Annotated in this window: 209 protein-coding genes and 1 tRNA gene (1 of these 210 cut by a window edge); 103 read left to right on the top strand and 107 right to left on the bottom strand. The window is 66.5% G+C overall.

Annotated features, from left to right (window positions below; translation table 11 throughout):
* On the top strand, nt 1-26 hold the end of the coding sequence (locus VOI27_RS03715) for a DMT family transporter (protein WP_323763941.1). Its footprint begins 892 nt before the window's first position; 26 of the gene's 918 nt are visible here — the last part of the coding sequence; its start codon lies off the left edge, out of view; the stop codon is at nt 24-26.
* A 318-nt stretch (nt 27-344) separates the two neighbouring features.
* Here the strand turns inward: VOI27_RS03715 and VOI27_RS03710 are convergent, their stop codons facing one another.
* From VOI27_RS03710 to VOI27_RS03695, 4 genes are all read right to left on the bottom strand, one after another.
* Nucleotides 345-1,997 (bottom strand): ABC transporter ATP-binding protein, encoded by a 1,653-nt coding sequence (locus VOI27_RS03710; protein WP_323763940.1) that lies wholly within the window; start codon nt 1,995-1,997, stop codon nt 345-347.
* 2 nt (nt 1,998-1,999) lie between these two features.
* A complete protein-coding gene (locus tag VOI27_RS03705) occupies nt 2,000-3,064 on the bottom strand; it encodes an ABC transporter permease (RefSeq protein WP_323763939.1) in 1,065 nt (354 codons plus the stop codon).
* A 12-nt stretch (nt 3,065-3,076) separates the two neighbouring features.
* Nucleotides 3,077-4,033, bottom strand: a complete 957-nt coding sequence (locus VOI27_RS03700) for an ABC transporter permease (protein WP_323763938.1) — start codon at nt 4,031-4,033, stop codon at nt 3,077-3,079.
* A 109-nt stretch (nt 4,034-4,142) separates the two neighbouring features.
* Nucleotides 4,143-5,750, bottom strand: coding sequence for an ABC transporter substrate-binding protein (locus VOI27_RS03695; RefSeq protein ID WP_323763937.1), 1,608 nt, complete (start codon nt 5,748-5,750; stop codon nt 4,143-4,145).
* Nucleotides 5,751-5,905: 155 nt separating this feature from the next.
* Here VOI27_RS03695 and VOI27_RS03690 point away from each other — a divergent pair, with 155 nt between their 5' ends.
* The 4 genes from VOI27_RS03690 to VOI27_RS03675 all read left to right on the top strand — a co-directional run bounded on the left by VOI27_RS03690 (nt 5,906) and on the right by VOI27_RS03675 (nt 9,522).
* The gene (locus tag VOI27_RS03690; protein WP_323763936.1) at nt 5,906-6,286 is read left to right on the top strand and encodes a hypothetical protein; all 381 of its coding nucleotides are present in this window, start codon (nt 5,906-5,908) and stop codon (nt 6,284-6,286) included.
* Nucleotides 6,287-6,381: 95 nt separating this feature from the next.
* Nucleotides 6,382-7,014: a response regulator transcription factor gene (locus tag VOI27_RS03685; RefSeq protein WP_323763935.1), complete on the top strand. Its 633-nt coding sequence runs from the start codon at nt 6,382-6,384 to the stop codon at nt 7,012-7,014.
* A gap of 79 nt (nt 7,015-7,093) precedes the next feature.
* On the top strand, nt 7,094-7,642 hold the full coding sequence (locus VOI27_RS03680; RefSeq protein WP_323763934.1) for a methanogen output domain 1-containing protein: 549 nt from the start codon (nt 7,094-7,096) through the stop codon (nt 7,640-7,642).
* Entirely contained in the window at nt 7,639-9,522 is a 1,884-nt protein-coding gene (locus VOI27_RS03675; protein ID WP_323763933.1) for a hybrid sensor histidine kinase/response regulator, read from the top strand. The genes VOI27_RS03680 and VOI27_RS03675 overlap by 4 nt, the downstream gene beginning before the upstream one ends.
* 5 nt (nt 9,523-9,527) lie before the next feature.
* Here the strand turns inward: VOI27_RS03675 and VOI27_RS03670 are convergent, their stop codons facing one another.
* A complete protein-coding gene (locus tag VOI27_RS03670; RefSeq protein WP_323763932.1) occupies nt 9,528-9,905 on the bottom strand; it encodes a response regulator in 378 nt (125 codons plus the stop codon).
* 86 nt (nt 9,906-9,991) lie between these two features.
* Between VOI27_RS03670 and VOI27_RS03665 the strand changes: the two genes are divergently transcribed.
* Genes VOI27_RS03665 through VOI27_RS03655 form a run of 3 tightly spaced genes read left to right on the top strand, consistent with a single transcriptional unit; the run spans nt 9,992 to nt 16,868 of the window.
* Nucleotides 9,992-12,574, top strand: coding sequence for a CheR family methyltransferase (locus VOI27_RS03665; protein ID WP_323763931.1), 2,583 nt, complete (start codon nt 9,992-9,994; stop codon nt 12,572-12,574).
* Complete coding sequence (locus tag VOI27_RS03660; RefSeq protein WP_323763930.1) at nt 12,571-16,521, top strand: chemotaxis protein CheB; 3,951 nt, start codon at nt 12,571-12,573, stop codon at nt 16,519-16,521. Before VOI27_RS03665 ends, VOI27_RS03660 begins: the two co-directional genes overlap by 4 nt.
* Nucleotides 16,518-16,868: a response regulator gene (locus VOI27_RS03655; RefSeq protein WP_323763929.1), complete on the top strand. Its 351-nt coding sequence runs from the start codon at nt 16,518-16,520 to the stop codon at nt 16,866-16,868. Before VOI27_RS03660 ends, VOI27_RS03655 begins: the two co-directional genes overlap by 4 nt.
* 129 nt (nt 16,869-16,997) lie before the next feature.
* Here the strand turns inward: VOI27_RS03655 and VOI27_RS03650 are convergent.
* Nucleotides 16,998-17,083, bottom strand: a tRNA-Leu gene (locus tag VOI27_RS03650).
* 148 nt (nt 17,084-17,231) lie between these two features.
* On the opposite strand from VOI27_RS03650, the gene VOI27_RS03645 reads away from it, so the two are divergent.
* The 5 genes from VOI27_RS03645 (at nt 17,232) to infB (ending at nt 23,831) form a co-directional block, all read left to right on the top strand.
* Nucleotides 17,232-18,218, top strand: coding sequence for a complex I NDUFA9 subunit family protein (locus VOI27_RS03645; RefSeq protein WP_323763928.1), 987 nt, complete (start codon nt 17,232-17,234; stop codon nt 18,216-18,218).
* Between the two features lie 220 nt (nt 18,219-18,438).
* The gene (gene rimP, locus VOI27_RS03640) at nt 18,439-19,041 is read left to right on the top strand and encodes a ribosome maturation factor RimP (RefSeq protein WP_323763960.1); all 603 of its coding nucleotides are present in this window, start codon (nt 18,439-18,441) and stop codon (nt 19,039-19,041) included.
* Complete coding sequence (nusA, locus tag VOI27_RS03635) at nt 19,041-20,693, top strand: transcription termination factor NusA (protein WP_323763927.1); 1,653 nt, start codon at nt 19,041-19,043, stop codon at nt 20,691-20,693. Before rimP ends, nusA begins: the two co-directional genes overlap by 1 nt.
* Before the next feature lie 20 nt (nt 20,694-20,713).
* Entirely contained in the window at nt 20,714-21,343 is a 630-nt protein-coding gene (locus VOI27_RS03630) for an RNA-binding protein (RefSeq protein ID WP_323763926.1), read from the top strand.
* A gap of 4 nt (nt 21,344-21,347) precedes the next feature.
* Nucleotides 21,348-23,831, top strand: coding sequence for a translation initiation factor IF-2 (gene infB, locus VOI27_RS03625; protein WP_323763925.1), 2,484 nt, complete (start codon nt 21,348-21,350; stop codon nt 23,829-23,831).
* A gap of 385 nt (nt 23,832-24,216) precedes the next feature.
* Here the strand turns inward: infB and mutT are convergent, their stop codons facing one another.
* The 3 genes from mutT to VOI27_RS03610 form a co-directional block, all read right to left on the bottom strand.
* Nucleotides 24,217-24,618: an 8-oxo-dGTP diphosphatase MutT gene (gene mutT, locus VOI27_RS03620; protein WP_323763924.1), complete on the bottom strand. Its 402-nt coding sequence runs from the start codon at nt 24,616-24,618 to the stop codon at nt 24,217-24,219.
* 102 nt (nt 24,619-24,720) lie between these two features.
* Nucleotides 24,721-25,947: a bifunctional glutamate N-acetyltransferase/amino-acid acetyltransferase ArgJ gene (gene argJ / locus VOI27_RS03615; RefSeq protein WP_323763923.1), complete on the bottom strand. Its 1,227-nt coding sequence runs from the start codon at nt 25,945-25,947 to the stop codon at nt 24,721-24,723.
* 1 nt (nt 25,948) lies between these two features.
* A complete protein-coding gene (locus VOI27_RS03610) occupies nt 25,949-26,797 on the bottom strand; it encodes a peptidylprolyl isomerase (protein ID WP_323763922.1) in 849 nt (282 codons plus the stop codon).
* Nucleotides 26,798-26,970: 173 nt separating this feature from the next.
* Here VOI27_RS03610 and secA point away from each other — a divergent pair, with 173 nt between their 5' ends.
* From secA to VOI27_RS03580, 6 genes are all read left to right on the top strand, one after another.
* On the top strand, nt 26,971-29,685 hold the full coding sequence (gene secA, locus VOI27_RS03605; RefSeq protein WP_323763959.1) for a preprotein translocase subunit SecA: 2,715 nt from the start codon (nt 26,971-26,973) through the stop codon (nt 29,683-29,685).
* A gap of 258 nt (nt 29,686-29,943) precedes the next feature.
* A complete protein-coding gene (locus VOI27_RS03600; protein ID WP_323763921.1) occupies nt 29,944-31,221 on the top strand; it encodes a hypothetical protein in 1,278 nt (425 codons plus the stop codon).
* A gap of 24 nt (nt 31,222-31,245) precedes the next feature.
* Nucleotides 31,246-32,811 (top strand): substrate-binding domain-containing protein, encoded by a 1,566-nt coding sequence (locus VOI27_RS03595; RefSeq protein WP_323763920.1) that lies wholly within the window; start codon nt 31,246-31,248, stop codon nt 32,809-32,811.
* Between the two features lie 443 nt (nt 32,812-33,254).
* The gene (gene deoC / locus VOI27_RS03590) at nt 33,255-34,250 is read left to right on the top strand and encodes a deoxyribose-phosphate aldolase (protein WP_323763919.1); all 996 of its coding nucleotides are present in this window, start codon (nt 33,255-33,257) and stop codon (nt 34,248-34,250) included.
* Between the two features lie 4 nt (nt 34,251-34,254).
* On the top strand, nt 34,255-34,554 hold the full coding sequence (locus VOI27_RS03585) for a hypothetical protein (protein WP_323763918.1): 300 nt from the start codon (nt 34,255-34,257) through the stop codon (nt 34,552-34,554).
* Entirely contained in the window at nt 34,551-36,896 is a 2,346-nt protein-coding gene (locus VOI27_RS03580) for an aldehyde dehydrogenase family protein (RefSeq protein ID WP_323763917.1), read from the top strand. Before VOI27_RS03585 ends, VOI27_RS03580 begins: the two co-directional genes overlap by 4 nt.
* 203 nt (nt 36,897-37,099) lie before the next feature.
* Here VOI27_RS03580 and tdh read toward each other — a convergent pair whose 3' ends face one another.
* The 3 genes from tdh to VOI27_RS03565 all read right to left on the bottom strand — a co-directional run bounded on the left by tdh (nt 37,100) and on the right by VOI27_RS03565 (nt 40,054).
* A complete protein-coding gene (gene tdh / locus VOI27_RS03575; protein WP_323763916.1) occupies nt 37,100-38,134 on the bottom strand; it encodes an L-threonine 3-dehydrogenase in 1,035 nt (344 codons plus the stop codon).
* Nucleotides 38,131-39,318, bottom strand: coding sequence for a glycine C-acetyltransferase (locus VOI27_RS03570; protein WP_323763915.1), 1,188 nt, complete (start codon nt 39,316-39,318; stop codon nt 38,131-38,133). Before VOI27_RS03570 ends, tdh begins: the two co-directional genes overlap by 4 nt.
* 166 nt (nt 39,319-39,484) lie before the next feature.
* Entirely contained in the window at nt 39,485-40,054 is a 570-nt protein-coding gene (locus tag VOI27_RS03565; RefSeq protein WP_323763914.1) for an XRE family transcriptional regulator, read from the bottom strand.
* 117 nt (nt 40,055-40,171) lie between these two features.
* On the opposite strand from VOI27_RS03565, the gene VOI27_RS03560 reads away from it, so the two are divergent.
* A complete protein-coding gene (locus VOI27_RS03560) occupies nt 40,172-41,350 on the top strand; it encodes an acetyl-CoA C-acyltransferase family protein (RefSeq protein ID WP_323763913.1) in 1,179 nt (392 codons plus the stop codon).
* Nucleotides 41,351-41,735: 385 nt separating this feature from the next.
* Here the strand turns inward: VOI27_RS03560 and pbpC are convergent, their stop codons facing one another.
* Both pbpC and VOI27_RS03550 read right to left on the bottom strand, forming a co-directional pair.
* Nucleotides 41,736-43,772: a penicillin-binding protein 1C gene (pbpC, locus tag VOI27_RS03555; RefSeq protein WP_323763912.1), complete on the bottom strand. Its 2,037-nt coding sequence runs from the start codon at nt 43,770-43,772 to the stop codon at nt 41,736-41,738.
* The gene (locus tag VOI27_RS03550) at nt 43,769-49,192 is read right to left on the bottom strand and encodes an alpha-2-macroglobulin family protein (protein WP_323763911.1); all 5,424 of its coding nucleotides are present in this window, start codon (nt 49,190-49,192) and stop codon (nt 43,769-43,771) included. The genes pbpC and VOI27_RS03550 overlap by 4 nt, the downstream gene beginning before the upstream one ends.
* Before the next feature lie 163 nt (nt 49,193-49,355).
* Between VOI27_RS03550 and VOI27_RS03545 the strand changes: the two genes are divergently transcribed.
* A complete protein-coding gene (locus VOI27_RS03545; protein ID WP_323763910.1) occupies nt 49,356-51,542 on the top strand; it encodes a response regulator in 2,187 nt (728 codons plus the stop codon).
* Between the two features lie 152 nt (nt 51,543-51,694).
* On the opposite strand, the gene yaaA is transcribed toward VOI27_RS03545, so the two are convergent.
* The 3 genes from yaaA to VOI27_RS03530 form a co-directional block, all read right to left on the bottom strand.
* A complete protein-coding gene (yaaA, locus tag VOI27_RS03540; RefSeq protein ID WP_323763909.1) occupies nt 51,695-52,465 on the bottom strand; it encodes a peroxide stress protein YaaA in 771 nt (256 codons plus the stop codon).
* A gap of 24 nt (nt 52,466-52,489) precedes the next feature.
* Nucleotides 52,490-54,535 carry a DNA helicase RecQ gene (gene recQ / locus VOI27_RS03535; protein WP_323763908.1) on the bottom strand — a complete coding sequence of 682 codons (2,046 nt, stop codon included), beginning with the start codon at nt 54,533-54,535 and terminating at the stop codon, nt 52,490-52,492.
* Between the two features lie 255 nt (nt 54,536-54,790).
* Nucleotides 54,791-55,078 (bottom strand): YggT family protein, encoded by a 288-nt coding sequence (locus VOI27_RS03530; protein ID WP_323763907.1) that lies wholly within the window; start codon nt 55,076-55,078, stop codon nt 54,791-54,793.
* Nucleotides 55,079-55,202: 124 nt separating this feature from the next.
* Between VOI27_RS03530 and VOI27_RS03525 the strand changes: the two genes are divergently transcribed.
* From VOI27_RS03525 to arfB, 6 genes are all read left to right on the top strand, one after another.
* Nucleotides 55,203-55,739 (top strand): acyl-CoA thioesterase, encoded by a 537-nt coding sequence (locus tag VOI27_RS03525; protein ID WP_323763906.1) that lies wholly within the window; start codon nt 55,203-55,205, stop codon nt 55,737-55,739.
* Nucleotides 55,740-56,497: 758 nt separating this feature from the next.
* Entirely contained in the window at nt 56,498-57,853 is a 1,356-nt protein-coding gene (locus VOI27_RS03520; RefSeq protein WP_323763905.1) for an MFS transporter, read from the top strand.
* Nucleotides 57,829-58,776, top strand: coding sequence for a penicillin-insensitive murein endopeptidase (gene mepA, locus VOI27_RS03515; RefSeq protein WP_416374639.1), 948 nt, complete (start codon nt 57,829-57,831; stop codon nt 58,774-58,776). Before VOI27_RS03520 ends, mepA begins: the two co-directional genes overlap by 25 nt.
* 6 nt (nt 58,777-58,782) lie before the next feature.
* Nucleotides 58,783-59,667 carry an esterase-like activity of phytase family protein gene (locus VOI27_RS03510; protein ID WP_323763904.1) on the top strand — a complete coding sequence of 295 codons (885 nt, stop codon included), beginning with the start codon at nt 58,783-58,785 and terminating at the stop codon, nt 59,665-59,667.
* Between the two features lie 188 nt (nt 59,668-59,855).
* On the top strand, nt 59,856-60,506 hold the full coding sequence (locus tag VOI27_RS03505; RefSeq protein WP_323763903.1) for a queuosine precursor transporter: 651 nt from the start codon (nt 59,856-59,858) through the stop codon (nt 60,504-60,506).
* A gap of 607 nt (nt 60,507-61,113) precedes the next feature.
* Nucleotides 61,114-61,533 carry an alternative ribosome rescue aminoacyl-tRNA hydrolase ArfB gene (arfB, locus tag VOI27_RS03500; protein WP_323763902.1) on the top strand — a complete coding sequence of 140 codons (420 nt, stop codon included), beginning with the start codon at nt 61,114-61,116 and terminating at the stop codon, nt 61,531-61,533.
* Nucleotides 61,534-61,539: 6 nt separating this feature from the next.
* On the opposite strand, the gene VOI27_RS03495 is transcribed toward arfB, so the two are convergent.
* From VOI27_RS03495 to pncA, 3 genes are all read right to left on the bottom strand, one after another.
* Nucleotides 61,540-63,801: a hypothetical protein gene (locus VOI27_RS03495; RefSeq protein ID WP_323763901.1), complete on the bottom strand. Its 2,262-nt coding sequence runs from the start codon at nt 63,799-63,801 to the stop codon at nt 61,540-61,542.
* Between the two features lie 104 nt (nt 63,802-63,905).
* Nucleotides 63,906-65,198 carry a nicotinate phosphoribosyltransferase gene (gene pncB, locus VOI27_RS03490; RefSeq protein ID WP_323763900.1) on the bottom strand — a complete coding sequence of 431 codons (1,293 nt, stop codon included), beginning with the start codon at nt 65,196-65,198 and terminating at the stop codon, nt 63,906-63,908.
* Between the two features lie 16 nt (nt 65,199-65,214).
* Complete coding sequence (gene pncA, locus VOI27_RS03485; RefSeq protein ID WP_323763899.1) at nt 65,215-65,808, bottom strand: bifunctional nicotinamidase/pyrazinamidase; 594 nt, start codon at nt 65,806-65,808, stop codon at nt 65,215-65,217.
* A gap of 112 nt (nt 65,809-65,920) precedes the next feature.
* On the opposite strand from pncA, the gene VOI27_RS03480 reads away from it, so the two are divergent.
* From VOI27_RS03480 to VOI27_RS03470, 3 genes are all read left to right on the top strand, one after another.
* The gene (locus VOI27_RS03480) at nt 65,921-67,138 is read left to right on the top strand and encodes an Hsp70 family protein (protein WP_323763898.1); all 1,218 of its coding nucleotides are present in this window, start codon (nt 65,921-65,923) and stop codon (nt 67,136-67,138) included.
* 38 nt (nt 67,139-67,176) lie between these two features.
* Nucleotides 67,177-68,091 (top strand): rhodanese-related sulfurtransferase, encoded by a 915-nt coding sequence (locus VOI27_RS03475; RefSeq protein WP_323763897.1) that lies wholly within the window; start codon nt 67,177-67,179, stop codon nt 68,089-68,091.
* A gap of 117 nt (nt 68,092-68,208) precedes the next feature.
* Nucleotides 68,209-69,117, top strand: coding sequence for an MBL fold metallo-hydrolase (locus tag VOI27_RS03470; RefSeq protein ID WP_323763896.1), 909 nt, complete (start codon nt 68,209-68,211; stop codon nt 69,115-69,117).
* Nucleotides 69,118-69,163: 46 nt separating this feature from the next.
* Here the strand turns inward: VOI27_RS03470 and VOI27_RS03465 are convergent, their stop codons facing one another.
* The 10 genes from VOI27_RS03465 to VOI27_RS03420 form a co-directional block, all read right to left on the bottom strand.
* Nucleotides 69,164-69,586: a DUF302 domain-containing protein gene (locus VOI27_RS03465; protein ID WP_323763895.1), complete on the bottom strand. Its 423-nt coding sequence runs from the start codon at nt 69,584-69,586 to the stop codon at nt 69,164-69,166.
* Between the two features lie 95 nt (nt 69,587-69,681).
* Nucleotides 69,682-71,049, bottom strand: a complete 1,368-nt coding sequence (locus VOI27_RS03460) for a c-type cytochrome (RefSeq protein WP_416374638.1) — start codon at nt 71,047-71,049, stop codon at nt 69,682-69,684.
* Nucleotides 71,033-72,301, bottom strand: a complete 1,269-nt coding sequence (gene soxC, locus VOI27_RS03455; RefSeq protein WP_323763894.1) for a sulfite dehydrogenase — start codon at nt 72,299-72,301, stop codon at nt 71,033-71,035. The genes VOI27_RS03460 and soxC overlap by 17 nt, the downstream gene beginning before the upstream one ends.
* Nucleotides 72,302-72,428: 127 nt before the next feature.
* The gene (soxB, locus tag VOI27_RS03450; RefSeq protein WP_323763893.1) at nt 72,429-74,126 is read right to left on the bottom strand and encodes a thiosulfohydrolase SoxB; all 1,698 of its coding nucleotides are present in this window, start codon (nt 74,124-74,126) and stop codon (nt 72,429-72,431) included.
* Nucleotides 74,127-74,210: 84 nt separating this feature from the next.
* The gene (soxA, locus tag VOI27_RS03445; RefSeq protein WP_323763892.1) at nt 74,211-75,059 is read right to left on the bottom strand and encodes a sulfur oxidation c-type cytochrome SoxA; all 849 of its coding nucleotides are present in this window, start codon (nt 75,057-75,059) and stop codon (nt 74,211-74,213) included.
* An 84-nt stretch (nt 75,060-75,143) separates the two neighbouring features.
* Complete coding sequence (gene soxZ, locus VOI27_RS03440) at nt 75,144-75,473, bottom strand: thiosulfate oxidation carrier complex protein SoxZ (protein WP_323763891.1); 330 nt, start codon at nt 75,471-75,473, stop codon at nt 75,144-75,146.
* Between the two features lie 74 nt (nt 75,474-75,547).
* Complete coding sequence (gene soxY, locus VOI27_RS03435; RefSeq protein WP_323763890.1) at nt 75,548-75,964, bottom strand: thiosulfate oxidation carrier protein SoxY; 417 nt, start codon at nt 75,962-75,964, stop codon at nt 75,548-75,550.
* A 46-nt stretch (nt 75,965-76,010) separates the two neighbouring features.
* Nucleotides 76,011-76,490 carry a sulfur oxidation c-type cytochrome SoxX gene (soxX, locus tag VOI27_RS03430; RefSeq protein ID WP_323763889.1) on the bottom strand — a complete coding sequence of 160 codons (480 nt, stop codon included), beginning with the start codon at nt 76,488-76,490 and terminating at the stop codon, nt 76,011-76,013.
* Between the two features lie 117 nt (nt 76,491-76,607).
* Nucleotides 76,608-77,192 carry a thioredoxin family protein gene (locus tag VOI27_RS03425; RefSeq protein ID WP_323763888.1) on the bottom strand — a complete coding sequence of 195 codons (585 nt, stop codon included), beginning with the start codon at nt 77,190-77,192 and terminating at the stop codon, nt 76,608-76,610.
* A 20-nt stretch (nt 77,193-77,212) separates the two neighbouring features.
* Nucleotides 77,213-77,953 carry a cytochrome c biogenesis protein CcdA gene (locus VOI27_RS03420; RefSeq protein ID WP_323763887.1) on the bottom strand — a complete coding sequence of 247 codons (741 nt, stop codon included), beginning with the start codon at nt 77,951-77,953 and terminating at the stop codon, nt 77,213-77,215.
* A gap of 79 nt (nt 77,954-78,032) precedes the next feature.
* Between VOI27_RS03420 and VOI27_RS03415 the strand changes: the two genes are divergently transcribed.
* From VOI27_RS03415 to VOI27_RS03405, 3 genes are read left to right on the top strand one after another with little or no spacing between them, the layout of a single operon-like run.
* Entirely contained in the window at nt 78,033-78,413 is a 381-nt protein-coding gene (locus VOI27_RS03415) for a hypothetical protein (protein ID WP_323763886.1), read from the top strand.
* On the top strand, nt 78,410-78,793 hold the full coding sequence (locus VOI27_RS03410; RefSeq protein WP_416374637.1) for an ArsR/SmtB family transcription factor: 384 nt from the start codon (nt 78,410-78,412) through the stop codon (nt 78,791-78,793). Before VOI27_RS03415 ends, VOI27_RS03410 begins: the two co-directional genes overlap by 4 nt.
* 33 nt (nt 78,794-78,826) lie before the next feature.
* Nucleotides 78,827-79,885 carry a YeeE/YedE family protein gene (locus tag VOI27_RS03405; RefSeq protein ID WP_323763885.1) on the top strand — a complete coding sequence of 353 codons (1,059 nt, stop codon included), beginning with the start codon at nt 78,827-78,829 and terminating at the stop codon, nt 79,883-79,885.
* A gap of 35 nt (nt 79,886-79,920) precedes the next feature.
* Here VOI27_RS03405 and VOI27_RS03400 read toward each other — a convergent pair whose 3' ends face one another.
* The 3 genes from VOI27_RS03400 to VOI27_RS03390 are packed head-to-tail and all read right to left on the bottom strand — an operon-like array spanning nt 79,921 to nt 83,846.
* Nucleotides 79,921-81,525 (bottom strand): heme biosynthesis protein HemY, encoded by a 1,605-nt coding sequence (locus VOI27_RS03400; RefSeq protein ID WP_323763884.1) that lies wholly within the window; start codon nt 81,523-81,525, stop codon nt 79,921-79,923.
* 10 nt (nt 81,526-81,535) lie between these two features.
* Entirely contained in the window at nt 81,536-83,053 is a 1,518-nt protein-coding gene (locus VOI27_RS03395; protein WP_323763883.1) for a hypothetical protein, read from the bottom strand.
* 49 nt (nt 83,054-83,102) lie between these two features.
* Entirely contained in the window at nt 83,103-83,846 is a 744-nt protein-coding gene (locus tag VOI27_RS03390) for a uroporphyrinogen-III synthase (protein ID WP_323763882.1), read from the bottom strand.
* 51 nt (nt 83,847-83,897) lie between these two features.
* Here VOI27_RS03390 and tsaD point away from each other — a divergent pair, with 51 nt between their 5' ends.
* From tsaD to VOI27_RS03365, 5 genes are all read left to right on the top strand, one after another.
* Nucleotides 83,898-84,992 (top strand): tRNA (adenosine(37)-N6)-threonylcarbamoyltransferase complex transferase subunit TsaD, encoded by a 1,095-nt coding sequence (gene tsaD, locus VOI27_RS03385; RefSeq protein WP_323763881.1) that lies wholly within the window; start codon nt 83,898-83,900, stop codon nt 84,990-84,992.
* Nucleotides 84,989-85,954: an NAD(P)H-dependent glycerol-3-phosphate dehydrogenase gene (locus VOI27_RS03380; RefSeq protein ID WP_323763880.1), complete on the top strand. Its 966-nt coding sequence runs from the start codon at nt 84,989-84,991 to the stop codon at nt 85,952-85,954. Before tsaD ends, VOI27_RS03380 begins: the two co-directional genes overlap by 4 nt.
* A gap of 2 nt (nt 85,955-85,956) precedes the next feature.
* Nucleotides 85,957-86,226, top strand: a complete 270-nt coding sequence (locus VOI27_RS03375) for a YciI family protein (RefSeq protein WP_323763879.1) — start codon at nt 85,957-85,959, stop codon at nt 86,224-86,226.
* Nucleotides 86,226-86,639, top strand: a complete 414-nt coding sequence (locus VOI27_RS03370) for an EVE domain-containing protein (protein ID WP_323763878.1) — start codon at nt 86,226-86,228, stop codon at nt 86,637-86,639. The genes VOI27_RS03375 and VOI27_RS03370 overlap by 1 nt, the downstream gene beginning before the upstream one ends.
* A 107-nt stretch (nt 86,640-86,746) precedes the next feature.
* Nucleotides 86,747-87,142 carry a DUF1761 domain-containing protein gene (locus VOI27_RS03365; protein WP_323763877.1) on the top strand — a complete coding sequence of 132 codons (396 nt, stop codon included), beginning with the start codon at nt 86,747-86,749 and terminating at the stop codon, nt 87,140-87,142.
* Between the two features lie 397 nt (nt 87,143-87,539).
* Here the strand turns inward: VOI27_RS03365 and VOI27_RS03360 are convergent, their stop codons facing one another.
* Complete coding sequence (locus VOI27_RS03360) at nt 87,540-87,881, bottom strand: DUF2853 family protein (protein ID WP_323763876.1); 342 nt, start codon at nt 87,879-87,881, stop codon at nt 87,540-87,542.
* 295 nt (nt 87,882-88,176) lie between these two features.
* Between VOI27_RS03360 and VOI27_RS03355 the strand changes: the two genes are divergently transcribed.
* Nucleotides 88,177-88,503 (top strand): hypothetical protein, encoded by a 327-nt coding sequence (locus VOI27_RS03355; RefSeq protein ID WP_323763875.1) that lies wholly within the window; start codon nt 88,177-88,179, stop codon nt 88,501-88,503.
* Nucleotides 88,504-88,621: 118 nt separating this feature from the next.
* On the opposite strand, the gene ahcY is transcribed toward VOI27_RS03355, so the two are convergent.
* Nucleotides 88,622-90,010 carry an adenosylhomocysteinase gene (gene ahcY / locus VOI27_RS03350; RefSeq protein WP_323763874.1) on the bottom strand — a complete coding sequence of 463 codons (1,389 nt, stop codon included), beginning with the start codon at nt 90,008-90,010 and terminating at the stop codon, nt 88,622-88,624.
* Between the two features lie 77 nt (nt 90,011-90,087).
* Nucleotides 90,088-90,390, bottom strand: a complete 303-nt coding sequence (locus tag VOI27_RS03345) for a hypothetical protein (RefSeq protein ID WP_323763873.1) — start codon at nt 90,388-90,390, stop codon at nt 90,088-90,090.
* A 221-nt stretch (nt 90,391-90,611) separates the two neighbouring features.
* On the opposite strand from VOI27_RS03345, the gene VOI27_RS03340 reads away from it, so the two are divergent.
* A complete protein-coding gene (locus VOI27_RS03340; RefSeq protein WP_323763872.1) occupies nt 90,612-91,208 on the top strand; it encodes an HD family hydrolase in 597 nt (198 codons plus the stop codon).
* Nucleotides 91,209-91,295: 87 nt separating this feature from the next.
* On the opposite strand, the gene VOI27_RS03335 is transcribed toward VOI27_RS03340, so the two are convergent.
* Both VOI27_RS03335 and VOI27_RS03330 read right to left on the bottom strand, forming a co-directional pair.
* Complete coding sequence (locus VOI27_RS03335) at nt 91,296-91,844, bottom strand: ActR/PrrA/RegA family redox response regulator transcription factor (protein ID WP_323763871.1); 549 nt, start codon at nt 91,842-91,844, stop codon at nt 91,296-91,298.
* A 118-nt stretch (nt 91,845-91,962) separates the two neighbouring features.
* Nucleotides 91,963-92,583 carry an SCO family protein gene (locus VOI27_RS03330; RefSeq protein WP_323763870.1) on the bottom strand — a complete coding sequence of 207 codons (621 nt, stop codon included), beginning with the start codon at nt 92,581-92,583 and terminating at the stop codon, nt 91,963-91,965.
* Nucleotides 92,584-92,676: 93 nt separating this feature from the next.
* Between VOI27_RS03330 and regB the strand changes: the two genes are divergently transcribed.
* The 10 genes from regB to hslV all read left to right on the top strand — a co-directional run bounded on the left by regB (nt 92,677) and on the right by hslV (nt 106,640).
* A complete protein-coding gene (regB, locus tag VOI27_RS03325; RefSeq protein ID WP_323763869.1) occupies nt 92,677-94,074 on the top strand; it encodes a sensor histidine kinase RegB in 1,398 nt (465 codons plus the stop codon).
* A 74-nt stretch (nt 94,075-94,148) separates the two neighbouring features.
* Entirely contained in the window at nt 94,149-95,693 is a 1,545-nt protein-coding gene (locus tag VOI27_RS03320) for a PAS-domain containing protein (protein WP_323763868.1), read from the top strand.
* Nucleotides 95,694-95,753: 60 nt separating this feature from the next.
* Nucleotides 95,754-96,230, top strand: a complete 477-nt coding sequence (gene tsaE, locus VOI27_RS03315; RefSeq protein ID WP_323763867.1) for a tRNA (adenosine(37)-N6)-threonylcarbamoyltransferase complex ATPase subunit type 1 TsaE — start codon at nt 95,754-95,756, stop codon at nt 96,228-96,230.
* Entirely contained in the window at nt 96,227-97,186 is a 960-nt protein-coding gene (locus VOI27_RS03310; protein WP_323763866.1) for an aminoglycoside phosphotransferase family protein, read from the top strand. The genes tsaE and VOI27_RS03310 overlap by 4 nt, the downstream gene beginning before the upstream one ends.
* Entirely contained in the window at nt 97,183-97,866 is a 684-nt protein-coding gene (locus VOI27_RS03305) for a nucleotidyltransferase family protein (RefSeq protein WP_323763865.1), read from the top strand. The genes VOI27_RS03310 and VOI27_RS03305 overlap by 4 nt, the downstream gene beginning before the upstream one ends.
* Complete coding sequence (gene addB / locus VOI27_RS03300) at nt 97,859-100,780, top strand: double-strand break repair protein AddB (RefSeq protein WP_323763864.1); 2,922 nt, start codon at nt 97,859-97,861, stop codon at nt 100,778-100,780. The genes VOI27_RS03305 and addB overlap by 8 nt, the downstream gene beginning before the upstream one ends.
* A complete protein-coding gene (gene addA / locus VOI27_RS03295; RefSeq protein ID WP_323763863.1) occupies nt 100,777-104,124 on the top strand; it encodes a double-strand break repair helicase AddA in 3,348 nt (1,115 codons plus the stop codon). The genes addB and addA overlap by 4 nt, the downstream gene beginning before the upstream one ends.
* Before the next feature lie 66 nt (nt 104,125-104,190).
* A complete protein-coding gene (trxA, locus tag VOI27_RS03290; RefSeq protein ID WP_323763862.1) occupies nt 104,191-104,514 on the top strand; it encodes a thioredoxin in 324 nt (107 codons plus the stop codon).
* Nucleotides 104,515-104,881: 367 nt separating this feature from the next.
* Nucleotides 104,882-106,063, top strand: a complete 1,182-nt coding sequence (locus tag VOI27_RS03285; RefSeq protein WP_323763861.1) for an amidohydrolase — start codon at nt 104,882-104,884, stop codon at nt 106,061-106,063.
* A 22-nt stretch (nt 106,064-106,085) separates the two neighbouring features.
* Entirely contained in the window at nt 106,086-106,640 is a 555-nt protein-coding gene (gene hslV / locus VOI27_RS03280) for an ATP-dependent protease subunit HslV (RefSeq protein ID WP_323763860.1), read from the top strand.
* Here hslV and VOI27_RS03275 read toward each other — a convergent pair.
* On the bottom strand, nt 106,637-106,870 hold the full coding sequence (locus tag VOI27_RS03275; RefSeq protein ID WP_323763859.1) for a BrnA antitoxin family protein: 234 nt from the start codon (nt 106,868-106,870) through the stop codon (nt 106,637-106,639). The two genes, hslV and VOI27_RS03275, sit on opposite strands and share 4 nt — an antisense overlap.
* Complete coding sequence (locus VOI27_RS03270) at nt 106,854-107,147, bottom strand: BrnT family toxin (RefSeq protein WP_323763858.1); 294 nt, start codon at nt 107,145-107,147, stop codon at nt 106,854-106,856. Before VOI27_RS03270 ends, VOI27_RS03275 begins: the two co-directional genes overlap by 17 nt.
* A 164-nt stretch (nt 107,148-107,311) precedes the next feature.
* Here VOI27_RS03270 and hslU point away from each other — a divergent pair, with 164 nt between their 5' ends.
* Nucleotides 107,312-108,619, top strand: coding sequence for an ATP-dependent protease ATPase subunit HslU (gene hslU / locus VOI27_RS03265; RefSeq protein WP_323763857.1), 1,308 nt, complete (start codon nt 107,312-107,314; stop codon nt 108,617-108,619).
* A gap of 532 nt (nt 108,620-109,151) precedes the next feature.
* On the opposite strand, the gene VOI27_RS03260 is transcribed toward hslU, so the two are convergent.
* From VOI27_RS03260 to pip, 6 genes are all read right to left on the bottom strand, one after another.
* Nucleotides 109,152-110,705 carry an ABC transporter substrate-binding protein gene (locus VOI27_RS03260; RefSeq protein WP_323763856.1) on the bottom strand — a complete coding sequence of 518 codons (1,554 nt, stop codon included), beginning with the start codon at nt 110,703-110,705 and terminating at the stop codon, nt 109,152-109,154.
* 54 nt (nt 110,706-110,759) lie between these two features.
* Nucleotides 110,760-112,403, bottom strand: a complete 1,644-nt coding sequence (locus tag VOI27_RS03255; RefSeq protein WP_323763855.1) for an ABC transporter ATP-binding protein — start codon at nt 112,401-112,403, stop codon at nt 110,760-110,762.
* Nucleotides 112,400-112,690 (bottom strand): helix-turn-helix transcriptional regulator, encoded by a 291-nt coding sequence (locus VOI27_RS23135; RefSeq protein ID WP_416374636.1) that lies wholly within the window; start codon nt 112,688-112,690, stop codon nt 112,400-112,402. The genes VOI27_RS03255 and VOI27_RS23135 overlap by 4 nt, the downstream gene beginning before the upstream one ends.
* Nucleotides 112,687-113,889 carry an ABC transporter permease gene (locus VOI27_RS03250; protein WP_323763854.1) on the bottom strand — a complete coding sequence of 401 codons (1,203 nt, stop codon included), beginning with the start codon at nt 113,887-113,889 and terminating at the stop codon, nt 112,687-112,689. The genes VOI27_RS23135 and VOI27_RS03250 overlap by 4 nt, the downstream gene beginning before the upstream one ends.
* Nucleotides 113,886-114,875: an ABC transporter permease gene (locus VOI27_RS03245; RefSeq protein WP_323763853.1), complete on the bottom strand. Its 990-nt coding sequence runs from the start codon at nt 114,873-114,875 to the stop codon at nt 113,886-113,888. Before VOI27_RS03245 ends, VOI27_RS03250 begins: the two co-directional genes overlap by 4 nt.
* A gap of 77 nt (nt 114,876-114,952) precedes the next feature.
* Entirely contained in the window at nt 114,953-115,924 is a 972-nt protein-coding gene (gene pip, locus VOI27_RS03240; protein ID WP_323763852.1) for a prolyl aminopeptidase, read from the bottom strand.
* 49 nt (nt 115,925-115,973) lie between these two features.
* Between pip and ubiG the strand changes: the two genes are divergently transcribed.
* A complete protein-coding gene (gene ubiG, locus VOI27_RS03235) occupies nt 115,974-116,720 on the top strand; it encodes a bifunctional 2-polyprenyl-6-hydroxyphenol methylase/3-demethylubiquinol 3-O-methyltransferase UbiG (RefSeq protein ID WP_323763851.1) in 747 nt (248 codons plus the stop codon).
* A gap of 89 nt (nt 116,721-116,809) precedes the next feature.
* Here the strand turns inward: ubiG and VOI27_RS03230 are convergent, their stop codons facing one another.
* The 4 genes from VOI27_RS03230 to VOI27_RS03215 are packed head-to-tail and all read right to left on the bottom strand — an operon-like array spanning nt 116,810 to nt 119,108.
* Nucleotides 116,810-117,256 carry a MarR family winged helix-turn-helix transcriptional regulator gene (locus tag VOI27_RS03230; protein WP_323763850.1) on the bottom strand — a complete coding sequence of 149 codons (447 nt, stop codon included), beginning with the start codon at nt 117,254-117,256 and terminating at the stop codon, nt 116,810-116,812.
* Entirely contained in the window at nt 117,256-118,086 is an 831-nt protein-coding gene (locus VOI27_RS03225) for a carbon-nitrogen hydrolase family protein (RefSeq protein ID WP_323763849.1), read from the bottom strand. The genes VOI27_RS03230 and VOI27_RS03225 overlap by 1 nt, the downstream gene beginning before the upstream one ends.
* A complete protein-coding gene (gene grxC, locus VOI27_RS03220; RefSeq protein ID WP_323763848.1) occupies nt 118,086-118,346 on the bottom strand; it encodes a glutaredoxin 3 in 261 nt (86 codons plus the stop codon). Before grxC ends, VOI27_RS03225 begins: the two co-directional genes overlap by 1 nt.
* Nucleotides 118,347-118,376: 30 nt before the next feature.
* On the bottom strand, nt 118,377-119,108 hold the full coding sequence (locus tag VOI27_RS03215) for a ComF family protein (protein ID WP_323763847.1): 732 nt from the start codon (nt 119,106-119,108) through the stop codon (nt 118,377-118,379).
* A 17-nt stretch (nt 119,109-119,125) separates the two neighbouring features.
* Between VOI27_RS03215 and VOI27_RS03210 the strand changes: the two genes are divergently transcribed.
* Entirely contained in the window at nt 119,126-119,938 is an 813-nt protein-coding gene (locus VOI27_RS03210; protein ID WP_323763846.1) for a methyltransferase domain-containing protein, read from the top strand.
* Nucleotides 119,939-119,994: 56 nt separating this feature from the next.
* Complete coding sequence (hemH, locus tag VOI27_RS03205; protein WP_323763845.1) at nt 119,995-121,062, top strand: ferrochelatase; 1,068 nt, start codon at nt 119,995-119,997, stop codon at nt 121,060-121,062.
* Between the two features lie 88 nt (nt 121,063-121,150).
* On the opposite strand, the gene VOI27_RS03200 is transcribed toward hemH, so the two are convergent.
* Together VOI27_RS03200 and VOI27_RS03195 are read right to left on the bottom strand one after the other, a co-directional pair.
* The gene (locus VOI27_RS03200) at nt 121,151-121,345 is read right to left on the bottom strand and encodes a ferrochelatase (protein WP_323763844.1); all 195 of its coding nucleotides are present in this window, start codon (nt 121,343-121,345) and stop codon (nt 121,151-121,153) included.
* A gap of 152 nt (nt 121,346-121,497) precedes the next feature.
* Nucleotides 121,498-122,091, bottom strand: coding sequence for a L,D-transpeptidase (locus VOI27_RS03195; RefSeq protein WP_323763843.1), 594 nt, complete (start codon nt 122,089-122,091; stop codon nt 121,498-121,500).
* A gap of 165 nt (nt 122,092-122,256) precedes the next feature.
* Between VOI27_RS03195 and VOI27_RS03190 the strand changes: the two genes are divergently transcribed.
* Complete coding sequence (locus VOI27_RS03190) at nt 122,257-122,886, top strand: CAP domain-containing protein (protein WP_323763842.1); 630 nt, start codon at nt 122,257-122,259, stop codon at nt 122,884-122,886.
* Between the two features lie 21 nt (nt 122,887-122,907).
* Here VOI27_RS03190 and VOI27_RS03185 read toward each other — a convergent pair whose 3' ends face one another.
* Both VOI27_RS03185 and VOI27_RS03180 read right to left on the bottom strand, forming a co-directional pair.
* Nucleotides 122,908-123,846: an ABC transporter ATP-binding protein gene (locus VOI27_RS03185; protein WP_323763841.1), complete on the bottom strand. Its 939-nt coding sequence runs from the start codon at nt 123,844-123,846 to the stop codon at nt 122,908-122,910.
* 65 nt (nt 123,847-123,911) lie between these two features.
* Nucleotides 123,912-124,943, bottom strand: a complete 1,032-nt coding sequence (locus VOI27_RS03180; RefSeq protein WP_323763840.1) for a mechanosensitive ion channel family protein — start codon at nt 124,941-124,943, stop codon at nt 123,912-123,914.
* A 156-nt stretch (nt 124,944-125,099) separates the two neighbouring features.
* Between VOI27_RS03180 and VOI27_RS03175 the strand changes: the two genes are divergently transcribed.
* The 3 genes from VOI27_RS03175 to polA all read left to right on the top strand — a co-directional run bounded on the left by VOI27_RS03175 (nt 125,100) and on the right by polA (nt 128,801).
* Nucleotides 125,100-125,285, top strand: coding sequence for a zinc-finger domain-containing protein (locus VOI27_RS03175; protein ID WP_323763839.1), 186 nt, complete (start codon nt 125,100-125,102; stop codon nt 125,283-125,285).
* The gene (locus tag VOI27_RS03170) at nt 125,282-125,899 is read left to right on the top strand and encodes a Pr6Pr family membrane protein (protein WP_323763838.1); all 618 of its coding nucleotides are present in this window, start codon (nt 125,282-125,284) and stop codon (nt 125,897-125,899) included. The genes VOI27_RS03175 and VOI27_RS03170 overlap by 4 nt, the downstream gene beginning before the upstream one ends.
* Before the next feature lie 100 nt (nt 125,900-125,999).
* The gene (gene polA, locus VOI27_RS03165; RefSeq protein WP_323763837.1) at nt 126,000-128,801 is read left to right on the top strand and encodes a DNA polymerase I; all 2,802 of its coding nucleotides are present in this window, start codon (nt 126,000-126,002) and stop codon (nt 128,799-128,801) included.
* A 325-nt stretch (nt 128,802-129,126) separates the two neighbouring features.
* On the opposite strand, the gene VOI27_RS03160 is transcribed toward polA, so the two are convergent.
* On the bottom strand, nt 129,127-129,726 hold the full coding sequence (locus tag VOI27_RS03160) for a DUF1285 domain-containing protein (RefSeq protein ID WP_323763836.1): 600 nt from the start codon (nt 129,724-129,726) through the stop codon (nt 129,127-129,129).
* A 69-nt stretch (nt 129,727-129,795) separates the two neighbouring features.
* On the opposite strand from VOI27_RS03160, the gene VOI27_RS03155 reads away from it, so the two are divergent.
* Genes VOI27_RS03155 through VOI27_RS03140 form a run of 4 tightly spaced genes read left to right on the top strand, consistent with a single transcriptional unit; the run spans nt 129,796 to nt 136,464 of the window.
* Nucleotides 129,796-130,803, top strand: a complete 1,008-nt coding sequence (locus tag VOI27_RS03155) for a MoxR family ATPase (protein WP_323763835.1) — start codon at nt 129,796-129,798, stop codon at nt 130,801-130,803.
* Nucleotides 130,800-131,675, top strand: a complete 876-nt coding sequence (locus VOI27_RS03150; RefSeq protein WP_323763834.1) for a DUF58 domain-containing protein — start codon at nt 130,800-130,802, stop codon at nt 131,673-131,675. Before VOI27_RS03155 ends, VOI27_RS03150 begins: the two co-directional genes overlap by 4 nt.
* On the top strand, nt 131,672-134,428 hold the full coding sequence (locus VOI27_RS03145) for a DUF4159 domain-containing protein (RefSeq protein ID WP_323763833.1): 2,757 nt from the start codon (nt 131,672-131,674) through the stop codon (nt 134,426-134,428). The genes VOI27_RS03150 and VOI27_RS03145 overlap by 4 nt, the downstream gene beginning before the upstream one ends.
* A complete protein-coding gene (locus VOI27_RS03140) occupies nt 134,425-136,464 on the top strand; it encodes a hypothetical protein (protein ID WP_323763832.1) in 2,040 nt (679 codons plus the stop codon). The genes VOI27_RS03145 and VOI27_RS03140 overlap by 4 nt, the downstream gene beginning before the upstream one ends.
* Nucleotides 136,465-136,540: 76 nt before the next feature.
* On the opposite strand, the gene VOI27_RS03135 is transcribed toward VOI27_RS03140, so the two are convergent.
* Nucleotides 136,541-136,918, bottom strand: a complete 378-nt coding sequence (locus VOI27_RS03135) for a hypothetical protein (RefSeq protein ID WP_323763831.1) — start codon at nt 136,916-136,918, stop codon at nt 136,541-136,543.
* Nucleotides 136,915-137,637 carry a DUF599 domain-containing protein gene (locus VOI27_RS03130; RefSeq protein WP_323763955.1) on the bottom strand — a complete coding sequence of 241 codons (723 nt, stop codon included), beginning with the start codon at nt 137,635-137,637 and terminating at the stop codon, nt 136,915-136,917. Before VOI27_RS03130 ends, VOI27_RS03135 begins: the two co-directional genes overlap by 4 nt.
* Before the next feature lie 114 nt (nt 137,638-137,751).
* Between VOI27_RS03130 and VOI27_RS03125 the strand changes: the two genes are divergently transcribed.
* The 8 genes from VOI27_RS03125 to VOI27_RS03090 all read left to right on the top strand — a co-directional run bounded on the left by VOI27_RS03125 (nt 137,752) and on the right by VOI27_RS03090 (nt 145,113).
* The gene (locus VOI27_RS03125; protein WP_323763830.1) at nt 137,752-139,197 is read left to right on the top strand and encodes an FAD-linked oxidase C-terminal domain-containing protein; all 1,446 of its coding nucleotides are present in this window, start codon (nt 137,752-137,754) and stop codon (nt 139,195-139,197) included.
* Between the two features lie 72 nt (nt 139,198-139,269).
* On the top strand, nt 139,270-140,391 hold the full coding sequence (locus VOI27_RS03120) for an FAD-binding protein (protein WP_323763954.1): 1,122 nt from the start codon (nt 139,270-139,272) through the stop codon (nt 140,389-140,391).
* Between the two features lie 3 nt (nt 140,392-140,394).
* The gene (gene glcF / locus VOI27_RS03115) at nt 140,395-141,684 is read left to right on the top strand and encodes a glycolate oxidase subunit GlcF (protein ID WP_323763829.1); all 1,290 of its coding nucleotides are present in this window, start codon (nt 140,395-140,397) and stop codon (nt 141,682-141,684) included.
* 71 nt (nt 141,685-141,755) lie between these two features.
* On the top strand, nt 141,756-142,538 hold the full coding sequence (locus VOI27_RS03110; protein ID WP_323763828.1) for a trypsin-like serine peptidase: 783 nt from the start codon (nt 141,756-141,758) through the stop codon (nt 142,536-142,538).
* A 163-nt stretch (nt 142,539-142,701) separates the two neighbouring features.
* The gene (locus VOI27_RS03105; protein ID WP_323763827.1) at nt 142,702-143,175 is read left to right on the top strand and encodes an Hsp20 family protein; all 474 of its coding nucleotides are present in this window, start codon (nt 142,702-142,704) and stop codon (nt 143,173-143,175) included.
* Between the two features lie 123 nt (nt 143,176-143,298).
* Nucleotides 143,299-143,907 (top strand): VOC family protein, encoded by a 609-nt coding sequence (locus VOI27_RS03100; protein ID WP_323763826.1) that lies wholly within the window; start codon nt 143,299-143,301, stop codon nt 143,905-143,907.
* The gene (locus tag VOI27_RS03095) at nt 143,904-144,392 is read left to right on the top strand and encodes a GNAT family N-acetyltransferase (protein WP_323763825.1); all 489 of its coding nucleotides are present in this window, start codon (nt 143,904-143,906) and stop codon (nt 144,390-144,392) included. Before VOI27_RS03100 ends, VOI27_RS03095 begins: the two co-directional genes overlap by 4 nt.
* Before the next feature lie 31 nt (nt 144,393-144,423).
* Complete coding sequence (locus VOI27_RS03090; RefSeq protein ID WP_323763824.1) at nt 144,424-145,113, top strand: molecular chaperone DjiA; 690 nt, start codon at nt 144,424-144,426, stop codon at nt 145,111-145,113.
* 130 nt (nt 145,114-145,243) lie between these two features.
* Here the strand turns inward: VOI27_RS03090 and VOI27_RS03085 are convergent, their stop codons facing one another.
* The 9 genes from VOI27_RS03085 to VOI27_RS03045 all read right to left on the bottom strand — a co-directional run bounded on the left by VOI27_RS03085 (nt 145,244) and on the right by VOI27_RS03045 (nt 154,960).
* Nucleotides 145,244-145,735: a L,D-transpeptidase family protein gene (locus VOI27_RS03085; RefSeq protein ID WP_323763823.1), complete on the bottom strand. Its 492-nt coding sequence runs from the start codon at nt 145,733-145,735 to the stop codon at nt 145,244-145,246.
* 64 nt (nt 145,736-145,799) lie between these two features.
* A complete protein-coding gene (locus VOI27_RS03080) occupies nt 145,800-146,573 on the bottom strand; it encodes an ion transporter (protein WP_323763822.1) in 774 nt (257 codons plus the stop codon).
* A 24-nt stretch (nt 146,574-146,597) separates the two neighbouring features.
* Nucleotides 146,598-147,821, bottom strand: a complete 1,224-nt coding sequence (locus VOI27_RS03075; RefSeq protein ID WP_323763821.1) for a class I SAM-dependent RNA methyltransferase — start codon at nt 147,819-147,821, stop codon at nt 146,598-146,600.
* The gene (locus VOI27_RS03070; protein WP_323763820.1) at nt 147,808-148,356 is read right to left on the bottom strand and encodes an AAA family ATPase; all 549 of its coding nucleotides are present in this window, start codon (nt 148,354-148,356) and stop codon (nt 147,808-147,810) included. The genes VOI27_RS03075 and VOI27_RS03070 overlap by 14 nt, the downstream gene beginning before the upstream one ends.
* Nucleotides 148,353-150,185 carry an ABC transporter ATP-binding protein gene (locus tag VOI27_RS03065; RefSeq protein ID WP_323763819.1) on the bottom strand — a complete coding sequence of 611 codons (1,833 nt, stop codon included), beginning with the start codon at nt 150,183-150,185 and terminating at the stop codon, nt 148,353-148,355. Before VOI27_RS03065 ends, VOI27_RS03070 begins: the two co-directional genes overlap by 4 nt.
* Nucleotides 150,182-152,047 (bottom strand): ABC transporter ATP-binding protein, encoded by a 1,866-nt coding sequence (locus VOI27_RS03060; protein WP_323763818.1) that lies wholly within the window; start codon nt 152,045-152,047, stop codon nt 150,182-150,184. Before VOI27_RS03060 ends, VOI27_RS03065 begins: the two co-directional genes overlap by 4 nt.
* Nucleotides 152,048-152,207: 160 nt before the next feature.
* Nucleotides 152,208-153,377, bottom strand: a complete 1,170-nt coding sequence (locus tag VOI27_RS03055) for a CCA tRNA nucleotidyltransferase (protein ID WP_323763817.1) — start codon at nt 153,375-153,377, stop codon at nt 152,208-152,210.
* 7 nt (nt 153,378-153,384) lie between these two features.
* Complete coding sequence (locus tag VOI27_RS03050) at nt 153,385-153,984, bottom strand: CoA pyrophosphatase (RefSeq protein WP_323763816.1); 600 nt, start codon at nt 153,982-153,984, stop codon at nt 153,385-153,387.
* Nucleotides 153,974-154,960 (bottom strand): Hsp33 family molecular chaperone HslO, encoded by a 987-nt coding sequence (locus tag VOI27_RS03045; protein WP_323763815.1) that lies wholly within the window; start codon nt 154,958-154,960, stop codon nt 153,974-153,976. The genes VOI27_RS03050 and VOI27_RS03045 overlap by 11 nt, the downstream gene beginning before the upstream one ends.
* Before the next feature lie 76 nt (nt 154,961-155,036).
* Here VOI27_RS03045 and VOI27_RS03040 point away from each other — a divergent pair, with 76 nt between their 5' ends.
* Nucleotides 155,037-155,489: an NUDIX domain-containing protein gene (locus tag VOI27_RS03040; RefSeq protein WP_323763814.1), complete on the top strand. Its 453-nt coding sequence runs from the start codon at nt 155,037-155,039 to the stop codon at nt 155,487-155,489.
* On the opposite strand, the gene VOI27_RS03035 is transcribed toward VOI27_RS03040, so the two are convergent.
* The gene (locus VOI27_RS03035; protein ID WP_323763813.1) at nt 155,486-156,715 is read right to left on the bottom strand and encodes a PP2C family protein-serine/threonine phosphatase; all 1,230 of its coding nucleotides are present in this window, start codon (nt 156,713-156,715) and stop codon (nt 155,486-155,488) included. The two genes, VOI27_RS03040 and VOI27_RS03035, sit on opposite strands and share 4 nt — an antisense overlap.
* A gap of 186 nt (nt 156,716-156,901) precedes the next feature.
* Between VOI27_RS03035 and VOI27_RS03030 the strand changes: the two genes are divergently transcribed.
* A complete protein-coding gene (locus tag VOI27_RS03030) occupies nt 156,902-157,228 on the top strand; it encodes an Hpt domain-containing protein (protein ID WP_323763812.1) in 327 nt (108 codons plus the stop codon).
* Here the strand turns inward: VOI27_RS03030 and VOI27_RS03025 are convergent.
* From VOI27_RS03025 to VOI27_RS03010, 4 genes are all read right to left on the bottom strand, one after another.
* The gene (locus VOI27_RS03025; protein ID WP_323763811.1) at nt 157,225-158,472 is read right to left on the bottom strand and encodes a glycerate kinase type-2 family protein; all 1,248 of its coding nucleotides are present in this window, start codon (nt 158,470-158,472) and stop codon (nt 157,225-157,227) included. The genes VOI27_RS03030 and VOI27_RS03025 overlap by 4 nt on opposite strands.
* A complete protein-coding gene (locus VOI27_RS03020; RefSeq protein ID WP_323763810.1) occupies nt 158,469-159,173 on the bottom strand; it encodes a 4'-phosphopantetheinyl transferase family protein in 705 nt (234 codons plus the stop codon). Before VOI27_RS03020 ends, VOI27_RS03025 begins: the two co-directional genes overlap by 4 nt.
* Nucleotides 159,142-159,639, bottom strand: coding sequence for a flavin reductase family protein (locus VOI27_RS03015; protein WP_323763809.1), 498 nt, complete (start codon nt 159,637-159,639; stop codon nt 159,142-159,144). The genes VOI27_RS03020 and VOI27_RS03015 overlap by 32 nt, the downstream gene beginning before the upstream one ends.
* Before the next feature lie 123 nt (nt 159,640-159,762).
* A complete protein-coding gene (locus VOI27_RS03010; RefSeq protein ID WP_323763808.1) occupies nt 159,763-160,506 on the bottom strand; it encodes a hypothetical protein in 744 nt (247 codons plus the stop codon).
* 129 nt (nt 160,507-160,635) lie between these two features.
* On the opposite strand from VOI27_RS03010, the gene VOI27_RS03005 reads away from it, so the two are divergent.
* Nucleotides 160,636-161,856 carry an argininosuccinate synthase gene (locus tag VOI27_RS03005; protein WP_323763807.1) on the top strand — a complete coding sequence of 407 codons (1,221 nt, stop codon included), beginning with the start codon at nt 160,636-160,638 and terminating at the stop codon, nt 161,854-161,856.
* A 74-nt stretch (nt 161,857-161,930) separates the two neighbouring features.
* On the opposite strand, the gene VOI27_RS03000 is transcribed toward VOI27_RS03005, so the two are convergent.
* The gene (locus tag VOI27_RS03000) at nt 161,931-162,347 is read right to left on the bottom strand and encodes a hypothetical protein (RefSeq protein WP_416374635.1); all 417 of its coding nucleotides are present in this window, start codon (nt 162,345-162,347) and stop codon (nt 161,931-161,933) included.
* Nucleotides 162,348-162,548: 201 nt separating this feature from the next.
* Between VOI27_RS03000 and msrA the strand changes: the two genes are divergently transcribed.
* Nucleotides 162,549-163,211, top strand: a complete 663-nt coding sequence (gene msrA, locus VOI27_RS02995; protein ID WP_323763806.1) for a peptide-methionine (S)-S-oxide reductase MsrA — start codon at nt 162,549-162,551, stop codon at nt 163,209-163,211.
* On the opposite strand, the gene VOI27_RS02990 is transcribed toward msrA, so the two are convergent.
* Both VOI27_RS02990 and VOI27_RS02985 read right to left on the bottom strand, forming a co-directional pair.
* Nucleotides 163,212-164,084: a ribokinase gene (locus VOI27_RS02990; RefSeq protein ID WP_323763805.1), complete on the bottom strand. Its 873-nt coding sequence runs from the start codon at nt 164,082-164,084 to the stop codon at nt 163,212-163,214.
* Between the two features lie 205 nt (nt 164,085-164,289).
* Nucleotides 164,290-166,545, bottom strand: a complete 2,256-nt coding sequence (locus VOI27_RS02985) for an NADP-dependent malic enzyme (protein ID WP_323763804.1) — start codon at nt 166,543-166,545, stop codon at nt 164,290-164,292.
* Nucleotides 166,546-166,700: 155 nt separating this feature from the next.
* Between VOI27_RS02985 and mutS the strand changes: the two genes are divergently transcribed.
* Nucleotides 166,701-169,340: a DNA mismatch repair protein MutS gene (gene mutS / locus VOI27_RS02980; RefSeq protein WP_416374634.1), complete on the top strand. Its 2,640-nt coding sequence runs from the start codon at nt 166,701-166,703 to the stop codon at nt 169,338-169,340.
* A gap of 88 nt (nt 169,341-169,428) precedes the next feature.
* Here mutS and VOI27_RS02975 read toward each other — a convergent pair whose 3' ends face one another.
* A complete protein-coding gene (locus VOI27_RS02975) occupies nt 169,429-169,989 on the bottom strand; it encodes a nucleotide exchange factor GrpE (RefSeq protein ID WP_323763803.1) in 561 nt (186 codons plus the stop codon).
* Nucleotides 169,990-169,998: 9 nt separating this feature from the next.
* A complete protein-coding gene (gene hrcA, locus VOI27_RS02970; protein WP_323763802.1) occupies nt 169,999-171,063 on the bottom strand; it encodes a heat-inducible transcriptional repressor HrcA in 1,065 nt (354 codons plus the stop codon).
* Nucleotides 171,064-171,168: 105 nt separating this feature from the next.
* On the opposite strand from hrcA, the gene rph reads away from it, so the two are divergent.
* The 3 genes from rph to hemW are packed head-to-tail and all read left to right on the top strand — an operon-like array spanning nt 171,169 to nt 173,643.
* Nucleotides 171,169-171,882, top strand: coding sequence for a ribonuclease PH (rph, locus tag VOI27_RS02965; protein ID WP_323763801.1), 714 nt, complete (start codon nt 171,169-171,171; stop codon nt 171,880-171,882).
* On the top strand, nt 171,879-172,490 hold the full coding sequence (gene rdgB / locus VOI27_RS02960) for an RdgB/HAM1 family non-canonical purine NTP pyrophosphatase (RefSeq protein WP_323763800.1): 612 nt from the start codon (nt 171,879-171,881) through the stop codon (nt 172,488-172,490). Before rph ends, rdgB begins: the two co-directional genes overlap by 4 nt.
* On the top strand, nt 172,483-173,643 hold the full coding sequence (gene hemW, locus VOI27_RS02955; RefSeq protein ID WP_323763799.1) for a radical SAM family heme chaperone HemW: 1,161 nt from the start codon (nt 172,483-172,485) through the stop codon (nt 173,641-173,643). The genes rdgB and hemW overlap by 8 nt, the downstream gene beginning before the upstream one ends.
* A gap of 1 nt (nt 173,644) precedes the next feature.
* Here the strand turns inward: hemW and VOI27_RS02950 are convergent, their stop codons facing one another.
* From VOI27_RS02950 to rho, 6 genes are read right to left on the bottom strand one after another with little or no spacing between them, the layout of a single operon-like run.
* On the bottom strand, nt 173,645-174,535 hold the full coding sequence (locus VOI27_RS02950; RefSeq protein WP_323763798.1) for a ParB/RepB/Spo0J family partition protein: 891 nt from the start codon (nt 174,533-174,535) through the stop codon (nt 173,645-173,647).
* Between the two features lie 10 nt (nt 174,536-174,545).
* Nucleotides 174,546-175,355, bottom strand: a complete 810-nt coding sequence (locus VOI27_RS02945; RefSeq protein ID WP_323763797.1) for an AAA family ATPase — start codon at nt 175,353-175,355, stop codon at nt 174,546-174,548.
* Nucleotides 175,348-175,956 carry a 16S rRNA (guanine(527)-N(7))-methyltransferase RsmG gene (gene rsmG / locus VOI27_RS02940; protein WP_323763796.1) on the bottom strand — a complete coding sequence of 203 codons (609 nt, stop codon included), beginning with the start codon at nt 175,954-175,956 and terminating at the stop codon, nt 175,348-175,350. Before rsmG ends, VOI27_RS02945 begins: the two co-directional genes overlap by 8 nt.
* Nucleotides 175,953-177,815, bottom strand: coding sequence for a tRNA uridine-5-carboxymethylaminomethyl(34) synthesis enzyme MnmG (gene mnmG, locus VOI27_RS02935; RefSeq protein WP_323763795.1), 1,863 nt, complete (start codon nt 177,813-177,815; stop codon nt 175,953-175,955). Before mnmG ends, rsmG begins: the two co-directional genes overlap by 4 nt.
* 11 nt (nt 177,816-177,826) lie before the next feature.
* Complete coding sequence (mnmE, locus tag VOI27_RS02930) at nt 177,827-179,113, bottom strand: tRNA uridine-5-carboxymethylaminomethyl(34) synthesis GTPase MnmE (RefSeq protein ID WP_323763794.1); 1,287 nt, start codon at nt 179,111-179,113, stop codon at nt 177,827-177,829.
* 13 nt (nt 179,114-179,126) lie between these two features.
* The gene (rho, locus tag VOI27_RS02925; protein WP_323763793.1) at nt 179,127-180,407 is read right to left on the bottom strand and encodes a transcription termination factor Rho; all 1,281 of its coding nucleotides are present in this window, start codon (nt 180,405-180,407) and stop codon (nt 179,127-179,129) included.
* Between the two features lie 547 nt (nt 180,408-180,954).
* Here rho and VOI27_RS02920 point away from each other — a divergent pair.
* Genes VOI27_RS02920 through dnaQ form a run of 4 tightly spaced genes read left to right on the top strand, consistent with a single transcriptional unit; the run spans nt 180,955 to nt 183,653 of the window.
* Nucleotides 180,955-181,554, top strand: a complete 600-nt coding sequence (locus tag VOI27_RS02920) for a Maf family protein (RefSeq protein ID WP_323763792.1) — start codon at nt 180,955-180,957, stop codon at nt 181,552-181,554.
* Nucleotides 181,551-182,381 (top strand): shikimate dehydrogenase, encoded by an 831-nt coding sequence (locus VOI27_RS02915; RefSeq protein WP_323763791.1) that lies wholly within the window; start codon nt 181,551-181,553, stop codon nt 182,379-182,381. The genes VOI27_RS02920 and VOI27_RS02915 overlap by 4 nt, the downstream gene beginning before the upstream one ends.
* A complete protein-coding gene (gene coaE / locus VOI27_RS02910; protein WP_323763790.1) occupies nt 182,378-182,971 on the top strand; it encodes a dephospho-CoA kinase in 594 nt (197 codons plus the stop codon). Before VOI27_RS02915 ends, coaE begins: the two co-directional genes overlap by 4 nt.
* Entirely contained in the window at nt 182,964-183,653 is a 690-nt protein-coding gene (dnaQ, locus tag VOI27_RS02905; RefSeq protein ID WP_323763789.1) for a DNA polymerase III subunit epsilon, read from the top strand. Before coaE ends, dnaQ begins: the two co-directional genes overlap by 8 nt.
* A 29-nt stretch (nt 183,654-183,682) precedes the next feature.
* Here dnaQ and secB read toward each other — a convergent pair whose 3' ends face one another.
* Together secB and VOI27_RS02895 are read right to left on the bottom strand one after the other, a co-directional pair.
* Nucleotides 183,683-184,207 carry a protein-export chaperone SecB gene (secB, locus tag VOI27_RS02900; protein WP_323763788.1) on the bottom strand — a complete coding sequence of 175 codons (525 nt, stop codon included), beginning with the start codon at nt 184,205-184,207 and terminating at the stop codon, nt 183,683-183,685.
* A gap of 52 nt (nt 184,208-184,259) precedes the next feature.
* Nucleotides 184,260-184,742 (bottom strand): FxsA family protein, encoded by a 483-nt coding sequence (locus VOI27_RS02895; protein WP_323763787.1) that lies wholly within the window; start codon nt 184,740-184,742, stop codon nt 184,260-184,262.
* A 107-nt stretch (nt 184,743-184,849) separates the two neighbouring features.
* On the opposite strand from VOI27_RS02895, the gene VOI27_RS02890 reads away from it, so the two are divergent.
* Genes VOI27_RS02890 through VOI27_RS02880 form a run of 3 tightly spaced genes read left to right on the top strand, consistent with a single transcriptional unit; the run spans nt 184,850 to nt 187,155 of the window.
* Nucleotides 184,850-185,509 (top strand): Tim44/TimA family putative adaptor protein, encoded by a 660-nt coding sequence (locus VOI27_RS02890; RefSeq protein WP_323763786.1) that lies wholly within the window; start codon nt 184,850-184,852, stop codon nt 185,507-185,509.
* A 9-nt stretch (nt 185,510-185,518) separates the two neighbouring features.
* The gene (locus VOI27_RS02885) at nt 185,519-186,553 is read left to right on the top strand and encodes a murein transglycosylase A (protein WP_416374633.1); all 1,035 of its coding nucleotides are present in this window, start codon (nt 185,519-185,521) and stop codon (nt 186,551-186,553) included.
* Nucleotides 186,550-187,155, top strand: a complete 606-nt coding sequence (locus VOI27_RS02880; RefSeq protein WP_323763785.1) for a Smr/MutS family protein — start codon at nt 186,550-186,552, stop codon at nt 187,153-187,155. Before VOI27_RS02885 ends, VOI27_RS02880 begins: the two co-directional genes overlap by 4 nt.
* Here the strand turns inward: VOI27_RS02880 and VOI27_RS02875 are convergent.
* Nucleotides 187,139-188,359: an MFS transporter gene (locus VOI27_RS02875; RefSeq protein ID WP_323763784.1), complete on the bottom strand. Its 1,221-nt coding sequence runs from the start codon at nt 188,357-188,359 to the stop codon at nt 187,139-187,141. The genes VOI27_RS02880 and VOI27_RS02875 overlap by 17 nt on opposite strands.
* Nucleotides 188,360-188,411: 52 nt before the next feature.
* Nucleotides 188,412-189,545, bottom strand: coding sequence for a polysaccharide biosynthesis/export family protein (locus tag VOI27_RS02870; protein WP_323763783.1), 1,134 nt, complete (start codon nt 189,543-189,545; stop codon nt 188,412-188,414).
* Between the two features lie 102 nt (nt 189,546-189,647).
* On the opposite strand from VOI27_RS02870, the gene VOI27_RS02865 reads away from it, so the two are divergent.
* The 3 genes from VOI27_RS02865 to VOI27_RS02855 all read left to right on the top strand — a co-directional run bounded on the left by VOI27_RS02865 (nt 189,648) and on the right by VOI27_RS02855 (nt 193,180).
* Nucleotides 189,648-190,493 (top strand): NAD(P)-dependent oxidoreductase, encoded by an 846-nt coding sequence (locus VOI27_RS02865; RefSeq protein ID WP_323763782.1) that lies wholly within the window; start codon nt 189,648-189,650, stop codon nt 190,491-190,493.
* Nucleotides 190,490-191,122 (top strand): sugar transferase, encoded by a 633-nt coding sequence (locus VOI27_RS02860; RefSeq protein ID WP_323763781.1) that lies wholly within the window; start codon nt 190,490-190,492, stop codon nt 191,120-191,122. The genes VOI27_RS02865 and VOI27_RS02860 overlap by 4 nt, the downstream gene beginning before the upstream one ends.
* A 171-nt stretch (nt 191,123-191,293) precedes the next feature.
* Nucleotides 191,294-193,180, top strand: coding sequence for a nucleoside-diphosphate sugar epimerase/dehydratase (locus VOI27_RS02855; protein ID WP_323763780.1), 1,887 nt, complete (start codon nt 191,294-191,296; stop codon nt 193,178-193,180).
* Between the two features lie 5 nt (nt 193,181-193,185).
* On the opposite strand, the gene VOI27_RS02850 is transcribed toward VOI27_RS02855, so the two are convergent.
* Both VOI27_RS02850 and VOI27_RS02845 read right to left on the bottom strand, forming a co-directional pair.
* Nucleotides 193,186-193,881: a YjbF family lipoprotein gene (locus VOI27_RS02850; RefSeq protein ID WP_323763779.1), complete on the bottom strand. Its 696-nt coding sequence runs from the start codon at nt 193,879-193,881 to the stop codon at nt 193,186-193,188.
* Between the two features lie 2 nt (nt 193,882-193,883).
* Nucleotides 193,884-196,004 carry a YjbH domain-containing protein gene (locus VOI27_RS02845; protein ID WP_323763778.1) on the bottom strand — a complete coding sequence of 707 codons (2,121 nt, stop codon included), beginning with the start codon at nt 196,002-196,004 and terminating at the stop codon, nt 193,884-193,886.
* Nucleotides 196,005-196,213: 209 nt separating this feature from the next.
* Here VOI27_RS02845 and VOI27_RS02840 point away from each other — a divergent pair, with 209 nt between their 5' ends.
* The 5 genes from VOI27_RS02840 (at nt 196,214) to VOI27_RS02820 (ending at nt 202,044) form a co-directional block, all read left to right on the top strand.
* Nucleotides 196,214-197,065 (top strand): flagellar motor protein MotB, encoded by an 852-nt coding sequence (locus VOI27_RS02840; RefSeq protein WP_323763777.1) that lies wholly within the window; start codon nt 196,214-196,216, stop codon nt 197,063-197,065.
* Between the two features lie 78 nt (nt 197,066-197,143).
* The gene (locus VOI27_RS02835; protein WP_323763776.1) at nt 197,144-198,442 is read left to right on the top strand and encodes a flagellar hook-basal body complex protein; all 1,299 of its coding nucleotides are present in this window, start codon (nt 197,144-197,146) and stop codon (nt 198,440-198,442) included.
* A 28-nt stretch (nt 198,443-198,470) separates the two neighbouring features.
* Entirely contained in the window at nt 198,471-199,931 is a 1,461-nt protein-coding gene (gene flgK, locus VOI27_RS02830) for a flagellar hook-associated protein FlgK (RefSeq protein ID WP_323763775.1), read from the top strand.
* Entirely contained in the window at nt 199,928-200,935 is a 1,008-nt protein-coding gene (locus VOI27_RS02825; RefSeq protein WP_323763774.1) for a flagellin, read from the top strand. Before flgK ends, VOI27_RS02825 begins: the two co-directional genes overlap by 4 nt.
* Nucleotides 200,936-200,940: 5 nt before the next feature.
* Nucleotides 200,941-202,044, top strand: a complete 1,104-nt coding sequence (locus VOI27_RS02820; RefSeq protein WP_416374632.1) for a flagellar basal body P-ring protein FlgI — start codon at nt 200,941-200,943, stop codon at nt 202,042-202,044.
* A gap of 171 nt (nt 202,045-202,215) precedes the next feature.
* On the opposite strand, the gene fliP is transcribed toward VOI27_RS02820, so the two are convergent.
* From fliP to fliF, 4 genes are read right to left on the bottom strand one after another with little or no spacing between them, the layout of a single operon-like run.
* On the bottom strand, nt 202,216-202,962 hold the full coding sequence (fliP, locus tag VOI27_RS02815) for a flagellar type III secretion system pore protein FliP (protein WP_323763773.1): 747 nt from the start codon (nt 202,960-202,962) through the stop codon (nt 202,216-202,218).
* Entirely contained in the window at nt 202,962-203,252 is a 291-nt protein-coding gene (locus VOI27_RS02810) for a FliM/FliN family flagellar motor C-terminal domain-containing protein (RefSeq protein ID WP_323763772.1), read from the bottom strand. Before VOI27_RS02810 ends, fliP begins: the two co-directional genes overlap by 1 nt.
* Complete coding sequence (locus tag VOI27_RS02805) at nt 203,230-203,844, bottom strand: ABC transporter ATP-binding protein (RefSeq protein WP_323763771.1); 615 nt, start codon at nt 203,842-203,844, stop codon at nt 203,230-203,232. The genes VOI27_RS02810 and VOI27_RS02805 overlap by 23 nt, the downstream gene beginning before the upstream one ends.
* Nucleotides 203,844-205,481 (bottom strand): flagellar basal-body MS-ring/collar protein FliF, encoded by a 1,638-nt coding sequence (gene fliF, locus VOI27_RS02800; protein WP_323763770.1) that lies wholly within the window; start codon nt 205,479-205,481, stop codon nt 203,844-203,846. Before fliF ends, VOI27_RS02805 begins: the two co-directional genes overlap by 1 nt.
* Before the next feature lie 121 nt (nt 205,482-205,602).
* Between fliF and VOI27_RS02795 the strand changes: the two genes are divergently transcribed.
* The 9 genes from VOI27_RS02795 to VOI27_RS02755 all read left to right on the top strand — a co-directional run bounded on the left by VOI27_RS02795 (nt 205,603) and on the right by VOI27_RS02755 (nt 214,533).
* Nucleotides 205,603-206,103, top strand: coding sequence for a flagellar basal body-associated FliL family protein (locus VOI27_RS02795; protein ID WP_323763769.1), 501 nt, complete (start codon nt 205,603-205,605; stop codon nt 206,101-206,103).
* Between the two features lie 9 nt (nt 206,104-206,112).
* On the top strand, nt 206,113-206,487 hold the full coding sequence (locus VOI27_RS02790; protein ID WP_323763768.1) for a hypothetical protein: 375 nt from the start codon (nt 206,113-206,115) through the stop codon (nt 206,485-206,487).
* On the top strand, nt 206,488-207,096 hold the full coding sequence (locus tag VOI27_RS02785) for a hypothetical protein (protein ID WP_323763767.1): 609 nt from the start codon (nt 206,488-206,490) through the stop codon (nt 207,094-207,096). It begins immediately after the preceding gene.
* Between the two features lie 60 nt (nt 207,097-207,156).
* A complete protein-coding gene (gene motA, locus VOI27_RS02780) occupies nt 207,157-208,026 on the top strand; it encodes a flagellar motor stator protein MotA (protein ID WP_323763766.1) in 870 nt (289 codons plus the stop codon).
* 194 nt (nt 208,027-208,220) lie between these two features.
* Entirely contained in the window at nt 208,221-210,110 is a 1,890-nt protein-coding gene (locus tag VOI27_RS02775) for a hypothetical protein (protein ID WP_323763765.1), read from the top strand.
* A 43-nt stretch (nt 210,111-210,153) separates the two neighbouring features.
* A complete protein-coding gene (flhA, locus tag VOI27_RS02770; RefSeq protein ID WP_323763764.1) occupies nt 210,154-212,262 on the top strand; it encodes a flagellar biosynthesis protein FlhA in 2,109 nt (702 codons plus the stop codon).
* The gene (locus VOI27_RS02765; RefSeq protein ID WP_323763763.1) at nt 212,259-213,020 is read left to right on the top strand and encodes a flagellar biosynthetic protein FliR; all 762 of its coding nucleotides are present in this window, start codon (nt 212,259-212,261) and stop codon (nt 213,018-213,020) included. Before flhA ends, VOI27_RS02765 begins: the two co-directional genes overlap by 4 nt.
* Nucleotides 213,020-214,105, top strand: coding sequence for a flagellar type III secretion system protein FlhB (locus VOI27_RS02760; RefSeq protein WP_323763762.1), 1,086 nt, complete (start codon nt 213,020-213,022; stop codon nt 214,103-214,105). The genes VOI27_RS02765 and VOI27_RS02760 overlap by 1 nt, the downstream gene beginning before the upstream one ends.
* Nucleotides 214,096-214,533 carry a hypothetical protein gene (locus VOI27_RS02755; protein ID WP_323763761.1) on the top strand — a complete coding sequence of 146 codons (438 nt, stop codon included), beginning with the start codon at nt 214,096-214,098 and terminating at the stop codon, nt 214,531-214,533. Before VOI27_RS02760 ends, VOI27_RS02755 begins: the two co-directional genes overlap by 10 nt.
* 4 nt (nt 214,534-214,537) lie before the next feature.
* Here VOI27_RS02755 and VOI27_RS02750 read toward each other — a convergent pair whose 3' ends face one another.
* From VOI27_RS02750 to VOI27_RS02710, 9 genes are read right to left on the bottom strand one after another with little or no spacing between them, the layout of a single operon-like run.
* Nucleotides 214,538-215,023, bottom strand: a complete 486-nt coding sequence (locus VOI27_RS02750) for a flagellar basal body-associated FliL family protein (RefSeq protein ID WP_323763760.1) — start codon at nt 215,021-215,023, stop codon at nt 214,538-214,540.
* Nucleotides 215,024-215,032: 9 nt separating this feature from the next.
* Complete coding sequence (gene flgH, locus VOI27_RS02745) at nt 215,033-215,767, bottom strand: flagellar basal body L-ring protein FlgH (protein ID WP_323763759.1); 735 nt, start codon at nt 215,765-215,767, stop codon at nt 215,033-215,035.
* A gap of 10 nt (nt 215,768-215,777) precedes the next feature.
* The gene (flgA, locus tag VOI27_RS02740) at nt 215,778-216,197 is read right to left on the bottom strand and encodes a flagellar basal body P-ring formation chaperone FlgA (protein WP_323763949.1); all 420 of its coding nucleotides are present in this window, start codon (nt 216,195-216,197) and stop codon (nt 215,778-215,780) included.
* Entirely contained in the window at nt 216,197-216,982 is a 786-nt protein-coding gene (gene flgG, locus VOI27_RS02735; protein ID WP_323763758.1) for a flagellar basal-body rod protein FlgG, read from the bottom strand. The genes flgA and flgG overlap by 1 nt, the downstream gene beginning before the upstream one ends.
* Before the next feature lie 11 nt (nt 216,983-216,993).
* Nucleotides 216,994-217,707, bottom strand: coding sequence for a flagellar hook-basal body complex protein (locus VOI27_RS02730; RefSeq protein ID WP_323763757.1), 714 nt, complete (start codon nt 217,705-217,707; stop codon nt 216,994-216,996).
* Between the two features lies 1 nt (nt 217,708).
* Nucleotides 217,709-217,975, bottom strand: coding sequence for a flagellar biosynthetic protein FliQ (locus tag VOI27_RS02725; protein WP_323763756.1), 267 nt, complete (start codon nt 217,973-217,975; stop codon nt 217,709-217,711).
* A gap of 3 nt (nt 217,976-217,978) precedes the next feature.
* Nucleotides 217,979-218,269, bottom strand: a complete 291-nt coding sequence (gene fliE / locus VOI27_RS02720) for a flagellar hook-basal body complex protein FliE (RefSeq protein WP_323763755.1) — start codon at nt 218,267-218,269, stop codon at nt 217,979-217,981.
* A 19-nt stretch (nt 218,270-218,288) separates the two neighbouring features.
* A complete protein-coding gene (gene flgC, locus VOI27_RS02715) occupies nt 218,289-218,681 on the bottom strand; it encodes a flagellar basal body rod protein FlgC (RefSeq protein WP_323763754.1) in 393 nt (130 codons plus the stop codon).
* Between the two features lie 16 nt (nt 218,682-218,697).
* On the bottom strand, nt 218,698-219,087 hold the full coding sequence (locus VOI27_RS02710) for a FlgB family protein (protein WP_323763753.1): 390 nt from the start codon (nt 219,085-219,087) through the stop codon (nt 218,698-218,700).
* 94 nt (nt 219,088-219,181) lie between these two features.
* Between VOI27_RS02710 and VOI27_RS02705 the strand changes: the two genes are divergently transcribed.
* Nucleotides 219,182-220,555: a FliI/YscN family ATPase gene (locus VOI27_RS02705; protein WP_323763752.1), complete on the top strand. Its 1,374-nt coding sequence runs from the start codon at nt 219,182-219,184 to the stop codon at nt 220,553-220,555.
* Here VOI27_RS02705 and VOI27_RS02700 read toward each other — a convergent pair.
* The 6 genes from VOI27_RS02700 to VOI27_RS02675 all read right to left on the bottom strand — a co-directional run bounded on the left by VOI27_RS02700 (nt 220,552) and on the right by VOI27_RS02675 (nt 224,336).
* Nucleotides 220,552-221,358, bottom strand: coding sequence for a DUF1217 domain-containing protein (locus tag VOI27_RS02700; RefSeq protein WP_323763751.1), 807 nt, complete (start codon nt 221,356-221,358; stop codon nt 220,552-220,554). The two genes, VOI27_RS02705 and VOI27_RS02700, sit on opposite strands and share 4 nt — an antisense overlap.
* Entirely contained in the window at nt 221,355-221,759 is a 405-nt protein-coding gene (gene flbT / locus VOI27_RS02695) for a flagellar biosynthesis repressor FlbT (protein ID WP_323763750.1), read from the bottom strand. Before flbT ends, VOI27_RS02700 begins: the two co-directional genes overlap by 4 nt.
* Nucleotides 221,756-222,133 (bottom strand): flagellar biosynthesis regulator FlaF, encoded by a 378-nt coding sequence (gene flaF / locus VOI27_RS02690; protein ID WP_323763749.1) that lies wholly within the window; start codon nt 222,131-222,133, stop codon nt 221,756-221,758. Before flaF ends, flbT begins: the two co-directional genes overlap by 4 nt.
* A gap of 83 nt (nt 222,134-222,216) precedes the next feature.
* Entirely contained in the window at nt 222,217-223,428 is a 1,212-nt protein-coding gene (locus tag VOI27_RS02685; protein ID WP_323763748.1) for a flagellin, read from the bottom strand.
* 205 nt (nt 223,429-223,633) lie between these two features.
* A complete protein-coding gene (locus VOI27_RS02680; protein WP_323763747.1) occupies nt 223,634-223,990 on the bottom strand; it encodes a flagellar biosynthesis protein FlgN in 357 nt (118 codons plus the stop codon).
* Nucleotides 223,983-224,336 (bottom strand): rod-binding protein, encoded by a 354-nt coding sequence (locus VOI27_RS02675; protein WP_323763746.1) that lies wholly within the window; start codon nt 224,334-224,336, stop codon nt 223,983-223,985. The genes VOI27_RS02680 and VOI27_RS02675 overlap by 8 nt, the downstream gene beginning before the upstream one ends.
* Nucleotides 224,337-226,342: the final 2,006 nt, after the last annotated feature.

Below are 226,342 nucleotides of genomic sequence, written 5' to 3'. Positions count from 1 at the left end.
GGTCGAAGATGGGTCACATGGGCTGAGACCTGCGCCGCCCCCGTCCCGGGCCTGACCCGGGGCCTCGTGGCGGAGAGCGAGGCCTCGGACCACATACCAAGGCGCGGCGCATTCTGTGGCAGGCGGGGAGGCCCCGGATCACGTCCGGGGCGGGTGGGTGGATGCACGCACTGGGCGCGCAAGTAGGGTTTCCATAGATGTCGCCCCTGACTCGGGACCTCGTGGCACAAGGCGAGACCCCGGATCACATTCCGAGGCGCGGCGCATTCTGTGGCAAGGGGGCGAGGCCCCGGACCGGGGTCCGGGGCGGGTGTGGAGACGCTCGGGGCGTGTCGGTCGGCCGCTCAGACGTCGGCAGCCTCGCCGACGTTGTCGACACCGCGTTCCTCAAGCAGCGTGGTCAGCCAGTTCGGGTCCATTTCCGGCACCGAACTGAGCAGCAGGTCGGTATAGGGGTGATGCGGCGGGGTGAACATTTCGTCCTTGGGCCCCTGCTCCACCACCTTGCCGTATTGCATCACCACCACCTCGTCGGCGATCGAACGCACCGTCGCCAAGTCGTGGGTGATGAACATATAGGCCAGGTCGAGCTCGTTCTGCAGCCGGTCGAGCAGCTTGAGGATGCCCTCGGCCACCAGCTGGTCAAGCGCCGAGGTGACCTCGTCGCAGATGATGAACGACGGTTCCGCCGCCAGCGCCCGGGCGATGCCGATGCGCTGTTTCTGGCCGCCCGAGAGCTCCGGCGGGTAGCGGTTGTAATATTTCGACGGGTCGAGCTCGATCAGGTCGAGCAGCTCGTCCACCCTATGTTTCAGCGCCGCGCCCGACAGCCCGGAATAGAACTGCGCCGGCCGGCCGATGATCTCTGAGATCCGCACCTTGGGATTGAGCGCGGTATCGGCCATCTGATAGATCATCTGCGCCTGTCGCAGCTGGTCCTTGGAGCGGTCCTGATAGCGCGGCGGCAGCGGCTCGCCCTTGAACAGCACCTGGCCATTCGAGGGCGGCAGCAGACCGGTGATCACCCGCGCGGTGGTCGACTTGCCGGAGCCGCTTTCGCCCACGACCGCCACGGTCATCCCCTTGTAGATGTCAAAGGAGACGTCATCGAGCACCTTCACGCCGCCGGTATAGGAGGCGTCGACGTTCTGCACCGAGATCAGCGGCGTCTCGCCCTTTGGCCGCGGTTTCTGTGGCCGCTCGAAGCTGCGCACCGCCCAGAGCGACTTGGTGTATTCCTCCTGCGGGCTGTCGAGCATCTCCTCGGTCGGCTGCTGTTCGACCTCCTCGCCCTTGAGCAGCACCTTGATGGTATCGGCCATCTGCGCCACCACCGCGAGGTCATGGGTGATGTAGATCGCCGCCGTGTTGAACTGGTCGACGATGTCGCGGATCGCCGCCAGCACCTCGATCTGGGTGGTCACGTCAAGCGCGGTGGTCGGCTCGTCAAAGATGATCAGGTCCGGCCGGCAGGACATCGCCATCGCCGTCATCGCCCGCTGGAGCTGGCCGCCCGAGACCTGGTGCGGATAGCGGAAGCCGATTTCCTTGGGGTTGGGCAGGCGCAGGCGCTCGTAGAGGTCCATCGCGTCTTCCTGCGCCTCCATCCGTTTCTGGATGCGGTAATGCAGCGGCGCCTCGGTGTGCTGGTCGATGATCTTGTGCGCCGGGTTGAACGACGCCGCCGCCGACTGCGCCACATAGGCGATGCGCGAGCCGCGCAGCGCGCGCCGCTCGCCCTCGGTGGCGGTTGTCAGCTCCATGCCGTCGAACTCGATCTTTGAGCCCTCGACGATGCGCGTGCCGTCGCGGGCATAGCCCATGGCGGCGGCGCCGATGGTCGACTTGCCGGCACCGGACTCGCCGATCAGCCCCATCACCTCGCCGCGGTGCAGGGTCAGGTCGACGCCCTTGATGATCGGCACCCAGGTCTCGCCGGTATAGCCCTCGATCTTGAGATCCCTGATCTCGAGCAGAACGGATTTGTCATGCACCATGATTATTGCTCCTTGAGGCCGGAGGACCGGAACAGCATCCAGTCGACGACGAAGTTGACCGCCACGGTCAGCAGGGCGATCGCCGCCGCCGGGATCAGCGGGGTGATGTCACCAAAGGAAATCAGCGTCGCGTTCTCGCGCACCATCGAGCCCCAGTCGGCGGTCGGCGGCTGGATGCCGAGGCCGAGGAAGGACAGGCCCGCCACCAGCAGGAAGACGAAGCAGAATTCGAGCCCGAACTCGGCAATCAGCGGCGCGGTGGAGTTCGGCAGGATCTCCTTGCGGATCAAGTAGCTGTCCTTCTCGCCGCGCAGCTTGGCGGCCTCGATGTAATCCATCACCACCACGTTGCCGGCCACCGCCCGCGTCAGGCGGAACACCCTAGGTGCATAGATGATCGCGACGGCGATGATGATGACATAGACCTGCGGGCCAAAGATCGACAACATCAGCAGGGCAAAGATCAGCGAGGGGATCGACATGATCACATCGGCGAACCGCCCCATGAACTGGTCGAACCAGCCGCCCTTGGTCGCCGCCAGGAGACCCGCGCCGGCCCCCAGCACAAAGGCCGCGATGGTCGCAGAGAGCGCCAGGCCGACCGAGTTGCGCGCGCCGTAGATGATCCGGCTGAACATGTCACGGCCGAGCTGGTCGGCGCCCAGCAGCATGTTTTCATCCGCCGGGGCAAAGGAGGAGGCGATGACCTCGCTCTCGCCGAAAGGCGCGATCCAGGGCGCGAAGATCGCGGCGATGGCATAGGTGAAGATCACGAACATGCCGAAGGCCGCGGTCAGCGGCGCGGTCTTGAGCTCCTTGCCGAGGTTCTTGGGCATCAGCAGCACAAGGAACTCGCGGAAGCTGTAGGAGACCCCGGCGGCAAAGGCCAGCGCCGCCGCCGCGATGGCGATGAAGCGCAGCGCGCCGGTGCCGCCGACGATGCCGAGCACAAAGCTGATCAGGGTCAGCGAGAACAGCAGGATGAAAGGCCCCCGCTTTTCGTAGAACGCCGCCAGACATGATGCGATGATCAGGCAGGCGAAGTAGAGAATGACGAATACGCTCATGATCTCTCTCCCTTACTTCGGATGCCGCAGGCGCGGATTGGTGAGGATGGCGCCCACATCGGCGGCCAGGTTCAGCAGGATGAAGGTCGCGGCAAAGATCAGGCAGCAGGCCTGAACGATCGGGAAATCGCGCTTTGACACCGCGTCGACCAGCGCCTGGCCGATGCCGGGATAGACAAACACCACCTCGACCAGCACCACCCCGGTGATGAGGTAGGCGAGGTTGAGCGCGATGACGTTGATGATCGGCGCCCAGGCGTTGGGCAGCGCGTGTTTCACGATCACCTTCCAGGGCGGCGTGCCCTTGAGCCGCGCCATCTCGATATAGGGGCTGGCCAGCAGGTTGATGATCGCCGCCCGGGTCATCCGCATCATGTGGGCGGTGACCACCAGCACCAGCGTCAGCGCCGGCAGGAAGGTGCGGTAGAGCAGATCGCCGAAATTCATGTCGGCCCGCAGGCTCGAGATCGCCGGGAACATGCCGGTCTTGACCGAGAGATAGAGGATCAGCACGTAGCCGAGGAAGAACTCGGGGCTGGAGATCGAGGTCAGCGTCAGCACGTTGGCCACCCGGTCGAACAGCGTGTTGCGCAGCAGCGCCACGATCACGCCCAGCGTGATGGCAAAGGGCACGGCGATCACCGCGGCATAGGCGGCAAGGAACAGCGTGTTGATGAACCGGTCGGTGATGATCGCGCTGACCCTGTCGCCGCTGACGATGGAATTGCCGAAATCGCCGACGACGGCACCGCCCAGCCATTGGAAATAGCGCACGAAGGCCGGCTGGTTCAGGCCCATCTCCTCGCGCAGCGCGGCAAGGTTCTCGGGCGTGGCGCCCTGGCCCAGAACCGCTTCGGCGATATCGCCGGGCAGCAGTTCGACCATGAAAAAGATGATGATCGAGATGATCAGAAGCGTGATGAGGCCAAAGCCCAGACGCTTCAGGACGAGGCTGAGAATGTCCCCCATTGAGGCTCTCCCTTTGGTTTTTATCCCGCCTGGCCAGCGGGTCTTTGGGCCCTGTCACGGGCCGGGGGGCGGCGGCCCGGGATGTCCGGGCCGCCTGCAGTGATCTGGCTCAGGCGTCGAACCACCAGCGGCTGGCGGCGCGGCAGCCGTCCATTTCCCAAGCGGCCGAAAGCTCGCCCGAGGTCTGCACGTTGGCGCGGCGGCCATAGACGAAGTTGCGGAAGAACGGGATGATCGTGCCGCCATCGTCGCGGGCGATCTCGGCCATCTCGCGATAGATCTCGTTGCGCTTGGCGTCGTCGAGCTCGGATTTGCCCTGCAGCAGCAGCTCGTTGAAGCGCTCGTTGACCCAGTAGCTCTCGTTCCAGGCGGCGTCATCCTTGTAGGCCAGGGTGTACATCACGTCGGGCGTCGGGCGCGCGCCCCAGGCCACGGCGCAGAACGGCTTTTTCAGCCAGACGTCCGAGTAGTAGCCGTCGTTGGGTTCGCGCACGACATTGATGTCGATGCCCGCCGCCTTGGCCTGTTCGGCATAGAGCACGCACATGTCGACCGCGCCAGAAAAGATCGATTCCGCCGAGGACAGGTCGATCCTGAGGTTCTCGTGGCCGGCCTTCTTGAGCAGGGCCTTGGCCTTGTCGGGATCGTAGCTGAGCTGGTCGAGCCCCTCGGGGTAGTAGGGCTGGGCCGGCGAATGGTGGAAGTCATTGCCGGGGGTGCCGGCGCCAAAGGCGATCTTCTCGACGATCTCCTCGCGGTTCATCGCCAGTTTCAGCGCCATGCGCACGTCGACATCGTCATAGGGGGCGGCGTTGCAATGCATCGGCATGGTGATCGCCGAGGCCGAGGGCACGTTTTCGACCACCATCTGCGGATTGCGCTGCATCAGCGCCATGGTCTTGAGGTCGATCGCCGAGACCGCGTCGACATCGCCGGTGACCAGCGCGGTCTGGCGGGCGTTGGGATCGTTGATCGCGATCATCTCGACCGCGTCGAAATAGGCGCCCTCACCGTGCCAGCCGTCGTGGCGCTCGAGCTTGAAGCCGACGCCAAACTCGCCATCGACGATCTTGTAGGGGCCGCAGCCGATGCCGTTGCGCCACTCGATGCCGTCCTCGGAGGCCGGCTGGATGGTCAGGTGATAGTCGGTCATCAGCCAGGGCAGATCAGCATTCGGACCCGACAGCGTGAACACCACGGTCAGATCGTCGGTCTTGGTGATGTCATCGACATCCGCCAGAAGCGCCTTGGCTGCCGAGGTCGAGACCTCGCCGCGGTGGAAGTTCATCGAGGCGATGACGTCATCGGCGGTGACCTTGCGGCCATCGTGGAAGGTGACGTTGTCGCGCAGCTTGAAGGTCCATTCCGAGGCATCCTCGGAGCCCGTCCAGTCCTCGGCCACATCGCCACCGAGGGTCTGGTCGGTGTTGATCATGGTCAGATAGGCGCGGTGGGTATGGGCCAGGAAGATCTGCTGGACCGACAGGTAGGTGCCGGGGTTGTGGGTGTCCGACGAGTTGTTGTCGTGGATCGCGACACGGAAGGTGCCACCCGATTTGGGCTGCGCCCTGGCCTCGGAGGTCCACAGGCCGGTGGCGGCAGCAGCGGTCAGCCCGGCGGCGGCCGAATGGCGCATGAAATCGCGCCGCGACAGGCGGCCGAGGCGGGCCTCCTGCGACAGCCGGTCGATCAGGCTGAGGTCTTTTTTGGTGCGCATGGTCTTTGTCTCCCTGTTGTCATGCGAAGGCCCGCATTTGCGGTGCCGGATGTGTCGTGGCCCCTGTCATCGGGGCGCATCGACCAAAGGTCGTATCTCTCTGACCGCTCAGGCGGCAGGACGGGACGGCCGGTCGCTGCATTCTGGAATGCCCATTGCCATTTACCCTCTTCCTGTTTCCCGGACCGGCATCCGCACAGGCGCGCTCGAACCGGTTTGGCAGCGCCATCCACCGGTGCCGGATGCTCCGTTCTCCCGCGGGAAAACGACAATTCCATCGAAACATGATCGTCGGCTCTAATCTACTCAAAATCGCGAAATCTCTCGCCTTTCTCGCAAACTGGCCTGCGGGCGGACCGGAAAAGAATGTCTTGAAAACGACAGGAATGTCGTTTTCGCATGGCGGAGCGGCGCGCGCAACCGCGCGGCGGGAAATTACCGGAGCCGGCAGGGTCCTTGGATGGAGTGCCACCATTGCAGGCACCCGGGTGTTGCGACGGCCTCAGGACGACGGCAAAACCTTGCCAGAATCCTAACACCGGCACACCCTCGCCCCCGATCGCGCTTTTCCATTTGTCTGCTCTCGCAAAACTGGGCAGAGAGAGGGGTGCTGCAATCAAGACGGGCAAACATGGGAGCCAGAGACATGGTGCGTGTGCTGATCGCCGATGATCACGACCTCCTTCGCGACACGCTCAAGGCGTTTCTCGAGGCCGCGGGCAAGTTCGAGACCGTCACCGTCGCCAACCTGCAGGAGGCCGAGGCCGAGGTGCGCGCCGGCGACGGCTTTGACCTGGTGCTGCTGGATTATTCCATGCCGGGAATGAACGGGCTGGACGGGCTGCTCAGGATGATGGCGCTCGAGGGCGCGCGGCGGGTGGCGATCATCTCGGGCACCGCCAGCCGCGAGGTGGCGGAGGCGGTTCTGGCGCATGGCGCCGCCGGTTTCCTGCCGAAGACGCTGTCCGGCAAATCGCTGGTCAACGCGGTGCGGTTCATGGCGATGGGCGAGCAGTACGCCCCGCTCGACTTCCTGCGCGGCGACAGGACGCCGGTCAGCCACCCGCTGACCGACAAGCTCTCGCCTCGCGAGCGCGACGTGCTGCAGGGGCTGACCCAGGGCAAGACCAACAAGGAAATCGCCCGCGATCTCGCGATCCGCGAGCCGACGGTCAAGCTGCACATGAAGACACTCTATCGCAAGATCGGCGTCTCGAACCGCACCCAGGCGGCGATCGTCGCCAAGGACGCCGGGCTGTTCTGAACACCACCGTTTCTGTGGACAGATCCCGCCTTCGGTGCGACACTTGCCACAGATGCGGAGTATTTCAGGAGGTCCGGCCATGGCAAAACGCGCCGCCACCACGGAGGTACCGCTGGATCGCGACGTGTTCTTTCGCACGTTGCTGCGCAACCTCACCGGCACGCTCGAGGATACCGTCGGGTTGAAACTGGCCGAGGGCTACATCAGTTCGGTCGGCGGTCAGGTCGGCCGCTGGATCGACCGCGAATACCGTCAAGAGATGGGCACCGAGCAGCTGACCCGCGAACAGATCGCCGAGGTCTGCATCGACCTCAAGACCCGCATCGGCGGCGATTTTCACCTGATTGCGGCCGATAAGCACAAGCTCGTTTTCGGCAACCGCCGTTGTCCCTTCGGCGACATGGTGCGCGACCGGCCCTCGCTGTGCATGATGACCTCGAATGTCTTTGGCCGGATCGCCGCCGACAATCTCGGCTATGCCCGGGTGCAACTGGCCGAGACCATCGCCACCGGCCATGCCGGCTGCCGGGTGATCGTGCACCTGACGCCGAGCCGCGCCGAGACCGCCAATGCCCGCGAATACTACCGCATCTCCGAAGAGGACACCGACGCCGGGGGCCGGGATTGAGCGAGACCGATGAAGCCCGCATCGCGCGGCTGGTGCTCGAGGCGCACCCCGCAGCCACGGTCATCGCCGATCCGGCAGACGGGCGGGTGATCCATGCCAATGCCGAGGGCCGGCGGCTGTTTTCGAAAAGCGACGCGCCGCTCGAGAGCCTCTCGGGCTGGTATGGCCGGCGGCAATCGCTGCGCGCGCTGCTGTCGCAGGCCTCGGCCTCGTCGAACTGGACGCCGCTGCGGCTGATGAACGGCCAGCGTGCGGTCCACGGCAGGGCGCGCGGCGTGAGGCGCGACGGCGCCGAGGGCGCTGACGTGCTGATCCTGGCGGACATCGGGGACGAGGAACCCTTTGTCCAGCATGCCAGCCAGCTGCAGCGGCTCAACGACGAGCTGGCCAGCCGGCAGCGGGCCGAGGCGCGGATGAATTTCGCGCTCGAGGCGGCCGGCATCGGGATCTGGGAATTCGATGTCGAGACCAACACCACCTGGCGCTCTGACCGCCATGACGCGATCTTTGGCTACGACACCCGGCTGCCGGACTGGTCGCTCGACAGTTTCATAAGCCATGTGGTCGAGCCCGACCGCGACCGGGTGCGCACCCTGGTGGAAACCGCGATCCGCAAGCACAGGGCCTATCGGGTGCAATGCCAGATCCGGCGCAGCGACGGCGAGATTCGCTGGATCGCCGCCGACGGCGCGCCGCTCACCGGCCCGAACGGCGCGGTCATGCGGCTCAACGGCGTGGTCTCGGACATCACCGAGGCGCGCGAGGCCGAGCTGCGGATCGAGGCGGCGCAGCGGATGGATTCGCTGGGCCAGATGGCCGGCGGGCTGGCACATGACTTTGCCAATATCATCGGCATCGTCCGGCTGCAGGCCGAGGTCGCCAGCCTGACCCGCGACCCCGAGACCGTCTGGGCGCGGCTCGACGCGATCCTGCAGGCCGCCAGCCGCGGCGCCGACCTGGCGGCGCGCACCCTGGCCTTTGCCCGCCGCGAGCCCGGTGTGGCCACCGCGGTGCGGCTGCGGCCGCTGGTCGAGCAGGTGATGGCGCTGACCTTCGGGGAAACCTTTGGCGCGCTCGAGGTCGATACCACGGGCGTCGCCGATCTCTCGGTGTTCTGCGATCCCGGCCAGCTCGAGAACGCCCTGCTCAACCTGACCTTCAACGCCCGCGACGCCATCAAGGCCGCCAGCACCGGCGACCGCATCACCGTCGCGGCGCGGCGGCGGGACGACGAGGGCATGATCGAGATCACCCTGTCCGACAACGGTCCGGGCATGACGCCGCCGGTGCTCGAACGCGCGGCCGATCCGTTCTTTACCACCAAGGAGGGCTCTGGCGGCACCGGTCTCGGCCTGTCCTCGGTGGCGGCCTTCTGCGCGGCGTCGGGCGGCGATTTCGCCATGCGCTCGACCCCCGGTCAGGGCACCTCGGTGGTTCTCATCCTGCCGGAGGCGCGACAGGTGCGGTCGCCCGAGGGCCCCCGCGGCCCCGCCTGGCCCACCGAGGCCCCGCGGCTGCGGCTGCTCCTGGTCGAGGACATGCCGCAGTTTCGCGAGGCGATGCAGTTGATGCTGACGACCCTGGGCCATGAGGTGACCGCCTTCGAGAGCGGCGCCCCGGCGCTGGCGGCGCTGCGCGACGGCCTTGCGGCAGATGTGCTGCTGACCGACGTCATGCTGCCCGGAGAGCGCGACGGCTTTGGCCTGGCGCGACAGGCGAGAGCGCTGCGGCCCGGTCTCGGGGTGGTCTACATGTCGGGCTATGCCGAGGACTCCGAGCGCGCCGGCGCACCGGACGGCCCGTTCCTGCGCAAGCCGGTCGACCTCAAGGACCTGGCCGAGGCGCTGGACCAGGTCACCGCGCGGATGTCGCCGGCATGACCGGATCAGGCGGGATTGGTCCTGGCCAGCAGCGAGTCGATGATCTGGCTGATTTCGCCCAACGAGACCGATTTCGGGATCCGCGCATCAGCGCCGCGCATCCCCTCGGTGACGATCGGCGAGGAAAAGACCGCGGCATTGCCGGTAATCACCACCACCGGCAAGCCGGGATGGGTGCCGTGGATTTCATGGATCAGGCTGATCGCGCCGCCGCCGGGCATCAGCACGTCGAGGAACACGATATCGGGCAGGTCTGCGGCAATCGCGGCCTTGACCTCGGCCCCCGAGGCGACCGTCGTCACGCGGTGCCCCACGGCCTCCAGCGCCACGGCAAAGGCGTCGCGGTAATCGGGGTCGTCATCTGCCAGAAGCACTATCGCCATTTTTACTTGACCAATTGCAATGTCCGCTAAGTTGATAGAGGTTGAACGTTGAAAACACACGCGCTTTTTTTGGCCGGGCCTGCCTGATGGAAGACACCACAAACCGTTCGCCCGACGCGCAGGCCTGCACGGCGATTGTCGCGGTCGGGGCGTCGGCCGGTGGGTTGGAGCCGCTCGAGGCGTTCTTTCAGACCGCACCGACCGACAAGGGCTGGTGCTACGTGGTGTTGCAGCACCTGTCGCCGGACTACCGCTCGGTGATGGACGAGTTGCTGGCGCGTAAATCCGATGCCATCATCCGCCATATCGATGCCGGCATGGCGCTGGTGGCCGATACCATCTACCTCAATCGGCCGAACTCGCTGGTGCGGCTCAGCGACGGTTGCTTTCAGGTCACCGCCTATTCCGACACCGACGCCCTGCCGCATCTGCCGATCGACGCCTTCATCACCTCGCTGGCGGCGGAACGCGGGCTGCCGCGGGCAGCAGTGATCCTGTCGGGTTCGGGCTCTGACGGCGCCAGGGGGGCCGAGGCGCTGCATGCCGCCGGCGGTCACGTGCTGGTGCAATCGCCCAAGGAGGCCAAGTTCTCTTCGATGCCCAAGGCGGCGCTTGCGACCGGCGCAGTCGACCGGATCGAGGATGCCCATGCCCTGCCCACCGCGGTCGCTGCGCTGCTGAGCGAGCTGCCCGAGGGGTCGAACAGCAAGATCACCCGCATCTCCGACCCTTGGCAGGCGATCATGGAGATGATCGAGACCGCCCATCGCATCGATTTCTCGGTCTACAAATCGCCCACCGTGATCCGCCGGATCGAGCGACGCATGGGGCTCAAGGGGATCACCGACATCGAGGCCTACCGCGACCTGCTGGCCAAGAACGACGAGGCGGTCGACGAGCTCTACCAGGACATGCTGATCGGCGTGACCGAGTTCTACCGCGACCCCGACGCCATGGCGAGCCTGTCGCGCAATGCCATCGCGAGGCTGGTCAGCGAGAGCTCGGAGAAGGATGAGATCCGCGTCTGGGTGCCGGCCTGCGCCACTGGTGAAGAGGCCTATACCATCGCCATCGAGATGGCCGAGGCGCTGCGCACCTCCGGGCTGGAGCGGCGCTACCGCATCATCGCCTCGGACGTGCACCGCGGCTCGATCGAGACCGCCGGCAAGGGGATCTATCCCGAGAGCGCGCTGGCCCATGTGGCGCCGGCGATCCGCGAGCGCTATTTCACCGAACACCGCGACGGCATGCAGATCGACCAGACGATCCGCCAGAAGGTGATCTTTTCGGTGCAGAACGCGCTGGCCGATTCGCCCTTCATGCGGCTCGACCTGGTGTCCTGCCGCAACCTGCTGATCTATCTCGACGACGTGGCACAGACGCGTCTGCTGTCGATGTTCCTGTTCGGTCTGCGCAAGGGCGGCTATCTGTTTCTTGGCGCCTCAGAGAGCCTGGGAGAGCTGAAATCAGACTTCGCGGTGATCGATTCGACCTGGCGGCTCTATCGCAAGGAATCCGACCGCCGGGTCTATGACGCGGGCCTGCTGGCCAACCGGATCGGCGCGCCGGTGGGCGTCGACCGGTTCGACATGCCGCGCCAGCGCAAGCAGGCCCGGCCGCCACTGACCAGCATCGACAAGTCTGACCGGCCGCGCACCGACCGCGACAGCCTGCTGCGCGGCTACGACGCGCTGCTCAAGCGCTATGCGCCCTCGTCGATCCTGATCACCGACACCGGACAGGTTCTGACCTGGTTCGGCGCTGCCAGCGCCTATATCGACACGATGAGCGACCTGGCCGAGCGCACCGTCGAGGAAATCGTGCACCCGGCGCTGCATTACGCCATCAACCTCGGCACAGAGCGGCTGCGCCAGGGTGCCGAGCGCGATTTCGAACGCGAGATCAGCATCGATGCCGAAGGGGCCGAGCCGCATGTGGTGATCCTGCGGGTCGAGCCGCTGATGGGCGACAACCGCCGCGGCCGCTTTCTGCTGGTGACCCTGCGTCGCGCCGCCGGCGAGGCCGCCGAAGACGACACCGCCGCGCCGGTGATGCGCGACACCGGCGAGGACGACATTCTTGTCAGCCGCATCCGCGAGCTCGAGCGCGACCTGCGTCTGACCGACGAGAGCCTGCAATATGTCACCGAGCGGCTGGAAACCAGCGGCGAGGAGCTGCAGGCCTCGAACGAGGAGCTGCAGGCTTCGAACGAAGAGCTTCAGGCGGCCAACGAGGAGCTGCAGGCGTCGAACGAGGAACTGCATGCGGTCAACGAGGAGCTGGTCTCGGTCAGCTCGCAACACGAGCGCAAGATCGAGCTGCTGAGCGATCTCAACCGCGACACCGAACTGGCCTTCTCGGCGATGGAGGCCGGCGTGCTGGTGCTGGACGACGAGTTGCGGATCCGGCGCTTTACCAGCCAATGCGCCGACATCCTGAAACTGGTCGAGCACGACATCGGCCGCAAGGTCGGCGAGGTCGGCAGCCGGCTGGGCTTTGTCGATCACGCCGAGCTGGCGCGCGCGGCGGCGCGCAGCGGCGAAACCCAGAGCGTCACCGGCGACTGGCAGGGCGGCCGGCTGACCGCCGATGCCATCCCCACCGAACAAAGCCGCGGCACCGGCGTGGTGCTGGTGTTCCGCCAGGACGGCGCGGGCACGGAGCCGTGACCGGGACCGGCCCGAAGCTGATGATCGGCGTCGGCGCCTCGGCCGGCGGACTGGCTGCGCTGCGGGCCTTTCTGGCCGAGTTTCCAAAGCGTCTGGGCGGGTCGGTGATCGTGCTGCAGCATCTCGACCCCGACCGCGAGAGCCGGCTCACCGCGCTGCTCGACAAGACCACCGCGCTCGAGGTGCGCGAGGCGGCCGAGGGCGAAAGGCTGCGGCCCGATACCATCCACGTCACCCCGCCCGGCACCTATGTCGAGATCGCCGAGGGCGGCCTTCTCAGGCTGGTCCCGCCGCCCGAAGACCGCCTGCACCGCACCCCGATCGACCACCTGTTCCGCCAGATCGCCGAGCGCTTCGGGCCCAACGCCGTGGGGGTGGTGCTCTCGGGCACCGGCAGCGATGCCACCCAGGGCATTCGCGACATCAAGAGCGCCGGCGGCGCGGTGCTGGTGCAGGATCCGGAGGAGGCCGAGTTCGACGGCATGCCGCGCTCGGCGATCAATACCGGGCTGGTCGACCATGTCGCCGCGGCGGCAGCGCTGCCGCGGACCATCGCCCGGCTGGCGCAGCACGTCAGCGGCACCGAGCCCGAGAGCGCCGGCCAGGGGTTTGCCGAACGCCATCACGCCGAGATCGGCCAGGTGCTGCGCCTCCTCAACGACCGCAACGGTTTTGACTTCAGCGAATACAAGCCCGGCACCGTCGGTCGCCGCATCCGCCGCCGGATGGGGATATCCGATGTCGACAGCCTCGCCGCCTATGTCGAGTTGCTGGAGCGGACCGGCCGCGAGCGCGAACTGCTGGTCAAGGACCTGATGATCGGTGTCACCCGCTTCTTCCGCGATCCCGCGGCGTGGGAAACCATCGCCAAGGAGGCCATCGACCCGGTGCTGTCGGCGATGTCAGACGGCGACACCATCCGCGCCTGGGCCGCCGGCTGTTCCACCGGCGAAGAGGCCTATACCCTTGGCATGATCCTGATGGAGCGCATCCAGCGCACCGGCAAGGACATCCGGCCGCTGATCTTTGCCAGTGACCTCAACCGGGACGCGGTCGAACAGGCCCGCCTGGGCCGTTATCCTGCCTCGGCGGTCGATGATGTTGCCGCCGACCGGGTCGAGACCTGGTTCGAACGGCTGGGCCACGAGGTGCGGGTGCGGCCGCGGCTGCGTGAAAAGCTGGTCTTCGCGGTGCAGAACGCGGTCAGCGACCCGCCGTTCTCGGGGCTCGACCTGATTTCCTGTCGCAACCTGCTGATCTATCTCGAGCCCTCGGCGCAGAAGCGGATCTTCGAGACCTTTCATTTCTCGCTCAAGCCCAACGGGTTCCTGATGCTCGGCCTGTCCGAGGGCGCTGAGCGGGCCGATCCCTGGTTCACCCCGGTCGACAAGCGCAACCGAATCTTTCGCCGCACCGATACCGAGCGCCGGATGCCGACCCGCCCGGCCGGGCGCTGGGCCGGCGGTCCGCGCGCCGCCACCGCCGGTCTGAAAGAAGAGGTCTCCGGCGCCGATCACGTGGTGCGGGCAATGCTGCAGCGCTTCGCGCCGCCGGCGGTGCTGGTCGACCAGAACTTCGAGATCAAACGGATGCACGGCGATCTCAAGGAGGTCTTGGACTTCTCGTCCGGCGCGATGTCCGGCAGCCTGCCGACGCTGCTCGCCCCGCCCTTCCAGACGCCGGCCTGGTCGGCGCTGAGCGCCGCGCGCAATTCCAACCAGCCGAGCGAGGCACCGGTGCTCGGCACAGATCAGAGCGGCGGACCGGGCAAGATCGTGGTCGATCCGCTCGATGGCCGGTCGGGCCGCGAATACCTGGTGTATTTCGTCACCCTCGACCCCGCGGCGACCGTGCCGGGAGCACCGGCCTCGCAGGACGCGCCGAGCTTCGACTACCAAAAGGAGATGGACGCCCTGCGTCACGAGCTGCAATCGGTGATCGAACAGGGCGAGGCCTCGAGCGAGGAGCTGCAGGCCGCCAACGAAGAGGTGCTGAGCGCCAACGAGGAATTGCAAAGCTCGAACGAGGAGCTCGAGACCTCGCGCGAGGAGCTGCAGTCGCTCAACGAGGAGCTGTCGACGATCAACACCGAGCTCGAGGAGAAGGTGCGCGAGCTGGAGGCGACCAACGACGACCTGACCAACCTGATCTCCTCGACCGACATCGCGACGCTGTTTCTTGATACCGACCTGACGATCCGCCGGTTTTCCGCCAGAACCACCGAGTTGGTCGCAATCCGCGATGCCGACGTCGGCCGGCCGATCACCGAGCTGAACTTCAAGGTCGAGGACGAGATGCTGCTGCCCGACGCCCGCCGGGTGCTCGAGTCGCTGGAACCGGCCGAGCGCGAGATCTCCGGCGCCGATTACTCCTACCTGCGCCGCATCGTCCCCTATCGCACCCGCAAGGATCAGATCCAGGGCGTGGTGATCACCTATTCCGACGTCCAGCGGATCCGCGTCGCCTCGGAGCGGCTGGCGGTGCAGGCGGTGCGCCAGGCCAGCATCGCCGAGCTCAGCGAGCTGGCCCTGAGCCCCGGCGCGCTGGACGAGCTGTACGACAGGATCGTCAACGACATCGCCGATCACCTCGAGACCCGGGTGGTCGAGGTCCAGCTCCTGACCCCCGACCGGAGCCAGTTCAGGCTGGTGGCCGGCCGCGGCTGGCCGCGCGGGGTGGCGGGCCACGCGATGTCGGCCAACGATCCCGATCAGCATCTCGGCTTCACCCTCGGACGGCAACAACTGGTCGAGGTCGACGACATCACCGCCGAGCAGCGCTTTGCCGCGACGCAGATCCTCGGCGACACCGGGGTGACCTGCGGTGTCTGCCTCTGCATCGGCACGCCACAGGCGCCGCGCGGCGTGCTCTGTGCCTGGCGCGACGCGGGCTGCAACTTCAACGAAGAGGAACGCAACTATCTGCGCACCGTGGCCAAGATCCTCTGGCTGGCGATCAACCACTCGGAAACCCAGCGCCTGCGCGAACGCGAGACCCAGGCGCTGCAGGACCTGATCGACGGTCTGCCGGTGATGGTGGCTCTGGTCGACGACGGCTTCCGCATCGGCATGTCGAACCGCACGTTCGAGCGCATGGGCCTTGTGGTCGACGAGGTGCGCAATGCCCCGCTCGAGACCGTCTTTGGCACCGCCGCCATCGAGGCGCTGAGGGCCGCCAGCCCCGATGCCCGCGACGGCGCGGTGCGGTTCGAGACCCTGCTGCCGATCCCCGGCCATGGCGAGCGCACCTTCCTGATGCATTGCGCGCCGCGCAACGCCGAGGGCCGCCACGAGGGCTATTACATCGCCGCCATCGACATCGACGAACGCAAGCGCTGGGAAGAGCGCAACAAGGTGATCTCGGCCGAGCTCGACCACCGGGTCAAGAACATCCTGTCGCTGGTCAATACCATTGCCCGGATGACCGGCCGCACCACCGGCAGCTTCCGCGAGTTCCAGTCGGTCTTTGCCGCCCGCATCCAGTCGCTGTCGCGCACCCATTCGGCGCTGGCACAGATGAATTGGGACGGCATCGACTTGAAGCGGCTGGTGCGCGACGAGCTCGAGGCCTATGGCTCCGGCGAATTCAACCAGTATGACACCAAGGGCCCGCCCGTGCAGGTCGGCCCGGCGGCGGCGCAGTCGCTGGCGCTTGCGGTGCACGAGCTGGCGACCAACGCGGCGAAATACGGCGCGCTGTCGCGCCCCGGCGGGCGGCTCGACGTGGCGTGGGACATTGACGAAACCGGCTTGCGGCTTAGGTGGATCGAGAGCGGTTTGACCCTGGTCTCCGAGCCCGAGGCCAAGGGATTTGGCAGCACGGTCATCCGCAGTGCCGTTGAAACGCAACTGGAGGGAAAGATGGACGTCCGTTTCGAACCGTCTGGCGTCGCCTACGAGTTCTCGATCCCGGCCGCGGGACTGACATCGTTTACGGTGCCGACATGACCGGCCGCATCCTTGTGCTTGACGATGATCCGTTGCTGGCACTCGACGTCGGCACGACGCTCGAGGAAGGCGGCTTTGGCCTTTTCGGCCTGTGCCACTCGGTCCGCGAGGCCGAGGCAATGCTGGCCGACGACACCCCGGACGCGGCGGTGCTGGACGTCAACCTCGGTCGCGGCGAGACCAGCCTGCCGGTGGCCCAGCGCCTGCGAGAGCTTGGCGTGCCCTTCGTGTTGCTGAGCGGCTACGAGCCCAGCGCCTTTCCCCCGGAATTGCAGAGTGCGCAGCGGATGGCCAAGCCGTTCCGGCCACAGGAGCTGCTGCGTACGGTGGGCGAGATGCTGGGATAGGCGCTTGGACTGGCCCGCGCCTGTCTGCTTGGTGTGTGTCGTCGGGACTGGCAGTGGACTTGGCGCCGTCTCTCGGCGGATCGACCCTGCCTCGCCCCATCCTGCAAGCAATCTGCTGCGAGGGAAGAGTGGTGCCCAGGAGAGGACTCGAACCTCCACGTCCATACGGACACTAGCACCTGAAGCTAGCGCGTCTACCATTCCGCCACCTGGGCAGGTGTCGTGAGGCAGGCGTTTAAATTGAGCCACAGGGAGTGTCAACGCAGAATCTGAAAGAAATGCGAAACAGCCGGCAGCTTCTTTGCTTGTCACACCACAGGCCCGGTTATATTCCCTGTAAGCATCGAAAAAAGCGAGGCTCCGATGTCCAGACTGGTCACGATCTACGGCGGCTCCGGCTTTGTCGGCCGATATATTGCGCGACAGCTGGCCAAGGAGGGCTGGCGGGTGCGCGTGGCCTGCCGGCGCCCGAACGACGCGACCTACGTGCGGACCTATGGTGTGGTGGGCCAGGTCGAGCCGGTGCTGTGCAACATCCGCGATGACACCAGCGTGCGGCAGGTGATGCAGGGCGCCGAGGCGGTGGTCAACTGCGTCGGCACCTTCGATGCGACCGGCAAGAACAACTTCGACGCGGTGCAGGCCGAGGGCGCCGGCCGGGTGGCGCGGATCGCCGCCGAGAGCGGCGTGGCGCGGATGGTGCAGATCTCGGCGATCGGCGCCAATGCCGAGTCCGAAAGCGACTACCAACGCACCAAGGGCGAGGGCGAAGCTGCAGTGCTCGAACACATGCCGGGCGCGATGATCCTGCGGCCCTCGGTGATTTTCGGCGCCGAGGATGCGTTCTTCAACCGCTTTGCCGGGATGTCCCGCATGGGTCCGATCCTGCCGGTGGTCGGCGGCGACACGAAATTCCAGCCGGTCTACGTCGGTGACGTGGCCGCCGCCGCGGCGCTTGGCGCGGCGGGCAAGGCACCCGGCGGCATCTACGAGCTGGGCGGGCCCGACGTGGCCAGCTTTCGCGACCTGATGCAGGAGATGCTGGCGGTGATCCGTCGGCGCCGGCTGGTGCTCGACATGCCGTTCTGGCTGGCCCGGATCATGGCTAGCGGCCTCGACCTGCTGTCGAAACTGACCTTGGGCCTGTTCGGCAACGGGATCCTGACCCGCGACCAGGTGATCACCCTGCGGCAGGACAACGTCGTCTCGGATGGCGCCCGCGGGCTGGCCGATCTGGGCATTCGCCCGACCTCGACGGAGGCGGTGCTGCCCGATTACCTCTGGCGATTCCGCCCTGCCGGGCAATACGACGCGATCAAGGAATCGGCCGGGCGGCTCGGCAGCAAATAACCGGGCGCCGCGCCTCGCCGGCAGGCGCGTGCCAGCGCCTGCGGCAAGAAGCTGCGCCCTGCCCCCTTGCGCCGGCGGGCTTCAGCGCGTATATCGCCCTTCAACAGCGGCGCGTCGGGCCACACCCGAAGTTCCACCGGATAAGTTCGACGGGCCGCGCGCCCGTTTTTTTGTGCCCGTTCGCCGGGACGAACCCGCAGGACCCCGCATGAGTGATATTCTGTCGAATACCCTGATCGCCAAAGCCGCGATCGACCGCCGTCTGGCCGAGATTATCGGGCCGGTGATTGAGGATATGGGATTTGAGCTGGTCCGCATCCGGCTGATGAGCGGCAAGTCCCAGACGCTGCAGATCATGGCCGAACGCCCCACGGGCGGCATTGAAGTCGACGAATGCGCCGCGATTTCCAACGCCGTCAGTGCCACGCTCGACGTCGAGGACCCGATTCTCGACACCTATACGCTCGAGGTCTCCAGCCCCGGCATCGACCGGCCGCTGACCCGGCTCAAGGATTTCGAGACTTTCGAGGGATATGAGGCCAAACTCGAGACCACCGAGCTGATTGACGGCCGCCGCCGGTTCAAGGGCGTGCTGGCCGGCGTCGAGGGCGACGAGGTGCTGATCAACGTCGACGGCTCCAGCGAAGGTGAAGAGACCGTGACCCTGGGGTTGACCTTCGACTGGCTGAGCGATGCCAAGCTGGTCATGACCGACGAGCTGATCCGCGAAATGCTGCGCCAGCGTAAGGCGGCGGAAGTGGACGAAACCAAGTTTGACGAGATCGAGACCGAAGAAGCGGCGTCTCAAGAGGAGAAAGAATAATGGCAATCACCTCAGCCAACCAACTCGAGCTTTTGCAGACCGCGGAGGCGGTGGCGCGCGAAAAGATGATCGACCCCGGTCTCGTGGTCGAGGCGATGGAGGAATCCCTCGCCCGCGCGGCCAAGAGCCGCTACGGCTCCGAGATGGACATCCGCGTCTCGATCGACCGCCGCACCGGCCGGGCGACTTTTACCCGCGTGCGCACGGTGGTCGAGGAGGAAGAGCTCGAGAACTATCAGGCCGAGATGACCGTCGAACAGGCCAAGCAGTACATGGCCGAGCCCAAGGTCGGTGACCAATACGTCGAGGAAGTGCCGCCGGTGGAAATGGGCCGGATCGCGGCGCAATCGGCCAAGCAGGTGATCCTGCAGAAGGTCCGTGAAGCCGAGCGCGACCGCCAGTTCGAGGAATTCAAGGACCGCGCCGGCACCATCATCAACGGCCAGGTCAAGCGCGAGGAATACGGCAACGTCATCGTCGACGTGGGCCGCGGCGAGGCGATCCTGCGCCGCAACGAGAAGATCGGCCGCGAAAGCTATCGCCCGAACGACCGCATCCGCTGCTACATCAAGGATGTGCGCCGCGAGGCCCGTGGCCCGCAGATCTTCCTCAGCCGCACCGCGCCCGAATTCATGGCCGAGCTGTTCAAGATGGAAGTGCCCGAGATCTACGACGGCATCATCGAGATCAAGGCCGTCGCCCGCGACCCGGGATCGCGCGCCAAGATCGCCGTGATTTCCTATGACGGCTCGATCGACCCGGTCGGCGCCTGCGTCGGTATGCGCGGCAGCCGCGTGCAGGCCGTGGTGAACGAGCTTCAGGGCGAGAAAATCGACATCATCCCATGGAACGAAGACCAGCCTACCTTCCTGGTGAACGCGCTGCAGCCGGCCGAGGTCACCAAGGTGGTGCTCGACGAGGAAGCCGAGCGCATCGAGGTCGTGGTGCCGGAAGAGCAGCTGTCGCTGGCCATCGGCCGTCGCGGCCAGAACGTGCGACTGGCCTCGCAGCTCACCGGTCTCGACATCGACATCATGACCGAGGCCGAAGAATCGGCTCGCCGTCAGAAGGAATTCGAAGAGCGCACGCAGCTGTTCATGGACACGCTCGACCTTGACGAATTCTTTGCCCAGTTGCTGGTCTCGGAAGGCTTCACCAATCTCGAAGAGGTGGCTTATGTCGAACAGGACGAACTGCTGGTGATCGACGGCGTCGACGAAGACACCGCCGCCGAGCTGCAGACCCGGGCCCGCGAACACCTTGAGGCGCAGGCCAAGAAGGCGCTGGAAAACGCCCGCGAACTGGGTGCCGAGGACAGCCTTATTGACTTTGACGGTCTGACACCCCAAATGATCGAGGTTCTCGCCAAGGATGGCATCAAGACCCTCGAGGACTTCGCCACCTGCGCCGATTGGGAACTGGCCGGCGGCTGGACCACGGCAAATGGCGAGCGCATCAAGGACGACGGCCTGCTCGAACCCTTCGAGGTTTCGCTCGAGGAAGCGCAGGCGCTGGTGATGACCGCGCGGGTCGAGCTGGGCTGGGTTGATCCGGCCGATCTGGAAACCGCGGACGACGACAGCGAAGAAGACGGCGACGACGACGCCACTGCCGATGAGGCCGCGCAAGCGACCGAAGAGGCACGGGACTGACCGGTTTCGGAGGCGAGGCGATGACACGCGGCGGCAAGGACAAGGACCGGGACGAGACCGGACCGGAGCGCAAATGCATCGCCACCGGCGAGGTGCTGCCCATGTCGCGGATGATCCGCTTCGTGGTCGGCCCCGAGGGCCAGGCGGTGCCGGACATCCTGGGCAAGCTGCCCGGGCGCGGCATCTGGGTCTCGGCCGAGCGCGCGGCGCTGGAAAAGGCGGTCTCGAAGAAGCTGTTTGCGCGCAGCGCGAAACAGCCGGTCACCGTCCCCGACGGGTTGGTGGCCGAGGTCGAGAAACAAATTGCGCGGCGGGTTGTTGATCTGATTTCGCTCGCACGCAAGGGCGGGCATGCCGTCGCCGGCTATGAACGGGTCAAGGACTGGCTTCAGAAGGAAGAAGCCCGCGTCCTGATCCAGGCCAGCGACGGGTCTGAGCGGGGCAAGACCAAGCTGAGCACCCCCTACGGCGGGTCGTTCATCGGCTGGTTGACCGCAGATGAGTTAGGATTGGCATTCGGCCGACAAACTGTGATACATGGCGCGCTGGCGTCTGGTGGACTCACGGAACGTGTAGTAGAGGAAGCCGCAAGATTGAAAAATCTACGCGCGCAAGACGACGGTGGCAACGGTCGCCGGAAAGGAAAATAGAGCTTTGAGCGATAATGACGGCAAAAAGACCCTTGGTTTACGTGGCGGCTCCCGTCCGGGCAATGTGAAGCAGAGCTTCAGCCATGGGCGGACCAAGAACGTCGTGGTGGAAACCAAACGCAAACGCGTGGTCGTGCCCAAGCCGGGCGGATCCAAACCCGGCTCCGGCGGGGCTGGCGGTGGCGTGGGCGGAGCTGGCAAGCGGCCCGCCGGGATCACTGATGCCGAGATGGAGCGCCGGCTGAAGGCGGTTCAGGCTGCCAAGGCGCGCGAAGTCGAAGAGGCCGCGGCCCGCAAGGCCGACGAGGAGGCGCGCGCAGAAGACCGCGAACGCCGCCGGGCCGAGATGGAGGCCAAGGAGCGCGAACAGCGTGAGGCCGAGGAAAAAGCCAAGGCCAAGGCCGAGGAAGAAGAGCGCAAGCGTCGCGCCGCCGAGGACAAGGCCAAGGCCGCAGCCGCCAAGGCCGCAGCCCCGGCCGCCGAGCCCGATGCGCAACGCGGTGGCGGTGCCAAGCAGGCCCCGGCCAAGAAGCCTGAGCGCGAAACCGATCGTCAGAACAAGGGCAAGGGTGCCCGTGATGGCGGCCGCCGCTCCGGCAAGCTGACCGTGAACCAGGCGCTCACCGGTGGCGAAGGCGGGCGTCAGCGCTCGATGGCCGCGATGAAGCGCAAGCAGGAACGTGCCCGTCAGAAAGCGATGGGCGGTCCGGTCGAACGGGAAAAGGTTGTCCGCGAGGTCAAGCTGCCCGAGGCGATCGTCGTCTCCGAACTGGCCAACCGCATGGCCGAACGCGTGGCCGACGTGGTCAAGGCGCTGATGAACATGGGCATGATGGTCACCCAGAACCAGACCGTTGATGCCGACACTGCCGAGCTGATCATCGAGGAATTCGGTCACAAGTTCGTCCGGGTCTCCGACGCCGACGTCGAGGACGTGATCAAGGAAGTCGAGGACAAGGCGGAAGATCTGCAGGATCGTCCGCCGGTTATCACCATCATGGGCCACGTCGACCACGGCAAGACCTCGCTGCTCGACGCGATTCGCAACACCAAGGTGGTCTCCGGCGAAGCCGGCGGCATCACCCAGCACATCGGTGCCTACCAGGTGGAAACCGACACCGGTGCGGTGCTGTCGTTCCTCGACACGCCGGGCCACGCTGCCTTTACCTCGATGCGCTCTCGCGGCGCGCAGGTGACGGATATCGTCGTGCTCGTGGTGGCCGCAGATGACGCCGTCATGCCGCAGACCATCGAGGCGATTGCCCACGCGAAAGCGGCCAAGGTGCCGATGATCGTGGCGATCAACAAGTGCGACAAGCCCGCCGCCAACCCCGACAAGGTGCGCACCGACCTGCTGCAGCACGAGGTCATCGTCGAGAAGCTCTCGGGTGACGTGCAGGACATCGAAGTGTCGGCGATCACCGGCAAGGGTCTCGACGAGCTGCTCGAAGCCATCGCGCTTCAGGCCGAGATCCTCGAGCTCAAGGCCAACCCCGATCGTGCCGCCCATGGCGCCGTGATCGAGGCCCAGCTCGACGTCGGCCGCGGCCCCGTCGCCACGGTTCTGGTGCAGAACGGCACGCTGAAACAGGGCGATATCTTCGTCGTGGGCGAGCAATGGGGCAAGGTGCGGGCGCTGATCTCGGACACTGGCGAACGGGTCGAAGAGGCCGGGCCGTCGGTGCCGGTCGAGGTGCTCGGCCTGAACGGTACGCCGGAAGCCGGTGACGTGCTCAACGTGGTCTCGACCGAGGCGCAGGCACGCGAAATCGCGGAATACCGCGCCAACGCCGCCAAGGACAAGCGCGCCGCTGCCGGTGCCGCCACCACGCTCGATCAGCTGCTGGCCAAGGCCAAGGAAGACGAGAACGTCGCCGAGCTGCCGATCCTGGTCAAGGCCGACGTGCAGGGCTCTGCCGAGGCCATCGTTCAGGCAATGGAGAAGATCGGCAACGACGAGGTCCGCGTGCGGGTGCTGCACTATGGTGTGGGCGCCATCACCGAGACCGACGTGGGCCTGGCAGAGGCGTCCAACGCGCCGATCCTCGGCTTCAACGTCCGGGCCAATGCCTCGGCGCGGAACTCGGCCAACCAGAAGGGCGTGGAAATCCGCTACTACAGCGTGATCTACGACCTGGTCGACGACGTGAAGGCCGCGGCCTCGGGTCTGCTCTCGGCAGAAGTACGCGAGAACTTCATCGGCTACGCCCAGATCAAGGAGGTCTTCAAGGTCTCCCATGTCGGCAAGGTCGCCGGCTGCCTGGTCACCGAAGGCATCGCGCGTCGCTCTGCCGGTGTGCGCCTGCTGCGCGACGACGTGGTGATCCATGAAGGCACGCTGAAGACGCTCAAGCGCTTCAAGGACGAGGTTGCCGAGGTGCAATCCGGCCAGGAGTGCGGCATGGCCTTCGAGAACTACGACGATGTCCGCCCCGGCGACGTCATCGAGATCTTCGAGCGCACCGAGGTCGAGCGCAAGCTCGACTGATCGGCGCGACATCAGGAATGCGAAAGGGGGCGGAGTGATCTGCCCCCTTTTTTTCGTGTGCTGTGGGCCTTTGGCAACCGCGGTGGCGCGCGGCGGAGAGATGCTCTCGAGGGAGGCGGCGAATCGGGAGGGGGCGAGAGGCCCCGGCCCGGGGGCCGGGGCGTTGGCTGGCTTGGTGCAGGCCTGACGCAGGTCACCAGACAACCGGGAGGCCCCGGCTCGGGGGCCGGGGTGTGGGTTGCCTTGGCGTGGGCCTGACGCGGTTCAAGTGGCACCGATGAGGCGCCGGCGCAACAGGCGTGGTGCGGGCCTGAGGGGGTTCAAAAGCCAACGGGGAGGCCCCGGCGCGGAGGCCGGGGCGGGTGGCGAACCTAAAGCCGGTGGCTCAGAGCCAGTCGCGCAGGATCGGGATCAGCGGCAGGTCGGCCGGCGGCATCGGGTAGTCGCGGAGCCGCGCGGGCTTGACCCAGGCCAGGGTCTGGCCCTCCTGCGCCTGCGGCACACCCTGCCACTTGCGGCAGGCAAAGAGCGGCATCAGCAGGTGAAAGCTGTCGTAGGCGTGGCTGGCAAAGGTCAGCGGCGCCAGGCAGGAGGCCCAGGTGTCGATCCCCAGCTCTTCCTGCAGCTCGCGGATCAGCGCCGCCTCGGGGGTCTCGCCGGGCTCGACCTTGCCACCGGGAAACTCCCAGAGGCCGGCCATGGACTTGCCCTCGGGCCGCTGGGCCAGCAGCACGCGGCCGTCACGGTCGATCAGGGCGACGGCGGAGACGAGGATCACTTTGGTCATGGCAGCGCCTGTGGAGCGGGCGGGAGCGAGGGGCCAGCCGGTCGCACCGCAGGTGCGCCACCGGCCCGGTCGCTTCCCGGAGTTTATCGGGCAGGATGAAGATCAGGAGCGGTAATCGGCGTTGATGTCGATGTAGCCATGGGTCAGGTCGCAGGTCCAAACGCGTTTCTTTCCTGCGCCGATGCCGAGATCGACCGCGATGGCAATGTGCTCGCCCCTCATGTGCGCGGCGGCATCGGCCTCCTTGTAGTCGGGGTGGACCCAGCCGTTTTCCGCCACCAGCGTCTCGCCAAAGCGGATGGTGATGCGGTCGCGATCGGCCTGAGCGCCGCTCTTGCCAATCGCCATCACCACGCGGCCCCAGTTCGCATCCTCGCCGGCGATGGCGGTCTTGACCAGCGGCGAATTGGCGATCGCCATGGCGTGGGTATGGGCCTCGGCATCGCTGGCGGCGCCGGTGACGTCGATCTGGACGAACTTGGTCGCGCCCTCGCCGTCGCGCACCACCTGGTGAGCGAGGTCCATCATCACCTCAAAGAGCGCCTCTTCGAAGGCGGCATTGTCGGCCACATCCACGCCGGACTTGCCGGTCGCGCCGAGCAGCAGCGTGTCGGAGGTCGAGGTGTCGCTGTCGACGGTGATGCAGTTGAAGGTAAGGTCGGTGAGCCGCCCGAGCATCGCCTGCAGCTTGGGCTGGGCGCAGACGGCATCGGTGAAGATATAGACCAGCATCGTCGCCATGTCGGGCGCGATCATGCCGGAGCCCTTGGCGATGCCCGCAATCTGGACCGGTGTGCCGGCGATCTCGACCGTGCGGGCGGCGCCCTTGGGATAGGTGTCGGTGGTCATGATGGCGCGGGCGGCGTCGGGGATGGCGCCCGCCTCCTGCGCGGCGATCAGCCGGTCGATCACGTCGATGATGCGCTCATGCGGCAGCGGCTCGCCGATCACCCCGGTCGAGGAGGTGAAGACGCGGGCTTGCGGCACCCCGGCGGCCTCGGCCAGTGCCCGGGTGATCGCCGAGACCGAGGCTTCGCCGCGCTTGCCGGTGAAGGCGTTGGAATTGCCGGCATTGACGAGGATCGCGGCGCCGGCGTCACTGTCGCCGCCGAGTTTCTCCTGGCAGTCGAGCACCGGCGCCGAGCGGGTGGCGGACCGGGTGAACACCCCTGCCACGGCGCTGCCCGGGGCGAGCAGCGCCAGCATCACGTCCTTGCGGCCCGCATAGCGCACCCCCGCCTCGGCCGAGGCAAAGGTGACGCCGTTGATCACGGGCATCTCGGGGAACTGCGCCGGGGCAAGCGGCGAGACAGGCAGGGGTTTGGCCATCTTATTGTCCGATCAGGTCGATGTTTTTCAGGATCGAGGGGTCGACATCGGCCTTGTCGGTCTTGGTGATCTCGGCGGCTTCGGTCAGACCGTCGAGCACCGCGTCGAGCGCGCCGCTGCGGACCTGCTCCTCAAGCTGCTGGCGCACCTCTTCCATTGCCGGGGCTTCGGCAACGCGGGTCTCGTTGAGCTTGATCACATGCCAGCCGAACTGGGTCTGCACCGGGTCAGAGATATCGCCTGCGCCCATCTCCTTCACCGCCGCCTCGAACTCGGCGACCATCATGCCGGCACCGAACCAGCCGAGCTCGCCGCCGTTGGGGCCCGAGGGGCCCGTCGAGTTTTCCTTGGCCAGCTCGGCGAAATCCTCGCCACCGCGGGCGCGTTCGGCCAGGGCGGCGGCCTTCTCTTCGGTCTCGACCAGGATATGCGAGGCATTGAATTCCATGCCGCGGTTTTCGCCTTCGTAAGTCTCGGCATAGGCATCGGCCAGCGCCGCCTCGGTCACCGCCTCGTCCATCGCGGTCTGGGCGTGTTCGGCGGCGCGCAGGGCGCGTTCCTCGTTGTCGAGCGCCAGGGCGACGCGCTGAGAGACATCCTCGGGGCCGGCCTGCACCAGAAGGGTCTGCTGGATCAGCTGGTCCATGATGCCTTCCCAGAGCACGTCGTCGGGCAGCTGGCGCAGCTGTTCGGGCAGCGAGGCGCGGATCATGATCATGTGGCCGAGGGTGATTTCACTGCCGTTGACCGTGGCGACGACCTGGCTCACATCCATCGGCTCATGCTGTTCGGCAAGGGCGGGGGCGGCCAGACAGGCCATCAGAGCGGCGGTTTTCACGCTTTTCAACATCAACTGTTCCTTCATTCATTGCCGCGCCCGAGGGCGGCGTTGACACTGGTAGGGGCGACCCTTACATCGCTTTTGTCCCGACGGACGCCCCATTCCCGCAAAGGCATATGGGTTGCGCTTCGGACGGGCAAGCCGCGGACACAAAGATGTGCGCATTATTCGACGGAGAGATTATGCTGGGCTTTGGAAAACTCGCCAGATCGGTGTTCGGAACACCGAACGACCGCAAGATCAAGGCGACGCGCCCGCTGGTCGAACAGATCAACGCCCTGGAACCCGAGTTCGAGAAGCTCGGCGACGAGGAAATCAAGGCCAAGACCCAGGCGCTGGCCGAGCGCGCGAAGGCCGGCGAAAGCCTTGATGCGCTGCTGCCGGAGGCTTTTGCCAACTGCCGCGAGGCCGCCAAGCGGGCGCTGGGCCTGCGCGCCTTCGACGTGCAGCTGATGGGCGGCATCTTCCTGCACCAGGGCAATATCGCCGAGATGAAGACCGGCGAGGGCAAGACGCTGGTCGCCACCTTCCCGGCCTATCTGAACGCGCTGACCGGCAAGGGCGTGCATATCGTCACCGTCAACGACTATCTGGCGAAACGTGACGCCGAGTGGATGAGCAAGGTCTATGGCGCGCTGGGGCTGACCACAGGGGTGGTCTACCCCTGGCAGTCAGAGCAGGAAAAGCACGACGCCTACAACTGCGACATCACCTATGCCACCAACAACGAGCTGGGTTTCGACTACCTGCGCGACAACATGAAGTCCGAGCTCAAGGACATGTTCCAGCGCGGCCACAACTTCGCCGTGGTCGATGAGGTCGACAGCATCCTGATCGACGAGGCACGGACGCCGCTGATCATCTCCGGTCCGGCCGAGGACCGCAGCGACCTTTACCAGACCATCGACAAGCTGATCCCGCTGCTGCAGGACGATCACTACACGCTGGACGAAAAGACCCGCAACGTCACCTTTACCGACGACGGCAACGAATACCTCGAGAACCAGCTCAGGGCGCATGACCTGCTGCCAGAGGGCCAGTCGCTCTATGACCCGGAAAGCACCACCGTGGTGCACCACGTCAACCAGGGTCTGCGGGCGCACAAGCTGTTTCTCAAGGACAAGGACTACATCGTCCGCGACAACGAGGTTGTGTTGATCGACGAATTTACCGGCCGGATGATGGCCGGGCGGCGGCTGTCAGACGGGCTGCACCAGGCGATCGAGGCCAAGGAAGGCTGCGAGATCAAGCCCGAGAACGTGACTCTGGCCAGCGTGACCTTCCAGAACTACTTCCGGCTCTATGACAAGCTTGGCGGGATGACCGGCACCGCCGCGACCGAGGCCGCGGAATTCTCCGAGATCTACGGTCTGGGCGTGGTCGAAGTGCCGACCAACAAGCCGATCGAGCGGATCGACGACGATGACAAGGTGTTCCGCTCCAACGACGAGAAGTACAAGGCGATCATCGAAGAGATCAAGAAGTCGCATGACAAGGGCCAGCCGGTCCTCGTCGGCACTACCTCGATCGAGAAATCCGAGATGCTCAGCCGGGCGCTGACCGAGGCCAAGCTGCCGCATAACGTGCTCAACGCGCGCCAGCACGAGCAGGAGGCGCAGATCGTCGCCGACGCCGGCAAGCTGGGCGCGGTGACCATCGCCACCAACATGGCCGGCCGCGGCACCGACATCAAACTGGGCGGCAACGTCGATTTCCAGATCATGGAAGCCATTGCCGCCGACCCCGAGAGCGATCCCGAGGAGATCCGCAAGCGGATCGAAGCCGAGCACGCGGCCGACGAAGAGGCCGTCAAACAGGCCGGCGGGCTCTACGTGCTGGCCACCGAGCGCCACGAAAGCCGCCGCATCGACAACCAGCTGCGCGGTCGCTCGGGCCGACAGGGCGACCCGGGGCGCTCGTCGTTCTTCCTGTCGCTCGATGACGACCTGATGCGAATTTTCGGCTCCGACCGGCTCGACAAGGTGCTCAACACCCTTGGCATGAAGGAAGGCGAGGCGATCGAGCACCCTTGGGTGAACAAGTCGCTGGAACGCGCGCAGGCCAAGGTCGAGGGGCGCAACTTCGACATCCGAAAGCAGCTGCTGAAGTTCGACGACGTGATGAACGACCAGCGCAAGGTGATCTTCAGCCAGCGCCGCGAGATCATGGAAGCCGAGGACCTGTCGGAAATCGTGCAGGACATGCGCCATGAGGTGATCGACGAGCTGGTCGACCAGTACCTGCCGCCGAAATCCTACGCCGACCAGTGGAACGCCGAGGGGCTTCAGGGCGCGGTGATCCAGTATCTCGGTCTTGACCTGCCGATCAAGGATTGGGCCGAGGAAGAGGGCGTCGACCAAGAGGCGGTGCGCGAGCGGCTCGAGGACGAGAGCGACAAGTTCATGGCACAGAAGGCCGCCGCCTTCGGCCCCGAGACCATGCGCAACATCGAGAAACAGGTGCTGCTGCAGACCATTGACGCCAAGTGGCGCGAGCACCTGCTGACGCTCGAGCACCTGCGCTCTGTGGTGGCCTTCCGCGGCTATGCCCAGCGCGATCCGCTCAACGAGTACAAGAACGAGGCCTTCCAGCTGTTCGAATCGATGCTCGAGAGCCTGCGCGAGGATGTCAGCCAGAAGCTGTCGCAGATCCGGCCGATGTCGGAAGAGGAGCAGGCCGCGCTGATGCGCCAGATCCAGCAGCAGCAGGCGGCGCAGAAGAAGCTGGCAGAAGAGGCACAGCCCTCCGGCGAGAACGCCCCGCCGCCGCAGGAGGTTGCCGGCGCCGCGCCGGGATTTGTCGAGGACGACCCCGCGACCTGGGGTACGCCGGGCCGCAACGAGCCCTGCCCCTGCGGCTCCGGCAAGAAGTTCAAGCATTGCCACGGCCAGGTCTGACGCCTGAACATTGATGCGAACGGGCCCGGCACAGCGCCGGGCCCGTTGCGTTTTGGGCCCCGGCCCGCCGTCAGGCCGCCTGCTCGGGACCAGCGCTGAATCCGGGGCACAGTCGTCCGACGCCGCCGTCAATTGTGTCTGAATTACGGACAATCCTCGGCAACCGGCCAAAAGACTCCGCCAAGCCGCCCAATCTCCGCCCCCTTCGCCAGCGATACCTGAGCCCAGCAAAAGCCCGATGCGGGCAAGGAGGCAGAGATGAAATTTCCGGTTGGAAAACTTTCGTTGGGCAAACTCTCGATCGGCCGTGCACGCAAAGGCACGGACGCGGCACCCCAGGCAGCCGCCCCTGCCGCACCCGAAGCTCCTGAGGCCCCGGCCAAGGTCAAATTCGCCCACGCCAAGGGCAAGTTTGCCCTGCCCAAGGGCAAGTTCGCCCTGCCCAAAGGCAAGCTGGCCCTGCCCCGGAGCATTCCGATCAACCGGTCGACGGTGGCGCTTGGCAGTGGCGTGATCATCTTCTCGGTGGGCTTCGTGCTGCAGAACTTCGGCACCCATCCCGCCGGATCGCTCAGCGCCGCACAGCCAAGCCCCAGCCTGCAGGACAGCTTCGCCGGGGGCATGGATCTCGAGGCGATCACACCGACCTCGGCCAGCATCCTGCCGATGGACCGCCCGCTGCCGCCGTTGCCACGAGACGCCGTGGCGGCCCAGGTTGCCGACACTCTCCCCGCCGACACCGACACCGGCGCGCTGGCCGCGCTCGAGGACACCGCCGTCCCGGCACCGCTGTCCCCGGCCCCGGTGGCCGGCCCGACGCCCGCGGCCCGACAGGCGCAAAGCGTGCCCGCCTTGCCCTGCGAGATCACCATGACCGCCGATCCGGCCCCGGCCGCGATGGTCGACCTGAGGGTCGAGGCCGCCTGCCTGCCGGATGCGCGCTTTACCCTGCATCACAACGGCATGATGTTCCACGCCCTCACCGATGACGACGGCCGGACCAGCCTGCGCGTCCCGGCGCTGGCCCGCAACGCGGTCTTCATCGCCTCGTTCGACAATTCCGAGGGCGCTGTGGCGCAGATCGACGTGCCGACGCTCGAGTTCTACGATCGCGCCGTCGCCCAGTGGCGCGGCCACGCCGGGCTTGGCCTGCATGCGCTGGAATTCGACGCCGGCTACTTCGGCGCCGGCCATGTGCATTCCGCCAGCCCCAGCGACATGAGCGCCGCCGCCAGCGGCACCTCAGGCTTCCTCACCCGCTTTGGCGAGAATGCCGGCGCCGATGCGCTGATGGCCGAGGTCTATACCTTCCCCTCGCGCACCTCGAATGCCTCAGGCCGCATCGGCCTGTCGGTCGAGGCCGAGGTGACGGCAGCCAACTGCGGCAAGGAGATCGACGCCCAGACCCTGCAGCTCAAGCCCGGCGCACAGCTCCGCACCCAGGACGTGACGCTCTATATGCCGGCCTGCGACGCCAGCGGAGACTTTCTGGTGTTGAAAAATCTCTTCGAAGACCTGAAAGTCGCGGCCAACTGATCGCGACCGGAAGGCCTGGCCTGAATGAACAAGATGCGTGCGGCGTTCTGCGCCGCACTTTTCCTTTTTGCCGCCCTTCAGCCGTCGCTGGCGCGGGCGCAGGACGTGGTCCTCACCTCGCTCGATGGCGCGGTCGAGATCGAAGGCACGCTGAGGGGCTTCGACGGCGAATTCTACCGGCTCGACACGATCTATGGCGAGATCACCATCGATGCCTCCGGCGTGCAATGCGCCGGCCCCGGCTGCCCCAACCTCGAGGCCTTCGTGGCCGAGATGCGGGTCTCTGGCGCGACCACCATGGGCCGGGTGCTGATGCCGGCGCTGATCGAGGCCTTCGCCCTGCGCAACGCCCTGGTGGCCACCCGCCACGACACCGGCGAGAACCGCTTTGTCTATGCGCTGGCCGACCGCGAGACCGGGGTCGAGACGGCGCTGTTCAGCTTTCACACCACCAGCACCGACGAGGGCTTTGCCGATCTTCTGGCCGATGACAGTGACATCGTCATGTCCCTGCGCGAGGTCCGCGCCTCCGAGGTGCGCGCCGCGCGCGAGGCGGGGCTCGGCGATCTGACCGGGCCGCATCGCTCGCGCGTGCTGGCGCTTGATGCGATGGTGCCGATCGTCTCGCCGCGCAACCCGCTGGGCGCGATCAGCCCGGCCCAGCTGGCGCGGGTGTTCAGCGGCGAGATCTCGAACTGGCTGCAGATGGGTGGTCCGGACGCGCCAGTGGTGCTGCATCTGCCAGAGGCGACCTCGGGCCTGGCGCAATCGGTGCAGGACAAGCTGATGGCCCCGGCCCGCGCCGACCTGGCCACCGCGGTAGAGCGCCACGCCGACAACGCCAGCCTGTCCGAGGCGGTGGCCGGCGACGTACTGGCGATCGGCATCACCAGCTTTTCCGAAATCGGCAATGCCAAACCGGTGATGCTGACCGGCCGTTGCGGCTTCCAGCTGCGCGCCTCGCGGCTGGCGATCAAGACCGAGGACTATCCGCTGACCGCGCCGATGTTCCTCTACCTGCCGGCCCGCCGCCTGCCCAAGCTGGCCCGCGATTTCCTCACCTTCACCCGCTCGGACCCGGCGCAGATCGTGATCCGCCGCGCCGGTTTCGTCGACCAGTCGCCGGAAGAGGTGGCGATCAACGCCCAGGGCGACCGGTTTGCCAACGCGATCACCGCCGCCGGCGAGGAAACCTCGCTGGACGAGCTGAAGCGGCTGGTGGGCACGCTTGGCACCCGCCATCGGCTGTCCACCTCGTTCCGGTTCCGCGCCGGCTCGACCCTGCTCGACGCGCAGTCGCTGTCCAACGTGCAACAGCTGGCGCGCGCCTTGGAGGCCGGCAAGTATGACGCCCGCTCGATCCTCTTCGTCGGGTTTTCTGACGGTCAGGGCGCGGCGCAGGCCAACCGCGCCATCGCCGCCCGCCGCGCCGAAGCCGTGCGCGATGCGGTGCTGACCGCGGCCGAGACCGCCAATTTCGATCAGGTGCATGTCGGCACCGAGGCCTTTGGCGAGGCCTTGCCGCTGGCCTGCGACGAGACCGCCTGGGGCCGTCAGGCCAACCGGCGGGTCGAGGTCTGGGTACGGTGAGAGGCGTGCTCTGAGGCCTGCGGCCCAGGGGTCATTCCACTCTCGCAAATTCCTCAGACCCGCCACCGAACCAGACCCCGACAGAGCTGCGCGGCACCGGGCCGCGGTACGGCGATCCAACATCCGTGGCTGCCACTTTATCCAAGCAAACTCCGTGAAACATCAAACCGGCACGCTCCCGGCTGCCAAATCGCCGGGCCTGGGGCGGCGTCATGCCAGAGGCATGCCTTCGGCATGACGATGCGCGGCGGGCCTGCAGCCCGCTGTTAACGCGCATGGCACTCCGACGCAGACCACGCACCGCGCCCCGGCCCCCGCGCCGGGACCTCTCCCCCCGGATCGCACCCACAGACCCCGCGCAAACCGCCTTGCCGCCAAGGGACCTCTTGCCGCCTCAGCCCACCCATGGCACCGTTGCGCCAAAGCGACCGGAGGCACGGCCCATGGCCACCAAGACCAAAGCCAAAGACGACACCACGCATCTGCCACAGACCTATGAGCCGAGAAATCCCGGCATGGCGCTCGATCTCGACTGGGTTCTCGGCGTCCACGCCAACCGCTCGGCGATCGAGCGCCGTGCCGCCACCCTGCCCGGCCGGCGCAGCGTCAAGAAGGACCACCAGGCCGCCTGGCTCTGCCGCGCGATCTCCTGCATCGACCTGACCACCCTCGCCGGCGACGACACCGAGGGCAGGGTCCGCAGGCTCTGCGCCAAGGCGCGCCAGCCGGTGCGCGCCGACCTGCTGCAGGAGCTCGGCATGGAGGGGCTGACCACCGGCGCGGTCTGCGTCTATCACGACATGGTGCCTACTGCCGTGCAGGCGCTCGAAGGCACCCATATCCCTGTTGCCGCCGTCTCCACCGGCTTTCCCGCCGGACTCTCGCCGTTCAACCTGCGGGTCGCCGAGATCCACGCCAGCGTCGAGGCCGGCGCCCGCGAGATCGATATCGTGATCTCCCGCCGCCACGTGCTCACCGGCAATTGGCAGGCGCTCTACGACGAAATGCGTGCCTTCCGCGCCGCCTGCGGCGAGGCGCATGTCAAGGCGATCCTCGCCACCGGCGAGCTCGGCACCCTCAAGAACGTCGCCCGCGCCTCACTGGTCTGCATGATGGCCGGCGCCGATTTCATCAAGACCTCGACCGGCAAGGAAAGCGTCAACGCCACCCTGCCCGTCAGCCTGGTGATGATCCGGGCGATCCGAGACTATCACCAGCGCACCGGCTTCCGCGTCGGCTACAAGCCGGCGGGCGGAATTTCCAAGGCCAAGGATTCGCTCACCTACCTGGCGCTGATGAAAGACGAGCTGGGCGACAGGTGGCTGCAGCCCGACATGTTCCGCTTCGGTGCCTCCTCGCTCCTGGGCGATATCGAACGCCAGCTCGAGCACCACGTGACCGGCCGCTACTCGGCCAGCCACCGCCACGCGATCGGCTAGGCGGATGCAGCTTTCTCCGGAAATGGCGGCCTTCGCGCTCTTTGCCATGCTGGTGATGGGCAGCGCGCAGTGGCGCCGCAGCCGCCTCCGGCGGGCGATCCGCGATCTGCCGACCCGGGCGCAGCGCCAGCTTGGGCCCGAGCCGCTCTACCAGCCGCCGCCGGACCAAGAGCTGCCCGAGGACCTGCGCCGCTACGCCGCCCTGCACCGCCGCACCCGTCTGGTGCAGCTGGGCGTCTGGGCGCTGGCGTTTCTCTGGCTGGGCTACACCCTCTATTCTGTTCTGAAAGGAACGCCGCAATGACCGTGAAAGAGATCTTCGAGACCATGGACTACGGCCCCGCCCCCGAAAGCGCCGCTGACGCCCTGGCCTGGATCGTCGACCAGGGCAGCCGCTTCGGCCTCTACATCAATGGCGACTGGACCGCCGCCCGCGGCGAGTTCCACTCGAAGAACCCCGCCAACGGCGAGACCCTGGCCGACCTGACCCAGGCGATCCCGTCGGAGATCGACGACGCCGCCGCCGCCGCCCGCGCCGCGCAGCCCGGCTGGGCCGGTCTCGGCGGGCATGGCCGGGCGAAATACCTCTATGCCATCGCCCGCCTGCTGCAGAAGCATGCGCGGCTCTTCGCCGTGCTCGAGACCCTCGACAACGGCAAGCCGATCCGCGAGAGCCGCGACATCGACATACCGCTGGCGCAGCGGCACTTCTACTACCACGCCGGCATGGCGCAGCTGATGGAGTCCGAGCTGGCCGGCCGCGAGGCGCATGGTGTCTGCGGCCAGGTGATCCCGTGGAACTTCCCGCTGCTGATGCTTGCGTGGAAGATCGCGCCGGCGCTGGCGGCCGGCAACACGGTGGTTCTGAAACCGGCGGAATACACCTCGCTGACAGCCCTCCTCTTTGCCGATATCTGTTCGCAAGCCGGCCTGCCCAAAGGCGTGGTCAACATCCTCACCGGTGACGGCGAGGTCGGTGAGGCGATCGTCACCCATCCCGGCATCGACAAGGTGGCCTTTACCGGCTCCACCCCGGTGGGCCGGGCAATCCGCACCGCCACCGCAGGCTCCGGCAAGGCGCTGACACTCGAACTTGGTGGCAAGTCGCCCTACATCGTCTTCGAGGATGCCGATATCGACTCTGCCGTCGAAGGGCTGGTGGATGCAATCTGGTTCAACCAGGGCCAGGTCTGCTGCGCCGGCTCGCGTCTGATCGTGCAGGAGGGCATCGCCGAGACCTTCCATGAGCGGCTCCGCGCCCGGATGGACCGGCTGCGCATGGGCAACCCGCTCGACAAATGCATCGATGTCGGCGCCATCGTCGACCCGGTGCAGCTGCAGACCATCTCGCAGATGGTCGATGGCAACACCGCCGGCGAGACCTACCGCGCCAATGTCACGCTGCCGGCCGAGGGCTGTTTCTACCCGCCGACGCTGATCACCGGGCTGCATCCCTCTGATACGCTGATGCAGGAAGAGATCTTCGGCCCGGTGCTGGTCGGCACCACCTTCCGCACCCCCGCCGAGGCGGTGCAGATCGCCAACAACACCCGCTATGGCCTCGCCGCGACGCTCTGGAGCGAGAACATCAACGTCGCGCTCGACATCGCGCCCAAGCTCGCCGCCGGGGTGGTCTGGATCAACGGCACCAACATGTTCGACGCCGCCGCGGGCTTTGGCGGGGTGCGCGAAAGCGGCTTTGGCCGCGAAGGCGGCTGGGAAGGCATGAGCGCCTATACAAGGCCCGCCGCCCAGGGCGAAAGGCTGGACAAGCTGGAGCCCTTCAAGGGCGACCAAGGCCCGAGCGGTCCGCTCGACCGCACCGCCAAGCTCTATGTCGGCGGCAAGCAGGCGCGCCCCGACGGCGGCTATTCGCGGGGCGTCTACGGCCCCGAGGGCGCACTCTTGGGCCATGTCAGCCTCGCCAACCGCAAGGACGTGAGAAACGCCGTCGAAGCCGCCCGCGGCGCGGCCACCTGGGGCGCGACCACCGGCCATCTCAGGGCGCAGATCCTCTATTACGTTGCCGAGAACCTCTCGGCCCGGGCCGATGAATTCGCCGCCCGCATCGAGGCGCTGACCGGCCGCAAGGACGGCGCGAAGGAGGTGCAGGCGTCGATCAGCCGGCTCTTCACCTACGGCGCCTGGGCCGACAAGTTCGACGGCCAGGTGCACAACGTGCCGATGCGCGCCGTGGCGCTGGCAATGCGCGAGCCGATCGGCGTGATCGGCGCACTCTGCGATGACGCGCTGCCCTTGCTGGGGCTGGTCTCGGTGATGGGGCCGGCGATGGCGATGGGCAACCGCACGGTGCTGGTGGCGTCAGAGGCCTATCCCCTGGCCGCGACCGATTTCTATCAGGTGCTGGAGACCTCAGACCTGCCGGCCGGCGTGGTCAACATCCTGACCGGCACGCATGGCGAACTGGCCGGCACCCTGGCCCAGCACATGGATGTCGACGCGGTCTGGAGCTTTTCCTCGAGTGACCTTTCGACCGAGATCGAACGCGGCGCGGCGGCCAACCTCAAACGCACATGGGTCAACAACGGCCGCTCCCGCGATTGGTACGGCGCAGAGGGTGAAGGCCGCGCCTTCCTCGATGCCGCGACGGAGGTCAAGAACGTCTGGGTGCCCTACGGCGCCTGACGCACCCCTGAGGGGCGGTGGGTTGCAAACCCACCCTACAAGGCTGCAACCCGCCGCCGCCCGTCAACCAGAAACGCAGTCTCCCCCGTTCATCTTGCCAGATAAACCTCCGGGGGAGGCCGCAGGCCGGGGGCAGAGCCCCCACACCGCCGCCGCAACGACCACCAACCACGGCGCTGTGACCACTGCCGCCCCCTACCGCGCTACCATTCCAGCACCACCTTGCCGCTGTTACCCGACCGCATCGCCGCAAACCCCTGTTCGAAGTCGCCGGCCTTGAAGCGATGGGTGATCACCCCGCGCACGTCGAGCCCGTTCTCCAGCATCGCGATCATCTTGTACCAGGTCTCGAAGATCTCGCGCCCGTAGACGCCTTTCAGCGTGATCGCCTTGAACACGATGCGCGACCAGTCCACCGGCGACTTGCCGGGCGGAATGCCCAGCAAAGCGATCCGGCCGCCCATCACCAGCGCCTCGACCATCTGGTCGAGCGCCTGCTGGTTGCCAGACATCTCGAGGCCGACGTCGAAGCCTTCCTTCATCTTCAGCCCGGCGACCACGTCCTGCAACGCCTGTTTTGCCACGTTCACCGTCACCACGTCGGCGACCTTTTCCGCCAGCGCCAGCCGGTCGGGGTTCACGTCGGTGATCACCACGTGGCGCGCGCCCACATGCCGGGCCACCGCGGCCGCCATGATGCCGATCGGCCCGGCGCCGGTGATCAGCACGTCCTCTCCCACCAGGTCGAACGACAGCGCGGTGTGCACGGCGTTGCCCAGCGGATCGAGGATGGCGCCGATCTCGTCGTCGATCTCGTCGGGCAGCGGCACCACGTTGAAGGCCGGCAAGCGCAGGTATTGCGCGAAAGCCCCCTGTTCATTGACGCCGATGCCGCGGGTTTCGGGGTCGAGGTGGAATTTGCCGGCGCGGGACTGCCGCGAATGCTTGCCGATCAGGTGACCCTCGCCAGAACAGCGCTGGCCGATCTTCAGGTCCTCGACGCGGGCGCCGATCTCGACGATCTCGCCGGCAAACTCATGCCCGGTGACCAGCGGCACCGGCACGGTCTTCTGCGCCCAGTCGTCCCAGTTCCAGATATGCACGTCGGTGCCGCAGATGCCGGTCTTGTTGACCTTGATCAGCACGTCCTCGGGGCCGATCTCCGGCACCGGCACATCCTGCATCCAGAGCCCCTCGCGCGCCTCGGCCTTCACCAGCGCCTTCATGTCGTTTCTCATGCCAGCACCCCCAGCGCCTTGCCGGCGCGCTCAAAGGCGTCGAGCGCCTCGTCCAGATCGGCGCGGGTCAGCGCCGCGTTCATCTGCGTGCGGATCCGCGCCTCGCCGCGCGGCACCACCGGAAAGAAGAAGCCCGAGACATACACGCCCTCGTCAAACAGTTTCGCTGCCATCTCCTGTGCCAGTGTCGCCTCGCCCAGCATCACCGGTACGATCGGATGATCGCCGGGCAAGAGGTCGAAGCCCAACCGTTCCAGCCCCTTGCGCCAATAGGCGGTGTTCTCGAACAGCCGGGCGCGCAGGTCGTCGCCCTGATCCACCAGGTCCAGCGCGGTGATCCCGGCCGCGACCACCGCCGGCGGCAGGGAGTTGGAGAAGAGGTAGGGCCGGCCGCGCTGGCGCAGCAGGTCGACCACCGGTTGCGCCGCCGCCACATAGCCGCCGATCGCCCCGCCCAGCGCCTTGCCCAGCGTGCCGGTGAGGATATCGGCAGAGACCCCGGCATGCGCCGGGGTGCCGGCGCCCCTGGGGCCCATGAAGCCCGTCGCATGGCAGTCGTCGACCATCAGCACCGCGTCATAGCGGTCGGCCAGCGCCCGGATCTCGCCCAGGTTCGCCAGATAGCCATCCATCGAAAAGACGCCGTCGGTGGCAATCATCACATGCCGCGCGCCGCCCTCGCGGGCCTCTTTCAGCTTGGACTCGAGGTCCGCCATGTCGGAATTGGCGTAGCGAAAGCGCCGCGCCTTCGACAGGCGGATGCCGTCGATGATGCTGGCGTGGTTGAGCGCGTCGGAGATCACCGCGTCCTCCGGCCCCAGCAGCGGCTCGAAGACCGCGCCATTGGCATCGAAACAGGCCGCGAAAAGGATCGCGTCATCCATGCCGAGGAATTCTGCCAGCTTCTGCTCCAACTGGCGATGCAGGTCCTGCGTGCCGCAGATGAAGCGCACCGAGGCCATGCCGTAGCCGTGGCTGTCGAGCGCGTCCTTGGCCGCCGCGATCAGCGCCGGATGATCGGCCAGTCCGAGGTAGTTGTTGGCGCAGAGGTTGATCATCTCGCGCCCGCCCACCTGCATTCGGGCACCCTGAGGCCCGGTGATCGGCCGTTCGGTCTTTTTCAGCCCGTCGGCCTCGATCTGGTCGAGCGTGTCGGTAAGATGTTCGAGAAATGCCTGCGCCATGGTGCGACTCCTTTCGTCGCCCCTTTCTAGCACAACAGACGCCAATCCGAAATAGCGGATTTACGGGTTAACGGATTATGTCCATTATAACAGACGCCGTAGGGTGGGTTTGCAACCCACCGCTCCTGCAACTGCGCCCCGCGCCAGGGTGGGTTGCACCCCCACCCTACCCGGCGTCCTGCACCACCAGGAACACCTGTGCCTCGCCCGCGACCGCGCGGATGCAGTGCCGCAAATCGGCGGCGTAACGCGCGCTGTCGCCGCCCTCGAGCCGCGCCACCGCCTCTTCAGACGCGATTTCCACCGTGCCGGCGATCACGCTGACGATCTCCACCGTGCCGCGCTTGTGCGGCTGACTGTCGAGCCGCCCGCCGGCCTCGAACCGCAGCTCGTAGAGCTCGTTGCGCCCGGCCTCTTCCGGCGGCGAGAGGATGCGGATCCGGCAGCCCTCGCCCATGTTGTCGATCGTCGGGATCTGGTCGGCGCGCAGCACCTCGATGCGGTTGACCTGCGCCTCCTTCTCGAGCAGCCCGGCGAAATCCACCTGCAGCGCCCGGGTCAGGTTCCACAGGGTGGCAATGGTGGGCGAGCTCTCGCCGCGCTCGATCTGGCTCACCATCGAGCGCGACACGCCCGAGAGCTTCGACACCGCGTCGAGCGACAGGCCCTGCGCCCGCCGGGCCTCTTTCAGCCGCGCGGGCAGCAGTGCCAGAATATCGTCTGATGTATCCGTCATGGCGGAATAGTGACGCGGCAGCCCGGGCAGATCAAGCGCGATCCGTGACCCCACGTTCTGCTGACAAGAGCCGCGGCGCCCGACATACTCCGGCCAGACCCGAACGGAGGAACTCCCATGTCTGAAGATATCGTCATTCTCGGCGGCGCCCGCACCGCCATCGGCACCTTCGGCGGCGCGCTGGCCGGCACCCCGCCGATCGCGCTCGCCACCCAGGTCAGCAAGGCGGCGATGGCGCGCTCCGGCGTCGAGCCCGGCCAGATCGGCAACGTGGTCTTCGGCCATGTGATCAACACCGAGCCGCGCGACATGTACCTCAGCCGCGCCGCCGCGATCGAGGCCGGCATCCCAGACACCACCCCGGCGATGAACGTCAACCGGCTCTGCGGCTCGGGTGCCCAGGCGGTGGCCTCGGCGGTGCAGTCGCTGATGCTGGGCGATGCGGAGTTCGCCCTTGCCGGCGGCGCCGAGAGCATGAGCCGCGCACCCTTCATCAACCCGTCGCAGCGCTTCGGCCAGAAGATGGGCGACATCCGCACCCTCGACATGATGCTGGGCGCGCTGCATTGCCCCTTCGGCACCGGCCACATGGGGGTGACGGCCGAGAACGTCGCCGCCGAGCACGGCATCGGCCGCGAGGACCAGGACAGTTTTGCGCTCGAAAGCCAGCAGCGCGCCGCCAGGGCCATCGCCGAGGGCCGCTTTGCCGAGCAGATCACGCCGGTCGAGGTGCGGGTCAAGCGCGACATGGTGCCCTTCGAGGTGGACGAACACCCCAAGAGCACCACTGCCGAGGCGCTGGCCGGGCTGCGCGCGGTGTTTCAGAAGGACGGCCGCGTCACCGCCGGCAACGCCTCGGGCATCAACGACGGAGCGGCGGCGATTGTCCTGGCGCGGGGTGACGCGGCCGAGAGCGCCGGTCTGACGCCGCGGGCGCGGGTGCTGGGCTATGCCCATGCCGGGGTGCGGCCAGAGGTGATGGGCATCGGTCCGGTGCCGGCGGTGCGCAACCTGCTGGAGCGCACCGGCCTGAGCCTCGACACCTTCGACGTGATCGAATCGAACGAGGCCTTTGCCGCCCAGGCGCTGGCGGTCAACAAGGAGCTGGGGCTCGACGCCGCCAAGGTGAACCCCAACGGCGGTGCCATCGCGCTGGGCCACCCGGTGGGGGCAACGGGCGCGATCCTCGTGGTCAAGGCGCTCTACGAGCTGGAGCGCATCGGCGGCAAGACCGCGCTGATCACCATGTGCATCGGCGGCGGCCAGGGCATCGCGCTCGCCATCGAACGGGTGTGAGGCGCTCCGGCTGCGGGCGGCGGCGGGGGACAGCCCCGCCCTGTCCGCCTCACGCGGCGCGCGCAGCCGCTTGTCGCTCGGGGTCGGTTTCTAACCCGACTTCGACCTGCAACACCGGCGACTGACCCTGCGCGTGACGCCAAACTCCGCCGATAGTTGGGTAATCCGCCCGAAATGGCACCTCGAGCTCAACCGCCGGCCACGCCCATGTAGGGTGGGTTTCCAACCTACCTCCCCCACGACGGTATCGAACCGACGCAAGGCAGCACGCCCAGACGGCGGTGGGGGTAAACCCCACCCTACGCGCTCCAATCTTCCCCACCGGCGTAGGGTGGGTTTCAAACCCACCTCCGCCACCCCGCAGGATGCTTTCACCTCCGCCACCCTAGGGCCGCCACACCATCGCGGCCACCGAGGCCCCCGCCTCGTCCACCACCGACAGCCGCGAGAACCCCGCCGAGGGCAACTCGACCGGCAGCGCCCGCTCGCGCGTGCCGGTGACCAGCGGCGCGCCGTCCAGCAGCAGGGTAAAGGGCGGCGTGCCATGGCGCAGCTTGACCGTCACCTCGCGGCCCGCGAGCTGCGCGCCATCCGGCGGAAACACCATCTCGAGCCGACCGTCACCGCTGCGATACTGTCCGTCCCGGGCGCGAAAGTGCCGCAAGGGCTGCGGCAGCTCGGCATTGCGGAGCATCAGCGTGGCCGGCGGCGGCGGCGGCAGGGCCTCCGGCGCGGGTTTCAGCAGCTGGAAGGCCTCGAACAGCACCGGCGCCGCGATCTCGCCGCCGAAGGCCCCCGGCACCGGCGTGCCATCTGGCCGGCCCAGCCAGACCCCGGCCACATGCCGGCCGTCGTAGCCCAACGCCCAGGCGTCGCGATGGCCATAGGAGGTGCCGGTCTTGTAGGCGAGCCAGTCACGCGGCGCGCCGGGCGGCGGGGCGATACGCGACAGGATATGCCCCACCTGCCAGGCCGCGACCGCACCGGTGACCGGCGCAGCGGGCGCGGCCCCCGCACCCTTGCGCCACTGCAACTCGCGCGCCGCTCCCCCCTGCGCCAGCGCGGCATAAAGCTGCACCAGATCCTCCAGCGTCATCCCCAGACCGCCTAGCGCAACCGCCAGCCCCGGCGCACCGCCCTGCAGCGCCGGCGCGGCACCGGAGCGCCGAAGCGCCGCCATCAGATGCGCCGGTCCCAGAGCCTGAGTCAGCCGCACCACCGGGATGTTGAGCGACATCTGCAACGCGCGCTCCACCGTCACCTCGCCGCGGAACCGGCCGTCGAAGTTCTGCGGCGCGTAGGCCCCGAAGCGCACCGGGCTGTCGTCGATCAGGGTCTGCGGATGGGCCAGTCCGCGGTCGAAGGCCAGGGCATAGACCAGCGGCTTCAGGGTCGAGCCGGGCGAGCGCAGCGCCCGGGTCATGTCGACGAAACCGTCGCGGGTCTCTGCCGCGCCCAGCCCGGCCGATCCGACCGAGGCCAGCACCGCGCCGGTGTGGTGATCGGCCACCACCAACGCCACCGAGAGATGCGCCCCGCGGCCGCGCACTGCCCGCGCCGCCAGCGCCTCGAGGCGGGCCTGGAGCGCGCGGTCCACCGTCAGGTCATGCACCGCGGCAAAGGGCGCCGCACGGCCCGCCCGGTCGGCCAGATGCGCCGCCAGCACCGGGAAATCCCGCCGCGCCGCAGGCACCGGCTCGTGCCGGGCGGCCTGCGCGGTCTCGTCATCGATCACCGCAAAGCGCTGCATCCGCGCCAGCACCCGGTCGCGCGCTGCCAGAGCCCGCTCGCGGTGCTTGTCGGGGCGGCGGCCCTCTGGGCTTTGTGGCAGCGCCACCAAGAGCGCCGCCTCGGCCGGGGTCAGCCGGCGCGGCTCGTTGCCGAAATAGCCCAGTGTGGCGGCCCGCACCCCCTCGAGATTGCCGCCATAGGGCGCATGGGTGAAATAGAGCGTCAGGATCTCGCGCTTGGTCAGCCGCCGTTCCAGCGCCAGCGCCAGCCGTGCCTGCCGCAGCTTGCCCGACAGCGCGCCGGTGCCGCTGTCCTCCAGCAGCCGCGCAACCTGCATCGTCAGGGTCGAGCCGCCAGAGACCACCCGGCCGTGGCGCAGCGCCTGCGCCACCGCGCGGGTCACGGCGATCAGGTCGACGCCGGCATGCGCGTGGAACCGCCGGTCCTCGTAGGCCACCAGCATCTCGACCAGCAGCGGGTCGATCTGGTCCAGCGTCACCGAGAACCGCCAGCGCCCGTCCTCGACCGTGTAGCCGCGCAGCAGCCGGCCGTCGCGGTCGCGCACCTCGACGGAGGTCTCGGCCAGCACCGGCGGCAGCACCGTCGCCGCCACCCAGCCGTCGAACCCGTCCCGCGCGGCCGCCGCGCCCCAAAGCAGCAGGACCAGCGCGAAGAGGCCGAGACGCCTCATTCCGTCACCGTCAGCCGCCCCGAGCCGGTGCGCGCGCGGTATTGCGGGCGGTACATGTCCTCGACCACCGCCGCCGGGTGGTGGAAATCGCCGGGCGAGATTGCGCGGACCACGTAGGCCAGCTCGAACGGCCGCGCGCCCTGATGGTCGACCGCGGCGAGGAAGCGGTCGCTGCGGAACTCGGCATGCTGCGCCGGCACCGGATCGAGCCAGTCGAGCCCGCGCACATCGCCCGAGCGCAGCAGGTTGGGGTTGTCGATCTCGAACCCCGCCGGCAGCGGATCGTCGATCATCAGCCGCGCGCCGGTCTCTTCGGCTGGGATCACCCGCAGCACCGTGACCAGCCTGTCGCCCATCGCCACCGGGCCGGTCACCGGCTGGCCCTCGAGGGTGAAGTACAGCCGCTCCAGCCGGTAGCCGTAGCCGCTCGCCGCGACCGCACCCAAAGGCCGGCCAAAGGTGGTGAGGGTGATGTCGGTCGCGCTGCCGCCGGTGTTGGTGATGCTGCGCGGCGCGGCGCCGGCCCCGAAGCGGCGCACCAGCGGCCCGGAGACCGGGGCGCCATCAAGGCTGATGCTCCCGCCGGCGGGATCGGTCACCATCTCATGCGCCGCCAGCAGCGACCAGGCCTGTTCCTGGGTCGAGAGCTCTGCCCCCGTGGCGGCGATCCGTCGCACCAGCGCGGCGCGATCCACCGCCTCCGAGCCGGCCGCCACCGCCAGCGACAGGACGCCGGCGGCGTCGCGCAGGTCAGTGCCATAGTCGGTGCGGTAGAGCGGTACCTCGGTCTCGGGCCGCCGGGCCAGTTTGTCCATGGCGATGCGAAACATCGCGTCCGCCCGGGTCTGGTCGCCATACATCGCCAGCGCCGCACCCAGTTGCGCGGCCGCCAGCGGCGTGGCGAAGGCGCGGCCCTTGACGTCGGCATAGTAGCGCAGGTCGCCCATCGCGGCACTGCCCTCGCGTGCCAGCACCATCAGCGCATAGGCCAGATCCTCGCCGCCCGCGTCAAAATCCGGGGCGTAGTTCACCCGGTTGCGCAGGTTGTCCATCGCCTGGCGAAAGGCCGCGTCCGGCACTGCAAAGCCCTGCGCCCGCGCCCGGCTGAGGAAATCGCTGACGTAGGCGTCGAGCCAGAAATCCCCGGACTCCGCCCGCCAGAGGCCGAAGGCCCCGTTCGGCGCCTGCCGGGTCAGGATACGGCCGACGGTCTGGTCGATGCGCTCCTGCAGGCGGGCGGTCTCGGTCAGGCCCATCGCCTCGGTCACCGATGACATATAGAGCAGCGGCAGCGCCTGAGAGGTGATCTGCTCGGTGCAGCCATAGGGGTAACGCTCGAGCGCGGCCAGCAGCCGGGGCGCATCGAACCGTGCCAAGGGACCGGCGGCGATCAGCGCCGAAGCGCTGCGGGCGGCCAGGCCGGCAAAGATGTTGTCATCGAAGGTAAAGGTCTCGCCCGCGGCGAGGCTGAAGCGGCGGGTCTGCGCGATCTCGGGGTCGGTGTTGCGCACCGGCACGGCAAGGCGCTTGCTCAGGCTCTCGCCCGCCGGGGTGGTCAGCGTGACGGTGATGGCGTGATCGCCCTCGGCCTGCGCCGAAAGTGGCACGGTGAGCCGCGCGGTGGCCTGATCGGCCAGCGTCACGCTCTCCGGCAGCGCACCGGTCTCCAGGCTGACGCCCTCTGCGCTGACCGCAAGGCGCATCTGCCCCGACGGCCCGTCGGCATGGGTGATCTCGAGCAGCATCCGGCTTTCGTCACCCGGCGCCAGGAAGCGCGGCAGGCTGGCGGTGACCACCACCGGGTCGCGCACCAGCACGTCGCGCTCGGCCTGTCCCACGCCGGTGGGCGACCAGGCGATGGCGGCAAGGCGGATCGTGCCGTTGAACTCGGGGATGTCAAAGCTGACCTCGGCCCGGCCCTCCGGCCCGACCGCGACCGGGCCGCTGAACAGCGCCACAAGGTCTTCGGTCGGCGGCGGGCTGCTGGCGCGCAGGCTGTCGCCGGCATCGCCGCCGGAGCGCAACCGCCCCATGGCGCCGTCGAGCCCGTCGATCAGCCGGCCATAAACGTCGCGCATCTCGACCCCGAGCTTGCGCTGGCCGAAGTAGTGGCCCTGCGGATCGGGGCTGTCGAAGCCGGTGATGTTGAGCACGCCCAGATCGGTGGCGGCCACGGTGACAAAGGCGGTCTCGCCCGCCGCGATGCCCCCGACCCCGACCGTGGCGCTCAGCGGGCCGCGCGGCGCGGCGGTGTCGTCGGTGATCAACCGCACGTCGAGCGCGCGGTCACCGGGATCGATGGCGGCATGGGCCAGCCCCAACGCGCGCGACGGCGTCTGGCCGGCCGGAGCATCCATCGGCCGGATCACCATGGCCGAGACATAGGCGCCGGCGCCCCAGTCCTCGGTCACCGGCAGGGTGACAGTATTTTCGCCGGCGCTGACCGCGACGCTCTGCATGCCGATCAGCCGGTGCGACATCACGGTGATCAGGGCGATGCCGGCATGACGCGGCACCAGCCGCAGGGTGGCGGTCTCGCCCGGGCGATAGGCGGGTTTGTCGAGCGAGAGCTCGAGCATGTCGGGGGTCTCGGCGGTCTCGGCCGGCGCGTACCATCCGGCCCAGAACGCGGTCGAGGCGGCGACGTAATTTCCGCCCGTCCGTTCCACCACCAGCTCGTACTGGCCCCAACCGACGTCGGCGCCGATCTCAACCGGCGCGGTGCCCAATGTCACCTCGCCGTCCGCGACCGCGCTGCGGCTCACCACCGGCTCCCAGTTCCACTGGCCGTGCAGCTGGTACCACTCGTAGCGCGTCTCCACCCGGTCGAGCCGCCAGCGCACCGGCATCGCGGTCGCCGCCCCGGCCCCATCCAGACCGATCAGCCGAAAGCGCGCCTCTGCGCCCTCCTGCAGCACGCCGTCGAACAGCGGGTTGATGCCGATCACCGGGCCCGAGGTGGCCAGTTCGCGGGTCAGCCGGCGCTCCACCGGGCGGCCGGAACCTTCCGAAAGGCTGACGACAACCTCGGCCTGCAGCGGCAGTCCGGCGGCCTCGCCAAAAACCTCCGGAAAGCTCAGCGGCGTCACCAGCCGGCCGCTGGCATCGGTGCGCAGATCGCCCTCGAGATACTCGGTGCGCGGCTCGAACGCCACGTCATGGCGGCCAAAGCGGAACCCCGGCCAGCCGTCGATCTCCTCGGCCCGGGTCAGCCGCAGACGCACCTCGGCCGGCAGATCAGCCCCCGGCGCGCCGAACAGGTAGCGCGCCTCGACGGTGAGCTCGGGGCGGTCGGCCGCGGTCAGCCGGCCCTCTGGCAATGCAAGGTCGAAGTCGATCCGCTCGGGCAGAAAATCCTCGACCAGCACGGCCTGCGTCGCCAGCGCCGGGGTCTGCGGATCGGCATGCAAAGCGATCCGCCAGGTGCCGAGCGGCACCGAGGCGCCCAGCGGCATCGCGAAGACATGCCCGCCGGCCGTGCCGTCGCTCGACAGATGGCGGGCGTATTCCACCCCGTCGGGACGGGTCAGCACGGCGACAAGCGGCAGCCCCTCGATCGCACGCGCCTGGGCATCGCGGGCCAGCGCCGTGACATGGATCACCTCGCCGGCACGATAGGCACCGCGGTCGGTGGCGAGGAAGACATCGACCGGACCGGCCGGCTCGCGCCCCTCGACACCGCGGTCGGACAGGTCGAACCCAGGGTCCTGCAGCGACAAAAAGGCGATGTCATCGCCGGTCTTGGCCACCAGAAGCGCCGGCGCCGAACCCTGGGTGCCACGGGTCAGGCCGGGGTCAAAGCGTATGTGCCCGGAGGCATCGGTCTCGGCCTCGGCCAGCACCCGGTTGGCCTGTGAAATCAGCTGCACGGTGACGCCCTCGCGCGGTGCCGCATCTCCAAGGCCGCGCAGAAAGACATGCAACCCGTCGGTCCCCGACAGGCTCGCCAGCCCGAGGTCGGAGAGCACGAACCATTGCGTCGCCCGGTCGTCGGAATATTCATCCGCCCCCGGCACCCGCGCGGTGAGCGCATAGATCCCCGCCGCCTGATCCGCCAGCAGCTCTCCGACCGGCAGCCTGGTGGTGACATCGGCGTTCAGCCGGCTCTCGACTTCGGCCGTGCCCTGCCAGATCGTCTCGCCGACCTCCTGCTCGAAGCGGCGCTCGGCGTAACTGCCCATCGGCGCGCCGAAATAGCTGTCCTGGATCGCGCGCAGCAGGTTGCGGTCGGAGACCCGGCGCAGGGTCAGGTCGACCTCTGACAGGTTCACCGTCTCGATCGGCAGACCGGCCCCGGCGGCGCGTGGCAGCACGTAGGCCCGGCCGCGAAAGGCCACTGCAGGCGCGCGGTCGCGGACATATTGCGTGATCGTCACGTCACCTGCGAGCTGCTCGCCGGAGGCCGCCGGCAGGCCGCTTCGGAAACTCAGCTGATAGCGCGCGCCGTGCCGTACGCCGCCGATGCAGATGTCGCGTTCGGTGGCGCTGACCACGAGCCCGGGGTCGGGCAGCTGTACATAGGGCGTGTAATCGAGCCCGGCGCGCTGCAGGTCCTCCGAGAATTCGACGCAGATCCGCGGCTCGGCGCGGTCGCTCTCGGTGCGGTGGTCGATGATCCGGAAACCGTATTTGCCAAGCGCCGCCTCCAGCGCCGCAGTGACGTCACCGCGCGGCGCGATCGTCTCGGCCAGCCGCAGCGCCGGCAGCATGTCGGCCCCGCGCCCCTCGGCCTCCAGCGCCTCGGCCAGCAGCAGCAGCGCGGCAATGCGGCCGGGATCGGAGGCAGCTCGCAGGTAGCCGTTGACCGCGGCCGAGAGCGCCATCGCGGAAAGCCGCTCGCCCGCATCGTCGGCCGCGCCGCCGGCGAGCGCCAGACGGCCATAGTCGACCCAGAGATCGCCGGCATCGCTTTGTGCCAGCGCCGCGCCGGTCCAGTGCAGCGCATTGGCCGGGTTGCCCGCCGCCTCCTGGTCGCGCGTTGCCTGCAGCAATGCCTCGACGGTCCACTTGCCCCCCATGTGCAGCGCACCGAGCCCCCGGGCCTGGGCCAGGGCGGCATCGAGATCGGCTTGCGACAGGAAGCCCAGATCCTCGGCCCGCGCCACGGCCCCCTGAGCCACCGCAGGGTCGGTCGCCAGCACCATGCCAGAAAGCGCGCCCTCGTACTCCAGCCGTTCGCTGACCGCGGATTTCGGGAAACAGGCGTTCGAGCGGTTGTTGAAGGTGAAGGCAGCACAGGCCGGGTCCGCCAGGCAGATCCGCTGGCAGGCCTCGAGCGAGGTGTCGAACAGCGCCTGCAGATCGGCGCCGTAGAAATCCACGTCACGCGACACCACCACCCGCCGCTCTGGCAGGACATCCTGCGCCAAGGCAGGCGCGGCACTGAGGGCAAAAGACAGGGCGGTGAGCAAACGGCGCATTCAAAATCCTCCGGTCAATGCCGGCACTGTCTCATGCCGCCCGCCGCTCTGGCAACGATTCCCGCCGGGCTGCGGGGCCCGGCCGTGGCCGGCGTTTAAGCAGTTGTTCACCCCTTTTCGCCAAGGTGCCGGGAATGAGCCGCAGCATTTCCGGAGCCGGGCGATGAGTCTCGCCAGCAAACTTGCCGAGGAACGCCGCGCCCGCCTCGCGGCGGAGCGCCTGCTCGAGCTCAAGCAGGCCGAGCTCTTTGCCGCCAACCGCAAGCTCGGCCACCACGCCCGCGCGCTGAGCGAGGAGATCGTCGAGAAACGCGCCGAAGTGGCCACCGTGCGCGACGAGAACCAGCGGGTGAAATCCGATCTCTCCCGCGCCACCCAGAACCTCGAGGTCGCCGAACGCCGGCTCGGCCAGGCGGTCGAGACGATCGAGGACGGCTTTGCCTTCTTCGACGCCAGCCACTGCCTGATCTTCGCCAATTCCGCCTATCTCTCGGTGTTCGAGGGCATCGACGAGATCCAGCCCGGCGTGTCCTTTGCCCGCATTCTGCAGCTGCTCACCGAGGAGGGCATCATCGACACCGGCGACCTGACGGCGGCGGACTGGCGCGCGATGATGCTGAACCGCTGGCAGCTGCCCAGCCCCGACCCGGTGACCCTGCGGCTGTGGAACGACAGTTACATCAAGGTGCACGACCGGCGCGGCGAGGCCGGCGACGTGGTCAGCATGGTGTCGAACATCACCGAGACCATCCGATATGAGAAAAACCTGCGCCGGGCGCGCAACCGGGCCGAGGCGGCGAACCGCGCCAAATCGGCCTTTCTCGCCAACATGAGCCATGAGATCCGTACCCCGATGAACGGCGTGATCGGCATGGCCGAGCTGCTGACCGACACCGAGCTGACCGAGGAGCAGCGGCTCTACGTCAACACCATGCGCAGCTCCGGCGAGGCGCTGCTGGTGATCATCAACGACGTGCTCGACTATTCCAAGATCGAGGCCGACAAGCTGGAGCTGCACCCCGAGCCCTTCGATCTGGAACGCGCGATCCACGAGATCGTCATGCTGCTGCAGCCCGCCGCGCGCGACAAGGGGATCGAGCTGCTGGTCGACTACGACATCTTCCTGCCGACGCAATTCGTCGGCGATCCGGGGCGCATCCGCCAGGTGCTGACCAATATCATCGGCAACGCGGTGAAATTCACCCTTCAGGGTCATGTGCTCACCCGGGTGGTCGGGGTGCCGCGCGACGATGGCACCTCGGCGGTGCATGTCACGGTCGAGGACACCGGGATCGGCATCGCGCCGGACAAGCTCGGCCATGTCTTTGGCGAGTTCAACCAGGTCGAGACCGACCGCAACCGCAAGTTCGAGGGCACCGGCCTGGGGCTGACGATCACCAAGCGGCTGCTCGGACTGATGGGCGGCGAGGTCTGGGTCGACAGCGTGCCGGGCGAGGGTTCGAGCTTTGGCTTCAACCTCACCCTGCCCTGCCCGTCGGGCGAAACCGTGCAGCCGCCGGTGCTGCCGCGCCATGTGCGCCGGGTGTTGATCGTCGACGACCAGCCGGTCAACCGGCTGATCCTGCAAAAGCAGCTGCAGGTGATGCAGGTCGAGACCGCAAGCTGCGCCAGCGGCCGCGAGGCGCTCGACCAGGTGGCGCGGGGCGCGGACTTCGACCTGGTGCTGACCGATCACAACATGCCCGATTTGGACGGCCCGGAACTGGCCGAGGCGCTGCGCGCCGCCGGTCACCAGATGCCGATCGTCATGCTCAGCTCCAACACCGGCTTCGCCGATCAGGACCCGGCGGCGCGCCATCTCCATGCCGTGCTGCAAAAGCCGGTGCCGCGAGGCAGGCTGTTCGACGTGCTCAGCGGCGTCACCTCGGCGCCACCCGCCGCGCCCGCTCCGCCGCCACGCGCCCCGCCCGCCGCGCCGGACGCGGCCACCGGCGCGCAGTTGCGGATCCTGCTGGCCGAGGACAACAGGACCAACCAGTTGGTATTTCGCAAGATGGTCAAATCGCTGCCGGTCGAGCTGCAGTTCGCCAACAACGGGCGCGAGGCGGTGGCCGCCTTCCGCGACCTCAGGCCAGAGGTGATCTTCATGGACATCTCGATGCCGGAGATGGACGGCAAGCAGGCCACCCGCGAGATCCGCCGGCTCGAGGAGGGCAGCGGCCACCGCACCCCGATCATCGCCTGCACCGCCCATGCCATGACCGGCGACCGCGAGGCGCTGCTGGCGGCCGGGCTCGACGATTACATCACCAAGCCACTGAAACGCGCCGCCATCGAGGAAATGCTGAGCAGATATGCGCCAAATCCAGACGCGATCAAGGCAGGCTGACCGCCGCCCCGCAGCCCGACCCGCTGCTTCATCTTGCCAGATGAACTCCGGGGGGTCCGGGGGGCAGCGCCCCCCGCCCGATCGGCGTGCGCAGGCACGACGACACCAGGAAGGTTAACGGAAGGTTAAAGGCCCGGAGACCACGAGGCCCGTCAGCCCCGGTCGTCGTGCAGAAAGGCCGGCCTGTCCGGCGCCGAGAGCGCTTCGCTGTGGCGATACCCGCCAAGGTCGAAGCCCAGCAGGTCTTCCGGCGCGCGCAGCCGGTTCTGCACCACATAGCGCGCCATGGCGCCGCGCGCCTTCTTGGCAAAGAAGCTGATGATCTTCGGCTGGCCGTTCTTCATGTCATAGAACTGCGGCGTCACCACCCGGGGCTTCAGCGCCTTGAGGTCGACCGCACCGAAATACTCCTGGCTGGCACAATTCACCAGCACCGCGCTGCCGGTGGCCTGGGCCTGGGCGTTCAGCGCCCGGGCGATGCGGTCGCCCCAGAAATGATAGAGGTTGCTGCCGCGCCGGGTCTTGAGTCGCGAACCCATTTCCAGCCGGTAGGGCTGGATCGCGTCGCGCGGCCGCAGCACGCCGTAGAGCCCGGACAGCACCCGCAGGTGATCCTGCGCAAACCGCAGCTCGTCAGGGTCCAGCGTACGCGCCTCGAGCCCCTGATAAGTGTCGCCGGCAAAGCCGAAGATCGCCGGCCGGGTGGCCTCTGGCGCAGGAGCCTCTTCGAAGACCTTGAACCGGTCGCGGTTGAGCCTGGCCAGGTCGTCCGACAGCTCCATCAGCGCCTTGAGGTCACCGAGCGTCAGGTTGCGCGCGGTCTTGACCAGCCGCAGCGCCTCGTCCTGCATCGCAGGTTCGGTCGTCTCGACATCGACCTCTGACCAGTCCAGCCGCTTGGCCGGGGAAATCACCACAAGCATCGCATCCCTCCGTTTCGACCGGATTTAGGAGGCTTCGCGCAGAACGTCCAGAAAGGCGGCGCCGAAACGTTCCGTCCGCCGCTCGCCCAGCAGCCGTTCGAGCTCGTCTGTCGCGGCCGGCCGGCGCTCGGCCACCTTGGCCAGCAGCGAGGCCGAGCAGGACAGTGGCTTCTCGGTGCCGCAGGTGCCGCGCGCCAGATCGGCCTGCACCTGCATCAGACGGTCATAGACCGAGCCGGCATCGCGCCCGGCCAGCTTGCGGCGGCTGGGGTGCATCTCCTCGCCGGCGCCGGTGATCACCGAGAGGAACTCGGCGCCGTAGCTGTCGAGCTTCTTGGCCCCGACACCCGAGATCCGCGCCATCTCGTCGAGGCTCGCGGGCCGGGTCTCGGCCATCTCGATCAGAGTGCGGTCGTTGAAGATGATATAGGCCGGCACCGAGGCCGCCTCGGCCAGCGCCCGCCGCTTGGCCTTGAGCGCCGACAGCAGCGGCGCGTCCTCTTCATTGACCATCGCCTTGACGGCGGGCCGGCGCTTGGCCTGTGCCTTGGCGATGGTGTCGCGGCGCAGGGTGATCGCGGCCTCGCCGCGCAGGATCGGCCGCGCCGCCTCAGTCATCCGCAGGGCGCCGTGGCGTTCGGGATCGGGGCGCATCAGGTCATGGCCCATCATCTGTCGGAACACCGCCTGCCAGCCGCGCTTGTCGAACTCGCGGCCCACCCCGAAGGTGGGCAGCTGGTCATGACCCTTCTGGCGCACTTTATCTGTCTCGTTGCCCATCACGATGTCGATCAGGTGGCCGGCGCCGAACCATTCGCCGGTGCGCAGCGCCGCCGAAAGCGCCTTGCGCACCGCCTCGGTGGCATCGAAGGTCTCGACCGGGGTCTGGCAGAGATCGCAATGGCCGCAGGCCTCGGCCGTCTCGCCAAAATAGCCCAGCAGCGTCTTGCGGCGGCACTCCAGCGCCTCGGCCAGCCCCAGCAGCGCGTTGAGCCGGCCATGATCGGCGGCGCGGCGCTCCGGCGGGGCCAGCCCCTCGTCGATCTGAGTGCGGCGCAGTCGGATGTCATCGGGGCCAAAGAGGGTCAGCGTCTCGGCCGGCCCGCCATCGCGCCCGGCGCGGCCGATTTCCTGATAGTAGGCCTCGATCGATTTCGGCAGGTCGGCATGGGCGACCCAGCGGATGTCAGGCTTGTCGACGCCCATGCCGAAGGCCACGGTGGCGACGACGATCAACCCGTCTTCGCGGGCAAAGCGGGTCTCGACGATGCGCCGGTCCTCGGCCTCCATGCCGCCGTGATAGAAGCACGCGGTGTGGCCATCCTCCGACAGGGCCCGCGACAGACCTTCGGTCTTGGCGCGGGTGCCGCAATAGACGATGCCCGACTGGCCGCGGCGGGCGGCGGCGAAATCAAGGATCTGCCGGCGCGGGCTGTCCTTGGGCTGAAAGGCGAGGTGGATGTTGGGCCGGTCGAAACCGCGCAGGAAGCGCGCCGGGTCTTCGCCGTCGAACAGCCGGGTGACGATCTCGTCCTGGGTCTCGCGGTCGGCGGTGGCGGTAAAGGCGGCGAGCGGCACGCCCAGTTCGCGGCGCAACTCGCCGATGCGCAGGTAATCGGGGCGGAAGTCATGGCCCCACTGGCTGACGCAATGGGCCTCGTCGACGGCGATCGAGCTGACGCCGATCCGGCGCAGCATCTGCATCGTGCCCCCCGCGGCCAGGCGTTCAGGCGCGAGGTAGAGCAGCTTCAGGCTGCCGGCCTCAAGCGCCTGCCAGACCGCTTCGGTCTCTTCCGGGGTGTTGCCGGAGGTCAGCGCGCCGGCGTTGACACCGGCCTCGCGCAACCCGCGCACCTGGTCGCGCATCAGCGCGATCAGCGGCGAGATCACCACGGTCACGCCGTCGCGCATCAGCGCGGGCAGCTGGAAGCAGAGCGACTTGCCGCCGCCAGTGGGCATGATGGCGAGCACGTTCTCGCCGCGGGCCACGGCTTCGGCGATCTCGCCCTGACCGGGGCGGAAACCGTCGAATCCGAACACGTCCCGCAATAGCGTGGCGGCGTCGTCCATGGGGCAAGACCTGCTAGGTTGGTGTCATACTGCTCTGATCCCAACAATCACACATTGAGATTCGGTGAACAAGGGTCAGACAGGGGGTAGTCCGGCGCGGAGACAAGGCCGGCAGATTGCCCCTGCGCCCCCAAGCGGCGGCGATTTGGCTGCCACCTGTGTGCGCTTTCGGGCTTTCGGGCTTTGCGGGCATAAAGTGGCCCACACGGCAGTCGCATCGCCCCCACGCGCGCAGTCGCTCCGCGGCGCGACGTATCAGATCAGTCCGAAGAGCTCCGGCAGGATGAAATCCCGCAGCGAGATCAGGATGATGAAGGCCACCAACGGCGCGAGGTCGAGCGGCCGGGTGTCGGGCAGGATGTTGCGGATCGGGCGATAGATCGGCTCGAGCAGCCGGTTCAGCCCGTGCCAGATCTGCGAGACCAGCGGCTGGTGCAGGTTCAACACCTGAAAATTGATCAGCCAGCTCATGATGATATGGGCGATCATGATAAAGAACGCCACATCGAGGATGAGCTTCAGGGGCCCGTAAATCGCGTACATCTGCTTGTTTCTCCGGCTTTGCGCGCCGTTTAGGTAAGCGCGCCCGGCCCAAAGCACAAGTGTCGCCGCGTCACGGCTTGCCGCGCCCGGCCTCGCGGCGCACATCTGCGGCCGGAGGTGACCCATGTATCCATTCATCCGCATGTTCAAGGAACTCTACGTGCACCGCAAGGCACCGCGGCTGCCTCTGACCGGCACCCATGTGTCGCATCACCGCTGCTGGCCGTGGGACATCGATTTTTGGATGGAGCTGAACAACGGCCGCACCCTGACGCTGTTTGACCTCGGCCGCATTCCCCTGGCCCGGCGCACCGGCTTCTGGGCGGTGCTGCAGCGCCGCAAGTGGGGGTTGACGGTGGCCGGCTCCTGCACCCGCTATCGCCGGCGGATCCGGCCGTTCGAGCGCTTCGAGATGCGCTCGCGGGCGGTGGGGGTGGACCGGCGCTTCGTCTACCTGGAACAGTCGATGTGGAAGACCTCCGGCGAATGCGCCAACCACGCGATGTACCGCATGGCGGTGACCGGACCCGGCGGGATCGTGCCGCCCCCGGAGCTGCTGGCCGAGCTCGGCGGAGCCGAGATGCCGCCGTTGCCGGACCACGTGCAGGCCTGGAGCCAGGCCGAGGATGCGCGGCCCTGGCCGCCGATGTCGGAGAGCTGAGGCGGCGGGTTCATCGGTGCGCCCGGGAGGACGGCTCGCCTCACATCGAGGGACCGGCGGCTGCGCCATACGCTGTGGTCCAACGCCTTCGAGAGCCGGGCCAGCGGCTGCCCGCGGGATGCCGCTCCGACAGTTGCTACAATCCACTTTATGCCAGCCAAGTCCGTATGACCTCTGATCGGCGCGCTTGCCTCAGCCAAAGCGGCAGCCCGGTCGGGCGGGCGGCCGCTGGCCCGGCGGCCTTCGGCCTTGTTCCGAGCCCCGGTGTTCACCGGCAGGACGGTTTTGTGAACCGAGAGCATAGCTGCTGGCGGGATACCCGTGCTCGAGCAGCGAAACGCAGTAGTCTAACGCTTGCGAAAGCCGGGCCAGCGGCTGCCCGCGGGATGCCGCTGCGACAGTTGCTATCGTCCACTTTTTGCCAGCCAAGTCCGTATGACCTCTGACCGGTGCGCTTGCCTCACCAAAGCGGCAGCCCGTCACGCCATAGGCGCGCCACATATTCTCGGCGCACCGTTGGTGCGACGGGGCGGGCAACCGCTGGCCCGGCGGCCTTCGGCCTTGTTCCGGGCCGGGTCACACAGGCCGGTCATTCGTCCAGGCCGTGGTTCAGCATGCCACCGGCCCTTGACGTCCAACTTATGCGCTGGCCCGGGCGGCGCCCTTGTTCCGGGCCACGAGATCCCCCAACCTCAGCAAGTAAATCTTGCGCCGCTCCCGCCACTCGGGCTTAACCCCCTCAGACCAAAGGGGGCATCATGGACGCGACAAAACGCAAACGCATCTGGGGCTGGTTCTTCTTCGACTGGGCCAGCCAGCCGTTCAACACCCTGCTGCTCACCTTCATCTTTGCCCCCTACGTCAAGGAGCTGATGGGCGACGGCACCGCCGCCCAGGCCGCCTGGGGCTTCGGCATCGGGGCCGCAGGTCTGGTGATCGCCCTGCTCGCCCCGATCCTCGGCGCGCTGGCCGACACTTCTGGGCAGCGGATGCGCTTCATCTGGGTCTTCTCGGCGATGTACGTGCTGGGCGCGGCGGCGCTCTGGTCTGCGGCACCGGGCGAATTTAACCTCGTGCTGATCCTGCTGGCCTTTGCCGTCGGGCTGATCGGCATGGAGTTCGCCACCATCTTCACCAACGCGATGCTGCCCGATCTCGGCACCCGAGAAGAGATCGGCCGGATCTCGGGCAACGGCTGGGCCTTCGGCTATTGCGGCGGGCTGGTGGCGCTGGTGCCGATGCTGGGCGTCTTTGCCGAGAGTGCCGAGACCGGGCGGACGATGCTGGGGCTGGCGCCGCCCTTCGGGCTTGATGCCGGGATGCGCGAAGGCACCCGCGCCGTCGGGCCGCTGACGGCCCTGTGGTACATGCTCTTCATGATCCCCTTCTTCCTCTGGGTGCGCGACCCCAAGCCCGCCGCCCGCCGCCCCGGCGCGCTGACCCGCGCGCTGCGGGACCTTGGCCGCACCGTCAGGCGCCTGCCGGAGACGCCCTCGCTCTTTGCCTATCTCGCAAGTTCGATGTTCTACCGCGATGCGCTGAACGGGATGTATGTCTTTGGCGGCATCTACGCCGCGGGGGTGCTGGGCTGGAGCGTGGTCGACGTCGGCCTCTTCGGCATCGTGGCAATCATCGCCGGCGCGCTCTTTGCCTGGCTGGGCGGCCGCTGGGATGCCCGCTTCGGCCCCAAGCCGGTGATCACCGCCGCGATCCTGGCGCTGACCTTCGCGGCGATCTCGACCGTGCTGGTCTCGCGCAGCGCGCTCTACGGCGTGCCGCTGCCAGAGGGCTCGGCCCTGCCCGATATCGCCTTCTACGGGATCGGCGCGGTGATCGGTGCGGCCGGCGGGGTGATCCAGTCGGCCAGCCGCACGATGATGGTGCGCCAGGCCAACCCGGCGCGGATGACCGAGGCCTTCGGCCTCTACGCGCTGGCGGGCAAGGCAACCTCCTTCATCGCGCCGCTGTCGATCGGCGTGGTGACCCAGCTCACCGGCTCGCAGCAATTGGGCGTGACCCCGCTGATCGGCCTTTTCCTGATCGGGCTTTTGTTGCTACGCTGGGTCAAATCAGAGGGAGACCGAGCAGCATGGTCCGACACCCGTTCAGAGTAGCCGGCGTTACCATATTCTGTGCCGTTCTCGCCGCCTGTGGCGGCGGCGACGGTGGCACCACACGGGCCAGCCTCGCCGCGGCGCCGCAGCCCACCATCGGCACCTCCATGGGGGTGCTGTCGAGCAAGCAGGCCAAGCAGCTGTTCGGCGCCAAACAGGCGGGATCCCGCCAGTCGGCCGCGCCCTACGGCAGCTATGCCAAGGGCTGTCTCGCCGGTGGCGTGCAACTGCCAGAAACCGGCCCGACGTGGCAGGCGATGCGGCTGTCGCGCAACCGCAACTGGGGCCACCCCGAGACCATCGACTACCTGCGCAAGCTCTCGGCGCGGGCGGCGCAACTGCCGGGCTGGAACGGGCTCTATATCGGCGACATGTCGCAGCCGCGCGGCGGCCCGATGCTGACCGGCCATGCCAGCCACCAGATCGGCCTCGACGCCGACATCTGGCTGCGCCCGGCGAGCAATCTCTCGCTGTCGCAGCAGGCCCGCGAACAGCTCTCCTCGATCTCGATGCGCCGCGCCAACGGCGCCTTTACCAATGACAAGTGGACGCCGGAGCATCACGCGCTGCTGAAGGCCGCGGCGTCGGATCCACGGGTGGCGCGGATCTTCATCTTCCCCGGCGCCAAGGTGCAGATGTGCAACGACGAGACCGGCGACCGGTCGTGGCTGCGCAAGGTGCGGCCGTGGTGGGGGCATCATTACCATTTCCACGTCCGGCTTGCCTGCCCATCGGGGGCCAGCGGCTGCGTCGATCAGTCCCCGCCGCCGCCGGGTGACGGCTGCACCGAGGCGCAGGGCTGGGTCGACCGCATCCTGAACCCGCCGCTGCCCGATCCCGACGCGCCGCCGCCGAAACCCAAGCGCGAGCTGGTGCTGGGCGACCTGCCGCTGCAATGCGCCGCCGTGCTGGAGGCGCAGTAAGGTCACATGACACGATTTCTCAGGGCGGCCTGCCTTGGTCTGGCGGGACTCGCCGGCGGCTGCATCGCGGCCGAGACCCCGCCGCAGGGGCGACATGTGCAAAGCTTCAGCTGGCGCAGCGAGGCGCCGGGCTTTGGCGGGTTTTCCGGCATCGAACTGGCCGAGGACGGTGAGAGCTTTGTCGCGATCTCCGACCGGGGCGCCTTTGTCGAGGGCCGGCTGATCCGCAAGAACGGCCGCATCACGGGCATCGAGGCCAGCGCGCCGCAGCCGCTGATGAATACCGATGGCAAGCCGATGCACCGCAAGGTGGCGCAGGATGCCGAGGGGCTGGCGATCACCGCCGATGGCCGGCGCTACATCTCGTTTGAAGGCCGGGCGCGGGTCTGGGCCTACCCGGACATGGCGCGCGCCAAGGCCCTGCCGGAGCATCCGGATTTCACGGGCCTGCAGCGCAATTCCTCGCTCGAGGCGCTGGCGGTCGACAGCCGCGGCTGGCTCTATACCCTGCCCGAGCGGTCGGGCCAGATGACCCGGCCGTTCCCGGTCTACCGGTTCAACGGCACGCGCTGGGACCAGCCGTTCTCGATCCCGCGGCTTGGCGGCTTTCAGCCCACCGGGGCCGATATCGGACCGGACGGGATGTTCTACCTGCTCGAGCGCGAATTCACCGGTCTGGGCTTTCGCTCTCGGGTGCGGCGCTTTGCCCTGACCGCGGACGCACTGGGCCCCGGCGAGACCCTGCTCGAGAGCCATCTGGCGCGGCACGACAACCTCGAAGGTCTCTCGGTCACCCGCACCGCCACCGGGCAGATCCGCTTGACGATGGTGTCTGACGACAATTTCAACCCCTTCCAGCGCGGCGAGATCGTCGAATACGTTCTGCCCTAGCGCCCACCCCGCCCGGGGCTTGACCCGGGGCCTCTCCCCTCCGGGCGTTCTGGCGGCGCTGGGGCCTCAGAGCAGGTCCGGGCCGGGAGCGCGCGCCCTTGACCGGGGCGCCTGCGCTCTATATGCCCCGCCCGTTCCCGGTTCGGGAGCCAAGTCGCCGCAACCTTGCAAAAAACGGGCATTCAGACATGAACCGCACCCATCTTCCCGGCATTCTTGCCATGGCCGCCATTGTCGTGGCCTCGAACGTCCTCGTTCAGTTTCTCATTCTCGACGGCCTCCTGACCTGGGGCGCCTTCACCTATCCGCTGGCCTTCCTCGTCACCGACGTGATGAACCGCGTCTATGGCGTCGCCGCCGCGCGCCGGGTGGTTCTGGCCGGGTTCCTCACCGGGGTGGTCTGCTCGCTGGTGGGCAGCCAGATCATGCTGCAGGGCGATGGCTATACCTATGCCGCGGTGCCGCTGCGGATTGCCGTGGCCTCCGGCGCGGCCTTTTTGCTGGCGCAGCTCACCGATATCGCGGTGTTCGACCGGTTCCGCGGTGGCCGCTGGTGGCGCGCGCCGCTGGTCTCGACGCTGACCGGCTCGGCGCTCGATACGGCGCTGTTCTTCACCATCGCTTTCTCCGCCTCGGTCACCGTCTTCGGCGCCGAGGCCGATGGCGCCGTCAACTGGGCCTGGGAGGCGGTGCCCTTCCTGAACATGGGTCCCTTGGCGCCGCTCTGGGTGACGCTGGCCTTTGCCGACTGGCTGGTGAAGCTGGCACTGGCGCTGGTGGCGTTGATCCCGTTTCGGGCAGTGGTTGCCTGGCTTGGGCAAAATCGCGCTCTGGCCTGAAAAAACCTTTTGCGATTTGCGCTGTCCGTGCCATGATTCCCTTACGGACAACAAACAGAAAGGAGGTGCTTCAGTGTCTAGAGAGGTATTGGAGAAAGGTGTCGGAACAGTTCGGGGGGACGCCCTCTGAGGCAGCCCTTGGGGGGATCGCTTCCCCGAATTGGTAGGACCTAACCGGCCCCACCTCCTGACATTCTCGAAGGGCCATGCCGCCGGGCATGGCCCTTTTCGAGTCCGGACGCTTGCGGTGCCGCGCCGGGCTAGGCGACACTGTCCCGGCCTTGACCCGGGACCGCATGGGCAAGGGGCGGAGAGGCGCCGGATCACGTCCTGCGCCGGTTTTTATGGAGGCCGCCGCCATCGACCTGCCGCTCGTGGGAGCCGGCCCCCCGGAGTGTCGCTGCGACGCTCGTGGTGTTCACTTTATCTGGGCAAGGTCCGTAGACGCTCTGAACGACGTGCTTGCAGCAGCCAAGGCGGCCGCCCGTCACGCCGGAGGCGTGCCAACGGAATCGTCGCACTTCTGGTGCGGCGGGACGGGCCGCCGCGGGCCTTTGCTCTTCCAACCGAACTTGCCGTTCCCCCTCAGCCTGCCATATTCAGCCGCATGACCCTGCGCATCAATGATCAGATCGAGATCGCCGACTGGGAGCTGACGGAACAGTTCATCCGCGCCTCCGGCCCCGGCGGCCAGAACGTCAACAAGGTCTCGACCGCGGTCGAGCTCCGCTTCGAGGCTGCCCGTTCGCCGGCCCTGCCAGAGCCGGTGAAACGCCGCCTGCAACGCATCGCCGGCCGCAAATGGACCCGCGACGGCGCGCTGATCATCCAGGTCGAGGACACCCGCAGCCAGGCCCGCAACCGCGAGATCGCCCGCGAGCGGCTGGCCGAGATGATCCGCAAGGCGCTGGAACGCCCCAAGCGGCGCATCGCGACACGGGTGTCGGCGAACCAGAAGCGCAAACGGGTGGAGGAAAAGAAAAAGCGCAGCACCGTCAAGGCGCTGCGCGGCAAGGTCGAGGAGTGACCCTGTTCAGTTCGCGGTCTCGAAGGCCGCGCCGGTGAGCGGTCCGCAGCCCGGGCCCTCGCCCTCAGGCTCGCCGAGCACGAAACCGGAGTCGACCAGAGCGACCGAACAGCGCAGCGGAAAGCGCACCCCGCGCCGCAGATCGCCCACGGCGTCGAGCAGGGTCAGCGTCGCGCCGTCGAGCACATATCGCCCCCTGACGGCGCCGCCTTCGACCGAGTTGCTGAAATCGAACCGGCCGTCCTGAGCAAATCGCGCCTCGACGTCACCGGTGCGGTAGGCCCCGGGTTGCAGCGACTGGCCGTTGGTGGGCGTTTCGCCGGTGTCGGGATCGGCGGTCTGCAGGGTTCCGAGCGCAGTGTCGGCTTCACCCGCCTCTGCTGCGCCCTGGTCTGTCGCGTCGTCGGCCGTGCCGGCCTGATCGGACGCGCCTTCGGGAGCTTCCGTGCGGTCGGAGGCGGTTTCGGAGCTGGCGGCGTCACCTGTACCATCGTTCTCTTGCGACGCGGTGTCGGTGGCATCCTCGGTGGCGGCTGCCGCGTCCTGTTCAGAACCGGGTTCGGTGCGCTCGGCGGGCGTGTTTTCGCCGGGGGTCTCGGTCGCTGGTGCGTCCTCCGTTGCTTCGGCGGATGCGCCCTCACCGGCGTCCTCCGAGGTTGAGCCATCGCTGTCGCCGGCTGCCGAACCTTCGCCTGCGTTTTCGGCAGGGGCCTCCTGTCCGGCGGTTTCGGCCTTGGCTTCCTCGCCCTCGGAGCTCTCCGCCGACGCGGCCGGATCGGCCGCGGCATCGCCTTCCGGCGCGGCGTCGCCTGCTTGCGAGCCACCTTGGGGCCCGTCGGAAGCTTCGCCGGACATCGCCGGAGCAGCATCCGCGCCTTCGGACTCCGAAGACGTCTCCGGGTTGATCTCACCCGCGAGCCCGCCCTCCTGTTGCAACGCCGCCACCCGCTGCTCCATCGCGACGAGTTCTTCGGATCGGCTGTTCAGGAGTTCGGTCAGGTCCGTCACCTCGGTCTGCACCTCGGCGCGCTGTTGATTGGCGTCGGTGATATCGGCCTCGAGCGCATCGCGGCGGGCGGCGAGTTCGGCGACCGCAGCGTCAAGGTCCCGGCGCTGCTCGCGCAGAGCGGTCACCTCGCTGGTCACGGTCTTCGACATCTCCTGCAACTCGGCCTCGGCGGTGCGCGCCTCCTGCATGCGGGTCTCGGCGCTGGCCATCTCTTCACTCAGGGCCGCGGCTTCGCTCTGCAGCGTCTCGAGGGTCTTGCGCAGATCGCTTTCTTGCGCGCGCGCCTCCTGCAGCCGGCCACCGACCGTGTCGAGCGACTTGGTGAGCTCGGCGACGGTAGCTTCGGTTTCAGCCTGCAATTCCTGATTGCGGGTGATTTCCTCTTCCAGCCGGGGCAGCTCGGCTTGGCGCGACTCCAGTGTCGCGGTGGCCGATTCAAGCTCGGCGTTGACGTCGGCGAGCCGGGTTTCGGCCTCCTCGGTCTGGCTCACTGCCGCGTCGCGCCGTTCGGTCAACTTCGCCAGCTCGGCATCAAAGTCGCTGCGCGCGGTATCAAGCTCGGCGGTCATCCGCTCGAGCTCGGCCGCAAGGTCGGTCTCGGATTGGGTGCGCCGGTCTGCAAGGGCGGCCAGTTCGGCCTCGAATTCGGACTGCGACTGCTGACGCTGTGTATCAAGCTCGGCGAGTTCGCTGCTCGTGGCGTCAATCCGCGACTCGATGTCGGTCAGCTCGCCCGAAGCGGTTTCCACCGCGGCAAGAGCGGCTGCCACCTCTTCACGTTGCAGAGTGGCCTCCTCGACCTTGGCGGACATTTCCTGTTCAAGCTCGGACCGGCCGGCCATCTGGTAGAACGCCCAGACCCAGCCCACAGCGGCCACCACCGCCAATGCGAACAGCCAAGTGCGATTGCTGCCGGAACCGTTCTCTCCGCCGGACGCGCCGGTGGGAGGGGGTGTGCCTGCACCGCCCGAGGCCCCGCCGGAGGCCGGGGTCGCTGCCTTTGCAGAGGCCCCCGCGGATTTCGACGAGGCTCCGGTGGTTGACGCGGGCTTTGACGAGGATGCCTCGGTCGAGGCGGATTTGGACGTCTCGGCTGCCGCGCTCTCGGCCGGACTGGATGCCGTCTTCGATGCCGTCTCGCCGGATTTGGTGTCTGCCGAGCGCTGGGCCGGCTCGGTCTTGGAAACCTCGCGGGGCTTTGCTTGGCTGCCCGCCTTGCTGTCACCGCCCGTTGTCGGCTTGTCAGTCTTGTCGGCCATGTCAGTCACTCCCTCTCATCCGGTTCGCACTCCCCCTTCGAGGTAGATCACGAAGCGGCAGGATCAAGACATGTCGGACAGGGCCAGCCGTTGCTGAGGTGCGATTAGACCACCACCTCGATCCGCTCCTGCTCGCCCACTCCGAACACCCGCTTGTAGCGTGCGATCTCCTCCGCCGGGCCCATCGCCTTTTCCGGGTTGTCTGAAAGCTTGACCGTTGGCCGCCCCTCGGCCGAGACCGCCTTGCAGACCAGCGAAAAGGCGTCGAGCCCGCCGTCCGGCACCAGCCCGCGGAAATCATTGGTCAGATTGGTGCCCCAGCCGAAGGACACCCGCACACGGCCGGAAAACCGCGCCGTCAGCGCCGCGATATTGGCCACGTCGAGCCCGTCCGAGAAGATCACCAGCTTGTCGCGCGGGTCCTCGCCGCGGTCCTGCCACCAGGCGATCGCCGCCTCCGCCGCCTTGGCCGGATCGCCGCTGTCGATGCGGATGCCGGTCCAGCCGGCCAGCCAGTCGGGCGCCTTGTCGAGAAAGCCTTGGGTGCCATAGGTGTCGGGCAGGATGATCCGCAGGTTGCCCTCGTGCTCGTCCTGCCAGTCGGCCAGCACGTCGTAGGGCGCGCGCGCCAGTGCCGCGTCATCCTCGGCCAGCGCGGCATAGACCATCGGCAGCTCGTGGGCATTGGTGCCGATCGCCTCGAGATCGCGGTTCTTGGCGATCAGACAGTTCGAGGTGCCGACAAAGCTCTTGCCCAGCCCCTCGGTCATCGCCTGCACGCACCAGTCCTGCCAGAGAAACGAATGCCGCCGCCTTGTGCCGAAATCGGCGATCCGCAGGCCGTCGAGGGCGCGCAGGCTCTCGACCTTTTCCCACAACTTGGTCATCGCCCGGGCATAGAGCACCTGCAGCTCGAACCGCCCCATATCGTTGAGCACCGCCCGCCCGCGCAGCTCCATCAGCACCGCCAGCGCCGGGATTTCCCAGAGCATCACCTCGGGCCAGTTGCCCTCGAAGGTCAGCTCGTACTGCCCGTCGCGCTTTTCCAGGTGATAGGGCGGCAGGCGCAGGTTCTCGAACCACTCCATGAAGTCCGGCCGGAACATCGAGCGCTTGCCATAGAACATGTTGCCGCGCAGCCAGGTGCTTTCGCCGCGCGACAGCGACAGCGAGCGGATGTGATCGAGCTGTTCGCGCAGCTCACCCTCGTCGATCAGCTCGGCCAGACGCACCGACTTGGTGCGATTGATCAGCGAAAAGGTGACCTGGGTGTCGCGCTTGTTGCGAAACACCGACTGGCACATAAGCAGCTTGTAGAAATCTGTGTCGATCAGCGAACGGACGATCGGATCGATCTTCCATTTGTGATTCCACACGCGGGTGGCGATATCGACCATGGTCAGTGTCCTCCGGTCAGCGCAGCGAAACGCCGGCCTTTTGCATGTTGGCCGTCGCGGTGGCGAGCGAGCCGTCAAGATCGATGGCCCGGCAGTGATCCCCCAGCACCGTCACGTCAAACCCCAGCTTGGCCGCATCCACCGCCGAGAAGGCAACGCAGAAATCCAGTGCCAGCCCGACCATCACCAGCTCATCGATGCCACGGCTGCGCAGGTAGCCCTCGAGCCCGGTGGGCGTGGCGTGATCGTTTTCGAAAAAGGCCGAGTAGCTGTCGATCGCCGGGCGGAACCCCTTGCGGATGATCAGATCGGCCCGCGTGGTCTCGAGCGCGGGATGAAACGCCGCGCCGTCCGAGCCCTGAACGCAGTGATCCGGCCAGAGCACCTGCGGGCCATAGGCCATCTCGGTCACCTCGAAGGGCGCCCTGCCCTCGTGCCGGCTGGCAAAGGAGGAATGCCCGGCGGGATGCCAGTCCTGGGTCAGCACCACGGCATCGAAGTCACCCATCAGCGCATTGATCGGCGCGACGATCTCGTCGCCGCCCGTCACCGCCAGCGCCCCGCCGGGGCAGAAATCGTTCTGCACGTCGATCACGAGTAGAGCGCGCATCGGCGGCCTCCTGTTTGTCCCTGTCGGCCGCAGCTTAGAATCGGCCAAGCGGAATTGCCATGGCCGATCCTTGGCGCTATAGCCGCCGCTTCGCGACTGAACGGAGGTGCGGATGGCACGGCTTGGCATAGATTTCGGAACCTCCAACACCGGCGCCGGCATCCTCCGGGACGGTCGCCCGGTGGCCCTGCCGCTGGAGGGCACGGCGCAGACCCTGCCGACGGCGGTCTTCGTCGACTTCACCGACAAGCGCTTCGTCTATGGCGCGGCGGCGGCGCGGGCGATGATGGAGGGCCAGGACGGCCGCTTCATGCGCGGGCTCAAGAGCATCCTCGGCACCCCGCTGGCACGCGAGAAGCGCCGCTTCCTGAACGAACGGCTGACCCTGATCGAGGTGATCGGGCGGTTCCTGGCCGAGATCCGCGCCCGCTCCGAGGCGTTGACCGGCGAGACCTATGACACCGCGATCTCCGGCCGGCCGGTAAAATTCCACTCCGAGTCCGACGGCAAGGACGCCCAGGCCGAGATCGACCTGCGCGAGGCCTATGCGCTGGCCGGCTTCGATGCGGTCGAATTCCTGCCGGAACCCGAGGCCGCGGCGCTGGCCGTCGCCGGCGAGGGCCGCATGCTGATCGTCGACATCGGCGGCGGCACCTCGGATTTCACCCTCTGCGAGCGCGCGAACGGCCAGACCCGGGTGATCGCCAGCCGCGGCCTGCGCCTCGGCGGCACCGATTTCGACCGCAGCCTGAGTCTCGCGCATGTGATGCCGCTGCTGGGCCACGGTGCCGAGATCGGCGCCGAGCTGGGCGCCAAGACCCACGCCGCCCCGCGCGCTCTGTTCCATGACCTCGCCAGCTGGGAAAAGATCGCCTTTGTCTATGACGCGGCGCTGCTACGCGAGGTCAGACGCTGGGTGCGGCTGGCGAAAGAGCCCGAGCGCTTCGAGCGGCTGGCGGAAGTGCTCGAGATGCACCTCGGCCATGACATTGCCTACGCGGTCGAGGCCGGCAAGATCGCCGCCAATGACGCCGAACGCGGCGAGATCGTCCTCGACGTGGTCGAACGCGGGCTGCGCGTCGAGCTTTGGGGGCTGCAACTGCAGGCCGAGCTTGCCAGCGCCGCCGAGCGCATCGGCGAGATGGCACTGGCGACGCTGAAAGACGCCGACTGCCGTCCCGATCAGGTCGACATGGTGGTCTTCGTCGGCGGATCGAGCCTCCTTACCGGTGTGCGCCAGGCGCTGGCCCGGCGGTTGCCCGCGGCGCGGCAGGAAACCGCCGAGGTCTTTACCGCGGTGGTGCACGGGCTGGCGATGGCGGCGCAGTGATCTTGCCTGCGCCGCCCGTTTTGCCTACATGCGGGCGCATGTACACCGTCGCCGCGCTCTATCACTTCACCCGCTTTGCCGATCCCGCCGCGCTGCAGGGCCCGCTGAAGGACCTCTGCCGCACTCAGGGCATCACCGGCACGCTGCTCCTGGCGCACGAAGGGATCAATGGCACCATCGCCGGCCCCCGCGCCGGCATTGGCGCGATGCTGGCGCATCTCCGCGCCCTGCCCGGCTGCGACGGTCTGGAGCACAAGGAAAGCACCGCCAGCGCGCCGCCGTTCCCCCGGATGAAGGTGCGGCTCAAGCGCGAGATCGTCACCATGGGCCAGCCCGACGTCGACCCGCGCGCCCGCGTCGGCCATTACGTCGAACCCGCCGAGTGGAACGCGCTGATCCGCCAGCCCGACGTGGCGGTGATCGACACCCGCAACGAGTACGAGACCGCGATCGGCACCTTCGACGGCGCCATCGACCCGCAGACTGCCAGCTTCCGCGACTTCCCGGCATGGTGGGAGGCGAACAAGCAGCGCTTTCACAACAAGAAGGTAGCGATGTTCTGCACCGGCGGCATCCGCTGCGAGAAATCCACCAACTACCTGCTGAGCCAGGGGGTGGAGGATGTCTTTCATCTCAAGGGCGGCATCCTGAAGTACCTCGAGGAAGTGCCGGAAGCGCAAAGCAGCTGGCACGGCGACTGCTTCGTCTTCGACGGCCGGGTCTCGGTCTCCCACGGCCTGCGCGAGGGCCCGCACCTGCTCTGCCACGCCTGCCGCCGTCCGATCCTGCCCGAGGACCGCGACCGACCGGAGTACGAACACGGCGTCGCCTGCCACCACTGCGCGGATGAGACCAGCGCAGAGGACAAGGCCCGCTTTCGCGAACGCCAGAAACAGATCGAACTGGCCCGCCAGCGCGGCGAGACCCACCTCGGCGGCGATCACGGCGCCTGATCCTTCTTCTGTTTGAAAATACCGCGGGGGTCCGGGGGCAGAGCCCCCGAATTCCTTGCCATCCGACAATAGAACCGTCACATTCGAATAAGACATTATGTTCGGGAGGCGGCCACCATGACAGTCACACGCAGAGATCTCCTCGCCGGTCTCGGCGCCAGCGCCGGGCTGGCCGCGGCCGGCCCGCTCTGGGCCGGCACCACGCTCGGCAACCTGCGGATCGACACGCTGAGCGATGGCAATCTGGTGCTGCCCGGCGAGTTCGTCTTCGGTCCGATGCCGCAGGAGGCGCTGGCGCCGATCGTGCAGAAATACCAGCTCGACCGCGCCGCGCTGACGCCGGAATGCAACCTCACGCTGCTGCGCGACGGGGACCGGGTGGTGCTCTTCGATGCCGGTGCCGGCGCGGATTTCCAGCCCTCCGCCGGTAAACTGCTCGAAGCGATGGACAGCCTCGACCTCTCGCCAGAGGATGTGACGCATGTTGTGGTCACCCACGGCCATCCAGACCATATCTGGGGGTTACTCGATGATTTCGGCGATCCGCTCTTTGCCGAAGCCACCCATCTGATCGGCGCGAAAGAGCTCGACTACTGGCGCGACCCGAACACCGTCGACACCATCGGTGCCGAGCGTCAGGCCTTCGCGGTCGGCGCGAAACGGCGGCTCGAGGCGGTGGACGACCTGCTTGCGACCTTCCAAGACGGCGAGGAAATCCTGACCGGCGTGCTGGCCCATGCCAGCTTCGGCCATACCCCCGGCCACATGGCCTTCGAGCTGCGCCATGGCTCGGAGGCGTTGATGGTGGTGGGCGATGCCATCGGCAACCACCACGTGGCCTTCGAAAGGCCTGGCTGGCCCTCAGGCTCTGACCAGGATGCCGAGACCGCCGCCGCCACCCGGCTTCGACTGCTCGACCAGATCACCACCGAGGATATGCGGCTGATCGGCTTTCACCTGCCCGGTGGGTTGGGCCGGGTCGCGCGGCAGGGCGAGGGCTATGTCTTCCTGCCGGAGAACGACTGAAGCCCCGCGCCCCGCGAGGAGGCCCCGTGCGGGGCCGAGGAGCGCCTCAGAAGGCCAGCGCCTCCTCAACGATCGCGCCCAGCAGCTCTTCCACCGCGTCCATCGGGCCCTCGGGATAGCTGCGATAGCCGATCTCGACCTGCCCCTCGCGCTCGGTGACAAAGATGCCATAGGGGCAATAGGCGACATTCAGCGGGTCGGCCTCCATCACCTGCCGCGAAACCGTGGCGGAACAGAACAGCAGCACATCCGCCGCCTCGAAGATCTGCGCGCCGCCCACATCCTCGCGGGTGCGGGCCAGCATCTCGCCGACCTGGCTGTGATAATCCACCACCAGCCCCTGGTTGATGATGGCGTTCTCGAGGCTGAACAGCGCGTCCGCGTGGTTGCCGTCATAGGGATGAACGATCACCGGTTCCTCGGCGCAGGCGGCGCCCGCGGCCAGGATCAGCGGTAGCAGGTATTTCATCGGTCAGGCTCCTCTCTCTCGGACCGGCGGCGGGCAACGCCCGGCTCTCGGGGCACCATAGCAGCCCGGGAAACCGGCGTCGCCCCGTCGCGGGTTCACTCGGCGACGAAGGATTTCAGGTATTCGACCACCGCATCCTGCTCGTCCTCCTTGCGCAGGCCGGCAAAGGACATCTTGGTGCCCTTGAGGTAGTCGCGCGGCTTGGCGAGAAAGGCCTTCAGCTCGGCCTCGGTCCAGACCAGCCCGGCGTTGCCCGCCTCTTCAATTGCCCTGGAATACTTGAACCCCTCGACCGCGCCGGCCGGGTGGCCGACGATGCCGTTGAGCATCGGCCCGGTGCGGTTCTTCGCGCCCGCACCCAGCTGGTGGCAGGATTTGCACTTCTTGAACACCCGCTCGCCGGCCGCCACCAGGTCCGCGTCGAGCGCTGCCGGTGGTGTCGTTTCGGCGGTGTCGGCCTCTGGCTCTGCCGGGGCGTCCATCGCGGCCGCGTCGACCGCCGCGTTGACCGCCTCCGCGTCCTGCTCAAAACTGGCCGCCGCCGCCTCGTCGGGCGTCACGTCGAGCACGGTGGCGCGCATGGTGATCTCGACGCTGTCCTTGCACTCCGTCATGCAGGGCGCGGCGCGCCACCGGGCATATTCGGTCTCGGCCCGGTCGTCGATCACGAAGCCCCCGGCGTTGGGCATCTCGACCTCGAGGAAGTTCTCGTGGCTGAGGGTGAAGTCCTCGTCCACGATATCGTTGGAATAGAGGACATAGGCGGTGATCGCATAGACCTCGTCATCGCTCAGCGTCTGCGCCGCGCCGAAGGGCATCGAGCGGTGGACATAGTCCCAGACCGTCGAGAGATAGGGCCAGTAGCTGCCCACGGTCTTGACCGGGTCCTTGCGGTCGAGCGTGTCCCAGCCGCCGGCGAGCTTCGGCCAGTTGCCAACGCCCTCGGCGAAATCGCCGTGGCAAGAGGCGCATTGCTCGGCAAAGATCTCCTCGCCGGTCCAGACGTCGCCGGAGCCCTCGGGCAAGCCGGTGCCGTCCGGCACCACGTCGACGTCCCAGGCGGAGACTTCCTCGGGCAATGCCGGGCGGCCGAGGCCGAACCGGCGGGTGGGTTTGGCCTCCGCAGCGGCCTCTTCGGTCGCCATCGCTCCCTCTTCGGCCTCGGCTTTCGCGACTTCGGCAGCCATTTCCTCGCTTTGGGCGACCGTTTCCTGCTGTCCGGCCCCGGCGATTGCCTCCGCAGCATCTTCCGGGCTGCCTTCCGCAGCGGGCTCCACCTGTGCGGCCGCCGTGAGGACCTCGACCTCGGGCGCCCCGCCGCCGGGGATGCGGAAAGCCACGGTGGGCGCCGCCTCGGGCATCGGCACGACGAAGCGGTCGGCCAGGCTGACGGCCAGCCCGGCAGTGGCGGCGATCGCCAAGGCGCCGCCGGCAAACAGGGCGAGATTAGGAAACTTCGACATTTTCAGCCTCCCCGCTGGATTTCACATGCCAGGTCTGGATGCAGTTGTTGTGGTAGATCGAGTTCTCGCCCCGCACCGCGCGCAGCTGGTCCTTGGTCGGCTGCACATAGCCGGTCTCGTCCATCGCCCGCGCCTGCAGCAGCATCTCCTCGCCGTCCCACACGGTATCGAGGTAGAAGCGCACCAGCGCCTTGTTTCCACCCTCCTGCGCGAGCCGCGCGGTCTCCCAGCTCTTGCCGCCGTCCTTGGAGACGTCGACGCGGGTGATCCGCCCGTGCCCTGTCCAGGCCATGCCGGTGATGACCAGCGGGCCCTTTCCGTGAGTGATGGGCATTTGCGGTGAGGGTGAGGTGATGACCGACTTGGCGTCCATCACCCATGTCCATTTGCGGCTGGTCCCGTCGGCCAGCGTATCGGTGTATTTCGAGGTCTCCTCGCGGCTCTCGACCGGCTGGTCGAGCACCTCGATCCGGCGCAGCCACTTGATCCAGAGGTTGCCCTCCCAGCCCGGCACCACCAGCCGCACCGGGTAGCCGTGCTCCTTTCTGAGCGCCTCGCCATTGGCCTTGAAGGCCACCAGTACGTCATCGAGCGCCTTGTCCAGCGGGATCGAACGGCCGTTCGACGAGGCATCCGCGCCCTCGACATAGACCCATTTGCCCGTGGTCTCGCCCGTGATCCCGGCCTCGGCCAGCAGGGTGCGCAGCGGCACGCCGGTGTATTCCATGTTGTGGATCATGCCATGGGTGAACTGCGCGCCATTGAGCTGCGCCCCGGCCCATTCCATGCCGGTGTTTGCCGCGCACTCGCAGAAATAGACGTGGTTCTCGCGCGGGAAACGCTCGAGATCGGCATAGGTAAAGACCAGCGGCGTCTCGACCAGCCCGTTGATCATCAGCCGGTAGTCCTGCTTGCGAAGCTCGATCGCGCCGGAGTGGTGCCGCTCGAAGGCGCAGCCCTGCGGCGTGATGGTGCCGTCGAGCGCGTGGATCGGGGTGAAGTTGATCGAGCTGATGGTATCGGCGGTGAGCCATTCCACATTGCGCCGGATCACGTCGCTCTCGTGCTCGATCGGCAGGCCATAGGGCACCTCGTCGACGCCATGGCCGAAACCGGACGCCCAGTCCTGCACCTCGGTGATCAGCGGGTCGGGGGTCGCGGCGCGTGCAGCGCTTGCGGTGACGGCGCCGGCAGCGGCGGCGACGCTGCCGCGCAGGAAGGCGCGGCGGGAGGACTTCGGGATATCAGACATGCGGTCCGTCTCCTTTAAGTTCGCTGCGCCGCGTCAGGGCGCAAGGGTCCGGCGCACTGCCCGGAGGGCAGCACGGCGCGGGTCTCATGCCCGGGGTGCGGGCGGGGTCAGTCGGGTCTTTGGGTCCTCAGAGGCCGGTGACGGCCACGCTTGCATTCGGATCAAGCCGGACGGTGCCCAGCTTGGAGATATGGCTTTCCACCACGTCCCAGATCGGCGGCCCCTCGGTGCCTTCGTTGACCGAGGCCCAGCCGGCAACGACGTAGCTCTTGGCCGGGTCGATCGCCTCGCCGGTCGAGAGCAGGGTCATGTCGGAGATCCGTTCGCCTTGCGGCTTGGAGATGTCGATGCGGTAGCCCATGCCGCCCACGCGGACCATGTCGCCGCCCTGCTGGTAATAGGGGTCGGGGTTGAAGATGTTGTCGGCCACGTCTTCCAGCACGATCTTGAGGAACTCGCCGGTCATTTCGGTGCGATAGGCCTCGGGGTAGGTCATCGAGGTGACGTTCCAGATATCCTCGCGGGTGATCTTCTGGCCGGGGATCAGCGACGGCCCCCAGCGCACGCCGGGCGAGAGCGCGATCTGCGCCTCGCGTTCGGAAAGCAGCGCGTCGCAGATCAGATCATCCCACGAGCCGTTGAAGTTGCCACGGCGATAGAGCAGCGTGTCGGTCTCGCCGATCACCTCTTTCAGCGCGGCCTCATAGGGCGCGCGCTGCTCATCGATGACGGCGGCAACCTCTGCGTCGGGGGTGATCACGTCCGAGAAGATCGGGATCAGCTTGTGGCGGAAGCCCATCATCCGGCCGTTCTGCACGTCGAGATCGACGCGGGAGACGAACTTGCCGTTCGACCCCGAGGCCACGATGATGGTGTCGCCGACCAGCACCGGTTCGGGCAGCGCGTCATGGGTATGGCCCGACAGGATCACGTCGATGCCGGTGACGATGCCGGCCATCTTCTTGTCGACGTCAAAGCCGTTGTGCGACAGGCAGACCACCAGCTCGGCGCCCTGCGCACGGACCTCGTCCACCATCTCCTGCATGTGCTCGTCGCGGATGCCGAAGGCGTATTCCGGGAACATCCAGCCGGGGTTGGCGATCGGCATGTAGGGAAAGGCCTGACCGATGACGGCGATCTTGACGCCACCGCGCTCGAAGAACTTGTAGGGCGGGAAGAGCTCGGCCGGCTCGTCCCATTCGGCGTCGAAGATGTTCTGGCCCAGAGCGGCAAAGGGCAGCCCCTCGACGATCTCCTGCACCCGCCCGGAGCCGAGGGTGAACTCCCAGTGGAAGGTCATCGCGTCGGGCTTCAGCGCGTTCATCACATTGACCATGTCCTGGCCCTGCGTGTGATAGCAGGTGTAGCTGCCGTGCCATGTATCGCCGCCGTCGAGCAGCAGCGCATCGGGGCGGTCGGCGCGGATCGCATTGATCACCGTGGCCACCCGGTCGAGCCCGCCGACCCGGCCATACGCCTGCGCCAGTGCCGAGAAATCACCCGACGACAGCGCGTAATGCGCCGGCGAGCCGTCGTCGATGCCGTAGAGCCGGCGGAAATCGGCGCCGGTGACATGCGGCACCACTCCCTTGTTCTCGCCGACGCCGATGTTGATCGAAGGTTCGCGGAAATAGATCGGCTTCATCTGCGCGTGGATGTCGGTGACATGGATCAGCGAGACATTCCCGAAGGTGTCGAACTCGAGCAGCTGGTCCTGGGTCAGCGCCTGCTGCGCGGCAAGGCGCGACCAGTTGCCGAAACCGGAGGCGCCCAGCATGGCAGAGGCGGCCATCGAGACCTGAAGGAAATCGCGGCGGGAGATCATCGGGCATTCATCCTTTTCACATGCGCATATGTGAATGAGTTAGAGGCAGGAAACCCCGCGCCGGTGACAGCGCGGGGCGATGGGTTACTGGCGGACCGCCGGTGTCTCGATCGACAGGCCGTTGCCGCGCGAGGCGACGTAGAGCTCCAGCGCGCGGAACTCGTCGGAGCCTTCGGCGAAGGTCTCGGCACGGGTGTCGCGGATGCAGCCGCGGAAGCGGTTGTGCTTGGAGATCAGCTTGGCCTGCTTCAGACGATAGGTCGGAAAGCCGTTGGTCTGGCCTTGGGACAGGTGGTCGGCGCGGATGTAATTGCCGTTGTTGTCCTCGTGGCAATTGGCGCAGGACAGTTCCAGCTGGCCGTAGCGGGTGTAATACATCTCCTTGCCCTGCTCCCAGAAGGTCTGGGCCGGGCCGTCGATGGCCACGTCGATCGGCATGCCGCGCGACTGGTGCGCGATGGCGGCGACCATGGCCTGCATCGGCGCGCTGGACCAGCCCCAGGCATCGGCCTCCATCCGCTCGGTCCGGCAGGCGTTGATCAGGTCTTCCATCACCACCAGCTCGCCGGCCTCATTGACCTTGGGCATCTGGGTGGCAAGGCCGGTAAAGGCCTCGATATCCTCGTGGCAGGAGGCGCAGCTCTTGTCGGCACCACCCTCGACCACGTCGAACTGATCGAGCGCCTGGTCGACAAAGATCATGCCGGGATTGTCGAAATCGTCGAGCTCGAGCGCCTGGGTCTCGTCGGTGCGGTAATGCCAGCCAGAGATCACCTGCCCCCCAAGCGCGCCGTCCAGATGGGCGGGCGCTTCGGTCTTGGTGATCATCTCGACATCGCCGTTGACGACAAGGTTGTCATCATCCGGCCCGCCGGCCAGGGCCGGTGCGGCGGCGACAAGCGCCGCGACGGCGGTGAGTGCGGTAAGTTTCATGTATTCCCTCCCTAAGCTGTCCTGCCCCGTTTTCGGGATCAGATGGCGCGCCCGCCCCGGTGCATCCGGAGCCGGCAGGGGCCCTCAGCCGACCGCGATTTCCTTGGTTTCCTCGTAGACCGAGCCGTCGTCGTCGTACCAGGTGAACTTGAATTCACCGGCTTCCGGCACGGTGGCCTCGAACTGGAAATACGGGTTGGTCGAGATCGCCGGCTCGAGCGTGACGTCGATCACGTTCTCGCCGTTGAAATCGCAGGTAAAGCGATTGATGATCGAGCGCGGAATGACATTGCCGTCACCGTCCTTGCGCTGACCGGATTCCATCTGGTGGCTGATCAGGGTCTTGATTGTGATCGCCTCGCCGGCCGCAGCCTGCTTGGGAACCTTGACGCGGGGTTTTACGCCTTTTGCCATAGCTAGTACTCCTTGTTTCTGGTCGCAGTCCCGAACCGCAAAACCGGGTTCCACTTTTGCCGGGACTGCTCCGCTTAGCCGCCGCAGCCGCCGATGGTGACCTTGACGGTCTTGGAGGCGCGGACAAAGCTGCCGTCGGCCATCTTGGCCACGGCGATCACGTCCTGCGTGCCGGCAAGGCGGATCCGCGTCGCGGCCTCCTGCGCGGCGGCCAGCGGGCCGAATGTGAAGGTCGCGACCGGCGGCGTCGGGTTGCCGGCGGCATAGACCGCGATGGCGGTGGCGCCGGGGGCGGACACCTCGATCGGCACGGTGTTGCCGTTCTCGGCGATCTCGGGCGCGGTCAGCTCAAGACCGCCCTCGCCCACATCGGCCCCGCCGGTGAACTCGTTGATCAGATCGTCGACCGACGCGAATGCGCGCATCGGCAGAACGGTCAGAAGCGCGGCACCGGCACCCAGTGCCAGGGTTTCGCGTCGCGTGAAATCCATCATCTGTCTCCTTGGTCTCGTCTGGCTGGCGGTCTCTGGCCGACGCTCACTCGTCTTGCAACGTCATCAGGAACGCCACCACGTCTTCGATCTCCTGCGCGCTCAGCAGCGGCGGCAGCGGCTCGTCGCCTGCCTTGCCGGTAAAGCCGTCGCCGGGGCGGATGAAACCGCTGGTCTTGTAGAAGGCCGGCATCACCGTGCCGTCGTAGGTCATCTTGGCATTGGCCACGATGCCGCGCAGTTCGGCCGCTTCCCAGCGCGACCCGACGCCGTCGAGCACCGGCCCGACCTCGCCGTGGAACGGCGCATCGGACAGCTCGGAGACCGCGTGGCACGAGATGCAGTTGCCCTTGGACTTGGTCTTCATGATCACCGCGCCGCTTTCGGCGTCGCCCGGGGCACCCGAGAGCGAGGCCTCGATCGCGCCGTAATCGTCGTAGGTGACATCCTGCGGGGCCACGTCTGCCGCGAGTGCGGCCGTTGCGCCCAGCGAGGCGACCGCCAATGCTAGTGTCGTGAGCCTCATATTCCCTCCCTAAGTCGCTACCTTGTGATTTTTCGTATCAGGTTGCTTCGCACAGCCTAGTCCAGCGCGACCCATCGACGCAACAACAAATTCATGACTTTGAATTAGTCAATCTGACTAGTCGGTCCGGCCGTTGTCGCGTTCCTGGATCATCCGCGCATGGTATCGCTGAAAATCCTCGCCGTTATCAAGCAGATATCTCTTCTCCGCAACCCATGTGAACATGTCCAATGTGGTTCCGGGGCCAAAGGCGCCGGGCATCACCGCCACGGCGGCCTGCGGCGCGGTCGCGTCCTCGGGCACCTCTTCGGGCAGGAACATCACCGTGGGGGTAAAGAGAATCCCCCACTTGCGGGCCATGTCCTTCTCGCTCAGCGTCTCGCCGTCGAAATCGGTGACCTCGATGTCGCCATGCAGGTTGAGCTGCACCACGAAGTAGTTGTCCTCGATCATCCGGGTGATCTCGGGGCGGGGAAAGACCTCTTCGTGCATCTTGTCGCAATAGATACACCCGCGCTGCTCGAAGAACAGCGCCAGGCGCTTGCCCTCGGCATTGGCCTCGGCAAGATCCTCGCGCAGGTCCTTGAAGGTGTCGCGCATCCAGGGCGTCTTGTGCAGTCCGTCGTCGCCCAACTCGGCGGCGGCGGTCATCAGCGGCAGCGCAACAAGCAGCGCGGCGAGGGTGGCAAGCAAACGTGTCATACGATCCTCCTTGGCTGGGGTCAGCCGATCTGCATGAAGACCGGAAAGGTCTCGAGCATCCATTGTGCGATGTAGTTTACCGTATCGGTGGCGATCAGCACGCCAAAGATGATCAGCAGCACCCCCATCGCCTTTTCGATCTTGGGCAGGTGGCGGCGGAACCGCGCCATCCAGCGCATGAACGGCCCGATGAACATCGCCGCCACGATGAACGGCAGCGTCATCCCCAGCCCGTAGACAAAGAGCAACCCGGCGCCGGTGCTTGCCGTCTCTTGTCCGGCGGCGGTGAACAGGATCGCCGCCAGCACCGGGCCGACGCAGGGCGTCCAGCCAAAGGCGAAGGCGAGCCCGATCACATAGGCGCCGAGCAGACTCAGGTTCGAGGTCTCGCCGGTGTCGGCGCGGAACTGGCGATAGAGCAGCCCGATGCGGATCACGCCGAGGAAATGCAGCCCCATGACGATGATGACCGCCGCCGCCATCCAGCGCAGGATGTCGAAATAGTCGCGCAGCATCTGGCCGAAGATCGTCGCCGAGGCCCCGAGCGCCACGAAGACGGTAATCACCCCCAGCGCGAAACAACTCGCCGCCAGCACCGCGCGCAGCCGCACCGCGCCCGAGATCTCGGCGCTGGCCGTCACCTGGTTCATCCCGACGCCGGCCAGGTAGGACAGGTAGAACGGCACGATCGGCAGGATGCAGGGCGACAGGAACGACAACAGCCCCGCCAGAAGCGCACCGGCAAATGTGACATCGAACATCGGCGGACCGTCCTGCTTGTAAAATTCACATATTCAGATTATGTGGTATATCAGGTTCGGATCAAATGAAATACATCACATGCTGAGGATTGCCCCGCGTCTCCTGTCGGCCCTGGTGGTGCTGACCCTGGCTCTTGCCGGGCCTGCCCGTGCCGAGATGGCATTGGTGATGGTCGAGGAGCCCGGCTGCATCTGGTGCGCCCGCTGGAACGAAGAGATCGCGCCGGTCTATCACAAGACCGAGGAGGGCGTCCTGGCGCCCCTGCAGCGCATCGACATCCGCGAGCGCCCGCCGGAGGGCATGGAATTTGCCCGCGGGCTGCATTTTACCCCGACATTCGTGCTATTGGTCGATGGTGAGGAACACGGGCGCATCGAAGGCTATCCGGGCGAGGATTTCTTCTGGGGCCTGCTGGGCCAGCTGATCGAACGCGCGCAAACGCAGGAGGCCGCAGGATGAGCGGAGCGATGAACCCGGGCACTGCGACAGCCTCGCCGCTGCCCGCTTTCGACGAGACCACCTGCGAGGAAGACATCGAGCGGATGATGGAGAACGCCACCAACGCCGCCAATTTCCTCAAGGCGCTGGGCCACGAGGGCCGGCTGATGATCCTCTGCCACCTCGCCACCGGCGAGAAATCGGTGACCGAGCTCGAGGACCTGCTCTCGGCACGGCAGGCGGCGGTGTCGCAGCAGCTCTCGCGGCTCAGGCTCGAGGGCATGGTCAAGCCGCGGCGCGACGGCAAGGCGATCTACTACTCGCTGGCCGACGACCGGCCGCGGCAGATCATGGAGATCGTCTATGACATGTTCTGCCGGCCGGAGGGCGACGACCGCTAGGCCGGCGGGCGGGACTTCGGGGAGGAAGGACCGATGTTGGAGACCCTGGGAGACGGCCCCGCGATGGCGCTGGTCGGTCTGCTGAGCGGCGCACTGCTCGGCCTCGCGGCGCGTCTGGGGAGGTTCTGCACCCTTGGCGCGATCGAGGATTATTTCTATTCCAGCAGCGACCTGCGCCTGCGGATGTGGGGCATCGCCATCGGCACCGCCGTCACCGGCAGTTTTGGCCTGATCGCGCTCGGCTGGCTCGATGCCGCAGCGCCGGTCTATCTCTCGGGCGGCTGGTCGCCGCTCGCCTCGGTGCTGGGCGGGCTGGTCTTTGGCTACGGCATGGCAATCAGCGGCAATTGCGGTTTCGGCGCGCTGGCGCGGCTCGGCGGCGGCGACCTTCGCTCCTTTGTCATCGTGCCGGTCACCGGGGTCTCGGCCTACGTGGCGCTCTCCGGTCCGCTGGCGACACTGCGGCTGGCCCTGTTCCCGGTGGTCGAGGCCGATGCGCAGGCCCTGCCCGGCATCGCCCATGGGCTCGCGGCCCTGACCGGCCTGCCGGTGGCGCCGATCGGCCTCGCCATCGGCATGACGATCCTGGCGCTGGTCGCCGCGCCGCGCCACGTGCACCGCGCACCGTCGACGCTGGTCTGGGGCGCGGTGGTCGGGCTGGCGGTGGTTCTGGCCTGGGCCGGCACCTCCTGGGTGGCGCGGCACGGCTGGGAGGATCTTCCCGTCGCCGCACACAGCTTTTCCAAACCGCTGGGCGACACGCTGCTCTTTGCCATGTTGTCCTCGGGGTTGACGCTCAGCTTCGGCGTCGGCTCGGTGACGGGGGTTCTGGCGGGGGCCTTCATAGGCTCGATGCTCCGCGGCCAGTTCCGCTGGGAGGCCTGTGACGACCCGCGCGAATTGCGCCGCCAGATCGGTGGCGCGGTACTGATGGGGCTGGGGGCGGTGGTGGCGACCGGCTGCAGCGTCGGTCAGGGGCTCTCGGCGATGTCGCTCTTGGCCTTTAGCGCGCCGGTGACGCTGGCGGCGATCCTTGCCGGCGGCTACATCGGCCTGCGCCAGCTGATGCTGGGCTTCGCCCCGGCTGAGTGACCGGGGCGAAGAAGATCCGGGGCGAAGCTGTCCCGTCAGCGCCGGGGCGCGGCCTGGGCGGTGTCGTCCTCGACGATCACGGCGTCATCCGCCAGTTTCTCGGCCATGGTCGGGTCGGCGGTCTCGGCCATCCGCTCGGCCATGGTCGGATCGTGACCGGCATCCTCGGCCAGTTTTTCGCCCATGGTCGGCCCGTTGTGCATCGCCCGCCCAGCGAGCACGCTGTCCTGCGCCGCCATGTCCTTGCCGGAATGATCCTCGATCGCGCCGACGATCAGCGGCAGCATGGCGCTGTCGGCATTGGACGAGGCCGCCTCGGCCGGCGGGCTCTTCCAGCTCAGCGTGTCAAGCGCGCCGCAATTGGTGCAGGTCGCGGTCCATTCGCTCTGGATGTTGGAGCAGTTGTCGCAGACCCAATGCGGCCCGCGCGGCGCGTTGAGCGCGCGCGCCAGCCAGCCCTTGACCACCGCGTCAGAGGCGCCTTCACCGCGCTCGATCGCGGCCATGATGGTCAGCGTGCGGGTGTCGGGATCGGTCTCGGCCAGATCCCCCAGCGCACGGCGCGCACCGGGGAAGTCCTCGTCGGCGATGTGCAGCTCGGCCAGAAGCAACTTGGTCTCGCGGTGATCCGGTGCCAGCCGCGTGAGGTGCTGGAAGCGCTTGATCCGCGAGGCCGGCGTCTCGTCGGGCTCGATGGCGGCAAAGGTCGCGGCCAGGTCGGGATGCGGCTGCGCCTCCCAGGCCTTCTTGATCACCCGCGTCGCGTATTTCGACTTGCCCTGCTCGATATAGCTGCGCGCCGCCATCACCGCCGCCGGGATCAGCTCTGGCGACAGGCGGTTGGCCTCGATCGCGGTCTCGCGCTGTTCGATGGTGCGGCCGTCGGCGGCCACCTCGCGCGCCTCTGACAGGGCCAGAACCGCCTCGCGCCGGCGGTGCACGTCGCGCGGCAGGTTGCCGGATTTCAGCTTGGCGTTCAGCGTCTTGCGGGCACCGGCCCAATCGCCGCTGTCGGCCTGCAGCTTGAGCAGGATGTCCTGCGTCTCCTCGTGCTTGGGCTTGATCGCAAAGGCCCGCTCGGCCAGTTTCAGAGCGGTGTCGGTGTCGCCCTCGGCCAGCCGCTGCTTCATCACCCCGCGCACGCCCACGAAGCGGGTCTTCTCGTTGGCCACCAGCTTCTTGTAGACCGATTCCGCCTTGTCGCGGTCGCCCGCCATCTCGGCCGCCTGGGCGGTCAGCAGATTGGTCAGCTCGGGCTTGTTGAGGTAGCGGTCGGCCTTGGCCGCCTTGGCCATCGCCACCTTGCCCTCTCCCGAGGCCAGCGCCATCAGCCCGTCGCTGAGCGCCTGAAAGCCCTTGCGCTCCCGGTTGCGGTCGAAATAGCGCGAGATCGCAGTTTCGTCGCCGTTCACGAAGCGGATCAGCGCCACCAGGAATGACACCACCTTGAGCAGCACCCAGAGCGCCACCAACAGCGCCATCAGTGCCAGCACCGCCTGCAACGCGGTGAAGGTGAATTCCTGACCGTTGAAGGTGAGCCGCATGCCGGCGCCGTCATATTCCAACAGCCAGCCAGCGCCCCAGGCCAGCGCCAGAACCACGGCAACAAAGACGAGAATTTTCAGAAGTGACCAAAGCATATTTTCGTCCTTATCCCTGGTTCAGGCGTGCCGCGACGGCATTGGCTTCGTCGAGCGCCGCCATGCGGGCCTCGGCGTCTGCCACCCATTCGGCCAGTGGCGCCTTTGCCTCTTCGGGCAGCGCCGTCAATTCGTCAAGCGCCACGCGGAAGTTGCCGTTGCGCACGGCGGCCTCGGCGCGTGACAGGATGGCGTCGGTGTCGACCCCGTCGCGCGGCGCCACCGAGCGCACCTCGAACATCTTCTCGAGCACACCGCCGATGCCGGCCTCCTCGCCATCGGCGCCGGCCTCGCGAGAGGCGCGTAGCGCGGCGCGGGCGTCATCGGGAAAGCGTTCGCGCAGCGCGGCCTGGGTCACGACCCCCTCGGCAGCCGCGGCCTGCAGCGCCGGCATCTCGTCCTCGACGGTTTCGGCCAGCTCGGCCAGCGCAGCCTCGAAGGGCTCGCCGGTCTCCAGCGCGGTCAGCACCTGGGTCAGCACGGTGCGGGCGGCCGAGATACGCGCCTCTTCCAGCGCGCGCTCCTCCATCTGGGTGGCTTCCTGGGCGATCTGCTCGATCTTGACCTTCTCGGCGGCGATGGTCTCCTCGATGGCGACCCGCTGTTCCTCCATCGAGCCGCGCAGCCGCTCGAGCTCGGCCTCGTAGGCGGCAATTGCCTCGCGCGAGACGGTGTCGGCAATCGGCCGTTTCGCCAGCGTGGTCAGCCGCTCGTCAAGCGCGGCGAGATCCTCGCGCAGCGCTTCGACGCTGGTCAGCCGCTCGTTCTGGGCGCCAAGCTCGCCCTCGGTCGCCCCAACCGCCTCTTGCGTGCTGGTGAGGTCGGCCGCGAGCCCGTCGATCCGCTCGGTCACATCGGCGGAGATTGTGGTGATCTGCTGCGAAACGCCGTCGAGCCGACCCGATTGCGCCTCGAGCGCGGCGCGGGTCTCGGTCTCGAAGCTGTCGTCCTGGCCCAGATAGTAGGCGGCGCCATAGCCCAGGCCGGCGGCCACGATTCCACCCAGCACCATCGGCACAAAGCCACCGCGGCGCTCGACGACCTTTTCGGTCACCGGCGGGGTCACCGGCGCAGGGTCGCGCGGCTCGGCGGGCGTGTGGCTGTCGGCTTCGACGTCGGCCGGCGCGGGACCGGCATCGTCGAACAGCTCTGGCGCGGGTTCGTTGCCGGCATCGGCATGGCTTTCGTCGGCGGCCATCTCGGCCTGCACCGGGTCCGGGTCGGCCAGTGGATCGGCGGTCTCGACGCCACCGTCGGTCACCTCGTCGGTATCGGCGGGCGCGAGCGTGTCGGTGCCGCTGAGCGTGTCGGGGCCGGTGCGGCTCTCGGGCTCGAAAGGCGTGTCAGCCTCGGCGCCAAGGCTGTCGTCGCCGGCGCCGGGACTGTCCGCTTCGGCAGAGGGAGAGGTATCGTCACCGGCCGGCGTTTCCGCCCCGGCTGAGGAAATCCGGTCGGTGTCGCTGGAGAGCGTGTCATCCGCCAGCTTGTCTTCGGTTTCTTCCGGTTTCGGCTCTTTCGAATTTGACACCAAGGATCACCCTTTCCGAATCTTACTGCAGCGGCGCAATATCATTACCTTATGGCACCGCAGGAGGCCCCTCAAGCGGACTTCCCCGCCTCAGGACCCCGGCCACCGCCGCGCAGATCGCCGCACGATCGGGCCGCGCGGCAATCACCAGCCGCTCCGGTGTCAAGAGGGATGCGCCACGCGCAACCGCCGGACTGAGCGCCACGATCCAGAGCGGGGCCCGCGCCCCGGCCTGCCCCGCGACGATTTCGGCGCTTCTGGGGGAAAACAGGGGAAGGACCACCGGCCTCTCCTGCTCAAGTAGCACATGCGCCTCATGAGTAAAGCCGCAAGCCTGCTGATCGTACACGATCAGCTCTCGCGTCCCGAGGCCCTCTTGTGTCAGCCGCGCCGCCACCGCGCCGCGCGCATGGGCGCCGCGCAGATGCAGCAGAGCACCCTCTGGCCGCAGCCGGGTCAGATGCGCCACCAGCTGATCGGCACTCTCGCCGGCCAGTTCGGCCTGCAGACCCGCCTGCCGCGCGGCCGCGGTGGTTTTTCGCCCGACGCAAAAGGCGCGCAGCCCCGGCGGGCCCGCATAGCAGCGCACGCCATTGACCGAGGTAAAGATCAGCGCCGCCACCCCGGACAGGTCCGGCACCTCCCCGGTGGGCACGATCCGCAGCACCGGCGAGATCACCACCCGCCCCGGTGTCACCAGCCTGCGCAGATCGGCGAGAAAGCTCTCGGCGTCGGGGCGCGGCCGGGTCAGCAGCAGCGCGGGGGGCTCTCGGTCGGGATTGTTTGCCATCATGGCAAGTGTTACCTGCGCCCTGTTCCCTCCGCAACGAACCGAAGCGCCGCCATGACCCAAACGCTCACCCTTCTCGGCCTCGAAAGCAGCTGCGACGACACCGCTGCCGCGGTGGTGCGCGGCACCCCCGGTGCGGCGCAGGTGCTGGCCTCGGTGGTCGAGGGCCAGACCGGGCTGCACAAGGACTTTGGCGGCGTGGTGCCAGAGATCGCGGCCCGCGCCCATGCCGAGCGGCTCGATGTCTGCGTCAAGGCAGCGCTGGCGCAGGCCGGGCTGGGCCTTGACGCGCTCGACGGCATTGCGGTGACCGCCGGCCCGGGGCTGATCGGTGGCGTGGTCTCTGGCGTGATGTGCGCCAAGGGGCTGTCGGCCGGCGCCGGCCTGCCGCTGATCGGCGTGAACCACCTGGCCGGCCATGCGCTGACCCCGCGGCTGACCGATGGCGCGGCGTTTCCCTACCTGATGCTGCTGGTCTCTGGCGGCCATTGCCAGTTCCTGATTGCCCGCGGCCCCGAGGACTTCACCCGCCTCGGTGGCACCATCGACGACGCCCCCGGCGAGGCCTTCGACAAGACCGCGCGGCTGCTGGGCCTGCTGCAGCCCGGCGGACCCTCGGTCGAGGCAGAAGCAGAGAAAGGCGTGGCGAAACGCTTTGCCTTCCCTCGGCCGCTGCTTGACCGGCCGGGCTGCGACATGTCGTTCTCCGGGCTCAAGACCGCGCTGTTGCGCACCCGCGACGCGGTGATCGCCGAGAAATCCGGCCTGACCCGTCAGGACCGCGCCAACATGTGCGCGGGGTTTCAGGCGGCAGTGGTCGACGTGCTGGCGGAAAAGACCCGGCGCGCGCTGGCCAGCTATCTCGCCGAGGCCCCCGCAACCCCGATTCTGGCGGTGGCCGGAGGCGTTGCCGCCAACCAGCCGATCCGCGCCGCGCTGCAGGCGGTCTGCGCCGAAGCCGGGGTGGGCTTCACCGCGCCGCCGCTGGCGCTCTGCACCGATAACGCGGCGATGATCGCCTATGCCGGGCTGGAACGGATGGCGCTGGGCCGGGTTGACGACATGACCCTCTCGGCCCGCCCCCGCTGGCCGCTGGATGCAAGCGCCGCGCCGATGCTGGGCAGCGGCAAGAAAGGAGCCAAGGCATGACCCTCGGCGTGATCGGAGCCGGCGCCTTTGGCACCTCGCTGGCCATCTCATTGGCCGCGGCGGGCCGCGACGTACTGCTCTGGGGCCGCGACAGCGCCGCCATGACGGCAATGCAGAGCGCCCGCGAGAACGCCAGGCGCCTGCCGGGCGCGCCGTTTCCGGACAGCCTCACCGCCACCGGCGATTTCGAGGCGGCAACCCGGCCCGACACCCTGCTGCTCTCGGTGCCGATGCAACAGCTCGAGACCCTACTGGAGGAAAACGCCGACGTTCTGACCGGCAAGACGCTGGTCGCCTGCTGCAAGGGGTTCTCGCTGCGCACCGGCGAAGGCCCGGTCAGCCTGATCACCCGCATCCTGCCGCAGGCGCAGGCGGCGATCCTGACCGGCCCGAGCTTTGCCGCCGATATCGCCCGGGGGCTACCGACCGCGCTGACCCTGGCCTGCGGCAGCGTCGCCTGCAGCCAGGACCTGCAGGAACACCTCTCGACCCGCAACCTGCGGCTCTACCGCACCACCGATGTCACCGGCGCCGAGCTGGGCGGCGGGCTGAAGAACGTGATCGCCATTGCCAGCGGCGTGGTGATCGGCGCGGGCTTGGGCGAGTCGGCCCGCGCCGCGCTGATGACCCGCGGGTTCGCCGAGATGACCCGCATCGCCCAGGCGCTTGGCGCCCGGCCGGAAACCCTGGCGGGCCTGTCGGGCTTCGGCGACCTGACGCTGACCTGCACCTCGACCCAGTCGCGCAACACCCGTTTCGGCCAGGCGCTGGGCCGCGGCGAAGACTTCGCCCCCGGCACCACCGTCGAGGGTGCCGCCACCGCCCGCGCCATGCTCGGCGTGGCCGAGCGCGAGGGGGTCGAGATGCCGATCACCCGTGCGGTCAGCGCGATCATCTCGGGCGATCTTGACGTCGGCGCAGCGATGGACCAGCTTCTCGCCCGACCCCTGAAGGAAGAATGACCATGTTGATAGCCCTGATCGCCCGCGACAAGCACGGCGCCCTGCAGACCCGCAAGGACAACCGCGCCGCCCATCTCGCCTATATCGAGGAGACCGGCGTGGTGTTCCAGGCTGGTCCGCTGATCAACGACGGCGAGATGATCGGCTCGCTGGTGGTGCTCGAGGTCGAGGACATGGCGGCGGCGGAACAATGGGCCGCCAATGATCCCTATGCCAAGGCCGACCTCTTCGACAGCGTCGAACTGATCGAGTGGAAGAAGGTCGTCGGCTGATGCGCTACTGGCTGTTCAAGTCAGAGCCTTCGACCTGGTCCTGGGAGGATCAGGTCGCCAAGGGCGACGCGGGCGAGGAATGGGACGGCGTGCGCAACTACCAGGCGCGCAACTTCATGCGCGAGATGGCCGTGGGTGACCGCGGCTTCTTCTACCACTCGCAAAAAGACCGTGAGATCGTCGGCATCGTCGAGGTCTGCGCCGAAGCCCATCCCGACAGCACCACCGACGACGACCGCTGGGACTGCGTCGATATCCGCGCGCGCGAACCGCTGCCGCGCGCTGTAAGCCTTGATGACATCAAGGCCGACCCGGCTCTGGCCGAGATGGTTCTGGTCAAGAACTCACGACTCTCGGTGCAGCCGGTGACCGAAGCGGAATGGCGGCATATTTGCGGCCTCGGCGGGCTGTGATTGCGGTTAACGGAATCAAACCCTTTGAAATTTTACGGAAACCGGTGATCCTCAGGTAAGGTTAATTTCGCCTGAATTCGCGGGCGTCCTGACAGGGAGCGACTCACATGGATTTCCTCAGCGTGCTCATCGCCGCCTTCGCCGGCTTCGGCCTTGGCGCGGTCTGGTACATGGTTCTAGCCGAGCCCTGGATGGAGGCGGTCGGCATGGCGCGGGGCGCTGATGGCAAGCCCGAGGGCGGCCAGTCGCCGGTGATGTTCGCCATCACTTTCGTCATGCTGCTGCTGGTGGCGGGGATGATGCGCCACACCTTTGCCTTAAGCGGTGTGGATACGCTGGGCAAGGGGTTTGTGGCCGGGCTTGGCATCGGGTTGTTTTTCATCAGCCCCTGGATCGTGATCAACAATCTCTATGGCAACCGGCCATTCAAGCTCTCGCTGATCGACGGCGGCTATGCCACCACGGCCTGCGCCCTGATGGGTTTGGTGCTCACGCTCTTCTGAGACGGGGATCGGTGCCAAATGGCAAAAGGGCCCCGGCTTCGATAAGCCAGAGCCCTCTCCTCTCACCCCGGACGCTCCCACACACCCATCGTGATCTGAATTTCGGCTCCAACCTTTCTGGTCGGGATGAAACTTTAATAGCTTAACGCGGCCCCCAAGCCAAACCTCAAGAAGCTCGGGTTTTCCCTAAATCAGGAATATGTCCATCCGGCTTAGTAAAAATGAAGTAAATGGCCTCCCCTCGCGCCGCGCAATTGCCAATGAAACAAGGCGCTTGCACGCGGGGTTACGATTTGGCAACCAAACCCGCGAATTCCCTCGAAAAACCCGGCGGCGGCAGCAAAAAAGGCGCCCCATGCCGGAACGCCTTGCTCGTCGCACCCAAATCGCTGTGGATTCAGCCGTAGACCGATTCCTTGCCGAAGTGCTTGGTCAGGAGGTAATAGATCACCGCGCGGTACTTGTTGCGCTCGGATTTGCCGTAGGTCTCGATCACCGACTGGATCGCATCCATCAGTTCCGGACCGTCGCTGAGCCCCAGCTTCTTGACCAGGAAGTTCTGCTTTACGGTCTGCAATTCACCGGGCTGAGACCCCGCCACTGTCGCGGCATCGGAATCGTAGATCGCCGGACCGCAGCCGATCGTCACCTTGCGCAGCAGGTCCATATCCGGTTCGGTGCCGCATTTGTTTCGAAGATCATCCGCGTATTGCGCAATGAGATCGTCGCGTTTTCCCATGTCTGTCTCCCCTCTGTGTCCCGTGCATCCGGGCTCTGGCTTTGACTTGCGCAACCTTAGCCGCTCGAGTTAGCAGGGCAACGGTTAAATGGGGCCGGTATTTCCCCGGCGCGGCGACCGCGGCATCCTGGTCGCACCGGGGGGTTCGGCGCAGGATCGAACCCGAGGTCGCCAGAGCCCGACCTGCGCGCGCACGGCGCAGCGCGCACCCGCAGGACGAAAAGTTTATTCCGCTACAACCGGCCTGATGCTGTACCATGTCAACATGATTTCATTGCCTGACAGGCGTGCATTCATGACCACATTGATCAGAGGTATCTCGACACTGGCCCTCGTTGCGGCCTTGTCGATCGCGCCGTCGGTCTCCTTCGCCGACAAGGGCGGTACGCCCAACGCCAATGCCCAGGCCAACGGCAAGGGCAGCGCCAATGCCCACAAGAACAAGCCCGACCCCAACCCCGGTCGCGGCAACGACAGCGCCCCGGCGGACCCCGAGGGTTCCGAGGGTTCCGAGGGTTCCGAGGGTTCCGAGGATCCGGACGACCGAACGTATGAAGACGCAACTGCGGATGACGAAGGGCAATGGGAGGATGAAGACGACGACTTCGAGGCCGACTACTGAGGGCACCCTGACCTGAGCCTCCGCCCGACCGGCGGACCGCTGCCAGAGCGCAGCGCGCAGACCGGACAGCAAAAGGGCCGCCCTGATGGACGGCCCTCCAAAACCCGGTGACTTGCGGTCAGTAACGGTAATGTTCCGGCTTGAACGGGCCTTCCGGCGTCACGCCGATATAGGCCGCCTGCTCGGGCGCCAGCTCGGTCAGCTTGGCGCCGATCTTGGCGAGGTGCAGCTTGGCCACCTTCTCGTCCAGATGCTTGGGCAGGATGTAGACCTGGTTGTCGTATTGCTCGCCCTTGGTCCAGAGCTCGATCTGCGCCAGCACCTGGTTGGTGAAGGACGCCGACATCACGAAGGACGGGTGACCGGTGGCATTGCCGAGGTTCAGCAGACGCCCTTCGGACAGCAGGATAATCTTGTTGCCCGAGGGCATCTCGATCATGTCGACCTGTTCCTTGATGTTGGTCCACTTGTGGTTCTTGAGGTTGGCCACCTGGATCTCGTTGTCGAAGTGGCCGATGTTGCCGACGATGGCCATGTTCTTCATCTCGCGCATGTGCTCGATGCGGATCACGTCCTTGTTGCCGGTGGTGGTGATGAAGATGTCCGCTGACTGAACGACGTCTTCCAGCACGACCACTTCAAACCCGTCCATTGCGGCCTGCAGCGCGCAGATCGGGTCGACCTCGGTCACTTTCACCCGGGCGCCAGCACCGCGCAGCGAGGCGGCCGAGCCCTTGCCGACGTCGCCATAACCGCAGACCACGGCAACCTTGCCGGCCATCATCGTGTCGGTGGCGCGGCGGATGCCGTCGACGAGGCTTTCCTTGCAGCCATACTTGTTGTCGAATTTCGACTTGGTGACAGAGTCGTTGACGTTGATCGCCGGGAAGGGCAGCTGGCCCTTCTTGTGCAGATCATAGAGCCGGTGCACGCCGGTGGTGGTCTCTTCCGAGACACCCTTGATTGCGTCGCGGGTCTTGGTGAACCAGCCGGGGCTTTCCTTCATCCGCTTAGCGATCTGCGCCTTGATCACCTCTTCCTCTTCCGAGCCCGGCACCGCGAGGATATCCTCGCCGGCCTCGGCCCGCGCGCCCAAGAGCACATAGAGCGTGGCGTCGCCGCCATCGTCGAGGATCATGTTGGCGCCTTCGGGGAAGGCGAAGGACTTGTCGAGGTAGTCCCAGTGCTCTTCCAGACTCTGACCCTTGACGGCAAAAACCGGCACGCCGGCCTTGGCAATCGCCGCGGCGGCATGGTCCTGGGTCGAGAAGATGTTGCACGACGCCCAGCGGACATCGGCGCCCAGGGCGGTCAGCGTCTCGATCAGCACGGCGGTCTGGATCGTCATGTGCAGCGATCCCACGATCCGCGCTCCGGCCAGCGGTTGGGCTCCGCCGTATTCCTCGCGCAGGGCCATCAGCCCCGGCATCTCGGTTTCGGCAATATCCAGCTCCTTGCGACCGTAGTCGGCGAGCGAAATGTCTTTGACGACGTAATCTTTGGTCATATCTGCGGTCCTTGCGGCAAGAGCGTTTGGACGGCAGATAGCACCGGCACAGGGTCCGGGCAAGCTGGGGCCGTGGGTCAGCCGGAAACGCCGGCGGGCGCTGCGGCGACGTCATGCCAGTATTCACCGGCGGCCACGACACAGGATATCCCGTCGGGACGGGTCATGATGATGGTAAAGCTTCCCGAATCCGACGACCGCCAGATTTCGATCAGGCGTTGCTCGGTTTGCAGGCCGCCACCGGCCAGGCTTTCGGAAAACTTGCTGCTGAGCGAATCGACCATGTGGTCGCGTGGCATACAGGTGGTCTGGGCCAGCGCAGGGGGGCCAAGGGCGACGGTGCCGAAGACGAGGGATGCGGTGAATAGTCGTTTGAACATGAGCCTACTCCATCAGAGGGGCCCCATGCGATCCGGCACGACGGCCCGGTAAGTGTTATGGTAATTAAATGCGGTCGGCCCGGCTTTGGTTCCATGCACGGGGCCTGACGATCTCGTGCGCGCCTGTGCGTGCCTGTGCGCGCTTGGGACATTGGAGGGCGAAATGGGTTTGCAGCACCGGCACAACCGGGCTAGGACCACGTCCCGAACGGAGACCGCAGATGCCCCCAAAACCCGCGCGCGCATGGCAAAGGATGCTGTCCGGCCGCAGGCTCGACCTGCTCGATCCAACGCCGATGGATGTCGAAATCGAGGATATCGCCCACGGTCTGGCCTTCGTCGCCCGCTGGAACGGTCAGACCCATGGCGATTTCGCCTATACCGTGGCCGAACACTCGCTGCTGGTCGAGGCGCTCTACCGCCGGATGTACCCACGCGCGCCGGTGCGCTGGCAGCTGGCCGCGCTGCTGCATGACGCGCCGGAATACGTGATCGGCGACATGATCTCGCCGGTCAAGGCCGCCATCGGTGCCAGCTACGGCGAGCTCGACGCCAGGCTCACTACCGCCATCCACATCCGCTTCGGCCTGCCTGCCGCCCTGCCCGCCAGCATCAAGAAGCAGATCAAGCGCGCCGACCGGGTGAGCGCCTGGATGGAGGCGGTGCAGATCGCGGGCTTCACCGAAACCGAGGCCAACGGCTTCTTCGGCCGCCCCGACAAGGCACTGACCGAGGGGCTCGCCATCACATTGCGCCCCCCGCGCGAAGTGCGCGACGACTTCACCGCCAGGCACGCCGCGCTGCTGGCGCAGTGCTGACCTGCTCCTTCATCTTGCCGGAAAACCTCCGGGGAGCGTGAGGGGCTGGCCCCTCACTCCCGTCCGCGCCGCAAGCGCCGCCCTCCGCTACTTGGGCGAGCGTTTCGCCAGGATGCGCTGCAGCGTCCGCCGGTGCATGTTGAGCCGCCGCGCTGTCTCGGACACGTTGCGATCGCAAAGCTCGTAGACCCGCTGGATATGTTCCCAGCGCACCCGGTCGGCCGACATCGGGTTTTCCGGTGGCGGCGGCAGGTCATCGCCGCGGGCCAGCAGAGCATTGGTGATGTCGGTGGCATCGGCGGGTTTCGACAGGTAGTCGGTGGCGCCGATCTTGACCGCGGCCACCGCGGTGGCAATCGCACCGTAGCCGGTCAGCACCACGATCCGGCTGTCGGGGCGCTTCTCGCGCAGCACCTCGACCACGTCGAGCCCGTTGCCATCCTCGAGCCGCAGATCGACCACCGCATAGGCCGGCGGCCGCGCGGTGGCGATGGCGCGACCGCCGGCGACGGAGCCCGCGGTCTCGACCTCGAAGCCGCGTTTTTCCATCGCCTTGGCGAGCCGGCGCAGAAAGGGTTCGTCATCGTCGACCAGCAGAAGCGATCTGTCTGTGCCCAGTTCGTGAATTTCCGCCAAATCGTCACTCCTCCCGATGGGTCGTCCGCCCGTGTCAGGCGATTAAAGAGAGTACCCCCGGTGCTGTCAAACCTGCAGGTGCCGGAGAACGGGTGCCGCAAGCGGATCGGTTCTGCCGTCAGGTGGCCGCCTCGATGAAACAGGCCATGCGGTCGGCCATGTCCTCGGGCGAGGTGTCGCGGCGGAAATATTCGACGAAACCATGCTTCGGCAGCACCAGGTAGGAAAAGGTCGAATGATCGACCAGATAGTAGTCGTCGCTCTTGTCCTGCGCCTTGTAATAGGTGCGATAGGCCCGGCTCGCCGCCTGAACCTGCTCCTCGGTTCCGGTCAGCCCGATTGCCTTTTCGTGGTTGTTGAAAGCAAAGTCGCGCACCACCTCTGGCGTGTCGCGCTCGGGGTCGACGGTGATGAACACCGGGGTGGCGGAATGGCCCTTTTCGGCCAGCAGGTCGACCGCTTGGGAGTTGCGGGCAAAATCCAGCGGGCAGACGTCGGGGCAGAAGGTGTAGCCGAAATAGACGATCGCGGGCTCAGTGATCACATCCGCGTCGGTCACTGTCTCGCCGGCGCCATTGACCAGGGTGAAGGGCCCGCCGATGGCATCGGTGCCACCGGCCACCGCGGCGGAGCGGCAGGGGTCGAACGGGTCACCATCGGCCGGGCGCGAGGCATACCAGAGCCCGCCGACAAGGGCGATCACGGCAGCAGAGGCGAGGATGGCGGCAATTCGGACCATGGGCTGGGCCTCCGGAAACAGGATGATGATTGATCGAAACTCGCGGGAGACGTATCAATCTGGGGTTGGGGTTCAAGGGGCAAAACGTAGCAGATGACGGATTTGGGATCGGACTTCCTGACCGAGCACCGCCGGGGCAACTGGGTCCGGCTGCGCACCATGATCATGCTGCGCTGGGCGGCGATCTTCGGCCAGCTTACCGCGCTGATCGTGGCGCAGCGCTGGTTCAACCTCTCGCTCGAGATCGGGCTGTGCTATTTTGCCATCGGCCTCTCGGTCGCCGGCAACCTTGCCGCGATTGCGATCTTTCCGGAAAACAAGCGGCTGAGCTCGACCGAGAACATGCTGATGGGGCTGTTCGACCTGTTGCAGCTGACCTTCCTGCTGTTTCTCACCGGCGGGCTGCACAACCCCTTCGCCATCCTGATGCTCGGCCCGGTGCTGATCTCGGCGGCGGTGCTGAACACCCGGCCGACGATCTTCATCGCCGCCACCGCCATCCTGATGGTCTCTCTGCTGGCGGTCTATCACCTGCCGCTGCACACCGAAGAGGGCTTCGTGCTGCGCACCCCCAATACCTTTGTTTTCGGCAAGTGGCTGGCGATGGTGATCGCGCTGATCTTCCTGTCGGTCTATTCGCGGCGGGTCACCAGCGAGCTGCACACCATGTCGGATGCCGTCACCGCCACCCAGATGGCGCTGGCGCGCGAGCAGAAGCTGACCGATCTGGCCGGCGTGGTGGCAGCGGCGGCGCATGAGCTGGGCACGCCGCTGGCGACGATCAAGCTGGCCAGCGCCGAGATCGCCGAAGAGCTCGACGACCGCCCCGATCTCAAGGAGGATGCGCTGCTGATCCGCGCCCAGGCCGACCGCTGCCGCGACATCCTGCGGTCGATGGGCCGCGCCGGCAAGGAGGACATGCAGGTCCGTCGCGCGCCGCTGTCCGAACTGATCCGCGAGGCCGCCGAGCCGCATGAGGAACGCGGCAAGGTGATCCACTACGAACATGCGCCCGGCCCCGGCGGCGAAGCCACCGTGCCCACCGTCAGCCGCAAGCCCGAGATCATCCACGGGCTGCGCAACCTGGTGCAGAATGCGGTCGATTTCTCGCGCGGGACGGTCTGGATCGACAGCATGTGGACCGACGACCTGATTTCGGTGCGTATCGTCGACGACGGCACCGGCTATCCGCCGCAGCTGCTCGGCCGGATCGGCGATCCCTTTGTCCGCCGGCGGCGCAGCGAGGGCGACCGGCGGCGGCGTCCGGGCTACGAGGGCATGGGCCTCGGCCTGTTCATCGCCAAGACCCTGCTCGAACGCTCCGGCGCCGAGCTGAGCTTTGCCAATGCCACCGCGCCCTACGAGCTGCGCGGCGCGCGGGGCGAGAAATGCGGCGCCGTTATCGAAGTGATCTGGCCGCGCAGCAAGCTCGACGCCCAGATCGGCATGACCCCGGGACCGCTGGGAGAGAACCGGCCGATCGAGGCCTGAAGTCGCCGGCTGCCGGCGCATGTTAAGGGGTTGTTAACCCTGCTGTCGGAAGCTGGCCTCGAGGGAGAGATTCGATGCTGGTCGACCTGACGATTCCCGAACTGGCGGTGCTCTTGGCGGGCAGTCTGCTGGGCACCCTGCTGACCGCACTGGCGCTGCGCCACCGCACGCGGCAGGGTACGGTCTCGGACGAGCGAACCTGCTTTCTGTTTCACGACACCGAGCTGGTGGATGCCACCGGCCCGGCGGCGGTGCTGGCGCAAAAGGGCGAGGTCGAGACCGAGGACCCCTGGCAGGCGCTGCGCGCGGCCTTTCGCGCCCGGTTCGGCGACCTGCCGGAGCGGCCCGGCGATGTCTTTGCCGCGGTTGCCGAGCGCCGGCGCACCTATGCTGCGCTGGCCCCGGAGGATGGCGGCCGGCTGGTGTTCTCGCGGCACGGCGACCGGGTGCGCGTCTCGCTGCTCGATGACGCCCCGGAAGAGTTCGACCGGCAGATCTCCTTCGATCAGGGCCGCGAACTGAGGTTCCTGCGCAATGCGGTGGCCGAGGCGCCCACCCCGATCTGGCTGGTCGACGACAGCGGCCGGGTCACCTGGCAGAACCGCGCCTACAGCCGGCTTGCCGCCCAGACCGGCGGCGCAGCCCCCGGTGACGCGCCGCTCTTTGCCGTGTCCGAGGAAAGCGGACAGGAAATCCCGCTGCGGGTGCCGCTGCAGATGGGCGAGGGCGCGGCCACCAACTGGTTTGCCGTCTCCAGCCGCAGGACGCCGGGCGGGCTGCTCTCCTATGCCAGCAATATCGACGCGGTGGTCCATGCCGAACAGGCGCAGCGCAATTTCGTCCAGACCCTGAGCAAGACCTTTGCCCATCTCTCCACCGGGCTGGCGATCTTCGACCGCAACCAGCGGCTGGCGCTGTTCAACCCGGCGCTGATCGACCTGACCGCCATGCCGGCGGAGTTTCTCACCTCCAAGCCCAGCCTCGCCGCGTTTTTCGACTACCTGCGCGAGCACCAGATCATGCCAGAGCCAAAGAACTACGCGAGCTGGCGTGACAAGATCGGCGCCCTGATCGCCGCCGCGCGCGACGGCCGCTACTCGCGCACCTGGAACCTGCCGTCGGGGCTGACCTACCGGATCACCGGCAAGCCGCATCCCGATGGCGCCATCGCCTTTCTGTTCGAGGATATCAGCGCCGAGATCTCGCTCACCCGGCGGTTTCGTGCCGAGCTCGAGACCAGCCATGCGGTGCTTGACCGGCAGGAAAAGGCGCTGGCGGTGTTTTCGCAGCTCGGGGCTCTGACCTTCTCGAACGAAGCCTTTCGCCAGATGTGGCGCTTCGATCCCGACAGCAGCTTTGCCGAAACCACGGTGCCCGACGTGCTCAAGATCTGGCAGTCGGAATGCGCGCCCTGCCCGGCATGGGAGGGGCTTCAGGGCTTTGTCACCTCCTTCGGCGAACGGCTGCCGCGAGAGGCCGAGGTGCTGCATCACAAGCAGGGCCGGCTGAGCTTCCGGGCCGAGCCGCGGTCGGGCGGGGCGACGCTGGTCTCTTTCACACCGGCCAGCCTCACCCCCGATCGGCCTGAGCGGATCAGCCGATTGCCGGTTCGCCGCTGATCGGCGCCGCTCTCCGGTTTCATGGGTTGCATGGGGCGTCGGGCGCGGTAATGTCCGGCCATGACCGCCTTGCAGATGCTGACCCTGAGCCTGACCTCGCCCGAGGCCACCTGCCGCTTTGCCACCCGGCTGGGCGCGCGATTGATGGCGGGCGACGTGGTTCTGCTCGACGGCGACATCGGCGCCGGCAAGACGCATTTCTCGCGCTGCCTGATCCAGAGCCGCCTGCCGCGGCCGGAGGATGTGCCCTCGCCGACCTTCACCCTGGTCCAGACCTACGAGACCGGCGAGGCCGAGATCTGGCACGCCGATCTCTACCGGCTGGGGGATGTCTCCGAGGTCGAGGAACTGGGGCTGACCGAGGCTTTCGGGGCCGCCATCTGCCTGATCGAATGGCCCGACCGGCTGGGCCCGCTCACCCCCGGCGATGCGCTGCACCTCACCTTCGCGCCCGGCCCGGACGACAGTGCCCGCACCCTGACGCTAAGCTGGAGCGATCCACGTTGGAATGACCTGCCCGGAGCGCTCGCGGCATGAGCCGCGAAGACGCGCTGCAGCGCTTTCTGTCAGAGGCCGGCCGCGACGGCTGGGCCCGCCGCCCGCTGGCCGGCGACGCATCGGCCCGGCGCTACGAGCGGATCTCCGGCAGCACCGGCAGCCTGATCCTGATGGACGCCAACCCCGCCACCTGCGGCTCGGTCCAGCCCTTCCTCGATATCCGCACCCATCTGTTCGGCTTGGGGTTTTCCGCTCCGGCCCTCTGGGCCGAGGACGTCGAGGCCGGCTTCCTCCTGCTCGAGGATTTCGGCGATGCGCTCTTTGCCGAGGTGATGGCGCGCGACCCGGCGCAGGAACACCCGCTCTACCGCAGCGCCGCCGACCTGTTGGCGCGGCTGCACGAGAAACCCCTGCCCCAGGGAATGCAGCCGATGACCGCCGAGGCACTGGCGGCGATGATCGCCCCGGCTTTTGAGGCCTATGCTCCCGAACACGCCAATCGCCTGCCTGCCGCGCAAGCGGCCTTTGCCGAAGCCCTGAAACCCGTGGCCGAGGCGCCCGCTGTCCTGGCCCTGCGCGATTTCCATGCCGAGAACATGGTGCATCTGCCGGGACGCAAGGGCGACCGCCAGGTTGGCCTGCTGGATTTCCAGGACGCTTTTGCCACCCATCCCGCCTACGACCTAGTGTCGATGCTGCAGGACGCCCGGCGCGACCTCTCGCCCGGGACCGAGGACGCGATTATCGCGCACTTTGCCGCGCGCACCGGCACCCCCGAAGCGGCGTTCCGCACCGCCTATGCCCTGCTCGGCGCCCAGCGCAACCTGCGGATCCTCGGCATCTTTTCGCGCCTTGCGGTGACCCGCGGCAAACCACAGTACCTTGCCCTGCAGCCCCGCGTCTGGCGCCATCTGCAGGCCGATCTCGCCCATCCCGCGCTGGCCCGGCTGCGCGACATCCTCGCCCCCCTGCCCAGCCCCGAGGTGCCCGCATGAGCCAACCGCAAGCCGTGCTTCTCTTTGCCGCCGGGCTTGGCACCCGGATGCGGCCGCTCACCGACGACCGGCCGAAACCGCTGGTCGAGGTGGCCGGCCGGACGTTGATCGACCATGCGCTCGACTTGGTGACGCCGCTGGCGCTGCCGCGGGTGGTGGCCAATGCGCATTACCGCGGCGAGATGCTGGCGGCGCATCTGAAGGGCTCCGGCGTGGCCATTTCTCACGAGGCGCCGCAGGTGCTGGAAACCGGCGGCGGTCTGAAACAGGCGCTGCCGCTCCTCGGCCCCGGCCCGGTCTTCACCCTCAACACCGATGCGGTCTGGCGCGGCCCCAATCCGCTGCAGGCGCTTCGCGATGCGTGGAATGCAGAGCGGATGGACGCGCTGTTGCTCTGCGTGCCGCGCGCCCAGGTGCATGGCCACAAGGGCAAGGGCGACTTCCTGATCGGCACCGACGGCCAGCTCACCCGTGGGCCCGGCGCGGTCTATTCCGGGCTGCAGATCATCAAGACCGAGGCGCTGGCGCGGATCGACAAGCAAGTGTTTTCCATGTGGGACCTCTGGCAGCCGATGCTCGACGCCGGGCGCATGCACGGGCTGGCCTATGGTGGCGACTGGTGCGACGTGGGCCATCCGCAAGCCATTGAAATCGCAGAGGACATGCTGGCTTATGTTTGAGCGTCTCGCCACTCCGCGCGTCTTTGGCCTGCCGCCGGGCGTGGATTTCCCGCAGGCGCTGGTCGCCGGGTTGCTGGCGCGCACCGAGGGCAAGCCGCCGGAGGCGCTGGCCCGCGTCGAGCTGATCGTCAACACCGAGCGCATGCGCCGCCGGATCCGCGCGATCTTTGACGCCGGCCCGCCCCGTGCCCTGCCGCGGATCCGCGTGCTGAGCGAGGTCGCGCCGCCCTGGACCGCCGATATCCCCGAGCCGGTCTCGCCGCTGCAACGCCGGCTGGAGCTGGTGCAACTGGTCTCCGGCCTGCTCGAGGCGCAGCCCGACATGGCACCGCGCGCCGCGCTGTTCGATCTGGCGGATTCGCTGGCCGGGCTGATGGACGAAATGCAGGGCGAGGGCGTGACCCCCGCCGATATCGACGCGCTCGACGTCACCGACCAGTCGGGCCACTGGCAGCGCTCGCGCGATTTCCTGTCGATCGTGCAGCGGTTCTTCGACCCCGAAACCGATGCGCCCGACGGTACCGCACGGCTCAGGATGATCACCGAGGCGCTGGTGGCCCATTGGCAGACCGACCCGCCCGATCACCCGGTGATCCTCGCCGGCTCCACCGGCTCACGCGGGGCAGCCTCGCTGCTGATGCAGGCGGTGGCGCATCTGCCGCAGGGCGCGGTGGTGCTGCCCGGCTTTGATTTCGACATGAAACCGGCCAATTGGGCGGCGCTGGACCAGGCGCTGGTGTCCGAAGATCACCCGCAATACCGCTTCGCCAAGCTGATGCGCGCGCTGGGGCGCGCCCCCGAGGAGGTGCATCTCTGGCACCGCACCGCCGCGCCTTGCCCGCCACGCAACCGCCTGATTTCCCTGGCGCTTCGTCCGGCGCCTGTGACCGATGCCTGGCTGGCCGAGGGACCGAAGCTCACCGGGCTCGACCAGGCCTGCGCCGATGTCACGCTGATCGAGGCGCAGAGCCGGCGCGAAGAGGCGCTGACCATCGCGCTGCGCCTGAGACAGGCCGCCGAGGACGGGCAGTCCGCGGCGCTGATCACCCCCGACCGGCAGCTCACCCGGCAGGTCACCGCCACGCTCGACCGCTGGGGCATCATTCCCGACGACAGCGCAGGCATCCCGCTGCAGCTGACCGCGCCGGGGCGGTTCCTGCGCCACGTGGCGGCGCTCTTTGCCGCGCCGCTGGATGCGCCGGCGCTGCTGACGCTATTGAAACATCCGCTCTGCCACTCCGGCGAAGGGCGCAACGATCACCTGCGGCTGACCCGCGATCTGGAGCTGCGCCTGCGCCGCCATGGCCCGCCGTTCCCCGACGCCGAGATGCTCCGCGGGTTTGCCGAGGACCGCAAGGCGCCGGACTGGGGCGCGTGGCTCACACAGCTTTGCGGTCAGGACGGGCGCGGGCCGATGCCGCTGACCGAGTGGCTGGAGCGGCACCGGGCGCTGGCCGAGGCGCTGGCGGCGGGGCACACGCGCGACGGCGCCGGCAATCTCTGGGTGCAGGTCGCCGGCATCGAGACGCTGGCGCTGATCCGCAAGCTGGAAGAGGCCGCGCCGCATGGTGGCACCCTCTCGGCGCGCGATTACGTCGATCTCTTCGGCGCGGTGCTGGGCCGCGAGGAGCAGCGCGACCGTGACCTCGGCCACCCGCATATCCGCATCTGGGGCACGCTCGAGGCCCGCGTCATGGGGGCCGATCTGTTGATCCTCGGCGGGCTTAACGAAGGGTCCTGGCCCGAGCCGCCGAGCCCCGATCCCTGGCTCAACCGCGTGCTGCGCGACAAGGCCGGGCTTTTGCTGCCCGAACGGCGCATCGGCCTGTCGGCGCATGATTTCCAGCAGGCTGTAGGCGCACGCGAGGTCTGGCTGACCCGCTCGGTGCGCTCCGACGATGCCGAGACCGTGCCCTCGCGCTGGCTCAACCGGCTGACCAACCTGCTGCGCGGTCTCGGGCCCGCGGGCCGCGAGGCCCATGCCGGGATGCGCGCGCGCGGCCACGACTGGCTGGCGCTGGCCCATGCGGTGGAGAAGGTCACGCCCACGGCCCCCGCACCGCGCCCCTCGCCGAAACCACCGGTGGCCGCCCGGCCGACGCAGCTCTCGGTGACCGAGATCAAGCGGCTGATCCGCGACCCTTACGCGATCTACGCCAAGCACGTGCTGCGGCTGCGCCCGCTCGACAGCCTTGCCAAGGCGCCGGATGCGCTCCTGCGCGGGATTATCGCTCACAAGGTGCTGGAGGATTTCGTCGGCGCCAGCGTCAAGGACCCCGGGCGGCTCAGCCGGTCCGAGTTGCTGGCGACCACCGCGCAGGTCTTGGGCGACGAGGTGCCGTGGCCCTCGGCGCGGGCGATGTGGCAGGCGCGGGTGGCCCGGGTCGCCGACGGGTTCATCGAGGATGAGGCCGCGCGGCAGGCCGACGCCTTGCCGATCCGCTTCGAGGTCAAGGGCGCGCGCGAGATCGCGCGGCTGGGCTTCCGCCTGACCTGCGAGGCCGACCGCATCGACCGTTCGCGCGAGGATGGCCAGCTGCTGCTTTACGATTACAAGACTGGCAAGCCGCCGGGACCGGCCGAGCAAAAGCATTTCGACAAGCAGCTGCTGCTCGAGGCGGCGGTGGCCGAGGCCGGCGGGTTTGACGGGCTGGAACCGGCGCAGGTGGCCCGCGCGGTCTATCTCGGGCTGGGCTCGACCCCGAAAAACCGCGAGGCACCGCTGGCCGAGGCGCCGCCGGCCGCGGTCTGGGCGCAGTTCGAGACGCTGATCGCGCGCTACATGGAGGAGAGCCAAGGCTTTACCGCCCGGCGCGCCATGCAAAAGGCCGACGACACCGGCGATTACGACCAGCTCGCCCGCTTCGGCGAATGGGAGCTGACAGACGACCCAGACGGAAGGCCGGTGCCATGACCCAGCGCGACGAGGCCACCCAGCGCCAGATCGAGGCGGCGCATCCCGACCGCTCCACATGGCTGGCCGCCAATGCCGGCTCGGGCAAGACACGGGTGCTCACCGACCGGGTGGCGCGGCTGTTGTTGCAGGGCGTGCTGCCGGAACACATCCTCTGCCTGACCTACACCAAGGCCGCCGCCAGCGAGATGCAGAACCGGCTGTTCCAGCGCCTCGGCGACTGGGCGATGAAGGATGACGCGGCGCTGCACCACGCGCTGCATGATCTCGGCATCGAGGGGCATATTTCCGAGGATGACCTGCGCCGCGCCCGCACGCTCTTTGCCCGCGCCATCGAGACGCCGGGCGGGTTGAAAATTCAGACGATCCACTCGTTCTGCGCCGCCATCCTGCGGCGGTTTCCGCTCGAGGCCGGGGTCTCGCCGCAGTTCAAGGAGATGGAGGACCGCGCCGCCGCCCTGCTGCGCGCCGAGATCGTCGACGAAATGGCCGATGGCGCCGCCGCCGGCACGGTCGAGGCGCTGGCCGCGCATCTGACCGCCCCGGATTTCGCCGAGATCACCACCGAGATCGTGCGCCACCGTCAGCTCTTGGCCCGCCCCTTGCCGCGCAGCGAGCTGCACGCGCTCTTTGGCCTGCCGGAAGAGGCCAGCGAGGACTGGCTCTTGGCCCAGGTCTTCGTTGGCGGCGAGATCGAGATGCTGGCCGAGGTGGCCGAGGCCTGCGCCGGCAGCGGCGCGAATGACCAGAAGGCGGCGGCGAAACTGCGCCGGATCACCGCGCCGGACATCGAGGCACTGGGCGTTCTCGAAGGCGTGCTGCTGAACGGCGCCAGCGCCAAGGCCGGGCCCTATTCCGCCAAGATCAACGGTTTTCCCACCAAGGGTCTGCGAGAGGGTGCGCTAGCCGGGTCGATGGGCCGACTGGAGGATCTGATGCGCCGCGTCGAGGAGGCCCGCGATACCCGCTGCGCGCTCTCGGCCGTGCGGAAAACCGAACCCTTGCAGGGCTTTGCCGCCGAATTCCTGCCGCGCTACGAGGCCGCGAAACTGGCCCGGGGATGGCTCGATTTCGATGACCTGATTCACAAGACGCTGGCGCTCTTGACCGACCGCAAGGTGGCGCAATGGGTGCTTTACCGGCTGGATGGCGGCATCGATCACATCCTCGTCGACGAGGCGCAGGACACCAGCCCGGTGCAATGGCGGGTGATCGAGGAGCTGGCGCGCGAGTTCACCAGTGGCGAGGGCGCGCGCACGGATGTGGCGCGCACGATCTTTGTGGTCGGTGACAAGAAGCAGTCGATCTATTCCTTCCAGGGCGCCGATCCGGCCGAGTTCGACCGGATGAAGGCCGAGTTCGCCCTGCGATTGCGCGCCGCCGACCAGCCGCTGCAGGACACCACGCTGCAGTTCTCCTTCCGCTCGTCCGAGGCGATCCTGCGGCTGGTCGACACGCTGTTCGAGGCCCGCGCGCGGTCGGGCTTTTCGCGCGAAGAAACCCACCGGGCCTTCAAGTCCGACATGGGCGGGCGCGTCGATCTCTGGCCGCTGGTCGAGAAGTCGAGCGACGGCGAGACCGGCGACTGGGACGATCCGGTCGACCTGCCCTCAGACACCCATCACACCGTCCTTCTTGCGCGACGGATTGCCCGGGAAATCAAGCGGATGCTGGCGGCGAACACGCCGATCCCGTGGAAGAAGGAGCCGCATGGCTGGGCCGGGCGCGTCGCCACCCCCGGCGATTTCCTGATCCTCGTGCAGCGCCGCTCAGACCTCTTTGCCGAGATCATCCGCGCCTGCAAGGAAGAGGGGCTGCCGATCGCCGGGGCTGACCGGCTCAAGGTCGGCGCGGAACTGGCGGTGCGCGACCTCGCGGCGCTGCTCAACTGGCTGGCACTGCCGGAGGATGACCTGAGCCTCGCCACGGTGCTGAAGTCGCCGCTGGGCGGCTGGGACGAGGCGCAGCTTTTCGATCTCGCCCATGGGCGCGAGCAGAAATACCTTTGGCGCGAGCTGGCAGCGCGGCAGGCCGAGTTTCCCGCGCTCTGGGCGATGCTCACCGACCTGCAGAACGCCGCCGATTTCATGCGGCCCTATGACCTGATCGAGCGTATCCTGACCCGCCACGAGGGCCGCAAAAAGCTGCTGTCGCGACTGGGCACCGAGGCCGAGGATGGCATCAACGCCCTGCTCAGTCAGGCGCTGGCCTACGAGAAGACCGAAATCCCCAGCCTCACCGGCTTCCTGATCTGGATGGAGACCGACGATCTCGAGATCAAGCGGCAGATGGATGCCGCCGGCGACCGCATCCGGGTGATGACGGTGCATGGCTCCAAGGGGCTCGAGGCACCGATCGTGATCCTGCCGGACACCGCCAAACGGGTGGTGCAACTGCGCGACGTGCTGCTGCCGATGGGCGAAACGGCGGTGTGGAAGAGCGCCGCGACCGAGTGTCCGCGCGCCATGTCCGAGGCGCTGGAAGAGGCCAAGGAACGCCAGCGGCAGGAGCGTGACCGGCTGCTCTACGTGGCGATGACCCGGGCCGAGACCTGGCTGATCGTCGCCGCCGCCGGCGATCTCGGCAAGGATGGCGAGAGCTGGTACGAAGGCGTCGCCGCGGCGATGCAGGCGGTCAACGCCGCGCCGCAGGGCTTTGCCTTCGGCGAGGGGCTGCGGTTCGAGAGCGGCGACTGGCCGCGGGTGGCTGCCATGCCCGAGCCGCCGGAAGACCCCGGGGCCGTCGCCCTGCCCGACTGGGCCACACGCCCCGCCGCGGTGCCCGTGCCACCGCTCGAGACCCGCTCCCCTTCGGACCTGGGCGGCGCCCATGCGCTGGCCGGCGTTCTGGGCCAGGACGAGGCGCCCGCCAAACGCCATGGCACGCTGGTGCATCTGGCGCTGGAGCGGCTGTCAGACCTGCCAGAGGCCGCCCGCGCGCGGCGCCCCCAGGACCCGCTGCGCGCGCTGGCGCATGATGAGGCCTGCGCGGTGCTGGCCCATCCCGAGATGGCGGCGCTCTTTGCCCCCGGCACGCTCTGCGAGGTGGCGGTCAGCGCCGATGTGGCTGGACTGGGCCGGATGCATGGGGTGATCGACCGGTTGGTGATCGGCGAGCGCCAAGTGCTCGCGGTGGATTTCAAAACCAACGCCACCCTGCCAGACCGCCCAGAGGCCACGCCCGAGGCGCTGCTGCGTCAGATGGGGGCCTACCGCGAGATGCTTAAGCACCTCTATCCAAAGCATGAAATCGAGACCGCCATTCTCTGGACGCGGGGGCCCTTGCTGATGAGCCTGCCACACGATCTTGTGACGGCCGCGCTGGCGCGCACTACATCGCCTTGACGCCGCTGGGGGGCGTACTTACCTTCGCCCTCCAAACGACCCAATCGACTCATCAGGAGAAAGCCCATGGCCACCGTTGCCGTCACCGACGCGACCTTCGACGCCGAAGTTCGTAATTCCGACATCCCCGTGGTGGTGGATTTCTGGGCCGAGTGGTGCGGCCCCTGCAAGCAGATCGGCCCGGCGCTCGAAGAGCTTGCGGCGCAGTATGACGGCAAGGTGAAGATCGCCAAGGTCGATGTCGACAGCAACCCCGACACCGCCGCCCAGCTGGGCATCCGCGGCATCCCGGCGCTGTTCCTGTTCAAGGGCGGCGAGCCGGTGTCGAACAAGACCGGCGCCGCGCCCAAGGCCGCGCTGCAGAGCTGGATCGAAGAAAACATCGGCTGAGGTCAGCTGATTTATTGCACTGTGGAGGGGTCGCCTGTTGGGCGGCCCTTTTTCTTGGCGCCGACCTCTCGCAAGCCGCGCATCGCCGGGCCGCGATGCGGCGATGCGACTTTTGTGAAGGCCACTTTACCCCGGCAAATCCGTACGACTTCCGATCATCGCGCTTGTGGCGGCCAAATCGCCGCGTCTGGGGGCGACGTCATGCCGGAGGCATGCCTTCGGGATAACGATGCGCGGCGGTGCGCGGCGGTCTGCGCCCGCTGTTAACCCGCGTTTACAATGCCGCGGCGACTGGCGCGCGCCCGTAGGGTGGGTTTCCAACCCACCGCCCCTTCCGCTCCCCCGCGATCTGCCCCATCCTGCCGGCATGACCGACCTCACCCCCCACGACCTCGCCGAGCTCACCGCCCGCCGCCAGGAGCTGCACCGCTTCCCCGAGGTCTCCGGCGCCGAACACGCCACTGCGAACCGTATCGCCGCCTGGCTGGCCGAACACGCCCCCGACGAGATCCTCAGCGATCTCGGCGGCCATGGCATTGCCGCGGTCTTCACCGGCGCCGCCCCCGGCCCCACCGTGCTCTTCCGCTGCGAACTTGACGCCCTGCCGATCACAGAGACTCCCGGCCGCGCCCACGGCTCGCAACACCCCGGCACCGCGCATCTCTGCGGCCATGACGGCCACATGGCGATCCTGCTGGGTCTCGCCCGCCTGCTGCACCGCACCCCGCCGGCCCGCGGGCGGATCGTGCTGCTGTTCCAGCCCGCCGAGGAAACCGGCGCCGGCGCGGCCGCCGTGCTTGCCGATCCGCGGTTCGCCGCGTTGCGCCCGGACTACGCCTTTGCCCTGCACAACCGACCGGGTCTGCCGCTTGGCCATGTCGGTCTCGCCCTAGGACCCGTCAACTGCGCCTCGCGTGGCATGGAGATCACCCTGCGCGGCCGCGAGGCCCATGCCTCGGAGCCGGAGAACGGGGTCTCGCCTATGCCGGCTTTGGCGCGTCTGATGCCGGCGCTGACCGCCCTCGGCCGCGGCCGGATCGAGGAGGCGCGCTTTGCCAGCGTCACCCTGACATATGCCCGGCTGGGCCGGCCGGCCTTTGGCGTGGCGCCGGGCGAGGCGGTGCTGATGGCCACCCTGCGCACCCGCGTCGACAGCGAGATGCAGGCGCTCTGCGACGCGGCGCTGGCACTGGTGCAAGAGACCGCCGCAGCCTGTGGGCTGAGCGCCGAGGTTGCCTGGCACGACGTCTTCCACCACTGCGAGAATGACCCCGAGGCCACCGCCCTCCTGCAAGCCTCGCTCGACGCGCTGGGGATGGCGCATGACCACGCCGGCTGCCCGATGCGCGCGTCCGAGGATTTCGGCCGCTTCGCCACAGTCGCCAAGTCCGCCATGCTCTTCCTCGGTGCCGGCGCGGCGCATCCGGCGCTGCACACCCCGGAGTATGATTTTCCCGACGCGCTGATCGCGCCGGCGGTGCGGCTCTTCGATCACCTGTCGCGCCGGCTGGTCGGGCCCTTGCATGGGGCGGATGCGGGTTCCATATAGGCCGAAACCGAAAGGAAGACCCATGAGCGAAGAATTCCCCGGCTGGCACGGCACCACGATCATCGGCGTCAAGAAGGACGGCAAGGTGGTGATCGCCGGCGACGGACAGGTCAGCCTCGGCCAGACCGTGATCAAGGGCACTGCCCGCAAGGTGCGCCGCATCTCGCCCGGCGGCTCTGACGTGGTCTGCGGCTTTGCCGGCTCGACCGCCGATGCCTTCACCCTTCTGGAACGGCTCGAGGCCAAGCTCGAGGGCACCCCCGGTCAACTGGCGCGCGGCTGTGTCGAACTGGCCAAGGACTGGCGCACCGACAAGTACCTGCAGAAGCTCGAGGCGATGCTGATCGTGTCGGACGGCGAGCAGATGTTCGTGATCACCGGCGCCGGCGACGTTCTGGAACCCGAGCATGACGTGACCGCCATCGGCTCTGGCGGCAACTATGCGCTGGCCGCGGCGCGCGGGCTGATGGAGACCGACCTCAGCGCCGAAGAGGTCGCGCGCAAGGCAATGGCGATCGCCGCCGACATCTGCGTCTATACCAACGGCAACCTGACGGTGGAGACCATCGGCGGCTAACGCTTGCGCTGCGCTTCCATGTAGCTGCGCAAGACAGCGTTCATCCGGGTCTGGTAGCCTTTTCCTTCACTGCGGAAGAACGCGATAATATCCGGATCGAGCCGAAGAGAGATCAGCTTCTTCGGCTCGGGTTCCACGAGTTCTGCCGAAGTCCAGTCGACCTCAAACTCCGGTTCGCCCTCATTGTCGCCTGCCGCGTGCAGACGGTTCCAGTCAGTGAGGCTCTTCATCCCCCGAATTTCTTCGAGAGAGAAGCGCGTAGTATTGTTCTCGCTCATTTCGTCGGGCCCTCCGGGCTGTGATGATGCGGATAGCGTCGTCGCGGATGGTGAAAATTACTGAGATCGTCTCTTGGTCGAGTTCACCAACTGCTAACTTGCGGCTTTCGATTTCGCTGCGCGCACCAACCACAAGGTGCGTTGTCGAAAAAATTTCTACAGCATCAACGAAGTCGATGCCGTGCTTTTCTAAGGTTGCCTGTCGTTTGGCTTCGTCCCATTCGAACATGAAGGAAAACTCCTCGTACTTCCTGCTGTTTCATTTTTTCTCCCTCATGCTTTTCGGTCCGTTGTATCTATGGATTGTAGATACACTACGTATCTACAAACCTCAACCCCTTCAAATCCTCCGCCGCCATGCGTATCTGTCCTACAACGTGAAAAGGGACCATCATGACAGACCTCACCCCCCGCGAAATCGTCTCAGAGCTGGACCGCTTCATCATCGGCCAGGCCGATGCCAAACGCGCCGTTGCCGTGGCGCTGCGCAACCGCTGGCGGCGCAAGCAGCTTGCCGATGACCTGCGCGACGAAGTCTATCCCAAGAACATCCTGATGATCGGCCCAACCGGCGTCGGCAAGACCGAGATCTCGCGCCGGCTGGCGAAACTGGCCAAGGCGCCCTTCATCAAGGTCGAGGCCACCAAGTTCACAGAAGTCGGCTATGTCGGCCGCGACGTCGAGCAAATCATCCGCGATCTCGTCGATGCCGCCATCGTCCAGACCCGCGACTGGATGCGCGAGGACGTCAAGGCCAAGGCGCATCAGGCCGCCGAGGACCGGGTGATCGCCGCCATCGCCGGCGAGGACGCCCGCGAGGGCACCCGCGACATGTTCCGAAAGAAGCTGAAGGACGGGCTGCTCGACGACACGATGATCGAGCTCGAGCTGACCGACCACTCCAACCCGATGGGCATGATGGACATCCCCGGCCAGCCCGGCAGCCAGATGGGGATGATGAACCTCGGCGATATCTTCGGCAAGGCCTTCGGCCAGCGCACCGTGCGCAAGCGGCTGACCGTGCGTGAAAGCTATGACGTGCTGATCGGCGAAGAGGCCGACAAGCTGCTGGATGACGAGACGGTCAACAAGGCGGCGCTGGAGGCGGTGGAGCAGAACGGCATCGTCTTTCTCGACGAGATCGACAAGGTCTGCGCCCGCAAGGAGGCCCGCGGTGGCGACGTCAGCCGCGAGGGCGTGCAGCGCGACCTGCTGCCGCTGATCGAGGGCACCACGGTCTCGACCAAGCACGGCGCGGTCAAGACCGACCATATCCTGTTCATCGCCTCCGGCGCCTTCCACATCGCCAAGCCCTCTGACCTGCTGCCCGAACTGCAGGGCCGGCTGCCGATCCGGGTCAACCTGCGGGCGCTGACCGAGGGCGATTTCGTCCGCATCCTGACCGAGACCGACAATGCGCTGACCCGGCAGTACTCCGCGCTGATGGGCACCGAGGAGGTCGAGGTGACCTTCACCGAGGAGGGCATCGCCGCGCTCGCCAAGATCGCCGCCGAGGTCAACGAGAGCGTCGAGAATATCGGCGCGCGGCGGCTCTACACGGTGATGGAGCGGGTGTTCGAGGAGCTGAGCTTCCATGCGCCCGACCGGGGCGGCCAGAAGGTGGTTGTCGATGCCGCGTTCGTCGAGACCAACCTCGGCGAGTTGACCCGCTCGACGGACCTGAGCCGCTACGTGCTGTAGGGTGGGTTTTCAACCCACCTTCGTTGCGGAGCCGCGTATCGCCGTGCCGAGGGCTCCGTCATGCCAGTGACATGCCTTCGGCATAACGATCTGAGGCGGGCTTTTCGCCCGCTGACGACACACTGGTGCCTGATATTGACCGCGTGCAATCCTCCTTTACGACGTAGGGTGGGTTTCTAACCCACCTTCATCTCAAAGCCGCGAATCGGCGGGCCGCGGTGCGGCGATCCTCGCGTGCAGTGGAACGGTTTATGGCAGCCAAGTCCGTACGACATCTGATCGGCGCGCTTGTCTCAGCCAAATCGCCGTGCCGTCCGAGCGGCCTCATGCCGGAGGCATGCCTTCGGCATGACGATGCGCGGCGGGCGATGCCCGCTGTTAACGCACTTTGTGCTCCGTACCAACCTTGCGACATGCGCCGGCGTAGGGTGGGGTTTCACCCCACCGCCTCCGCCTGCCCGAGCCCGGCTCAAAGAAAAGGGCCCGCCCCCGAAAGGACGGACCCACCCAGCTCACCAACCGCTGCGGCGGCTCACGCCATCGCCCAGCGCTCCGCCATGCGGGCGTTGTCCATGCCCCAGAGGTTGCCCACCGTCTCCGGCACCGCCAGCTTGTTCGACACCGCCTGCACCCAATTGGCGAACATCGGGATCACCACGCCGCCATCGTCGCGCAGGATCATCTGCATCTCGGTGTACATCTCGCGCCGCTTGGCACTGTCGAGCTCGGCCCGGGCCGAGACCAGCAGCTCCTGGAAGCGTTCGCTGTCCTCGCTGCCCCACTGGCTGTCGTTCCACGGCACGCCTTCCTCGTAGGCCGAGGAGAACATCCAGTCCTCGGTCGCCCGACCCGACCAGAAACAGGCGCAGAACGGCTTCTTGATCCAGACGTTCGACCAATAGCCATCCGCCGGCTCCTGCACCACGTTGATGTTGATGCCGGCGGGCTTGGCCGAGGATTGGTAGAGCTGCGCCGCATCCACCGCACCGGCAAAGGCCGCGGACGAGGCCGAGAGGTCGATGTTCAGCGACTCCATCCCGGCTTCCTTCAGGTAGAAGGCGGCCTTGTCGGGGTCATAGGGGATCGGCTCCATGTCGGCGGCGTAATACTGGTTGGCCGGGCCGATCGGGGTGTCATGGGCGACGCTGCCATGGCCGAGCAGGATCTTGTCGAGCATCTCCTGCCGGTTGATGCCGTGTTTCAGCGCGCGGCGCACGTTGACGTCGTTGAACGGCGCGATGTCGGTGAGCATCGGGAAGGTGAAATGCCGGTTGCCGGTCACCTCCTGCAGGCTGACCAGCGGGTTGGCGTTGAGCAGCGCCTCGGTCTTGACGTCGACCCGGTTGATGGTATCGACCTGACCGGTCAGCAGCGCGTTCATCCGCGCGGTGGGATCGTTGATCGCGATGAACTCGATCTCGTCGAAGAAGCCGGCAGTATCGCCCTTGTAGTGGCTGTCGACCCGTTTGCCGACGAACCGCACGCCGGGATCGAAGCTCACCACCTGGTAGAGACCGGTGCCGATGCCCTTGGCGATCGCCTCGTCGATCTGGCCGGCCGGGTACATCATCAGGTGGTAATCCGACAGCAGGTAGGGCAGATCGGCATTGCCGGCCGAGAGCACGAGCTGCACCTGATGCTCGCCCAGCTTCTTCATCTCGGTGATCGCCGAGACGATCGGCTTGGCGGCGGATTTCGAATCCTCGGCGACATGCATCTGCAGCGAAGCGATCACGTCATCGGCGCCGAAGGCCTTGCCGTTGTGGAAGGTCACGCCCTGGCGCAGGGTGAAGGTCCAGGTCTTGGCATCCGGGCTGGCCTCCCAGCTCTCGGCCAGTTCGCCCTTGAGCGTGCCGTCGGCCGCCACCTCGGTCAGCGCGTCAAAGACCGCCCCCTGAGAGGCGTTCTGCATATAGGCGTCGGTATGGGTCCGCGCGTCCCAGTTGTCGGAGGTATTGGCCCCGGCAAGGCCCGCGCGCAGACGGCCGCCACGTTTCATCTGGGCCTGCAGCGGCAGGCCGGAGGCGGCCAGAACACCGGCGGCGGCACCGGTGCGCAGGAGCCCGCGTCGTGTCAATCTGGTCATGTTGTTCTCCCTGTTCTTGTTCTTGGCAATCCCGCCCCTCGTGCGCGATTCGTGTCACATCTTATCAACAGCGGCATCGCCGATGTTATCAACTCCGCGTTCGGCCAGCAGTTTGTCGAGCCAGTCGGGGTCCATCTCCGGCACCGAGCTGAGCAGCAGATCGGTATAGGCATGGTGCGGCGGGGTGAACATCTGGCCCTTGGGCCCCTGTTCCACCACCACGCCGTCCTTCATCACCACCACCGTGTCGGCGATCGAGCGCACGGTGGCGAGATCATGGGTGATGAACATGTAACTGAGCTGCAATTCGTCCTGCAGCCGCGCCAGCAGCCGCAGGATGCCCTCGGCCACCAGCTGGTCCAGCGCCGAGGTGACCTCGTCGCAGATGATGAACTTGGGCTCGGCCGCCAGCGCCCGGGCGATGCCGACGCGCTGCTTCTGGCCGCCAGAGAGCTCGCCGGGCAGGCGGTTTGCAAATTGCGCCGGGTCGAGCTCGATCTGCTCGAGCAGCTCATGCACGCGGCGGCGTTTCTCCTTGCCGCGCAGGCCAAGGTAGAACTGCACCGGCCGGCCGATGATCTGGCCGATGGTCTTGCGCGGATTGAGCGCGGTATCGGCCATCTGGTAGATCATCTGCACCTGTCTGAGCTGCATCTTCGACCGTTTGCGGTAATCCGGCGGCAGCGGTTCGCCATCGAGCAGGATACGCCCCGCTCTTGGCGGCAACAGCCCGGTGATGCAGCGCGCGGTGGTCGATTTGCCAGACCCGCTCTCGCCGACCACGGCAACGGTGCGCGCCTCGTGGATGTCGAAACTCACGTCGCTGAGCACATCGACCTTGCCATAGCCCGCGGTGACCCCCTCGACCGAGATCACCGGCACCGCGCCTTTTGGCGCCGGCGGCTTCTCGGCGTGCTCAAATTCGCGCACGGCCCAGAGGCTCTTGGTGTAGGCCTCCTGCGGATCGTCGAGCATCACCCGGGTCTCGGCCTCCTCGACCTCGTCGCCCTTGAGCAGCACCTTGATCCGGTCGGCCATCTGCGCCACCACGGCGAGGTCATGGGTGATGTAGATCGCGGCGGTGTCGAAATCCTCGACGATCTTGCGGATCGCCGCCAGCACCTCGATCTGGGTGGTGACGTCAAGCGCGGTGGTCGGCTCGTCAAAGATGATCAGGTCGGGCCGGCAGGACATCGCCATCGCCGTCATCGCCCGCTGCAGCTGACCGCCCGAGACCTGATGCGGGTAGCGAAAGCCGATTTCCTCGGGGTTGGGCAGGCGCAGCCGGCGATAGAGCTCCATCGCGTCCTCGGCGCTCTCGCCGCGGCCCATGACGCCATGCACCACCGGCCCTTCGGTGTGCTGGTCGATCAGCCGATGCGCCGGGTTGAACGAGGCGGCGGCGGATTGCGCCACATAGGCGATGCGCTTGCCCAGAAGGTTGCGCTTGGTGTTGGCCGAGGCGTTGACCAGATCGATGCCGTCGAACTCGACCGCGCCGCCGGCAATCCGCACCCCGTCGCGGGTAAAGCCCATGGCGGCCAGCCCGACGGTGGATTTCCCCGCCCCGCTCTCGCCGATCAGGCCGAGCACCTCGCCCCGGTCGAGCGTCAGGCTCACGCCGTTGACGATCCGGGTCCAGCTTTCCTCGCTGCGGCCCTCGAGCACGAGATCGGTGATTGTCAGCAGGCGGCTCATCTCTCCAACCTCTCCAACAGAGCTTGCACAAGCTCCTGATCTTGCGCTGAAAGCCTCGCGATCCTTTCGTCAAATCCGGACCAAGGGCTAAACGCAAATACATCTGCCATTGTCCAATTCAGAGCTTCGGCAATCCGCTCAGCGTGCTCTTCGTTAAGCCGTTTCTTTCCTGCTTCCAGTTCGTTGTAGTAGCTGGAAGACAGTCCAGCGAGGTCCGCCACTTTTCGTTGAGAAAACCCCAACTCCGAGCGCCTCTTCTTCAAGTGTGGTCGGCCCGCCCCGATCATTCCTTCAACCCCGAGGATTTCTGCAGCATCCAGTCGACCACGAAGTTCACCGCCACGGTCAGCAGGGCAATTGCCCCGGCCGCCAGCAGCGGCAGCGTCGCGGTCAGCGGCGAGAAGGCGGCGAAGTTGATGAATTGCGCCAGATCGCGCACCATGGTGCCCCAGTCCGCCAGCGGCGGCTGGATGCCGACGCCGAGGAAGGACAGCGAGGCGATGGTCAGGAACACAAAGCAGAACCGCAGCCCGAATTCGGCCAGCAGCGGCGCCATGGCGTTGGGCAGGATCTCCTCGAAGATCAGATAGCGCAGCCCCTCGCCGCGCAGCTTGGCGGCCTCGATGTAATCCATCACCACGATATTGAGCCCGACGGCGCGCGCCAGCCGGAACACCCGCGTCGAATCGATCACCGCGATGATGATCACCATATAGACCGTCAGCAGCCATTTCTCCGACCCGGCCCAGGCGCTGGCGATGGTCATCAGCAGGAGCGCAAAGATCAGCGAGGGGATCGCCATCATCACGTCGACCCCGCGGCTCAGCAGCTGGTCGAGCCAGCCCTGCAGCGTCGCCGCCAGAAAGCCCAGCGTGCCGCCGATGAAGAAGGCCAGCAGCGTGGTGACAAAGGCGATGCCCACGGTGTTCTGCGCGCCGTAGATCAGCCGCGACAGCAGATCGCGGCCGATCTGATCGGTGCCCAGCGGAAACGCCGGGTTGCCGCCGGTGGCCGGATCGCCGCCCGGCAGCACGTTGACCTGATCAAAGATCGCCTCCTGCCCGTGCGGCGCGATCTGCCCGGCGAAAATCGCCACCACCGCGTAGATCAGGATCATCAGGATGCCAAAGGCCGCGGTCAGCGGCATGGCGCGAAACAGCCGCCGGGTGGCCGAGGGGCCGACGTGCCGGCCCAGCAGCCGGAACAGGAACGCCGCGACGGCAAAGATCACGAAGCCCTGCACCGCCCAGCGAAAGAACATCACGGAGGCGCGGGGGATGCCGGCCTCGGTCACGGTCGGCTGGAAATAGAACCAGACGCCGGCCACCAGCAGCAGCGCCGAGAGCGCATAGCCGAAGGCCACCGCCAGCGGCATGTCGCGATAGCGCGGCGCGTTGCCCGTGGCCTTCTGCGCCACCAAGCGCCCCAGCCAGCCCAGCAGCAGGCAGGCCACAAGCGCCGCGAGGAGGGTCAGCACAAGGGTCATTTCGGATGCCTCAGCCGCGGGTTCGACAGGATCGACAGGATATCCGCAGTCAGGTTCAACAGGATATAGGCGGCGGCAAAGATCAGGCAGCAGGCCTGCACCACCGGGATGTCGCGGATCTTGACCGCGTCGACAAACAGCTGGCCGATGCCCGGGTAGACAAAGACCACCTCGACCACCACCACACCGGTGATCAGGTAGGCGAGGTTCAGCGCGATGACGTTGATGATCGGCGCCAGCGCATTGGGCAGCGCATGGCGCACGATCACCCGCATCGGGCTGATCCCCTTGAGCCGCGCCATCTCGATATAGGGGCTTGCCAGCAGGTTGATGATCGCCGCCCGGGTCATCCGCATCATCTGCGCCAGCACGATCAGCGTCAGGGTCAGCGCCGGCAGCATGGTGGCCTTGAGCCGTTCGGAAAATGCCATGCCATCATAGATGTTCGACAGCGACGGCAGCACCGGGTTCAGCACCGCGAGGAACAGGATCAGCATGTAGGCAAGGAAGAACTCCGGGCTCGAGACCGAGGACAGGGTGAAGATATTGGTGAACCGGTCGAACACCGAGCCGCGGTAGAGCGCCGCCAGCACCCCCAGCGCCACCGCCAGCGGCACCGCGATCGCGGCGGTCACCCCGGCGAGGAACATGGTATTGGCAAAGCGCGGCGCGATCTGTGACACCACGGTCTTCATCTCGCCACCGCCGAGCGAAGACTGGAAGTTGAGCTGCGCAAAGGAGGTGCCGAGATCGCCGCTCAGGATCGCGCCCAGCCAGCCGAAGTAGCGCGTCACCATCGGCTCGTCGAGCGCCAGGTCGCGGCGGATCGCCTCTACGGCCTCCGGCGTCGCGCCCTGGCCCAGGATCACCTGGGCGAAATCGCCGGGCAGTGCGTTGACCGCGACGAAAATGACGATGGAGACCACGAACAGCGTGACAAAGCCCAGACCGAGCCGCTGAAGGACGATTTTCAAGACGCCTGGCACGTGGCGGAGGTTCCCGGAATTGTGAGCTGTCCCGGAAGCTTACGGATCCCCGGCGCAAAGTAAACCGGCTTGACGGCTCAGCGCTCGGCCAGCTGGTCCATCGCCCGCACCAGCTCGGCCGAGATCCCCGGCTCCGAAAGCGCATGGCCGGCATTGCGGATCATCCGCAGTTCGGCATTGGGCCAGCGGCGCGACAGCTCCCAGGCGCGGCGCGGCGGGCAGATCATGTCATAGCGGCCCTGCACGATGATGCCGGGGATATGCGCGATCCGTCCGACCTGGTCGAGGATCTGGCCGTCGTAGTCGAGAAAGCCGCCATTGATGAAATAATGGTTCTCGAGCCGGGCAAAGGCGCGGGCATAATCGCCCGGCGTCTCGCCGCCATGACCCGAGGAATAGACCGAGGCCAGCGCATTTTCCCAGGCCGACCAGGCCTTGGCGTGGCGGGTCTCCTCGGGAAGATTTCCGGAAAACAGCCGCTTGTGATAGGCGGCGATCATGTCGTGGCGCTCGTCCTCGGGGATCAGGTCGGCAAAGCGCTGCCAGGTCTCGGGCCAGAACTGCCCGGCGCCGCCGCCATAGAACCAGTCAAGCTCGGCCCGGGTCATCATGAAGACGCCGCGCAGCACCAGCGCGCTGACCGCGCCGGGGTGCGCCTCGGCATAGATCAGCGCGAGGGTGGCACCCCAGCTGCCGCCAAACACCGTCCACTTGGAAATGCCCAGCTCGGCCCGAATGCGCTCGATATCCGCCACCAGATGCCAGGTGGTGTTGTTCTCGACGCTGGCATGCGGCCGCGACCGGCCACAGCCGCGTTGGTCGAACAGCACCACGCGATAGACCCGCGGGTCGAAATAGCGTCGCATCGCCGGGCTGCAGCCGCCACCGGGCCCGCCATGCAGCACCACCACCGGGATGCCGTCGGGCCGGCCGGATTGCTCGACATAGACCTTGTGGCCATCGCCCACGTCCAGCATGCGCTGATCGAACGGATCGATCTGCGGATAGAGATATTGCACTGCGCGCTTTTGGCCTGAGAACTTGTCCATATTCATCCTATATGAGACCGAAGGACCGAAAGACCATAGGGAGCCTGCCATGCAAACCGCCCAGACCACCGTCGACCCGGCTGAAATCGCGAAATTCGAGGCGATGGCGGCAGAATGGTGGGATCCGACCGGCAAGTTCAAGCCGCTCCACATGCTCAACCCCTGCCGGCTGGACTATATCACCAGCCAGATCGCCGGCGAATATGGCCGCGACCTGAGCACGCCGCGCCCCTTCGAGGGGTTGCGCCTGCTCGACATCGGCTGCGGCGGCGGGTTGCTCTGCGAACCGATGGCCCGGCTCGGTGCCACGGTGGTGGGCGCCGATGCCGCCGCCGGCAATATCCCGGTGGCGCAGCTGCACGCCGAGCAGCAGGGGCTCGAGATCGACTACCGCCACGTCACCGCCGAGGCGATGGTTGAGCAGGGCGAGCAATTCGACGTGGTGCTCAACATGGAGGTGGTCGAGCATGTGGCCGACCCGCTGGCCTATCTCACCGCGTGCCAGGCCCTGCTGAAACCCGGCGGCCTGCAGGTCTGCTCGACCCTCAACCGCAATCCCAAGAGCTTTGCCATGGCCATCGTCGGCGCCGAATGGGTGATGCGCTGGCTGCCAAAGGGTACCCACGAGTGGTCGAAGTTCATCACCCCGGACGAGCTCTTCGAGCTGCTCAAGCAATCCGGCATGACCCCGGTCGACCGCAAGGGCTTCGTCTTCAACCCGCTGGCCTGGACCTGGTCGATCTCGAGCCGCGACCTCAGCGTCAACTACGTCACCACCAGCCTCAAACCGGCCTGAGGGCACGGCCCGCTCCCCCTTCATCTTGCCAGGTATACTCCGGGGAGCGCGAGGGGCTGGCCCCTCGCTCCGACGCCGGCCCGGGGCGCTCACCCCTCGTCTTCGAGCCTGAGCCGCAGGTCCCGCAGGATCGGCAGTGCCGCGCGCACCCGCTCCTGCCCCAATTCGCCCACCAGATCCGTGATCAGCGGCGTGATCGCATCGAGCGCCGCGTCGCGCGCCTGCACCCCGGCGGGCGAGATCGTCACCAGCTTCGACCGCGCGTCATCCCAGTCGGGGCGGATGTGGATGAACCCCGCCGCCTCGAGCTTGCCCAGGGTGTTGGTCATCGCCCCGCGGGTGACGTGAAACGACCGCGCCAGCTGCGCCGGCGTGCGCTCCTGCTTGAACCGCGCCAGATGGTTGAGCACCGAGAAATGCGACAGCTCCATGCCTTTGGGCAGCATCCGGCTCAGCCGGTTGCGCAACATCTGATCGGCGGTGAACAGCTCGGAAAACAGCGCCACCGCGAGGCCATTGGCAGTCTGGTCGGCCATCAGGGTCCTGTGAACTCTCGGTCATGGGAGAGCGAGGGCACCCGCTCGCGGGCTTTGTCCACCGCTTCCCGGGCAAGGTCAACAAAAAGCACCTCCGGCGCTTCGCCGCCCTCGGCCATGACCTCGCCCCAGGGCGCCACCGCCAGCGAATGCCCGTATGTTGTGCGCTGCTTGCCACGTACCGCAGCATGCTGGCCGCATTGCGCCGCCGCCAGCACCCAGGCGCCGCTTTCAATGGCGCGCGCGCGCAGCAGCGGATGCCAATGCGCCGCCCCGGTGACCGGCGAGAACGCCGCCGGGATCAGCAGCACCTCGGCCCCGGCCTGGGCCAGCGCGCGGTAGAGCCGCGGAAACCTGACGTCGTAGCAGATGCTCAGGCCGAGCCTGGCAAAGGGGGTGTCTGCCACCGCGGCCTGCGTGCCGGGGCGAAAGCCTTCGCTTTCGCGGTAGGTCTCGGTCTCGCTGACCTGCACGTCGAACATGTGGATCTTGTCATAGCGGGCGTGGATGCCGCCCTCTGGCCCGATCAGGAAGCCGCGGTTGGCAAAGCGGCCATCAGGGTCGTCGGTCTTCAGCGCCAGCGAGCCGATCGACAGCCAGATGCCGCGCCGCGCCGCCAGATCGCGCAGCGCGGCGAGGGTGATGTCTGCCTCCTCGGGCTGCAGCACCTCATTCTGCCGGCTGCGGCTGGCCGAGACGCAATTGGTCACCTCTGGCGTCAGCACGAACCCCGCGCCGCCGGCCACCGCCGCCTCGATCAGCGCCGTGGTGGTGACGAGATTGGCGGTCGGGTCGTCAGAGGACGACAGCTGCACCAGCGCCGCGCGCATCAGGCGGCGTCGAGCAGCGGGTCGAGCTTGCCGGCGCGGTCGAGCGCGAAGAGATCGTCGCAGCCGCCGATATGGCTCTCGCCGACGAAAATCTGCGGCACGGTGCGGCCGCCATTGGCGCGCTGGATCATCTCGGGCTTGCGATCGGGGTGCTCGAGCACGTCGATCTCGGTAAAGGCGACGCCTTTCTGGGTCAGCAACCGCTTGGCGGCGTGGCAATAACCGCAAAGCGGCGAAGTGTAGATTTCAACCTGGGGCATGGTGATCTTCCTTTGTCTCTGGCCCCTTACCTAGTCCTTGCGCACCGCCCTTGCCAGTACGCCGGCAGAAATCGGCCCCGCGCCCGCGCCGCGCAGCGCCTCGGCGCAGGCGGCAAGCGTTGCCCCGGTGGTCAGCACATCATCGACCAGCAGCACCGGCCGCCCCGCCACCACCCGATGCCGCCGTCCGGCACTCACCGTAATGGCGCCCGCCAGCACCGCGCGGCGCTCCGCCCGGGTCAACCGGCCAAGGCTGCGGGTCCGGCGCACCCGTTTCAGCAGGTCGGGGCAATAGGCCAGTCCCAGTTCGGCCGCCAGCGCCTCGGCCAGCCGCGCCGACTGGTTGTAGCGTCGCGACATCAGCCGCATCCAGTGCAGCGGCACCGGCGCCACCAGCATGTCAGGCCGGACCAGCGGCGCCGACGCGCGCGCCAGCCAGCCCGCGCCGCTGCGGGCGATGTCCTTGCGATCGCTGTGTTTCATGCCCAGCACCAGCCGCCGCCCATTGTCGTCATAAAGCAGCGCGGCACGGGCGCGCTCCCAGGCCGGGGGATAGGCGAGGCAGGTGTCGCAATGGGCGATCTCCTCCGGATCGCTGCCCGGCAGGGGCAGGCCGCAGCCGTCGCAGACCAGCCCGCCGACAAACGGCGTGTCGCGCCAGCAGGGCCCGCAAAGGCCGAAATCGGTCTCGACCATCTCGCAGCAGATCAGGCATTGCGGCGGATAGACCACGCGCAGAGCGGTTTGAACAATCTCTCCCATCGGCCTATCTAGCCCTCATGCAGCCACGCCTCACCGATCCCGCGGCCCTTGCCCGCAACCGCCAGCGCGCCAGACCCGACGCGCTTTTCCTGTTCGAAGCCGCGCGCGACGACCTGCAGGATCGCCTTACCCTGGTTAACAGGAGCTTTACGGCCCCCGCCGTGGTGACCGGTCAGCCGCAGATCTGGGACAATGCCCTCCCCGGAGCCACAATTGTTGCCGATTGCGAAACGCTGGCGCTGGCGCCGCAGGCGCATGACCTGGTGCTGCACAGCCACGCGCTGCATTGGGCCGAGGATCCGGTGGGCCAGCTGATCCAGTGCCGCCGCGCGCTGCGCCCTGACGGCTTCTTCCTCGCCTCGCTGTTCGGCGGCCGCACCCTGCAAGAGCTGCGCGCCAGCCTGGCCAGTGCCGAGGCGGAGGTGACCGGCGGGCTGTCGCCGCGCGTCGCGCCGATGGCCGAGATCCGCGACATGGGCGGGCTGTTGCAGCGGGCGGGCTTTGCCCTGCCGGTGGCCGATGCCTTCACCCTTACCGTCACCTATGCCTCGGCGCTGCACCTGATGCGCGACCTGCGGGCGATGGGCGAGGGCAATGCGCTCGATGCGCGGCTGCGCCGGCCGACCCGCCGCGCGGTGCTGCTGCGCGCCGCCGAGATCTATGCCGAAACCCATGCCGATGCCGAGGGCCGCATCCCCGCCAGCTTCGAGATCCTCGTGCTGACCGGCTGGGCCCCGGACGAGAGCCAGCCGCAGCCGCTGCGGCCGGGGTCTGCCAAGGCGCGGCTGGCTGACGCATTGGCAACCCGCGAAACCAAGTTGATAGATTGACCGCAACCCGCCAGTGCCCGACTGTCGCCCCTGTCCACCGCGCCCCGGAGACCCAGATGACCGAGACCCGCCAGCCCCAGGCCAGCTGCCCGGCCCATGCCCCCGATGACCACCCGACGCTTCCGGCGCAAAGGGTGGGCATCCTGCTGGCCAACCTCGGCACGCCGGACGGCACCGACTACTGGTCGATGCGCCGCTATCTGAGCGAGTTCCTGTCCGACAAGCGGGTGATCGACTACCCGGCATGGAAATGGCAGCCGCTGCTGCAGGGGATCATCCTGAGCAAGCGGCCGTTCACCTCCGGCGCGGCCTATCGCACGATCTGGAACACCGAGGCGGACGAGAGCCCGCTGATGACGATCACCCGGGCGCAGACCGACGCCATCCGCGAGACGCTGACCGAGACCTACGGCGACCGTGTGATGGTCGAGTTCTGCATGCGCTACGGCAACCCCTCGACCGCCTCGAAGGTGCGCGAGATGGTGCAGGCCGGCTGCCTCAAGATCCTGTTTTTCCCGCTCTATCCGCAATATGCCGGCGCCACCTCGGCCACTGCCAACGACCAGTTCTTTCGCGCGCTGATGCAGGAGAAGTGGCAGCCCACGGCGCGAATCGTCGACCCGTATTTCGAGCATCCCGCCTATATCGACGCGCTGGCGCAATCGGTCGAGCGGCGCTACGCCGAGCTCGAGACCCGGCCCGAGCTGCTCGTCTGCTCCTACCACGGCGTGCCGAAACGCTACCTGATGGAGGGCGACCCCTATCATTGCCAGTGCCAGAAGACGACGCGGCTGCTCAAGGAGCGGCTGGGCTGGGCGGACAGCGAGATTGCCACCACCTTCCAGTCACAGTTCGGCCCCGAGGACTGGCTGCGGCCCTACACGGTAGAGGAAGTGGCGCGGCTGGCGCGCGAGGACGGCAAAAAGGACATCGCGGTGATCGCGCCGGCGTTTTCCGCCGATTGCATCGAGACGCTGGAAGAGATCAACGAGGAGATCCGCGAGAGCTTTGAAGAGGCCGGTGGCGAGCGGTTCACCTATATCCCCTGCCTCAACGACGATGCGGCGCATGTGTCGGCCCTGAGCACGGTGATCCGCGAGAACCTCGGCGGCTGGCTCGACTGAACTTGCCGGCCCCGGCCGTAACGGGGGCCCTGAAAGGAAAAAGCGGCGCCCGAGGGCGCCGCCTTGTCTTACAGCAATCAGATTGCGCTTAGTCAGCCGAAGCGACTGCAACAACCAGAGCAAGCAGGATCAGCGGAACCAGGATACCGGCCGAGGACGATGCTTGTGCGGTTTCTTCAACGATCACCGGTGCTTCGATGATGACGTCGTCTTTTGCGTACGAACCGGCGAATGCGGTCGAAGCTGCTGCGGACAGTGCCGCTGCGAGTGCGAGTTTCTTCATATCATATCCTCCAGATATATCACTTGCCGCTCATCAACCATACTGGTTGCGGCAAGCACCCAAGACTTACCTCGTGGTTTTTTCTAAGCAGCTTATCAGGGGGATTGCAAACTCAACTTTGGCAATCGGCCGCGCAGAGCGCCGTTTTGTCGTCAAATTAGCAACACTTGCGTGCCCACTTTGGCGCGCGCAAAAAGTTCCGCAATGTGTTGATTATACAGGCCAATGCAGCCGTTCGACGAGCGACGGCCGATCTTGCGCGTGTCATGCGTACCGTGGATACGGTAGTAGGTCCAACTCAGATAGAGCGCATGGGTTCCCAACGGATTGTCAGGCCCCGGCCCGACGTAGTCCGGCCACTCCGGGTTGCGCTTTTTCATCGACGGTGTCGGGCGCCACTCCGGCCCTTCGACCTTGCGCACCACGGAGGTGCGGCCCCGCTTGGTCAGGTCTTCGGTCAGTGGCACGGATGTGGGGTAGAGCTTGTAGCTCTGGCCGTCCTCGCCCCAATAGTGCAGCGCCCGGCTGGTGATGTCGACGAGGATCGCGCCATTGGAAAGCGAGCTGAAGTACGGTCGCCAGTCCAGCGCGCGGAAACTCGAAATATTGCGCCGCACGGCCGAGGAGATATCCCCTTCGAGTTCGGTGGTGCCGGCGGTCTGGGCCAGGGCGGGGGCGCCGACAAGCGCCGCGGACCCCGCCAGAAAGGCCCGGCGATTCAACTGGAACGTTGAAGTCTTGGTCATAATCCCACTCCTTGGGTACGCTGTCTTGATCACGGCATTTTTAGTGCGCGAAAGCCTCAGTCGCAAATCAAACCACCGTCAGCGCGCGGATCGCCGCCGAGGTGGGTTTGAAAGGCCACTTCTTTCCGGCTAAGGCAGGTGAAACGAATTTCGGGTATTCCAGTCATGACACGTATCGCAGCCCTGCTCCTGCCCCTGGTCCTTCTGCTTGCGGCCTGCACCACGTCCAACTACAGCCCGCCGCAGCTGGCCGCCGACGGCAAGCCGCTGCCCAAGGTCTATCGTCTCGGTTCTGGCGACGAGGGCCGGGTGCAGTTCCGCATGCTCGACGCGGTCAATGCGCTGCGCCAGGCCCGCAGCCTGCCGGCGGTGCAGCTCAACGCCCAGCTCAACGCCGCCGCCGCCACCCATGCGCGCGACATGTCGGTGCAGAACCGGCCGTGGCACTTCGGCTCCGACGGCTCATCGCCGATCGACCGGGTGGCGCGTGTCGGCTATCAGGGCCGGATGCTGGGCGAGGCGATCTCGGAAACCTACGAGACCGAACTTGAAACCCTCGCGGCCTGGATGGAAGAGCCGGGCACCCGCGACGTCATCATGTCACCTGAGGCGCGCGATCTTGGGTTCAACTACTACCAGGAGAGCAACGGCAAGATCTGGTGGACCCTGGTCCTTGGCGCCCCCGGCGCGCCGGGCTACCTGCCCAGCACCAGCATCGCCACCGCGCCCGGCGGGCTGCAGCCGATCGAGGACATCGCGGCGGCGGCGATCAACCTGTCCGAAGACGACAGCTGACCGCCCGGATCGCTCCGGCCGTCAGGCCGGCGTCCGCGAGCGCGTCAGCGACAGGAAGACGTCCTCGAGATCGGCCTCCTGGGTCTTGACGTCGCGAATGCGGATGCCCGCCGCGCGCACCGCCCCCAGCACATCCTCTGCGCTGGTCTCGTGGCTGCGATATTGCACTACGATCGCCTCGCCCTCGCGGCTGACATCGAGGCCCGGCGCCTCTGGCAGGGTCTCGACCGCACCCTCGGGATGGATCACCATCGACTTGGCATCGAGCCGGCCGAGCAGGTTGGCGGTGCTGTCGCGCGCCGCCACCTCGCCGTGGTTGATGATGGCGATCTCGTCGCACATCTCCTCGGCCTCTTCGAGGTAATGGGTGGTCAGGATGATCGTCATGCCGCGCTCGCGGTTGAGCTTGCGGACGTTGGTCCAGAGCATCTGGCGCAGTTCGATGTCGACCCCGGCCGTCGGCTCATCGAGCACCAGGATACGCGGGTGATGCACCAGCGCCTTGCCCAACAGAAGCCGCCGCCGCATCCCGCCAGAGAGCGTGCGGGCATAGGCGTTGGCCTTGTCCTCGAGGCCGACCATGGCGAGGATCTCGTCGCTGCGGCGCTCTGATTTCGGCACGCCGTACAGCCCGGCCTGCACCTCGAGTGCGGCGCGCGGGGCGAAGAACGGATCGAGGTTCAGCTCCTGCGGCATCACGCCGATGGCGGCGCGCGACTGGCGCGGGTTCACATCCTGGTCAAAGCCCCAGATTTTCACCGCGCCCGCGGTCTTGATCACCAGCCCGGCGAGGATGTTGATCAGCGTCGACTTGCCGGCACCATTGGGGCCGAGCAGGCCAAACACCGAGCCCTCGGGAATGTCCAGATCGATCCCCTTCAGCGCCTCTTTCGGCGGAGCGTTCTTTTGCGCGGCATAGGTCTTTTTCAACCCGCGAATCTCGATGGCTGACTGGGTCATGGGAACTTCCGTTTGATCGTGACAGGCCGGGAATACCGCGACTGGCCCGCGGCGGAAACCGGCAATCAGGCTGGGCTGTCGGCTTTGTCGCTGTCACCGCCGCTGTCGCCGTCCCGATCACCGCCGCGACGCTTGAGCGCGGATTCGATCCTGGCCGGCGCGGGATTGTCGCCGCCGGCATCGGCTGGCCAGCCTTCGCGCTGGGCCATGCGGTCGCCATCGGTCGCCTCGGTCTGGTCGTGAAACAGCACCATCCGCGTCGGATAGGGCATGTCGACGCCCTTGGAATCAAGCGCGTTGTAGACCTCCTTGATGACGCGGGCATAGACATGCACCACGTCGGCGCGCCCGGATTTCGTCCACCAGCGCAGCCGCACGGTGTTGCCATCGGCATCCATCGACCACGGCAGCGCCTCCGGCGCCGGATCGGAGAGCACACCCTCGACCCCGGCACAGGTCTCTTTCATGATCTGGCAGGCATTGTCGAAATCGTCGGAACAGCCGATCTGGATGTCATATTGCGAACGGCGGGTATCATAGGCGGTGTTGACCGTCACCGCATCGGTGTAGATGTCGGCATTGGGGATCACCACGCGGCGACCGTCATAGGTCTTGATCAGCGTGGCGCGGGTCTCGATCCGCTCGACCGTGCCCTCGAACCCGCCGGAAACGATCTGGTCACCGACCTGGAACGGCTGGCGCAGCAGGATCAGGATACCGGCCAGCATGTTCTGCAGGATGTCCTTGAAGGCAAAGCCGATCGCCACCGAGGAAATGCCGAGGCCCGCAAACAGATCGCCCGGCGAGATCGACGGCGCGATGATGGTGATCGCCAGCATGACGCCAATGATGATGATTGCCCAGCGCACCAGCGCGCCGCCAACATCGCCAAGGCTCGGCCGGTCGTGCTTGTGCCCCTGACGCGCCAGAATACGGCCGATCCAGCCGGCGGCGAACCAGAACAGCAGCAGCACCACGATCCCGACCGCGATATTCGGCAAGAGCCGCAGGAACCCGTCGAGCCAGGCGTCGATCTTTTCGAAGATATTGCCGACATCGGCGTCGATCTGCTCGACCCCCGTCTCGTCCTGCTCCATCGCGCCCGTCCCCCTGCTGCGTCAGGATTAGGAAATGGCCCGCCGGCCGGCGAGGTCAAGCACGCCCGCCTGCGGCCCTTGCCCAGACCGCCCGGATCGCTATCATGCAGCGCGAATGCGCGCCCGCCGCGCCGGCCCGAACACAGCGAGACCGCCATGACAATCGCCCCGCCCGAAACCAAGATCGTGACCAGCAACCGGATCGCCTGCGATGGCGGCGAGATCGCCCTGGGCCACCCCCGCGTCTGGCTGATGATCCCGCTCGCGACCGGCTGGGTCGAATGCCCCTATTGCGACGCCAAATACGTGCACCGCGACTTCGCCGAGGCGGCGGAAAAGTGACCCTGCGCCGGGTCTCCGCCGGGCTTCTGGCGCTGGCTGTTTTGGCGACGCTCACCACCCGCATCGCGCTCAACATGGAGACCCATGGCCTTGGTCTGACCGAGGCGCTGTGGCGGCTGTTTCGCTATTTCACCATCTGGACCAATACCGCGATCGCCCTGGCCGCCGGTCTGATCGCCGGACGCGGCCGGCTCGATGGGCGGATCAGCGGCGGCCTGGTGTTGGCGATCGTCGCCGTGGGCCTCGTCTATCACGCGCTCTTGGCGCATCTGAACGCCTACACCGGGCTTGATCAGGTGATCGACGTGATGCTGCACACGGTCGTGCCGATGTGGTTCGTGCTGCATTGGCTGGCCTTCGAGCCAAAAGAGCGCGTGGGCTTTGCCGCCCTGCCCGGCTGGCTGGGATTTCCGGCGGTCTATTGCCTCTATGCGCTGATCCGGGCGCAGGTCGACGGCCGCTATCCCTATTTCTTCCTCGACATCGCAAAGCACGGGCTGGCGCAGGTCGGGCTCAATATCGCGGGGCTGATCGCCGGCTTTGCGGTGCTGGGCGCGGCCATCGTGCTGCTGGCGCGGCTCCTCTCGGGCCGGCAGCTGGCGCACCAGGGTTGAAACCGGACCTCGCGTAATCGGCACGCAGACGGCGCCGGCGGCTGGCCTTGCCCGGCGCGGCGTGGCATGAAACGGGCCGACGCCAGTGGAGGGATGCGCGATGACGCAACAATTCGGCAAGGGATGCCACCTGCATCTGATCGACGGATCGGCCTATATCTTTCGCGCCTATCACGCGCTGCCGCCGCTGGTGCGCAAGTCCGACGGGCTGCCGATCGGCGCGGTCTCTGGCTTCTGCAACATGCTGCAGAAGTTCGTCGAGGACAACGCCGGGCCCGACGCGCCGACCCATGTGGCGGTGATCTTCGACAAGGGCAGCCATACCTTCCGCAACGATCTCTATGATCTCTACAAGGCCAACCGCGAGGCGATGCCCGAAGACCTGCGGCCGCAGATCCCGCTGACCCGGCGCGCCACCGAGGCGTTCAACATCGCCTGCAAGGAGATCGAAGGCTTCGAGGCCGACGACATCATCGCCACGCTGGCCTGTCAGGCGCGCGAGGCCGGCGGGCGGGTGACAATATTGTCCTCTGACAAAGACCTGATGCAGCTGGTGGGCGACGGTGTCGACATGCTTGACCCGATGAAGAACAAACGCATCGACCGCGAGGGCGTGATCGAAAAGTTCGGCGTCGGCCCCGAGCGGGTGGTCGACGTGCAGGCGCTGGCCGGCGACTCTGTCGACAACGTGCCCGGCGCGCCCGGCATCGGCATCAAGACCGCGGCACTGCTGATCAACGAATTCGGGACGCTCGAAGAGCTTTTGGACCGCGCCGAGGAGATTAAGCAACCGAAACGCCGCCAGACCCTGATCGAGAAGCGCGAACAGATCGAGATTTCCAAGAAGCTGGTGCAGCTTGATTGCGACATGGTGCTGCCCTTCACGCTGGATGATCTCGAGGTGCGCGAACCGCAGGCCGAGCCGCTGCTGGCGTTTCTCGCCGAGATGGAATTCCGCACCCTGACCAAACGGATCTCCGACAAGCTGGGTGTCGCGGCGCCGGCGGTGCCCGAGCCGGTGCCGGGCGATGCCGAGGACAGCCCGGCCGAGCAGGCGCCGTTCGACGCGGACACCTATGAATGCATCCGCGATGCCGCCGCGCTGCAGCCCTGGATCGACCGGATCAACGACCGCGGCTACGTGGCGGTGGACACCGAGACCACCAGCCTCAACGACATGCGCGCCGAGCTGGTGGGCATCTCGCTTTGCGTCGCGCCCGGGCAGGCCTGCTACATCCCTCTGATGCACCGGGCGTCGTCGACCGACGATCTCTTCGGCTCCGACGATCTGGCCGAGGGACAGATGGGCTTTGACGCGTGCCTCGCCCTGCTGAAACCGCTGCTCGAGGACCCGGCGGTGCTCAAGATCGGCCAGAACATGAAGTATGACGCCAAGATCTTTGCCCGCAATGGCATCGCCGTCGCACCGATCGATGACACCATGCTGATGTCCTACGCGATGAACGCCGGGCTGCACAATCACGGCATGGACGCACTCTCGGAACGCTACCTGTCGCATGCGCCGATCCCGATCAAGGAGCTTCTGGGCAGCGGCAAGAGCCAGATCACCTTCGACAAGGTCGAGATCGACAAGGCGACGCGCTATGCCGCCGAGGATGCCGATATCACCCTGCGGCTCTGGCAGGCGTTCAAGCCGCAGCTGCACCGCAAGGGCGTGACTCGGGTGTACGAGCGGATGGAACGGCCGTTGGTGCCGGTGCTGGCCGAGATGGAAATGCACGGCATCAAGGTCGACCGCGACACGCTCTCGCGCATGTCGAACGCGTTTTCGCAAAAGATGGCGGCGCTGGAGGATGAGATCCACCAATTGGCGGGGCGCAAGTTCAACGTCGGGAGCCCCAAGCAGCTGGGCGAGATCCTGTTCGACGAGATGGGCATCGAAGGCGGCAAGAAGGGCAAGACCGGCGCCTATGCCACCGGCGCCGATATCCTCGAGGATCTGGCCACGGTGCACGACCTGCCGGCGCGGGTGCTCGACTGGCGGCAGCTCAGCAAGCTGAAATCGACCTATACCGACGCGCTGCAGGAGCATATCCACCCCGAGACCCTCCGGGTGCACACCTGCTACTCGATCGCCGGGGCCAACACCGGCCGCCTCGCCTCGACCGATCCGAACCTGCAGAACATCCCGATCCGCACCGAGGAAGGCCGGCGCATCCGCGAGGCCTTTGTGGCGGAGCCGGGCAACGTTTTGGTCTCGCTCGACTATTCGCAGATCGAGCTGCGCATTCTGGCGCATATCGCGGACATCGAAGCGCTGAAGCAGGCGTTCCGAGAGGGCCAGGACATTCACGCCGCCACCGCCTCGGAGATGTTCGGTGTTCCGCTGGACGAAATGACACCGGAGGTGCGGCGTCAGGCCAAGGCGATCAACTTCGGGGTGATCTACGGCATTTCCGGCTTCGGTCTGGCGCGCAACCTGCGGATTCCGCGGGCCGATGCGCAGGGCTTCATCGACCGCTACTTCGAGCGCTTTCCGGGGATCAAGGAGTACATGGACCAGACCGTGGCCTTCGCCAAGGAACACAAGCGCGTCGAAACGCTGTTCGGTCGGCAGATCCACACGCCGGAGATCGGCGCCAAGGGGCCGCATGCCGGTTTTGCCAAGCGCGCGGCGATCAACGCGCCGATCCAGGGGACGGCAGCTGATATCATCCGCCGGGCGATGATCCGGATGCCCGACGCGATCGCCGGGCTGCCGGCGCGGATGTTGTTGCAGGTGCACGATGAACTGCTGTTCGAAGTGGAGGCGTCGGCGGCCGAGGAGCTGATCGCCCGGGCGCGCGCGGTGATGGAAGGCGCGGCGGACCCGGTGGTGAAGCTCGACGTGCCGCTGGTGGCGGACGCCGGGCAAGGGGCGAACTGGGCGGAGGCGCACTGAGGGCTTGGTGATCCGGCCCGGCTGCCTTGCGTCAACTCTGACCCGGGACAAGGTCGCAGCCCGCCGGGCCAGCGGCTGCACCAAAGGTGCGCCGATGAAAGTGGCACGACTTTGGCGTGACGGGCTGCCGCTTTGGTTGCGACAAGCGCATCGGTCAGAGGTTCTGCGGGCTTTGCCGGGTTAAAGTGGCTCATCGCACCGGAGCAGCGGCACCCCGCGGGCAGCCGCCGGCCCGGCTCAGTTCCGAATTAGCCAACCCCGCCCCGGACCTGATCCGGGGCCTCCCGTTCGATACGAAGAGGTTCCGGATCACGCCGGGACGCGGTCACGGCAATTCCGCCGAGGGAATCACCGGAAAGAACGTCCCTGAAGACCACAGCCCGAACCAACGCTCGCCCTCCACCTCGTGATGCACTCCGATCTCCACCAGCCGGTAGAAACTCTTGCGATCGATCAACGCGTCGAGCTCCGCCCGCACCAGCACATACGGCGACGGCTCGCCGGTCTCGGCATCGCGCGCCACCCGGATCGGCGCCTCGGGGCCCGCCACCGTGACATCGCCGACGTTGGTCTCGAAGGTCAGCACCTGGTCGGCCCCTTCGCCGGAGACCTCGAAATCCACCGCCACGAAGGGCGCATCATCGACCACGATCCCCACCTTCTCGACCGGGGTCACCAGCACGTAGCGCTCGCCGTCCTTGCGCAGGATGGTCGAGAACAGCCGCACCAGCTCCCTTCGCCCGATCGGCGTGCCGAGGTAGTACCACGTCCCGTCCCGCGCGATCCGCATGTCGAGATCGCCGCAGTCCGGCGGATTCCACAGGTGCACCGGCGGCAGACCCTTGCCCTTGGCGCCTTTCGACGCCGCCTTGGCCGAGGCGGCGATGCCCTCGGCCGAAGGCTGCACGCGATTTTGTGACGTCATTGCTTTTGCCATTTCCCGTTTCAACGATACACTCACAGCCAAGGACATAGTGTGCAAGGAGCCTTTTTCATGAATGACGTCCCCGATCTCGTCGCCGATATCGAGGCGCTCGAGGAGAAGCTGGCCCTGGCACGCGCCTCGATCACCAAGCGCTTCATCGGCCAGGAGCGGGTCGTCGACCTGACGCTCTCGGCGCTGCTCTGCGGCGGTCACGCGCTGCTGATCGGCCTGCCCGGCCTCGGCAAGACCCGGCTGGTCGAGACCCTCTCGACCGTGATGGGCCTGCACGGCAACCGCATCCAGTTCACCCCCGACCTGATGCCGGCCGATATCCTCGGCTCTGAAGTGCTGGAGACCTCCTCGGATGGCTCGCGCGCCTTCAAGTTCATCGAAGGGCCGGTGTTCTGCCAGCTGCTGATGGCCGACGAGATCAACCGCGCCAGCCCGCGCACGCAATCGGCGCTTTTGCAGGCGATGCAGGAGAAGCAGGTCACCGTCGCCGGCGAAAACCGCATCCTTGATGCGCCGTTCCACGTGTTGGCCACCCAGAACCCGATCGAGCAGGAAGGCACCTACCCCCTGCCAGAGGCGCAGCTCGACCGCTTCCTGGTGCAGATCGACGTGCTCTACCCCGACCGCGACACCGAGCGTGACATCCTGCTCGCCACCACCGGCGCCACCGAAGAGGCGGCGCATGCGGTCTTTACCGCCGAAGAGCTGATCGCGGCGCAGATGTTGCTCAGGCGGATGCCAGTGGGCGAAAGCGTGGTCGAGATGATCCTCGATCTGGTGCGTGCCTTCCGCCCCGACGAGCCGGAAGCCTCTGACAAGGTGCGCGAAAACGTCGCCTGGGGCCCCGGCCCGCGGGCGGCGCAGGCGCTGATGCTGACGGTCCGCGCCAGGGCGCTGATCGACGGCCGGCTGGCGCCCTCGGTCGAGGATGTGCTCGACATGGCGCGGCCGGTGCTGAGCCACCGCATGGCGCTCAACTTCGCGGCGCGGGCGCGCGGCATGTCGCTCAGCGGGCTGATCGACGAGACGGCAACCGGCCTGATGCGGGCCGAGGCGGCTGCGTGAGCCAAACCCCCGCCCATCTGCGCGCAAGATCCGAGGAAGAGGCCGCCACCCTGCCGCCGCTGCTGGCCCGGGCTGAACATCTGGCCGGCACGGTGCTTTTGGGTGAACACGGCCGCCGCCGCGCCGGCATGGGCGACGATTTCTGGCAATACCGCCCGGCGCAACCGGGCGACCGGCGGCGCAGCGTCGACTGGCGGCGCTCGGCCCGCTCCGATGGCACCTATGTGCGCGAACGCGAATGGCAGATCGCCCAGAGCGTGATGCTCTGGGTCGATCAGGCGGCCTCGATGCGCTTTGCCTCTGACAAGGCGCTGCCCGAGAAGGGCGACCGCGCGCGGCTGATCGCCATGGCGACGGCGATCCTGCTGATCCGCGGCGGCGAGCGGGTCGGGCTGACCGGCGGCAGCCTGCCACCGCGCCGTGGCGAGCCGCAGCTGATCCGGCTGGCAGAGGCGTTTTCCACCGACCAGCCCGAGGATTATGCCGAGCCCGAAGCCCGCCTGATGCTGCCGCATGCCCGGGCAATCTTCATTTCGGATTTCCTCGCCGACAGCGCCCCGGTCGAGGCCGCGTTGACCAAGGCGGCCGACCGGGGCGTGCGCGGGGTGATCCTGCAGGTGCTCGACCCCAGCGAAGAGGCCTTTCCGTTCCGCGGCCGCACCGTCTTTGAAAGCGTCGGCAAGACGGTCCGGCACGAGACGCTGAAGGCCAACGAGTTGCGCGAGCGCTATCTGCAGCGGCTGGCCGAGCGCAAGGACTGGCTGACGCGTGTGTCTCGGGCGACCGGCTGGCAATACAGCGTGCATCACACCGACCGCTCGGCGCATGAGGCGCTGCTCTGGCTCTATCGGGCGATGGAAGGCGTAAGATGACTGTATTCGGTATCGGGTTTCTCTCTCCCTGGTTGCTTCTGGGGCTCTTGGCGCTGCCGATCCTCTGGATCATCCTGCGCGCGGTGCCGCCAGCGCCGATCCGGCGGATGTTTCCCGCCGTGGTGCTGCTGCTCGGGCTGAAGGACGACGACCAGGTCACCGACCGCACCCCGTGGTGGCTGCTGCTCTTGCGCATCCTCGCGGTGGCGGCGGTGATCCTCGGGCTGGCCGGCCCGATCCTCAACCCGCGCGAGGCCGGCGAGCGTGGCTCCGGCCCGCTCCTGATCGCGATGGATGCCAGCTGGGCCAGCGCCGGCGACTGGGCGGCGCAGCAGGAGGCGCTCGAGGCGCTGTTGCTCGAGGCACAGCGCGATGGCCGCAGGGTGGCGATGCTCAAGGTGACCGATCCCGAGCCGCTGCAATTCCAGGCCGCCGAGACCTGGCGCTCGCGCCTGCCCGGTCTCGCACCGGAGCCCTGGCTGCCGGGCGAAGACTCCTATGCCGAGGCTGTCGAGGCGCTGGGTGAGGACAGGTTCGACACGCTCTGGCTCTCGGACGGGCTGGCGCATGACGGGCGGAGCGATTTCCTCGCCGCGCTGGAGACGCGCGGCATGGTGCGGGTGGTGCAATCGGCGCGGCCGCTGGTGGTGATGGCGCCGCCGGGCTTCGAGGAGGGTGCAATCGAGCTGACCCTGCGGCGGGTGACCACCGCCGGCAGCACCGCAGCCCAGATCGCCGCCCATGGCCGCGACCCCTCTGGCAATGCCGCGGTGCTGGCCCGCGCCGGGGCGGAGTTTGCCGATGACGAGGCCGAGGCGCAGGTCTCGCTCTCGCTGCCCGCCGAGCTGCGCGGAAGGATCACCCGCTTCGAGGTCGAGGGCCAGCGCTCGGCCGGGGCGGTGGCGCTCTCGGACGATTCGCTGCGCCGCCGCGAAGTGGCGCTGATCGCCGGGCGCGATGACCGCGAGGGGCTCGAGCTGCTGTCGCCGCTGCACTACCTGGAAAAGGCGCTGGAGCCCAATGCCGACCTGCTGCAGGGCGCGCTGACCGATATCCTGCCGGCCAACCCCGACGTGGTGGTGCTGGCGGATGTGGCGACGCTGGCGCCGGCCGAGGAACAGGCGCTGACCGATTGGGTGGAACAGGGCGGGCTGCTGCTGCGCTTTGCCGGGCCGCGGCTGGCCGCCTCGGACGTCAGCCGTGCGACGGAAGACCCGCTGATGCCGGTACGCCTGCGCGCCGGCGGCCGCACCGTGGGCGGGGCGATGTCCTGGGGCGAGCCCAAGGCGCTGGCGCCCTTTGCCGAGGACAGCCCCTTTGCCGGGCTGCCGGTGCCCGAAGACGTGCGGGTCAGCGCGCAGGTGATGGCGCAGCCCGATCCGGTGCTGGCCGACCGGGTGATCGCGCAGCTCGCCGACGGCACGCCGCTGGTGACCCGCAAGCGGATCGAGCAGGGGCAGGTGGTGCTGGTGCATGTCACCGCCAATGCCGAATGGTCGACGCTGCCGCTCTCGGGCCTCTTCGTGCAGATGCTCGACCGGCTGGCGGTCTCGTCCTCGGCCACCACGCCGGACGCCGAGAGCCTCGAGGGCACCACATGGGAGCCGCTGCAGGTGATGGATGCCTTCGGCACGCTGCGGGATGCCGGCACACGGCCCGGTGTCGAGGGGCCGGAGCTGGTGAGTGCTGCGCTCGGCCCCGACCTGCTGCCCGGGCTCTACCAGTCCGAAGATCGGCGGCTGGCGCGCAACGTGATCACCGCCGAGACCGTGCTTGCTGCCGCCGACTGGCCGGCACGCATTCCGGTCGAAGGCCTGAGCCGACCCCAGGAAACTTCGCTTGCCGGGCTGCTGCTGAGCCTGGCGCTGGCGCTGCTGGCGGTCGACGTGGTGGCCTCGCTGGCGCTGGCCGGGCGGCTCACCGGCGGGATGAAGACCGCCGCGATTGTACTCCTGGCATTGGCCACGCTGCCAGAGCGCGCTGTGGCGCAGAGCGACGATGATTTTGCCCTCTCGGTGACCTCGGAGGTGGTGCTGGCGCATGTGCTCACCGGCGATCCGCAGCTCGACCAGATGGCCTATGAGGGGTTGACCGGGCTGAGCGAGACACTGTTCTTCCGCACCTCGGTCGAGCCCGCCGAGCCGATCGGCGTCGACCTCGAGACCGACGAGCTGGCCTTTTTCCCCTTCCTCTACTGGCCGGTGACGGCGGATCAGCCGATCCCCTCGGACGTCGCCTATAGCAAGCTCAACGAATACCTGCGCTCCGGCGGGATGATCCTGTTTGACACCCGTGACGCCGATATCGCCAGCTTCGGCGCCGCCTCGCCCAATGGCCAGCGGCTGCAACGGCTGGCGCAGCCGCTCGACATTCCGCCGCTGGAACCGGTGCCAGAGGATCACGTGCTGACCCGCACCTTCTACCTGCTGCAGGATTTCCCCGGCCGCCACGCCGGCCGCGATGTCTGGGTCGAGGCCGCGCCGCCGGATGCCGAGCGGATCGAGGGCATGCCTTTCCGCAACCTCAACGACGGGGTGACACCGGTGGTGATCGGCGGCAATGACTGGGCGGCGGCCTGGGCGATGGATGACAGCGGCGCGCCGATCTACCCGGTGGGCCGCGGCTATGCCGGTGAACGCCAGCGCGAGCTGGCCTATCGCTTCGGGGTCAACCTGATCATGCATGTGCTGACCGGCAACTACAAATCGGACCAGGTGCATGTGCCTGCTCTGCTCGACAGGTTGGGCCAATGACCGGAACCGTGATCTTCGACCCCATGCTGCCCTGGCCGGTGCTGGCCGGCGTCGGCCTGCTGGTGCTTTTCGCCGCCGGACTGGCGCTCTGGCGCGGGCTCTCGGGCTGGGGCCTCAGGCTTCTGGGCGGGCTGGTGGTGCTGGCCGCGCTGGCGCAGCCGGCCTATCAGGAGGAAGACCGCGCGCCGCTCACCGACATCGTTATGCTGGTCGAGGACAAGAGTGCCTCGCAGCAGCTGGGTGACCGCGCCGAGGTGACCGCGCAGGCCGCCGCGACGCTCGAGGCACAGCTCTCGGCGCGCGACAACACCGAGGTGCGGCGGGTCACGGTGGGCGATGGCGAAGGCGATCTCGGCACCCAGCTGATGACCGCGCTCAACACCGCGCTGGCCGAGGAACCTCGGGCGCGGATCGCCGGCGTCATCGCGCTGTCGGATGGCCGGGTGCACGACATGGCCCGCGCGCCGCAACTGCCGGCGCCGATGCACCTGCTGATGACCGGGCACGAGACCGATTGGGACCGGCGGCTGATCGTTTCCAACGCGCCGGCCTTTGCCATCCTCGGCGAGCCGGTGACCCTGACCCTGCGGGTCGAGGACAGCGGCGCCGCGCCAGAGGCACTTCAGACCGAACTGCAAGTCTCGATCGACGGCGGCGCGCCGATGGCGTTTGACGTGCCGCTGGGCGAGGACATCGAGATCCCCGTCACCCTGCCCCATGGCGGCCGCAACGTGCTGCAATTCACCGTGCCGGAGGCCGAGGGCGAGTTGACCGAGCGCAACAACACTGCGCTGATCCAGATCAACGGCGTGCGCGACCGGCTGCGGGTGCTGCTGGTCTCTGGCGAGCCGCATCCCGGCGGGCGGACCTGGCGCAACCTGCTGAAATCCGACAGTTCCGTCGACCTGGTGCATTTCACCATCCTGCGCCCGCCGGAGAAGCAGGATGGCGTGCCGGTGCGGGAACTGTCGCTGATCGCCTTTCCGACCCGCGAGCTGTTTCTGGAAAAGATCGACGACTTCGACCTGATCATTTTCGACCGCTACAAGCGCCGCGGCATCCTGCCGGCGATCTACCTCGACAACGTCGCGCGCTATGTCGAGGAGGGCGGCGCGGTGCTGATCGCCTCGGGGCCAGATTTCGCCAGCGCCGATTCGCTCTATCGCTCGCCACTGTCGTCGGTGGTGCCGGCCGCGCCCACCGCGCGGGTGATCGAACAGGGCTATGCACCGAAAGTGACAGACCAGGGCGCGCGCCACCCGGTGACCGTGGGCCTTGGCGATCCCGAGAGCTGGGGCCGCTGGCTGCGCCAGATCGAGGTGACGCCGGAGCGCGGCGACGTGCTGATGTCGGGCGTCGAAGACAAGCCCCTCTTGGTGCTCGACCGGGTCGGCGAGGGGCGCGTGGCGCTTCTGGCCTCGGATCACGCCTGGCTCTGGTCGCGCGGTTTCGAGGGCGGCGGGCCGCAACTCGAGCTGCTGCGGCGGCTTGCGCATTGGATGATGAAGGAGCCGGAACTCGAGGAAGAGACGCTCTATGCCGAGGCCAATGGCCAGACCATGAGGATCATCCGCCGCACCCTGGCGGAAGAGGCCGGGCCGGTGACAGTGATCGGCCCGGATGGTTCAGAGGTGGTGCTGGAGCTGGAAGAGGTCAGCCCCGGGCGCTTCGAGGCGGTGCATGAGGGGCCTGAGATCGGGCTCTACCGGCTGCGCGACGGCGATTTGGAAAGCGTGATCGGGCTGGGGCCGGCGGCGCCGAAGGAATTCGAGCAGACCATCGCCACCGGCGATGTGCTCGAGCCACTGGTGGGCAGCCTGCGCGGCGGGGTGCTGCAACTGGATGACGGTCTGCCGCGAATTCGCAACGTGCGCGAGGGACGGCCCGCGGCTGGCCGTGGCTGGATCGGGCTGACGCCGCGCGGCGCCTTCGAGACCCGCGACGTGACCCAGGTGCCGCTGCTGCCGGCTTGGCTGGTGCTGCTTTTGGCATCGGGGCTGATTGTCGGGGCCTGGCTGCGCGAGGGGCGGCGGTAGGAATGGGGGCGCTGCCCCCCGTCCTTTCCGGACTCGCCCGGGAATATTTCCGGCCAGAAGACGGGCTGGATGACGCTCAGTAGCTGCCGCGGCCTGCGGGCGAGAGCTTGACCTTGACCGGTTTCGAGGCCCAGCCGTGTTCCGAACAATGGGCGCGGATCAGCACCATGCGGATGCCGTCCGGAACCATCACCCCGCGCAGCGAGCGGGTGAAGGGCTGTTCGTGCACATGCGGGTGCGCCAGCTTGCGATACCCGAGCCGGCGGCCGTGGCGGTCGAGCACCTCCCAGCCGTCGGCAAAGTGATCCCAGCCGGCGTCGGGGTGCCGCACGGTGACCTTGAACAGCCAGCCCATGTCAGGCTTGCTCACCCGGACTTCGACGATTTCAGGTTCGGCGGCGGCGGCGGCCAGTGGCTGCAGCAGGAACAGGGCGGCAAGTGCGGCGCGGATCATCGGATCTCCGGGGTTTGCGGGTCCTGTCCTTCGTCGGCAAGCAGCGCCTCGCGCGATTGCGAGGCGAACTCCCGGCGGTAGACCACGGCCAGCGTGAACAGCACCGCCACTATGAGTGGAACCGCCCCCAATAGCCATGCCGTGGCGGCCATGGCGAAGTAAATTGATCGTAATCCCCTGTTATAACTGCGTGCGGCGGTGACGTTGAGCGCGGCCGCCTTGCGCGCCCTCGGATAGGCCGCGGGATCGGCCGGATCATTGGGCACCGCCGCCATCAGCACCGCGCAATAGCCGAACAGCCGGTGCGACCAGACGAACTTGAGAAAGCCGTTGACCACCAGCAGGATGACCAGCAGGAGCTTGAACTCCCAGACAAAGATCGGCGCGGTCTCGAGGGTGAGATCCTGCGCCACGCCGGCCAGCCGCTCGGCATTGCCGATCAGCGCCAGCATGCCGCCGATGGCGATCATGCAGGCCGAGGCAAAGAACGCCGTGCCCTGGCGCAGGATACCGAGGATCTGGCTGTCGAAGATGCGCGGATCGCGGGTGACCATCTGCTCCATCCAGGCAATCCGGTATTCAGTGGTGAGGTTCGAGACCGAGCCGCGCTTGCCGGCGTTCTCGATCAGCAGGCCGATGCCGATCCAGGCCAGGAACAGCAGCGCGACGGCGGCGTAATCCCACGGCGTGAAGAGGCTGAGGCGGTCGCTCCATGTCATCATGGCGGCACCCTAACCGCGGCGCGGAGCTAGCGGAAGAGGCGCATGGGCAGACTGCGGCTTGCCATTTTTAAGCAATTGGTTATATTTTCTTACCAATGTCAGGAGATCGCCATGGACATGCCCCCTCCCCGGCCCGAGCGGCTGGCGCAGAAATCAGAACTGGTGGCCCGGCTCGGCAAGGTTCTCGGGCCCTCTGGCGTGATCCACGCAGAGGCCGAGCTGCGGGCCTATGAGTGCGACGCGCTGTCGGCCTATCGCTGTCCGCCGATGGTGGCGGTGCTGCCGGCGCGCACCGAGGAGGTGGCGGCGGTGTTGCGGATCTGTCACCAGATGGGCGTGCCGGTGGTGCCGCGCGGGGCCGGCACCTCGCTGGCCGGCGGCGCGCTGCCGACGGCGGATTGCGTGATCCTCGGCGTGGCGCGGATGAACGCGGTGCTCGAGACCGACTATGCCAACCGGGTGATCCGGGTGCAGACCGGGCGCACCAACCTCAGCGTCACCGGCGCGGTGGAGGCGGACGGGTTCTTCTATGCGCCCGATCCCTCGTCGCAGCTGGCCTGCGCCATTGCCGGCAATATCGCGATGAACTCAGGCGGGGCGCATTGCCTCAAATACGGCGTGACCACCAACAACCTGCTGGGCGTCACCATGGTGCTGATGGATGGCAGCGTGGTCGAGATCGGCGGCGCGCATATGGACGCCGGCGGGCTTGATCTGCTGGGGGTGATCTGCGGCTCGGAGGGGCAGCTTGGCGTGGTGACCGAGGCCACCCTGCGCATCCTGCCGAAACCCGAGGGCGCGCGGCCGGTGCTGATGGGATTCGACAGCAACGAGGTGGCGGGCGCTTGCGTCTCCGACATCATCAAGGCCGGCATCCTGCCAGTAGCGATCGAGTTCATGGACCGACCCTGCATCCGCGCCTGCGAGGATTTCGCCCATGCCGGCTATCCCGATTGCGAGGCGCTGCTGATCGTCGAGGTCGAGGGCTCTGAGGCGGAGATTGACGACCAGCTGGCCCGGATCAAAGCCATCGCCGAACGGCACGATCCGCTGGAGTTGCGCGAGGCGCGCGATGCCGATGAGGCCGGGCGGATCTGGCTGGGGCGGAAGTCGGCCTTTGGCGCCATGGGGCAGATCAACGATTACATGTGCCTCGACGGCACCATCCCGGTGAACGAGCTGCCGCTGGTGCTGCGGCGGATCAGCGAGATGAGCCGCGACTACGGGCTCGAGGTGGCCAATGTGTTTCACGCCGGCGACGGCAACATGCATCCGCTGATCCTCTACAATGCCAACAAGCCCGGCGATCTCGAGCTCTGCGAGCGGTTGGGGGCGGATATCCTGAAGCTCTGCGTCGAGGTCGGCGGCTGTTTGACCGGCGAGCACGGGGTGGGGATCGAGAAGCGTGACCTGATGTGGGATCAATATGGTGCCGCAGATCTGGAGGCGCAGATGGCGGTGAAGGACGTGTTTGACCCGGCCTGGCTGCTGAACCCGGCGAAGGTGTTTCCGCTCGATGCCTCGGAGGGGCGGCGCGGGCAGCTGGCGGCGGAATGAAAGGGGGCGCTGCCCCCATCGCCCGAGGGCGATTCCCCCGAGGGTATTTGTGAACAGAAGAAGATCTGGATGATGCGACCTGAGACCGAGGCCGAACTGGCGGAGATGATTGCGGCGGCCAAGGGGCCGCTGCGGATACGCGGCGGCGGCACGCGGGAGGTGGGCCGGCCGGTCGAGGGCGCGGCGCTGGAGACCGGCGGGCTCTCGGGGATCTCGCTCTATGAGCCGGGGGCGCTGACCATGGTGGCCGGCGCCGGCACGCCGCTCGCGGAGATCGAGGCGGCGCTGGCGGCGGAAGGCCAGCGGCTGGCCTTCGAGCCGGGCGACTGGCGTGGGCTGCTGGGCACCGAGGGGCAGAGCACCATCGGCGGCGTTGTGGCGGCGAACGCCAGCGGGCCGCGGCGGGTGACCATCGGGGCCTGCCGGGATTTCATGCTGGGGGTCCGGTTTGTCGATGGTGCCGGCCATGTGGTCAAGAACGGCGGCCGGGTGATGAAGAATGTCACCGGCTATGATCTGGTGAAGCTGATGAGCGGTGCCTGGGGAACGTTGGGCGTGCTGAGCGAGGTCTCGTTCAAGGTGCTGCCGCAGCCAGAGGCCACCGGCGTGCTGCTTTGCGAGGGGCTGAGCGACGCGGCGGCGATCGCGGCGCTGAGCCGGGCGCTGGGCTCGCCCTGGGAGGTGAGCGGCGCGGCGCATCTGCACCGTGGTGTCGACGGGGCGCCGGTGACGATGATCCGGGTCGAGGGGCTGGAAAACGCGGTCGCCTATCGCTGTGACCGGTTGCAGGCCCTGCTCGCGGATGTCGGCACGTTTACGGTCGAGCGCGACCCGGAGCGGACCGCCGCGGGCTGGCGTCATATCCGCGACGTGGTGCCGTTCCAGGGCCGCGATGGCGAGGTCTGGCGGCTCTCGGTGACGCCGTCCGAGGCGCCGGGGATCGTGGCGCAGCTGGAGGGCGTCGAGGCGGTCTATGACTGGGGCGGCGGGCTGGTCTGGCTGCTGGCGCCGGAGGGCACCGATGTGCGCCGGGTGCTGCGCTCGGGCCATGCGACGCTGTTCCGGGCCTCGGCTGTGCGCCGCGCCGCAGAGCCGGTGTTTGCGCCGCAACCGTCGCCCTTGGCGGCGCTCGAGGCCGGGCTGAGGGCGAAATTCGATCCGAGGCAGATCCTCAATCCGGGGCTGATGGGGTAGCACATGCAGACGACATTCACCGAAGCGCAGTTGCAGAAGCCGGACACCGCCCGGTCGAACCAGATCCTGCGGGCCTGCGTGCATTGCGGCTTTTGCACCGCCACCTGCCCGACCTACCAGGTGCTGGGCGATGAGCTCGACAGCCCGCGTGGCCGGATCTACCTGATCAAGGACATGCTGGAGAACGAGCGGGTGCCGGACGAGACCACGGTCAAGCATATCGACCGCTGCCTGTCGTGCCTCGCCTGCATGACCACCTGCCCGTCCGGCGTGCATTACATGCATCTGGTCGACCATGCCCGCGCCTATATCGAAGAGAACTACGACCGGCCGTGGAGCGACCGCGCGCTGCGCTGGCTGCTGGCGCGGATCCTGCCCTATCCGGGGCGGTTCCGGCTGGCGCTGCTGGGGGCCAAGATCGGCCGGCCGTTTGCCCGCGTCCTGCCCGATCCGCGGCTGCGCGCGATGCTGGAGATGGCGCCGAAACAGATCCCGCCGGTGAGCCGCAACGACGATCCGCAGAGCTTTGCCGCGCAGGCCCCGCGCCGCAAACGCGTGGCGCTGATGACGGGCTGTGCGCAAAAGGCGCTGAATACCGATATCAACGACGCCACCATCCGGCTGCTGACCCGGCTGGGCTGTGAGGTGGTGGTCGCGAAAGGCGCCGGCTGCTGCGGCGCGTTGACCCATCACATGGGCAAGACCGACGAGAGCCATGCCTCGGCGGTGGGCAATATCCGCGCCTGGACGGCCGAGATGGCGGGTGACGGCCTCGATGCCATCGTCATCAACACCTCGGGCTGCGGCACCACGGTCAAGGACTACGGCCACATGTTCCGCAACGATCCGCTGGCCCAGGACGCCGCCAAGGTCTCGGCGATCGCGATGGACATCAGCGAACTTCTGATGACGCTCGACCTGCCCGAAGGGCCCGACACCGGCCTGACCGTGGCCTATCACGCCGCCTGTTCGCTGCAGCACGGGCAGAAGATCAAGACCCATCCGAAGACCCTGCTGAAACGCGCCGGCTTCACCGTGGCCGAGCCCGCCGACAGCCACCTCTGCTGCGGCTCGGCCGGGACCTACAACCTGATGCAGCCCGAGATCTCGGGGCAGCTCAAGGCGCGCAAGGTGCGGACGCTGGAGGCGGTGAAGCCGGATGTGATCGCGGCCGGCAATATCGGCTGCATGATGCAGATCGGCTCTGGCACCGGGGTGCCGGTGGTGCATACGGTCGAGTTGCTGGACTGGGCCAGTGGCGGGCCGAAGCCGCGGGCGCTCACCGCGGAATAAATCCGGGCGGTCGCCGCATTTTTGCCCAACGCGATTGTTAGGTCGGAGAAAAGACCATCAGGGGGCAGACATTGCGCGTTGTTATCATGGTTCTCGCCGGGCTGCTCTGGACCACGGCGGCGCTGGCCGAAAGCGCCGGGCTGCGCCGGCTCGACACCGGTGACGAAAGCCGTGGCTGGGAGGCCGTCGGGCGGATCGATTTCGACACCGCGGGCTTTTGCACCGGCGTGCTGGTGGCGCCCGACCTGGTGCTGACTGCCGGGCATTGCCTGTTCGACAAGGTCACCGGTCGCAAGTTCACCGCGCCCGAGATCCGCTTCAGCGCCGGTCTGCGCAATGGCCGCGCCTCGGCCTATCGCGCGGTGAAACACGCCGTGCTGCATCCGCGCTATCGCTATTCCCGCAACACCGACGCCGACCAGGTCAGGAACGACGTGGCCCTGCTGCAACTGGCTCGGCCGATCCGCACCACCGAGGTGCTGCCGTTCAATACCGCCCACCGCCCCGGCCCCGGCGAACCGATCAGCGTGGTGAGCTATGCCCATGACCGCGCCGATGCCCCCTCGCTGCAAGAGGCCTGCGAGGTGGTCGACCGGCGGCGCGGCGTGCTGGTGATGTCCTGCGATGCCGATTTCGGGGCCTCAGGGGCGCCGGTGTTCTCTCTGGTCGCTGGCGAGCCGCGGATCGTATCGCTGATTTCCGCCAAAGCCGAGGCGGGCGGCGTGCCGGTCTCGCTCGGCACCGGGCTGGAAGAGCCGCTCGCGGTGCTCAAGGTCGAGCTCTCGGCGCAGTCGCGGTTTCGGCAAGCCTCTGACAGGACGCGGCCGGGCGGGGCGAAATTCATTCGGCCCTGACGCGAGGGGGCGGGGCTGTTTTTTCCGCCGAACCCCCTCTTGAAACCGCCCGAACCCTCCCCAGATCTGCCCTGTCCGGACGCCACAATGGGTCTGGACGCTTCCGGCGCCTGTCCCGAGGGGAAGGCGCAACATAATGGTATCGCTCAATGGAGGATGACCCATGCGTAGCTATGATTTTGCACCGCTCTACCGTGCAACCGTCGGCTTTGACCAAATGGCCGACTTGATGGACCGTGTGCTGGCCAATGATGTCCAGTCGCAGACCTATCCCCCCTATAACATCGAAAAGACCGCCGAGGATGCCTATCGCATCTCGATCGCCGTCGCAGGCTTTGCCGACGAGGACCTGAGCGTCGAGGTCAAGGATCAGGCGCTGGTCGTCTCGGCCCGCAAGGCCGACGAGGACGAGCAGGAGCGCGCCTACCTGCACCGCGGCATCGCCACCCGTGCGTTTGAGCGCCGGTTCCATCTGGCCGATCACGTCAAGGTGGTGGGTGCCAGCCATGAGAACGGCATGCTGCACATTGACCTCGAGCGCGAGATCCCCGAGGCGCTGAAACCGCGCCGGATCGAGATTGCCAATGGCACCAAGGCGATCGAGAAGGACGTGGTGGACGCAAAAGCCGTCAACTGAGGCTGTTCGCGCCTGTCTGACGAGGCCCCCCGGCGCTGCCGGGGGGCTTTTTGGTGTCTGCCGCGGTGATCCGTCTGGCGAGCGTCGCGATTTCTGTCATGATTGCGGCCGGAGGGTGACAGAATGCAACTCGATCACATCGCGATCTCTGGCCAGAGCCGCGAGGCCGCCGCCGCGCATGTCGAGGCGGCGCTGGGCGTGGCGCTGCGGCCCGGCGGGCAACATTCGCATTTCGCCACGCACAACCACCTGCTGGGGCTGGCCGAGGGGCTCTATCTCGAGGCGATCTCGGTTGATCCGGAGGCGCCGACGCCGGCCCATCCGCGCTGGTTCGGTCTTGATGACTTCGCCGGCCCGCCACGTTTGACCACGTGGATTTGCCGCACCGCCGATCTTGCGGCCCTGCTGCGCGACCTGCCCGAGGCCGGCGAGATCGTGGCGCTGGAACGCGGCGATCTGAAATGGCGGATGGCGGTGCCGACAGACGGTCGCTTGCCCTTCGACGGCTGCTTTCCGGCGCTGATCCAGTGGGACAGCCCGGACCCGCCCGGCGACAGCCTGCCCGCCTCGGGCTGCGCGCTCGACACCCTGACCGTCTCGCACCCAGAGGCCGACCGGTTGCAGCAGCGGCTCGCCCCCTATCTCGACGCGCCGCGCGTCAGGTTCCAGCCCGGCTCTGCGCATCTCGAGGCGCGGATGACCGGGCCCCGCGGCGAGGTCACCCTGCGATGATTCTGCGCCCGGCCGAAGCTGGCGATGCGCCGGGTCTTTGCGACCTGATCAATCCGGTGATCCGCAACACCGCCGTGACCTTCACCACCGAGGAAAAGACCACCCGCGAGATCGCCGCAGCGATCCGCGACAGCGGCGCCTATTTCGTGGCCTGCGATGGGACGCGGATTCTTGGCTATGCCTGCTACTTCCCGTTTCGCGGCGGCCCGGGCTATCGCCACACCAAGGAGCATTCGATCGCGCTGGCCGCCGAGGCGCGTGGCCGCGGCGTCGGGCGCGGGCTGATGGCGCTGCTCGAGGACCATGCCCGCGCCCATCAGGTGCATTCGCTCTTTGCCGGGGTCAGCGGCGAAAACCCCGACGGCATCGCCTTTCACAAGGCGATCGGCTTTGCCGAGGTGGCGTGGCTGCCGCAGGTCGGTCACAAGTTCGGCCGCTGGATGGATCTGGTGCTTCTGCAGAAAATGTTATCATTGTCACACTGACTTATGCCGCGCTGCGGTATAACCTGAACCCATGTCGATCTGGTCCCGCATCTCCGCCGCCCTCTCCGCGCTCGCCTCCGGCGAGCCGCTGAGTGACGTCTTTGACCGCTTGCGCACCCCGCCCGAGCGCAGCGTCGCCTTTACCATCGCCGTGATCGCGCTTGGGGCCAAGATGGCCAAGGCCGACGGGCTGGTGAAGAAGGTCGAGGTCACCGCCTTTCGCGAGGTGTTCTTCATCGCGCCGGAGGACGAGGCCCAGGCGGCGCGGGTGTTCAACCTCGCGCGGCAGGACGTGGCCGGTTACCAGGATTACGCGCGGCGGGTAAGGGCCATGTTCTCCGACACCGACGCGCCGCTGACCGACCTGCTCGAAGGGCTGTTTCACATCGCCGTCGCCGATGGTGCCTATCACCCGGCCGAAGACGAATTTCTGCGCAATGTCGCCACCGCCTTCGGCCTTGACGAGCGGCAGTTCATGGCGCTGCGCACCCGTTTCGTTCCGGATGCCGACAAGGACCCCTATTCAGTGCTCGGCGTCAGCCCCGAGATGCCGCTGGCCGAGATCCGCAAGGTCTGGCGCCGCGCCGTGCGCGACAGCCACCCCGACCGGATGATGGCCCGCGGTGTGCCGGAAGAGGCGGTACGGATGAGCGAACGGCGGCTGATCGACATCAACAAGGCCTGGGAGGAGATCCAGGCCAGCCAGAGCCAGCCAGCCTGATTTAGCCGTCCTGAGCGCGCGGCACCGGCGCGCGGAAGGAACGCTGCCCCTTGGCCTGCGGGGCCTCACCCCCGGGATATTTCTGGCCAGAAGAAGCCCGGGACACGCGGCGTGCCTGCGGGCTGCGCGATCAGGGCAGGATGGTGATCGGCGTGCCGTCGCGCACCATGTTGTAGACGTCGCGCATCTCGGAGTTGGTCACCGCGATGCAGCCCGCGGTCCAGTCGCGCCCGCCCTTGCGGTTCTTTCGCGGGCGGCCGTGGATGAAGATGTCGCCGCCGGGGCTGACCCCGGCCTCGCGGGCGCGGCGGATGTCGTCCTCGTTGGGATAATCGATGCCGATCGAGAGGTAGAAGCTGCTGTTCGGGTTGCGCCGGTCGATCAGGTATTCGCCCTCGGGGGTGCGGCCGTCACCTTCCTGCCCCTTGTGTCCGGCCGGCGCGAAGCCCAGGCCCACGTCGTATTTCTCGAGCACCTCGGCGTGATGCAGCAGGTACATCTTGCGCGCGCTCTTGTCGACAACAACGCGGGTGACCTCTGGGCCGGTGTAGGTGTAGAACTTGCTGCATGCTGTGGCCGTGAAAGCCAGCGTTATCAATAAGATAACTCGTAGAACCCGCATCTGTACTGCCCCGGTGTGCGTTTTTTGCCCTTATACCACGGGGCAAAACGGCCGCGAAGGGGCTTTATCGGCCCTGAGCGTCTTCCAGCCGTTTCTCGATCGCCTCGAGCCGCACCAGCACCTCGTCGCGGTAGGTGTTGGTGGCGGCGGTGTCCTCTTCGGAATGCGCGTCCTGCATCGAGTTGACGATCAGGCCGACCAGCAGGTTCACCACCGCGAAGGTGGTGACCATGATGAAGGGCACGAAGAACGCCCAGGCGTAGGGGTAGACCTCCATCACCGGCCGGACGATGCCCATCGACCAGCTCTCCAGCGTCATGATCTGGAACAGCGAATAGGCCGAGGCGCCGAGATCGCCGAACCACTCCGGGAAGGTCGTGCCGAAGAGCTTGGTCGCCATCACCGCCGCGATGTAGAAGATCAGCGCCATCAGCAGGAAGACGCTGGCCATGCCGGGCAGCGCGGTCAGGAAGCCCTCGACCACCCGTCTGAGCCGCGGCGCCACGGTCAGCAGCCGCAGCACCCGCAGGATGCGCAGCGCACGCAACACCGAGAGGCCCTGGGCTGCGGGCACCAGCGAGATGCCGACGATGACGAAATCGAAGATGTTCCACGGCCGGCGGAAGAAGCCGAACCCCTGGGCGAACATCTTGAGCGCCAGTTCCACCACAAAGACCGCGAGACAGGCCATGTCGATCGCCACGATCAACCCACCCGCCTGCGCCATCACCGCGTCGGAGGTTTCCAGCCCGAGAACCACGGCATTCAACAGGATCACCCCGATGATCGTGTTGCGCACCTTTGGTTGATCCAGCCACGCTGCCAGTCTGTCCCGCATCTGCCTGCCCCTTGTTGCCCGGCGTCAGATATGTGCGCGCGTAAACCGCACTGCAAGCTCGATATGGCTGGACCAGCGGAATTGATCCACCACCTGCACCCAGTCGAGCCGATAGCCGCCGGCGATCAGCACCGCCGCGTCGCGGGCGAAAGTGACAGGGTTGCAGGAGACGACGCCCAGCACCTTGACCGTGCTCTCGGCCAGCTGGCGCACCTGCGCCTCGGCCCCGGCGCGCGGCGGGTCGAGCACCACCGCGTCAAAGCGCGCCAATTCTGCCGGCAGGAGCGGGTTGCGAAACAGATCGCGGGTCTCGGTGGTCACCTTCTTCAGCCCCTCGGCCCGGCGCCAGCCCGCGTCGAGCGCGGTGAGCATTGCGGCCTCGCCCTCGACCGCGTGGACCTCGGCGCTGCGGGCCATGGGCAGTGCGAAGGTGCCGCAGCCGGCGAAGAGATCGGCGACGGCCTCGGCCTTGCCCACCGCCTCGACCATCGCGGCGGTCAGCACCTGCTGGCCATGGGCGGTGGCCTGCAGGAAGGCACCGGGCGGCGGCACGACGCGGATGCCGTCAAAGCGCTGGCCCGGGGGGGTGCGCATGGCGATCGGCTCGTCCTCCCAGACCAGCCGAGCAATCGGATGCTGGCCGGCAAGCTCTGCCAGCGCGACCTCGAGCGACCGGTCGAGCGGCTTGCCGCCACGGGCCAGCACGTCGAGCCCGTCCTCGGACAGGGTGATCTGTACCGACAGTTCGCCCTTGCGGCTGCCGCCCAGCGCCGCCAGCGCCTCGGCCACGGGCCGTGCGGCCAGCAGATCCGGGTGCAGCAAATGACAATCGGGGATTTCGACGATCACGCCGGAGGCGCGGCCGTGAAAGCCCGCCATCGCGCCTTTCTTGGTGCGGCGGGCGGAAAAGGTCGCCCGGCGGCGGCTCTGAGGGGGCGAGGTCTCGATCGGCCGAAACGCAGCCTCGATACCCTGCGCCGCAAGCGCCCGCTGCACCACCTGCTGCTTCCAGCCGGCGACGAAGCCGTCGGAGGCATGCATCAGCTGGCAGCCGCCACAGGCCTTGAAATGCCGGCAGGGCGGCGCGACGCGATGCTCGGACGGCGCGAGGATCTTCACATCGCGCAGCCGGTCGCCGTCGATGGTGCCGCTGACGGTTTCGCCGGGCAGGGTCAGCGGGGCAAAGAGCGGGCCATGGGCGATGCCGTCGCCCTGATGGCCGAGGCGGAGGATGTCATGCTGGGTCATGGCCCGGCTTTTGCCCGCAATCGCCCGCGCTGTCGAGAGAGGCGAGAAACGCCCGCACCTCGCGCGGGCGGCGCAGCACATGCACCGGCTTGCCCTTGGCCGCCATCCGCGCCAGCGACAGGATGCGGACGCGGTTGGTGTTGCGGGTGCGCCAGATGAAATGCCAGAACTCGCGGTTGAACCGTTCCGGGCAGTTGTCCGGCAGGTCCGGGCGGGTCTTGCCCCAGTGGCGCAGGGTGCGCCAGACCACCCGCCAGCAGCGCAGGGCAAAGGGCAAGTCGAGCACCACCAGCATCTCGGCGCGGGCCAGACGACTAGGCCAGGTGGTGGAGAACCCGCCCTCGAAGACCCAGGCCTCGCCCGCCTCGGCGGCCCGCGCCAGCACCGCCTTTTCGGCCGCGGTCCGCTCGATCCAGCCGGGTTTCCAGTGGATGTGGTCCATGTGGATCACCGGCAGGTCGAGCCGGGCGCCGATCCGCCGGGCCAGGGTGGATTTGCCGCTGCCCGGCTGGCCGACGATCATGATCCGCCTCATTCGGCGGCTTCGACGAGGTTGAGGAACCCTCCCGACTGCCGCTCCCAGTAGCGGGCATAAAGACCGCCCTTGTCGAGCAGCGCCTCGTGGCTCCCCTGTTCGACGATCCGGCCCCGGTCGAGCACCACGATCCGGTCCATCCGCGCGATCGTCGACAGCCGGTGGGCGATGGCCAGCACCGTCTTGCCCTCCATCACCCGTTCGAGCGCCGACTGGATCGCCGCCTCGACCTCTGAATCGAGCGCGCTGGTCGCCTCGTCGAGCACCAGGATCGGCGCGTCCTTGAGGATGGCGCGGGCGAGGGCGATGCGCTGGCGCTGGCCGCCCGAGAGCTTGACCCCGCGTTCGCCAAGATGCGCGTCATAGCCCTTGCGGTGCTCATGATCCTCGAGCCCGAGGATGAACTCATGCGCCTCGGCCCGCCGCGCGGCCTCGACGATCTCCTCCTCGGTCGCATCGGGCCGGCCATAGGCGATGTTGTCGCGCGCCGAGCGGTTGAACATCGCGGTCTCCTGGGTGACCATGCCGATCTGTCGGCGCAGGCTCTCCTGCGTCACCCCGGCGATGTCCTGATTGTCGATGCAGAGCGCGCCCTTCTCGGCGTCGTAGAGCCGCAGCAAGAGCGCCACCAGCGTCGATTTCCCCGCCCCCGAGGCGCCGACGATGCCCAGCTTCTCGCCCGGCTTGATGTCGAGCTGGATATGCTCGACCCCGCCGACATCGCGGCCATAGGCGAAATCCACGTCGCGGAACTCGATCCGGCCGTCGGTCACGTCAAGCTGGGTCGCATTGGCCACATCGGTCAGCCCGTGTGGCGGCGTCAGGGTGCGCATGCCGTCCTCGACCTCGCCGACATTGGCATAAAGGCCCATCAGCGTGAAACTGACCCAGCCGGTCATCTGCGCCAGCCGCAGGCTGACCGCGCCGGTGGCGGCAATGTCGCCGGCACTGACCAGCCCGCGCGACCAGTACCAGAGCGCGCCGCCGACCAGCAGCACCGGCAGCACGCCCGCCAGCGCCATCAGCCAGAAGCGGAACTGCACCGAGACATGGCCGAAATCCAGCTGCCGCTCGCGGAACCGCGCCATCGCGCCCAGCGCCGCCTGATCCTCGTGATCGGCATGGGCAAAGAGCTTGACGGTCTTGATGTTGGTCACGGTATCGACCACCTGACCCGTCACCATGGCCCGCGCCGCCGCCCGCGCCTTGGAGCGATTGCGAATGCGCGGCATGAAATGGCGGATCATCAGCAGGTAGCCGAGGATCCACAGCAGCAACCCGAAGGCGATGCGCGCGTCGACGGTGCCCAGAAGCAGGATCGAGCCGATCACCGAGGCCAGCGCAAACAGCACCGTATGCACCACCTCGACCACCACGTCGGTGATCGCGCGGGCGGTCTGCATCTCCTTTTGCGCGATCCGGCCGGCGAAATCATTGTCAAAGAAGGTCACGTCCTGGCCCAGCGTGTAGCGGTGCAACCGCGACAGCACGAGGCTCAGCAGGTTGGGTTGCACCACGATCGATTGCAGCCAAGCCGAGATCATCAGCACGAAAGGCCGCAGCAGCAGGAAGAACAGCATCACCCCGATGAGCAGCCAGAAGTTGTCGGAAAAGACGCTCTCGGCGGTGCCATTGAGTGCCGCGTCGACCACCAGCCCCAGCGTCATCGCCGCCAGCACCTCGAGCACGCCGGCAAAGGCCGAGGCCGCGCCGGCGACGCCGATCGCGCCGAAACTGCCGGCCAGCGCCCAGCGCAGAAAGGCCGCGAGCGTCCGCGGCGGCGGGGCCTCTGCCTCGGCAAAGGGGTCGATCCAAGAGGGTGCCTTCATTCCGCTGCCTCCGATTCACCTGCCTGCCCGGGCGCTTCGACCGTCAGGAATCCGCCAGACTGGCGCGCCCAGAACCCGGCGTAAAGCCCGCCCTGCGACAAAAGTTCGTCATGGCTGCCCTGCTCGACGATGCGCCCGTCATCCATCACCAGAATGCGATCCAATTGGGCAATCGTCGACAGCCGGTGCGCGATGGCAATCACCGTCTTGCCGGCCATCATGCCGTAGAGCGTCGACTGGATCGCCGCCTCGACCTCGCTATCTAGCGCGCTTGTCGCCTCGTCCAAGAGCAGGATCGGCGCGTTTTTCAGGATGACCCGCGCCAGGGTGATCCGCTGCCGCTGCCCGCCGGACAGCTTGACGCCACGCTCGCCCACTTGCGCGTCATAGCCGCACCGGCCCTGCTGATCCTCGAGATCGAGGATGAAGTCATGCGCCTCGGCCTGTTTGGCGGCGGCGATCATCTCGGCCTCGCTGGCGTCGGGCCGGCCATACAGCAAGTTGTCGCGGATCGAGCGATGCAGCAGCGAACTGTCCTGCTGCACCATGCCGATCTGCCGGCGCAGGCTGTCCTGGGTCACCTGCGAGATGTCCTGACCGTCGATCACGATGCGCCCCGCCTCGGCGTCGTAGAACCGCAGCAGCAGCTTGACCAGCGTCGACTTGCCGGCACCCGAGCGGCCGACCAGCCCGATCTTTTCGCCCGGTGCGATGGTCAGGCTGATCCGGTCGAGCCCGCCACGGCCGCGGCCATAGTGATGCGACAGACCGTCGATCTCGATCCGGCCCTCAGAGAGCTGCAGCGGCCGGGCCGCCCCCGCATCGCGCAGGTCGATCGGCTGGGCGATGGTCTCCATCCCCTCGCGCACCACGCCCAACTCGCGAAAGAACGATGTCAGCGCCCACATGATCCAGCCGGTCATCGCGTTGAGCCTGAGGGTCAGCGCGGAGGCTGCAGCGACCGACCCGACGCTGGCCAGCCCCTGCATCCAGAGCCAGAGCGCCCAGCCGACCACGCCGACGATCAGGAATCCGTTCAGCAGGTTCAGCACCACGTCCATGATGGTGAAGATCCGCATTTCGGTTTGGAAAGTCCGGCGCGCGCCCTCGATCGCCTCGCGGGCAAACTGCATCTCGCGGCCGTGATGGGCGAACATCTTGACCGAATGAATGTTGGTATAGGCATCCACCACCCGCCCGGTGACCTCGCTGCGCGCATCGCTGGCCGCCTGCGACGCCGGGCCCACGCGTTTCACTGTCCAGCGGATAAGCAACCCATAGAACACCAGCCAGCCCAGCAGAGGCAGCGACAGCCGCCAGTCGGCCTGGCCCAGCAGCACCACCGCGCCGACCACATAGGCCAGTGAAAAGGTGATCGCGTCGAACACCTGGAACACCGCCTCACCGGCGGCGGGCGGCGTCTGCATGATGCGGTTGGCGATGCGGCCGGCGAAATCGTTCTCGAACCAGCCGACCGACTGACGCAGCACATGGGCATGGGCGCGAAACCGGATCAGGGTGCCGAAATTCGGCAGGATGGTGTTGTTGAGCAGCGCCACGTCGACCGCCTGCAGCACCGGCCGGATCAGCAGCAGGAACACCGCCAGCGCGATCAGCCAGCTGCCGTAGTCCGCCCAGACCTGCTCTGGCGGCCCGGCAAGGATGTCGACCACCCAGCCCATCGCCCAGATCAGACCGATCTCGATCGCGGCCACCACGACCGACATCAGCGCGGCAATCGCAAAGACCCGTTTGAACGGCTGCGCATAGTCCCGCAGGAACGGCCAGAGCCGCTGCGGCGGGTGATCGCTGGCGGTGTAATCGCAATAGGGATCAACGAGATTTTCGAAGAATTTGAACATGGAGGCGCTCCTGCGAGCAAAATGGGCAACGAATGGAATGGGCGTGGACGAACCCACGCAGACAGAGAACGTGGCTTAGCCTAGGCGAAAGCGGGTCTCTGTTTCCATGCTGCACTCTCCTGTTCAGACGGGTCCTGCATAGCTGGCCTGCGCGGTTTTGTCACCCCCCGGCGCGGCCGTCCTGCCCCAGCAGCTCTTCCTTGCTCAGTTCGAAGCCGGAGGTGATCCAGAGGGTTTCCAGAAACCGCAGCCGGTCGCCCAGCGCCGGCCCCTGGTATTCCGGCATCAGGTCGGCGGCACGGAGCGGAAAGATCGCCGCCGCGCCCTCCTCCATCTCGGCAAAGGCCTTGCGGTCGATATGTTCCTGCAAAAGCGCCGCGCGCAGCGCCAGCAGCTTTTCCGACAGCTCGGCGCCATGGCGATAGCCGATCTCATGTGGCGGCGTGGCCGCGCCCACCTCCTCGCGGAAGAAGACCAGCGCCTTGGCCTGCGCCTTCGACAGCCGCAGGCGCTCGGCCACATCCTCGCCGCCCAGCGCCGCCAGCCGCAGCACCGGGTCGGGGGCCAGACCGGCCTCGTCCTCGACATAGACCAGCGGCCCCAGCGCGGTGATCACCGCGCCGGGCAGGATGCGCAGCAGCACGCCGACCTTGTCCATGGCGGCCACCGCGCGGGTCGGATCGGGGGCGGCGAGCAGCTTGAGCATCTCGGCCCCGACCCGTTCGCGCGACAGCGTCTCCAGCCCGTCGAGGGTGTCGGCAATCGCCGCCAGCGCCTCGCGGTCGAAGCCGCCTTTTTCGCGGCCGTACCAGGCGTTGAAGCGGAAGTACCGCAGGATGCGCAGGTAGTCCTCGCGGATGCGGGCGGCGGGGTCGTCGATGAACCGCACCCGGCGCGCCTTGAGGTCGGCGAGCCCGCCCACCGGGTCGCGCACCGCGCCAGTGGCATCGGCATAGAGCGCGTTCATGGTGAAGTCGCGGCGCCGGGCGTCCTCTTCGAGGCTGTCGGCAAAGGCCACCACGGCGCGGCGGCCATCGGTTTCGACATCGCGGCGATAGGTGGTGATCTCATGCGGCACCCCGCGCGAGATCACGGTGACGGTGCCATGTTCGATGCCGGTGGGCACGGCGTTCAGCCCGGCGGCGCGGGCCAGCTCCATCACCCGCTCGGGGCGGGCATCGGTGCTGATGTCGATATCCGAGACCGGTTCGCCCAGCAGCGCATTGCGCACGCAGCCGCCGACGAAATACGCGGCGTGCCCGGCCCCGGTCAGCATGGCGCAGACCGCCTGAGTCTCGGGGGTGATCAGCCAGTCGCCGGTTATCCGCATGGGCACCTCATGCCATCATCCTGTCTGCCAGCCCGCGCAGGATACGGGCGGTGGCGCCCCAGATGTAATAGGGGCCGTAGGGCACAGTGTAATAGGACCGGCGCATGCCGCGCCAGCGCCGTGATTGCACCGAGAAGCGGGCCGGATCGGTGACATGCGCCAGCGGCACGGTAAAGACTTCGGCCACCTCGCCCGGCTCCGGCCGCGGCGTGAAGGCGCCATGCACCCGCGCCAGCACCGGCGTCACCAGGAAACTGGTCACCGTCTCATGGGTCGGCAGGGTGCCCAGCACCTCGACCTGGGCCGGGTCGAGCCCCACCTCCTCATGCGCCTCGCGCAGGGCGGCGGCGGTGACATCGGCATCGCCCGCATCCTGCTTGCCGCCGGGAAAGGCGATCTGGCCGGGGTGATGCTTGAGCGCCGAGGAGCGCTTGGTCAGGATCACATGCGCCACGCCGTCCTGCAGGACAAACGCGGCGAGCACGCCGGCGGGGCGCAGCTTGCGGCCTTCGGGCAGCCTGAAATCCGGGTTCAGGTCGAAATCCGACGAGGCCGCGCCGTCACGCGACAGCGCGGCCAGAAGCGGATCCCGCGGATCAGTCGCCATTCGCCTCGAAACCCACGGTGGCCGGATCGAGATCGTAATGCGCGCCGCAGAACTGGCAGTCGGCGGTCACCCGGCCGTCCTCCGTGGTCATCTTCTCGATGTCCTTGGCCGAGTAGATCGACAGGCTCTGGCGCACCCGATCCTCGGAACAGGTGCAGCCGAACTTCACCGGCTGGGTCGGGAAAACCCGTGGCTGTTCCTCGTGAAACAGCCGCACCAGCAGGTCGGTCGGCGGCAGCTGCGGCCCGATCAACTCCATCAGCTCGACCGAATCGAGCAGGATGTTGGCGCGGTTCCAATTCTCGGCCGTCTCCTCGTCATCAAGCAGATCGTCGACGGTCAGCAGCCCGCCCTCGCCGGAGCCGCCCTCGCCGCTGGCAAAGGGCGAGGCCTTGGGCATGTGCTGCAGCATGATGCCGCCAGCGCGCCAGCGCTCGGGCTGGCCCGGCTCGGTCGAGCGGCCGAAGCTCAGGTTGAACCGGGTCGGCAGCTGTTCCGACTGGGCGAAATAGCTCTCGGCACAGGCGCGCAGGCTGCCACCGGCCAGCGGCGTGATCCCCTTGTAAGGCTGCATGCCCTGGCCCTGGTCGATCATGATGGCGAAATAGCCGGTGCCGACCTGGTCGAAAGGGTTGTGACCCACCAGCCGCTCGGCATCATAGCTGGCATAGGCCCGGATGCGCGCCGGCTCGCCCTCTTCGGTCGGGCCGTAATAATCGGTGGCGATCATCCGCACCGGGCCGTTCGACTGCACCTGCAGCGACAGCTTCCAGCGCAGCTTGATGGTCTGACCGATCAGCGCCGTCAGCAGCGCCATCTCGGCCACCAGCGCCTCGACCACCGGCGGGTAGTCGTGTTGTTTCAGAATACCCTCGAGCACCCCGTCAAGCCGCGCGACGCGGCCGCGGATGTCGGAGCGGTCAAGCTGAAACGGCAGGACGGTATCGTCCCAGGCGATGGCGTTCACAGAGATCATGGGAGTTCCTTGTTGCCCGGATTTGGCATATCGCCCTCTATATAGCCGCGAAACCACAGCATTAAAGGGGTATGCCATGATCCGCCGCGTCGGCGCCGCACCGGTCCGGAACAAACGCCACCGGCTGCGCCCCGGGGTCTATGCGCTGTTGCCGCTGGACGATGCGCTGCTGCTGACCTGGCAGAGCGGCTCGGACGAGCCGCTGCAACTGCCCGGCGGCGGCATCGATTCCGGCGAGGCGCCGGTGGCGGCACTGCACCGCGAGGTCCGCGAAGAGACCGGCTGGACGATTGCCGCGCCGCGCCGCTTCGGGGCCTGGCGGCGCTTTGTCTTCATGCCGGAGTATGACCTCTGGGCGGAAAAGCTCTGCACGTTCTACGTGGCCCGGCCGGTGCGGCGTCTCGGCCCACCGGACGAGCCCGGCCATGCGGTCCGCCACCTGCAGCTGGCCAAGGCCGCAGCGCGCCTGTCGAACCCCGTGGACCGCGCGGCGCTTGGCTTTGCGCACGCGGCCGGCCTGCTCGGCTAGAACTCCAGCAGCGCGGCAGAGATGTCATCGGGAAACTCCTCGGTGCCGGTGTTCTCAGCCAGGTGCCAGACCATCGCTTCGAGAAACTCCCGCCCCGCCAGGTGGTGCAGTTTGCCCGCCAGGGCGATCAGACCCTCCTCCTCGAAGAAGCCGCCGCCGGCGTCCGGGCATTCAGTGATGCCGTCTGAATAAAGCAGCAGTCGGTCGCCTTTGTTCAGCACGATCTCGAAACGCTCGAAAGCCGCATCCTCGATCAGCCCGACCGGCAGCCCGCCCTGACCCACCAGTTCGACCCGGCCGTCGGCGCGCTGCACCAGCGGATGAGGATGGCCGGCCTGCGCCAGCGACACCCGGCCAGAGACGAGATCGACCTCGGCCAGCAGCATGGTGAAGTAGTGTTCGGTCTCCATCTCCTCGAGCACCAGCCGGTTGAGACGTGCGATCACCGCATCGGGCGGCAGCATCTCGTGGCTGCCATCGGCGGTCTCGCGCAGGGCGACGTTCTGATCGGGCGTGGTTGCCGAGAGATAGCCGGCCAGCCGCGCGGTCATCAGCGCCGAGGAAATGCCGTGGCCAGAGACGTCGATGGCAAAGATGCCGAGTCGCGTCTTGCCGACCGGGAAAAACCCCACCAGATCACCGCCGACATGGCCCGAGGGCCGCAGCAGCAGCGACAGATCGGCAGCGCCGAAGCGGCGAAACCGCTCGCGAACCAGCGATTGCTGCAGTTTCCGGGCCTCGATCAGATCGTTGTCGAGCGCGTCGTAGAGCCCCTGCAGCTCGGCCAGCGTGCGGCTGATCACCCGGTTCTGATCGCTGAGCTGGCGCTGCATCGCGAGGATCCGCTCGCCGGCGGTGATCCTGGCGCGCAGTTCGTCGGCATTGACCGGCTTGGTCAGGAAATCATCCGCCCCGGTATCAAGGCCGCGGGCCACCGCGTCCTTGTCGCTCTTGGAGGTGAGCAGAATGAAGTAACCATAACTCTCGCGCTGCATCGCCCGGAATTTCTTGCAGAATTCCAGACCGTCCATGCCCGGCATCATCCAGTCGCTGAGCACCAGATCGGGGGCATGCGCCTCGCACATCGCCAGCGCCTCCTGCCCGCAGGCGGCGACATCGACGACATAGCCCTGCCGCAGCAGCGACGAGGAGAGGATCTTGCGTTGCAACGGGCTGTCGTCGACCACCAGCACCCGCAAAGGCCGGGGCCCCGGCGCGGCTGTCACTGTATGTCTGGCTGCCAAATCCATCGTCTGCCGATTCGTCCTGCTTGATCTCGCACATCCGATATGACGCGCGCGGTCTTAACCCGGAATGAAGGTCGGGATTTAGCGAAAATCCGCGGGAATATCGCAAGAAAATCTTAGCTGTGAGGGCGTAAACCGGGGGTCTCTATTGAGGAGAACATCACGATGATTGACTGGTCCCGGGTTTCGGAACTGCGCGCGGAAGTGGGCGACGAGGATTTTGCCGAGGTGGTCGAACTGTTCCTCGACGAGGTCGATGGCGTCATCGGCACGCTGACGCCCGGGGCGGTCGACCTCGAGGCGCAGCTGCACTTCCTCAAGGGCAGCGCGCTGAACCTCGGGTTCGACGCCTTTGCCGACCTGTGCCACGCCGGGGAGGCCGCGGCCAATGCCGGGTGTGGCAGCCAGGTCGATGTCAGCCTTATCCAAGACACCTATGCCCGCGCCCGGGCCGAGTTTGCCAATGGACTGGAGACCCGCCGTGCCGGTTAGGCAGGAGCGATCAGGAACACCTGCACATCGGCCACATTGGTGCCGGTGGCGCCGGTCATCAGCAGCGCCCCGGCCCGCTCCAGCGCCGCGAAACTGTCGTTGTTGGCCAAAAGCGCCTGCGCCTGCGGGCCGATCGCCGCCGCCGTGTCGGGCCCGACGATGCCGCCCGCCGCCTCGGTCGGGCCGTCGCGGCCATCGGTGCCACCGGAGAGAAACAGCCAGTGCTGCGGCAGGTCGAAGTTCTGCGCCGAGAGCGCCACCCTGAGCGCCAGTTCTTGGTTGCGGCCGCCGCGACCGTCGCCACGCAGGGTCACAGTGGTCTCGCCGCCGAAGATCAGCGCCTGCGGCCGATCTTTCGGCGCCTGCGCCGCGGCGCGCAGCACCTCCTGCGCGGCGTCATCCACATCGCCTTCGAGCGCATCCGAGACGATCCGGGCCTCAAAGCCCTGGGCCGCCGCCAGCATCGCCTCGAGGCTCTTGCGATTGGACCCGATCAGGTGGTTGTGCGCCGCGGGCGTGGCCGGCACCGGAGCCTCGGCCGACAGGTGATCGCGCACCGAGGCTGGACAGGCGTCCCAGACGCCAGCCTGTTCGAGCACCGATCTGGCCTCGGCGCGGCTGCCGATCGGGCCGACGGTGGGGCCGGAGGCGATGGCGCGCAGGTCGTCGCCGATCACGTCGGAGAGGATGTAAGCGGTCACCGGCGCCGGCGCGGCATGGCGTAACAGCCCGCCGCCCTTGAGCCGCGACAGTTGCTGCCGGACCAGGTTCATCCGCACGATATCGAGCCCGGCGCCGAGCAGCAGGCGGTTGACCTCGGCCTTTTCCTCCAGCGTCACGCCCGCGACCGGCGCCGGGACCAGCGCCGAGCCGCCGCCGGAGACCAGCACCGCCACCGCATCCTCGGACCCGAGGCCGGAGAGCCGCGAGATCAGCTCTTCGCCGGCGCGCAGGCCCGCAGCATCGGGCACCGGGTGGGCGGCGCGCATCACCTCGGCGCCGGGCACCTGCATGTCGTTTTCGTAATGGGTGATCGCCAGCGCCGCGACCTCGTGATCGAGATGCGACAGCGCCTCGCTCAGCATCGCCGGCGCGGCCTTGCCGATGGCGATCAGATGCAGCCGGCCGGCGGGCCTGGGCAGCGGGTGATCGGCCAGGGCGCGGCGCAGAGCCAGCGCCGGATCGGCGGCCTCGACCGCCTTGTCGAACAGATGCAGGGCGCTTTGGCGCAAATCGGAGGTCATGGGGCAATCTCGCATTGGCTGATGACAGTACCGGCCCGCCAGTGCTGCGCGATCGAAAAACCGCGGCCTGCCGGCCAGTCGGTTGATAAGGGCTTTGCCAGCCGCAAGGCCAGCCCATCGGCCCGAATTTCAACGATTTCCGCATGATCGAAGCCGAAAAATCGCCCGATCCGCGGAAACAGCGCCTTGTAGAGCGCCTCCTTGGCGGAAAATACCGCGGTGGCCAGGGCCGCATCGGGGCTGTCACCGATCAGCGCGCGGTCGCCCCCGGTCAGCACCGTGTGGCAGATCGCGCGGGTGGCACGGGGATCGGCCAGCGCCTCGAGATCGAGGCCCAGAGTCGCCGCCCCCTGCCCCAGCCAGACGCCGACCGTGCCGTGGCTGTGCGAGATCGAGCCCTGCACGCCCTCAGGCCAGACCGGCGCGCCATGGGCGTCGCGGCCGATCGCACCAGCCCGACCAAAGCGCGCCAGGGCTTCGCGCGCCAATAGCCGACCGGCCAGGAACTCGGCCCGCCGTTTCGGCACCGCGCGCGACAGGAAATCGGGCAGCGCCAGCCCGCAGGCGGCAAAATCGCCGTCACGGTAAAGAGAGAGGTCATAGCGTGCCAGGATCAGGCAGCGCCCGGCGCGCTGCGTCACCTCGGGCGCGGTCACGAAAGCCGGCAGATTATCCGGCGAAGGTGCCAAAATGGCCGCCATGAAAGATCAGCGGATCGCCCTCGCGATAGCTCAGCTGTTCGACCCGGCCGACGATCACCGAGTGATCGCCCACCGCCACACTCTGTTCCAGCCGGCATTCGAACACCGCCAGCGCATCGCGCAGCACCGGCACACCCAGCGCGCCCTCAGAGGAATTCGCCTCGGTGAAATGCCCGCCATCCTTGGCAAACAGCATCGCCAGTTCGTATTGCCCGGAGTGCAGCACGTTGATGGCATAGCTCTGCGCCTTGCTGAAGACGTCGTAGCGCAGGGAATTGTCGGCCAGGCACCAGAGCACCAGCGGCGGGTCGAGCGAGACCGAGGTGAAGGAATTCACCGTCATGCCGGTGGGGCCGTCATCGGTCGTGGTGGTGATCACGGTGACACCTGTCGCGAACTGGCCGAGCGCGCTGCGGTAGTGCCGCCGGTGCGCCGCGTCGGGCCGGAACGGGATGGGTGTGATCATGGGCAGGGTCCAGACAGGTCTATTCATAGGCACATCGCATTCACGGCCTCCGGGGTAAAGCTCTGCCCCGCCATATACCGCGATACCCGGGCGAAAATGGGGCGAAATCCCCGCGTGGCAAGCCTAATCGATGCCGCGCCCCTCGACGCAGGTGCCATAGACCGTGGTCAGCAGCGAGATCCCGATCATCGTGGCAAACCAGCCAACCACCACTGAATAGACCAGGCTGAGCAGGGAATTCGGGTCACCCGACAGCATTGTCGGCACCTGCAGCGCCAGCGAGCCGAGGATCATCAGACCGGCCAGCCCGGCGATGGTGCCGGCCTCGCCACGGGTCGCCTGCCAGGCCTCGCCAAAGCTCAGGCTGGTGCCGAGCGCGATCGCCGGCAGGATCGGCGAAAGACGGAAGAAGACGAAGGAGGCCACACCCACGGTCAGCGCCAGCATCAGCACCGGCGGCAGGATCAGCGCGCCCACCGCCCCCACCGGAACCGCCACCAGCGCCACCGACAGGCCAAGCAGCACCGAACGCCAGAGATAGCCCGGAATCGCCGCGCCGGGCCATTTTGGCAGCCAGCCTGCGGGCACCTCGCCCAAGAGAACGTAGCGGTGCCAAGCCACCGCGATCCAGAGCGAGGCCAGAAGCGCCGCCAGCCCCAGAAGGAACATCACGAAGCCCTCGCCGGCAGAGATGTCGGCGCCGGGCAGCCCCGTGGGGCCGTCGACCACGCTGCCGTCATCGACCGCATAGGCAAAGACCTGCGAGGCGACCTGCACCGAGTAGAGCACCAGCGAGACCCTGAGCGCCACGTCGATATTGTTGATCACAAGCCGCAGGGAATGGACGAACATCGACCAGGCTTTCATCGGGCACTCCTCGGACACCGGTTTTGCGCGCACATTGGGCGCAAGGCCCGGCAAGGTCAACGCCGCCACCTTGCCCCGCGCCGCAAAACCCGGTATCGCGCTTGCGTCTTTCAAGAAGGAAAACACCCCATGTCCGCGCCCAAGAAAGTTGTCCTGGCCTATTCCGGTGGCCTCGATACCTCGATCATCCTGAAATGGCTTGAAACCGAGTATGGCTGTGAGGTCGTCACCTTCACCGCCGACCTGGGCCAGGGCGAAGAGCTCGAGCCGGCGCGCAAGAAGGCCGAGATGATGGGCGTCAAGGAGATCCACATCGAGGATCTGCGCGAGGAATTCGTCGCCGATTTCGTCTTTCCGATGTTCCGCGCCAATGCGGTTTACGAAGGGCTCTACCTGCTGGGCACGTCGATCGCCCGCCCGCTGATCTCCAAGCGGCTGGTCGAGATCGCCGAGGCCACCGGCGCCGATGCCGTGGCCCATGGCGCCACCGGCAAGGGCAACGACCAGGTGCGGTTCGAGCTGGCCTGCTATGCGCTCAACCCCGACATCAAGGTGATCGCGCCGTGGCGGGAATGGGACCTGACCTCGCGCACCCGTCTGCTGGAGTTTGCCGAGCAGCACCAGATCCCCGTCGCCAAGGACAAGCGCGGCGAGGCGCCCTTCTCGGTCGATGCCAACCTGCTGCACACGTCTTCCGAAGGCAAAGTGCTGGAAGACCCGGCGGAAATGGCGCCCGATTACGTCTACCAGCGCACCGAGGACCCGGTCACCGGCCCGGACCAGCCGGAATACATCGAGATCACCTTTGAAAAGGGCGACGCGGTGGCGATCAACGGCGAGGCGAAAAGCCCGGCGACAATTCTCACCCAGCTCAACGACTACGGCCGCCGTCACGGCATCGGGCGGCTGGATTTCGTGGAAAACCGCTTCGTCGGCATGAAGTCGCGTGGCATCTATGAGACGCCGGGCGGCACAATCCTGCTCGAGGCGCATCGCGGCATCGAGCAGATCACGCTGGACAGCGGTGCCGGTCACCTCAAGGATTCGATCATGCCGCGCTATGCCGAGCTGATCTACAACGGCTTCTGGTTCAGCCCGGAGCGCGAGATGCTGCAGGCGCTGATCGACAAGAGCCAGGAGCATGTCTCCGGCACGGTCAAGGTGATGCTGTTCAAGGGCGCCGCGCGCACCGTCGGCCGTTGGTCGGACCATTCGCTCTATTCCGAGGCGCATGTCACCTTTGAGGATGACGCCGGCGCCTATGACCAGAAGGACGCGGCAGGCTTTATCCAGCTCAACGCGCTGCGCCTGAAACTGCTGGCAGCGCGGGACCGCCGGCTGAAGGGCTGACCGCCCCGCAGTATCGTCGCAAACACACGCGCCGGCAGAACCCTCGGGCCCTGCCGGCGCGTCTCAGGCCAACGTTATTGCGCGGTGATCGTGGACATCACCAGCTTCTCATCCACCCGAACGGGGCCGTCTTCCTTGGCGCCGAGGGTGTACTCGAAGACGCCGGCCTTCATGCCGCCGGTCTCGCCATGCACCATCAGCATCAGCATGTCGCCACTGGCCACATCTTCCTGCAGGATGGCGGCCACATCCATCGTCTCGCCCATCCGGATCGGGGCGTAGCCCACCACCGGGCCGGGCTTCATCTCGGCGTCGGTGCGGTGCACCACCAGCCAGCCATTCTCGGCGGCAGTGACCTTGGACGCAGAGACGACGCCGTTCGAGACGTCCTGATCCATCGCCTCGACGGCGGGGGTCATGCCATGGCCGCCGGCAAGGGCAGCAGTGGCGGAAAGCGTGGCGGCGGCGAGTGTCAGTGCAAAACGGGTCATCAAGAGACCTCCCTGTAGATTATCACGTCCGGATCATGTCCGGCGAGAGAAGCTACGTGGCCCGCGTCGCGAGAGTTTCACCGGGCGGCAAGTTTCTTCTGCCCTCCGGGGTCACGCCGGCTCACCTCTGCGTGACAGCGGGCGGCGGCGCTTGCGACCGACGTGGCTTTTGCAGGAGGCTCGGGACAGGAGGTATTGCCCATGTTCCCTGTCCCATCCCTGAAACCCACGCTGATGGCGGTTCTGATCACCCTCGGCCTGATTGCCCAGTCGGGCCAGACGCGCGCCGCGCCGCTTGAGGTGCTGACCGTCGCCGGCGGCTGTTTCTGGTGCGTCGAGGCCGATTTCGAAAAGGTCAAAGGCGTCGACGAGGTGATCAGCGGCTATACCGGCGGCACCCGGGCCAACCCGACCTACAAGCAGGTCACCGGTGGCGGCACCGGCCATTACGAGGCGGTGCAGATCCGCTATGATCCGGCGCAGGTCAGCCGGGCGCAGCTGCTCGACCTGTTCTTTCGCTCAGTCGATCCCACCGACGCCGGAGGCCAGTTCTGCGACCGTGGCGAGAGCTACCGCACCGCGATCTTCGCCGGCGACGCCAAGGCCCGCGCCGAGGCCGAGGCTGCAAAGGCCGCGGCAGAGGCGCAGCTTGGCCGCGACGTCGTCACCCCGGTGCTCGACGCGGCGCCGTTCTACGAGGCCGAAGAGTTTCACCAGGATTACTACAAGTCGCAAGCCTCGACGCTCACCCGCTTCGGCTATATCTCGCGCGCCGATGCCTACAAGCGCTATCGCCAGGCCTGTGGCCGCGATGACCGGGTGCGCGCGCTCTGGGGGGCCGATGCGCCCTTTGTCGGCGGCTGATCAGGCGCGAAACGCCTCGAGATCCTTGAGATCGGGGATCACGTCGGCAGTGCCTTGCCGCGTCACCATCAGCGCCGCGGCCCGCTGGGCCCGGGCGATCGCCTGCTCCATCGGCATGCCGCGGTCGAGCCCGGCCACCAGATAGCCGGTAAAGGTGTCGCCCGCGCCGGTGGTGTCCACCGCTTCGACCTCGACGCCGGGATAGTGCCGGTCCAAACCAGCCCGCGCATCGAGATGCCGGCAGCCCTCGGCCCCCAGCGTCACCACGATATCGGCCACCCCCAGCCCGTCCAGCGGCTGCCCCAGCGCCGCGGTCAGCTGCGCCGCCTCGACCTTATTGAGCACCAGAAGGTCGATCCGGTCGATCACCGCCCCCACCGCATCGGCATCGAATGGCGCGGCGGCATAGACCACCCGCATCCCCTTCTGCCGGCCAAGCCCGGCGGCAAAACTCTGAAGGTTGGTCTCGTTCTGCATCATCAGGCTGTCAGAGGGCGTGGCCGCGCCCAGCGCCGCCGTCACCTGTCCCTGCCCCAGCGCCACGTTGGCCCCGGGATAGAGCACGATCTGGTTCTCGCCGGCCGCATCGATCAGGATGATCGCATGGCCGGTGGTGGCCCCGAGCTCGGAAATATTGCGGGTATCGACCCCGTATTCCAGCAGCCGCTCGACGGCCCAGCGCCCGTCGGCCCCGACCGCGCCGATATGCATCACATGCGCCGCCGCCCGCGCCGCCGCCACCGACATGTTGGCGCCCTTGCCGCCCAAGCCGCGGTGAAAGCCGGTCGAGGCCAGCGTCTCACCCGGTGCCGGCAGATGTGGCAGCTGATAGAACAGGTCGGCATTGATCGAGCCGAGATTGAAAATGGTCACGCCGCTCCCCTTCATCTTGCCCGGCAAACTCCCGCCGGAGGCTCCTGCAGCCGGCCAAGACCGCCGAGGCTGGCCGTGTCGCGGTGAGCGAGCCTGAGAAGCCTCCCGTTCGGTCACCACACGGGGCACCGCCCGTTCAATCAACCCCGGGGCTCCGACCATTCACGGGCGAAATCCTCCACCGGAGGATTTCCGGGGCGCCCGCTCACCCCACCTTACACGCAGCCAGCACCGCCATGTTGAGAATATCGTTGGCCGTCGACACAGACGAACAGATCTGGATCGATTTGTCGACGCCGGCGAGGATCGGGCCAATCACCGTCGCCCCCGCCATCTCCTGCATCAGCTTGGTCGAGATCGAGGCCGAATGCCGCGCCGGCACCACCAGAATGTTGGCCGGGCCGGTCAGCCGTGAGAATGGATAGGCCTTCTGCGCCTGCGCGTTCAGTGCCACATCCACCGTCATCTCGCCCTCGTATTCAAAGCTCACGCCGCGCGCGTCCAGCACTTTGGGCGCCAGATGCATCTTGGTGGCGCGCTCGGATACCGGATAGCCAAAGGTCGAGAAGCTGACAAAGGCCACCCGCGGCTCCAGCCCCAGGTGCCGCGCCACATCGGCCGAGCGTTCGGCGATGGTGGCGAGGTCATGCTCGTCAGGCCATTCCTGCACCAGCGTGTCGCTGATCAGCACGATCCGGCCCTTGTGCAGCAGCGCGGTGACCCCCACCGCACCATGTTCGGCATCGGCGTCGAAGACATAGTTCATCCGCTCCAGCACATGCGCCGATTTGCGGGTCGCGCCGGTGATCAGACCGTCGCCATGCCCATGCGCCAGCATCAGCGCGGCAAAGACATGCCGATCGCGCGCCGCCAGCCGATGGATGTCCTTCTCGTCATGGCCCTTGCGCTGCAAGCGGCTGTAAAGGAAGTCCTTGTAGGTTTCGAGATGGCGGGTGTTGGCGGCGTTGATGATCTCGAGCTCACGCGCCGCGTCGGCCATGCCGGCGGCCTGCAGCTTGGCCTTGACGTCGTCCTCGCGGCCGACCACCAGCGCCTTGCCCAGCCCGTTGCGTTGGTACATCACCGCCGCGCGCAGCACCCGGGGATCGTCGCCCTCGGCAAAGATCATCCGCGCCTGATTGGCCCGTGCCCGGGCGTTGATGCCGCGCAGGATCGATGCGGTCGGGTCCAGCCGCGACTTGAGCGACAGCTCGTAGGCCTCCATGTCGACGATCGGCCGCCGCGCGGCGCCGGTGTCCATGCCGGCTCTGGCGACGGCGGGCGGGATGCGGTGGATCAGCCGCGGGTCAAACGGCGTCGGGATGATGTAATCGCGCCCGAAGGTCAGGTTCTTGCCATAGGCCAGCGCCACCTCGTCGGGCACATCCTCGCGCGCCAGTTCGGCCAGCGCCTCGGCGCAGGCGATCTTCATCTCGTCGTTGATCGCCCGGGCATGGATATCGAGCGCCCCGCGAAACAGGTACGGAAACCCCAACACGTTGTTGACCTGATTGGGATAATCGCTGCGCCCGGTGGCAACGATGGCATCGGCACGCACCTCATGCGCCTCTTCCGGCGTGATCTCGGGATCGGGGTTCGCCATGGCAAAGATCACCGGGTTTTCCGCCATCGACGACACCATCTCCTGGGTCACCGCGCCCTTGGCGGAAACCCCGAGGAAGACATCCGCCCCCTTCATCGCCTCTTCCAGCGTGCGCAGATCGGTCCGCGCCGCATGTGCCGATTTCCACTGGTTCATGCCCTCGGTGCGGCCCTGGTAGATCACCCCCTTGGTGTCGCACATGATGCAGTTGTCCTGCTGCGCGCCCATGCTCTTGACCAGCTCGAGACAGGCGATCCCCGCCGCACCCGCGCCGTTCAGCACGATGCGGCAATCCTCGATCTTCTTGCCCGACAGATGCAGCGCATTGATCAGACCGGCGGCACAGATTACCGCCGTGCCGTGCTGGTCGTCGTGGAAGACCGGAATGTCCATCTCTTCCTTGAGCCGCTGCTCGATGATGAAACACTCTGGTGCCTTGATGTCTTCGAGGTTGATGCCGCCGAAGGTCGGCCCCATCAGCCGCACCGCGTTGCAGAAGGCCTCGGGGTCTTCGGTGTCGAGCTCGATGTCGATCGAATTGACGTCGGCAAACCGCTTGAAGAGCACCGCCTTGCCCTCCATCACCGGCTTGGAACCCAGCGCGCCGAGATTGCCCAGCCCCAGCACCGCGGTGCCGTTCGAGATCACCGCGACGAGGTTGCCCTTGTTGGTGTAATCATAGGCCAGCTCGGGATTGGCGGCGATCTCCTCGCAGGGCACGGCGACGCCCGGCGAATAGGCAAGGCTCAGATCGCGCTGGGTGGTCATCGGCACCGAGGGCGTGATCTCGAATTTGCCCGGTGTCGGCTCGAGGTGATAGGCCAGAGCCTCTTCGCGGGTGATCTTGGCTTTCGGCATTCGGCGGGCCTCCCTCTTGCATGTGTTCCGCGGTTTGTAGCCAAGCGCCCGTGCGATGCAAAGCGCAAGCTTTGCCGCATCTGCCGAAGGGGCCTTTCGGCTTTTCCCGACAATCGCGGAAGTTTAAGGTCTGCCGCAACACCGAAGGGGGCAGAATGAGCAACGGCAAATCCACCGTGACGCCGATGATGGCGCAGTATCTCGAGATTAAATCCGGCCACGCGGATGCACTTCTGTTTTATCGGATGGGGGATTTCTACGAGCTGTTCTTCGACGATGCCAAGGCCGCCGCCGAGGCGCTCGACATCGCGCTGACCAAGCGCGGCAAGCACGACGGCGGCGACATTCCGATGTGCGGCGTGCCGGTGCATGCCGCCGAGGGCTACCTGCTGACGTTGATCCGCAAGGGGTTTCGTGTCGCGGTCTGCGAACAGATGGAAAGCCCCGCCGAGGCCAAGAAGCGTGGCCATAAATCTGTGGTGAAACGCGATGTGGTGCGGCTGGTGACACCCGGCACCCTGACCGAGGAAAGCCTGCTCGAGGCGCGGCGGCACAACTTCCTCGCGGCCTTCGGCTGCGTGCGCGATGAAGCGGCGCTGGCTTGGGTGGATATCTCGACCGGGGCGTTTCACGTGATGGCGCTGCCGCAGGTGCGACTGGGGCCGGAACTGGCGCGTCTGGCGCCGTCCGAGGTGCTGGTGCCTGAGGCGCAGGAGCGCGAACTGGCCGAGGTGGTGGCCGATGCCGGCGCGGCGCTGACTGCGCTGGGCCGCGGCTCTTTTGACAGCTCACTGGCGGCGGACCGGGTGTCGGGGGTGTTCGGCGTGGCCTCGCTCGATGCCTATGGCGCGTTCGAGCGGGCGGAGCTTTCGGCGATGGGGGCGCTGGTCGACTACCTGAAGATCACCCAGAAGGGCAAACTGCCGCTGCTGCGCCCGCCAGTGAAGGAAGCCAGCGGCGGGGTGATGCAGATCGATGCAGCCACGCGACGCAACCTCGAGTTGACCTCAGCGCTCTCCGGCGGCCGGGCCGGGTCGCTGCTGGCCTGTATCGACCGGACGGTGACGGCCGGCGGCGCGCGACTTCTGGAGCGGCGGCTCTCGAGCCCGTCGCGCGATCTGGCCGAGATCAACGCGCGACTTGAGGCGGTGAATTTTTCACTGGATGAAACGGCGTTTCGGTCCGGCCTGCGCGAGGCGCTGCGCAAGGTGCCTGATATCGACCGGGCGCTGTCGCGGCTGTCGCTCGACCGCGGCGGTCCACGCGACCTGACCGCGGTGCGCAACGCGCTGGAACAGGCGGGTGAGATCGGCGCGACCTGGGGCCAGACGGACTTGCCGGCGCGTCTGCGCGCGGCGGTGGCGCGGCTTTCGGGGCATGACGCGCTGCTCGACCTGCTGGATCAGGCGCTGGTGGCCGAACCGCCGCTGCTGGCGCGCGATGGCGGGTTCATCGCGCCAGGGCATGACGCAGAGCTCGACGAGGCCCGCACCCTGCGCGACGAGGGCCGCGGCGTGATCGCCCGGATGCAGCAGGACTATGTCACCGAGACCGGCATCAACTCGCTGAAGATCAAGCACAACAACGTGTTGGGCTATTTCATCGAATGCACCGCCACCCATGCCGAGAAGATGCATGCCCTGTCGGACCGCTTTATCCACCGTCAGACCACCGCCAACCAGGTGCGTTTTACCACGGTCGAGCTGTCGGAGCTGGAAACCCGCATCCTCAACGCCGGCAACCGGGCGCTGGAGATCGAGAAACGGCTGTTCGGTGTGCTGCGACAGGCGGTGCTCGATGCCGCCGGCCCGCTGGGCGATCTGGCGCGCGCGCTGAGCGAGGTCGATGTGAGCACCGCGCTGGCGGAGCTTGCGGCGCAGGAGGACTGGACCCGGCCGGTGGTCGACAGCTCGCGGATGTTTCACGTGGAAACCGGCCGGCATCCGGTGGTCGAGGCGGCGCTGAAACGCGAGGGTGATCCCTTTGTCGCCAACGACTGCGATCTCAACGATGCCGATGGCGCCTCGGCGATCTGGCTGCTGACCGGGCCGAACATGGCCGGTAAATCGACCTTCCTGCGGCAGAACGCGCTGATCGCGGTGCTGGCGCAGATGGGGGCGTTCGTGCCCGCCGAGAAGGTGCATATCGGGCTGGTGTCGCAACTGTTTTCCCGCGTGGGAGCCTCGGATGACCTGGCGCGGGGCCGCTCGACCTTTATGGTCGAGATGGTCGAGACCGCCGCGATCCTGAACCAGGCCGACGACCGGGCGCTGGTGATCCTCGACGAGATCGGCCGCGGCACGGCGACCTATGACGGGCTGTCGATCGCCTGGGCGACGCTGGAGCATCTGCATGACGTCAACCGCTGTCGAGGGCTGTTTGCCACCCATTACCACGAGATGACGACCCTCGCCGCGCGCATGGCCGGGGTCGAGAATGCCACGGTGGCGGTCAAGGAGTGGGAAAACGAGGTGATCTTCCTGCACGAGGTCAAGAAGGGCGCCGCGGACCGGTCCTACGGGGTGCAGGTGGCGCAACTGGCGGGGCTGCCCAAGGTGGTCGTGCGCCGGGCGCGCGAGATCCTCGATGCGCTGGAACAGGGCGAACGCGAGGGCGGCAAGACGAAGGCGGTGATCGACGACCTGCCGCTGTTTTCCGCCATGGCGGCGGCGCCGGCACCGGTGATGGCTGCGGAGCCGTCGGAAGCGGAGGCGCGATTGCGCGAGCTGCACCCCGACGAGCTGTCGCCGCGCGAGGCGTTGCAGCTGATCTATGAGCTGAAGGGACTGGTGTAAGCCGGGTCAGCGGCCTTGTTCCGGGCTGGGTGAAATCTGAGGGTACATGAAACGAAAAACGCCGCCCCGAGGGGCGGCGCTTTGCAACTCACTCGCCGGTGTTCGACGAGACCCCGACCTGCGCGGGGCGCAGCAGCCGGTCGTGCATGATGAAGCCGTCGGCCGAGACCTGGATGATCTCGCCGGCCTTGGTGCCGGGCACCGGCGCTTCGAACATCGCCTCGTGGTGCTGCGGGTCGAACTTGTCGCCAACCTTCGGCGCGATCGGCTCGATCCCGTGTTTCTTCAGCACCGAGACCAGCTCGCGCATGGTCAGCTCAACGCCTTCGATCAGCGCCGCGGCCACGTCCTTCTGCTCGGTCGGTGTCGCCTCGACGGCGCGTTTCATGTTGTCGTAGACCGGCAGCAGATCGCGGGCCAGCCGCGAGCCGCCGTAGCGCTCGGCGTCGTGACGCTCTTTCTGTGCCCGTTTGCGCGAATTCTCGGCATCGGCCAGCGCTCGCATGAATTTGTCCTGAAGCGCATCGCGCTCCGCGCGCAGCGTGTCCAGCTCGATCGCTGCGTCGTCCATTTCTTCCATCTCGCCTGCAAGTTCTTCGGCTTCGGCCTCGTCAATATCGTCGAGGAAATCTTTCTCCGGCTCTGCCATTCTTCACCTCTAACTTCGGTCGGAAATCAGCTTGCCGACCAGCTGTGCCGTGTAATCCACGATCGGAACGATGCGCCCGTAGTTCAGCCGCGTGGGGCCGATCACACCGACCGCACCGATGATCTTTCGATCCGCGTTCATATATGGAGAGACCACCAAAGAGGAACCCGAAAGTGAGAAAAGTTTGTTCTCCGAGCCGATAAAAATCCGCACCCCGTCGCCGGTTTCCGTCAGTTCGAGAAATTCGGCAATGTCCCGCTTGCGCTCGAGATCATCAAACAGCACGCGAATGCGCTCGAGGTCCTCTTCGGCCCCCTGCTCGCCCAGAAGATTCGACCGCCCGCGCACGATCAGCCGCGCTGAATCGGCGGCGTCATCCGACCAGATCGCCAGCCCGCTCTCGACCAGATCGCTGCTCAGGCTGTCGATCTCCTGCCGGCGCTTCTTGATCTCCTTGCTGAACTCGCTGCGCAATTCGCTGAGCGTGCGCCCCTCGATCAGCGCGTTGAGAAAGTTCGCCGCCTCGCGCATCGAACTCGGGGTCTGGCCCGGCGGCGGGGTGAAGATGCGGTTCTCGACATGGCCATCGGCAAAGACCAGCACCACCAGCGCCCGGTCCTGCGCCAGCGAGACGAACTCGATATGCCGGATCGGTGCCTCGTGTTTCGGCGTCAGCACCAGAGAGGCGCCGTGGGTCACGCCCGAGAGCGCCGATCCCACCCGGTCGAGCAGGTTCGAGACGTCGCTGGCATTGCCGCCCATGGTCTGGTCGAGCGCGGCCCGGTCCTCGACCGCCAGTTCGTCGACCTCGAGCAGACCGTCGACGAACATCCGCAGCCCCTGCTGGGTCGGGATGCGCCCGGCGCTGACATGCGGGCTGTCGAGCAGGCCGAGGTATTCGAGATCCTGCATCACGTTGCGCACCGTCGCTGCAGAGACCTTTTGCGACAGGGTGCGGGTGAGCGTGCGCGAACCCACCGGCTCGCCGGTGCTCAGATAACCTTCGACCACCCGCCGAAACACTTCGCGCGAGCGGTCATTCATCTCTTCGAGTATTCTCGAGCCGTCGCTCATCGGGCTCTGACCCCTTTCTTTCCTGTCCCGGACCGACGCCATGACAGGGTTGCGAAACAGGTCGCCCACCCGTATCCCGACGGAGAAACCAGCAAGGACAAGATCATGCGACCGTCTGGACGGAACTTAAGCGAAATGCGCGCCGTTTCAATCGAAACCGGTGTCACGAAACATGCAGAAGGCTCCTGCATGATCAGGATCGGCGACACCCACGTGCTCTGCACCGCCACCATCGAGGACCGGGTGCCGCCCTTTATCAAGGGATCGGGCCTCGGTTGGGTGACCGCGGAATACGGCATGCTGCCACGCGCCACCAACACCCGGATGCGCCGCGAGGCCTCGGCCGGCAAGCAGGGCGGCCGCACGCTGGAAATCCAACGGCTGATCGGCCGCAGCCTGCGCGCCGGTGTCGACCGCGTCGCCCTGGGCGAGCGCCAGATCACCGTCGATTGCGACGTGATCCAGGCCGATGGCGGCACCCGCTGCGCCTCGATCACCGGCGGCTGGGTGGCGCTGAAACTGGCGGTGAACAAGCTGATGAAGGTGGGCGACGTGATCTCCGATCCGCTGACCCAGCCGGTGGCGGCGGTGAGCTGCGGCATCTACGCCGGCCAGCCGGTGCTCGACCTCGACTACCCCGAGGACAGTGAAGCCGGCGTCGACGGCAATTTCATCATGCTCGGCAACAAGCAGCTGATCGAAGTGCAGATGTCAGCCGAGGGCTCGGTGTTTTCCCGCGACCAGATGAACGCACTGATGGACCTGGCCGAGAAAGGTGTCTCGGAACTGGCCGAGGCGCAGAAGGCCGCCGTGGCATGAGCCGGAGCTTCTCGGGCGAAAAGCTGGTCATCGCGACCCACAACCGGGGCAAGCTGGAGGAGATCCAGGCCCTGCTCGCGCCCTATGGCGTCGAGGTTCTGGGTGCCGCGGCGCTCGGGCTCGATGAGCCCGAGGAGACCGAAACGACATTCGTCGGCAATGCGCGGATCAAGGCGCATGCGGCGGCGCGGGCCACCGGCCTGCCCGCCCTCGCCGACGACAGCGGCATCGAGATCGAGGCGTTGGGCAATGCCCCCGGCGTCTATACCGCCGACTGGGCCGAAACCCCGAACGGCCGCGATTTCGCAATGGCGATGCAGCGCACCCATGACGAACTTGAGGCGGCGAACGCCCCGCACCCGCGGCTGGCGCGGTTCTGCTGCACGCTGGTGCTGGCCTGGCCCGATGGTCATGACGAGGTCTTTCCCGGCGTGATGCCGGGCCGCGTGGTCTGGCCGATGCGCGGCGACCAGGGGCATGGTTATGACCCGATCTTCGTGCCAGAGGGCTACGAGATCACCTTCGGCGAGATGGACCGCTGGGAGAAGAACAAGATCTCGCATCGCGCCGACGCCTTTGCCAAGCTGGTGGCAGGCTGTTTTGACTGAGGACTGGCAGCTCGGCGGTTTCGGACTTTACGTCCACTGGCCGTTCTGCGAGGCCAAATGCCCCTATTGCGACTTCAACTCCCATGTCACCCGGCGCATCGACCATGCCGCCTGGCGCGACGCCTACCTGAGCGAGATCGACCGGGTGGCGGCGGAAACGCCGGGCCGGGTGTTGCGCTCGGCCTATTTCGGCGGCGGCACGCCCTCGCTAATGGACGTTCAGACGGTCGAGGCGATCCTCGACCGCGTGGCTCAGCGCTGGACGCTGGCCAATGACGTTGAAATCACGCTCGAGGCCAATCCGTCGTCGGTCGAGGCCGGACGGTTTCGCGGCTATCGCGCCGCCGGGGTCAACCGCGTGTCGCTCGGCGTGCAGGCGCTGAACGACACCGATCTGCGCCGGCTCGGCCGGCTGCACGACGTGGCCCAGGCCGAAGCGGCAATCGCCATCGCCCAGGAGACCTTTGAACGGATGAGCTTTGACCTGATCTATGCCCGTCAGGATCAGAGCCTCGCCGACTGGGAAAGCGAGTTGCGCCGCGCGCTGGCGATGGGGGTGGATCACCTGTCGCTCTATCAGCTGACAATCGAGGACGGCACCGCATTCGGCGACCGGTTCAAGGCCGGCAAGCTGCGCGGGTTGCCGCAGGAAGAGCTCTCGGCCGATATGTATGCGCTGACCCAGGAGATTTGCGAGGCGGAAGGGCTGCCGGCCTATGAAGTCTCGAACCATGCCCGGGCTGACAGCCGGTCGCGGCACAACCTGATCTACTGGACCGGCGGCGATTATGCCGGGATCGGCCCCGGCGCACACGGCCGGCTGACTCTGGGCGGCACGCGGATCGCGACGGAAGCCCGGCGCAACCCAGGCGCTTGGTTACAGGCAGTGGCGCAGGGCGATGCAGAGGTACGCTCAGCCTTGGGGCCACAAGATATCGCGTTAGAATACATCATGATGGGGCTTCGGACAGAAGAACCGCTCGATCTGGCGCGGCTGAAGCGCTGGACCGGCGCCGAAATCGCCCCGGCCCGGCTGTCGCATCTTCGGGACCTGGGGATGATCGTAGTTCGGGACGAGATGATTTCGGTCACCCCACAGGGGCGACCGATCCTCAATGCGGTGATAGCGGAACTGATCCGCGACTTCGACTGACCTATTCGCCGGCAAGGCGCCGACAAAGGTCGTCGAGCTGTTCGAGCGACGTGTAACTCAGAACCAGCTTGCCGCCCTCGGTGCCAGCCTTGTGCTCGACCGAGACCCTGAGCCCCAGATGCGCCGACAGATCGCCTTCCAGAGCGCGGGTGTCGGCGTCCTTGCCGGTCGGCTCCGACAGGAAGCTGGTGGTGGTTTCCTTCGGCTCCGGCGCCGGGCCCTGTCTCGCCAGCTTTTCCGTCTCTCGCACCGACAGGCCCTGAGCGACGACACGCTTGGCCAGGTCGACCGCGTTCTCGCAGGTGACAAGCGCACGGGCGTGACCAGCAGAGATCTCGCCCTGCTGCAGCATGTCGCGCACCTCGTCCGGCAGCGTCAGAAGCCGCAGAAGGTTGGCGATATGGCTGCGGCTCTTGCCGAGCGCCTTGGCCAGCTTTTCCTGGGTGTGGCCGAACCGGTCCATCAACTGCCGAAAACCCATCGCCTCTTCGACCGGGTTGAGATCGGCGCGCTGGATGTTCTCGATAATGGCGACTTCGAGCACCTCGGTATCGGTGAACTCGCGGACGATCACCGGCACCTCGTGCAGCTGCGCCATCTGCGAGGCGCGCCAGCGGCGCTCACCGGCGACAATCTCGTAGCGATCTTCGCCCTGCGGCCTGACGATCAGCGGCTGGATCACGCCCTTCTCGGCGATCGAGTTCGCCAGTTCCTGCAGCGCGTCCTGGGTGAATTGCCGCCGCGGCTGGTCCGGGTTGGGCGAGATCCTCTCGACCGGCACCATCCTGTCGGCGCGGCGCGGCAGCTCGGCGCCCTCACCCGGTGCCGGTTCGACATCCGCCATCAAGGCCGACAACCCGCGACCGAGCCCGCGACGTTTCTCCTGTTTCATCTGCTCTCCCCTATGCAGCGCGGCGGGCGTTTTTCCCTACCAGTTCTTGTGCCAGGGCCCGGTATGCCATCGCGCCCTTGGAATTGGAATCATATTCAAGCACCGGCACCGAGTAAGAAGGCGCCTCGCTGACCCGCACGTTGCGGGGGATCAGCGTCTGGAAGACGAGATCGCCAAGGTTGTCACGGGCATCCATCTCGACCTGTTGCGAGAGATTGTTGCGCGCGTCATACATCGTCAGGACCACGCCTTCGATCCGCAGGTCGGGATTGGCGCTCTGGCGCACTTCCCGGATGGTCAGCATCAGCTGCGACAAGCCTTCGAGGGCGAAGAACTCGCTTTGCAGCGGTACCAGGACGGAATGCGCAGCTACCATGGCGTTGACCGTCAGGAGGTTGAGCGACGGCGGGCAATCGATCAGCACGAAATCAAACCCGAAGGCGTCAATCGCGGTCTGACGTAGGGCGTCATGCAGGAGAAAGCTTCGCTTTTCGTTCGAAATCAGCTCGATATCGGCCGACGAGAGATCGACGGTGGCCGGAATGATGGCGAGCTTGTCGACCGAAGTTGCCTTGATCGCATCGGCCAGGGAAACATCCTCGAGCAGCAATTCGTAGGTCGTCAGGTCGCGATCCTGCGGTACGACCCCGATGCCGGTGGAGGCGTTGCCTTGAGGGTCGAGATCGACAATCAACACGTTGTAGCCCTGCTCAGCCAAGGCGGCACCAAGATTGATCGTCGTGGTGGTCTTGCCGACGCCGCCCTTCTGGTTGGCGACGGCGATGATTTTCGGGCCGATAGGGCGGATCGGATCAGACACGGGAAATCTCTCTTATGCGTAGGATGACGGCGCCTTCTTGAGTGCAACTTCTAATCGCATCCCAGTGAAATGAAAATGACTTCTGTGCTTCGGTGAGTTCGTTTTCCCAGGTGATGCCTTTCAGCAAGAGCGCGGTGCCCCCAGGGGCGAGATGCCGGTCGACAAATGTCAGCAATTGCGGCAGCGGGGCCAAGGCGCGGGCTGACAGGATCGCCGCAGCCTGCGGCGGTGTGGCTTCGATCCGATCGGCGATCACCTTGGCTTGGGTTTCGGTTTCCCGCAGAACCGTGCGAAGGAAGGCTGCCTTTCGCTGGTCAGATTCGATAAGCGTCACAGAAAATTCCTGCTTTTGAAGCAGGGCAACGACGAGACCCGGCAGGCCGCCGCCGGTGCCAAGATCGAGCCATGGCCCTGCGAGGCCTTCTGCAGCGTCGAAAACCTGAAGGGAATCTCGGATATGACGGTCCCAGACGTCGTCCAGCGTCGCCCGAGACACAAGATTGATTTTCGGAGACCACTTTCGCAGCAGCGCCACGTAGTGCTCAAGCCGTTCAAATGTTTCACGTGAAACATTCAGTGACGCTGCAGACGGTTGACTCATGCCGACCTGCGATGATCAAGCTTGCGCACACGCGACAGCAACAATGTGAGTGCCGCCGGCGTCACGCCCTCCACGCGCGACGCCTGCAGGATATTTTCAGGCCGGGCTGCTGCCAGTTTGCTGCGCAGTTCGTTGGAGAGGCCATCGATCGCTTCGTAGCTAAAATCAGCAGGAATCTGCAGACTCTCATCGCGCTTCAGCGCCTCGACATCCCGTTTCTGCCGTTCGACATAATTGGCATAAAGCGCATCTCGAGAGAGCTGCTCGGCAATCTCTGTTTCAAGGCCCGAGACGCTTGGGAGCAAGGTTTCCAAATCCTTCATCGCAACGTCAGGGAACGCCAAAAGCTGGAAGCCTGTCCTGCGAGTTCCATCATTCGACAGGTTGATCCCCGCCTCGGCTGCTTCTTTGGGTGTGAAGCTGGTCGACGTTAACAGATCGAGGCCTTTCGCCAATTTCTCTGCCTTCGTCTCAAAAGCTCTCCGCCGCTCTTCGCCAACGCAACCGATAGCCTGTCCCAGCGGCGTCAGTCGTTGGTCGGCGTTGTCAGCCCGGAGCGACAGGCGAAACTCGGCGCGAGAGGTGAACATGCGATAAGGCTCAGACACACCGCGGGTGATCAGATCGTCAACCATGACCCCGATATAGCTTTCCGAACGGCTGAAAAAGACCGGATCCTTCTCGAGAGCGAAGCTGGCCGCGTTGAGGCCGGCGATCAGGCCTTGCGCCGCCGCCTCTTCATAGCCGGTGGTGCCGTTGATCTGACCGGCGAGATAAAACCCATCAACTCCCTTCAGCCCAAGACGGGAGTTCAGCGCGCGCGGGTCAATGTAATCGTACTCGATGGCGTAGCCAGGCTGCAGGATCTCGACATTCTCCAGCCCGGCAATTGAGCGCACATAGGCGTGCTGCACGTCCTCAGGAAGGCTGGTCGAAATACCATTCGGATAAACCGTTCGGCTGTCCAACCCCTCAGGTTCCAGGAAAATCTGGTGGCTCGACTTGTCGGCGAAGCGCACGACCTTATCCTCGATCGATGGGCAATACCGCGGACCGATGCCGTCGATATGACCACCGTACATCGCCGAACGGCCGAGGTTTTCCCGAATGATATCGTGGGTCTTCGCATTGGTGTGCGTGATCCCGCAGGGGACTTGGCGCAAGGCTGGTTGATCAGACAGAAAGGAGAACAGCACCGGATCTTCGTCTCCCGGCTGGGTCTCAAGTTGGTCCCATGCAATGGTTTGGGTGTCGAGCCGCGGGGGCGTCCCGGTCTTGAGGCGTCCGATTGGAAGTTCCATCGCATAGAGCCGCTCGGCCAATCTGGTCGACGCGTCATCGCCCATGCGCCCGCCGGAATATGACACATCCCCAATGTGGATGACCCCTCGCAGAAACGTGCCTGTCGTGAGGACCACCGCCTTGGATGAAATCTCGCTGCGGTCACCAAGGATCACGCCAGAGACCGTCTCGCCTTTCATGACGAGGTCGGTCACCTCGCCTTCGATGATCGACAACCCCGGCCGCGAGTCCATCTCGGCCAACATCGCCTCGCGATACACCTTGCGGTCAACCTGCGCCCGAGGCCCCTGTACTGCCGGGCCTTTGCGTCGGTTGAGCAGTCGAAACTGAATGCCAGCGCGATCCGCAATCCGGCCAATCACGCCGTCCAACGCATCGACCTCACGCACCAGGTGCCCCTTGCCAAGGCCGCCGACCGCTGGGTTGCAGGACAGGACACCGATCCCGTCGCGTTTCAAAGTGACCAGCACGGTCTTTGCCCCCATCCGTGCCGCGGCATGAGCCGCGTCACATCCGGCGTGTCCGCCGCCAACAACGATGACGTCAAAATGTTTCACGTGAAACACTCCTATTTACCGACGCAGAACCGCGAGAAAATCTCGTCGAGCAGGTCTTCTACATCCACCTTGCCCAACAGGCTCCCCAGCGCTCGAATCGCGATACGCAATTCTTCCGCAGCTATATCATAGGCCTCTGGCCCATTTCGAACCCAATCCTGCGCCACCGAAAGATGAGCGAGCGACCGCTCCATCCCCTGTCGATGCCGCAGATGCGTCGCCAGCCCGGCGTCGGCACTGCGCTCTGTCAACACCGAGGCAATCCGATCTACCAGATGATCCAAGCCCTCACCAGACTTCGCAGAGATCCCGAAATCATCTACCTGATGTAGATCAGCCTTGGAATAGGCCAGAACATCGCCTGGCTGAACCTCGAGATCCGGCACATCCCCCGGCGCCAGAAGAAACAAGCGCAAGTCGGCGGTCTCCGCCCTGCCCCGCGCCAAGGCCACGCCAAGCGCTTCGATCCGGTCCTCGGTCTCGCGCAATCCGGCGGTGTCGAGCAGGGTCACCGGCAGGCCGCGCAGGTCCATCCGGACCTCGATCACGTCGCGAGTGGTGCCAGCAATCTCGGAGGTGATCGCGGCCTCGCGGCCGGCCAGGGCATTCAACAGGGTCGATTTTCCGACGTTCGGCTTGCCGACGATCGCCACCTCGAAGCCGCTGCGAATCCGTTCGGACACGGCGACCCCGTCAACCTGCCGCCGGATATTCTCCGCCACACCGGCCAACAGCGCGTTGACCTCTGGCGAAACATCGACCGGCACCTCCTCATCGGCGAAATCGATTGTCGCCTCGAGCAGAGCCGCCGCCCGCACCAGATCAGCCCGCCAGGTTTCGACCAGCTTGCCGAGATCGCCAGACAGCACCCGCAGCGCCTGGCGCCTTTGCGCCTCGGTCTCGGCATCGATCAGGTCGGCGAGCCCCTCGGTCTGCGCCAGGTCGAGGCATTCGTTCTCAAAAGCCCGCCGGGTGAACTCGCCGGCCTCGGCCAGCCGCAGCCCGTCGATTGCGCCAAGCTCAGCCATCACCTTGCGCACCACCGCCACCGAGCCATGCACCTGCAGTTCGACCACGTCCTCGCCGGTAAAGCTGGCACCCTCTGCAAAGCACAGCACCAGCGCCTCGTCGATCCGCCCGCCGTCGCGGGCTTTCAACACCCGCAGGCCGGTCTGCCGCGGTTCGGGCAAGGTACCGCAAAGCAATCGGCCCGCGGCAAATGCCTGCGGGCCGGAAATCCGAATGACCGAAACACCGGCCTTCCCCTGGGCCGAGGCCAGGGCAAAGATCGTGTCCATATCTGCCTCCGACTCAGGTGTTCATGGAATCGAAGAATTCCGAATTGGTCTTGGTCTGCTTCAGCTTCGACAGCAGGAACTCCACCGCATCCGTCGTTCCCATCGGGTTGAGAATGCGCCGCAGCACGAAAGTTTTCTGCAGGTCGAGCTTCTCGATCAGCAGATCCTCTTTCCGTGTGCCGGACTTCAGGATGTCGATTGCCGGGAACACCCGCTTGTCGGCCACCTTGCGGTCAAGGATGATCTCGCAGTTGCCAGTGCCCTTGAACTCTTCGAAGATCACCTCGTCCATGCGGCTGCCGGTGTCGATCAGCGCGGTCGAGATGATGGTCAGCGAGCCGCCCTCTTCGATGTTCCGCGCAGCGCCGAAGAAGCGCTTGGGGCGTTGCAGGGCATTGGCGTCGACACCACCGGTCAGCACTTTGCCCGACGAGGGCACCACGGTGTTGAAGGCGCGGCCGAGGCGGGTGATGGAATCGAGCAGGATCACCACGTCGCGCTTGTGCTCGACCAGCCGCTTGGCCTTTTCGATCACCATTTCCGACACCGCCACGTGGCGCTGTGCCGGCTCGTCGAAGGTCGAGGAGATCACCTCGCCCTTGACCGAGCGCTGCATGTCGGTCACCTCTTCCGGCCGCTCGTCGATCAGCAGCACGATCAGATAGCATTCCGGGTGGTTGACCTCGATCGACTTGGCGATGTTTTGCAGCAGAACGGTCTTACCGGTCCGCGGCGGCGCCACGATCAGGGCCCGCTGGCCCTTGCCGATCGGCGCCACCAGATCGATCACCCGGGCCGAGCGGTCCTTGATCGTCGGGTCCTCGATTTCCATCTTCAACCGTTCGTCGGGATAGAGCGGCGTCAGGTTGTCGAAGGCGATCTTGTGCTTGGCGCGCTCGGGATCCTGAAAGTTGATCGCGGTGACATTCACCAGCGCAAAATAGCGCTCGTTGTCATCGGGGGCACTGATCTCGCCTTCGATGCTGTCGCCGGTCCGCAGCGAGAACTTGCGGATCATCGTCGGAGAGACATAGATGTCGTCGGGGCCCGGCAGATAGTTGGCCTCGGGCGAGCGCAGGAAACCGAAGCCGTCCTGCAGCACCTCGAGCACACCATCGCCAGAGACCTTCCAGCCCTCATCCGCGCGTTCACGCAGGATCTGGAACATTATCTCGCCCTTGCGCATGGTCGAGGCGTTCTCGATCTCAAGGTCCTCGGCCATCGCCAGAAGGTCTTTGGGGCTTTTTGCCTTGAGGTCGGCAAGGTCGAGGTGATCTATCTGATCTTCTATCATGGCATATCCGGGCCAGCGCCGCATATCGGCACCATGGCTTCGTCTGAAAGGGAAAATCACATACCGGACGGTATGGAGCCCCTAGGTAGTCTGCCCGCTGCGAGAAGTCAATCTCACCGGGCCGGGGTGATCCCGAAACCTTCGGCCTCTCAGCAGTTTAAATAAATAAGAAAGATAAGATTGATTTGGACTGTAGGGACTCCTTTCTCTGTGGATTATCGAGTCCTCCCGGCGCTTATCAACACTGTGCAGGAGTTCGCTCCAAGACCGGGGACAATCTTGGCGGGCCTGTTTACGGGCCTAGAAAATATTTATATATATCAATAACTTGATACTATCATACCACCCTCTCTGGCTGGGGATAAGCCGCGGGACGGATTGCGGCAAGCAGATCTTCTCCCGGTCGGGAAGTTATGCTTTTCCCGCTGTGTCCGCTTGTCTGCCAACCCGGTGAAATGCGCCCGAAACCGGGCCGCGAACGCTCGACCTTCGGATCTCGCGGATGTATTCCTGCGGTCATCCGCCGCCCATCCACGGAGTCATCCACATGCCGAAACCGCTCATCCTGGCCTCCGGGTCGGAGATCCGCGCCGAAATGCTGCGCCGCGCCGGGCTCGCGGTCGAGGTGATGCCCGCCAGGGTCGATGAGGATTCGGTCAAACAGGGGATGCTGGCCGACCAGGCGGCGCCGCGCGACATTGCCGACCTGCTGGCCGAGATGAAGGCGGCCAAGGTCGCCGGCAAACGCCCGGATGCGCTGGTGCTGGGCTGCGATCAGGTGCTCGACTTCGATGGAACGCTGCTGTCCAAGCCGGAGACGCCCGACGCGGCGATCGCCCAACTCACCGCGATGAGCGGCCAGCGCCACAAGCTGCTCTCGGCCTGCGTCGCCTTTGAGGAGGGTAAGCCCGTCTGGCGGCATGTCGGCGTGGTCACCCTGAGCATGCGGGCGCTGAGTGAGACATATATAGAGGACTACGTGGCGCGAAACTGGCCGTCGATGCGCCAGTCGGTCGGCTGCTACAAGCTCGAGGAGGAAGGCAGCCGGCTGTTTACCACGATCTCGGGGGATTATTTCACCGTGCTTGGACTTCCGTTGCTGCCTCTGTTGAACTGGCTGGCACTAAGAGGAGAGATTGCCACATGACCGAAAACGTGCCGCTGGCCGGGGTGCTCGGCCATCCGATCCACCAGTCGAAATCGCCGCAGATGCATGGCCACTGGCTGCGCCGCTACGGCATTCGCGGGCATTACATCCCGATGGACGTGGCGCCCGGCGATCTGGCGGATGTGATCAAGGTGCTGCCGCGGATGGGGTTTGTTGGCGTCAACGTCACCATCCCGCACAAGATCAACGTGCTCGAGCTGGTCGACGCCATCACCGACCGCGCCACCATCATCGGCGCGGCAAATACGCTGATCGTGCGTCGCGACGGCAAGATCATGGCCGACAACACCGACGGCTACGGTTTTATCGAGAATCTGCGGCAGAACGCGCCGGGCTGGGATCCGAAGGCCGGGCCGGCGGTGGTTTTTGGCGCCGGCGGTGCCTGTCGCGCGGTGATTTCCGCGCTGCTCGATGCCGGGGTCGAGAAGCTGCTGCTGTCGAACCGCACGCGGATCAAGGCCGAGCAGCTGCAATACGAGTTCGGCAAACGGGTGCAGGTGGTCGACTGGGTGCAGGTCGGCAATGTGCTCGAGGACGCCGGGCTGGTGGTCAACACCACCTCGCTTGGCATGACCGGACAGCCCGAGCTGCGGGTGCCGCTCGACGGGTTGCAGCCGGGCACGGTGGTGACCGATCTGGTCTACAACCCCTTGCGCACAAGGCTGATCGAGGTCGCCGAAGAGCGTGGCTGTCACACGGTCGACGGGCTGGGCATGCTGCTGCATCAGGGCGTGCCGGGGTTCGAACGCTGGTTCGGCCAGCGGCCTGAGGTGGATGAGGAACTGCGGCGAGCCGTGCTGGGATGAGCTTTCGTCTCGGGCTCACCGGCTCCATCGGCATGGGCAAATCGACCACGGCGGGGCTTTTTGCCGCCGAGGGTTGCGCGGTCTGGGATGCCGATGCCGCTGTACACAAGCTCTACGGGTCTGGCGGCGCGGCGGTGGAACCGATGGCGGTGCTCTGGCCCGAGGCGGTGGTGGAGGGTGCGGTCTCTCGCGCGGTTCTGAAACAGATCATTGCCCGCGATCCGACCGCCCTGCCCCGGATCGAGGCCCTCGTGCATCCGCTGGTGGCGCAGGACCGGGCCGATTTCGCCCGCGACAGCCGCGCCGAGATCACCGTCTTCGACATTCCGCTGCTCTACGAGACCGGCGGCGAGGCGATGATGGACGCTGTGGCCTGTGTGTTCGTGGCAGAGGCCGTGCAACGCGACCGGGTTCTTGCCCGCGGTACGATGAACGACGCGCAATTCACGCAGATCCTTGCCAAACAGATGCCGATCGCCGAAAAGCGCCGCCGCGCGGATTACGAGATCGAGACCGATACGCTGGACCATGCCCGCGCGCAGGTTCAGGATGTGCTGAAAGACATAAGAGTGAGGCTGGCCCATGCGTGAGATCGTTCTGGACACCGAAACCACCGGTTTCGACCCCGAGACCGGCGACCGCATCGTCGAGATCGGCGCCGTCGAGCTCTATAACCACATGCCCACCGGCCGCACCTATCACCAGTACATCAACCCCGAGCGCGGCATGCCGCAGGAGGCCTTCGAGGTGCACGGGCTGGGCGACGATTTCCTCGCCGACAAGCCGGTGTTCAAGCTGATTGCGCAGGAGTTTCTCGATTTCGTCGCCGATGACGCCAGGCTGGTGATCCACAACGCCAGCTTCGACATGAAATTCCTTAATGCCGAGCTGGGCTGGTGCGGGTTGCCGCGGATCGCCATGGAGCGGTCGATCGACACCGTCGCCATGGCGCGCAAGAAGTTTCCCGGCTCGCCCGCCTCGCTCGATGCGCTGTGCCGGCGGTTCAACATAGACAATTCGGCGCGCACCCTGCACGGCGCACTGCTCGATAGCGAGATCCTGGCGGAAGTCTATCTGGAGCTGATCGGCGGCCGGCAGCCCGGGCTGGTTCTGGCCAGCGTGGAGCGGACCAATGTGGCCAGCGGCGGCGGCGTCTGGAAACCGAAACCGCGGCCCGTGCCCCTGCCCTCGCGGCTGACAGAGGAAGAGCGCGCCGCCCATGCCGCCTTTGTCGCTGGCATGGGCGAGAACGCGCTCTGGTCCCGGTACTGACCGTCGGGCCCGGGGACCGGGCCTGAGGCTTAGGCGTCCGGCGTGGCTTTTGCCTGAGCCTGCTGGGCGGCCTGGCGGCGCAGGATCTCGTTGCGATAAAGTGACACGAAATCAATGGTTTCCAGGTTAAGCGGCGGGAAGCCACCATCGCGGGTCACATCCGAGACGATGCGGCGCGCGAAGGGGAAGATCATCCGCGGGCATTCGATCAGCAGGTAGGGGTGCAGCTGCTCGTCGGGCACGTTCTCGATGTTGAAGACGCCGGCGTAATCCATCTCGAGCAGGAACAGCACGTCGCTGTTGGCCTTGGATTTCGAGGTGATCTTGAGCTTGAGCGCGACCTCGTACTGGTTGTCGGCCTGGCGCTTCTTGGCGTCGAGGTTCACCTCGACCTGGATATCGGGCTGCACCTCGCCGGTGGTGCCCTTCTGCGACAGGATGTTCTCGAACGACAGGTCGCGGACATACTGCGCCAGTACGTTCATCTTGGGCTGCTGCACCTGCTGTTGTTGCGGCTGTTGTGCAGCGCCGTTTTCGGTTTCGGTCTCGGCCATGGTTGTCTCCCCAAATGCGTTTGAGGTGGTTTACCAGCCCCGGATAGGAGGCTCAATGGTTGCTCCAGCCGGAAGGGCCGCCGCGCTTGTCGTTTTCGCCGGAAACCTCGGAATAATCGCCGTCGATCACCGTGTCGCGCGGGCCGGGGCGGTGCGACTCGGGGCGCTGGCCCATCTCGAAATGCTGCACCTTCACCCGCTTGCGGATGAAGTCATAGACCACCGCACGCACCGGCGGCATCAGCAGCGCAAAGCCCAGCGCATCGGTGAAGAACCCCGGCGTCAAGAGCAGCGCGCCGGAAAACAGGATCATGGCGCCGTCGGCCAGCGGCTTGGTCGGGTTCTGCAATTCCGAGAACGAACGCTGCAGGTTGGCGATTGCGTGCCGCCCCTGCTGGCGCACCATCACGGTGCCGAGGATCGCGGTGAGGATCACGATGGCCAGCGTTGGCCACAGACCGATGGCGCCGCCGACCTGGATGAACAGCGCGATCTCGATCAGCGGAACGAGCAGAAAGGCCAGCAGAAGATACATGAGCGATACCCCGAAGGTGAAAGATGGTGTGGTGGACTTGCACCCACCTTGGCCTTACATAAGTGCAACAGCATCCGCTTTCAAAGTGTGTCACTCATGAGGTTCTGATGAATTCGCCCCTGCTCCAGCTTCTTGTCCTTGCTGGGATTGCCGTTTTTCTGATTCTGCGGCTCAAATCCGTGCTGGGCACGCGCGAGGGCTTTGAAAAGCCGCCTCTGCCGCGCGGCGCCTCTTCGCAAGAGACAAAGCGCGACTTCGAGGTGATCGAAGGCGGGCCGGACCTCGACATCACGGATCACGTCCCCGAAGGCTCGGCCCAGGCGCAGGCGCTGACCGAGATGAAGCGGGTCGAGCCGTCTTTCAGCGTGTCGGAGTTCATGGGCGGGGCGCGCGGCGCCTACGAGATGATCCTGATGGGCTTCGAGCGGGGCGATCTGGCCGAGATCAAGCCGTTCTTGGCCGAGGATGTCTATGAAACCTTTGCCGAGGTGGTCGAGGCGCGCGAGGAACAGGGTCTGACCATCGAGGCCGAGTTCGTCGGCGTGCGCGAGCTGTCGCTGCACAATGCCACCTTCGACAAGTCCAGCGACCGGGCCGAGATCACCATGAAGTTCATCGGCGAGCTGACCCAGGTGGTGCGCGACAACTCCGGCGAGATCATCGAAGGCAGCCCGACGCAGGTCAAGAAACAGAAGGACGTCTGGACCTTTGCCCGCAACATGGGCAGCGACGACCCAAACTGGCTGCTCGTGGCAACGGATGAGTGAGCCGGTGCCATGCGGAGGTTGCTGTCTCTCCTTGGCCTGATCGGCCTGACCATGGGCAGCACCCCGGCCTCTTCCGAGATCTCCTATCAGGTTCTCTCCTTCGACCAGCTCGATGGCTGGGAGACGGACGACCATGACGCGGCCCTGCAGGTGTTTCGCAACACCTGCATCGACATGCGCGGCCCGGACTGGAAGGCGCTCTGCGCGCTGGCGCATGACATGGACGACGGCCGCGCGTTTTTCGAGCTGATGTTCCGGCCGGTACTGATGGAAGACGGCGAGGAAATGCTCTTTACCGGCTATTTCGAGCCCGAGCTGGAAGGCGCGCGCTATCCCGGCGGGCGGTTCCGCTGGCCGGTCTACCGGATGCCGGGCGAGGCGAGCAACCGCCCCTGGCTGAGCCGGCGCGAGATCCTGACCTCTGGCGTGATGGACGGCCGCGGTCTCGAGATCGCCTGGGTCGATGACCCGGTGGAGCTGTTTTTCCTGCAAATTCAGGGATCTGGGCGTATCCGGATGAATGACGGCACGGTGGTTCGGGTGGGCTATGCCGGCAAGAACGGTCATGAATATCGCTCGGTCGGTCAGGAGCTGGTGCGCCGCGGTGTCTATCAGCCGCATCAGGTCTCGGCGCAGGTGATCAAGAATTGGGTGCGGCGCAACCCGGCCGATGGCGAAGAGCTGCTGTTTCACAACCCCTCCTACGTGTTTTTCCGCGAGGTCTCCGAGGTGCCGGCGCACCTCGGTCCCTTGGGCGCGATGAATCGCTCGATCACGCCGATGCGCTCGGTCGCGGTCGATCCGGATATCGTCCGACTGGGCTCGCCGGTCTGGATCGAGAAGGACGGCAAGGGGCCGCTGAGGCGGCTGATGATCGCGCAGGATACCGGATCGGCAATCAAGGGCGCGCAACGGGCGGACATTTTCGTCGGCACCGGCGATGATGCGGGGCGCAAGGCCGGGCGGTTGCGGGATCCGGGGCGGATGCTGGTGCTGATGCCGATCCAGCGGGCCTATGCCCTGCTGCCGGAATCGGTGCAATGACCCGCAAGCGCAAGCTGCGGCCTGAGGAAGCGGAACTCTGGGGTCAGGTGGCGCGCTCGGCCACGCCGCTCGACAAGGCGCGCGGCATGGACAGCACCCGACCAGCGCCGCAGAAACCCGATCCGGCGAAGAACAAGGCCCCTCCCGAGCGGCCGCCCGAGATCTCGCCGTTTCAGATCGGTCAGAGGGCGAAATCTCCGGCCCCGGGCCACACGCTGGCGCCGTCGATCTCGGCCTCGCTGGCGCGCGATCCGGTGGCGATGGACAAGAAGGCCTTTACCCGGCTCAAGCGCGGCAAGCTTGTGCCAGAGGCGCGGATCGACCTGCACGGCATGACGCTCGACCGGGCGCATCCGGCGCTGGTGGGTTTCATCCAGCGGGCCTCGGCCCGCGAGATGCGGCTGGTGCTGGTGATCACCGGCAAGGGCAAGAGCCGCCCCGACGAGGGCCCGATCCCGCAGCGCCGCGGCGTTCTGCGCCACCAGGTGCCGCAATGGTTGCGGATGACGCCGCTGGGGCCACTGGTGCTGCAGATCAGCGAGGCGCATATCCGCCACGGCGGTGGCGGCGCCTATTACGTCTATCTCAGGCGGCGGCGCTGAGGCTGCCACGCGCCTGCACCACGCCCACCGCCATCATCGCGCTGGCAAAGACAAAGTAGACGGCCACACCCAGGTATTGCGTCTCGATCCCGACGCCGGCGTCGATCAGCACCCCGGTCAGCCCCGGCCCCAGCGCCGAGCCCAGAACCATCACCGCCGCGGCCATCGCCTTGATCGATCCCAGATGCGCGGTGCCGTAGAACTCGGCCCAGAAGGCATTGGGCAGCGTGTTGTTGCCGCCGGTGGTCAACGCCATGAAGAAGAAGCCAAAGAGCGCCGTCGCCGGGCTGGTGGCATAGGCGAAGCAGATGAAAGCCGCGACCATCGGTATCTGGTAGAATGGCATCAGCCGCGCGGTGCCCAGCCGGTCGAGCAGCCAGCCCGAGACGATCATCGCGCCGACCGAGATCGCGGTATAGATCGGGAACAGCGCCACCAGATCGAGATGCGCCCAGCCCTTGATCTCGGCGTAATGCACTTGCTGGAAGAAGAAGGCGGTGTTGAAGGCCGGCGGCCCGAGCAGCGCCGGGATCATGAACCAGAACAATCGGTGGCGCAGCGCCTCGGCACGGGTCCATTGCCGGGCATGCATGCCGGTGGAGCGGTCGGTTTCGGCATGGCTTTGCGGCGTGCGTTCGGTGCGCAAGAGCACCAGCAGCAGTGGCACGCCGGCGGCCGCGATCATCGCCGCCGCCACCCAGAGCATCCGCCAGTCAAACACCCCGAGCAGGGTCACGAAGGCGATCGGCAGCAGCGCCTCGCCAAAGGAGAAGCCCAGCGCCGCGATCGACAGCGCCCGGCCTCGTGTTGCCACGAACCAGCGCGCCATGGCGACCGCCGAGATATGGCTTGTCATTCCCTGGCCGGTCAGCCGCAGGGCAAAGATCACCAGCGGCAGCAGCCAGACGGTGGAAAACGCCATCGACAGGCAGGCCAGCGCCAGCAGGATCAGCACGCCCGAGCCCAGCACCCTGGCGCGGAACCGGTCGGTCAGCCCGCCGGCCCAGACCATGACCGCCGCCGAAAGCGTGGTGCCCAGCGAATAGATCCCGCCCCAGGCGCCGTGCGACAGCCCGTATTCGGCGCGGATCTCGCCGGCGAAGACTGAGATGAAGAAGGTCTGTCCAAAGCTCGACAGAAAGGCCAGCAGCGCCCCGGCCGCCAGCCAGGGCGCGTTTTGCACCAGGAATGATCGTTCACGCACTGCGATGGCTCCTTGCCGCACGGGGACCCGTGCGGGAGCCGGTGCGATATGGCTATTGCGACAGCGCCTGGCTGGTCGTGGCGATGTCGGAGGCCGTCCCGAGCGCCGTGCCAAAGAGCGACAGCACGGTGCGGATGGCAACGACAGGCGATTCAGTGGCCAGAACGGTGTCGTTGGGGTTTATCAGGAAATTCCGCGCCGCGAACAAGCCGTCGGCGGTGGTCAGATCGAGCGAAAAGATAACATGTTGTCTTTTTGGCCCGTTCGCCGGTTCGAGCACCACGTGACGTGCCGCGTATTCGCGCAGGATCAGCACGCCCTTGGGGTTGGCGCGCTGATCGTCGATGCCGCCCATCAACGACACCGCTTCAAGCGCCGTGACGTATTCCTTGGGGAAATAGATCAACTCTTCCGAGCCTGAGGCGCCAAGCGCGCTGAAGGCGCGCTCGTCCTGCTGCACGATGACCTTGTCATTGCCGTGCAGGCGGGTGTTCTTGGCGGGGCTGTCAAAGAGCTCCTTGGCGGGGATCGAATAGTTGGCAGCGCCACGGTTGAGCGTGACGATCGGGTTGCGCAGCGTCGGAGAGATGCCGCCGGCGGTGGCCAGCATGCTGAGGATCGAGGTGTTGCGGCCGGGCAGGGGATAGTTGCCCGGGCTGGCGACGCCGCCGACCACGCTGACCGCATGGGCCACACCGGGCGCGGCCGTCAGCTGCACCTGGGCGTCAGGGGCGATGGACACCAGCGAGCTTTGAATCCGGGCGCGGGCACCATCGGCGGTAAGCCCGTTGACCACCACGTCGCCGACGTAGGGAATGAACAGCGATCCGCTGGGCGAGACCACCAGCCCGTCCATCGCCGCGATGTTCGAACCGGCCTGGGTGATCAGCGAATTGACCTGGCTGTCCCAGATCTGGATGTTGACCTGGTCGCCCGGGCGCAGCACCTGGCTTTGCGGGCCCCGGCTGGCGGCGATCCAGTGGAAGCTGCCGCTCCAGCCGGTGACCGGCCATTTCGAGATCAGCGCGGCATTGACCCGGGTGACTGGAACCAGATCGAAAGGTGCGTTCTCGGATCGGGCGTGTTTGGTGACTTCGCGTTCAAGCGCAGCGCCGCGCGGCAGCGGGCCACAGGCGGCAAGGCCGAGAACCAATGCAATGATGAAATGGCGCATGAGCTTAGGCACGTAGACTTCCCCCGGACATCGACGCTTGTTTCGTCAGCTTTCTAGCGACAGTTTAGGGTGATAAACAGTCTGTGAATCCAATAAAATCGGCGGTTCGCCAACGTGTCTGGCCACAAGCAGAAGAAAAAAGTCCTCGTCCTCGGAGCTACCGGCCGTGTGGCGCGCTTGCTCAGGCGCCAGATCGAGGCTCAACCTCTTGAGAACACGGAGTTTTTCTGGGTCTCCCGACGGATGGTGCCGGGGGTCGACCAGGTGTTCGAAGTTGGTGGCGATGTTGACTTATTGCCACAGTGCAATGCGGTTCTTGCGCTCTGGGGCGCAGTATCTGGGGGTGTCGAGGCGCTCAACGGCAATATATCGCTGGCTCATGAGGCGCAGCGCATCGCCAGGGCCTGCGGCGCAGACCGGGTGCTGCATGCCTCGTCCTCGGCGGTCTATGCGCCGTCGCTGTTGCCGATCAGCGAAACGGGGGAATGCGCGCCGCGCAACGCCTATGGCGCTGCCAAGCTGCGGATGGAACGGGCGCTGAAGGGCGCGGTGCCGCGCGCCGTCTGCCTTCGGATCGGCAATGTCGCCGGGGCCGACGGGTTGCTGTCGATCATCGCCGACACCCCGTCGGTGACCCTGATCCGCTTTCCTGACGGTCGCGGCCCGGTGCGCAGCTATCTGCAACTGGCCACTTTCGCGCATGTGGTCGATGCGCTGGTGCGGCTGCCGGTGCGCGATCTGCCCGAGATCCTCAATGTCGCGGGCATCGCGCCGGTGGCGATGGAAGAGCTGGTGCGTGCCACCGGATGCGGCCTTGAATGGCGCCCGGCACCGCAGGGGGCGCTGCCGGTGATGGCGCTCGACGTGGCGCGGCTGACCTCGCTGGTCGATCTGAGCCCGCCAAGCACCGACGCCGGCGAGATCGTCGGCGAATGGCGCCGCATAGGGCAGCATCCATGACCCCTCAGAAACGTCTTCTCGATCTGCTCAGCGCGCTGTTCCTGCTGATCGTGCTCAGCCCGCTGATCCTCGGCGTGGCAGTCGCCATCCTGCTGCAGGACGGGCGACCGGTGCTTTATGTCTCTGAGCGGATGAAAAGCCCGGCCGAGCCGTTCCGGCTGTTCAAGTTCCGCACGATGACCAATTCGGACCGGGATTCCGGTGTTTCCGGCGGCGACAAGTCTCGGCGCATCACCCCGATCGGCCGCGTTCTGCGGGCCAAGCGGCTCGACGAACTGCCGCAGCTTTTCAACGTGCTCAAGGGCGACCTGAGCTTTGTCGGTCCGCGCCCGCCGCTGCGGATGTATGTCGAGCGCTTTCCCGCGCTCTATGGAAAGGTGCTGCAATCGCGCCCGGGCATCACCGGGCTGGCGACGCTGGTCTATCATGGCCACGAGGAACGCATCCTCGCCAATTGCGCGACGTCGGACGAAACCGATGCGGCCTATTCGCGGCGGTGCGTACCGCAGAAAGCCCGGCTCGACATTATCTATGCCCGCAGGCAGAGCGTCTGTTTCGACCTGAGGTTGATGTTCGCAACGGTGTTTCGACGGATCAGCCTGCATCAGGGCCGGCCCCGCCGGGGCTGACCGGGGCCGGCAGGAATCCGCTAATCGGGTTCCGAGAGGGGGGCGCGAACTGTCGGACTGGCGCGAAAGCAATCAAGGTTATATCCTGTCAGGGTTTTCATGCTAACGACAGGCTGGTGCGGAACCTGCTGTAAAGAATTACGACGACAGAATTTTCCTGGGGGATATTTGATGCTGTACAGTCTTTTGGTTCGAATGAGCCGGGGCCAGAAGGGTTTCATTATTGCCTGCTTCGACCTGTCGCTCATCGTCTTTTCCTTTGTCGGGGCCAACTCTCTCTTGATCGGCCAGATGCCTACGGCGCAGGTTCTGCGCGGCAGTCTTCCCTATCTCGCGGTGATGCTTCCGGTGGGGTTGGCGGTCATACTTTACCTAGGATTGCACCGAAAAAAGCTCATCACCTATGAGCTCAAGGGGGTTTTACAGTCCGGATTCATGGCACTGATGGTGGGGCTTTCCGGCGTCGCCACCAGCATTGCCATCGGCACCTACATCTCGATTCAGCTCTTTGTGATCGCATCTATGATCCTGCTGATCACCTCGGCCGGTCTGCGGCTGTTGTTGCGTGAACTGGTGGTGCGGGTCTATCTGCGGGGCAAGGCGCTGAAACGGGTGCTGATTTACGGCGCCGGCCGAACCGGTCAGCAACTGGCCTCGGCGCTCTTCACCGACATCGAATTGCAGCTGCGCGGGTTCATCGACGACAACCCCGGAACCCACGGCATGACCGTCTCGGGGTTCAAGGTTTATTCTCCGAACAAGGTCGAATCACTGGTCGAGACACTGCGAATCGACCGGATCGTTCTGGCCATGCCGGGCGCCAGCGAGGCCGACAAGGCGCGGATTGCCCGTCGGTTGAGCCATCTGGCCTGCGAAGTTCACATCATGCCGTCCTTTGCGCAGATGCTGCTTGACCAGGGCAACCGGACCGTGACCAAGCCGCTGGATTTCTCCAAGCTGCTGGGCCGCAACCATCTCGAGGCCGAACTGCCCGGGGTGAGCGATGCCTATGAGGGCAAATGCGTTCTGGTGACCGGGGCAGGGGGGTCGATCGGCTCTGAACTCAGCCGGCAGATCGCCATGTGCCAGCCGTCCAAGCTCATCCTGCTCGATCACTCGGAACTGCTGCTCTACAAGATCCAGCGCAAGCTCAACACCTTTCAGAACGATGTCGAGATCGTGCCGGTGCTGGGCTCGATCTGCGAGCCGGGGCTCGTCAATCAGGTCTTTGCCGAGAACCGGATCGACGTGGTGCTGCATGCCGCCGCCTACAAGCATCTGCCGCTGCTCGAGCTCAACACCATCGAAGGGCTGCGCAACAACGTGCTGGGCACCAAGGTGGTGGCCGATGCCGCCCGTCGTCACGGCGCCGAGCGGTTTATCCTGATTTCTTCCGACAAGGCGGTGCGGCCCAAGAGCATGCTGGGCGTGTCCAAGCGGCTGGCCGAGATGCTGGTGCAGGACATGGCGACCCGCGCGACCGGCACGATGTATTCGATGGTCCGCTTTGGCAATGTGCTGGGCTCTTCCGGTTCAGTGATCCCGCTGTTTGAGGACCAGATCGCCAATGGCGGCCCGGTGACGGTGACCCATACCGACGTGACGCGCTATTTCATGACCGTCAGTGAAGCGGTGCGGCTGGTGCTGCTGGCCGGGTCCTTTGCCCGCGGCGGTGATGTCTTCGTGCTCGACATGGGCAAGCCGATCTCGATCTGGGAGGTGGCGCGCAAGATGATCGAGAACGCTGGCTATACGGTGCGCGATGCCGCCAACCCGCAGGGCGATATCGAGATCCTGTTCACCGGCCTGCGTCAGGGCGAGAAGCTGTGCGAGGAGCTGCTGATCGGCACCGACATGCTCACCACGCCGCACCCCAAGATCCTGCGGGCGCAGGAAACCCACCTGTCAGAGCTGGAAATGGCGAATGTGCTGCAGGAGGTGCGCCGCGCGATCGACGCGCATGACATCAAGGCCGCGACCGAGATCGCCAACCGCTGGGTCGAAAGCGACGGCAAGTCCCGCAAGCCGGCCGCTGGCGAAAGCCTCGTGACCGGCTGAGCGGATCAGAACCGCAGGTGTTTCAGGTTGGCCATGCCGAGCCGGTTGCCGAACCATTGTTCCGAGGCGACAACGCGGCCGCGGCCGTCGACCGCGTACTTGTTGTTGAAGACGAACCAGGTGCCGTCTTCCTTGCAGGTCTCGATCATCGCCGTGGTGCCCTTGACCACGGGAGAGGGGCCGTCGACCTGAACCTCGCAGGTGAACTGGAAGCGGACGGTGATGTCCTCGCCATCAAGGAACCGCATCTCGCGCCGGATCGTGCCGCTGCGGCGGTTGGCGATCAGGCTGGGCAGGTTGCCAAAGCTCGCCGACATCAGGTCGCCGCCAAGACCACGGCTGCCGCGGGCAAGCCCGTTTTCCAGCGAGACCGTCTGCCGCGAGGCGGTGGCAAAAGTGGTGACCGGACCGTTTTGCGCGATCTTGAGGATCAGCGCGTTCGAGCCGACGCGCGGGAAATCGATCAGCACCAGCGGCTGCGTGCTTTGCGCCGCGGCCTGTTGCGCCTGTTCGGGCGTGACCCGCGCTGGTCCGGAATTTCCCCTGCCGCTCAGCCGGTTGGCAAAGGTGTCCCTGACCAGAGAACCGGCGTCGCTGCTCAGGTTCTCGCCACCGGAACAGGCCGCGAGAAGGGTGGCGCAGCCCAGCGCCAGAAGCTTGCCAAGACCGAAGCGGCCGGTCCGCCGTTGCACCTGTGTCACGCTCATCTCCAGAACTTGCCCCAGCTCTTGGCCATCTCGGGCTGGTGGTAACTGCGCACCTCTTCATACAGCCGCCCGTCGACATTCAGCCGCGCGCCGCCATCGCGGGTCAGCGACTGGATTGCGAATTCGCTGCGCTCCGTCGAGGGCTGGCCCGAGACCGCGCCCAGCGGGATGGTGATCCGGATGCCCTTGTCGAAGGAGCCTTCGCCGAAGTCCTCGAACTTGGTGTTGGTCACGGTGGCATAGGCGCCGACCCGCCAGCCGTTCACGAATTCGCGGTCGAGAGCGACCGTGGCGCCGAGATCGCCGGCGAGGTAGCTGCCGACATCAAGCTGACCGTGAAAGCCGTTGCCGAAGTCGTAATAGGCCGAGACATGGCCGTTGACGTCAGGGATGGTGCCGGTGCGGGTCTCGGAGGAGCGCAGGCCGAGCATCTGGTCGAAGTCGCGCGGCTTGACGTAATTGACCTCGGCGCCCAGTGCCAAGCGGCTGTCGACCGGTTTCCACAACAGCTCGCCAGAAACGCCGGCGTACATCTCCTCGAGATAGCCGGCGGTGACGCGGCTGTAGACATTGGGTGCCACGCGACCGTAATGGGCCAATGTGAGGGTTTCGATCGCCGGGTCGCCTTCCTTGGCGTAGCGGGCCTTTTCCGTCCGCACCAGCGGCAGGGCGTCGTCATCCTTGCGGTCGATGTCCGACAGGTTGCCGGACAGTCGCTTGGTGAGCGAGCCCGAGAGCACCAGGTTGGGGGTGGGCCGATAGCTGGCCTTGGCGCGGATGCCGAAATCGGCGCGCAGCGGGCTTTCCGGGTCGAAGACCGAGTATTGCGCATAGGGCGCGATCGCCCAGCCAAAGCGCGGATACTCGTCGTCAAACGCCGAGGGCGCGCGTCCGAACCCGTCGGTGATCGCGGCGCGGGCCAACATCTCGGCATTGTCGCGATGCTCAAGCGCCTCGAGGTCCGAGCGCTGCAGCGTCACCGCCGAAAGCGCCATGCCGTTGACAACCGGCACGATCACGAAGGTTTCGATCGAGGCGGGCAGGACGCGGGTCATGGCGCGGGCGGTGCGGCCAATGGCCTGCGGCACCTGGCCATAGCGCGGGTTGCGCAGCCGCACCACGGCGCGGCGCGGCTCCAGCGTCATCCCCTCGAGCACCAGCCCGTCGTTGGTCATCGCGGTCTCGAGCGAGCTGCGATAGCTGCCGGTGCCCGCGGTCACCCAGCCAAGATCGCTGGCCGCGCCGGGCGCGCGCGGCGCCACCGGCACCGGTGCGCTCTCGCCACCGCCGGGAACGGCCGAGGTCTTCGGGTTGATATGCGCGCTGAACTGCACGCCGATAGTATTGCCGTAGAGGTGATAGAGCGACAGCTGGCCGCCACTGGCGAGCCGGTAGTCGATGCCGAAATTCCAGGGCGAGTCGTCGTCATGCTCGCCCCGGGTGCGCTCTGCCGCATAGGTATCGGAGCTGTATTCCGCCGAAAAGGCCAGCCGCTCGCTCACCGCGTAGCTCAGCCCGCCGAAGCCCGCGGCATCGCCGCGGAACCAGCGGTCATAGGTTGGAAGTCCGCCTTCGCCCAGCAGTTCCTCGGGCCGGTCGCCGAGAGTTGCAAAGGGATTGCGCGACCCCAGCCGCCCCCAGCCGATGCCGCCGGTGACGTCGAGCCCCGGAAGGACCTCCTTGGTCGCCACCAGGTACTCGCCGCCATAGAGGCCGGTGCCGATGAAATCCTGCAGACCGATCGTGATGTCGGGCAGGTAGTCGCCCTCTTGCAGCACCTGATAGCGCAGGTCGAAGCTGCGGTCGTAGAACACGCCGTCGACGGCGCCGCGGGCACTGAAATCCGAGATCCGCGAATAGCGGAACGAGCCCGACAGCCGCGGCGTGATCTGAAAGCTCAGGGTGGCCCTGGCCTGGGTGCCGCCGCCGCCGAGCGTCGTCGAGATCGTCGCGTCGGGTGCGACCCGGGCGGTCGGCATGTCGATCAGGCCGGGCAGGCCGTAGAGGTTGTAGGATGGAATGCCCTCGGCGATGGCGGTCGGCGCGGCCAGCACGGTCAGGCCCGCCAGTGTCGCGGCGACGCTGCCCCGCAGGGTGGCTGTCAACGTATTCGGCATGAAATCGCCCCGTCCCTATAGTCTTGACCACAGTGATAGGCGGCAAACTCCGGCAAGTCCATGACACCGCGAGCGATTGCCCGGGCCCTGTGGTAAAATATGAACGATCCGTCAACGCGGGGCGGAAACACCGCGAATTGTAGCTGTTAAGTCAGCGGTAAGAGCTGATCTTCTATCCCTTTCCTTGGGTGAAATAGGGTGGTGAGACCATGAGTGCTGACGGAAACGTCGCGCCGGTCATCATCAAACGGAAAAAAGTTGTCAAGGGCGACGGGCACCATGGTGGTGCCTGGAAGGTCGCTTACGCGGACTTCGTGACCGCGATGATGGCGTTTTTCCTTTTGATGTGGCTGTTGAACGCGACAACAGAGAAACAACGCAAGGGGTTGGCGGATTACTTCGCGCCGACCATTCCGATCAACCGTGTGTCGGGCGGCGGCAGCGGTGCCTTTGGCGGCGACAGCGTGTTTTCGGAAGAGACCCTGCCGCAGAACGGCACCGGCGCCTCGAGCAAGCATCCGACCAATGGCGACAAGGCCCGCGGCGACACCGGCACAGATATCTCCGGCGAGGAGGGCGAGGGCAAGCGGTTTGCAGAGCAGGTCAACACCATCAAGGAGGCGCTCTATGGCCGCGGTGGCGAAAGCATGGTGGCCGAGAACGCGCTGAAACACGTGGTGATGAAGACCACCGACGAGGGGCTTGTGCTCGAGCTCTTCGAACTGGCCGACAGCCGGCTGTTTGATGATCTTGGCAATCCGACCGAGGTGCTGGCGGTGCTGGCCGATGCCCTGACCGAGGCGGCCCGCACGGTGGACAACCCGCTGGCCATCGAGGGCCATGTGCCGACCAGTCCGATCGTGGTGCGGCGCAACGTGTCGTGGGACCGGTCGGTGCAACGGGCGCAGGTGTTCCGCGGCATGCTCGAGCTCGAGGGCCTGCCTCCACGCGATGTGGCGCGGGTGACCGGCCATGCCGACCGCGAGCTTGCCGATGACAATCCGCTGGCGCTGCGCAACAGCCGGCTCGAGGTGATCTTTCTGAGGCAGCAAAGCCTGTAGGATTTTAGCTGTTAGCGCGCTGTTAAGGCCACCGAGTCTATCTGTTGCATCACCCCGATGCAGCAGAAAGGCGTGTCCATGACGATTTCCTCTTCCCTCAATGCCGGTGTGGCCGGGCTGGCGGCGAATGCCAACCGCCTGGCCACCATCTCGGACAATATCGCCAATTCCTCGACTTACGGCTACAAGCGGGTCGAGGCGGATTTCCAGTCCCTGGTGCTGAGCGATTCCGGCAGGTCCTATACCGCCGGCGGGGTGCAGACGGTGACCCAGCGGCTCATCGACCAGAGCGGTTCGCTGGTCAGCACGGCGAACCCCACCGATCTTGCGGTGCGCGGTCGCGGCATGTTGCCGGTGACGCCGGCGTCTGAGGTGCGGGCCGGTACCTCCGATCCGGAGATGCTGCTGGCCACCACCGGCTCGTTCCGGGTCGACGAACAGGGCTATCTCAGCACCTCCACCGGGATGATCCTGATGGGCTGGCCGGCGGCGCTCGACGGCTCGATCCCGCCGTTCTCGCGCGATACCTCGGACGGGCTCGAACCGGTGCAGTTCTCGCTCAACCTGATCGGCGATCCGACCACCTCGATCGACACCCGGCTGAACCTGCCGGCCACCGATACGGCGGCGGGCTCCTCGGGCGACCCCTACAACCTGTCGGTCGAGTATTTCGACAATCTCGGCACCTCGCAGAGCCTGTCGATGACCTTCACGCCGACGGTGGCGGCCACCGGATCGTCGAATGAATGGACCCTGGTAATGACCGATTCCGCCTCCGGCGGGGCGGTCGTGGGCGAATATGTCCTGACGTTCGACGACAGCCGCACCAGCGGCGGCACCATCGCCTCGGTCACAACCGTCTCGGGCGGGACCTATGATCCTGCCTCTGGCGACATGGTGGTCGCAGCCGACGGCGGCCCGATCACCGTGAACATCGGAGCGGTCGGCGATACCCAGGGCCTCTCGCAGCTTTCCGACAGCTTTGCCCCGATTTCGATCAACAAGGACGGATCGACCGTCGGCAACATGACCTCGGTCGAGGTCGACGAGACCGGGAATGTCTTTGCCCGCTTCGACAGCGGCGTGACCAAGCGGATCTACCAGATCCCGCTGGTCGACCTGCCCAATCCGAACGGGCTCGAGGCGCTGGACCAGCAGACCTACCGCCCCTCGAAGGAAAGCGGTGCCTTCTTCCTCTGGGACTCCGGCGAAGGCCCGACCGGCGACATCAAATCCTTCTCGCGCGAGGAATCCACCACCGATGTGGCGGCCGAGCTGACCTCGATGATCCAGACCCAGCGGGCCTATTCGTCGAACGCCAAGTTGATCCAGACCGTCGACGAGATGCTGCAGGAAACCACCAATATCAAACGCTGAGGCGAGACAGCCGGAACCGAGGTGAGCCATGTCCTTTTCAGGATCCATATCCAACGCCCTGTCGGGGTTGCGTGCCTCGTCGCTGGCGGCCGAGCTGGTCGCCTCCAACCTGGCCAATGCCACCAACGAGAGTTACGCCACGCGCAATCTCGAGATCGCCGCCCGGGCGACGGGCACCGCCGGCGGGGTCGAGGTGGTGGGGGTCACCCGCTCGGTCAACCCGACGCTGCTGAGCGAATGGCGCCGGGCCCAGGCCAGCACGGCCGAGCTGGGCACGGCCAACAGTTACCTCGCCCGTGTCGAGCAGGTCTTCGGCACGCCGGATACGCCCGGCGCGCTCGCCGACCTGATGACCCGTTTCGAGACCTCTCTGGTCTCGGCAGCGGCGCGCCCCGACCAAGGCATCCGGCTCGACGCCGCGGTCTCGGCCGCCGGTGACGTTGCCGGGGCCCTGCGCGGCACCTCGGACAAGCTGCAGGCGCTGCGCACCGAGATCGACGGCCAGATCGGCAAGACGGTAGAGACCCTCAACAGTCATCTGTCAGACATCGCCGAACTCAACAGCCGGATCGTCAGCGCCGTGGCCAATGGCGAGAACGCCCAGGCGCTGCAGGACATCCGCCAGGAGACGATCGACCGGGTCTCCGAAGTCGTCCCCCTGCGGGTCCTGTCGCGTGACAGAAGTGCCGTCGCGCTGGTCACGACTTCCGGGGCCGTCCTGCTCGACGGCAGGGCTGCCGAGATCGAGTTCACCGCCACCAACATGGTGACCGAATTCAGGACCCTCGAGAATGGCGGCCTTTCGGGGCTGGGCATCGACGGGTTCGACATCCACGCCTCCGGCGCCACCAGCCGGGTCGCCGGCGGCAGCCTCGCCGCGCTGTTCGAACTGCGTGACGAGACCCTCACCGGCTATCAGACCGAGGTCGCCGCTCTGGCGCGCAACCTGGTCGATCGGTTCCAGGACAGCGGCTTTGATCCCAGTATCGGCAGCGGCGATCCGGGGCTGTTCACCGATGGCGGTCTGGCCTTCGACCCGGTCAACGAAACCGGCCTGTCCCGCCGCATTGCCCTGAATGCACAGGTCGATCCCGAAGGCGGCGGGGCCAGCTGGCGCCTGCGCGACGGGCTTTATGCGGCCGGCAAGGGCAGTCCCGGCGACGGCCGCCTGCTGCTGTCGATGATCGACCGGCTGGCCGAGGCCGAGACCATCGCCTCCGGCAGCAGATCCGGTTTAACCGACACCCTCGCCTCGCTGACCTCGACGTTGCTGTCCGGGGTCGGCGCTGACCTGACCCGCAACGAGGATCGTCTGAGCTTCGCCGCGGCCCGCAGCAATGAGCTCACCGAGCAGAAGCTGCGCACCGGCGTCGATTCCGACACCGAGCTTCAGAAGCTCATGCAGATCGAAAAGGCCTATGCGGCCAATGCGCAGGTGCTCCGCACCGTTGATGAAATGATCGATGTATTGCTGGGGATCGGCCGATGAACCTGACCACGATTGGCGACCTCTCGCAAAGCTACATGCTGCGCCAGCGCCAGACCCATCTGACCTCCGAGACCGCGCGCCTGCAGACCGAGCTCACAACCGGGAGGGTGGCCGACACCCGCAGCCACCTGCGCGGCGATTACGCCCATCTCGGCGATATCGAACGCAGCCTGTCCATGCAGCAGGGTTACGGCTTCGCGATCGCCGAGAGCGAGACCCTGACGACTGCGATGCAGACTGCCCTCGGCGCGGTGCAGGCGGTCACCTCCGATCTATCGACCGGCCTGGTGCTTGCCGGGCAGGGTGGATCGACCATTGCGGTGACTACGGCCTCCTTCGATGCCGAACAGGCGTTTACCGCTCTGGTCAGCCATCTCAACACCCGGGCGGCCGGGCGATCCCTGTTCGCCGGCGCCGCCTATGGGTCTGCCGCGCTGGCTCCGCCAGAGGACATGCTGACCGCCCTGCGGGGCGTGCTCTCCGGCGAGGTCACGCTGACGGGTGTGCAAGCGGCACTCGACACCTGGTTCGACAGCGGCGGCGGGTTCGAAGCCGACGGGTACGAGGGAGACACCGAGGATGGCACGCCGTTGCAACTGTCCGAAGACCTCCGCCTGGGTTTGAGCCTTCGCGCCGACGACCAGGTCTTTCGCGATGCGCTGAAAGCCACTGCCAAGGCCGCGCTTGCTGCCGACGTGAGCCTCGGGTTTGCCGACGACCTTCGCGAAAGCATGGTCATCTCGGCCGGCACCGAGCTGATTGCGCTGCAGCCTGACCTGACCGGGGTCATCGCTGGTCTCGGCATCGTCCAGTCGCGGATCGAGGACAGCAAGGTGCGCAACGAGGCCGCGGGCCTTGCGCTGGAAATGTCACGCAACACCTTGCTGTCGGCCGATCAATACGAGGCCGCAACACGGTTCGAACTGGTCCAGACGCAGATCGAGACACTCTATGCCGTCACCGTGCGCGCGTCTCGCATGAGCCTGCTGGATTACATGAGGTGATCTCCATGCTGCTTCGCTGTCTTCTCTTGATGATTGCCCTGTTCGCGCCACTGACCGCTGCCGCCAATCCGATCCGCATCAAGGACCTGGTCGAATTCGACGGTGTGCGCGGCAATGACCTCGTCGGCTACGGGCTGGTGGTGGGCCTCGACGGCTCCGGCGACGGGTTGCGCAACGCACCGTTCACCGAAGAGATCATGAGTAATATCCTCGAGCGTCTGGGTGTGAACGTGACCGGCGAACAGTTTCGCCCCAAGAACGTCGCGGCCGTCTTTGTCACCGCCACCCTGCCGCCCTTTGCTCGGTCCGGCGGCATGATCGATGTGACCGTCTCGGCAATCGGCGACGCCAAGAGCCTGCTCGGCGGGACCCTGATCATGACACCCTTGAATGCCGCTGACGGCGAGATCTATGCCGTCGCCCAAGGGACAGTTATTTCCGGTGGGGCAAAAGCCGAAGGCGATGCCGGGCAAGTCACCTTCGGCGTGCCGACCGCCGGCGTCATTCCCGCGGGCGCACGTATCGAGCGCGAGGTGGACTTCGATCTGACATCGCTGGAAATCCTCAGGCTCGCCCTGCGCGAACCGGATTTCACCACCGCCGGCCGGATCGAGGCGGCGATCAACCGGGCATTCGGTCGACCGGTGGCGCTGATGCTCGATTCCGGTACCGTGCGGCTTGATATCATAGCCACCCGCATGGCGTCTCCGGCTCATGCCCTGGGCCGGATCGAGAATATTCTGGTCGAACCGGAACGCAAGGCGCGGGTCGTTGTCGATCAACGCTCCGGCACCATTGTCATGGGCGAGGACGTGCGCATCTCGCGGGTCGCGGTGTCACAGGGAAACCTGACGTTGCGGATCGAGGAGGCGCCGGTCGCGGTGCAACCCAATCCCTTTGCCGAAGGCGAAACGGTCATCGTGCCGCGCACAAGAGCCGAGCTCGAGGAAGAGCCGGGCATCAACCTCGCCGAGGTGCCCGACGGCACCTCGCTGTCTGAAGTGGTGGCGGGCCTCAATGCGCTGGGCGTGGCGCCCCGCGACATGATCGATATCCTCAAGGCGATCAAGGCTGCTGGAGCGCTGCACGCGGAGTTCGTTGTCCGGTAGTCGGGCGGAGCAGCACATGTGGGCCAGGAAGGCTCACAACGGTTCGGCGCGGATGGACGCCGGACCAAGCGTTGATGCGCGACGACGATCAGTCTCGAGGGTCTGTAGTTGGTGGGATGTTGCTGACACCGGCATCTAAGTGATCTGCAGCCCGATGCGTGATGCAGGCGATCAGCCAAGATAGCCCCTGACAAGGCTGCTGGTGACCAGTGCCCAGCCGTCCGCCACCACGAAAAAGGCAAGCTTGAAGGGCAGGGAGACGATCGCCGGCGGCACCATCATCATGCCCATCGACATGAGAATTGCGGCGACCACCAGATCGATGATCAGGAAGGGCAGAAAGATCAGAAAGCCGATCTGGAAGGCGCGCGAGACCTCTGACAGCAGGAAGCTCGGGATCAGGACGCTCAGCGGCGCATCGGGCGAGACCTGATCGGCCGCGACATCGGCACGCAGCGCGGCCAGGGCATCAAAAGTCTCCGGGTCGAGCCGCGCGGCCATGAAATCACGGAAGGGCGCCAGCGTGCGTTCGAACCCTTCCTCAAGCGGCAAAGATTCTTCGATCATGGGCGCGATGCCCTGTTGCCAGGCGAGGGTAAAGACCGGGTCCATGACGTAATAGGTCAGAAAGAGCGCCAGGGTGATGATCAGCATGTTCGGCGGCGCCTGCTGCAGGCCAAGGGCCTGACGCAGGATCGACAGGACGGTGACGATGAAGGGAAAACAGGTGACGGTGATGGCGATGCCGGGCGCGAGGCTCAGCACCGTGATCACCAGGATCAGCTGGACCGAACGCAGCGTGAGCGAGTCTCCGTCACCGAAATCGAGCGAGAGATCCTGCGCTTCGGCGGTACCGCCGGCCGCGAGGAGGGTGCCAAGCAGCACCGGGCCGAGCAGGGCCGATCTGCGAAGCGCCATCAGCCCTGATCCAGGTTGTCCCGGAGATCGGCGACCTCGGTGAGCCGCACGGCAAGCTGGCCGGGTGCCTCGTCACCGGCCTCGACCAGCTCTCCGCGGGCAATCAGCCGGGTGCCGACGTAAAGCTCGACCGGGTCGTCGATCCGCTTGTCGAGTGTCAGCACCGAGTCCGGGCCGAGTTGAAGCAGATCGCGCACCGTGGGACGCGCCTTGCCGACCGAGATCGTGATCTCGATCGGCACGCTGGTGAACGGGCTGTTGGCGGTGTCAAACGGCTTGTTTTCGCTCATCGAGGTCTTCCTTCTGAAGATCATGCGTGAAGGCGTCGAGCGCCGCGGAAATCTCGGCGATCATCTCGTCGAGGTTGATCTCGATCTCGCGATCTGACAGCGAAAGCTGCGCCTGACCCTCGGCCAGGGTCGCATCGCCGCGGATCGACACCGGAAAAGCACCATCGTGCTCGACGAGCGCCGCGACCGTTTCCACGACTTCGGGATTGACCAGAATATGCGCCTCGCCACGCAGCCCGTCGGCGGCAGCGGATTGCAGCTCCTCGACGATCCGCGGCCCGATCGAACGGCGCAGCATCCGTGGCAGAAGCTTGTCGACGATCTCGACCAGAAGCGGCCGCAGTTCGCGAAAGAGATGGGAATAGGCCTCGTTGTAGGTAAATGACATGTCGAGCAGGTTCTGCGCGAGATCAGATGTGATCCTCAGCTTGTCCTTGGTATGGGCCTGAACCGCATCGTCCCAGCCAGCCTGATACCCCTCTTCGAAAGCCGCGAGCCGGCGGGTCTCGATCTCTTCTTCGTCCATCGTGGTGTCGGCGAGGGTGCCGCGCCGGGCGCCGCCGAAATCTTCGAGCAGATGCGCGATGGTCATCAGGCCTTCTCCCCGGTGTCGTCAAGCCAGCCGCGCAGGATTTCGACGGTCTCTTCCTGACGCTCGTTGATCAGACCGCGCAGACGTTCGACCGGATCGGCCGGCGGCACGTCCTGGCGGGCGATTTCCCCGGCCTCGCCCGGGTCCGGCCGGACTGGATTGAGCGTGATGAAGCCGCCCTCGCCATCGTCGATCTCACCGTCGAGGGCGGCTCCGGCGCCCGGATCGGCAGCCGCGGCGGCGCTGCGCGCGGGCGCTGCGCCCTCGCTTGGCGGCAGGGACAGCACATCCTGCGGCGGCGGATTGCGGAAGATCGGCCGCAGCACGAAGAGCCCGAGGATCAACGCCACCAGCCCGAGCACCGCCATCTGGACCAAGGCGGCGATGTTGAACGGCAGTTGCGACAACATGCCGGGTGCGGCTTCGGTGCCGATTTCCGAGATCGGCTCGAAGGCGAGGGAGCGGATGGTGATTTCGTCGCCGCGCGCCTGGTCGAAACCGACGGCCGAGGCAACGAGTTCGCGCAGCGCCGCGATCTCCGTCTCGGGCAGGGGGGTGAAGGCCTCGGCGCCGGTCTCGTCGGGCGCGCGCGTGCCATTGACCAGCACCGCCACGGTCAGCCGCTTGATCGCGCCCGGTTCGCGGATCACCTCGCGTTCGGTTTCTGACACCTCGTAGTTCACCCGCTCGCGCGTCTCATTGCCTTGTGACTGCGATTCGCCGCCGCCGGCGCCTTCGCCGTCGGGCAGGTTGGAGGCGACGGTGACATCGCCGCCGCCGGCCTCCTGCGCGGTGTTCGAACGTTCCTCGGTGTCGGTGCTGATGGCAACGCGGCTGTCCGGGTCGATCCGGCGCTCGCGGATCGATTCGCTTTCGGTCACCGTGTCGACGCTGACCTCGACCACCGCGTTGCCGAAGCCCACCCGGGCCTCGACCAGCCGGGTGACCGCCTCGCGCAGCGCCATCGCGCGTTCATCGCCGACCGAGGCCGGGGCGTCATCCTCGCTGGCCAAGACCAGGCCGCCGGCGCTGTCGATCACCGCGACCTTTTCCGGCGCCAGCCCGGGAACGGCCGAGGACACCAGATATTTCAGGGATTTGGCCTGCTGCGGCGAGAGCGCGCCGCTGGCGGTGGTGATAAAGACCGAGGCGGAGTTTTCCGACTCCCGGCGGAACGGGTTGGTCGAGGCGTTGGCGATATGCACGCGCGCGGCCGTGACACCGGGGCTCGACAGGATGGTGCGGGCAAGCTCGCCCTCCTTCGCGCGCCAGTAGGCGGCATCGAACATCTGTGACGTGGTGCCAAAGCCACTGAGCTGATCGAGCAGCTCGTAGCCCTTGGTGCTGTTGGCCGGCAGCCCTTCGCTGGCCAGAGTCAACCGCAGCTCATCGCGGTGATTCGACGGCACGAAGATCGACCCGCCGCGGATCTCGTAGTCCAGCCCGCGCTGTTCCAGCGCGCGCACAACCTCACCCGCCGCGCCGTTCTCGAGACCGGCATAGAGCAGGGCCATGTTGGGCGTGGCCGCCATGCGACTCATGAAGAACACGGCCGCGAACATCCCCAGACCGGCCACAAGCGCCCCGATCTTTTTTTGCACGCTCAGCGCGGCCCAGGTCTTGGCGAATTGATCCACGGTGTCCTCCGTCGGGTCGGCGTTCTACGCGACATTGCTTCTCCGGTTTCGCCGATCAGCCTTAACAATCGGTTAGTTCCTCCGAGGTTATAGATTGGGAAACCCGTGAATGAGGTGGCCCATGGCTGACGCGGAAACCGAAGACGAACCGGTCAAGAAGAGATCGAAGCTGCCGATGACCCTCGGCCTGGTGCTGGCACTGGCCGGCGGTGGTGGGGGGTTCTATGCGGTCTATTCCGGGATGATCCTCGGCCCGCCCGCCGATGAGGTCCGTGCCGGGGCGCCCGGCGACACGGAGACCGGGGCGGCGGCTATGGCCTTGCCCGACGTGGCCTTCGTGCCGCTCGAGCCAATGGTGATTTCGCTGCCAGGCGGCAGCGCCCGGCATCTGCGCTTCACCGCCCAGCTCGAGGTGCCGACGGCCGCCAAGCCGGATGTGGAGCTCTTGCTGCCGCGGGTTGTCGATGTCTTCAACAGCTACCTCCGGGCCGTCGAAGTGGCCGATCTGGAAAAGCCGACGGCGCTCTTGCGGTTTCGCTCGCACCTGCTGCGCCGGGCCCAGCTGGTGCTGGGTGATGAGCGAGTGAACAACCTGCTGGTGATGGAATTTGTGGTCAATTGAGAGGGCGACATGGTTGAAATGATTGCCGATGTACTTCTCGTGGCCGGCGCGCTCGGGGCCGGGGTCTATTGCTACGTGCTCGCCAGGCGGCTGAGCCGGTTCAATGATCTGGAATCTGGCGTCGGCGGCGCCGTCGCCGTGCTCTCGGCGCAGGTCGATGACCTGACCCGTACCTTGCAGGCCGCGCAGACCACCGCCGCCGGCTCCAGCCGGTCGCTCGAGGAGTTGACCGGGCGGGCCGAGACCGTCTCTCGCAAGCTCGAGCTCCTGGTGGCCTCGATGCATGATATCCCAGAGGCGGACCCGCCCTGCGCCGAGGCCGAGGTGGAGCCGCCGGCACCGGTCTTTGCGCGGCAGCCGCGCGATGGCAGGAGGGCAGAATAGATGCCACGCACACCCAAGCGCGGCCGCCGCCCCGGGCGCGGTGCCCTGTCGATCATCGCGGTGCTTCTGCTCGGCTCGGCGCTGCTGCGGGTCGGGATGCAGGCAAGCGTTGCAATCGCCCGCGAGGCCAGCCCGGCAGAACTGGCGCAGAGCCTGCCCGGCCCCGACCCCCTTGTCGAACCGCAGACCTGCGAGAGCGATCCCGACCTGCTTCCCTTGCTCGAGGCGATGGAGACCCGTGAGGAGCGTCTGCGCGTGCGCGAGGAGCGGATGACCATGCGCATGCGGGCGCTGCAGGTCGCCGACGCACGGATCAGCGAGAAACTGACCGAGCTGAAAGCCTCTGAACAGGCGCTGCGGGCGACCATCGCCCTGGCCGACGAGGCCGCCGAATCCGATCTCACCCGCCTGACCACGGTCTATGAGAACATGAAACCCAAGGATGCCGCAGCCCTCTTCGAAACGATGGACCCGGAGTTTGCCGCCGGTTTCCTTGGCCGGATGCGCCCCGACGCCGCCGCCGGGATCATGACCGGGCTGACGCCTCAGACCGCCTATATGGTCAGCGTCGTGCTGGCCGGGCGCAATGCCGACGTTCCCAAGGAGTAAGCGAACGGTTTCTTTAGGATTCCGTGCGATTCCGGAAGCAGACAAACAACAGGTGAATCGATGATCGGATTCGTAGGTATTGCAGTAGTCTTCGTCATGGTCTTTGGCGGCTACCTGCTGGCGGGTGGCAAGCTGGCCATCATCATGAAATCCCTGCCGTTCGAGATGATCATGATCGGCGGCGCGGCGCTCGGAGCCTTTCTGATCGGCAATGACGGCGCCGGCGCCAAGCACACGGTCAAGGACATCGGCAAGGTCTTCAAGGGGCCGCAATGGAAGCAGGAGGATTACCGCGACCTGCTCTGCCTGCTGTTCGAACTGATTCGCATTGCCAAGCAGAACCCGGTGGCGCTCGAAGAACATATCGAGGGCCCCGGCGAGAGTGCGATCTTCTCGAAATACCCCAAGATCCAGGGCGACAAGGAATCGGTGGACCTGATCTGCGACACCCTGCGCGCCGCGACGATGAACTACGACGATCCGCACCAGGTCGAGGAGGTTCTGGAAAAGCGGATGGAAGCCAGCCTGCACCACAAGCTGCACTCCAGCCACGCGCTGCAGACCATCGCCGACGGGCTGCCGGCCCTCGGTATCGTCGCCGCGGTGCTCGGGGTGATCAAGACCATGGGCTCGATCGATCAGCCGCCGGAGGTGCTGGGCAAGATGATCGGCGGTGCTCTTGTCGGCACCTTCCTCGGCGTGTTCCTGGCCTATGGTCTGGTCGGACCCTTTGCCGCCAGGGTCAAGACCGTGGTCGAGGATGACGCCCATTTCCACCAGTTGATCCGCGAGGTTCTGGTGGCCAATCTGCATTCCCACCCGACCAATATCTGCATCGAGGTGGGCCGACAGAACACCCCCACGCACATCCGACCCGATTTCAACGATCTCGAGGAAGCCCTGAAATCCCTCAAACAGGATGCCGCATGAGACCGGACCGGGTGATACGGGCCGCGGTCATCGCCCTCCTGACACTGGTCGCCAGCGTCGGCCAGTCAGCGACGGTGACGGTGAAATCCGGCGAGCACGCCGAGTTCACCCGTCTCGTCGCTTTCCTGCCAGAGGGCACGGTTTGGACTGTCGAGACAGTGGGGCGGGCGATTTCGCTGAACCTGGCCGGAGAGGTGGCGCATCGGTTCGATCACAGCACGGTGTTCGACCGCATTCCCAGAACGCGAGTTGCCGGATTTGCCGAACCAGCGCGAAACCGGCTGCGCATAGAACTGGGCTGTGATTGCGCGGTGAAATCCTTCTTCGAGGAACCCCGGCTGCTGGTGATCGATGTCTCTGACCCGGTCGCCGGGGCCGTCAAGCCGCGTGTCGAGGGGTCTGCGAGTGCCCCGCCTGACCTCGAACGCAACGCTCCACCGGATCGCCCGGCGCCTCCGGCCGAGCTTCAGGCCTCGCTGCGTGCGCCTTTGGTCGCGCGGCAAGCCTATTCCACGAGCAGCGTTACACATTTCGCAGAAGCGCTGGCCAGTCGGACGACGCGGCAAGTCCTCGATATCGGCGATCCGGAGGCCCCGCGTCCGGCCAGCCAGGTCACGCTAGGCAGCGGTTTTCCCAACATTGACCTGCCAAACATCGCCGTGCCGGAGACCGGACCCGGAGACCCGGCCGGACCTTCGGCGCGTCAACGCCTTGCCGCCTGCACGGGCCTGGTCGAAGCGCCGTTTGGCCCCTTCGGCGGCGAGTCAAATTTTTTCAGCGCCAAGTCCAGGCTCTCGGTCGCGCTTTATACCGAACAGCTTTCGCTCGACCAGCGCGCGGCCGTCGAACTCGCCCAGTTGCACCTGTCTCAGGGGCTGGCGGCCGAGGCGCGCCAGATCCTCGCGATGATCGACGGGCCCGACCCCGAGCGCATGTTTCTCTCGCAACTTGCGAGGCTGATAGAAGAGCCCGACACGCTGCCGCGCAGCATCTTCGAGCCCTACCGCGACTGCTCGGACGAAAATGCGATCTGGCCCATACTCGCCGCGCCCCGACGACCGATGTCGGATGACGACGCCTGGCAGGTTGCCCGCGCGGCCGAAGCCCTGCCGCGCGCCCTGCTCAGGGTCATCGGGCCGCGGGTGATTGGCAACCTGATCGAGTCGGGACAGACGGACCCGGCCAACATGATCTCTCGCACGCTCGAGCGCTCTGGCGTCGGGCCGGGCCGGACCATGGCAGACGTGCGCCTTGCCGACGAAGCCGCCGACCAGGAGGCCATTCTCACCGAGATCGCCAGGTCCAACGGCGAAGAGTCCGCCCAAGCCAGCGCCATGCTGGTCGAGCGACAGATCGCCGCCGGAGAGCCCGTTCCCGAGCCACTCGCCCAGCTGGTGGCCAGCCACGCCGAAGAACAGCGTCACAGCGAGGCCGGTGGCATGCTGCGCAAGGCCGAGGCCTTCTCGCTGATTTCGCAGGGTAATTTCGCCGCCGCGCTGGCCATCCTGCAGCAGGACACGCTCGGCCCTGAGGCGCAACCCACCGTCACCGCTCAGTTCTTCCGCAGCCTGGCCAAAAGCGCCGATACCGTCACCTTCCTGCGGATCGCGTTGGCCCAGCCCGCGCTGGCCGCTGCAACGCCGCCCGAAGTCCGGCAAGCCGTTGCCGCGCGTTTGTACAAAAACCGCTTCCCCGAGGCCGCGGCGAGGCTGATCGCCGACAGCGAACCCCTCGACGGCGCGATACTGGCCGAAGCGCTGGGCGCGCGGGCCTATGGCGAGGTTGGCATTCCCGACGCGGTGCTGTTTCAGGAGGCTGACACCGACGATCCGGCCATGTCTGAGGCCCGCTACGCGGCCCTGCTCAGCGCGGGCAAGTTCGTCGAGGCCAGGCAGACCGCCCTCGGCCTCGGTAAGCCGGACCCGTTGGAACCGCTGCTGACCGCGGTCGCCGAGCCCGAGGCCAGCGATGACGGCGCCGGGCTGACTCTCGAGCGGGCGAGCGCCCTGACCGAAGCGACTGCGGCGCTGGCCGAAACCGTGACCACAGTGCTTGGCGATCCGATGCTGAGGCTCGACCCATGACGCATCTCGGGGCCCGGCGCGACTGCCCGGGAGGGCGATACCCATGGCTGTGAAACACGGCGCAGGGTCGGTCCGGGGGCTGGCTGCGATGCTGGTTAATCACACCGTCCTGCTTGCGGTGGGGCTGCTGGGGATCGTCGCGATGATGATCTTTCCGATCCCGGCGTTTTTGCTGGACCTCGGGCTCTCGTTTTCCTTTGCGCTGGCGATCCTGGTCTTCGTCATCGTGCTCTTCATCGACGAACCGCTGGAATTTTCCTCCTTCCCGACCATCCTGCTCGCCGGGCTGATGCTGCGGCTGGCGCTCAATGTCTCCTCGACCAAGCTGATCATCGGCGAGGGCCACACCGGCACCAAGGCCGCGGGCAATGTCATCGACGGCTTTGCCAGTTTCATCATGGGCGGCAATTTCGTCATCGGGATCGTTACATTTTGTGTCATCCTTATCGTGAATTTCATGGTGATCACCAAAGGTGCCGCCCGCATGGCCGAGGTCGGCGCACGATTCGCGCTCGACGGGATGCCGGGCAAGCAACTGGCGATCGATTCAGATGTCTCGGCCGGATCGATCGATCACGAGACGGCCAAGCAACGCCGCGAACACGACCAGCGCGAAACCACCTTTCTCGGCTCGCTCGACGGGGTGTCGAAATTCGTCAAGGGCGACGCGGTCGCCGGCCTGCTGATCACCATTCTCAATCTGGTCGTTGGTACCGCCAATGGCGTGCTGGCACATGGGATGGAATTCACCGCGGCACTGCAGACCTATGCCATTCTCACCGTCGGCGACGGCCTGGTGACCCAAATCCCGGCGGTCATCGTCTCGATTGGCTCGGCGCTTCTGCTGGCCAAGGGTGGCAACCTCGGCACGGCGGACATCGCGGTTCTGGGCCAGCTTGGCAGTCACCCGGCAGCGTTGTTGGCGGTGGGGATCCTGCAGCTGATCTTTGCGCTGATGCCCGGCCTGCCGATGGTGCCTTTCCTGCTTGGCGCGGCGCTCTTCATCGGCATGGGCTTGCACCGACACCGGGCGCAATCCACCGCGCGGTCCGAGCCGGAACTGGCCGAAGAGCCCGAGCTGCAGCAGAGCAAGCCAATCGGCGATGTCCTCTCGCTTGATGACATCCACCTCGAGTTTGCCAGCGATCTGGTGGATATGGTGCTCGATCCCGCCTCAGGCCTCGACGCCAGGATCTCGAACATGCGGACGCATATCGCCACCGCCTTCGGCCTGATCCTGCCAGAGATCCGCCTGACCGACAATGTTACCGCCGAGCCCGGCACCTACATCATCCACATCCACGGCGTCGAACAGGCGCGCGCCCAGGTGCACCCCGATCTGGTGCTGGCACTGATCCCGCAGGGCGGCTCGGATCTGCCGTCGGGCCGCGACGTCGACGAGCCGGTCTATGGCGCGCCGGCGCGCTGGATCAAGCCGGAAGAGCAGGAAGAACTGGCGCTGCAGGGACTGACCATCGTCACCCCGAACGAGGTGCTGGCGACGCATCTGCTTGAGGTCATAAAGACCAATTTCAGCCGGCTCTTCACCCACAAGGCGCTGCGCCGCCTGCTCGACGAGATGGTGAACCTGTCCGAGCCCGACCGCGCCGAGGCCAATCGCAAGCTGTTCGACGAGATGATCCCCGACCGCGTGCCGATGGACCTGCTGCACCAGGTGCTCAAGCATCTGCTGGACGAGCAGGTCTCGATCCGCAATCTGCCAGTGATCCTCGAAGCCATTGGCGAGGCCCGCAAATTCTCGACCCAGCCGGAAGGAATCTGCGAACATGTGCGCCAGCGGCTGGGCTTCCAGATCGTCGCCGGGCTCAAGCGGTCAGACGGCGCGGTGCCGCTGATCCAGCTCGCCCCGGAGTGGGAGGACATCTTTTCCACCTACCAGGTCGAGTCCGATCAGAACACGGTCGATGTAGCCCTGCCGCCGGAGGTTTTTGCCAAGCTGACCAAATCCATGGCCGAGCAGATCGAACAGAGCAGCGAGAGCGGTTTTTCCGCCTCGATCGTCACCTCCTCGCGCCGCCGCCGTTTCCTGCGCCGTATCGCCAGGGCCAAGGGGTTCCAGACGCCGGTGCTCTCCTTCGAGGAGTTGGGGCTCGAAGCCAAGCCGATGTTGGTCGGCACCGTCGCGGCATGAGCGCCGAGGCCTTCTACGCCGCGGTGGGCGACGGCCTGGGCTTTGCCGCGATCATCCTTTTCCGCATCGGCGCGGTGATTTCGGTGATGCCCGGCATCGGCACCCAGAGCCTGCCGCTGCGGGTCAGGCTGGCGCTGGCGATTTCGCTCAGCGCTTTCTTCGCGGTGCTGCTGTTCGATCCGGCCGCGCCGGTGCCCGCGCCCGGCCTCGCGCTTCTGGCGGGTGAAACGATCATCGGCCTCGCCATCGGGCTGGCCTTCCGCCTCATGATCTTCGCGCTGCACACCGCCGGGACCATTGCGGCGCAATCCACCTCGCTCAGCCAGATCTTCGGCACCGCCGGGGTCGAGCCGATGCCGGCGATCGGCCACGTGCTGGTGGTGGGCGGGCTGGCGCTGATGTTTCTGACCGGGCTGCACCTGCAGTTTCTTGGCACGCTGGTCGGCTTTTACGACATCTGGCCCATCGGCGCGCGTCCTGCCGCCGGCGAGTTCGCCATGTGGATCGCAGGCCATGTCAGCGCCACCTTTACCCTGGCGTTTCGCCTTGCCGTGCCTTTCGTGATCCTGTCGATGCTCTACAACGTGATGCTCGGCGTCATCAACAAGGCAATGCCGCAGCTTATGGTCTCCTTCGTCGGCGCGCCGGTGATTACGCTCGGCGGCCTGATGTTCCTCGCGCTCAGCGCGCCCTACATGCTCGCCCTCTGGCAGGCGGCGGTGGCGCGGTTCCTGAGCCACCCGCTTGGGGGCCCGTGATGTCTTCCGAGGCCGAGACCGCCGACAAGCCGCATGAGCCGACGCCGAAGAAGCTCGATGACGCCCGCAAGAAGGGTGAGCTGGTCAAATCCGCCGAGGTCAACACGGCGGCGATGTACTTCGGCTTCCTGATCGTGGCTTCAGTCTTTGGCGCCGGCTCGCTCACCGCGCTGGGCGATGTCATGGCGCCCTTGCTGGCGCGGCCGCACGGTCTGGCGCCGGGGGTGTTCAACGGAGAAGGCACGCGGTTCGCCGGCAAGTTGATGGGCGCGGTGGCGCTGGCGGTGCTGCCCTGGGTGGCGTTGCCGCTGGTCGCCGTGCTGGCCGCGATCATCGCCCAGCGCAGCATGGTGTTTTCCGGCAAGAAGCTGCAGTTCAAGGCCTCCCGCATCTCGCCGCTGAGCAATTTCAAGAACAAGTTCGGCTGGAATGGCCTGTTCGAGTTTTTCAAGAGCGCGGTGAAACTGGCGATTTACGCCGCGATCCTCACCAGTTTCCTGCGTGGCAAGAGCGACGTGATCATCGGCGCCATGCAGATGAGTGCGGCGCAGTCGATCATCCTCTGGCTTGAACTGGCGGCGCAGCTTCTGGCGATCGTGCTGGCGATCGCGGTGGCGATCGCGGGTGTCGACTACCTGTGGCAATACCGCAGCCACATGGCCAAGAACCGCATGTCGGAGAAGGAAATCAAGGATGAGGTCAAGGATGCCGAGGGCGATCCGCATCTGAAATCGGCGCGCCGGGCCAAGGCGCAGGAGATCGCCTTCAGCCAGATGCTGCAGCAGGTGCCGGAGGCCGACGTCGTGATCGTCAACCCGACGCATTACGCCGTGGCGCTGAAATGGACCCGAGAAAGTGGTGGCGCACCGGTTTGCGTGGCCAAGGGGGTCGATGAGATCGCTTTGCGCATCAAGGAGATCGCCTATGAGGAAGGCATCGCCGTCTACAGCGATCCGCCGACGGCGCGGGCGCTGCATGCCAGCATCCGGCTCGACGAGCAGATCCTGCCCGAACATTACGCGGCGGTGGCGGTGGCCATTCGCTATGCCGACGCGCTCAGCCGAAAGAGCCGGTCATGGACATGAGGCAGTTGGCGGATTTGCAGCAGGTGGCCGGGGCGCAGTTCGACCGCGATGCCGCCGACCTGCGGCAATCGGTGGCGGCCGAGGCCAGATTGAACGCCGCCCTGGCCGAGATTGCGGCATCGCAGACGAAACGCGCCGAGGCGCTGACTGGCGGTCTGGAGATCGCCTTTGCCCAAGCCGGCGCGGCGCTCTGGCAAGGCTGGGCCGAGGCGCGGCGGCGCGAGCTGTTGATGGCGCTGGCCAATCAGCGCGCCGTGACCGAGGCGATCAAGCTGCGCGCGCGGGCCTCTTTCGGCTGCAAGTCCGCGCTCGAGGCGCTGCGGGACAGGGCCACCACGACTGAGCTGGAAGAGGCAAACCGCCGGGAGCTGGAGACGCTGGTTGATCTGGAGGTGCACAAGCGCTGGATGACGCGGCCCGGCGGTTGAACGGTCAGACGTCCTGCCGGGCGATATCGGTGATCAGCACGTCCTGCACGAGGTCACCGAAATGGCTCTGCGCGGTTTCCCTGAGCGCCCGGCGCAGCACGTCGAGATTGCGCGACGAGGTGAAGGTGCCGGTGAAGCCGCCGAGGTTGGCATGGTCGAAGAACACCTGCAGAAAGGCGTCGCGCAGCTTCGGCTCGCGGGAATAGACCTCTTCCGAGCGGCCCTCCGGCACCTCGACGCTGAGCGCGATCACCATCATCGAGGCCACTTTCGCCTCGCTCACCACCGGCACGATGAACTGGTTGTTGAGCTTGATGTACTCCACATCCACCGGCTCTTCCGCCGTCCCCGGCATATCATGGGCTGGCGCAACCTCGCCGCAGGGGTTGTCCACTGCAACCTGCTCGGGCGCGGGCTTGAGCAGGATGCCGGCGCCGACACCGGCGCCGATGCCGATCAGGGCGAGCAGGAGTGGCAGGATCTTTCCCATGGCTGTACCTCAGAATGGCAGAACGACATCAAGCACTTGCTGGCCGATGCGCGGCTGCTGCACATCGCTGATCTGGCCGCGGCCGCCATATGAGATCCGTGCCGAGGCGATCTTGTCGTAGGTCACCTCGTTCTGGCGCGAAATATCCTCGGGGCGGACATAGCCGGTGACGATCAGCTCGCGCAGCTCGAAATTGACGCGCACCTCCTGCAACCCTTGGATCGAGAGCGTGCCGTTGGGCAGCACCTCGACCACCGTGGCCGCCACCCGCAGCTCGAGCTTTTCCTTGCGCCGGACCGAGCCATCGCCGCCGGAGCTGGACGAGGAATTCAGGTCGACCGCAGTGTCGAGGCTGAAGCCCGGCGGCAGGTCGTCGGCAATGCGCTGCGGCAGGCCCAGCAGTTGCGGCACGCCCAGCGATTCAGAGCCGTTGCGCGAGCGGTTGGTGGAGTTGGAGATCTCGGCGCTTTCGTCGATCTCGATCACCACGGTCAGGATGTCGCCGCGCTTGGCCGCACGCCGGTCGCCAAAGAGCGAGGCCTGACCACCATCCCAGAGCGAGGGTTCGGGCAGCAGGCGGGCCTGCTCGGTCTCGAGCGGCAGTCCGGGGCTCAGCATGGCGAAGTGTTCCGGCGTCTGGGTGGTGTCGGAGAAGGTCGGCGGCCGGCCGACGTGATCCAGCCGTGCGCATCCTGGCAGCAGGGCGAGCTTGGCCAGAACCAGGGCGCAGGTCAATTTCCACATGTCTCGGGCCTCACTGGCTGACGTTGATGGTGCCGTCCGGCTGGACGGTGCCGAAAAGCGTGGCGCGCGACGACAGGTTCATCACGCGAATGCGGTCGCCCGCGCCGCCGCGGCCGAGCGCCCGGCCATCGGCCAGGATGCGCAGGCCGCCGGCAGTGAAATGCAGGGTCACGATCTGGTTGCGCGTCACCAGCGCCGGCGGCCCGATGTCGCCCGGCCGGATCGGCCGGCCGGCATAAAGCGTGACGCGGGTTTCCCGGCCGATGATCTGGTCGGGATCGCTGAGGGCGCCCGGCACATCTGTGCTGCGCATCGTCAGGTCGGTGGGCGCGATGATGGTATTGGCCCGCAGGGTCCGCGCCGGCACCACGGTTTCGGCCAGCGCGGCGCCGGCGAGGCAGACCGAGAGCAGTGCCAGCGCCAGTCGCATCATCGCACCTGCGTGGTGGCGCCGAGCATCTGGTCGGCGGCTGAGATCACCTTGGCGTTGAGCTCGTAGCCGCGCTGCGCCTCGATCAGCTCGGAGATCTCGCGCACCGCGTCGACCGAGCTGTCCTCGAGATAGCCCTGCCGCAGGATGCCCAGCCCGTCCTGCCCCGGCGCGCTGGTGATCGCCGGGCCCGAGGCCTCGGTTTCGAGGAACAGGTTCGAGCCCATCGCCTCGAGCCCCTTGGCATTGGTGAACCCGGCGAGGGTGAACTGGCCCAGCAGCTGCGCCTCGATGGTGTCGTTGAAATAGGCAAAGACCTCGCCATCGGCATTGATCGAGATGCTGCGCGCGTCTTGCGGGATGACGATATCCGGCACCACCGGAAAGCCGTCCGAGGTGACGATCAGCCCCTCGGCCGAGCGTTTCAACCCGCCGTCACGGGTATAGGCCGGCTGGCCCGAGGGCAGGGTGACCTCGAGATAGCCCTTGCCGTCGATCGCCACATCGAGATCGCCGCGGGTGGCCGAGAGCGCGCCCTGTTCAAGCTGCACCGAAACCGCCGCCGGCCGTACGCCGAGGCCAAGCTGCACCCCGGTGGGCAGCACGGTGCCATCCGAAGCGCTGACCGTGCCGGCGCGGGCATATTGCTGGTAGTGCAGATCGGCAAACTCGGCGCGCCGGGCGTTGTAGCCGGTGGTCGACATGTTGGCGAGGTTCTGGGAAATCGTCTCGACCCGCATCTGCTGGGCCGTCATGCCGGTGGCGGCGATTTTCAGGGCGCGCATGGCGGCTCTCCTTATTTGAGGAAGGTCTGCATCGCGGTGCGGATGCGTTCGTTCTCGGCGTCGAGGAAATTCTGGCCCATCTCGTAGGCGCGCTGCACCTCGATCATCCGGGCGATCTGGCGGATCGGATCGACATTGGCGTTCTCGAGAAACCCTTGCAGCACGCTGGGGTTATCCGCCGGATCAAAGCCCGTCTCGGCGCGGAACATCACGCCATCCTCGCGGATCAGGTCTTGGCCGTCGAGCGGCAGCACGACGCCAAGCTGCGCCAGCGGCCGGCCGTTCGAGCTGAGCGTGCCGTCCTTGCCGATGGCCAGATCGGTGGCATCCGGCGGGATGAAGATCGGCGCGCCGCCGGCATCGAGCACGGGGTAGCCATCCTTGGTGACCAGATCGCCCTGGCCGTTGGTCGAGAAATTTCCGGCCCGGGTCAGCCGCTCGCCGGCCGGGGTCTGGACGAGAAAATACCCGCCGCCCTCGATGGCGAAGTCGAACCGCCCTCCAGTGGGGGTGAGCGCGCCCTGCAGTTCGGACGCGGCGCCGATATTGCCGGTGGCCATCGAGATCGAGGGGCCGTTCTCGATCGGCACCACGTGCTCGGAGAACACCATGTTCTCGGCCCGGAACCCGGTGGTGGCGGCATTGGCGATATTGTTGGCCACGACCTGCATCTCTCGCATCAGCCCGGCCTGGCGGGTGAGCGTGGTATAGGTGGCGTTTTCCATGTCACACCTCGACAATCATGGGGATGATCCAGCTTTGGAAAAAGGCGACAAGCCGTTCCGTCATGAAGCTCATCGACAGCCAGAAGACGGCGACGATGGCGGCGAGTTTCGGCACGAAAGTCAGCGTCATCTCCTGGATCGAGGTCAGCGCCTGGAACAGGCCGATGGTGACCCCCGCGATCAGCGCCGCCGAGAGGATCGGCAGCGACATTGTCACCGAAATCCAGAGCCCATGGCGCAGGGTGTCGTAGAAGACCGCCTCATCCATGGTTCAGACCGGCATCCGCAGGATTTCCTGGTAGGCCTCGACCACCTTGTTGCGCATGGTGACGACGGTTTCGACCGCCAGTTCCGATTGCGCCAGCGCCTGCACCAGCGCATGCGGATCGGCATCGCCGACCATGGCCGATTTTGCTGTCTCTTCCGCGTGTTGCAGGGTCTGGGCAAAGTCGCGCAAATTGTCGGTAAAGGCCTGGCCCAGGCCGGGCGCGGTTTCGTCGGGCAGGGTGGCGGGGCGGGAGGCCGCATATTTCTGTGCGGCAAAGAGGGTACGGACATCCATTCTGGGTCTCCTGTCGGGGTTATCTGCGCAGCAGCTCCATCAGGCTCGATGACATCTGCCGCGCCTGGTCGAACATCTTGAGGTTGGCCTCATAGCTGCGTTGGGCTTCCCTGGCGTCGGCGATCTCGATCACCAGGTTGACGTTCGACCCCTCGTAGTGGCCGGTGTCGTCGGCCATCGGATGCGAGGGGTCGTAAATGGTGGCCAGATCATTCTGATCCAGCCTGACGCGACCGGTGGTCACCTGGCCCGCGGTGCCGCCGTTCTGGCGGACCTCTTCAAACGGCACGGTTTTGCGCCGGTAGCCCGGGGTGTCGGCATTCGCGATGTTTTCCGAAACATGGCGAAGTCGCGCTGCCTGGGCTTTCAGCCCGCTGGCAGAAACTGAGAAGGAGGAAGAAAAGTCTGTCATATCAGAGGCTCCGATGTCACTGGCGGCCAAGGCTCGAGCGCAGGATGTTGAGCGAGGCACGATAGACGGCGAGCGCCTTGTCATGCTGGCGGCGGATGTCGACCGCGCGCAGCATCTCGGTCTCGAGCGAGATGGAATTGCCATTGGGATCGCTGACCGCGCCCGCATCCTCGACCGGCTCCGGCATGGCGGATGAGCGCGCGCCGGAGAGATGGCTGTCACGGGTGGCGCGCAGGCCGAAGTGCGCCGTCTCACGCAGCGCAAGCTCTGGGAAACCGGTCAGGTCGCGGGCCTTGTAGCCCGGCGTGTCGGCATGGGCGAGGTTGCGTGCCGCAACTGCCTGCCGGGCGCCCGCATGGCGGGCCATCGCCTGCGAGAGTTGCAGGACTTCGAGAGTGTCGAACATCGGGGCTTCTCCCTCGATTGGCTTCAACCAAGGCTTAACCCTGATTCCTTTAGAAATGGTTTTCAGCAGATTCAGCAGATAAAGGACGCGCACGATGCAGAAGCCGCAGCTGGAAGGATTGAGGAACCGGATCGCGGGGCTCACCCCGGTCAGGCCATTCGGCCGGGTGGCCAGCGTCGACGGCACCTACCTGATGGTGGCGGGGCTGGGGCACAACGTGCGGATGGGCGACCAGCTGCGGCTGGTGCGCTCGCGCGGGGCGGCGCTGGGCGGCGAAGTGCTGAAGATCACGCCGGCAGGCGTGATGATGCTGCCCGATGACGCGCTCGAAGGGGTGGCGCTGGGCGACAAGGTCTTCCTGATGCCAGAAGCACAGATCGCGCCGCATGCCGGCTGGATCGGCCGGGTGATCGATCCCTACGGGCTGCCGCTCGACGGAAGGTCGCTGCATGCCGGCACCGAGCTGCGGCCGATCCACGCCCGCCCGCCCGATCCCGCCAGCCGCGGCCGGCTTGGGGCGCGGCTCGACACCGGGATGGTGCTGTTCAATACCATGTTGCCGATCGTGCGCGGACAGCGCATCGGGCTGTTTGCCGGCTCGGGCGTCGGCAAGACCAGCCTGCTCGGTCATCTGGCGCGGAAAATGGAGGCCGATGTGGTGGTCGTGGCGCTGGTCGGCGAACGCGGCCGAGAGCTGCGCGAGTTCGTCGATGACGTCTTGGGGCCGGAAGGCATGGCGCGCAGCGTGGTCGTCGCCGCCACCTCCGATCGCTCGCCGCTGGTGCGCCGCCGCTGCCCGGCCGCTGCCATGGCGATTGCCGAGTATTTCCGCGACCAGGGGCTGCAGGTGTTGTTTCTCACCGATTCGATTACCCGCCTCGCCGAGGCCCACCGCGAGGTCGCGGTGGCCGGCGGCGAGGTGCCAGCGCTGCGGGGCTATCCGCCGTCGATGTCGCATATGGTCATGTCGCTCTGCGAACGCGCCGGGCCGGGGCCCGAGGGTGCGGGTGACATCACCGCGATCTACACCGTCCTGGTTGCCGGTTCGGACATGAACGAGCCGGTGGCGGATGTGCTGCGCGGGGTGCTTGACGGCCATGTGGTTCTGGAACGGGCCATCGCGGAGCGCGGGCGCTATCCGGCGGTGAACGTGTTGCGTTCGGTCTCGCGCAGCCTGCCTGACTGTGCAAGCGACCGCGAGAATGAGCGCATCGGGTTCGCCCGCAAGCTGCTCAGCGCCTATCACAGCTCGGAAACCATGATCAAAGCCGGGCTTTACAGCGAGGGTGGCGATCCGGTGCTCGATCAGGCGGTGGAGGTGTTCGACAAGCTCGACGGGCTGATTGCCCAGAAGGAAGAGAGCATCGAGAAGAGCTTCGAACGACTTGAGGCCGTGTTGCGAGAGGCGGAGGCCTTTCGACCGAAGCAAAAACGCGCTGCGCGGATGCCAGTGGCGCGGCCTCGTTAGGCCTGTCGAGGGCTATTCTGGAGTAGGGTCAGGGCGACCGACATGCCGGAGTAGGCGGTGCTCTCCTTCAGCTGCCTCTGCAACAGGTACTGTTCCACCAACCTCTCGCGCACCTCCGGGTCGGCGAAGTCCGCGACCTCCGACACGCCGAACCGTGTGTGTGATTTCTCGCGGAAAACGTCGAGCTGTCGGTCGAGATCAAGTTGCGAGAAGCTGTCGGGCAGGTGGAGCGCGGTCTGAAACATCTGACGCAGAGCCGGCACGCCCATGACAGTGAACCAGCGGCTGTCCTCGGTGGCGCTGTTGTCGGTGGCAAGCTCGGGCAGAGCGCGATCGGCGTAGAGGGCAATGCGGAGAGCTTCGTCCTGAATGCCAACAGCCTGTTCGAATGAGGCGCGATTGAATCTGTCCACCACCTCTCGGGCAAAGGCCGGCGAATAGGTGTTGGCGCCCGAAAACTGGTCAAAGCCGAAAGCGGCAGCGAACTGGGTATATCGGTCATCAGCCATCTTGTTGGCCAGAGCATCGGTTTCTCGCGTACCCTCTTCCAGGATTTTCCGGATGAAGTACCGATTGTCGAGATCATCCTGCAGCCCATAGGCGCCAAGGGCCACACGTAAGAGCCTGGGGTCGTCGACCAGTTGCTCTGCGGTTTCCACGCTGGCTATATTGGCTTCGAAATAAGCGGTATCGCGGGTGATCTCAGCGGACTGGTTGAGCGCGGCTTGTTGCGTCTCCATCGTGCGGTTCAGGAGCTTCCAGCCGACGAGACCGGTACCCGGAAGGATCGGCTGGTAGTTCATTTGTGCCCCGCTGCAAATATCCGATCCTCGCGCGGAATGAGCGCGCGCAACGACTTTAGGCATTGATAGAACTGGTCACCAAGAAGCGCATCGGTCGCCGCAGTCAGGTGTCTCCGACTGTCGGTATCGGTGAGGATCTGGCTCAATTCCTCGATCCGGCGAAGCAGTTGCAAGCGGGTTTCATCCGGTTCGGCATCGCCGGTCAACACCAGTTGGGTGGTAAAGCAGACCCGGCGCACCGGCGTATTCGCCTCTTCGGGGTGGATGGCATCGCGCAGGCGCAGGATATTGGCGTTGGGCGTCACGATATTCAGCCGGCTGCGCCGTTCGCCGTTCTCGATCACCGCGCCGTTGATCAGCACCCTCTCCTTGGGCCCCAGTTTGAGAACCAGACCGGTCATGTGCGAGCGCTCCCATTGCGCAACCCGCGGAGGATGGCGGTGTTGATTTCCAGCAGCGGGACGACCGTGGCCTTCTTGGCCAGCACTTGTGCGCTATGCCGCTTGGTGAACTCGGACAGGAAGAAAATTCGCGCCTTGAGATCCTTTGGCAGCGGGTTGTCGCGGTCGGCCACGTCGGCGGCGAGAATGGTCCAAAGGCGGTTGTTGTTGTGCAGTGCGCCAGCCAGACCGGGAAAATCCGTAGCGCCCTTCTCGGCTGCGGCCTTCAACTCGTGCGTGGCGCGAGCGATCGTCTCGTATTCCGCCCGGCGATCGGTCTTTGTCGGGGCAGCAGATTGCGCGTAAGCGCGCTGGGCCATGGACTGGGCATTCATGCCGCATCCTTCCTTCTGAAGCAGGGTGTGATGTCATTCGGCGGATCAGGGGCGAAGACGGGCTTCGCCCCCTTCCGTCACCGTTACCGGAACAGCGACAGAAGCTGTTGCGGTGCCTGGTTGGCGATCGAAAGCGCCTGAACACCCAACTGTTGCTGAACCTGAAGGGCCTGCAGGCGGGCCGACGCTTCTTCCATGTCGGCGTCGACCATGGCGCCGATGCCAGAGGTCATCGAGTCGGTCAGATTCGAGATGAAGGAAGCCTGGGTCTCGATGCGGCCCTCGACCGAACCGAAGGCTGCAGAGGCACTGATCGCGGTGCTGATCAGAGTCTCGACGGTGGCGAGCGCCGATGTGGCGCCGACGCCCGTGCTGACATCTATGCCGGACATCGCACCAAGGCCGCCGGAGCCTGCATTGGTGAACTGGCCGCTGACTGTCAGATCGGTGGTGCCGGCGTTGGTGAAGTCCAGGGTTCCGGCGACGCTGCTGTCATAGTCGACGGTCAGCCCGGCAATGCCAAGGTTGTCCACCGCGTTCTTCAGGCCGATCGCAACGATGTCGGATGTGGTGGTTGCTGCGGCATCATCTGCGGTGACAGTGTAGGACACCTCTTCGCCGCCGACATTGAGCGTCACCCGGTCGCCCGCCGCGAAGGCGACGGCCGAATCATCGATTGTGATCGTGTCATTGCCGCCGCCGGCGTTCAGGGAAAGGGTCACCGTGTCGCCCGCGGCCGAAGGCACGCCGCCGGAGTTGCCAAAGATGTCCTTGGCGGTATAGCTGCCAGTCGAGAGGTCCTGCCCGTTGACCGTGATCGAGGAGGCGGTCACGTTGCCAGCATTGTCGCGATCGAGCGAGGCCAGGATCGAGGTGCTCGCCGACGTTCCATCAACGAGGTTCAATCCGTTGAACTGTGCAGCAGAGACCACGGCATTGATCTGCTCCTTGAGCGCGGTGACGTCATCGTTGATCTTGCCACGGTCGACATTGTCTTCTTGGGCAGCGACGATTTTGCCTTTCATCTGGGTCAGCAGATCGGTGATCGATTCCGACGCATTTCTGGCCACGGCCACGGTCGACTGGCCGAGAGACAGGCTGTCGCCAATCGCCTTGAACCCCTTTACATCGGATTCCATCACTTTGGATATGGCCCAGACTGCGGAATTGTCCTTGGCATTTGAGACGGATTTGCCGGTGGAAATTTCGGATTGAACGCCGGCCAGGCCCTTGTTGATTCCTTTCAGGGTCTGCAAAGCGACCATTGCGCTGGTGTTGGTCAGAATACTGGACATAGATTTTCCTCATACGCGAGACGCTTTTGCGTCAATTTCATGCCATTACCGGTCTCCCGGCATCATTGTCATTCTGACACATGCAACCTGCACGATCTTCGCGTTGGTCGCGCCACCGACGTGGTGCGCCGCCAATGTGACGCCCAAGTCCTAATGGTTTGCTAATACGCCTCTTGGCCTTCCGGCGAATTTGTTTCAAACACCGTCACGCCCGCCTTTCCAGCCGGCCGCCAGGCGTGATGTCGATCATTTTGCGATGACCTGAGCGGTCGTAGGTCTGAAGCGACTTGCGCACCTTGCGAATGGTTGAAAACCGCTTGGCAACAGCCTCAATGCCTTTCATCGCGTTTTCTATAAGCTCTTGATTGCGTGAGAGCTTAATCCGCAGCTCATCCAGATCTTTGGTGTCGGCGGGGGCGCATGCAGTCAGTTCGCGGAGCAGTTTTTCCTTGGTGTCGAGCACACGACCGACCTTGTCAATCTCGCCTTGCAGCAACGCCGCGCGCTCGATTTCCAGAAGGTCGTTCAATTCGTCCAGGATCGCTGTTTCTCGTTCAGACATTTTCGGCCTCCAGCATAGATTTCACAAATACTTCGGTCAGGCCCAAGCCGCCGGCCTCCACCATAGAATCCGCTTGTGCCTTCACGAGAAATGAAGAGAACTGCTCCTCTCCGACCCCGCCGTTGAAGCTTTCAGGTTGCCGCCCGAACCCGGCGGATTTCAGCATTTCTGCCAGGAAGGTGGCTTCCAGTTCGTTTGCAATTTTCTGAATTTCTATATGCCTGTCCGGTAAATTAGGAACCGTCTGTCCTATAGCGGGTGTGGTCGAAAGCATGATGCTGCCTTTCAAATTGTTCCGGTTTTTTCCAATTTGACGCAGGACCGGTAAAGAAGTGGTAACCGTCATGGCGGATAACGGGCTGAATTGGGAAGAATCCCGGGAGTCCTTATGCAAATTGAATCAAACAGTGGTGGCCATGCGTTGCTCCGCTCTGTCTCGAGCCTTGAGGTCCCAGCCCCGGACGAACACTTGAAAGAGCGCTTTGCTCAGGTTTTTCAGGCTCTTCGGACGCTCCCCGCGCTTGGGGCAGAAGGCGGTCCTGAGCGCGAGCGGTTGTCAGGGACCGAAGAACCGAAGGTCACCTCCGACGCGGTCGAGCTTGATCCGCAGGGACTGTCCGAGAATGCGAGGATCGCTGCGGCGCGAGATCCGGCGTCGGCCGAGGCCGGCGGGAGAGGACATCCGCAAGGCGCAAGTCCGTTAGAGTTAGGGCAGCCGCACCCGGGCGATGAAACCGAAGAGGCTGGAAACCTATTAGAAACGAAAGCGGTGCCGATTCGGTCTCCGTGGTATGCGGGCAACCAGTCCGACGTGGAGGAGACGGAGCATCAGCAACGATGGGTGAACTCGAGGCCATCTGTACTTGCGCCATACGATCATGAACGCGATCCAGCTCGGTCAGCAGCGCCATTGACCGAGGCGAAATCGGCCGGGGAGGTCACGCCAACAAGCCGCGAGAGCAAGCCGGCGAGGTACCTGGAGGCGCCGACGCCGCATGAACCCCCGGTGTATTTGCGAGACAAGCCATTGCATGCTGCGTTCCCTGTGGAACTGCTTCCCATAGATAGGCAGGCGACCATGCCGCGGGTCGCTCCGCGGTGGCCGTACGCGGCTGACGGGCCCATGCCCTCACTTCGGCCGCTGGAAAGTGTTTCGCCTTATGGCCCGAGTCACGTCCCTTTTGAGAGGCTCGCCCAAGAGAAAAGTTTTCCGCGCCAAGTGAGCGAACAGCTGGTCGGTGCAGATCGGGTCATGGTGTCGGCCAAGGCTGAAACAATCACTCAGCCCCCGACATATGCGATCTCGCCCGCTCAGACTCTGGGCGCTTCGGGGCTTCAGGTGGATGAGACGAATGATGTCTCGGGCGATGGGGGCAAAAGCGCTGAACGTTATTTTGCGTCTGACTCGAAGATTGAGGCGGTAGATGAAGCTGGCTGGAAACGCGCGACACCAAGTGCCGGGGCTGGGCTGGCGCAGGATAAGACTGCCGGCGGCGGCCCTCTTGGTGAAGACAGGCTGACCAAGGCGGCGGCAGACCGGCCCGCCGCACACGTTAACGTGTCGGCTTACCCCCGTCAGATCCTCAGGTCTGACGCTGCTTTCCTAACCTCGGCTCCCCCACTTCCGGCAGGTGAAAGGGATGAGGCTGACCGCCAGTCCGTGCCGGACCTCCCTCGGTCTTCCCATGCGGAAGCGATGGGGCCGGCTCTCGTCGGCTCGGCTCGTTCGGCCGACAACCACACCACGCCCCTTCCACAAGGTGACGGTGCGGCAATGCGCGCTCAAACGGAATCAGCCAGGGCCAGCTTAGATGGGCCGACCGCAGACAGGCCTGGGGCGCAGACGGAGACCCTGCAAAATCTGCCGGAGCCTGCACGTCAAGGCAGTGCCACCGCGGAGCCCCTCGCTGTGGCGCGTGAGCGTACCGGGACAGGTCTTAACCTTGCGACGGACGCGGTGGCGCCCCAGACCGCACGGTCTGTCGATACGCGACCGGTTCTAGTTGCGGCACATCACCCAGAGACAGGTTTCGCACCGAGGACAAGTGATACGAGAGCCTCAGGTGCGGCGGGGGGCCTGACAGATACCGCCAATTCGTCGCGCGCGGGGCCGGGTATTCGCACCGATCAGCCTCGGTCGGAGGCTAGCAAGAAACTCTCGCAGCAGTCATTTCCGCGGAAGCAGCACACCGCACTTGCAGACGCCCTGCCTTTGAAGAAGTCTTCACCGCAACCGCAACCGCAACCGCAACCGCAACCGCAACCGCAACCGCAACCGCAACCGCAACCGCAACCGCAACCGCAACCGCAACCGCAACCGCAACCGCAACCGCAACCGCAACCGCAACCGCA

Source organism: Marinovum sp. (assembly GCF_034669705.1).
Classification (GTDB): domain Bacteria; phylum Pseudomonadota; class Alphaproteobacteria; order Rhodobacterales; family Rhodobacteraceae; genus Marinovum.
Note: the sequence above shows the minus strand (reverse complement) of the source record. Positions and strands in the feature narration are given on the sequence as shown.

Bases quoted from the DNA above. Each gene is read 5' to 3' on its own strand.
- VOI27_RS03710 (WP_323763940.1), bottom strand. From the start codon at position 1,997: ATGGTGCATGACAAATCCGTTCTGCTCGAGATCAGGGATCTCAAGATC.
- VOI27_RS03705 (WP_323763939.1), bottom strand. From the start codon at position 3,064: ATGAGCGTATTCGTCATTCTCTACTTCGCCTGCCTGATCATCGCATCA.
- VOI27_RS03700 (WP_323763938.1), bottom strand. From the start codon at position 4,033: ATGGGGGACATTCTCAGCCTCGTCCTGAAGCGTCTGGGCTTTGGCCTC.
- VOI27_RS03695 (WP_323763937.1), bottom strand. From the start codon at position 5,750: ATGCGCACCAAAAAAGACCTCAGCCTGATCGACCGGCTGTCGCAGGAG.
- VOI27_RS03685 (WP_323763935.1), top strand. From the start codon at position 6,382: ATGGGAGCCAGAGACATGGTGCGTGTGCTGATCGCCGATGATCACGAC.
- VOI27_RS03680 (WP_323763934.1), top strand. From the start codon at position 7,094: ATGGCAAAACGCGCCGCCACCACGGAGGTACCGCTGGATCGCGACGTG.
- VOI27_RS03670 (WP_323763932.1), bottom strand. From the start codon at position 9,905: ATGGCGATAGTGCTTCTGGCAGATGACGACCCCGATTACCGCGACGCC.
- VOI27_RS03665 (WP_323763931.1), top strand. From the start codon at position 9,992: ATGGAAGACACCACAAACCGTTCGCCCGACGCGCAGGCCTGCACGGCG.
- VOI27_RS03655 (WP_323763929.1), top strand. From the start codon at position 16,518: ATGACCGGCCGCATCCTTGTGCTTGACGATGATCCGTTGCTGGCACTC.
- VOI27_RS03645 (WP_323763928.1), top strand. From the start codon at position 17,232: ATGTCCAGACTGGTCACGATCTACGGCGGCTCCGGCTTTGTCGGCCGA.
- nusA (WP_323763927.1), top strand. From the start codon at position 19,041: ATGGCAATCACCTCAGCCAACCAACTCGAGCTTTTGCAGACCGCGGAG.
- VOI27_RS03630 (WP_323763926.1), top strand. From the start codon at position 20,714: ATGACACGCGGCGGCAAGGACAAGGACCGGGACGAGACCGGACCGGAG.
- mutT (WP_323763924.1), bottom strand. From the start codon at position 24,618: ATGACCAAAGTGATCCTCGTCTCCGCCGTCGCCCTGATCGACCGTGAC.
- argJ (WP_323763923.1), bottom strand. From the start codon at position 25,947: ATGGCCAAACCCCTGCCTGTCTCGCCGCTTGCCCCGGCGCAGTTCCCC.
- VOI27_RS03610 (WP_323763922.1), bottom strand. From the start codon at position 26,797: ATGTTGAAAAGCGTGAAAACCGCCGCTCTGATGGCCTGTCTGGCCGCC.
- secA (WP_323763959.1), top strand. From the start codon at position 26,971: ATGCTGGGCTTTGGAAAACTCGCCAGATCGGTGTTCGGAACACCGAAC.
- VOI27_RS03600 (WP_323763921.1), top strand. From the start codon at position 29,944: ATGAAATTTCCGGTTGGAAAACTTTCGTTGGGCAAACTCTCGATCGGC.
- VOI27_RS03595 (WP_323763920.1), top strand. From the start codon at position 31,246: ATGAACAAGATGCGTGCGGCGTTCTGCGCCGCACTTTTCCTTTTTGCC.
- deoC (WP_323763919.1), top strand. From the start codon at position 33,255: ATGGCCACCAAGACCAAAGCCAAAGACGACACCACGCATCTGCCACAG.
- VOI27_RS03585 (WP_323763918.1), top strand. From the start codon at position 34,255: ATGCAGCTTTCTCCGGAAATGGCGGCCTTCGCGCTCTTTGCCATGCTG.
- VOI27_RS03580 (WP_323763917.1), top strand. From the start codon at position 34,551: ATGACCGTGAAAGAGATCTTCGAGACCATGGACTACGGCCCCGCCCCC.
- tdh (WP_323763916.1), bottom strand. From the start codon at position 38,134: ATGAGAAACGACATGAAGGCGCTGGTGAAGGCCGAGGCGCGCGAGGGG.
- VOI27_RS03570 (WP_323763915.1), bottom strand. From the start codon at position 39,318: ATGGCGCAGGCATTTCTCGAACATCTTACCGACACGCTCGACCAGATC.
- VOI27_RS03565 (WP_323763914.1), bottom strand. From the start codon at position 40,054: ATGACGGATACATCAGACGATATTCTGGCACTGCTGCCCGCGCGGCTG.
- VOI27_RS03560 (WP_323763913.1), top strand. From the start codon at position 40,172: ATGTCTGAAGATATCGTCATTCTCGGCGGCGCCCGCACCGCCATCGGC.
- pbpC (WP_323763912.1), bottom strand. From the start codon at position 43,772: ATGAGGCGTCTCGGCCTCTTCGCGCTGGTCCTGCTGCTTTGGGGCGCG.
- VOI27_RS03550 (WP_323763911.1), bottom strand. From the start codon at position 49,192: ATGCGCCGTTTGCTCACCGCCCTGTCTTTTGCCCTCAGTGCCGCGCCT.
- VOI27_RS03545 (WP_323763910.1), top strand. From the start codon at position 49,356: ATGAGTCTCGCCAGCAAACTTGCCGAGGAACGCCGCGCCCGCCTCGCG.
- yaaA (WP_323763909.1), bottom strand. From the start codon at position 52,465: ATGCTTGTGGTGATTTCCCCGGCCAAGCGGCTGGACTGGTCAGAGGTC.
- recQ (WP_323763908.1), bottom strand. From the start codon at position 54,535: ATGGACGACGCCGCCACGCTATTGCGGGACGTGTTCGGATTCGACGGT.
- VOI27_RS03530 (WP_323763907.1), bottom strand. From the start codon at position 55,078: ATGTACGCGATTTACGGGCCCCTGAAGCTCATCCTCGATGTGGCGTTC.
- VOI27_RS03525 (WP_323763906.1), top strand. From the start codon at position 55,203: ATGTATCCATTCATCCGCATGTTCAAGGAACTCTACGTGCACCGCAAG.
- VOI27_RS03520 (WP_323763905.1), top strand. From the start codon at position 56,498: ATGGACGCGACAAAACGCAAACGCATCTGGGGCTGGTTCTTCTTCGAC.
- mepA (WP_416374639.1), top strand. From the start codon at position 57,829: ATGGTCCGACACCCGTTCAGAGTAGCCGGCGTTACCATATTCTGTGCC.
- VOI27_RS03510 (WP_323763904.1), top strand. From the start codon at position 58,783: ATGACACGATTTCTCAGGGCGGCCTGCCTTGGTCTGGCGGGACTCGCC.
- VOI27_RS03505 (WP_323763903.1), top strand. From the start codon at position 59,856: ATGAACCGCACCCATCTTCCCGGCATTCTTGCCATGGCCGCCATTGTC.
- arfB (WP_323763902.1), top strand. From the start codon at position 61,114: ATGACCCTGCGCATCAATGATCAGATCGAGATCGCCGACTGGGAGCTG.
- VOI27_RS03495 (WP_323763901.1), bottom strand. From the start codon at position 63,801: ATGGCCGACAAGACTGACAAGCCGACAACGGGCGGTGACAGCAAGGCG.
- pncB (WP_323763900.1), bottom strand. From the start codon at position 65,198: ATGGTCGATATCGCCACCCGCGTGTGGAATCACAAATGGAAGATCGAT.
- pncA (WP_323763899.1), bottom strand. From the start codon at position 65,808: ATGCGCGCTCTACTCGTGATCGACGTGCAGAACGATTTCTGCCCCGGC.
- VOI27_RS03480 (WP_323763898.1), top strand. From the start codon at position 65,921: ATGGCACGGCTTGGCATAGATTTCGGAACCTCCAACACCGGCGCCGGC.
- VOI27_RS03475 (WP_323763897.1), top strand. From the start codon at position 67,177: ATGTACACCGTCGCCGCGCTCTATCACTTCACCCGCTTTGCCGATCCC.
- VOI27_RS03470 (WP_323763896.1), top strand. From the start codon at position 68,209: ATGACAGTCACACGCAGAGATCTCCTCGCCGGTCTCGGCGCCAGCGCC.
- VOI27_RS03465 (WP_323763895.1), bottom strand. From the start codon at position 69,586: ATGAAATACCTGCTACCGCTGATCCTGGCCGCGGGCGCCGCCTGCGCC.
- VOI27_RS03460 (WP_416374638.1), bottom strand. From the start codon at position 71,049: ATGTCGAAGTTTCCTAATCTCGCCCTGTTTGCCGGCGGCGCCTTGGCG.
- soxC (WP_323763894.1), bottom strand. From the start codon at position 72,301: ATGTCTGATATCCCGAAGTCCTCCCGCCGCGCCTTCCTGCGCGGCAGC.
- soxB (WP_323763893.1), bottom strand. From the start codon at position 74,126: ATGATCTCCCGCCGCGATTTCCTTCAGGTCTCGATGGCCGCCTCTGCC.
- soxA (WP_323763892.1), bottom strand. From the start codon at position 75,059: ATGAAACTTACCGCACTCACCGCCGTCGCGGCGCTTGTCGCCGCCGCA.
- soxZ (WP_323763891.1), bottom strand. From the start codon at position 75,473: ATGGCAAAAGGCGTAAAACCCCGCGTCAAGGTTCCCAAGCAGGCTGCG.
- soxY (WP_323763890.1), bottom strand. From the start codon at position 75,964: ATGGATTTCACGCGACGCGAAACCCTGGCACTGGGTGCCGGTGCCGCG.
- soxX (WP_323763889.1), bottom strand. From the start codon at position 76,490: ATGAGGCTCACGACACTAGCATTGGCGGTCGCCTCGCTGGGCGCAACG.
- VOI27_RS03425 (WP_323763888.1), bottom strand. From the start codon at position 77,192: ATGACACGTTTGCTTGCCACCCTCGCCGCGCTGCTTGTTGCGCTGCCG.
- VOI27_RS03420 (WP_323763887.1), bottom strand. From the start codon at position 77,953: ATGTTCGATGTCACATTTGCCGGTGCGCTTCTGGCGGGGCTGTTGTCG.
- VOI27_RS03415 (WP_323763886.1), top strand. From the start codon at position 78,033: ATGCTGAGGATTGCCCCGCGTCTCCTGTCGGCCCTGGTGGTGCTGACC.
- VOI27_RS03410 (WP_416374637.1), top strand. From the start codon at position 78,410: ATGAGCGGAGCGATGAACCCGGGCACTGCGACAGCCTCGCCGCTGCCC.
- VOI27_RS03405 (WP_323763885.1), top strand. From the start codon at position 78,827: ATGTTGGAGACCCTGGGAGACGGCCCCGCGATGGCGCTGGTCGGTCTG.
- VOI27_RS03400 (WP_323763884.1), bottom strand. From the start codon at position 81,525: ATGCTTTGGTCACTTCTGAAAATTCTCGTCTTTGTTGCCGTGGTTCTG.
- VOI27_RS03390 (WP_323763882.1), bottom strand. From the start codon at position 83,846: ATGATGGCAAACAATCCCGACCGAGAGCCCCCCGCGCTGCTGCTGACC.
- tsaD (WP_323763881.1), top strand. From the start codon at position 83,898: ATGACCCAAACGCTCACCCTTCTCGGCCTCGAAAGCAGCTGCGACGAC.
- VOI27_RS03380 (WP_323763880.1), top strand. From the start codon at position 84,989: ATGACCCTCGGCGTGATCGGAGCCGGCGCCTTTGGCACCTCGCTGGCC.
- VOI27_RS03375 (WP_323763879.1), top strand. From the start codon at position 85,957: ATGTTGATAGCCCTGATCGCCCGCGACAAGCACGGCGCCCTGCAGACC.
- VOI27_RS03370 (WP_323763878.1), top strand. From the start codon at position 86,226: ATGCGCTACTGGCTGTTCAAGTCAGAGCCTTCGACCTGGTCCTGGGAG.
- VOI27_RS03365 (WP_323763877.1), top strand. From the start codon at position 86,747: ATGGATTTCCTCAGCGTGCTCATCGCCGCCTTCGCCGGCTTCGGCCTT.
- VOI27_RS03360 (WP_323763876.1), bottom strand. From the start codon at position 87,881: ATGGGAAAACGCGACGATCTCATTGCGCAATACGCGGATGATCTTCGA.
- VOI27_RS03355 (WP_323763875.1), top strand. From the start codon at position 88,177: ATGACCACATTGATCAGAGGTATCTCGACACTGGCCCTCGTTGCGGCC.
- ahcY (WP_323763874.1), bottom strand. From the start codon at position 90,010: ATGACCAAAGATTACGTCGTCAAAGACATTTCGCTCGCCGACTACGGT.
- VOI27_RS03345 (WP_323763873.1), bottom strand. From the start codon at position 90,390: ATGTTCAAACGACTATTCACCGCATCCCTCGTCTTCGGCACCGTCGCC.
- VOI27_RS03340 (WP_323763872.1), top strand. From the start codon at position 90,612: ATGCCCCCAAAACCCGCGCGCGCATGGCAAAGGATGCTGTCCGGCCGC.
- VOI27_RS03330 (WP_323763870.1), bottom strand. From the start codon at position 92,583: ATGGTCCGAATTGCCGCCATCCTCGCCTCTGCTGCCGTGATCGCCCTT.
- regB (WP_323763869.1), top strand. From the start codon at position 92,677: ATGACGGATTTGGGATCGGACTTCCTGACCGAGCACCGCCGGGGCAAC.
- VOI27_RS03320 (WP_323763868.1), top strand. From the start codon at position 94,149: ATGCTGGTCGACCTGACGATTCCCGAACTGGCGGTGCTCTTGGCGGGC.
- tsaE (WP_323763867.1), top strand. From the start codon at position 95,754: ATGACCGCCTTGCAGATGCTGACCCTGAGCCTGACCTCGCCCGAGGCC.
- VOI27_RS03310 (WP_323763866.1), top strand. From the start codon at position 96,227: ATGAGCCGCGAAGACGCGCTGCAGCGCTTTCTGTCAGAGGCCGGCCGC.
- VOI27_RS03305 (WP_323763865.1), top strand. From the start codon at position 97,183: ATGAGCCAACCGCAAGCCGTGCTTCTCTTTGCCGCCGGGCTTGGCACC.
- addB (WP_323763864.1), top strand. From the start codon at position 97,859: ATGTTTGAGCGTCTCGCCACTCCGCGCGTCTTTGGCCTGCCGCCGGGC.
- addA (WP_323763863.1), top strand. From the start codon at position 100,777: ATGACCCAGCGCGACGAGGCCACCCAGCGCCAGATCGAGGCGGCGCAT.
- trxA (WP_323763862.1), top strand. From the start codon at position 104,191: ATGGCCACCGTTGCCGTCACCGACGCGACCTTCGACGCCGAAGTTCGT.
- VOI27_RS03285 (WP_323763861.1), top strand. From the start codon at position 104,882: ATGACCGACCTCACCCCCCACGACCTCGCCGAGCTCACCGCCCGCCGC.
- hslV (WP_323763860.1), top strand. From the start codon at position 106,086: ATGAGCGAAGAATTCCCCGGCTGGCACGGCACCACGATCATCGGCGTC.
- VOI27_RS03275 (WP_323763859.1), bottom strand. From the start codon at position 106,870: ATGAAGAGCCTCACTGACTGGAACCGTCTGCACGCGGCAGGCGACAAT.
- VOI27_RS03270 (WP_323763858.1), bottom strand. From the start codon at position 107,147: ATGTTCGAATGGGACGAAGCCAAACGACAGGCAACCTTAGAAAAGCAC.
- hslU (WP_323763857.1), top strand. From the start codon at position 107,312: ATGACAGACCTCACCCCCCGCGAAATCGTCTCAGAGCTGGACCGCTTC.
- VOI27_RS03260 (WP_323763856.1), bottom strand. From the start codon at position 110,705: ATGACCAGATTGACACGACGCGGGCTCCTGCGCACCGGTGCCGCCGCC.
- VOI27_RS03255 (WP_323763855.1), bottom strand. From the start codon at position 112,403: ATGAGCCGCCTGCTGACAATCACCGATCTCGTGCTCGAGGGCCGCAGC.
- VOI27_RS23135 (WP_416374636.1), bottom strand. From the start codon at position 112,690: ATGATCGGGGCGGGCCGACCACACTTGAAGAAGAGGCGCTCGGAGTTG.
- VOI27_RS03250 (WP_323763854.1), bottom strand. From the start codon at position 113,889: ATGACCCTTGTGCTGACCCTCCTCGCGGCGCTTGTGGCCTGCCTGCTG.
- pip (WP_323763852.1), bottom strand. From the start codon at position 115,924: ATGGACAAGTTCTCAGGCCAAAAGCGCGCAGTGCAATATCTCTATCCG.
- ubiG (WP_323763851.1), top strand. From the start codon at position 115,974: ATGCAAACCGCCCAGACCACCGTCGACCCGGCTGAAATCGCGAAATTC.
- VOI27_RS03230 (WP_323763850.1), bottom strand. From the start codon at position 117,256: ATGGCCGACCAGACTGCCAATGGCCTCGCGGTGGCGCTGTTTTCCGAG.
- VOI27_RS03225 (WP_323763849.1), bottom strand. From the start codon at position 118,086: ATGCGCGCGGCGCTGGTGCAGCTGTCGTCCTCTGACGACCCGACCGCC.
- grxC (WP_323763848.1), bottom strand. From the start codon at position 118,346: ATGCCCCAGGTTGAAATCTACACTTCGCCGCTTTGCGGTTATTGCCAC.
- VOI27_RS03215 (WP_323763847.1), bottom strand. From the start codon at position 119,108: ATGGGAGAGATTGTTCAAACCGCTCTGCGCGTGGTCTATCCGCCGCAA.
- VOI27_RS03210 (WP_323763846.1), top strand. From the start codon at position 119,126: ATGCAGCCACGCCTCACCGATCCCGCGGCCCTTGCCCGCAACCGCCAG.
- hemH (WP_323763845.1), top strand. From the start codon at position 119,995: ATGACCGAGACCCGCCAGCCCCAGGCCAGCTGCCCGGCCCATGCCCCC.
- VOI27_RS03200 (WP_323763844.1), bottom strand. From the start codon at position 121,345: ATGAAGAAACTCGCACTCGCAGCGGCACTGTCCGCAGCAGCTTCGACC.
- VOI27_RS03195 (WP_323763843.1), bottom strand. From the start codon at position 122,091: ATGACCAAGACTTCAACGTTCCAGTTGAATCGCCGGGCCTTTCTGGCG.
- VOI27_RS03190 (WP_323763842.1), top strand. From the start codon at position 122,257: ATGACACGTATCGCAGCCCTGCTCCTGCCCCTGGTCCTTCTGCTTGCG.
- VOI27_RS03185 (WP_323763841.1), bottom strand. From the start codon at position 123,846: ATGACCCAGTCAGCCATCGAGATTCGCGGGTTGAAAAAGACCTATGCC.
- VOI27_RS03180 (WP_323763840.1), bottom strand. From the start codon at position 124,943: ATGGAGCAGGACGAGACGGGGGTCGAGCAGATCGACGCCGATGTCGGC.
- VOI27_RS03175 (WP_323763839.1), top strand. From the start codon at position 125,100: ATGACAATCGCCCCGCCCGAAACCAAGATCGTGACCAGCAACCGGATC.
- polA (WP_323763837.1), top strand. From the start codon at position 126,000: ATGACGCAACAATTCGGCAAGGGATGCCACCTGCATCTGATCGACGGA.
- VOI27_RS03160 (WP_323763836.1), bottom strand. From the start codon at position 129,726: ATGACGTCACAAAATCGCGTGCAGCCTTCGGCCGAGGGCATCGCCGCC.
- VOI27_RS03155 (WP_323763835.1), top strand. From the start codon at position 129,796: ATGAATGACGTCCCCGATCTCGTCGCCGATATCGAGGCGCTCGAGGAG.
- VOI27_RS03145 (WP_323763833.1), top strand. From the start codon at position 131,672: ATGACTGTATTCGGTATCGGGTTTCTCTCTCCCTGGTTGCTTCTGGGG.
- VOI27_RS03140 (WP_323763832.1), top strand. From the start codon at position 134,425: ATGACCGGAACCGTGATCTTCGACCCCATGCTGCCCTGGCCGGTGCTG.
- VOI27_RS03135 (WP_323763831.1), bottom strand. From the start codon at position 136,918: ATGATCCGCGCCGCACTTGCCGCCCTGTTCCTGCTGCAGCCACTGGCC.
- VOI27_RS03130 (WP_323763955.1), bottom strand. From the start codon at position 137,637: ATGACATGGAGCGACCGCCTCAGCCTCTTCACGCCGTGGGATTACGCC.
- VOI27_RS03125 (WP_323763830.1), top strand. From the start codon at position 137,752: ATGGACATGCCCCCTCCCCGGCCCGAGCGGCTGGCGCAGAAATCAGAA.
- VOI27_RS03120 (WP_323763954.1), top strand. From the start codon at position 139,270: ATGCGACCTGAGACCGAGGCCGAACTGGCGGAGATGATTGCGGCGGCC.
- glcF (WP_323763829.1), top strand. From the start codon at position 140,395: ATGCAGACGACATTCACCGAAGCGCAGTTGCAGAAGCCGGACACCGCC.
- VOI27_RS03105 (WP_323763827.1), top strand. From the start codon at position 142,702: ATGCGTAGCTATGATTTTGCACCGCTCTACCGTGCAACCGTCGGCTTT.
- VOI27_RS03100 (WP_323763826.1), top strand. From the start codon at position 143,299: ATGCAACTCGATCACATCGCGATCTCTGGCCAGAGCCGCGAGGCCGCC.
- VOI27_RS03095 (WP_323763825.1), top strand. From the start codon at position 143,904: ATGATTCTGCGCCCGGCCGAAGCTGGCGATGCGCCGGGTCTTTGCGAC.
- VOI27_RS03090 (WP_323763824.1), top strand. From the start codon at position 144,424: ATGTCGATCTGGTCCCGCATCTCCGCCGCCCTCTCCGCGCTCGCCTCC.
- VOI27_RS03085 (WP_323763823.1), bottom strand. From the start codon at position 145,735: ATGCGGGTTCTACGAGTTATCTTATTGATAACGCTGGCTTTCACGGCC.
- VOI27_RS03080 (WP_323763822.1), bottom strand. From the start codon at position 146,573: ATGCGGGACAGACTGGCAGCGTGGCTGGATCAACCAAAGGTGCGCAAC.
- VOI27_RS03075 (WP_323763821.1), bottom strand. From the start codon at position 147,821: ATGACCCAGCATGACATCCTCCGCCTCGGCCATCAGGGCGACGGCATC.
- VOI27_RS03070 (WP_323763820.1), bottom strand. From the start codon at position 148,356: ATGAGGCGGATCATGATCGTCGGCCAGCCGGGCAGCGGCAAATCCACC.
- VOI27_RS03065 (WP_323763819.1), bottom strand. From the start codon at position 150,185: ATGAAGGCACCCTCTTGGATCGACCCCTTTGCCGAGGCAGAGGCCCCG.
- VOI27_RS03060 (WP_323763818.1), bottom strand. From the start codon at position 152,047: ATGTTCAAATTCTTCGAAAATCTCGTTGATCCCTATTGCGATTACACC.
- VOI27_RS03055 (WP_323763817.1), bottom strand. From the start codon at position 153,377: ATGCGGATAACCGGCGACTGGCTGATCACCCCCGAGACTCAGGCGGTC.
- VOI27_RS03050 (WP_323763816.1), bottom strand. From the start codon at position 153,984: ATGGCGACTGATCCGCGGGATCCGCTTCTGGCCGCGCTGTCGCGTGAC.
- VOI27_RS03045 (WP_323763815.1), bottom strand. From the start codon at position 154,960: ATGATCTCTGTGAACGCCATCGCCTGGGACGATACCGTCCTGCCGTTT.
- VOI27_RS03040 (WP_323763814.1), top strand. From the start codon at position 155,037: ATGATCCGCCGCGTCGGCGCCGCACCGGTCCGGAACAAACGCCACCGG.
- VOI27_RS03030 (WP_323763812.1), top strand. From the start codon at position 156,902: ATGATTGACTGGTCCCGGGTTTCGGAACTGCGCGCGGAAGTGGGCGAC.
- VOI27_RS03025 (WP_323763811.1), bottom strand. From the start codon at position 158,472: ATGACCTCCGATTTGCGCCAAAGCGCCCTGCATCTGTTCGACAAGGCG.
- VOI27_RS03020 (WP_323763810.1), bottom strand. From the start codon at position 159,173: ATGGCGGCCATTTTGGCACCTTCGCCGGATAATCTGCCGGCTTTCGTG.
- VOI27_RS03015 (WP_323763809.1), bottom strand. From the start codon at position 159,639: ATGATCACACCCATCCCGTTCCGGCCCGACGCGGCGCACCGGCGGCAC.
- VOI27_RS03010 (WP_323763808.1), bottom strand. From the start codon at position 160,506: ATGAAAGCCTGGTCGATGTTCGTCCATTCCCTGCGGCTTGTGATCAAC.
- VOI27_RS03005 (WP_323763807.1), top strand. From the start codon at position 160,636: ATGTCCGCGCCCAAGAAAGTTGTCCTGGCCTATTCCGGTGGCCTCGAT.
- VOI27_RS03000 (WP_416374635.1), bottom strand. From the start codon at position 162,347: ATGACCCGTTTTGCACTGACACTCGCCGCCGCCACGCTTTCCGCCACT.
- msrA (WP_323763806.1), top strand. From the start codon at position 162,549: ATGTTCCCTGTCCCATCCCTGAAACCCACGCTGATGGCGGTTCTGATC.
- VOI27_RS02985 (WP_323763804.1), bottom strand. From the start codon at position 166,545: ATGCCGAAAGCCAAGATCACCCGCGAAGAGGCTCTGGCCTATCACCTC.
- mutS (WP_416374634.1), top strand. From the start codon at position 166,701: ATGAGCAACGGCAAATCCACCGTGACGCCGATGATGGCGCAGTATCTC.
- VOI27_RS02975 (WP_323763803.1), bottom strand. From the start codon at position 169,989: ATGGCAGAGCCGGAGAAAGATTTCCTCGACGATATTGACGAGGCCGAA.
- hrcA (WP_323763802.1), bottom strand. From the start codon at position 171,063: ATGAGCGACGGCTCGAGAATACTCGAAGAGATGAATGACCGCTCGCGC.
- rph (WP_323763801.1), top strand. From the start codon at position 171,169: ATGCGACCGTCTGGACGGAACTTAAGCGAAATGCGCGCCGTTTCAATC.
- rdgB (WP_323763800.1), top strand. From the start codon at position 171,879: ATGAGCCGGAGCTTCTCGGGCGAAAAGCTGGTCATCGCGACCCACAAC.
- VOI27_RS02950 (WP_323763798.1), bottom strand. From the start codon at position 174,535: ATGAAACAGGAGAAACGTCGCGGGCTCGGTCGCGGGTTGTCGGCCTTG.
- rsmG (WP_323763796.1), bottom strand. From the start codon at position 175,956: ATGAGTCAACCGTCTGCAGCGTCACTGAATGTTTCACGTGAAACATTT.
- mnmE (WP_323763794.1), bottom strand. From the start codon at position 179,113: ATGGACACGATCTTTGCCCTGGCCTCGGCCCAGGGGAAGGCCGGTGTT.
- rho (WP_323763793.1), bottom strand. From the start codon at position 180,407: ATGATAGAAGATCAGATAGATCACCTCGACCTTGCCGACCTCAAGGCA.
- VOI27_RS02920 (WP_323763792.1), top strand. From the start codon at position 180,955: ATGCCGAAACCGCTCATCCTGGCCTCCGGGTCGGAGATCCGCGCCGAA.
- VOI27_RS02915 (WP_323763791.1), top strand. From the start codon at position 181,551: ATGACCGAAAACGTGCCGCTGGCCGGGGTGCTCGGCCATCCGATCCAC.
- coaE (WP_323763790.1), top strand. From the start codon at position 182,378: ATGAGCTTTCGTCTCGGGCTCACCGGCTCCATCGGCATGGGCAAATCG.
- dnaQ (WP_323763789.1), top strand. From the start codon at position 182,964: ATGCGTGAGATCGTTCTGGACACCGAAACCACCGGTTTCGACCCCGAG.
- secB (WP_323763788.1), bottom strand. From the start codon at position 184,207: ATGGCCGAGACCGAAACCGAAAACGGCGCTGCACAACAGCCGCAACAA.
- VOI27_RS02895 (WP_323763787.1), bottom strand. From the start codon at position 184,742: ATGTATCTTCTGCTGGCCTTTCTGCTCGTTCCGCTGATCGAGATCGCG.
- VOI27_RS02890 (WP_323763786.1), top strand. From the start codon at position 184,850: ATGAATTCGCCCCTGCTCCAGCTTCTTGTCCTTGCTGGGATTGCCGTT.
- VOI27_RS02885 (WP_416374633.1), top strand. From the start codon at position 185,519: ATGCGGAGGTTGCTGTCTCTCCTTGGCCTGATCGGCCTGACCATGGGC.
- VOI27_RS02880 (WP_323763785.1), top strand. From the start codon at position 186,550: ATGACCCGCAAGCGCAAGCTGCGGCCTGAGGAAGCGGAACTCTGGGGT.
- VOI27_RS02860 (WP_323763781.1), top strand. From the start codon at position 190,490: ATGACCCCTCAGAAACGTCTTCTCGATCTGCTCAGCGCGCTGTTCCTG.
- VOI27_RS02855 (WP_323763780.1), top strand. From the start codon at position 191,294: ATGCTGTACAGTCTTTTGGTTCGAATGAGCCGGGGCCAGAAGGGTTTC.
- VOI27_RS02845 (WP_323763778.1), bottom strand. From the start codon at position 196,004: ATGCCGAATACGTTGACAGCCACCCTGCGGGGCAGCGTCGCCGCGACA.
- VOI27_RS02840 (WP_323763777.1), top strand. From the start codon at position 196,214: ATGAGTGCTGACGGAAACGTCGCGCCGGTCATCATCAAACGGAAAAAA.
- VOI27_RS02835 (WP_323763776.1), top strand. From the start codon at position 197,144: ATGACGATTTCCTCTTCCCTCAATGCCGGTGTGGCCGGGCTGGCGGCG.
- flgK (WP_323763775.1), top strand. From the start codon at position 198,471: ATGTCCTTTTCAGGATCCATATCCAACGCCCTGTCGGGGTTGCGTGCC.
- VOI27_RS02825 (WP_323763774.1), top strand. From the start codon at position 199,928: ATGAACCTGACCACGATTGGCGACCTCTCGCAAAGCTACATGCTGCGC.
- VOI27_RS02820 (WP_416374632.1), top strand. From the start codon at position 200,941: ATGCTGCTTCGCTGTCTTCTCTTGATGATTGCCCTGTTCGCGCCACTG.
- fliP (WP_323763773.1), bottom strand. From the start codon at position 202,962: ATGGCGCTTCGCAGATCGGCCCTGCTCGGCCCGGTGCTGCTTGGCACC.
- VOI27_RS02810 (WP_323763772.1), bottom strand. From the start codon at position 203,252: ATGAGCGAAAACAAGCCGTTTGACACCGCCAACAGCCCGTTCACCAGC.
- VOI27_RS02805 (WP_323763771.1), bottom strand. From the start codon at position 203,844: ATGACCATCGCGCATCTGCTCGAAGATTTCGGCGGCGCCCGGCGCGGC.
- VOI27_RS02795 (WP_323763769.1), top strand. From the start codon at position 205,603: ATGGCTGACGCGGAAACCGAAGACGAACCGGTCAAGAAGAGATCGAAG.
- VOI27_RS02790 (WP_323763768.1), top strand. From the start codon at position 206,113: ATGGTTGAAATGATTGCCGATGTACTTCTCGTGGCCGGCGCGCTCGGG.
- VOI27_RS02785 (WP_323763767.1), top strand. From the start codon at position 206,488: ATGCCACGCACACCCAAGCGCGGCCGCCGCCCCGGGCGCGGTGCCCTG.
- motA (WP_323763766.1), top strand. From the start codon at position 207,157: ATGATCGGATTCGTAGGTATTGCAGTAGTCTTCGTCATGGTCTTTGGC.
- flhA (WP_323763764.1), top strand. From the start codon at position 210,154: ATGGCTGTGAAACACGGCGCAGGGTCGGTCCGGGGGCTGGCTGCGATG.
- VOI27_RS02765 (WP_323763763.1), top strand. From the start codon at position 212,259: ATGAGCGCCGAGGCCTTCTACGCCGCGGTGGGCGACGGCCTGGGCTTT.
- VOI27_RS02760 (WP_323763762.1), top strand. From the start codon at position 213,020: ATGTCTTCCGAGGCCGAGACCGCCGACAAGCCGCATGAGCCGACGCCG.
- VOI27_RS02755 (WP_323763761.1), top strand. From the start codon at position 214,096: ATGGACATGAGGCAGTTGGCGGATTTGCAGCAGGTGGCCGGGGCGCAG.
- VOI27_RS02750 (WP_323763760.1), bottom strand. From the start codon at position 215,023: ATGGGAAAGATCCTGCCACTCCTGCTCGCCCTGATCGGCATCGGCGCC.
- flgH (WP_323763759.1), bottom strand. From the start codon at position 215,767: ATGTGGAAATTGACCTGCGCCCTGGTTCTGGCCAAGCTCGCCCTGCTG.
- flgA (WP_323763949.1), bottom strand. From the start codon at position 216,197: ATGCGACTGGCGCTGGCACTGCTCTCGGTCTGCCTCGCCGGCGCCGCG.
- flgG (WP_323763758.1), bottom strand. From the start codon at position 216,982: ATGCGCGCCCTGAAAATCGCCGCCACCGGCATGACGGCCCAGCAGATG.
- VOI27_RS02730 (WP_323763757.1), bottom strand. From the start codon at position 217,707: ATGGAAAACGCCACCTATACCACGCTCACCCGCCAGGCCGGGCTGATG.
- VOI27_RS02725 (WP_323763756.1), bottom strand. From the start codon at position 217,975: ATGGATGAGGCGGTCTTCTACGACACCCTGCGCCATGGGCTCTGGATT.
- fliE (WP_323763755.1), bottom strand. From the start codon at position 218,269: ATGGATGTCCGTACCCTCTTTGCCGCACAGAAATATGCGGCCTCCCGC.
- flgC (WP_323763754.1), bottom strand. From the start codon at position 218,681: ATGACAGACTTTTCTTCCTCCTTCTCAGTTTCTGCCAGCGGGCTGAAA.
- VOI27_RS02710 (WP_323763753.1), bottom strand. From the start codon at position 219,087: ATGTTCGACACTCTCGAAGTCCTGCAACTCTCGCAGGCGATGGCCCGC.
- VOI27_RS02705 (WP_323763752.1), top strand. From the start codon at position 219,182: ATGCAGAAGCCGCAGCTGGAAGGATTGAGGAACCGGATCGCGGGGCTC.
- VOI27_RS02700 (WP_323763751.1), bottom strand. From the start codon at position 221,358: ATGAACTACCAGCCGATCCTTCCGGGTACCGGTCTCGTCGGCTGGAAG.
- flbT (WP_323763750.1), bottom strand. From the start codon at position 221,759: ATGACCGGTCTGGTTCTCAAACTGGGGCCCAAGGAGAGGGTGCTGATC.
- flaF (WP_323763749.1), bottom strand. From the start codon at position 222,133: ATGAATGCCCAGTCCATGGCCCAGCGCGCTTACGCGCAATCTGCTGCC.
- VOI27_RS02685 (WP_323763748.1), bottom strand. From the start codon at position 223,428: ATGTCCAGTATTCTGACCAACACCAGCGCAATGGTCGCTTTGCAGACC.
- VOI27_RS02680 (WP_323763747.1), bottom strand. From the start codon at position 223,990: ATGTCTGAACGAGAAACAGCGATCCTGGACGAATTGAACGACCTTCTG.
- VOI27_RS02675 (WP_323763746.1), bottom strand. From the start codon at position 224,336: ATGACGGTTACCACTTCTTTACCGGTCCTGCGTCAAATTGGAAAAAAC.